Source organism: Pedobacter superstes, assembly GCF_037622515.1.
Taxonomy (GTDB): domain Bacteria; phylum Bacteroidota; class Bacteroidia; order Sphingobacteriales; family Sphingobacteriaceae; genus Paradesertivirga; species Paradesertivirga superstes.
Map to the genome: position 1 here is coordinate 807400 of NZ_JBBJCN010000001.1, position 230686 is coordinate 1038085.

At 40.0% G+C, this 230686-nt stretch carries 175 protein-coding genes, 1 pseudogene and 1 riboswitch (2 of these 177 running past the window's edge); of the genes and pseudogenes, 73 read left to right on the forward strand and 103 right to left on the reverse strand.

Features of this window, described 5'->3' with window-relative positions; genetic code table 11:
* The 6 genes from WG906_RS03525 to WG906_RS03550 all read right to left on the reverse strand — a co-directional run.
* Positions 1-780: the beginning of a hybrid sensor histidine kinase/response regulator transcription factor gene (locus WG906_RS03525; RefSeq protein ID WP_339991139.1), read on the reverse strand. The gene continues 3411 nt to the left of window position 1, outside the view; 780 of the gene's 4191 nt are visible here — the first part of the coding sequence; the start codon lies at positions 778-780; its stop codon lies beyond the left edge, outside the window.
* A 286-nt stretch (positions 781-1066) separates the two neighbouring features.
* Entirely contained in the window at positions 1067-2182 is a 1116-nt protein-coding gene (locus WG906_RS03530; RefSeq protein WP_339991140.1) for an alpha/beta hydrolase-fold protein, read from the reverse strand.
* A 54-nt stretch (positions 2183-2236) separates the two neighbouring features.
* Positions 2237-4375, reverse strand: a complete 2139-nt coding sequence (locus WG906_RS03535) for a hypothetical protein (RefSeq protein WP_339991141.1) — start codon at positions 4373-4375, stop codon at positions 2237-2239.
* Between the two features lie 159 nt (positions 4376-4534).
* A complete protein-coding gene (locus WG906_RS03540; RefSeq protein WP_339991142.1) occupies positions 4535-6271 on the reverse strand; it encodes a glycoside hydrolase family 43 protein in 1737 nt (578 codons plus the stop codon).
* A 596-nt stretch (positions 6272-6867) separates the two neighbouring features.
* The gene (locus WG906_RS03545) at positions 6868-9498 is read right to left on the reverse strand and encodes a glycoside hydrolase family 3 C-terminal domain-containing protein (protein WP_339991143.1); all 2631 of its coding nucleotides are present in this window, start codon (positions 9496-9498) and stop codon (positions 6868-6870) included.
* Positions 9499-9545: 47 nt separating this feature from the next.
* The gene (locus WG906_RS03550) at positions 9546-10664 is read right to left on the reverse strand and encodes a glycoside hydrolase family 43 protein (protein WP_339991144.1); all 1119 of its coding nucleotides are present in this window, start codon (positions 10662-10664) and stop codon (positions 9546-9548) included.
* Positions 10665-11223: 559 nt separating this feature from the next.
* Between WG906_RS03550 and fsa the strand changes: the two genes are divergently transcribed.
* The 5 genes from fsa (at position 11224) to WG906_RS03575 (ending at position 14910) form a co-directional block, all read left to right on the forward strand.
* Positions 11224-11883 (forward strand): fructose-6-phosphate aldolase, encoded by a 660-nt coding sequence (gene fsa, locus WG906_RS03555; RefSeq protein WP_339991145.1) that lies wholly within the window; start codon positions 11224-11226, stop codon positions 11881-11883.
* Positions 11884-11890: 7 nt separating this feature from the next.
* Positions 11891-12748 carry a transketolase gene (locus WG906_RS03560; protein ID WP_431844447.1) on the forward strand — a complete coding sequence of 286 codons (858 nt, stop codon included), beginning with the start codon at positions 11891-11893 and terminating at the stop codon, positions 12746-12748.
* A 164-nt stretch (positions 12749-12912) separates the two neighbouring features.
* On the forward strand, positions 12913-13908 hold the full coding sequence (locus WG906_RS03565; RefSeq protein ID WP_339991146.1) for a transketolase family protein: 996 nt from the start codon (positions 12913-12915) through the stop codon (positions 13906-13908).
* Positions 13909-13937: 29 nt separating this feature from the next.
* Positions 13938-14177 (forward strand): winged helix-turn-helix domain-containing protein, encoded by a 240-nt coding sequence (locus WG906_RS03570; protein ID WP_339991147.1) that lies wholly within the window; start codon positions 13938-13940, stop codon positions 14175-14177.
* 103 nt (positions 14178-14280) lie between these two features.
* Complete coding sequence (locus tag WG906_RS03575) at positions 14281-14910, forward strand: hypothetical protein (RefSeq protein WP_339991148.1); 630 nt, start codon at positions 14281-14283, stop codon at positions 14908-14910.
* Between the two features lie 174 nt (positions 14911-15084).
* On the opposite strand, the gene WG906_RS03580 is transcribed toward WG906_RS03575, so the two are convergent.
* From WG906_RS03580 to WG906_RS03590, 3 genes are all read right to left on the reverse strand, one after another.
* Positions 15085-16746 carry a glucuronyl esterase domain-containing protein gene (locus WG906_RS03580; RefSeq protein ID WP_339991149.1) on the reverse strand — a complete coding sequence of 554 codons (1662 nt, stop codon included), beginning with the start codon at positions 16744-16746 and terminating at the stop codon, positions 15085-15087.
* A gap of 272 nt (positions 16747-17018) precedes the next feature.
* A complete protein-coding gene (locus WG906_RS03585; RefSeq protein ID WP_339991150.1) occupies positions 17019-19184 on the reverse strand; it encodes a cation:proton antiporter in 2166 nt (721 codons plus the stop codon).
* Positions 19185-19186: 2 nt separating this feature from the next.
* On the reverse strand, positions 19187-19768 hold the full coding sequence (locus WG906_RS03590; RefSeq protein WP_339991151.1) for a hypothetical protein: 582 nt from the start codon (positions 19766-19768) through the stop codon (positions 19187-19189).
* 159 nt (positions 19769-19927) lie between these two features.
* Here WG906_RS03590 and WG906_RS03595 point away from each other — a divergent pair, with 159 nt between their 5' ends.
* From WG906_RS03595 to WG906_RS03605, 3 genes are read left to right on the forward strand one after another with little or no spacing between them, the layout of a single operon-like run.
* Entirely contained in the window at positions 19928-20788 is an 861-nt protein-coding gene (locus tag WG906_RS03595) for an ImuA family protein (RefSeq protein WP_339991152.1), read from the forward strand.
* Between the two features lie 11 nt (positions 20789-20799).
* Positions 20800-22302, forward strand: coding sequence for a Y-family DNA polymerase (locus tag WG906_RS03600; RefSeq protein ID WP_339991153.1), 1503 nt, complete (start codon positions 20800-20802; stop codon positions 22300-22302).
* An 11-nt stretch (positions 22303-22313) separates the two neighbouring features.
* Positions 22314-25538 (forward strand): error-prone DNA polymerase, encoded by a 3225-nt coding sequence (locus WG906_RS03605; protein WP_339991154.1) that lies wholly within the window; start codon positions 22314-22316, stop codon positions 25536-25538.
* Positions 25539-25543: 5 nt separating this feature from the next.
* On the opposite strand, the gene WG906_RS03610 is transcribed toward WG906_RS03605, so the two are convergent.
* The 14 genes from WG906_RS03610 to WG906_RS03675 all read right to left on the reverse strand — a co-directional run bounded on the left by WG906_RS03610 (position 25544) and on the right by WG906_RS03675 (position 43339).
* Positions 25544-25771, reverse strand: a complete 228-nt coding sequence (locus WG906_RS03610) for a hypothetical protein (protein ID WP_339991155.1) — start codon at positions 25769-25771, stop codon at positions 25544-25546.
* Positions 25772-26175: 404 nt separating this feature from the next.
* Positions 26176-29478, reverse strand: coding sequence for a glycosyl hydrolase (locus WG906_RS03615; RefSeq protein WP_339991156.1), 3303 nt, complete (start codon positions 29476-29478; stop codon positions 26176-26178).
* 530 nt (positions 29479-30008) lie between these two features.
* Positions 30009-30530 carry an alpha-ribazole phosphatase gene (gene cobC, locus WG906_RS03620; RefSeq protein ID WP_339991157.1) on the reverse strand — a complete coding sequence of 174 codons (522 nt, stop codon included), beginning with the start codon at positions 30528-30530 and terminating at the stop codon, positions 30009-30011.
* Complete coding sequence (gene cobS, locus WG906_RS03625; RefSeq protein ID WP_339991158.1) at positions 30515-31309, reverse strand: adenosylcobinamide-GDP ribazoletransferase; 795 nt, start codon at positions 31307-31309, stop codon at positions 30515-30517. Before cobS ends, cobC begins: the two co-directional genes overlap by 16 nt.
* The gene (cobT, locus tag WG906_RS03630) at positions 31306-32985 is read right to left on the reverse strand and encodes a nicotinate-nucleotide--dimethylbenzimidazole phosphoribosyltransferase (protein WP_339991159.1); all 1680 of its coding nucleotides are present in this window, start codon (positions 32983-32985) and stop codon (positions 31306-31308) included. Before cobT ends, cobS begins: the two co-directional genes overlap by 4 nt.
* 3 nt (positions 32986-32988) lie before the next feature.
* Positions 32989-33504, reverse strand: coding sequence for a bifunctional adenosylcobinamide kinase/adenosylcobinamide-phosphate guanylyltransferase (locus WG906_RS03635; protein WP_339991160.1), 516 nt, complete (start codon positions 33502-33504; stop codon positions 32989-32991).
* A 1-nt stretch (position 33505) separates the two neighbouring features.
* On the reverse strand, positions 33506-34102 hold the full coding sequence (locus WG906_RS03640; RefSeq protein ID WP_339991161.1) for a cob(I)yrinic acid a,c-diamide adenosyltransferase: 597 nt from the start codon (positions 34100-34102) through the stop codon (positions 33506-33508).
* A 93-nt stretch (positions 34103-34195) separates the two neighbouring features.
* Complete coding sequence (locus tag WG906_RS03645) at positions 34196-36412, reverse strand: TonB-dependent receptor (RefSeq protein ID WP_339991162.1); 2217 nt, start codon at positions 36410-36412, stop codon at positions 34196-34198.
* 49 nt (positions 36413-36461) lie between these two features.
* The gene (locus WG906_RS03650) at positions 36462-37667 is read right to left on the reverse strand and encodes an ABC transporter substrate-binding protein (RefSeq protein ID WP_339991163.1); all 1206 of its coding nucleotides are present in this window, start codon (positions 37665-37667) and stop codon (positions 36462-36464) included.
* A 24-nt stretch (positions 37668-37691) separates the two neighbouring features.
* Positions 37692-37885, reverse strand: a riboswitch (cobalamin riboswitch).
* Positions 37886-37917: 32 nt separating this feature from the next.
* On the reverse strand, positions 37918-38460 hold the full coding sequence (locus WG906_RS03655) for an AAA family ATPase (RefSeq protein WP_339991164.1): 543 nt from the start codon (positions 38458-38460) through the stop codon (positions 37918-37920).
* A complete protein-coding gene (gene cbiB, locus WG906_RS03660) occupies positions 38453-39397 on the reverse strand; it encodes an adenosylcobinamide-phosphate synthase CbiB (protein WP_339991165.1) in 945 nt (314 codons plus the stop codon). The genes WG906_RS03655 and cbiB overlap by 8 nt, the downstream gene beginning before the upstream one ends.
* A complete protein-coding gene (locus tag WG906_RS03665) occupies positions 39382-40395 on the reverse strand; it encodes a pyridoxal phosphate-dependent aminotransferase (protein WP_339991166.1) in 1014 nt (337 codons plus the stop codon). The genes cbiB and WG906_RS03665 overlap by 16 nt, the downstream gene beginning before the upstream one ends.
* A gap of 1 nt (position 40396) precedes the next feature.
* Positions 40397-41875 (reverse strand): cobyric acid synthase, encoded by a 1479-nt coding sequence (locus WG906_RS03670; protein WP_339991167.1) that lies wholly within the window; start codon positions 41873-41875, stop codon positions 40397-40399.
* Positions 41876-41998: 123 nt separating this feature from the next.
* Entirely contained in the window at positions 41999-43339 is a 1341-nt protein-coding gene (locus WG906_RS03675) for a serine hydrolase domain-containing protein (protein ID WP_339991168.1), read from the reverse strand.
* Positions 43340-43440: 101 nt separating this feature from the next.
* Here WG906_RS03675 and WG906_RS03680 point away from each other — a divergent pair, with 101 nt between their 5' ends.
* From WG906_RS03680 to WG906_RS19410, 4 genes are all read left to right on the forward strand, one after another.
* Positions 43441-48486: a translocation/assembly module TamB domain-containing protein gene (locus WG906_RS03680; protein WP_339991169.1), complete on the forward strand. Its 5046-nt coding sequence runs from the start codon at positions 43441-43443 to the stop codon at positions 48484-48486.
* Positions 48483-50792, forward strand: coding sequence for a translocation and assembly module lipoprotein TamL (gene tamL, locus WG906_RS03685; RefSeq protein ID WP_339991170.1), 2310 nt, complete (start codon positions 48483-48485; stop codon positions 50790-50792). Before WG906_RS03680 ends, tamL begins: the two co-directional genes overlap by 4 nt.
* A 560-nt stretch (positions 50793-51352) precedes the next feature.
* Complete coding sequence (locus WG906_RS19530; RefSeq protein WP_489737893.1) at positions 51353-51577, forward strand: DUF3024 domain-containing protein; 225 nt, start codon at positions 51353-51355, stop codon at positions 51575-51577.
* Positions 51543-51656, forward strand: coding sequence for a DUF3024 domain-containing protein (locus WG906_RS19410; protein ID WP_489737891.1), 114 nt, complete (start codon positions 51543-51545; stop codon positions 51654-51656). Before WG906_RS19530 ends, WG906_RS19410 begins: the two co-directional genes overlap by 35 nt.
* Before the next feature lie 115 nt (positions 51657-51771).
* Here WG906_RS19410 and WG906_RS03690 read toward each other — a convergent pair whose 3' ends face one another.
* Positions 51772-52122: a winged helix-turn-helix transcriptional regulator gene (locus WG906_RS03690; RefSeq protein ID WP_339991171.1), complete on the reverse strand. Its 351-nt coding sequence runs from the start codon at positions 52120-52122 to the stop codon at positions 51772-51774.
* Positions 52123-52188: 66 nt separating this feature from the next.
* Here WG906_RS03690 and WG906_RS03695 point away from each other — a divergent pair.
* From WG906_RS03695 to WG906_RS03835, 29 genes and pseudogenes are all read left to right on the forward strand, one after another.
* A pseudogene (locus tag WG906_RS03695) lies at positions 52189-53121 on the forward strand (NmrA family NAD(P)-binding protein).
* Positions 53122-53388: 267 nt separating this feature from the next.
* Positions 53389-54339, forward strand: coding sequence for a homocysteine S-methyltransferase family protein (locus tag WG906_RS03700; protein WP_339991172.1), 951 nt, complete (start codon positions 53389-53391; stop codon positions 54337-54339).
* A gap of 394 nt (positions 54340-54733) precedes the next feature.
* Positions 54734-55057: an ArsR/SmtB family transcription factor gene (locus WG906_RS03705; RefSeq protein WP_339991173.1), complete on the forward strand. Its 324-nt coding sequence runs from the start codon at positions 54734-54736 to the stop codon at positions 55055-55057.
* A 5-nt stretch (positions 55058-55062) separates the two neighbouring features.
* Positions 55063-55536: an SRPBCC domain-containing protein gene (locus tag WG906_RS03710; RefSeq protein WP_339991174.1), complete on the forward strand. Its 474-nt coding sequence runs from the start codon at positions 55063-55065 to the stop codon at positions 55534-55536.
* Positions 55533-55916 (forward strand): DoxX family protein, encoded by a 384-nt coding sequence (locus tag WG906_RS03715; protein ID WP_339991175.1) that lies wholly within the window; start codon positions 55533-55535, stop codon positions 55914-55916. Before WG906_RS03710 ends, WG906_RS03715 begins: the two co-directional genes overlap by 4 nt.
* Positions 55917-55952: 36 nt before the next feature.
* Positions 55953-56558, forward strand: coding sequence for a YdeI/OmpD-associated family protein (locus WG906_RS03720; RefSeq protein ID WP_339991176.1), 606 nt, complete (start codon positions 55953-55955; stop codon positions 56556-56558).
* Between the two features lie 119 nt (positions 56559-56677).
* A complete protein-coding gene (locus tag WG906_RS03725; RefSeq protein WP_339991177.1) occupies positions 56678-57250 on the forward strand; it encodes a DUF4256 domain-containing protein in 573 nt (190 codons plus the stop codon).
* A 208-nt stretch (positions 57251-57458) separates the two neighbouring features.
* Positions 57459-58844 (forward strand): FAD-binding oxidoreductase, encoded by a 1386-nt coding sequence (locus WG906_RS03730; RefSeq protein ID WP_339991178.1) that lies wholly within the window; start codon positions 57459-57461, stop codon positions 58842-58844.
* A 303-nt stretch (positions 58845-59147) separates the two neighbouring features.
* Complete coding sequence (locus WG906_RS03735; protein ID WP_339991179.1) at positions 59148-59573, forward strand: DUF1801 domain-containing protein; 426 nt, start codon at positions 59148-59150, stop codon at positions 59571-59573.
* A gap of 80 nt (positions 59574-59653) precedes the next feature.
* A complete protein-coding gene (locus WG906_RS03740) occupies positions 59654-60091 on the forward strand; it encodes a VOC family protein (RefSeq protein ID WP_339991180.1) in 438 nt (145 codons plus the stop codon).
* 212 nt (positions 60092-60303) lie between these two features.
* Positions 60304-61893: a ribosomal protection-like ABC-F family protein gene (abc-f, locus tag WG906_RS03745; protein ID WP_339991181.1), complete on the forward strand. Its 1590-nt coding sequence runs from the start codon at positions 60304-60306 to the stop codon at positions 61891-61893.
* A 229-nt stretch (positions 61894-62122) separates the two neighbouring features.
* Positions 62123-62914: a CHAD domain-containing protein gene (locus tag WG906_RS03750; RefSeq protein WP_339991182.1), complete on the forward strand. Its 792-nt coding sequence runs from the start codon at positions 62123-62125 to the stop codon at positions 62912-62914.
* A 119-nt stretch (positions 62915-63033) separates the two neighbouring features.
* Positions 63034-64317 (forward strand): sodium:proton antiporter NhaD, encoded by a 1284-nt coding sequence (gene nhaD, locus WG906_RS03755; RefSeq protein ID WP_339991183.1) that lies wholly within the window; start codon positions 63034-63036, stop codon positions 64315-64317.
* A gap of 17 nt (positions 64318-64334) precedes the next feature.
* Complete coding sequence (locus tag WG906_RS03760; RefSeq protein ID WP_339991184.1) at positions 64335-64832, forward strand: YdeI/OmpD-associated family protein; 498 nt, start codon at positions 64335-64337, stop codon at positions 64830-64832.
* A 114-nt stretch (positions 64833-64946) separates the two neighbouring features.
* Complete coding sequence (locus tag WG906_RS03765) at positions 64947-65399, forward strand: SRPBCC family protein (RefSeq protein WP_339991185.1); 453 nt, start codon at positions 64947-64949, stop codon at positions 65397-65399.
* A 263-nt stretch (positions 65400-65662) separates the two neighbouring features.
* Positions 65663-66205, forward strand: coding sequence for an ester cyclase (locus WG906_RS03770; RefSeq protein WP_339991186.1), 543 nt, complete (start codon positions 65663-65665; stop codon positions 66203-66205).
* Between the two features lie 24 nt (positions 66206-66229).
* Positions 66230-66526, forward strand: a complete 297-nt coding sequence (locus tag WG906_RS03775; protein WP_339991187.1) for a hypothetical protein — start codon at positions 66230-66232, stop codon at positions 66524-66526.
* A 736-nt stretch (positions 66527-67262) separates the two neighbouring features.
* Entirely contained in the window at positions 67263-69014 is a 1752-nt protein-coding gene (locus WG906_RS03780) for an HAD-IIIC family phosphatase (RefSeq protein ID WP_339991188.1), read from the forward strand.
* Positions 68993-69247 (forward strand): acyl carrier protein, encoded by a 255-nt coding sequence (locus WG906_RS03785; protein ID WP_339991189.1) that lies wholly within the window; start codon positions 68993-68995, stop codon positions 69245-69247. Before WG906_RS03780 ends, WG906_RS03785 begins: the two co-directional genes overlap by 22 nt.
* Positions 69248-69326: 79 nt before the next feature.
* Positions 69327-70775: an MBOAT family O-acyltransferase gene (locus tag WG906_RS03790; RefSeq protein ID WP_339991190.1), complete on the forward strand. Its 1449-nt coding sequence runs from the start codon at positions 69327-69329 to the stop codon at positions 70773-70775.
* An 11-nt stretch (positions 70776-70786) separates the two neighbouring features.
* Positions 70787-71851, forward strand: a complete 1065-nt coding sequence (locus WG906_RS03795; protein WP_339991191.1) for a hypothetical protein — start codon at positions 70787-70789, stop codon at positions 71849-71851.
* Positions 71852-72042: 191 nt separating this feature from the next.
* A complete protein-coding gene (locus tag WG906_RS03800; protein ID WP_339991192.1) occupies positions 72043-72480 on the forward strand; it encodes an SRPBCC family protein in 438 nt (145 codons plus the stop codon).
* A gap of 67 nt (positions 72481-72547) precedes the next feature.
* Positions 72548-72826 carry a putative signal transducing protein gene (locus tag WG906_RS03805; RefSeq protein WP_339991193.1) on the forward strand — a complete coding sequence of 93 codons (279 nt, stop codon included), beginning with the start codon at positions 72548-72550 and terminating at the stop codon, positions 72824-72826.
* Between the two features lie 322 nt (positions 72827-73148).
* A complete protein-coding gene (mdh, locus tag WG906_RS03810) occupies positions 73149-74087 on the forward strand; it encodes a malate dehydrogenase (protein WP_339991194.1) in 939 nt (312 codons plus the stop codon).
* Positions 74088-74209: 122 nt separating this feature from the next.
* A complete protein-coding gene (locus WG906_RS03815) occupies positions 74210-74632 on the forward strand; it encodes a retropepsin-like aspartic protease (RefSeq protein ID WP_339991195.1) in 423 nt (140 codons plus the stop codon).
* Positions 74633-74662: 30 nt separating this feature from the next.
* Positions 74663-75079, forward strand: coding sequence for a group III truncated hemoglobin (locus tag WG906_RS03820; RefSeq protein ID WP_339991196.1), 417 nt, complete (start codon positions 74663-74665; stop codon positions 75077-75079).
* A 45-nt stretch (positions 75080-75124) separates the two neighbouring features.
* Positions 75125-75994: a hypothetical protein gene (locus WG906_RS03825; protein WP_339991197.1), complete on the forward strand. Its 870-nt coding sequence runs from the start codon at positions 75125-75127 to the stop codon at positions 75992-75994.
* Between the two features lie 25 nt (positions 75995-76019).
* Positions 76020-76874, forward strand: a complete 855-nt coding sequence (locus WG906_RS03830; RefSeq protein ID WP_339991198.1) for a hypothetical protein — start codon at positions 76020-76022, stop codon at positions 76872-76874.
* Positions 76875-76876: 2 nt separating this feature from the next.
* Positions 76877-77809, forward strand: a complete 933-nt coding sequence (locus WG906_RS03835; protein ID WP_339991199.1) for a hypothetical protein — start codon at positions 76877-76879, stop codon at positions 77807-77809.
* A 92-nt stretch (positions 77810-77901) separates the two neighbouring features.
* Here the strand turns inward: WG906_RS03835 and gyrB are convergent, their stop codons facing one another.
* Positions 77902-79863, reverse strand: coding sequence for a DNA topoisomerase (ATP-hydrolyzing) subunit B (gene gyrB / locus WG906_RS03840; protein WP_339991200.1), 1962 nt, complete (start codon positions 79861-79863; stop codon positions 77902-77904).
* 195 nt (positions 79864-80058) lie between these two features.
* On the opposite strand from gyrB, the gene WG906_RS03845 reads away from it, so the two are divergent.
* Positions 80059-80649 (forward strand): OmpH/Skp family outer membrane protein, encoded by a 591-nt coding sequence (locus WG906_RS03845; protein WP_339991201.1) that lies wholly within the window; start codon positions 80059-80061, stop codon positions 80647-80649.
* A gap of 64 nt (positions 80650-80713) precedes the next feature.
* Complete coding sequence (locus tag WG906_RS03850) at positions 80714-81199, forward strand: nucleoside deaminase (protein ID WP_339991202.1); 486 nt, start codon at positions 80714-80716, stop codon at positions 81197-81199.
* Position 81200: 1 nt separating this feature from the next.
* Here WG906_RS03850 and WG906_RS03855 read toward each other — a convergent pair whose 3' ends face one another.
* A complete protein-coding gene (locus WG906_RS03855) occupies positions 81201-81617 on the reverse strand; it encodes an RNA-binding S4 domain-containing protein (RefSeq protein WP_339991203.1) in 417 nt (138 codons plus the stop codon).
* Between the two features lie 177 nt (positions 81618-81794).
* The gene (locus WG906_RS03860; RefSeq protein ID WP_339991204.1) at positions 81795-83057 is read right to left on the reverse strand and encodes an alpha/beta hydrolase; all 1263 of its coding nucleotides are present in this window, start codon (positions 83055-83057) and stop codon (positions 81795-81797) included.
* Positions 83058-83527: 470 nt separating this feature from the next.
* On the opposite strand from WG906_RS03860, the gene WG906_RS03865 reads away from it, so the two are divergent.
* From WG906_RS03865 to miaA, 6 genes are all read left to right on the forward strand, one after another.
* Entirely contained in the window at positions 83528-84346 is an 819-nt protein-coding gene (locus tag WG906_RS03865; protein WP_339991205.1) for a 2,3,4,5-tetrahydropyridine-2,6-dicarboxylate N-succinyltransferase, read from the forward strand.
* Between the two features lie 98 nt (positions 84347-84444).
* Complete coding sequence (locus WG906_RS03870) at positions 84445-85560, forward strand: glycosyltransferase family 4 protein (protein WP_339991206.1); 1116 nt, start codon at positions 84445-84447, stop codon at positions 85558-85560.
* Positions 85553-86119, forward strand: a complete 567-nt coding sequence (locus WG906_RS03875) for an L-threonylcarbamoyladenylate synthase (RefSeq protein WP_339991207.1) — start codon at positions 85553-85555, stop codon at positions 86117-86119. Before WG906_RS03870 ends, WG906_RS03875 begins: the two co-directional genes overlap by 8 nt.
* A gap of 96 nt (positions 86120-86215) precedes the next feature.
* Positions 86216-87628 (forward strand): CCA tRNA nucleotidyltransferase, encoded by a 1413-nt coding sequence (locus tag WG906_RS03880; protein ID WP_339991208.1) that lies wholly within the window; start codon positions 86216-86218, stop codon positions 87626-87628.
* Positions 87629-87699: 71 nt separating this feature from the next.
* Positions 87700-88347: an IS1096 element passenger TnpR family protein gene (locus WG906_RS03885; RefSeq protein ID WP_339991209.1), complete on the forward strand. Its 648-nt coding sequence runs from the start codon at positions 87700-87702 to the stop codon at positions 88345-88347.
* 101 nt (positions 88348-88448) lie between these two features.
* Positions 88449-89351 carry a tRNA (adenosine(37)-N6)-dimethylallyltransferase MiaA gene (miaA, locus tag WG906_RS03890; RefSeq protein WP_339991210.1) on the forward strand — a complete coding sequence of 301 codons (903 nt, stop codon included), beginning with the start codon at positions 88449-88451 and terminating at the stop codon, positions 89349-89351.
* Between the two features lies 1 nt (position 89352).
* On the opposite strand, the gene WG906_RS03895 is transcribed toward miaA, so the two are convergent.
* The 5 genes from WG906_RS03895 to mnmL all read right to left on the reverse strand — a co-directional run bounded on the left by WG906_RS03895 (position 89353) and on the right by mnmL (position 95484).
* The gene (locus WG906_RS03895; RefSeq protein ID WP_339991211.1) at positions 89353-89664 is read right to left on the reverse strand and encodes a DUF3467 domain-containing protein; all 312 of its coding nucleotides are present in this window, start codon (positions 89662-89664) and stop codon (positions 89353-89355) included.
* A gap of 141 nt (positions 89665-89805) precedes the next feature.
* Positions 89806-90846 (reverse strand): outer membrane beta-barrel protein, encoded by a 1041-nt coding sequence (locus WG906_RS03900; protein WP_339991212.1) that lies wholly within the window; start codon positions 90844-90846, stop codon positions 89806-89808.
* Positions 90847-90896: 50 nt separating this feature from the next.
* Positions 90897-92309 (reverse strand): ammonium transporter, encoded by a 1413-nt coding sequence (locus WG906_RS03905; RefSeq protein WP_339991213.1) that lies wholly within the window; start codon positions 92307-92309, stop codon positions 90897-90899.
* A 342-nt stretch (positions 92310-92651) separates the two neighbouring features.
* Positions 92652-93959: an ammonium transporter gene (locus WG906_RS03910; RefSeq protein ID WP_339991214.1), complete on the reverse strand. Its 1308-nt coding sequence runs from the start codon at positions 93957-93959 to the stop codon at positions 92652-92654.
* A 544-nt stretch (positions 93960-94503) separates the two neighbouring features.
* Positions 94504-95484 (reverse strand): tRNA modification radical SAM protein MnmL/YtqA, encoded by a 981-nt coding sequence (mnmL, locus tag WG906_RS03915; RefSeq protein WP_339991215.1) that lies wholly within the window; start codon positions 95482-95484, stop codon positions 94504-94506.
* A 141-nt stretch (positions 95485-95625) separates the two neighbouring features.
* On the opposite strand from mnmL, the gene corA reads away from it, so the two are divergent.
* Together corA and WG906_RS03925 are read left to right on the forward strand one after the other, a co-directional pair.
* Positions 95626-96579 carry a magnesium/cobalt transporter CorA gene (corA, locus tag WG906_RS03920; protein WP_339991216.1) on the forward strand — a complete coding sequence of 318 codons (954 nt, stop codon included), beginning with the start codon at positions 95626-95628 and terminating at the stop codon, positions 96577-96579.
* A 61-nt stretch (positions 96580-96640) separates the two neighbouring features.
* Positions 96641-97363 carry a DUF72 domain-containing protein gene (locus WG906_RS03925; RefSeq protein ID WP_339991217.1) on the forward strand — a complete coding sequence of 241 codons (723 nt, stop codon included), beginning with the start codon at positions 96641-96643 and terminating at the stop codon, positions 97361-97363.
* 4 nt (positions 97364-97367) lie between these two features.
* Here the strand turns inward: WG906_RS03925 and WG906_RS03930 are convergent, their stop codons facing one another.
* The 5 genes from WG906_RS03930 to WG906_RS03950 all read right to left on the reverse strand — a co-directional run bounded on the left by WG906_RS03930 (position 97368) and on the right by WG906_RS03950 (position 104557).
* Positions 97368-97901 (reverse strand): hypothetical protein, encoded by a 534-nt coding sequence (locus WG906_RS03930; RefSeq protein WP_339991218.1) that lies wholly within the window; start codon positions 97899-97901, stop codon positions 97368-97370.
* A gap of 70 nt (positions 97902-97971) precedes the next feature.
* Complete coding sequence (locus WG906_RS03935; protein WP_339991219.1) at positions 97972-98895, reverse strand: DUF58 domain-containing protein; 924 nt, start codon at positions 98893-98895, stop codon at positions 97972-97974.
* 102 nt (positions 98896-98997) lie between these two features.
* Positions 98998-99318, reverse strand: coding sequence for a thioredoxin (gene trxA / locus WG906_RS03940; protein ID WP_339991220.1), 321 nt, complete (start codon positions 99316-99318; stop codon positions 98998-99000).
* Between the two features lie 169 nt (positions 99319-99487).
* Positions 99488-103060, reverse strand: a complete 3573-nt coding sequence (gene dnaE, locus WG906_RS03945) for a DNA polymerase III subunit alpha (RefSeq protein ID WP_339991221.1) — start codon at positions 103058-103060, stop codon at positions 99488-99490.
* Between the two features lie 135 nt (positions 103061-103195).
* Entirely contained in the window at positions 103196-104557 is a 1362-nt protein-coding gene (locus WG906_RS03950; RefSeq protein ID WP_339991222.1) for a GH1 family beta-glucosidase, read from the reverse strand.
* A 591-nt stretch (positions 104558-105148) separates the two neighbouring features.
* Here WG906_RS03950 and WG906_RS03955 point away from each other — a divergent pair.
* Positions 105149-105394: a DUF6364 family protein gene (locus WG906_RS03955; protein WP_339991223.1), complete on the forward strand. Its 246-nt coding sequence runs from the start codon at positions 105149-105151 to the stop codon at positions 105392-105394.
* Entirely contained in the window at positions 105391-105804 is a 414-nt protein-coding gene (locus tag WG906_RS03960; RefSeq protein ID WP_339991224.1) for a type II toxin-antitoxin system VapC family toxin, read from the forward strand. The genes WG906_RS03955 and WG906_RS03960 overlap by 4 nt, the downstream gene beginning before the upstream one ends.
* Before the next feature lie 219 nt (positions 105805-106023).
* On the opposite strand, the gene WG906_RS03965 is transcribed toward WG906_RS03960, so the two are convergent.
* The 7 genes from WG906_RS03965 to rpsT form a co-directional block, all read right to left on the reverse strand.
* Entirely contained in the window at positions 106024-106533 is a 510-nt protein-coding gene (locus WG906_RS03965) for an Mpo1 family 2-hydroxy fatty acid dioxygenase (protein WP_339991225.1), read from the reverse strand.
* A gap of 116 nt (positions 106534-106649) precedes the next feature.
* Complete coding sequence (rny, locus tag WG906_RS03970; protein WP_339991226.1) at positions 106650-108203, reverse strand: ribonuclease Y; 1554 nt, start codon at positions 108201-108203, stop codon at positions 106650-106652.
* 207 nt (positions 108204-108410) lie between these two features.
* Positions 108411-108701 carry a cell division protein ZapA gene (locus tag WG906_RS03975; RefSeq protein WP_339991227.1) on the reverse strand — a complete coding sequence of 97 codons (291 nt, stop codon included), beginning with the start codon at positions 108699-108701 and terminating at the stop codon, positions 108411-108413.
* Between the two features lie 22 nt (positions 108702-108723).
* Positions 108724-109032, reverse strand: coding sequence for a hypothetical protein (locus WG906_RS03980; RefSeq protein ID WP_339991228.1), 309 nt, complete (start codon positions 109030-109032; stop codon positions 108724-108726).
* A 99-nt stretch (positions 109033-109131) separates the two neighbouring features.
* The gene (gene pheT / locus WG906_RS03985; protein WP_339991229.1) at positions 109132-111534 is read right to left on the reverse strand and encodes a phenylalanine--tRNA ligase subunit beta; all 2403 of its coding nucleotides are present in this window, start codon (positions 111532-111534) and stop codon (positions 109132-109134) included.
* A 118-nt stretch (positions 111535-111652) separates the two neighbouring features.
* Positions 111653-112351, reverse strand: coding sequence for a RadC family protein (radC, locus tag WG906_RS03990; protein ID WP_339991230.1), 699 nt, complete (start codon positions 112349-112351; stop codon positions 111653-111655).
* 81 nt (positions 112352-112432) lie between these two features.
* Positions 112433-112687, reverse strand: coding sequence for a 30S ribosomal protein S20 (rpsT, locus tag WG906_RS03995; RefSeq protein ID WP_339991231.1), 255 nt, complete (start codon positions 112685-112687; stop codon positions 112433-112435).
* 256 nt (positions 112688-112943) lie between these two features.
* Here rpsT and WG906_RS04000 point away from each other — a divergent pair, with 256 nt between their 5' ends.
* Positions 112944-113789, forward strand: a complete 846-nt coding sequence (locus WG906_RS04000) for a zinc dependent phospholipase C family protein (protein ID WP_489737892.1) — start codon at positions 112944-112946, stop codon at positions 113787-113789.
* Here the strand turns inward: WG906_RS04000 and WG906_RS04005 are convergent.
* From WG906_RS04005 to WG906_RS04030, 6 genes are all read right to left on the reverse strand, one after another.
* Positions 113786-114439 carry a DedA family protein gene (locus WG906_RS04005; RefSeq protein ID WP_339991233.1) on the reverse strand — a complete coding sequence of 218 codons (654 nt, stop codon included), beginning with the start codon at positions 114437-114439 and terminating at the stop codon, positions 113786-113788. The two genes, WG906_RS04000 and WG906_RS04005, sit on opposite strands and share 4 nt — an antisense overlap.
* A 110-nt stretch (positions 114440-114549) precedes the next feature.
* A complete protein-coding gene (dnaN, locus tag WG906_RS04010; protein WP_339991234.1) occupies positions 114550-115674 on the reverse strand; it encodes a DNA polymerase III subunit beta in 1125 nt (374 codons plus the stop codon).
* Between the two features lie 161 nt (positions 115675-115835).
* A complete protein-coding gene (gldG, locus tag WG906_RS04015) occupies positions 115836-117524 on the reverse strand; it encodes a gliding motility-associated ABC transporter substrate-binding protein GldG (RefSeq protein ID WP_339991235.1) in 1689 nt (562 codons plus the stop codon).
* Positions 117518-118246: a gliding motility-associated ABC transporter permease subunit GldF gene (gene gldF / locus WG906_RS04020; protein WP_339991515.1), complete on the reverse strand. Its 729-nt coding sequence runs from the start codon at positions 118244-118246 to the stop codon at positions 117518-117520. The genes gldG and gldF overlap by 7 nt, the downstream gene beginning before the upstream one ends.
* A gap of 95 nt (positions 118247-118341) precedes the next feature.
* Positions 118342-118866: an outer membrane beta-barrel protein gene (locus WG906_RS04025; protein WP_339991236.1), complete on the reverse strand. Its 525-nt coding sequence runs from the start codon at positions 118864-118866 to the stop codon at positions 118342-118344.
* A gap of 72 nt (positions 118867-118938) precedes the next feature.
* Positions 118939-119667 (reverse strand): ATP-binding cassette domain-containing protein, encoded by a 729-nt coding sequence (locus tag WG906_RS04030; protein WP_339991516.1) that lies wholly within the window; start codon positions 119665-119667, stop codon positions 118939-118941.
* Positions 119668-119827: 160 nt separating this feature from the next.
* On the opposite strand from WG906_RS04030, the gene WG906_RS04035 reads away from it, so the two are divergent.
* Positions 119828-121306 (forward strand): glycine--tRNA ligase, encoded by a 1479-nt coding sequence (locus WG906_RS04035; RefSeq protein ID WP_339991237.1) that lies wholly within the window; start codon positions 119828-119830, stop codon positions 121304-121306.
* A gap of 249 nt (positions 121307-121555) precedes the next feature.
* Positions 121556-122371, forward strand: coding sequence for a murein L,D-transpeptidase catalytic domain family protein (locus tag WG906_RS04040; RefSeq protein WP_339991238.1), 816 nt, complete (start codon positions 121556-121558; stop codon positions 122369-122371).
* Between the two features lie 78 nt (positions 122372-122449).
* Here WG906_RS04040 and namA read toward each other — a convergent pair whose 3' ends face one another.
* From namA to leuS, 5 genes are all read right to left on the reverse strand, one after another.
* Positions 122450-123511, reverse strand: coding sequence for an NADPH dehydrogenase NamA (gene namA, locus WG906_RS04045; protein ID WP_339991239.1), 1062 nt, complete (start codon positions 123509-123511; stop codon positions 122450-122452).
* A gap of 200 nt (positions 123512-123711) precedes the next feature.
* Positions 123712-124617: a TraB/GumN family protein gene (locus WG906_RS04050; RefSeq protein WP_339991240.1), complete on the reverse strand. Its 906-nt coding sequence runs from the start codon at positions 124615-124617 to the stop codon at positions 123712-123714.
* 16 nt (positions 124618-124633) lie between these two features.
* Positions 124634-125560, reverse strand: a complete 927-nt coding sequence (locus WG906_RS04055) for a cobalamin-binding protein (RefSeq protein ID WP_339991241.1) — start codon at positions 125558-125560, stop codon at positions 124634-124636.
* 78 nt (positions 125561-125638) lie between these two features.
* Complete coding sequence (locus WG906_RS04060) at positions 125639-128125, reverse strand: TonB-dependent receptor (RefSeq protein WP_339991242.1); 2487 nt, start codon at positions 128123-128125, stop codon at positions 125639-125641.
* A gap of 130 nt (positions 128126-128255) precedes the next feature.
* Positions 128256-131051 (reverse strand): leucine--tRNA ligase, encoded by a 2796-nt coding sequence (gene leuS, locus WG906_RS04065; RefSeq protein ID WP_339991243.1) that lies wholly within the window; start codon positions 131049-131051, stop codon positions 128256-128258.
* A 228-nt stretch (positions 131052-131279) separates the two neighbouring features.
* On the opposite strand from leuS, the gene WG906_RS04070 reads away from it, so the two are divergent.
* The 6 genes from WG906_RS04070 (at position 131280) to WG906_RS04095 (ending at position 136053) form a co-directional block, all read left to right on the forward strand.
* A complete protein-coding gene (locus WG906_RS04070; protein ID WP_339991244.1) occupies positions 131280-132158 on the forward strand; it encodes a cell division protein FtsX in 879 nt (292 codons plus the stop codon).
* A 2-nt stretch (positions 132159-132160) separates the two neighbouring features.
* Positions 132161-132394, forward strand: a complete 234-nt coding sequence (locus WG906_RS04075) for a DUF3098 domain-containing protein (protein ID WP_339991245.1) — start codon at positions 132161-132163, stop codon at positions 132392-132394.
* A gap of 9 nt (positions 132395-132403) precedes the next feature.
* Complete coding sequence (locus tag WG906_RS04080; RefSeq protein ID WP_339991246.1) at positions 132404-133189, forward strand: undecaprenyl-diphosphate phosphatase; 786 nt, start codon at positions 132404-132406, stop codon at positions 133187-133189.
* Positions 133190-133233: 44 nt separating this feature from the next.
* Entirely contained in the window at positions 133234-133905 is a 672-nt protein-coding gene (truB, locus tag WG906_RS04085; RefSeq protein ID WP_339991517.1) for a tRNA pseudouridine(55) synthase TruB, read from the forward strand.
* A gap of 71 nt (positions 133906-133976) precedes the next feature.
* Positions 133977-134945 carry a bifunctional riboflavin kinase/FAD synthetase gene (locus WG906_RS04090; protein WP_339991247.1) on the forward strand — a complete coding sequence of 323 codons (969 nt, stop codon included), beginning with the start codon at positions 133977-133979 and terminating at the stop codon, positions 134943-134945.
* Positions 134946-134976: 31 nt separating this feature from the next.
* Positions 134977-136053: a DUF2157 domain-containing protein gene (locus WG906_RS04095; protein ID WP_339991248.1), complete on the forward strand. Its 1077-nt coding sequence runs from the start codon at positions 134977-134979 to the stop codon at positions 136051-136053.
* A 52-nt stretch (positions 136054-136105) separates the two neighbouring features.
* Here the strand turns inward: WG906_RS04095 and WG906_RS04100 are convergent, their stop codons facing one another.
* The 5 genes from WG906_RS04100 to uvrA form a co-directional block, all read right to left on the reverse strand.
* A complete protein-coding gene (locus WG906_RS04100) occupies positions 136106-136639 on the reverse strand; it encodes a YceI family protein (protein WP_339991249.1) in 534 nt (177 codons plus the stop codon).
* Between the two features lie 140 nt (positions 136640-136779).
* Positions 136780-137199, reverse strand: coding sequence for an OsmC family protein (locus tag WG906_RS04105; protein WP_339991250.1), 420 nt, complete (start codon positions 137197-137199; stop codon positions 136780-136782).
* Positions 137196-138365, reverse strand: a complete 1170-nt coding sequence (locus WG906_RS04110; RefSeq protein ID WP_339991251.1) for a trans-sulfuration enzyme family protein — start codon at positions 138363-138365, stop codon at positions 137196-137198. The genes WG906_RS04105 and WG906_RS04110 overlap by 4 nt, the downstream gene beginning before the upstream one ends.
* Before the next feature lie 381 nt (positions 138366-138746).
* Positions 138747-139697, reverse strand: a complete 951-nt coding sequence (locus WG906_RS04115) for a sulfite exporter TauE/SafE family protein (protein ID WP_339991252.1) — start codon at positions 139695-139697, stop codon at positions 138747-138749.
* Between the two features lie 64 nt (positions 139698-139761).
* Positions 139762-142560 (reverse strand): excinuclease ABC subunit UvrA, encoded by a 2799-nt coding sequence (gene uvrA / locus WG906_RS04120; RefSeq protein WP_339991253.1) that lies wholly within the window; start codon positions 142558-142560, stop codon positions 139762-139764.
* 253 nt (positions 142561-142813) lie between these two features.
* Between uvrA and WG906_RS04125 the strand changes: the two genes are divergently transcribed.
* The 5 genes from WG906_RS04125 (at position 142814) to WG906_RS04145 (ending at position 146919) form a co-directional block, all read left to right on the forward strand.
* A complete protein-coding gene (locus WG906_RS04125; protein ID WP_339991254.1) occupies positions 142814-143401 on the forward strand; it encodes an RNA polymerase sigma factor in 588 nt (195 codons plus the stop codon).
* Between the two features lie 94 nt (positions 143402-143495).
* Entirely contained in the window at positions 143496-143690 is a 195-nt protein-coding gene (locus WG906_RS04130; RefSeq protein ID WP_339991255.1) for a hypothetical protein, read from the forward strand.
* A 60-nt stretch (positions 143691-143750) separates the two neighbouring features.
* Positions 143751-144506: an endonuclease III gene (nth, locus tag WG906_RS04135; RefSeq protein ID WP_339991256.1), complete on the forward strand. Its 756-nt coding sequence runs from the start codon at positions 143751-143753 to the stop codon at positions 144504-144506.
* 83 nt (positions 144507-144589) lie between these two features.
* On the forward strand, positions 144590-145609 hold the full coding sequence (gene recA, locus WG906_RS04140) for a recombinase RecA (RefSeq protein WP_339991257.1): 1020 nt from the start codon (positions 144590-144592) through the stop codon (positions 145607-145609).
* 221 nt (positions 145610-145830) lie between these two features.
* Entirely contained in the window at positions 145831-146919 is a 1089-nt protein-coding gene (locus WG906_RS04145) for a formylglycine-generating enzyme family protein (RefSeq protein WP_339991258.1), read from the forward strand.
* Between the two features lie 159 nt (positions 146920-147078).
* Here WG906_RS04145 and WG906_RS19415 read toward each other — a convergent pair whose 3' ends face one another.
* From WG906_RS19415 to WG906_RS04185, 9 genes are all read right to left on the reverse strand, one after another.
* A complete protein-coding gene (locus tag WG906_RS19415; protein WP_431844449.1) occupies positions 147079-147213 on the reverse strand; it encodes a mannonate dehydratase in 135 nt (44 codons plus the stop codon).
* A 142-nt stretch (positions 147214-147355) separates the two neighbouring features.
* Positions 147356-149590, reverse strand: coding sequence for an alpha-galactosidase (locus WG906_RS04150; protein ID WP_339991259.1), 2235 nt, complete (start codon positions 149588-149590; stop codon positions 147356-147358).
* A 79-nt stretch (positions 149591-149669) separates the two neighbouring features.
* Complete coding sequence (locus WG906_RS04155; RefSeq protein ID WP_339991260.1) at positions 149670-151193, reverse strand: glycoside hydrolase family 32 protein; 1524 nt, start codon at positions 151191-151193, stop codon at positions 149670-149672.
* 93 nt (positions 151194-151286) lie between these two features.
* Complete coding sequence (locus WG906_RS04160) at positions 151287-151778, reverse strand: peroxiredoxin family protein (protein WP_339991261.1); 492 nt, start codon at positions 151776-151778, stop codon at positions 151287-151289.
* 27 nt (positions 151779-151805) lie between these two features.
* Entirely contained in the window at positions 151806-153236 is a 1431-nt protein-coding gene (locus WG906_RS04165; protein WP_339991262.1) for a glycoside hydrolase family 32 protein, read from the reverse strand.
* Between the two features lie 137 nt (positions 153237-153373).
* Positions 153374-155080, reverse strand: a complete 1707-nt coding sequence (locus WG906_RS04170) for a RagB/SusD family nutrient uptake outer membrane protein (protein WP_339991263.1) — start codon at positions 155078-155080, stop codon at positions 153374-153376.
* Positions 155081-155180: 100 nt separating this feature from the next.
* On the reverse strand, positions 155181-158321 hold the full coding sequence (locus WG906_RS04175; protein ID WP_339991264.1) for a SusC/RagA family TonB-linked outer membrane protein: 3141 nt from the start codon (positions 158319-158321) through the stop codon (positions 155181-155183).
* Positions 158322-158332: 11 nt separating this feature from the next.
* Complete coding sequence (locus WG906_RS04180; RefSeq protein WP_339991265.1) at positions 158333-159262, reverse strand: carbohydrate kinase family protein; 930 nt, start codon at positions 159260-159262, stop codon at positions 158333-158335.
* Positions 159263-159281: 19 nt separating this feature from the next.
* Complete coding sequence (locus tag WG906_RS04185; RefSeq protein WP_339991266.1) at positions 159282-160604, reverse strand: sugar porter family MFS transporter; 1323 nt, start codon at positions 160602-160604, stop codon at positions 159282-159284.
* 546 nt (positions 160605-161150) lie between these two features.
* Here WG906_RS04185 and WG906_RS04190 point away from each other — a divergent pair.
* A complete protein-coding gene (locus WG906_RS04190) occupies positions 161151-163931 on the forward strand; it encodes a substrate-binding domain-containing protein (protein ID WP_431844450.1) in 2781 nt (926 codons plus the stop codon).
* A gap of 194 nt (positions 163932-164125) precedes the next feature.
* On the opposite strand, the gene WG906_RS04195 is transcribed toward WG906_RS04190, so the two are convergent.
* The 18 genes from WG906_RS04195 to WG906_RS04280 form a co-directional block, all read right to left on the reverse strand.
* Complete coding sequence (locus tag WG906_RS04195; protein ID WP_339991267.1) at positions 164126-164800, reverse strand: lipid-binding SYLF domain-containing protein; 675 nt, start codon at positions 164798-164800, stop codon at positions 164126-164128.
* A 28-nt stretch (positions 164801-164828) separates the two neighbouring features.
* A complete protein-coding gene (locus WG906_RS04200) occupies positions 164829-165671 on the reverse strand; it encodes a universal stress protein (protein WP_339991268.1) in 843 nt (280 codons plus the stop codon).
* A 540-nt stretch (positions 165672-166211) separates the two neighbouring features.
* Complete coding sequence (locus tag WG906_RS04205) at positions 166212-168284, reverse strand: DUF2264 domain-containing protein (protein WP_339991269.1); 2073 nt, start codon at positions 168282-168284, stop codon at positions 166212-166214.
* A 311-nt stretch (positions 168285-168595) separates the two neighbouring features.
* Positions 168596-170746, reverse strand: a complete 2151-nt coding sequence (locus tag WG906_RS04210; protein ID WP_339991270.1) for a hypothetical protein — start codon at positions 170744-170746, stop codon at positions 168596-168598.
* A 17-nt stretch (positions 170747-170763) separates the two neighbouring features.
* Positions 170764-172692, reverse strand: coding sequence for a RagB/SusD family nutrient uptake outer membrane protein (locus tag WG906_RS04215; RefSeq protein WP_339991271.1), 1929 nt, complete (start codon positions 172690-172692; stop codon positions 170764-170766).
* A 37-nt stretch (positions 172693-172729) separates the two neighbouring features.
* Positions 172730-175945, reverse strand: a complete 3216-nt coding sequence (locus WG906_RS04220; RefSeq protein WP_339991272.1) for a SusC/RagA family TonB-linked outer membrane protein — start codon at positions 175943-175945, stop codon at positions 172730-172732.
* A 443-nt stretch (positions 175946-176388) separates the two neighbouring features.
* Positions 176389-180750, reverse strand: coding sequence for a hybrid sensor histidine kinase/response regulator transcription factor (locus WG906_RS04225; RefSeq protein WP_339991273.1), 4362 nt, complete (start codon positions 180748-180750; stop codon positions 176389-176391).
* 161 nt (positions 180751-180911) lie between these two features.
* A complete protein-coding gene (locus WG906_RS04230; RefSeq protein WP_339991274.1) occupies positions 180912-183524 on the reverse strand; it encodes a glycoside hydrolase family 3 C-terminal domain-containing protein in 2613 nt (870 codons plus the stop codon).
* Between the two features lie 824 nt (positions 183525-184348).
* Positions 184349-184882 (reverse strand): DUF892 family protein, encoded by a 534-nt coding sequence (locus tag WG906_RS04235; RefSeq protein WP_339991275.1) that lies wholly within the window; start codon positions 184880-184882, stop codon positions 184349-184351.
* A gap of 46 nt (positions 184883-184928) precedes the next feature.
* Positions 184929-185336 carry a response regulator gene (locus WG906_RS04240; protein WP_339991276.1) on the reverse strand — a complete coding sequence of 136 codons (408 nt, stop codon included), beginning with the start codon at positions 185334-185336 and terminating at the stop codon, positions 184929-184931.
* A 494-nt stretch (positions 185337-185830) separates the two neighbouring features.
* Positions 185831-187987: an MG2 domain-containing protein gene (locus tag WG906_RS04245; RefSeq protein ID WP_339991277.1), complete on the reverse strand. Its 2157-nt coding sequence runs from the start codon at positions 187985-187987 to the stop codon at positions 185831-185833.
* 171 nt (positions 187988-188158) lie between these two features.
* Entirely contained in the window at positions 188159-189688 is a 1530-nt protein-coding gene (locus WG906_RS04250; RefSeq protein ID WP_339991278.1) for a family 43 glycosylhydrolase, read from the reverse strand.
* Positions 189689-190417, reverse strand: a complete 729-nt coding sequence (locus WG906_RS04255) for a LamG domain-containing protein (protein ID WP_339991279.1) — start codon at positions 190415-190417, stop codon at positions 189689-189691. It lies immediately after the preceding gene.
* Positions 190418-190427: 10 nt separating this feature from the next.
* Positions 190428-192032, reverse strand: a complete 1605-nt coding sequence (locus WG906_RS04260; RefSeq protein ID WP_339991280.1) for a pectate lyase — start codon at positions 192030-192032, stop codon at positions 190428-190430.
* Positions 192033-192188: 156 nt separating this feature from the next.
* On the reverse strand, positions 192189-193028 hold the full coding sequence (locus WG906_RS04265; protein WP_339991281.1) for a hypothetical protein: 840 nt from the start codon (positions 193026-193028) through the stop codon (positions 192189-192191).
* A gap of 71 nt (positions 193029-193099) precedes the next feature.
* Positions 193100-194704 carry a pectinesterase gene (locus WG906_RS04270; protein WP_339991282.1) on the reverse strand — a complete coding sequence of 535 codons (1605 nt, stop codon included), beginning with the start codon at positions 194702-194704 and terminating at the stop codon, positions 193100-193102.
* Between the two features lie 293 nt (positions 194705-194997).
* The gene (locus WG906_RS04275; RefSeq protein WP_339991283.1) at positions 194998-195564 is read right to left on the reverse strand and encodes a hypothetical protein; all 567 of its coding nucleotides are present in this window, start codon (positions 195562-195564) and stop codon (positions 194998-195000) included.
* 182 nt (positions 195565-195746) lie between these two features.
* A complete protein-coding gene (locus WG906_RS04280; protein WP_339991284.1) occupies positions 195747-196103 on the reverse strand; it encodes a hypothetical protein in 357 nt (118 codons plus the stop codon).
* A gap of 27 nt (positions 196104-196130) precedes the next feature.
* On the opposite strand from WG906_RS04280, the gene WG906_RS04285 reads away from it, so the two are divergent.
* Together WG906_RS04285 and WG906_RS04290 are read left to right on the forward strand one after the other, a co-directional pair.
* Positions 196131-196574, forward strand: a complete 444-nt coding sequence (locus tag WG906_RS04285) for a hypothetical protein (RefSeq protein ID WP_339991285.1) — start codon at positions 196131-196133, stop codon at positions 196572-196574.
* Positions 196575-196609: 35 nt separating this feature from the next.
* The gene (locus tag WG906_RS04290; RefSeq protein WP_339991286.1) at positions 196610-196789 is read left to right on the forward strand and encodes a hypothetical protein; all 180 of its coding nucleotides are present in this window, start codon (positions 196610-196612) and stop codon (positions 196787-196789) included.
* Positions 196790-197367: 578 nt separating this feature from the next.
* On the opposite strand, the gene WG906_RS04295 is transcribed toward WG906_RS04290, so the two are convergent.
* The gene (locus tag WG906_RS04295; RefSeq protein WP_339991287.1) at positions 197368-197862 is read right to left on the reverse strand and encodes a PAS domain-containing protein; all 495 of its coding nucleotides are present in this window, start codon (positions 197860-197862) and stop codon (positions 197368-197370) included.
* Between the two features lie 1278 nt (positions 197863-199140).
* On the opposite strand from WG906_RS04295, the gene WG906_RS04300 reads away from it, so the two are divergent.
* From WG906_RS04300 to WG906_RS04310, 3 genes are all read left to right on the forward strand, one after another.
* Positions 199141-199725 (forward strand): biliverdin-producing heme oxygenase, encoded by a 585-nt coding sequence (locus WG906_RS04300; protein ID WP_339991288.1) that lies wholly within the window; start codon positions 199141-199143, stop codon positions 199723-199725.
* Between the two features lie 7 nt (positions 199726-199732).
* Complete coding sequence (locus tag WG906_RS04305; protein WP_339991289.1) at positions 199733-201943, forward strand: ATP-binding protein; 2211 nt, start codon at positions 199733-199735, stop codon at positions 201941-201943.
* Positions 201944-202029: 86 nt separating this feature from the next.
* The gene (locus WG906_RS04310; protein WP_339991290.1) at positions 202030-202197 is read left to right on the forward strand and encodes a hypothetical protein; all 168 of its coding nucleotides are present in this window, start codon (positions 202030-202032) and stop codon (positions 202195-202197) included.
* Here the strand turns inward: WG906_RS04310 and WG906_RS04315 are convergent.
* The 15 genes from WG906_RS04315 to WG906_RS04385 form a co-directional block, all read right to left on the reverse strand.
* Positions 202191-202901 (reverse strand): GAF domain-containing protein, encoded by a 711-nt coding sequence (locus WG906_RS04315; protein WP_339991291.1) that lies wholly within the window; start codon positions 202899-202901, stop codon positions 202191-202193. The two genes, WG906_RS04310 and WG906_RS04315, sit on opposite strands and share 7 nt — an antisense overlap.
* A gap of 356 nt (positions 202902-203257) precedes the next feature.
* Positions 203258-205846 carry a PAS domain S-box protein gene (locus WG906_RS04320; RefSeq protein ID WP_339991292.1) on the reverse strand — a complete coding sequence of 863 codons (2589 nt, stop codon included), beginning with the start codon at positions 205844-205846 and terminating at the stop codon, positions 203258-203260.
* A 374-nt stretch (positions 205847-206220) separates the two neighbouring features.
* Complete coding sequence (locus tag WG906_RS04325) at positions 206221-209496, reverse strand: glycosyl hydrolase (protein ID WP_339991293.1); 3276 nt, start codon at positions 209494-209496, stop codon at positions 206221-206223.
* 1071 nt (positions 209497-210567) lie between these two features.
* Positions 210568-211647 (reverse strand): class II fructose-bisphosphate aldolase, encoded by a 1080-nt coding sequence (gene fbaA / locus WG906_RS04330; RefSeq protein WP_339991294.1) that lies wholly within the window; start codon positions 211645-211647, stop codon positions 210568-210570.
* A gap of 145 nt (positions 211648-211792) precedes the next feature.
* Entirely contained in the window at positions 211793-212281 is a 489-nt protein-coding gene (locus WG906_RS04335; RefSeq protein ID WP_339991295.1) for a cupin domain-containing protein, read from the reverse strand.
* Between the two features lie 77 nt (positions 212282-212358).
* Positions 212359-213576, reverse strand: coding sequence for an AGE family epimerase/isomerase (locus tag WG906_RS04340; protein ID WP_339991296.1), 1218 nt, complete (start codon positions 213574-213576; stop codon positions 212359-212361).
* Positions 213577-213652: 76 nt separating this feature from the next.
* Positions 213653-214849 carry a glycoside hydrolase family 130 protein gene (locus WG906_RS04345; protein ID WP_339991297.1) on the reverse strand — a complete coding sequence of 399 codons (1197 nt, stop codon included), beginning with the start codon at positions 214847-214849 and terminating at the stop codon, positions 213653-213655.
* Between the two features lie 65 nt (positions 214850-214914).
* Entirely contained in the window at positions 214915-216822 is a 1908-nt protein-coding gene (locus tag WG906_RS04350; protein ID WP_339991298.1) for a sodium:solute symporter family protein, read from the reverse strand.
* A 435-nt stretch (positions 216823-217257) separates the two neighbouring features.
* A complete protein-coding gene (locus tag WG906_RS04355; RefSeq protein ID WP_339991299.1) occupies positions 217258-218469 on the reverse strand; it encodes a glycoside hydrolase family 26 protein in 1212 nt (403 codons plus the stop codon).
* 117 nt (positions 218470-218586) lie between these two features.
* Complete coding sequence (locus WG906_RS04360; RefSeq protein WP_339991300.1) at positions 218587-219822, reverse strand: glycoside hydrolase family 27 protein; 1236 nt, start codon at positions 219820-219822, stop codon at positions 218587-218589.
* A gap of 54 nt (positions 219823-219876) precedes the next feature.
* On the reverse strand, positions 219877-221172 hold the full coding sequence (locus tag WG906_RS04365; RefSeq protein WP_339991301.1) for a glycoside hydrolase 5 family protein: 1296 nt from the start codon (positions 221170-221172) through the stop codon (positions 219877-219879).
* 73 nt (positions 221173-221245) lie between these two features.
* Positions 221246-222277, reverse strand: coding sequence for an IPT/TIG domain-containing protein (locus WG906_RS04370; protein ID WP_339991302.1), 1032 nt, complete (start codon positions 222275-222277; stop codon positions 221246-221248).
* A 24-nt stretch (positions 222278-222301) separates the two neighbouring features.
* Entirely contained in the window at positions 222302-223888 is a 1587-nt protein-coding gene (locus tag WG906_RS04375) for a RagB/SusD family nutrient uptake outer membrane protein (protein WP_339991303.1), read from the reverse strand.
* Between the two features lie 22 nt (positions 223889-223910).
* Positions 223911-227033: a SusC/RagA family TonB-linked outer membrane protein gene (locus tag WG906_RS04380; RefSeq protein ID WP_339991304.1), complete on the reverse strand. Its 3123-nt coding sequence runs from the start codon at positions 227031-227033 to the stop codon at positions 223911-223913.
* A gap of 683 nt (positions 227034-227716) precedes the next feature.
* Positions 227717-230686 carry the 3' portion of a hybrid sensor histidine kinase/response regulator transcription factor gene (locus WG906_RS04385; RefSeq protein ID WP_339991305.1) on the reverse strand. 1191 nt of this gene lie beyond the right edge of the window, so only the last 2970 of its 4161 coding nucleotides appear in the window; the start codon falls outside the window, past its right edge — the gene reads right to left on this strand; the stop codon is at positions 227717-227719.

Sequence of the window (230686 nt, forward strand, 5' to 3'; positions counted from 1 at the left end):
ATGCAGGAAGTTTCTGAAACTCCTACCGTCAGGCATCAGCATACTCAGGCCCTGTTCCGTGCCGATCCAGATATTACCGGCAGCATCCTCTGCAATACATCTTATCGAATTACTTACAAGACTTGAAGCCGATGCGGGAGAGTGCCCGAAATGCGAAAAAGAATTTTCTTTCCTGTTATACAAGAATACGCCCTTATCGGTTCCTACCCAAAGCCGGCGCCTGCTATCCTCAAAAAGAGCAATCACGTTGCTAGTCGACAAGCTGCCAGCGCGTAAAGGGTTAACGGTAAACTGCGATACTTTTTTTGTTTTGGGATCAATCACGCTCAGTCCTGAAAAACTCGACACCCAAACCTTTCCCAGGTAATCGCTGCAGACAGCCCGAATAACACTGCTTTGTGCATCGAAACCGGAAAATGAAGTTAATCGTTTGAACGAATCCCTTTTTCTGTCGTAAATAACTAATGACCCTCCGTTGGTCCCAATCCAGAGGTTTCCTGAGCGGTCTTCGTGAAGCGACACGACGTAGTTCGTCGGCAGGCTGCCGGGATCCAGGTCGCTGTGGCGATAAACGGTAAAGCTCGTACCGTCGTACTTATTAAGTCCGTCTTCGGTGGCGAACCACATCAAACCCTCACGATCTTTTAAAATCGACGTGACGGTGTTCGACGACAAGCCGTCTTTCGTGGTAAGGGACGTGAAATTTATCCTTTGCGGTCGCGCATATGAAACCTGTATTATCCATACAGAAATTAAGCAAAAGCAGAAAAATTGTTTCAATATCAAGCTGTTTAGCATAATTTTGGCCAGTTCATTAATTGTGTTATCCCGGAAAACTGAATCGGAAAACTCACATCATCCATCAAAATCACATCCCCTTCTTGTATAGAAATTCCAGGTTTAAGTCAGGGCAAAGAATGATTTGAAATTGGTTATGAAGACGAAATTACACATAAAAGCCATTGGCAAGAGAAACAAATGTTAATTTAATGCTACCTAAGTTAAAAAAGCTTTACTATAAGAGGTTGGGGGCGGATTTCGGAATTTTATTTTTAATTATTAAGAGTTAATTAAACAATAATGGTGCAAGTTCCCGCAGGCTTCGCCGCCATGTTAAAAATTCATGGGCCGTATTCTCCGAAACATAAGAAACTGCATTATAGCCTGCTTCTGTTAAGGCCGCAACAGCATTTTTCACCCCTTCCGGACGCTCTTTACTTCCACAACTGATGAATATTAATCCGGGTTTGGCTTTATCTTTAAGTTCCCCGGGATTATATGTTCCTCCACTTAAGAGAGCATAATAACCGAATAGATCAGGCTTATTAAGTGTTATGGTATGCGTTTCCATGCCGCCCATTGATAAACCAGCCATAGCCCGGTTTTTTCTGTTCGCAATAGTTTGAAAATTAGCATCCACATACGGAATCAGTTCCTCCGTTAACACTGTTTGGAACCCCTCTATTTTAAAATCTCTCATGCGGCCCCACTTAGTTTCATTCGTCATGCCATATGTCATAACAATAATGAAGGGCTTGACTTTACTCTCAGCTATAAGGTTGTCCAAAATCAGATTCGCGCGGCCCTGGTTGCTCCATGCAGTCTCGTCCTCGCCCCAGCCATGTTGCAGATATAAGACAGGATACCGGCTGCCTTTCTTTCCATAACCTGGAGGTGTGTACACGTACGCTCGCCTTGAGGTTCCGGTACTTTTTGAGGGGAATAAGATTTGCTGTACATTCCCATGAGGAACGTCTTTAAGGGCATAGAAATCCTGATCTTTTGCCGGGATCTCAATTCCGCTTTCCCAACGGGTTGAACCGTAAAAGTTCAAAGCTCCCGGATCGTTAAAAACACCGCCATCAATTGTTAGATGATAATAATGGAAACCTTCATCCATTGGACCTGAAGTGGTTCCTGTAAAGAATCCATCAGGGTCTTTACTGAGCCGGGTGCCTCCCTGACCGCCAAGACCGAGACTAACTCTGATACTGTCAGCCTGGGGCGCTTTTACTTTAAAACGGGCATAGCCTTGTGAATTTACCTGGGGATACTCTTGTCCGGGTTGGTTCAGCGCGGAAGGTTTAAAATCTTCTTTAACGCCCTCAGTGCCGGTTTGGGCATAAGTAAATCCGCATATTAGTGTGATTGTAAGAGCAATGATGAGGCGTTTAACGTTCATATTTTATTTGGTTAGGTTTTCTCGTTGAATTAGCCAGTTAAGCCTACTTCTCTTTCATTTTAATTCCGCATTTTTAATAATTTTATCACTCGGAAGCAAAAATAAATTATACGTCTTTACCACGCCTTTATAATCAAACCTAACTATCGCAGTAGCAGATGCTGATGTTGCCTGAGTTACCGCCACTTTAACAGCAGGATTACTTGCTGAAGCCGATACAACAGGCATTCCGGTCGTGCCCGAAGGAATGGTATAAGTTGTCTCATAAATGTCGTAGCCCACTATTCCGTTTGCATCCGTAGATCTAACAGGCGTTTCCGGCATATTTATTGACTTTCCGTTAACTTGAATGTTTACAGTCGGCACAACCGGAGCAACGAGTTCCTGATTCTTAGAACTAAATCCAAGGCCCATTAAATCGAAAAGTGCTTCCGATTCTCCTCCTTCGGCCACTAAATAAATGGCGTGCTTCTTATCGAGATGATCCACAAATTTGGCTACATCCACTGTGAACTTAGTAGCTTCCTGCTTAGCACCGGCCGGAACGATAATTTCGCCAATTTTTTTCCCGTTCCATGTTTTATTATCCCAGGGTCCGTCTAACCAAACATTAACTTTAAATGAATTTTTAGTCTTTGGAGTAAGGAAGAGATTAAATGCTGTCTTGTTCTTTTTCCCGGTTCCTTCGAAGGCATTTAAACCATTTTTATCGCGCTTAAGGCCTCCGAAACCAAAATACTTATAGCCTATGATGTGGCCGCTTTTCACTTTAGTAATGGGCATGTGGTTGTCCCATATATCCCATGAATCCTGCTGGATACTATTGTCCGAAAGATAAGAAGCATAACCAGCAGAATAATATTGGTATGGATCAAGTCCGTACATATGGAAACCTTCCGAGGTCACTTCGGCTCCTTTATATTCTTTTCCCTGGCTGTCATTTGCCGTCCATATTTTATTCTCCGAATACGGGTCGTAAGCTCTGATATAAACCATTCCCCCTTCTGATACTGATTTTTCATCCCAGGCAACACTAATGGGCGCTACCACTGCCTGGCGTGCGAAACCGAACCCTCTTGGAGGTCTGTGATAAAACACATACCATTGGCCATTAATCTGCTGTATACTACCATGAGTATTGTGCCCCGCATTGCTTGTTTGTATTGCGGATCCGTCCTTGTTTAGTACTGGGGCACGCGAGTCGACCAAAACGCCCCCACTTTTCCAGGGTCCTAATGGTGAATCGCCAACAACATAACGCAGGGTAGAGTTAGAGCTGCTTACGCCATACTCAGGCCCGGAATAACCACTGTAAATTGATACATATTTGTTTCCGACCTTTCGAATAGAGGATGCCTCAAAAAAATTAAATGTTCCCAAATCTTCACCTGGATAAATTTGCGGAAATTCAGTCCCTTTCGGATCGCGGATTACTCCGTACCTCGAACTGGCGGGTAAAAAGCGTTCAATGATTTTGGTTCCGGGTCTGATTGAGTACATGGTGTTCTGATCCAGCTGTGCCGCTGTCGATCTTTGAAATCCCCAATATCCATATGCCCTGAAGCCAATCTCATAGTCGGGATCTTTAGGATCGGTAATGTTTTCAATATAAACAGCCGGGTCAAATCCCAACACACTTCCAGGAACTGTACGTTTTCCGTCCTCGGAAAGGTTTACCGGGGTAAAAGGACCATCCGGCCGGCTTCCTTTAACCACCATCGCTTCTCTGTTCGGACCGCGACTGTGCGGGTATAGATAGTATTCTTTTTTTCCGTTTCTTCTTTTCACCTCAACAAGATCGGGTGCATACATTACGTCCCATTTCCCATCTACCGCGTACGTAAAAATAGCACCTTCATCACGCCAGCTGGCAAGGTCTTCTACAGGAGCCGACCACATCCGGATATCCGGACCGCAATAGCTTGTGAGCCTCAAATCATGCGACCCGATGATATAGGCACGAAATTTCCCAGGTTTATCGGGATCTTCAAATACACGTGGTTCTCCATCAGGTAAATGCTCCCACAGTGGAAGATAAGGATTTCCTATGGAGCGATGGACAAAGCGATTCCCCGATTTCTTGCCTGGACCTGCATTATTTTGTCCATTTGCCGCTGTTACAGAAAACAGGAACGTAGCTATACATAATAAAACTAGGTTTTGACTTCTTATGGCAAATTTTGATATTCTCATATACTTTATATTTTCTTTCTTACTGATTACTCATTCAGCCCGGCTTTCCAGCTTTGGATACCGGCTCATAATTGATCTCATAGAGGGAACAACCTACCATCCTTTCATAAAGCGTATTTGTTCTCCCAACTAAATTTTCCCGTTTTTAACTGGTTTTTCCTAAAGTTGTATGTCATTTGCGGAAGTTGCATACAGGCCTATCAAACTCCCTGTAAAGCCGCCTGCTACGTTAGTCGAAAGAATATCTCCCGATACCGTACCCCCAACATTTTTAAAATTCTGTTTATCTACCGAATAATTGAACCTGTAATCATCCCCATCTGCTTCCACTTGTAATTGAACAGGTTTGCTGACGTCTATTTTCTCACTGGCTACGTTAGTGGTATTACCCTTTTCTGTTCTAGCCAAAACTATGTAATGATCATTTCCCTTTTTTGTTAGCCCGAAAACATAGTTAAACTTCTCGCTCTGATAGCAAACTATACCCGCGAGGTCCTTCTCAGATTGTGGAGTGTACTTTAAAGTCGCTCCTGCATTGAAGGTATTATGTTGCTGCCTGTGAAAAAGCGTAGATGTGGGCACGCCAGCCTTAATGTTCTGGTTAAAAGGCGTTATTGTCAGGCCGTTCTTTGTAACCGTCACAAATTCTTCGCGCGGCCCTCTCACCCCAATCCACCTGTGATCAAGGGTTTTGGCCTTGAAGTTATCTGTAAAGGTGAAATTACCATTCGGAAAGAATCCGTTCTGGCCGTTTTGGTTTTTCACGCCTCCGGGAGTTTTCAATTTAGGTTTTAATGGAACAAGTCCACTTTCAAAAACCGGAAACTTTCCGCTCCAGTCTACCGGCAGAATGAAGGTTTCTCGTCCGGTATTCACCCGACCTTTCAGGTTCGGACGCACAGCCAGAAATACCCCGTAATATTTGCCATCAGCGGCTTCTACCAAATCTGCATGTCCGGCCCAATCTACTTTATCAGCTCTGTTTGCCGGGAAATATCGCTGCGTAAGTATAGGATTGCTATTTGCAGGAATAAAGGGTCCTTTAGGATTATCGCTCACAAAAATAACTTCGCTATGCCAGTCGCCGGTACCCCCTTCGGCGCACATTAAATAATAAAGACCATTCTTTTTGTAAAGATGCGGAGCCTCAATCCAAATCGGCTTTTGACTTATATCGGTTCCGCCGTTTACCACAATTTTGTCTGTGCCGGGAATTATCTTATCGTTTTGAATATCATATTCCCAAACTTTTATAACCCGATGGCCATTGTATAGCTCCTTTCCCTTTGGCGGAGCATCGTTATGGAACACATATGACTTTCCATCATCGTCGAAGAAAAGCGATGGATCAATGCCGTCAAACGCAAGTTTGATAGCATCGCCCCAGCCCTTTGCCGGATCCTTTGTTTTTACCACCATATTACCCATTCCTCCTGCAATTTGTGTAGTTATCATATAGAAGGTGTCGTTGTTCTTATTATACTTGATATCCGGTGCATATATCCCGGCAGAAATCCCTGAGTTCTGTACTTTCAGTTGCGAAGGCCTTTCGAGTACGTGCCCCAATTGTTTCCAGTTTACCAGATCATTAGAATGAAAAATAGGCACTCCCGGGAACATCGCAAATGAGGAGCTTACCAGATAATAATCATTCCCTTTACGGGTAATACTTGGGTCAGGATAACATCCCTGTAATACGGGTGTGAAGAATTCATCGGGCTGCAGCGGATTTTCCTTGTATATACGATCATCTCCCCGGTATGAAAACTGAGTGAACAAAGGTGCATTCATAGAAGCCTTACTACGTTCCTGTGAAGATACTTCTGAAAAAAACAAGATGGAGAGCAATGGAATTATGATCCGCGGTGATGAAGAGAATAGTTTAGTTTTGTTCATTATATTGTTTATGATATATAAAGTTGTTCCTTAATACAGCATCCGCTTTGGTTAAATACATGTCAAAATAAATTATTAAGGGTTATCTATGGCTTAATAGGTTATCCGGTTGCATCAGAAACATTGTAAAGATAAAGAGGAGGCTGAGGAGCGAGATGCTTCGAATGTTTAAACTGACTGCACGAATGTTCAGAAAATCGTGATAGTATCGTTTTAACGAACGACTGGTGCAGTTAGGAAACAAAATTCAAACTTTATTCTCAGAGTTTCTCTCCCGTCTCAAGGAAAACATCTTAATTATACCGGAATAAAACAGCTGCGTACCGGCTGCGACGAGTTGCTTCCCGCCTGGCAAAAGGGAGAATCCTGTTTAAAGAATTTACTAAAAATATAAGGAACTCCAGTTTGTTTGGATAAAGACCAACGTTTACCAAAGTCTTCTACCCTCTCTGCCCAGACTTCTCTCCGAAACGCCGAGAAAGGCTGCTGCCCCGACCAGGACAACGTCTTCTTAATAGCATTGGTTGAGACACCAGCCCCTTTCAGATCCTTAACTTAATTCCATTTGTTTCTGTCCTGGAGAGTATCGCTTTAACCTATTGGATTAAAAGGGTATTTAAAATAACATTCCCGCTCTTTGGATTTGTTTCGTCTGGCTGACTACCGCCAATGCCAATTCCAAGCTTTCCTTTGAACTGTCTGCGCGTTCCATCCTGGCTTATATATGACAGGTCGTCTGGAGTAAGCGTGAATCTGACGATTTTACTTTCTCCGGGGTTCAAAGTAAGGCGCTGAAAACCTTTTAAAGCCTTAGATGCGACTTTGAGAGATTTATCCTGATTAATCAAGTATAACTGCGCAACTTCTTCACCCGCCACTTTTCCTGTATTAGTAAGCCTCACAGAAACCGAAGCACTTTTCCCCTTTTGAACAGAAACAGGCATTGCCAGCTGATCATAACGGAAGCGGGTATAACTTAAACCATATCCGAAGCCATAAAGCGGCTTTCCTTTAAAATAACGATAGGTCCGGTTGGTCATGTCATAATTAGTAAAAGCTTCAAGATCGGCATCGCTGCCATAAAAGGTTACAGGCAGCCGTCCGGCAGGATTATAATCACCGAAGATGACGTCTGCTACCGATGTTCCTGCAGCTTGTCCACCGTACCACGCGTTAAGAATAGCAGGTATATTTTTCGCTTCCCATGGGATGGCGATAGCACTGCCGGTCATCATTACAAATACAACCGGCTTACCTGTAGACTTTAAAGCCTTCATCAATTCAGTTTGCACAGCCGGAAGTAAAATAGAAGTCCGGTCGCCGCCATCAAAACCGGGATAATTAACACGCATTTCCTCGCCTTCAAGTTGGGGGGAAATACCTCCAGCAAAAACAAATGCATCCGCATCTGTATGCTTCTGTGTCAGTGCTGCAAAATTGCTTCGCTGATAATCACCAACGCTTAGCCTTACATTACCTTTTCCTTCTCCCTGCCAGTATTCCAGCACAAGCTGATACACAGAGTCTTTTTGAGTTTGCAAGCGATACGTTCTGGCACCCCAGCGATTCCGGGACCATGCATCTACTACCGTCTTTCCGTTAATTATAAAGCGATAGCCATCATCAGCTTCGAGTTCGAAAGTTATATTACCAGACGAAGCCGCTTTAAAACCGGTAGTATAGCGTGACGAGAAATTGTTTGCTTGCAAACCTTGCGCTACCTGCTCTCCCTCCTGCCATAAATTATTTAAGTTTTGCTCCATCCTAACAAGCTGCGGCACACCCTGGAGTTCTCTATTTTTAAAATATTCCGCCCTGAAACCCTGCGTCCCATTGAACGAGTATTGCCGACTCACATCCTGATATACAAGGAGCGTATCATTAGTAAAATTGATTACCTTTTCATAAACCACTTCTGTGTTTTTTCCAACTTTATCTTTTATCCCCTGCAATATGGTAGTAATCTTAGAAGGTGTGCCATTATAATTACCAAGTACCGAGATCGAATTATCCGCATTTGGCCCCAATACCACAATCTTTTTTAGTGTTTTTTTCAAGGGAAGTGTCTGGCTTTCGTTCTTCAGTAAAACGATAGATTGACGGGCCATTTTCAAAGCGTGATCACGATGAGCCGGACTTTCCAGAACAGAAAAAGGTGTCTGGGCAAATTTCACCATCGATGGAGGATCGAACATGCCGAGCCTGAAGCGTATCATGAACAGGCGTTTCACAGAAACATCAATTTGCTTCTCCGTGATTTTCCCTTCTTTAACAGCCTGAACAAGGGCTTTATATGCATCGGTACCGCAGTCGATATCGGTTCCATGAAATACCGCATCGGCAGAAGCGGAAGCCGCATCGGGATGGGTTTTGTGGTTCTTATAAAAATCATCAATTGCCCAGCAATCTGAGGTAACGTATCCGTCAAATTTCCACTGATTTCTGAGGATGTCTGTCATCAAAATATCGCTTGCACAGCATGGTTGGGTTCGGAAGGCGTTGTAAGCGCACATCACCCCGGCTACTTTTGAATCAACTACCAGCTTTTGAAAAGCAGGCAGGTAGGTATCCCAAAGGTCATAAGCGCTGACATCCGCATTATACACATGTCGTAAAGGCTCTGGTCCGCTATGCACCGCATAGTGTTTAGCACAGGCAGCTGCCAGTAAATATTTAGAATCATTACCCTGCAACCCCCGCACGAAAGCGTCGCCCATAACTCCCGTAAGAAAGGGATCTTCCCCATACGTTTCCTGTCCGCGTCCCCATCTTGGGTCCCGGAAGATATTAATATTAGGAGTCCAGTAAGTTAATCCTAGATAACGCTCATTGGTTCTTCCGGTTTCTACCGCTTTATTGTAAATAGCACGCCCCTCAAGGGCGCTGTAGTTAGCCATTTTTGATAATGAGGTCGCATCGAAGGTTGCTGCCATACCAATAGCCTGCGGGTATACTGTAACCTTAAACGGAGTTCGGGCAACTCCGTGAAGCGTTTCATTCCACCAATCATAAGCCGGTATACCTAATCGTGGTATCGCCGGTGACGAATTTAGCATTTGAGAAACTTTCTCTTCTAAAGTCAGCCGGGCAACAAGATCAGCTACACGGTTCTCAAACGTTAAGTTATAATTATTGAAGGGGAATTTATCGTTCCTGGCGAACGTCAACTGACAGATAAGCAATTGAACGAACAACAGAAATACAGTATGCAGGGCCTTAAATGTCATAATTAACGAAGCTCTTAATTCAAAATTGGTGAGTGGTTTGTGTGATATTATTGCTCCGGTTTTCCGTAGGGTTCAATAGTAACAATTTTACCGTCTGGCGTATAGTTCAGCTCTGTAACCTTAACATTCCTAAGGTGAGTTTTACCTTTCGATAATTGGGTATCATGATAAAACAGATACCATTTATCTTTAAACTCTACAATAGAATGATGTGAAGTCCAGCCAATAACAGGTTTCAGAATTACACCCTGATAAGTAAAAGGACCGTAGGGATTGTCTCCGATCGCATAACAAAGATTGTGTGTATCACCCGTTGAATAAGAAAAATAGTATTTGCCATTGTATTTATGCATCCATGAAGCTTCAAAAAAGCGCCTGTCGTGGTCGCCTCCCTTTAATGGCTTACCGTTCTCATCAAGTATCAGCACGTCTTTAGGATTCTCGGCAAATTCAAGCATATTAGAAGTCATTTTAGCTATTTTTGGAGCTAAGGCCGGTTGGTCATCCTTTCCCAAGTCGGTTTTTGAGCCGTTTGGATTAAATTTACCATCGGCCCACTTCTGAAGCTGACCACCCCAGATACCACCAAAATACATATAACTTTGACCATCCGCATCAGTAAAAACAGATGGATCGATACTAAAGCTATTTTTTATAGGTGCTGGTTGCGGCTTGAACGGACCCTGTGGTTTATCGCTTTCTGCCACGCCAATACGGAATACATCCTGCTTGTCTCTAACGGGGAAGTAAAGATAATACCTGCCATTTTTATATGCCGCATCGGGAGCCCAAAGCTGCTTACCTGCCCAGGGAATATCACTTACTTTCAGGGCAACTCCATGATCCTTTACCTTTCCCCCAACGCTGTCCATGGAATAGATGTAATAATCATTCATCGCGAAATGATCACCGTTGTCATTTTCGGAGACTCCAGCGTCAAAATCATGAGAAGGATAGACGAAAATCCTGCCTTCAAATACATGAGCAGACGGATCTGCGCTGTATCGCTGGTTAATAAGCGGTTGTGAAATGGAATTGCCGAAGCCATCCGCTTGCTTTGTTATTTTCGTTGATGCCGCATTACTGCCTGCATTCTGACTTTGACCCTGTGAACATGATGAGAGGCCAACCACAGCAGCTGTAAAAAAAAGTGTTCTTATTATCATTTAGTTCTTAATAATTTTAATAATTTTCTATTGGCGATTGCTCAGTTGGTTAAATTTTATCTATCCTCCCCACAGAGTTTGGGAAGCTAATTTATATCCAACACAATTAAAGATCAGTTTCGCCCAGTTAGCTATGGCAGTAAAAGTAGGTGAATGCAGCTTACAGGAATGTTATAATTGTTTAAGTTTCTGGATGAAATGTTCAAAAAAATCTCAAAATCAGACTTATTATCAAACTTTTCCAGAATACCTGCAATAGAAGCCTCTGCCAGATAAACAATTAGCCATCCGAACGGCTTCATTGCTTATTTATATTCCATCAGAGAACGGATCCGTCTCATTTTTATATGCTAAACATATACTCCATAAAGCTTTACAAACCTCGCATATACAGTATTGGCTTTACAGTAATTTAGGCCGATATTTAATACCGCTGATAACAGCCAGGCGGTTGGTCGTAGTTCGCTTAGTAATACGATATGATTAAAAGAATATCATTAAAGAAACAAGCACACAGAAACTTGAAGATTTAAAAACCTAATTAAAATAACAGTACAACATGAAATTTTTTATTGATACAGCAAATCTCGCTCAAATTATAGAAGCCCATGATTTAGGGATACTGGATGGGGTAACAACTAATCCGAGTCTGATGGCTAAAGAAGGAATCACGGGACAAGAAAACGTGATCAACCATTATAAGACTATTTGCGAAATTACAGACGGAGACGTGAGCGCAGAAGTTATTGCTACGGATTATAGCGAAATGGTTGCTGAAGGCGAAGCCCTGGCCAAACTCCATGAAAATATTGTGGTGAAACTGCCGATGACAAAAGACGGGGTTAAAGCACTCAAATATTTTAGTTCTAAAGGCATCAAAACTAACTGCACGCTGGTGTTCTCAGCAGGCCAGGCTTTGCTGGCTGCGAAGGCAGGCGCTACTTATGTTTCTCCTTTTATCGGCCGTTTAGATGATGTTTCAACTGATGGCTTAGCGTTAATCCAGGATATCAGGTTAATTTATGATAATTACGGCTATACTACACAAATCCTGGCCGCTTCTGTTCGTCATACCATGCATATTGTGAATTGTGCAAAATTAGGAGCAGATGTAATTACAGGACCTCTTTCTGCAATTGCAGGATTATTAAAACACCCACTAACAGATAACGGATTAGCGCAATTTTTAGCAGATCACGCTAAAGCAGCTGGTAAATAGTAAAATCATGAACAAGGTAATAGAAGCCGATATAAACAAATTAAACAATATTGCCAAGCAGGTGCGCCGTGATATCGTTAGAATGGTTCATCAATGCCAGTCGGGTCACCCCGGAGGTTCTTTGGGATGTACCGATTACATGGTAGCACTTTATTTCCATATGATGAACCATAAAACCGATTTTAGTATGGATGGAAAAGGTGAAGATCTGTTTTTCTTGTCCAACGGACATATTTCTCCGGTTTTTTATAGTGTACTGGCCCGCTCCGGCTATTTTGATGTAAGTGAACTTACCACTTTCCGTAAACTGGATTCAAGACTACAGGGCCACCCTACTACGCATGAAGGTTTACCTGGAGTTCGTATCGCCTCCGGCTCATTAGGTCAGGGTTTATCGGTTGCCATAGGCGCAGCTCTTACAAAAAAGTTAAATAAAGACGATTCTCTGGTTTTTACATTGCATGGCGATGGTGAACTTCAGGAAGGACAAATCTGGGAAGCAGCTATGTTTGCTCCTCATAATAAAGTAGACAATCTAATCTCTACGATCGACTTCAATGGTCAGCAAATTGATGGCCCGACAGAGAAAGTTCTTTCGCTTGGAAATCTTAGAGCAAAATGGGAAGCCTTTGGATGGGATGTTATGGAGATGAACGGGAACGACATGGAAGATGTTATCCGGGGTCTTGAACTGGCAAAATCAAAAGCATTTAAAGGAAAACCAATCATGATTTTAATGCACACCAATATGGGTCATGGTGTTGATTTCATGATGGGATCGCATAAATGGCATGGCGTTGCTCCTAATGATGAGCAATTACAAGAGGCTCTTTCGCAGCTTGAATGCGACATGGAGGATTATTAACCGCTATCCCCCTAAAGGGAATTTTATAAGAAACAAAAAAAACCTCTTTCTTAAAGAGGATTTATGTAAGAAATAAATGAAACCTGCATGAGCTTACCGCTCACAAACCGAAATGAACAAACTCATGCAAGCTTCATAGCCTTTAAAAAAACAACTATATTCTGATGAAAAAATACTCTTTTACAGAAAAGAAAGATACTCGTTCAGGTTTTGGAGCAGGTTTGCTTGAAGCCGGACAAAAAAATGAAAATGTAGTTGCTCTTTGTGCCGACTTAGTGGGTTCATTAAAAATGGAAGCTTTTATAAAAGAATTTCCGGAGCGCTTTTTTCAGATTGGTATTGCCGAAGCTAATATGATGGGAATAGCTGCCGGGATGACCATTGGCGGCAAAATACCTTTTACAGGAACTTTTGCTAATTTCTCTACAGGTCGCGTATACGATCAAATCCGTCAATCAATTGCCTATTCTGATAAAAATGTTAAAATATGCGCATCTCACGCAGGATTAACTTTGGGTGAAGATGGGGCAACTCACCAGATCCTTGAAGATATCGGATTAATGAAAATGCTTCCGGGTATGACTGTTATCAATCCTTGCGATTATAACCAGACCAAAGCTGCAACCATTGCCATAGCTGAATATGAAGGACCTGTTTACCTTCGTTTTGGCCGTCCGGTAGTTCCTATTTTTACAGACGCCGATCAAAAATTCGAAATTGGTAAAGCATGGATGGTAAATGAAGGAAAAGATGTAAGTATTTTCGCTACCGGACATTTAGTGTGGGAAGCAATTCTTGCTGGTGAAAAATTAGCTGAAATGGGAATCGATGCTGAAATTATAAATATCCATACCATTAAACCTCTTGACGAAGCCGCGATCTTAAAGTCGGTTGCCAAAACAAGATGTGTGGTAACTTGTGAAGAGCACAATCGTCTGGGTGGTTTAGGAGACAGCGTTGCTCAGGTTTTAGTAAAAAATGATCCGTTACCTCAGGAATATGTTGCCGTGAATGACTCATTTGGCGAAAGCGGAAAACCTGCAGATTTAATGAAAAAATACGGATTGGATAGCGAACATATTATTCAGGCTGTTCAAAAAGTGATGGCAAGGAAGAATAACAGAACCGCAAACGTTGATTTATTCATAACTTCATCCTAAAGAGGGTGTTTACATTGAACGTTAATTATATGGCTACTATGCCATTACATGAGCAGTTGAAAAATAAGATCGGGGATTTAATGAAAACCGGACAACTAGCAGATGGAACTTTGCTACCCGACACAAAAACACTTAGCGAAAAACTAGGAGTTTCACATGCCACGTCTAAAATGGCCTACAAACTTCTGATCGACGAGGGATGTGTAGTTCATTTGAAAGGAAGAAGCTATAGAGTTGCATTAAACTGTATAGCTTTTAAGGAACCCTGATGGTCTGTTTCCCTAATACATGGGATGAGGACCTCCCAAATTCGCTTATGCCACAGAATCTCTAGAAATGAAATCTGCTAAACCAGTAAGTTTAACCTTTCTAATGAAAAGTAACGGCCAGTTTATGACAAAATTATTCCTCATTTCCTTGTTTGTCTTTATAGGCATTCAAGTAAAAGCTCAGCGTCCGATGGACTGGGCTTTTAAACTGAACCTCATCGATTTTAAGGCCGAATATTCAGCCCCCAAAGGGTTTAGAGAGCTGGACTCAATGACCAGTACTTATTGCATGGGGAATCATAAGGATTTATTTCAATACAGCTTGATTGATAAAAAAAACGAAATCGCTATCCGGTTTTTCATGAACAGAATAGTGCATCAATCAGCAGCCCAAATTGAGAGCATCAAGCACATGTTCAACCTTTCTTCCGTTACCCTACCAAATGAAAACTACCTGAGAATTATTTACCTGGAACTGCAGGGCGACACTGCAAACCGAATAACTTATTACCCGAAAACATACGCAAAGAAAACGTTTAATGCAGATGCTGTAGGGGAATATGATAAAGAATGCAATACGGTTTATAAGGGTAAGTTTTATAAGAGCCGGGTAGTATTTCTGCATAAAGAAGACGTGGGCGATTGCTCTATACATTATTTCTACAAGGAAGGAAAAGAGAAGAAAGCAAAGAAAGCCATAGCTAAGACTGCGGGTATGTTTAAGTTCCAATAGACATAATGGAATATATTTAAAGTCTGCGCTGATTCTTGTATGCATTGATTAAGAGTACAATGGTTAATACGATTAAGCAGATTGGAAAAACTAACCTTATCACCTCTTGTTAATTATTTTCCTTACCTGGAGATTTAAAAGTAAACGATTTTAAGCCCGAAAATTATCAGTGTTTTATTTTGCAACCTTTCCATACTTCAATACGCGGTTGGCCCATGGTATAAAAAACTGAAAGTTAGGAGCGTCAGTATGCCCTCCGTTATGCTGCCGCCAGGCTAATTCACCGTCAAGCAGACCATGGAGTACAGGAGGCATTTTTTCAGTTTGGTAATTATTACTTACACCGAGATCTTTTGCACCCAATAATTTGAAGACTTCGCCAGCTGCTACAACAGCCTTAAAACTGCCCATTTGATCCAGCCATTTGGCATCACCCTTTTCAGGAACACCGTAGCTGATGAAAGTCGGTCTTGGCGCGCAAAGTGCAATCAATTCATGCGAATCTATAGGAAGGTCGCAACCATTCCTGGTTCCGGATGATGATTCGGCGGCTGCGTATTTAAGATAATTTCCTGCCATCCAATGATAGCCTCCGCCGGACGCTAGACTTTCGACTGCTTCACCGAAGACCCGCCGCTGCAAGGTGGTACCTCCTTTTCCGGATGAGCCAATAAGCCCAAAAGCAAATCGTTGGTCAAAAGCCATCGCCACCAGTGCCGCCTTGCCATAACGGGACACACCCTCAATGCCCACTTTTTGAGCATCTACCAAACTGTCTGTTTGAAGATAGTCTAAAGCCTTGGAAGCCCCCCAACCCCAGGCTCTCAACGCTCCCCAGTCATCTGGCTTGCGTGGCTGACCTTTGTTCACCAGGCCAATAATTCCTCGGGTAAGGCCTGCACCATTATCAGCCTGCACACTGTTTGCCTGAAGTGTGCAGTAGCCCCATCCGGCAGCCAGCAATTGTTCGGTTGTCGGAGAATCCCCGTTAGTTGGCGGGGCGAAGAAACCTGGGCCTGAAATTTTATTTATGGGAGTGTAAGCGGGGTAGCGGTCAAAAATCGCTTTCATGTCCGGATCGCTTTTTATCATCATTTCCTTGAAAGCTATATTTATTTTTTCCAGGTCAGCGTTTGAAGGCTGCGCTGGAAAGGGCAGCGAGGGAGAGCCGTACATAATCAGTACAGGAACTGGCCCTCTTACGTTTAGCGGCAATACCACGACCATATTAATATTGACATCTATCAAGGGATATTCGCTGTTATCCACACGTCCCACGAGTTGTTTTGCAATGACAGGTGTACGACCAACAAACTCGTAATCTGCAATTTTGACGGTCCAGTTTACTTTGGGTACATTTTTCGGCACCCTGCCATACATTTCCGTTTCAAAATCTTCAACAATTTCAGGTCGGCGCAGTTTCCACCATTGTTCCGGTGTTGTTACTTTCTTTCCACTTTTAGTTAGCAACGCTTCTGGTAATTCTGGACATGGATTGGCCTGCTGTTCATCTTCATTGGAATGATTAGGATCCGATTGATTACTGCTTGGACCTTGCCTTAATTCTTTTATTCTCAGTTGTTGCATCATATTGGCGTGATCCTGCTGCGTGGTCATGTTTACGAGTGGTAAATACTGACTACTATCGATAACTTGTTGCTGGGCTTTACCGCAAAGGGTAATAGAAAGTGCCAAAAGCAAGCTCCATTCTTTTTTCATATAACTATTGTTTTGGTGCAACCAGCTAAAAGCTCTGCAAGTCGTGTAAATAGTGTAGTTAATTTCGGATTGATCCCTAACCGGTCTCCCTGAAGATAGAAGCTGAATACGGCGCAAAGCGGGGTCAGCAACAAAAAATTAAAGTTAACAGACATGATAAATTGATGGCTCTGGTTGAAAAACAAATATCGCTGATACTTGCAACATCGATGGTTCAATTATACATATTGACAGCACGAATGTTTATGGGAAGTCTGGTGGTTTCTGTGCAAGAAGAAAAGAGTCTTATATACCATTTACCTTTTTTTGTCCGCACCAGTAGCTGCATTATCTATTGGTGGTAATACAGTAAGGGAATCAAGGATTTAGTCGGTAATGAAACTTATGGTTTATTTGCGAAAAATCTTTTTTAACGAATTTCCAAAAGATCTGAGGTAGCGCATTTCATTTGCGATAGACCCTAACACAGAAGAATCTGATTTGAGAATATCTTCCATGACGGGGTTCTGATCCAACTGCCTGGGATATAAAATCATAAAACTATTGTTTTGAAAATACGAACTAAGGTAATAAGGTAACTTTTCGAGATATTGATTGTATGAGACGTTACCATATCGGGAATTAATAATTACGAAAAATTCATTCGATTTTAATTCGCGACTAAAAATCAAAAAGTCCTCCCAATTATTAAACTCATTAAACTGCATTGCGGGGCCATTAATGGTATTTTCATTAGCAATTTTCAGTTCAGCCAATGTCTTGTCTCCGGCATAAAACGTTATCGGCATCCCCGCTGATTTGGCGATAGTAGTTAGTTTATCAAACCAGTGCACAAACCCAGGTTCAAGCTCTGCCTGATCTGGCACCAGAACTACCATCTTCTTTAAAGTATTAAAGGGTTGGGAAGGTTTATAGATATAAATGGTGTCTTGTATGCTTTTTAGAATCTTCTCAGCAGTTGGGCCAAAAAAGGCTTGTTGATCACTATTGTGATGAAGTCCAATAAGGACATCGGTGATATTATGTTCTTTAATGGTATAAATTATACCATGACTGATATTGATATCAAAGCGGGTAATAGGAATCAGCACATTTCCAGTGGCAGAGGCATGTTTCAATGCTTTCACCATCATCTTCTTTCCGTCGACGCCCGAATTATCCATGGCGTTATCATCTAGGGTTACATGTAGTGCATAAACGGGTATGTCGCTTTTATGAGGCTTAAGCATCAGACCGAAATCTACCAGGTCTGAAACCGTCTCGGGATAAGCAAAAGAGATTAGGATTCTCTCATTCGTATGTGTCTGAGTTTGAAATGAGCTTTCTTCTTTTAAAGCAATTACCTGCGCCGCTTTTTCAACTACAAATGAACTTATCGTACAAGTCACCAGAATCATTAACACTGCTCCATTTAGCACATCTTCGTTTAAAAGCCTTATAGGTTCTCCACTTGCGGTTTCAGCAAGTATAATATTATAGCCAATAAGAACTATCGCCAAAGTTGCACCAACGCGGGCATTGCTTAATCCAAAAATTAAACGCTGTTCATCTTTAGATAAATTAAAAGTCTTTCGGGTAAAAACAGCAGCCAGGTATTTCGATGTAACGGCCACCAGAATCATTACTGCAGCAACTGTTATAGCCCCTAATCCTTTAAATAAAACACTAACATCAACCAACATGCCTACACCAATCAGGAAGAATGGAATAAAAAAGGCATTTCCAACAAACTCTATACGGTTCATCAGCGGTGATACGTGCGGGATAAACCGGTTTAAAGCAAGTCCTGACAGAAACGCACCTATAATTGCCTCCAACCCGGCAATCTCTGCAAGAAAAGATCCTAAAAACACCATCGCCAGCACAAAAATGTATTGTGAAATATGATCATCGAATCTTTTGAAAAACCAGCGGGCAATAATAGGGAACAGCAAGAATACGATGCAGCCGAAGATAATACAGCCAAGCACCAGGCGTATCCAAAAAGAAAAGCCGATATCACCTCTGGTCATACCTGTCACAGCAGCAAGTACGAGTAAAGAAAGGATATCTGTTACAATTGTTCCTCCAATGGTTAATGTTACGGCTCTGATCTGGGCAATTCCATATTTGCTGACAATAGGATAAGCTAATAAGGTGTGTGTTGATAGCATACTCCCGAATAATATTGAGGGGTAAACGCTAAAATTTAGCATGTAGTAAGCCGCAAGACTCCCTAAAACTAAAGGAAGGATAAAAGTAAAGATTCCAAAAACCAGACTTTTTAAGCGGTTTTTCTTAAACTCCTCCATGTCTATTTCCAAGCCGGCAGTAAACATGATGTACAAGAGCCCAACAGTCCCAAACAGAACAATACTGCTGTCACGAAGTAGCAGATTTAAGCCATAGGGACCAATAACAATACCGGCTGCAATCAAACCGACAATGTGTGGAATCTTAATTTTGTTAAATAGAATCGGCGCAAATAAGATTATAAAAAGTACCAGGGAAAAAATAATCACAGGGTTCTTTAAAGGCAGAGAGAAGTCAATAGCAGACAGTAAAACTATATTCATATCTAATCCTGTTGTTTTTCTACTTTGAGGGAGAAAACAACCCTACAATTATTCCTTCTGTCGATCACCCGTTGTCCTTCCATTAAGTTCTCATTTGTGGCATGAGGGTTTAAAACAACCTTCATTTCTGTATCAGCATCCGGAACTGGCTGTGCTTTAAGATTTAAGCTATTCTCTTTGAATAAACCTGAATAAGTACGTATCACTTTATTGTTGGACATAGCCTTCACGATAACTTTATTGTTTCGATAAGAGATATTCCAATGCTCTGTTTTTATATCCCCCACTGCATAACCTTCACAGTTCGCCTCGATACAATGCATGCTCACCGTCCAGTTACCTAATAATTTCGGGTTGTAAACTCCAAGTGTGTCTGTTTTAACTTTAAAACTATCAGCCTGTTGCTCCCTTCTAATAAGTTCCTGCTCCTTCAAATTCAACTGTTGTTCCAGTATAAGTAATTGCTGTTCTTTTCGCTGAACTTCCTGTTCTCTGAAATCGAGTTTCTTTTCAGTATCTGTACTTCCACATCCTAAAAAAAATGTCGAAGCAAGAAAGAGGGGGATGAATAATTTTGAATACATAATTTGCAATTATGTTCTGTGGAAACCTTCGTTGCCTTATGAGTGAATGTTTAAAGGATATAATAACGATTTTCTACTAAATAGGTTTTTTTTAAATAGGTAAGAGTCAAGTAGAATCATATTTCAAAAAAATTACCCGCAACATTAAACGGCTATTTTATGGGTCTAAAAAAAGTTAGTTCTCTTAAATCCTTTTCTCTCACACCTGCAAATTATTTTCAACAAAACCATAATACTAATATTTTTAGCATTATTTTTGTATCTATTCTTTATACAATTATGCTTGCCACCAAAAAAGATCTCATCTCTCAATTGCAAAAGAACATTTTGCAATGGCAGGGCATTAATATTCCGCAAGCAAGCAGTACCCGCTTTGCCGGACTAGAACAAATAGAGGCGGCCTTTCCTAATGCAGTATTCCCCACAGGAGCAATACATGAATTTTTAACGGAGGAACCGGAATATGCCGCTGCTGGAGGCGGGTTCCTGGGCGGTTTATTGAAAGTATTCATGCAACAAGGCGGTATTTGCCTGTGGATCAGTACCTCCCCTACTCTTTTTCCACCAGCTTTGAAAAGCTTTGGCGTTGACCCGGACCGCATCATCTTTATCGACCTGAAACTAGAAAAAGATATTCTCTGGGCAATGGAAGAAGCGCTGAAATGCGGATCTCTTGCAGCAGTGATCGGAGAAATTGAAGAAATAAGCTTTACAGAATCCCGAAGGCTGCAATTGGTAGTTGAGAAAAGCAGGGTAACGGGATTTATACTAAGAAAAAACACCAAAAAACTAAGTACAACCGCTTGTGTGGCCAGATGGAGGATTAAATCTTTACCAAGTGAACTGGAAGATGGTATGCCCGGACTTGGCTTCCCTAGGTGGAATGTAGAACTGCTGAAGGTACGCAACGGTAATCCCGGCTCATGGACGATTGAATGGCATGCGGGAAGATTTGTTCCGGTAGTTGATAAGAAGTCGGCGGTTATTACAGAAGAAGAGCAAACAAGGAAAGCTGGTTAGGAGGATGAAAGATGCAGAAACGCTATGCTACAATATGGTTCCGTCATTTAACGACCGACTGGCTAACACTTCGCCGGCCGGAATTAAAAGAGATACCTTTTGTTTTTGCTATCCCTGATCATGGACGAAAGGTAATTACAGCTGCTACCGCTATTGCCGGGTCGCAGGGCATACACGTTGGAATGCCGGTGGCCGATGCAAAGGCGATGGTTCCTGATTTGCAGGTATTCGATGAAAAACCCAAACGCGCCGAACAATTGCTGAAGGCTCTTGGTAAATGGTGCATCCGCTATACTCCTATTGTAGCATTAAATCTTCCCGATGGACTGATTCTCGACATCAGCGGCTGCGCCCATCTCTGGGGTGGCGAACGGGCTTATTTGAAAGAGATCGTAACCCGTTTGCGCGGTTCAGGTTATGATGTGCGTGCTGCCATCGCAGATACCATTGGAACAGCCTGGGCCATTTCACGTTTCGGACAGGTAAGTCCAATAATCGAAAGCGCTAAGCAGGCACCCGCTCTCCTGTCACTTCCCGCAGCTGCTTTACGCTTAGAGTCAATGGTATTAACACGCTTGCAAAAACTGGGATTATATACAATTGGGAGTTTTATCAGTATGCCCCGTTCTGCCTTACGCAGGCGCTTTGGTGAGGGCCTTTTATTAAGACTAGCTCAGGCACTCGGTCAGGCTGAAGAATATATTCAGCCCATCATAGTACCAGAGCCCTGGCAGGAACGACTACCTTGTATGGAACCCATCCGTACAAAAGTTGGAATTGAGATAGCCATTAATCGTCTTCTTGAAACACTTTGCCTGCGCCTTCAGCAGGAGGGAATGGGAATAAGAACCGCAATACTCAAGTGCTATCGTGTAGATGGTAAAATTCAGCAGGCAAAGATTGGGACCAATAGAGCATCTTATCATGTTCAGCATCTATTTAAACTGTTTGAATTGAAGATAGCTTCCATTGCTCCCGGCTTAGGTATTGAGCTTTTTATACTGGAAGCATTAAAGGTGGAGGAAGTTTCTCTTTCTCAGGAAGCTTTATGGGCAAGGAAACCAGGTTTAGATGACGAAGGAGTAGCGGAGCTTCTCGACAGGATAACAGCTAAGGCTGGTACAAGAGTTATTCATCGTTATCTGCCTGATGAGCATTACTGGCCGGAGCGGTCAATAAAACCAGCGTCCTCTTTACAGGATCAAGCAATTACATCATGGCGCAGCGACAAACCAAGACCGGTAAGAATCTTAGCCAGACCTGAACCCGTAGATGTTACGGCACCCATACCAGATTATCCGCCGCTGATGTTCAGATATAAAGATAAGGTACATCATATTAAAAAAGCCGACGGCCCTGAACGGATCGAACGCGAATGGTGGCTTGAAGGTGGTGAGCACAGAGATTATTATAATGTGGAGGATCAGGATGGACAACGGTATTGGTTGTTTAGGCTCGGGCATTATGAGGGAGGCCAGTCAAAGCAATGGTTTATTCATGGCTTTTTTGCATAGAAGAAGGGAGTATGAGCTACACAGAATTACAGGTAACAAGCAATTTCAGCTTTCTGCGAGGCGCTTCTCATCCGGAAGAACTGGTACAGCAGGCAGCTGAACTGGGTTACACAAAAGTGGCGATTACCGACAGGAATACCCTGGCGGGAATTGTACGGGCGCATGTAGCCGCAAAGGCAAAGGGAATAACTTTAATTCCCGGTTGCCGGCTGGACTTAATGGATGGCCCGGACTTGCTTGCTTACCCAACTAATCTTGAAGCTTATTGCAGTCTTTCCGCCCTGTTAAGCAAAGGAAATCTTCGGGCTGAAAAAGGCGACTGTATCCTGTACAAACAAGATGTTTATGACCATGCTAAGGGTTTAAAGCTGATTGTTATACCTCCGGCTGCACTTAATGAAGTATTTAACTTTGACCCTTCTTTTGAGCAGCAAACCAGGGATTATAGCGAGGTTTTGGGTAACAGCCTGTATATTTCAGCGACACGTTCTTATCAGGGCGATGACAGCAAGAAACTCTTTCGGCTGGCACAATTATCTGAGCGCTTAGGGATTCCCCTGGTGGCAACTAATGATGTGCATTACCACAGTTTAGGGCGAAGGGAATTACAGGATATATTAACCTGTGTCCGTGAAAAATGCACTATTCAGAATGCAGGTTTCAGGCTTCATCAAAATGCGGAACGATACATGAAGCCAATAGATGAAATGCAACGGCTGTTCAGGCAGTATCCTGATGCAATTGAACGTACGAAGGAAATAGCTAAGGCCTGCCAGTTTTCACTGGATGAACTGAAATATGTTTATCCTGAAGAGATTACAAGTGAGGATCGAACTCCACTTGAAGAGCTGGACCTCCTTATATGGGAAGGTGCAAGAGAACATTATGGAGAAAACATTCCCGAAAAAATACTTGCCAATATCCACCATGAGATGAAGTTTATTGAGGAAATGAACTATGCTCCTTACTTTCTTACGGTGTATGATATTGTTCGCTTTGCAAGACAGCAGGGCATTTTATGTCAGGGGCGTGGATCTGCCGCAAACTCTACCATTTGTTATTGCCTGGGCATTACTTCCGTTGATCCAACCAAATTTGACTTATTATTTGAGCGATTTATCTCCTCCGCACGTAATGAACCGCCGGATATAGATGTCGATTTTGAGCATGAGCGCAGAGAAGAAGTAATTCAATATATCTATAATAAATATGGCCGTGAGCGGGCGGCCATTGTAGCTACGGTTACTCAACTGCATCAAAAAGGTGCAATTCGGGATGTAGGAAAAGCAATGGGATTGTCTGTAGATACCGTTAACCGTCTTTCTGGTGCGATATGGGAATTTACGGATGAATGGTTTGATGAACCCCGCCTTATTGAATCAGGGTTAAATCCCGGAGATCCGCATCTGAGAAAAGTATTGCAGCTAACTGCTCAATTAATGGGCTTTCCAAGGCAACTGGGTCAGCATACAGGCGGCTTTGTGATTACTCAGGGGAAATTGACTGACCTCTGCCCTATCCTGAATGCCCGCATGCAGGATCGAACCAATATAGAGTGGAACAAGGATGATATTGATGCCTTAGGTTTTCTTAAGATAGATGTTTTAGCCCTGGGAATGCTAACCTGTATTCGTAAAGCTTTTGATTTAGCTAAAAAGCATTACGATTTGAACTTAACGCTGGCTAATATTCATCAGGATGACCCGGAGGTTTATGAAATGATCAGTCATGCCGATACCATCGGGGTATTCCAGATTGAAAGCCGAGCCCAGCAAACGATGCTGCCCCGTTTAAGGCCAAAATGCTTTTACGATTTGGTGATTGAAGTAGCTATCGTTCGCCCCGGACCAATTCAGGGTGACATGGTGCACCCTTACCTTCGTCGCCGTAATGGTGAAGAGCCCGTTGAATATCCATCAAAAGAACTGGAAGAAATACTGAGAAGAACTTTGGGAGTTCCGCTCTTCCAGGAGCAGGCCATGAAGATAGCCATTGTTGCCGCAGGCTTCACGCCTGCTGAAGCAGATGAACTGCGCCGCAGCATGGCGACTTTTAAATTGAAAGGTATGGTGACGCAGTTTGGGAAGAAGTTAATCAACGGCATGAAATCTAAGGGCTATTCGGAAGAATTCGCCCACCGGATTTTTAAGCAATTGGAGGGATTTGGAAGTTATGGTTTTCCCGAAAGCCATGCCGCAAGCTTTGCCCTGTTGGTGTATGTTTCCTGTTGGCTGAAGCATTATTATCCCGATGTATTTGGGGCAGCTATATTAAACAGTATGCCAATGGGCTTTTATCAACCTGCTCAACTGGTGATTGATGCCAGTAAACATGGGGTTGAAGTACGACCGGCAGATGTTAATTACTCTCAATGGGATAACCTGCTGGAAGAAAAATCGGGTAAGTATTTTGCATTGCGGCTAGGATTAAGACAGATAAAAGGGATGAAACAGGAAGACGCAGAGACCCTGGTCTCTGCAAGAAGAACAGGCTACAAAAGCATTCCTGCTTTGCGCGATGCTGGTGTTTCCCAGGCTGCGTTGGAACGACTGGCCGATGCAGATGCCTTCAGGTCATTGGGGCTGGATCGAAGACAAGCTTTGTGGGAAGTTTCGGCTCTGAATGACAGGCCAATCGCCCTGTTTGAGGGGCAGCCTTCAGAAAGCAGCTTAGAAACTCAGATTAGTCTTCCTTTAATGACCACAGCCGAACATGTGGTGCACGACTATGCAACAACAGCTTTATCATTAAAGGCACATCCGGTCAGCTTTGTTCGTGAGAAGCTCCAGCTATTACGTATTCTGTCGTCAGAGGACCTTAAGGATGTAAAAGATGGAACATTAGTAAAAGTAGCAGGTCTGGTACTCGTTCGCCAGCGACCCGGAACGGCTGGCGGCGTTTGCTTCATCACCATTGAAGATGAGACAGGATTTTCGAATCTGGTTGTGTTTCAGCAGCTTTTTGAGACTTACCGGAAAGAGATTCTGGGTGCGAAGCTGTTAATGGTTGAAGGGAAGCTCCAGCGGGAAGGTGAAGTAATTCACGTGATCGCCAGGCGATGCTTTGATTTATCAAAGCTGTTGCGAGGGCTTACTGTTATGGAAAATGATAATCAGCCTGTATTAACCTTATCAAGAGCCGATGAAAAGACACCTTTTCCGGCGGAGAATAAAAGATCGCAGGTAAGGGATGCTGTGGAAAAAGAGGTTTTTCCGAAGGGGAGAAATTTCAAATAAGACTATTAACCCGCATTATGCAGCTTTTCCAGCTCTTCTGAAATAAGCTCCATCATAAAATCCGGTAAGCTTGTGCCATTAACCAGATGCCAGCCCCGATTTGTTGAAACATCAGAATCTTTACGAAACCAGTATTGATTACCCTTAGAAGTCATAATATAAATTCCCTTGCTTTCCCGACTTATATTACGCTGGTAGATAGTCCCGTTATATTTTAAAGTGATGATTGGCATAGAGCTCAAAGCTAACAAAACTAAGTATATTAGCAAAAAATTAGAACTATTATTTACCGCACCTGTTTCCTTATAGCTTTGCCCCGAATGCAGGAGTACCTTTGTCGAACACGTTAAATGAAAGCGCTGCCGGTTATATCGGGACCGCTCCGAATTGGTTCTCTGTGAAGAGGCACAGGATCTCAGGTCTACGATTTTTCATCCAGTTATCACTGCTGGTCACTTTTTTACCATTGGATTTGATCAGGAAATCGGGCAAGGAATAGGGCCCCAACCTTCGCCTCCTCATAATTTACAGGAATGCCTGCCACGAATGTCGGCGCATCTGATCTTTCAGCGTATCACTCACCTTCATACTAAGCGCTATTATATTAGGATAAACCAGTGTAGTTCTCATCTTAATTTTATTTTTGCATTACAATTTTAACCGGCCCAAGAAGACCTGATTCCTGCAGCTGGTATGGGCCGCCGAAGGGTCTTACATAACCATCGAGTATTTTTTGATCCGGGAAAAGATTATCACCTGCAAGCCTGTTCGTCCATCCGTTAGTCACCTCTACAACAAGGTCGTTGTCCCCAACTTTAAGGGCCTGTGTAATGTCCACGCGGAAAGGCGCTTTCCATATAAGAGGCATTTTGGTGCCGTTAACTGTTACGTGGGCCAGGTCCTTAACTTTTCCAAGGTCAAGATAGATCTTGCCCCCTTCTTTCAGCCAGGCCTTTTGCACCGGAAAGGCTTTACGATAAACAGCTTTGCCGGAAAAGTATTTTATACCCGGTTCTGCGTTTACAGTAAATGAACTTAGAGAAGCAAACTGGACCTTTTCGGGAGCCCCTGATTTTGCCGGGAAGGTCACTTCCCAGGGACCTGGAATTTCGGACAGGATCTTCTCGGGCTTTGCAGCAACCGCTGGCTGCGGCAAAGCCTGCCCTGAAAACACTATAAAGCTTGATCCCCCGGCTGGCAATTCAAACTGTACATCAGTAAACTTACCGGCCATAAGATAAGATACGGGAGCTGTTGTTCCTTCATCCGGATCCCATAATTCTACATTTTTACCGTTCACCCTGAAACGGGCGATCAGCTGCTGAGCAGTATCAGTTCGGTTAACCACATAATAAATATCCCGGTCGCTATCCTTACGGTGAATCCAGGCTGTTTTATCCGCCTTGTAGCTTAGTTCCGCATCCTTCGAAATATTTGCAGCCGCCAATACCTGAGATAGGGGTACTCCCCAGAAAATGCGGCCCTTGCCATACTCGCGGCGGGTCCGGCTCTGGCCATCCAGGTCTGCCCAAATTTCGTCGGCAAGGCTTGCAAACTCCAGGTCGGCATTTGCCGCAGTGTTCAGCCCTGCCAGTTTAACTGGTTTCGGACCAACTATCGTAGCGCCCTCAGCTAACAGGGTTTTCAGTTTTTTCAATACATGCAGAGTCATTTCAGTAGCATCCGGCAATACAAGGATGGCATAGCTCATCCCATCCGGCAATACCAGCCGCCCAGAGGTATCGGCCTTCATCCTGCCAATGAGCGCATCAGCGTTGATGTAATCGTAGTCATATCCTTCGGGTAATTCAGGTTTTAAACCGCCGCCCCAGAAAGGCATAGTCGACGGAGCTCCTTCATTTAACAGATAGGCTACATCCGCTACAAATAAGCCACGCTGCAGCATATAGGAATTGCGCGCAAAATGTGTAAACAGCGGACGAGCATCCTCTGCCCAGGTAATATTACGGTTGATATGAGTACCCACCATGGCATTTCCTGGCTTCGTATCCAGCGGCTGATGCGCCGAGGTGTGGAACACCAGCCTGTTTATTCCCTGGGTGAACCAGTAGTCCCCGATCTTTTTGAGCGTAAACGGAGATTCAAAATTACCGCCGGTAAAAGATTCAGCAGCCACCAGGTTCTTACCATATACATGAGAAGAGGAGGCTGCACCGCGTACATCCTGGTAATACATCGATGAAGGGTGAAGGTCCTTTACCCAGAATTCTCCCATCGGGATATCCACATACTTTTTATTCAGCAGTGCGTCTTCAATGGTCTCGAGCGATACTCCTCCGGCCTCGCCGTATGTTTTCACTCCCTGACTGTTCAGGTAGGCTGTAACTGTTCCGTAATGGTTCTCGGCGAACATGTCGACCAGGGTACGGCGAAAGTCCCATAGAAAACGATCACTCGTCACCGCGTCGCCTACGATGTGCCCGGCCATAACCGGAAGGAAAGGGACAAGACTGTAGCCCCGGCGTTTCTGGAACTCTTCCGCCATTTCGTCCGTCCAGTTCTGAATTCCGGCTTCCCAGCTGTCCATCATCATATATCCTAAACGCTTACCGAATAAAGGTCCTACGGCGCTTTTGAGCAGAGCAGCATAATGCCGGATATACTCTTCAGAATGTTTTTTACTCAATTTGTCTACTTCGTATCCCAGAGCAGCCGGGACCGCCGGCCGGTTTTTCGCCCCCGTAAGCGCATAACCAAACCGCATGATCGTCCAGTTCCCTTTTGGCACCTCCCAGTTAAGAGTGCCATCCGCTTTCATCTTAGAAGTAAGGTCAATCACCCCTGCTTTCGGTATCTGCGCATTAGCAGGCGCTTCTGGTGTAGAAACCCCTGTATACTCGAATAACATATTAAAACCTGCCTTATCTTCCCATCGGTTTACCCTTGCTCCCGAATGGAGCCGCAGCTCGGACAGTGTATAAACACTATCCATTAGCGTCGTTCTCTCGGAGATCACATCCGCTGGCCTGACTGGTGCATTGGTAAACTCCAGGCGATAATATTTTGCGGTCGTCTCAGGAAATGCATATGTCCGGATATTACCGCCCCTGTAACCCGATTTTCCGGGCAGATTGGTAAGAGTTTTGAAATTAACGCCGTCGTTGCTGGCGGCTACCTGCGCAAAAGGAATTCCCCTGGCAGCGGCAATCGACAAAGCCCTGGCCCTGAAAGGCTTCGGATAGGTCAGAAGCAGCCAGGATCTTTTTTTCTGGCCACCAGAAGCTTTAATAGTAACACTTGTCGACATGTCTCCGTCGTAAAGTGCTCCGCCCTCTTCCGCTCCACGGTTGGTACTGAAGATTGGTTTTACATTTTCATCTTCCAGCTCAGCTTCCGGTGTCCTGAAAGCAATCACGGAATAATCAGCATAAAAAGAGCCTGCCTTTGAATTTTTGCTGAATACATTGGGTCCGGCTCCTTCCGTGCTCGGCGGAGCCGGTAGTTTTTGGTTAAAAGTCTTAGAGCCATTTACTTTAATCTCCGACCAAACCAGTTTTTTCATCGCCTGTTCCGGCTTTACCCAGGTCCCCCCCGTTAAGCTCCAGCCGGCGGAGGTGAACGTCGCCATTTCCAAATCCAGACGCTCCGCTTCTGTTGCTGTATGACGCACCGCATCAAGCCATTGCGGGGTTCCGAAGACAATCTTCTCGGGCACTGTCTGACCGCTGCCGGAAGCGACGTCAGCCAGCTGAAAGCCTTCGATACCCACACGTTTCATCCACTCGAGGTCTTTGGTGATGCCTTCTTTTGTGATGTTACTATTAGTCCAGTGCCACCAGGTACGAGGCCAGGCGGCAGCGGGAGGGTTTTGAAAGTTTCTCTTTAGCTCGTCATTGGTCTGTGCACCTGCCGTTACTGCGAAAAAACAGAGTGTACTTAATACAGAAGCTATTCTAAATGAAAAATTTTTTCTAATCATACAAAGGTTGGAGAGCTTTCAGGAGCTCCGATAATGTTAAGTTTTTATTAGTATTTGTCATTCTTTAAACCCGCCTGCATTTATTGAAGTTATGGCTTAGTTTCAGATTGGTATTATTGGTAATACTAAAGTATACGGATAAGAACTAACTACTATCATGGTCTGTCATGAATCCGCCCGGCAAAAACCTTAACTCTTCCTAATCCGGCCTTAAAACCATTCAGAAACAGAATTTGCAACATCAAAGTTACAGCCTGTCCGGTGAAATTGCCTGGCAACGGCAGGCAACTTCTCTGGAATTTCAGGCTTTTTATGGGGATGCCGGAATCAAACGCAAATACACTAAGTAAAGTGAGAACCAAAGTCAGTCAGCACTCCCGGCTAAACAAATAAACTTTTTACAATGGTTGTGATCATTTCATTAATACGAAGTAATAAATATTGGTTGGGAGTCTGAAGATTGGCTTTGGCAAATCCATCCAATTTCGTCAGATTGGCTTCCTATCGTTCAACACCCGTTCGGAGAGAGCTTATATGTCCATCTTAATCACCTCACCATATTCCACAGTAATGTCAAAGAAGGAGCTCAAAGGAAGAGTATTAATTTGGCACAAAATCAGTCTGATAACACCTGCATGCGTTACCAACACAACACGTTCTGCATCTGATTTATGAAGCTTGTTCCAGAAACGCATTACCCTCACCTGCATTTCCCCAAGGGTTTCGCCTTCCGGCGGACATCTGTTCACGAAATCTTCGAGCCAGAATTCTGATTCTCCCCGATTGATAGTTTCCCAGGTTTGGGCTTCCCAGACACCAAAGTTCATTTCGTAAAGATCTTCATCTGTAATGTATGATGAAGACAATTCTTTGGCAAGTTGGGTGCAGCGTTCTGACGGACTGGAATATACCGCATCTATGCCATCAGGTAATTGCCTGATGATGGCTTCTTTTTCTTCGTTAAAGGTCGCCGCAAGCGGCACGTCTAACCTTCCGTAAATAAGCCCTTTAGAAATATCAGGACAAGTATGCCGGATTAAAAAAACTTCCACAGAATAATTAAGGATAGGTAATTAACCAATTCAGTAATTTGCTGTATCGCGCCTAAACAATCGCCGGTGTATCCTCCGATCCATTTATTGAAATAGCGGCCAAGGTAAAGTTTAACAAATGTAAGAGGAACCAGGATAAAAATCCATTTGTACTGAGCCGTAAGGATAAAAATAAGCAGCAGAGGAAGAAGTGTAAATACAAGTGCGATATACAAGTCCGATATCCCGGTATTCATAACCATCTGCTTCGATTTGTTTTCTTCTAAACCCGCATAATGATGGGTAAAAACCATAGATAAGGCGCTAAATCGGCTTAGTGAATGTGCCAGCAAATAAAACAGGATGAGCAAGTCGAATTGTCGTGGAAAAGAAGTTATACATACCAGTTCCCGAAGGGCAAGGAACTTGAGGGCGAGTATGAAAACCAAACCAATAACACCATAGGTACCGATTCGGCTGTCTTTCATGATGATCAGGATTTTTTCCCGCGTCCAGCCCCCGCCAAATCCATCGCATACATCGGCCAGACCATCTTCATGCAGAGCTCCGGTTAGCAGAACGGATGCAAGCATGGAAAACATGATGGCTATCTCCACACTGAAAAGTTTTGTCGAGCACCAAAAAACCATAAAAGAAAAAAGCCCGGTCAGCCAGCCAATTACGGGCAGGTATCTGATTGAATTAGCTAAATAACCGGATTGGAAATCGCCTGTGGGTTTTACCGGAATCCGGGTATAAAAAGATAAGGCGGTTAAAAAAATTTGCCACTCATGTTTCATAACTCCTTATTACTAACCGCCGCACTTTCAAAGCTTGCCATTTCGTTAAGAAAAGCTACAGCATTCTTAATTATTGGGAAAGCCAGCGCGCAGCCTGTTCCCTCTCCCAGGCGCATATTTAAATTTAAAAGAGGGTCTGCGTTGAGATAATCAAGCAGTAGATCGTGCCCTGTTTCGTCCGACTTGTGACAAAATATCGCGCTATTTCTTACTGCAGGATTAATCTTAGATGCGCAGAGGTATGCGGCTGTACAGATAAATCCGTCAATAAGGATCAGCATATTCCTTCTCCTGGCCTCAAGAATTGCTCCGGCAATCTGGAGAATCTCGAATCCCCCAAAATAAGCCATCAGATGATACATATCCCTGCTACCATTATAATTCTCTGCAGAAGTCTGCAGAATTCGTAGTTTGTTAAGAAATTGTTCCTCGTTTACACCCGTTCCTTTCCCAATGCAATCCTTAAGCGGGATATCGCAAAGCATATGCATCAAAACCGAAGCACTGGATGTATTGCCGATACCCATTTCGCCGAATCCAATGGTATTGCATCCCTTGGCACTCAGAGTTTTCACAACCTCCGCCCCTTTGTAAAAGCATAAATCGAGCTCGGAAACCGACATGGCGGGGCCGTGCAGAAAAGATTGTGTACCTCTGGAAATTTTGCAGTCAGTAATTAATGCATTGGAGGGAAAATCATAATTAACTCCCGAATCCACTATCTGCAGCGAAAGGCCATTCTGCCTGCAAAAAACATTTATTGCAGCGCCCCCTTCCAAAAAGTTATTCACCATCTGCCTGGTTACTTCCTGGGGATAAGCGCTTACTCCATGTTGCGCGATACCATGATCTGCGGCAAACACCACCAGATGCGGATTATTAATTTGCGGAGCAGTAGTTTGAAACACTTCGCCGATTTGAAAAGCCAATTGCTCAAGTGCCCCCAGTGCACCTACAGGCTTGGTTTTATTATCGATTTTCTCTTTTAACGCTTTTAAAAGCTGGTCGGATCGCACGATGCCATGTTCATCATTCTCCTGTTTAACCGAACCAATTTTATGAATTTCCCTGATCTCGGTTACAGAAGGGTTCAACGTCTTGTTTTTCCATCCTAGTTGTTGCAGCATAGGCTGCTTTTCATAATCAGTGGCTGGCTTGCCCACACAAAAATACCCCAGAGGCTCTATTTCGCCGGGCAGGTTGAGCAGTTCCTTAAATTGATAGTAATTGAGGATAGATACCCAGCCCATCGAATACCCCTGCTCTGTTAACGAGAGCCAGATGTTTTGAACAGCACAAACAGCACTAAATTTAATTGTATCGTTACTGGCGATGGTACCGATGGTAAAATCGTTCAGCACCGACCGGTCGTAACATACAACAAGGCCTACGGGAGCGTCGAGAATTGCTTCCAATTTCAAACTATTGTAGAGTATCTTTTGAGCATCGTTCTCAATTTTTTCGTTGGCCTTATGATTATACGCTTCAAAGAGTTTCTTTACTTCCTGTTTTACTTCCGTCGATTTGATGATGTAAAAGCGGGTGGCATCAGTTAAGCCCACAGATGGCGCGGTGTGTCCGGCAAGCAAAGCTTTTTCAAGAACTGATTGGGGCACCGTTTCTCCGGTAAAATGACGGGTGTCCCGCCGGGCTTTAAATAACTCTTCTAAATCCATCCTTTAGTGCGCCTTTTGCTTTAAATACAGGGGTAATCCTGAAACTATAAAAATGGCTTCTTCAGCCTTTGAAGCGACATACTGATTGGCCAGGCCCTGTAAATCTGCAAACTTGCGCCCAACCGGGGTGTCTGCGTGTAATCCCATTCCGATTTCATTTGAAATGATGATAAAAGTAGCGTTAAGTGCTTCTAATAAATCGATTTCTTTCTTAAATGCTTTAAGCGACAAGTCGATATCACCACTGAAATCCATAAAAAAATTGGTCAGCCACAGGGTAACACAATCTATTACAACGATTTTGTCATCAATTGCCAGGCTGTGAATTTCCTGATAGGCTTCTAAAGTGGTCCATTCCGGGCCGCGTTCATTTTGATGCTGCTTAACGCGTTCCCTAAAATCATCATCCCAAATTTTTGCGGTGGCAATATATACAGGATGTTCGCTTAACTCAAGCGCCATCCGTTGCGCGAAAGCACTCTTACCACTTCTTACACCACCGGTTATGAAAACTATCATGTTATTCGGTACTTATTTCGGGTTCTGCCTGCTTTTTACGTTTATATAAAAAGAGCTGCCACTTTTCTTCGGCCACACCTGCTTTGTCCATTTCGGCCCTTGCTAAGGTAAAGAACAGGTCGGATAAACGGTTAATATAAGCGGGAATGGCCTCATGTACTTCATCTTCCTTTATCAGGCTCACAAGTTGTCTCTCTCCTCTGCGCATCTGTGTTCTGGCCACATGACATAGAGCTGAAACTTCGTTTCCTCCCGGAAGAACAAAATAATCAGACGGCGAACTCATGGCTTCTTCCAGCGCGTCAATCCATTCTTCACAGAAAACAGCACCGTCTTCGGGCAAAGGATTAGTATTAATCTTTTTTGTATCAGACGGACGTGCCAGATGAGACATCATATCCATCATATCCTTTTGGATTTTATGGAGATTGGCCTGCCATGGGTGCTCGTTGCCAAGTTTTACCCGAAGTAATCCGATGGTCGAATTTACTTCATCCAATGTGCCGATACATTCAACCCGAACGTCGTCTTTGTATACGCGTTTGCCACCAAACAGTCCTGTGGTGCCTTTATCGCCTTTTTTAGTATATATTTTCATCAGATATAATTGTTTTTAATGGAGATGAAGCCCATCCGAACGGCATGGCCTGGCGGGCTATAATGACATATTCATCCGCTGTTTCGGATTACCTTAAAAATTTAGTGAATATCGTAACGAGAAACTTCTGCCCTGAAGATTATAGCCGCGTTTCTCGTAATAATTTTCGTCTGTCATATTGTTTAAAAGCAAACTTATGGAATGACTTTTCATAAAGGTATAGCCTGCACCAAAGTCTATTGTCATAAACGACGGATACGTAATTTGCGGAACCCTGGTGTCATTAAAATCGGTATCTTTCCTTTTTCCCACATAACGGCCTGAAAGACGTAAATCCAGGCCTTTTAAGTTGTTATATTCCAAGCCGCAGGTAGCTGTAAAATTAGTAACGTTAAAGATATCCCGGTAGGTTTTTACCCTTGCCGGCTGCGAAGTTGCCGGATCAATCGGGTTGGTGATAGTAACTTCCTCGGCTTTTAAAGTTCGGGTAGCATTTCCAAAAGCTTTCAATGAATATCTCATTTCCTTTAATGCGCCCAGGTCAAAAGCAAACTCGGCTTCGAGCCCGTTGATATTCGCTTCATTTGCGTTCACGTAAGTAGTCCGGGTGTTAATCACATATCCGCTCTCAGTCTTTTCACCCGAAGTTAAGGTAGTTCTTTCAGTAGTGATTCTATCGTTTACATGTGTAGAGAAATAAGTTATATCAGCCGAAAGGCCAAGCGATGGTTTACTCACACGTAATCCAGCATCCCATGACGTTGAGTTTTCATTTTTCAGATTCGGGTTCCCAACAGTTATGTTCGCCTTCTGTGTTGTAGTATTCACATTTTCTGAATAACCCGCAACATTATACGCATCCGGAGTTACAAAGGCCCGTCCCACCGTACCGTGTACCGTTAGTGAGTGAATGAATGTATATTGTGCTGCCAAGCTCGGACTAAAAAAAGGATTACTCTCTTTACCAGGCGAATAGGCAGTTAAAAAAGGAGTTTGCTTTACATTGTAGGTGATCAAATCAAGCCGTGCTCCCGGGTTAACGATTAATTTTTCATCGAGAAAATTTAATTGGCCCTGTAAATAGGCCCCTAAAGACTGAAGGTTGTAATTTGGTGAAAAAGGAGCTTTTTCTGTATTATTGGGATTAAAGCTCCGGGATTTTGTGGAGGCATCATTAAAATCAATACCAGCAATAACAGCGTGCTTAGAGATCTGATATACATCTTTCAGCTGCAAACCTTTCCATTGGGTTGAACTTCTGAATGACAAATAAGGTATGATAGGTGCACCCGATGATATCAGAGTATTGTTGAGATTATCTTCCTTTGAAAGATATCCCCGCAAAGACAATTGATGATTACTTACTTTTCCGGAAAGGGAAGCTTCACCATTGCTTTTATTGATATCTTTTGAACTTGGCTCTCCATTTCCGAAAGCAATGTCGCTGGGTGCTTCTACGTTTTTGGCGGCGAAGCGTTCTCCTTTAATGTCTACCCTCCAATTATTGGTCAGCTTGTAGCCTAATCTTAAATTGGCCGAATTATAAGTTAATCTCGAAAATTCACGGCGTAAACCATCAGCTCTTTTATCATCTTCTTCAGCCCGGGTTCCATCAGAATAATTTTTTTGAGCCGTTTTGGCGTCCAGTAGTTTTCTGAAAAAATTTCCAGCTCCAAGCTTCATGTTTTTATTTCTATCGAACAGATTGAATGACAAGTCGAAGTCGAGATTATCGGTGACATTACCTCCCGAGGTTCCTCCGGCTTTGAAAGTTTCATACGATCCATATTCTACAAAAACATTCGAGCGAAGCATTCCCGAGGATTTTCTGGTTATGACATTCACAACACCTCCCATAGCCTGAGAACCATAGAGGGCAGACGCCGGACCTTTCAGAATTTCTATTCGCTCGACATCTGTGCTATTAATGGTTGATAGATTAGCTGTACCAGCCGGCCTCCCATCAATTAACAGCAGCGCACGCTGGTTTAATCCGCTAAACTGTGGCCTGAAACCGCGGATTCCCACTCCCGAAGATAGGCCGGGGTATTGGATAATGCTTACTGATGAATTTTTCTTTACAAGGTCTGTAAAATCTGCCGATGGAGTAAGATCAATGTCCGATTTACTAATCACGGTCATGGTTTGCGGCACTTTTGATCTTTTCACATTGTTACGCGTTGCACTGACAACCACTTCATCCAGATAGCTTGATTTTAGCGTATCCGAAGTGCGTTCCTGAGCGTGGCTTGATGATACAGTTGCAAATAATAGTAGCAGAGCCGGTAAAAAGGCTTGAGTAAAGTTCATTTTCATTTTTTGAGTGATTATTGTTTTGATTGTGACGGGCCGCGGGTCCCTATGGTAATGGTTTGTAATAAACCAATTTATGTCTGGGCAGCAGTTCAGGGTGAAGAATTTTTATCAGGTCAGCCAGTATGATATGGGGATTAACACCACCAGATTCCCAAAAATCATTAGCACCGATGTCATTCACCTTTTTATTGTGGTTGTAGATTTTACTGTTTTTAAAGGGCTTGAAATAAGCGAAGCGCGAATCTTTAGCCAGAATATCTTTCTTGCTGTTTACATAGCCAAGGTTTAGCCAAAAATCGGCCTTTAAAGCTGTGGGGGCCACTGCTTCAAAACTGAGCGGAAGACTACCGGTACCTTTCTCATTAGACCACTTATAATTAGTGCCGGCATCTCTGAAAAACTGCGTGTGATAACTGTCTGCATCGGGTACCAGCCAGGTACCTTTAAATGGCAAACCGGCAATGACAGTTGGACGCGTTTTTGCTTTTTTAGCGAGTTGTACCAGGCGCTGATACTCCCGTTCTACCCGGGCAAATTTCTGATTGACAAGCTCTTCATTGTTTAACAGCGCGGCAATCAGCTTAACCCATTCCATCCTGGCCAGAGGGGTTGTTTCAAGCCACTCATTGTTTGTCAGCACCGGTACAGCAGCTCCAATCAAAGTTTGATAACGACTGAATTTTGCAGAGGGATTTCCCATAACCATTACAATATCCGGATGCATAGAAATAATTAGTTCAAGGTTCATCGAGCCGTCGAGCCCGACTTCTTTTACCTTTCCCGCTTTGATGCTTTGACGTACCATTGGTGATGTAACATACTGCAGGCTCCCCTGACCAATAATCAAATTGGCAGATTCAGCAAAATCGGCCATGGCGATATGCATAGACGACATTCCAATAATACTTCGGAGGGGAGTTCTGATAACCTGGGCATTGGCATATCCCCTGGGAATTGAATACTTTCTGTCAACCAAAAGATATTGAAGCGTATCTTTCTGGTTATGATAGTAGTTAATAACATTAACCACCTTATAAGTACCGTAGTACGTGATGCTGAAGCCTTTTGCGTACTTTACCTGGCTTTTGACCGGGTATAAATCGACTGCCGTTTCCGAAAACTTAGCAGTTAAAGCAGCTGGAAAAAAGATAAACAAACAGGCGAAAACACCTGTAAAATTGAAAGTGGAGGATTTCAGAAAAATACCTTTCCCGAAAACCAAGAGTGGAGTTTTGGCTTCTTTAATCATATTCCCTGCCTTTCTTCCGAAAGCATTATGAATTTAATCAAGGCAGGTCTTCTGACTTCCTCTAAACCGCACCTTCCCATCAGCATTGGAGCCGACAGTGGTATATTGCGGTTATTTTTTATGAGGTTACAGCAGCGGAGACTGTTCCGGAATTACACCGGTATTCCCTATTAAAGCCGTTCGTTATAGAACATGCTACCTTTGCGCCACAAAACTATAAACTTTCTGATCTAATCAAAAATATTCTGCATTATCTGTTAAGTGGAATTTGCATTACATCTAAAATATAAGCCGCACGGCCTTCCAGCGGCATTTCGGGCACCTCAACAAGTTGAAAATTTAATTCAAGATAGGTTTCTTTGATTGCCCGGTAGAGTGCCGCAGACTCGGCAAAAGTTTGCCAGCGCTCCTGATCGTTCACATAAATTTCGGGCCAGGGTGGCAGGATAAAAACGCAGGGATTGTAGGGGTGATTTTTTAACGCTTCATAATATTTACCGTCAACGGGCATATTGACCGCTTTAAGATAAGCCATAATATCTGGTATGCCCCGGTCGAAAAAAGTCACAGCACTGGCCGGAGTTTCATGATAAAGCTTCTTCATCCGCTCCAAAACCAGTTCTGCGAAAGCATTCAAATTTAGCCAGGGCAAAATATCTGAGTTTTTTGCAACCTGTTCCACAATTAACTGCCTTGATGCTTCTTTTGAGCAACTGTACCCTAAATCTTCTAAATGCGCGATTAAACTTGTCTTACCCGAACCCGGGCCTCCGGTTATGATAAACTTATCCAAGCTTGTTAAAGTATAAAAATATTACCACCAGAAATATCATCAAAAGCGTAGTTTTATGATTGATCCGGGCTACTTCACCGATTTCTGAATGCCCTATTTCACGACTATTCTTGCCGATATAGGGCTTCTTCACCAGATTACCGTGGTATACATTTGGCCCTCCGAAACGCGTATCCATAATTCCCGCCAAAACAGCTTCAGGGTAACCGGAATTAGGGCTTTTATGCTTATTCCCGTATGCAAAAATGAAGCTTAGCCCTTGTCGGCTCAAGGTGATCAGGACCATCAAGAATGCGGTTAACCTTGCGGGAATAAAGTTGGCCACATCATCAACCCTGGCCGCGAACTTGCCAAAAAGCTCATACTTCTCATTTCGGTAACCAATCATAGAATCTAATGTATTTATCATTTTGTAAGCCATCATCCCTGGCACGCCGGCAAGCAGGTAATAAAATAAAGGAGCGATAACTCCGTCGCTCAAATTCTCAGACATAGTTTCAAAAACCGCAATCCTGATTTGCTGTGGGTTTAAGTTAGATGTGTCGCGACCTACAATCCAGGATAATCTTTTTCTCCCTGCTTCCAGCCCTTTGTCTTGAAGTTCATTAAATACGGCCCGGCCCTCGTGTATTAAACTTTTGTTGGCCAATCCAAAAAAAACGAAAACACCCCCTGAAATAATCGCGAGCCATAAATTGAGCGACGCCAGAGCGTTCATCAAAACATAGAATACCAGGAATGTGAGTACACAAAATACGGCACTCATCAGCATCCCTTTTAAAAAGCGATATTTCCCTTTGTTAAGCCATTTCTCGCAAACAGATATCATATTTCCAAACAGCTTGACCGGATGCGGCCAGGTATGAGGGTCGCCAAACAACAAGTCGAGCAAATAACCTAAGAGAAGCGGGATAATAACTTTTAATGATTCTTCCATGCTTCTAAAGCTTTTATAAGGAGCCGGTTTTTATCCGGCGAAAGCGTTGCAATACGAAAATGAGTTTCTTTTAAGCCTCTGAAATTTGCGGCATCGCGTATTAGCAAACCGAATTGAGATAGCAGAAAATTTTTAAGATCCGCTGCCCGGCCCCGATTACTTTCAGCCAGAAAGAAATGAGTGTGGCTTTCAAATACGCTGATGGGTGCATCGGCGAGGGCTAATACAAAATCTTTTTTGTCGTTCAACAACTGTTGGACAGGAATTTGAATGCTTGCAAAATTGTCAAAAATAAAATGGCCGGCTTCTAAAGCCATCGCGTTTACGGACCATGGAAATTTAAATCGCTTCAGCCTGGCAATCAAATCAGCATGTGCCGCAATATACCCTAAGCGCAGCCCGGGGATTGCAAACGCCTTAGTTAGCGAATGAAGCACCACCAGATTTGCATATTTCTTTATCAGATGAATTACAGATGAAACCGAAAGAGAAAAATCAATAAATGCTTCATCGACAATAATGGTACATTCAGGGTTGTTTTGCAGGAGGGTCTCCAACTCGGTAAAGACAGACCCGGTAGGATTGTTGGGGTTGCAGATGAAAAACAGGTCGGCATTTATCTTAAGCTCCGCATGTAATTCGTCCCAGTTTACAAATGTCAGGTTATGGCCGTACATGGCACAAGCGTCTTCATATTCAGCAAAAGAAGGCACAGCAATGGCTGTGCGCGAGTTCTGCCAGGCCTGAGCAATGAGGTAAATACTCTCTGTAGAGCCATTGTTTACGAGAACATTATCTGTATCTAACAGGTATTGAGCTGCTATCTTTTCGCTCAATTTTTCAGCAATCACTTCAGGGTAGCGGTTTACACATTCCCAGTTTCTGAAAAGATGTGTTTTCAAATTTTCTGGTTCTCCACCGTGCCACACATTGGTGCTAAAATCGGCTTTAATTTGATACTGGTAGCGATATCCGTCGTCTCCGTGCCCCTGCAACATATCAGAGTTTTATAGTGTTATAAATCTGCTCCATATCTACATGCTTTCTTATCAGAAGAGCCAGTTTATCGTATTGCTCCTCTTTAAAATCACCATAATCACCGATCTCTTCAGTTTTTTCTGTGTAGGGCGACAAAAGCCTGTTGATAACGGAAGGATTATCCAAAATTCCGTGCAGATAGGTTCCCCAACACTTTACGTTAAGTAGATAACCATCAGTTCGGCCATCTTCAAAATAGTTCAGCGGCTGCTCTTTTTCGCCGGCGAAAGTCTCGCCCATATGTATTTCATATCCGGTACAGCTATCGCTCATATCCATATGAGTAAACCTGCACTGTTTAGTAGTTTTTTCGGTTCGAAGAATCGTTTTTACCGGAAGAATACCAAGGCCCTGAACTTCGGCGATCCGGCTCTCTACATACTCAGGATCCTGAATCAGTTGGCCCATCATTTGAAAGCCCCCGCAAATGCCGATTATGGTTTTGTTGTTTTTAAAAGCTTCGGTAATTGCTTTTGCCACCCCCTTATTTCTTAAGGCGATAACATCTTCAATTGTATTTTTACTGCCCGGGATGATAACAATATCTGCTTTTGAGATTTCATTTTTATCGATGCTATAATACAGGTTTACACGCGAATCCTTCTCCAGTCTGTTAAAGTCGGTAAAGTTTGAAAGCTTATTAAGGAGAATGACGGCGACATTGACCTTACCCGCCACGGCATATCCTTTTTTCTTTTTCAGCGATACAGAATCTTCTTCTTCAATAACGATATCTATAAAATAAGGCAGAATTCCAACCACCGGAACCCTGCAAAGGCGCTCTATCATCCTTTTTCCCTCATCAAACAAGGCGGCGTCGCCTCTGAATTTATTAATGATAATTCCCTTGATACATGCCCTCTCATTTTCACTGAGCAGTTCCATGGTGCCATAAAGGCTGCCGAAAACGCCTCCCCTGTCAATATCAGCAATCAGATAGGTAGCTGCTTTGGCCTCAATGGCCATGCGCAGGTTTGTAATATCTCTGTGTTTTAAGTTGAGTTCTGAAATGCTCCCCGCTCCTTCCATCACAATAGGGGAAAAACGTTGGTTTAAACGATGGAATGCAGCACAAACTTCGGGAAAAAGGTTATGCCGGTTAGATGAGGCAAAATAATCTTTGGCCGACATATTGCCCAGAGGTTTTCCGTTTAATATTACCTGTGAAGTTTTATCGGAGGTCGGCTTCAAAAGAACGGGATTCATATCCGTATGGCAGGGAATTCCGGCTGCTTCTGCCTGTACAGCCTGCGCACGACCGATTTCTAAACCTTCTGGCGTTGCATAACTGTTCAGCGACATATTTTGTGCCTTGAACGGGGCAGGAGCATATCCGTCCTGTTTAAATATCCTGCAAAAGCCTGCGGTGATTATGCTTTTGCCTACGTCTGAAGCTGTTCCTACAAACATTACCGGCTTCAGTTTCTTTCGGCATTCCATCGGGTGTTAAAATATCCGCAAAACTGCGATTATTAACTTGATTTTGAAATGGTGTCAGAAAATTTAATCCCCAATGGAGAAGGGAAAATAACCATGTAAGTCTGATAAATTCTATTCTGTACTTTAATCAGTTAAACTCTGGTACACCAGCGCTTTGAACTTATCGTGAATATCGCTGCGTAAAGGTGATTGCTGAATAAAGATCAATCCAACGATTTTCTCTGCGGGATCCACCCAATATGTCGTCCCGAAATAACCACCCCATGCGAAAGTCCCTTCGGTGACACCTAACTTCGCCATACCTTCTTTTGAAGTAATCTGGAAACCCAGGCCGAACTTATCTGTCCTCACGTTTAAATCTCCAATCTGGTTCATGGTCATAAGATCGACAGAGCGGCGCGATAAAAGGCGGGTTCCCTTATAAGTACCTTTATTTAGCAGCATTTGGAGAAAAACGGCATAATCATAAATGGTAGAACTTAAACCGGCGCCTCCCGAAAAATACGTTCCTTTACTTTTAGGATAGTCGGCCGTTATCACTCCGTTGCGCAGGTATTTTTCCAGGTGGTTTTGATTGTCAAAAGTATAAATCGGGACCAGTCTCGAATATTTAGATACTGGCAGATAGAAATATGTGTCGTTCATCCCTAAAGGCTTAAAAATGCGTTCTGCGAAAAACCTGTCGAGGCTCATGCCCGAAGCGACCTCCACCAGATACCCTAAAACATCGGTATTCAAACCATAAGTAAACCTCTCTCCCGGTTGATGTACCAGGGGAAGCGCACCCAGTTTCTCGATCTCCGTTTTAAGTAAGATGCCTGCACTGCCAAACCCAGGAGGAATACCGGACTTTGCATAAATGGCTTTCATATTCGCTGTGCCAATAACCGCATAATCTATGCCGGAGGTATGGGTCAGCAAATCCCTGATAGTAATTTCACGTTTTGCGGGTATCGTAGTAAAACTTGAATCGGCAGGATTAAATTTATCAAGGACCTTAGGCCGGGCAAAGGCAGGTATGTATTTTGAAATCGGGTCGTCTAATAAGAACTTTCCTTCTTCAAAAAGCATCATCACGGCCACGCTGGTAATTGCTTTGGTTTGGGATGCGATTCTGAAGATATCATTTGTACGTAAAGCCGTTTTGGCCTCGATATCGCTATAACCAAAAGCTTTGTTATAAACTATTTTGCCATCCCGGGCTATAAGACCGATTGCACCGCTAATAAGTTGCTTATCTACATTATTTTGAATCAGGTTATCAATACGCTGTAATCTGTCGGCACTTACCCGGGCGGAGGCAGGCGGTGCCGTTTGCAATTGAGTTTGTGCGAAAGCGCAGTTTAGATAAATAGAAAAAAACAGAGATAAGAATGTTGTATTGAGTTTGTTCATGGTACTGAGTATACTGTCTGCAAAATAGTAAAATCCTGCTATTAAAATTCGTCTTCTGAAATTCAACATTCCCGAACATAAAAAGCTTAATAAACCTTTCTGAGTAAAAATAGCCTTATCTGAAACATTTACAGCCTTTTGAAATTATAGAGTAATAAGCAATACTAGATTTGGGAAGATTCGGTACTATATCATTAAAAATTCTGCTGGGTATCATTGGCTTTATAATATTGCTTTTTATACTGATTTTTATATTAATCAGAGTACCGGCAGTACAGAATTTTGCCCGGGGCAAAGCAGTAAATTATCTGGAAGGGAAACTGGGGACTAAAGTTGAAGTTAAACGACTGAGTTTGAACCTGCCCAAACTGGTGGTTCTGGAGGATGTTTATTTTGAAGATCAAAAAGGAGACACCCTTCTTGCGGGCGATACTCTAAAAGTTGACATCAGCCTTCTGAAACTTTTAAAGAATACCGTAGAAATAAACGAAATAGATTTACGCGGAGTTACGCTAAACGTGAATCGCGGCGCCGACAGTGTTTTCAACTTTGATTATATTGTAAAAGCCTTCGCCACGCAAGCGGCTTCTCCGCAGCCAGTGGATACAACTGCTGCTGCAATGAAATTTTCTGTTGATAAAATCAACCTGGACAGAATCCGCTTAAAGTATCAGGATGCACCTACCGCAAACGATGTAAGCCTTTACCTGTCGCATTTTGATACCCGTGTTAAAGAGTTCGACATGGAAAAAATGCGGTTCAACATTCCGAAGTTTAAACTTTCGGGAGTTAATGCGGTAATTATCCAGAGTAAACCAGCTATAAAAAGCGACTCGAAACAAAAAGATATGGTGGAGGCAGCTACTCCCCTTGATTTAGATCTTGTTCTTGGCGCTGCAGAAATCGACCGTGTAAAAGTTAAGTATCGAAATGATGTTTCTGCATTAAACGCTGATATGGACATCGGCAATCTTGACATCGAGTCGGATAAACTGGATATGAAAAAACAGAATATTGATTTAAAAAGCATTAAGCTCGATAATTCGATGTTCAATATTACTCTCGGCACCAAACCTCAGGCTCAGGTAGTTGTGAAAGAGGTGAAAGAAAAAGCTGAAGCCGTGGCTACGTTCTGGGGTTTTAGCGCAGATGATATTCAGCTTACCAACACTCAGCTTCGGTATAATGACCAAAACCTTCCTGTGCAAAGACGGGGAATGGATTACGGACACCTGGATATTAAGAACCTTAACCTTGATGCCAATAATTTCCTGTTTGCGAAAGATACTATTTCAGGTAAAATAAACTCCGGCAATTTCACAGAAAAAAGCGGGTTTCAATTGCGCCGCTTAAGAACCACTTTCTTTTACGGAAATAATAAAACAACCCTTGAAGATCTGTATCTCGAAACAGATAAAACATTAATCAGGAACGACATCAAACTGGCGTATTCTTCGATCGAAGATATTAGCAAAAATCCCGGTGATTTACGGATCGATGCCGATTTAGACAATACCCGCCTTGGCCTCAGGGATGTGTTAGTCTTTATGCCCGATCTGGCTTCTACGGAACCATTCAAAAGCAACTCTGCTGAGGTGCTGCACATTAACGGGAGTGTAAACGGACAGGTTAAAAACCTGTCGATCTCAGGGCTGGAAGTATCGGGCTACCGAAATACCAACCTTAGGGCCTCAGGCAGAATAACAGGCCTTCCGGATATGAATAAAGCATACTTCGACCTGGATATTGACCGATTTACGACCCGAAGTTCCGATATTTATTCATTCGTACCGGCCGGAACCATTCCGTCAAATATCAGAATACCTGAAGCCCTAAGCATGAACGGAACCTTTAAGGGCAGCATGACCCGGTTCAGCACAAACCTTAACCTGAACTCCAGTTTCGGAAGTGCTAAAACTATTGGCACATTCAGCTTTGGCAAAGTTCCGGCATATAATGCCCGCATCAATACCTATAATTTTAATGTTGGCCGGATGATTAAACAGGAAGCCACCATCGGAAGGATAACAATGGGGATGAATGTTAACGGCAGCGGTATGGACGCGAAAACCTTCAGCGGAACCGTGAACGGAAAAGTTATCCGCGCCGAGTATAATAAATACAATTACCGCAACTTAACATTAAGCGCTAATGCGAAGAACGGGGCGATAACGGCAAAAGCGTTTATGACGGACCCTAATATCGATTTCGATTTAAACGCCAGAGCAAACTTCAGAAACAAGTATCCAAAAATTCAGGCTACCCTGGATATAGACAGCCTGAACCTTCAAAAACTGCATTTTTCACCAGATGATTTCCGCTTTCGCGGAAAAATAGTTGCCGATTTAGAAACCGCCGATCCTGATTATTTAAACGGAGAAATATTGCTTACCAACGCTTTAATGGTGACCCAGGGTAAACGCATCGATCTGGATTCGGTTAGCGCAGTTTCGACAGCCAATGCAGACAGTAATACGCTGAAGGTACGCTCGGAATTTTTAAGCGCAAATGCTTCGGGGAAATATAAGCTTACAGAGATCGGCCCGGCTATACAGTCGACATTAAACCGCTATTACAATCCAAACGGAGCCACCGTTATCACCCGAGCGAGTGGCCCGGCTCAATATATGAAATTTGATGCCCGGCTGGAAAACAATCCCCTGGTGCAGCAATTCGTTCCCGAAATAAAGGAAATGTCTACCATTTCTCTGGCCGGAAATTTCAACAATCAAACAGGAGCATTAACAGTTAATGGCACGGCTCCCCGCCTGGTTTACGGAACTTACGATCTGAATAATCTGGCTTTTAATATTAGTCCTGACGCAAACGGAAATACCCTTACTTATTCCGTCGCGCTTAACAAATTCGGCAGCGCACAGTTTCAAATTCTAAACACAAGTCTTACCGGGACCATTCAGAATAATATTATATCCACCGACTTTCAGGTTAAGGACGCAAGAAACCGCCAGCGTTACCGTATCGCTGGGAATCTGCGGGCGATGAAGGCAAACTTCGAATTCAGCCTTTTGCCTGACGGGTTGATTTTGAATTACGATCCATGGATCGTCGGACAGAACAATGCTATTCAATTCGGAAGCAGTGGGATTCTGGCACGGAACTTTACGCTTAGTAACAGCAATCAGCTGATCAGTATCAACTCACAACCCATGGGACTAAACAATCCTATGTCGGTTGATTTTAAAAACTTCAGGATTGAAACCCTTACAGAGATGGCTAGAAAGGATTCATTGCTCGCCGGCGGAACCATCAACGGCAATGCATTGATTCGCAATTTCCAGACCTCCCCTATTTTCACTTCCGATTTAACGGTAAGCGATTTTAACTTCCGCGGGGATACGATAGGAAACATCGCCATGAAAGTTAATAATGAACGGGCAAACACTCTGGCAGCCAATATAGGAATCACCGGAAAAGGGAATCAGGTAAACATGAATGGGTATTACTATATCAATAACAGCAGTTTTGATATGACACTGGATATCGGCACTCTCAACCTTCAAAGTATCCAGGGGTTTACCATGGGTAACATGAAAGATGCAAGCGGAAATTTAAGCGGCCGTCTGGCAATTACAGGTACGGCGGAAGCGCCAAGAATTAACGGCGACGTGAACTTCAATGATGCCGCTTTTAGAATTGGCATGTTCAATTCGCTTTACCGGGTAGATGATGAACGAATCAGTTTTAATGATTCGGGCATAAATTTCAACAACTTCACTTTGCTGGACTCTGCAGGAAATACTGCCAATATTGACGGGATGGTTTACACCAAAAATTTCCTTGACTATAATTTTAATCTCGACGTAAACAGTGACAATTTCCAGGTGCTGAACTCAACAGCTAAAGACAACGAGCTTTATTACGGCCAGTTATTTGTTGACAGCCGCATCCGGATTCGTGGCAGCATGATCAATCCCGAGGTTGACGCTGATCTGAAAGTTCTGGACAACACGAGACTTACGGTCCTGCTTCCGCAGACCAATCCGGGAGTTGTAGAACGCGAAGGAATTGTAGAGTTTGTGGATATGGACGACCCTGAAGTATCAACAGTTTTTACTACCGGTCTTGACTCCTTGAATACGGCTCCTTTAACCGGATATAATGTTGCCTCGACAATCGAAATATCAAAGGAAGCTGAATTTAACCTGATCGTTGACCAGGGAAACGGCGACTTCATTAAGGTTAAAGGACAGGCACAGCTTACCGGCGGTATTGACCCAAGCGGTAAAGTTACCTTAATAGGAAATTATATATTGGAGGAAGGCGCTTACGAACTATCGTTTAATTTCATCAAAAGAAAATTTGATATACAAAAGGGCAGCACAATCACATGGAATGGTGAACCTACCAGCGGCGACATGGATGTAACAGCAATTTATGTTGCGGAAACCGCTCCGATAGATCTGGTACAGTCTCAACTGGCAGGGGCCAGTCAGGCTACGTTAAACACCTACAAACAACGCCTGCCTTTTCAACTCTTGCTTAAACTTAAAGGCGAATTGATGAAACCGCAAATCTCTTTCGACATTGAATTGCCTGAAGGAAATTACTTTGTTTCCGGAGATGTTATTTCGACGGTAAACACCCGTTTAGATCAGTTAAGAGAGGAACCCTCTGAATTAAACAAGCAAGCTTTTGCTCTGGTTTTGCTTAACCGTTTCGTAGCTGAAAATCCTTTCGAGAGCAATGCAGGTGGAACCAGTGCCGAATCTTTGGCAAGACAAAGCGTAAGTAAGCTGCTGACAGAGCAATTGAATAACCTTGCGGGAGGATTGATAGGTGGAGTAGACCTGAGCTTTAACCTGGAAGCTACAGATGATTACACAAGCGGTGAATTGAAAAACCGTACCGATCTGAATGTGGCTGCATCGAAACGCCTGTTAAACGACCGTTTAAAAGTTTCTATCGGCAGTAATTTCGAGCTCGAAGGGCCACAGCGCGCCGGACAGCGTACCAATAATATAGCCGGCGATATTGCGGTTGATTACCAGTTATCGAAAGACGGTCGGTATCTGCTTCGTGCCTATAGAAAAGACCAATATCTTGTTGCGGTAGAAGGACAGGTTATTGAAACCGGCTTGAGTTTTATTTTAAATATGGACTACAACAAGTTTCAGGAAATTTTTAAAAGCAGAACCAAAGAAGACAAGCAGCTTAGAGAAGCGCAGAAAACAGCCGAAAAGGAAGCTACAAAATGAAGGCAGATATCATCAAACATTTATTAATTTTTACGGCGTTCGTACTTGCATCCTGCAGTGCAGTTAAAACTGTACCCGAGGGCGACTATTTATATTTAGGCGGAAATGTTCGAATAGAAGACGGTGATAATACAAGGCGGAAAGAAACCAAGGCACTTGCCAGCGAATTGGAAGGAGTATTGCGTCCAAAACCTAATTCAAGATTCCTGGGTATGCCTTTTAAACTTTGGATCTATAACTTTTGGGGTAACCCTAAAAAAGAAGGCGGCATAGGCAATAAAATTCGCAACAAATTTGGTCAGCCTCCTGTACTGTTCAGCAGTGTCAAGGTTGAATACAACCGCACCCTGGTGCTTAACCGTTTAGAGAATCGGGGGTACTTCCGCTCGGGGGTAACACCCGACACCACCCTGCGAAGAAAACGTGCCCGCTTAACTTTCAAAACAACTACCGGTCCTCAATACATGATAAATACTGTGGTATTTACTACCGACAGTTCGGATTTGGGGAAAGCAGTGAATGCAAGCTCTCCACGAAGCTTTCTTAAACCAGGCGACGGCTATGATCTGGATGTGATCAAAAGAGAGCGCGAACGTATTGATACACGATTGAAGGAACAGGGTTTTTACTATTTCAGTCCGGAGAATATTATTGTACAGGTAGACAGCACCAACAATGAGCACAAAGTTGATTTAATTGTGAATGTAAAAACCAGTACCCCGCTTAAGGCTCTGCAGATTTACAGCATTAACGACATTTTCGTTTATTCAAATTACGATGTTTCTAAAGACTCTACCAGTATCACCGAAGGCATAAAACATCGCGACTTTTACGTAATAGACAGCTCCAGCACGTTTAAGCCGCAGGTTTTTGAACGGACTATGTTCTTTAATAAAGGTGATTTGTATAACCGCACCGACCATAACATGTCGCTAAACAGGTTAATGAGTTTAGGCACGTTTAAATTTGTAAAAAACGAATTTGTAGAAACTCCTGCAAGCGGAGATAATTCACTTGACACGTACTATTATTTAACTCCCTATCCAAAAAAATCTCTGCGTGCCGAATTAACCGGACGCACAACGTCGGCCAATTTTACCGGGACCGAAGTCACACTGAGCTGGAGAAACAGGAACGCTTTCCGCGGAGCAGAACTTTTAACGCTTAGCGCGTATGGCGGAACAGATATTCAGGTCTCAGGAATCAATAAAGGCAATAATATTTTTCGCTTAGGCGCCGAAGCCAGTCTGAATATTCCCAGGTTTATTGCTCCTATAGGTCTCAAATCAAACAGTGCCTTTATTCCGCATACAAAAATAACATTAGGCGCGGACCTGTTAAACAGGTATGAAAGCTATACCTTAAACTCATTCAGAACATCTTTTGGTTACAACTGGAAAGATAATATCAAAAGGGAACATCAGTTAAACTTACTTTCGGCAACTTATGTAAAAGCCTTAAATGTAACTAATGCCTACAGGAGTTTGATAAACACAAATATTAGTTTGCAAAGAGCCATCGAAGACCAATTTATTATAGGTCCGAGTTACAATTTCTTATTTACCAACACCAGTGAAACCCGAAAGACCAACACGTTTTATTATAACGGAAATATTGAGGTAGCGGGTACAATTTTAGGATTAGCAACCGGCGCCAATGTTGATAAAGGACGGGAGAAAGAAGTTTTCGGAACGGTATTTTCTCAGTACGCACGTTTAGAAAATGATTTCAGGCACTACTTTAACTTAGGCTTTGGTTCGCAAATAGCCAGCAGAATAATTGCCGGGATCGGCGTTCCTTATGGAAATTCTGCTTCTCTCCCCTTTATAAAACAGTTTTTTATTGGTGGGACGAACAGTTTAAGAGCTTTCAGAGCTCGTTCTATAGGTCCGGGTTCTTATCTTCCCGATGAGGCCGTAGGTACCACATCTATAGCAGCAGACAGAACCGGCGACATCAAGCTCGAAATAAACACCGAATACCGGCCCAAAATAAATGAGATTATGCGCGGCGCAGTGTTTCTGGATGCAGGTAATATCTGGCTCATGGATGAAAAAACTAAGTATGGAGATATGCCCGGCGCTAAATTCAGTAAAGACTTTCTGAAAGAGTTAGCCGTTGGAACCGGCGTAGGATTACGTTTTGACCTGACATTTTTCGTTCTGAGAACCGATCTTGCTATGCCCCTGCGCAAACCATGGCTACCCCAAGGCGAACGCTGGGTTTTTAAAGATATAAAATTTGCCAACCCAGATTGGAGAAGGGAAAACCTGGTATTTAACCTGGCTATCGGATACCCGTTTTAGGTTAATAGCTCATTTGCCTTTTTCCCCAGTGGTCGGTTACCCCTGTGGTCGGTGTTAAGTAACAGACTTGGTGGTAAGTCGAAGAGCGGTTGGTGACAACACCCACCGCTGGTGAAATAGTACTTTGTGAAAACCTAAACCAATATTATGAAAAGATAAAATAACCCGCACCTAAAGTATTTTCTAGGACTTGAAGGAAAAAAAGACCTCAAATTCACGCGGCTGAGAACTTCATTTGAGAGAGTGCTTCCAAAATTGATAATAAACTTCCCAAAGAATACCGATCAAACCTATTATAAAGTTCGCCTCTCATTTTTGGCAACTGTAGTGTTTGGATTATTTTCCGTAGGCTTGTTGCTAAATCTTGCTTTTTTAATAGCTGGTAGGACTTCTTTCGACAACTTTTTGACGGTAATAATTATTTTCTCCGCTTATTTGTTTCTAATCTTACTGGAATTGAAATTAACAAAATCACGAATCGAAAAGGTTATTCGGAAATACGCCCTAACGCGAGAAGAGGCTTAAATTATAAACATGGCGACTAGAGAATGCCTACCGCTATGGAGAATTACATGGCTTCGGCTAGGCCTCGACCGGAAATTAGACATCAACTCGACATCGGTTACGAATTAGATGACCAATGTGTAATATTAAACGAAATTAGACCCATTTGGCAGAACCCTAAAGAAATTATGACGACCGGATATGCTAAGGCGACATTTGTTAAGAGCAAAACATTTGGAAAATTTATTGGAAACGTGCAAGCAAAAGTGGTGCGCTTATGAGCCTAAACCGTTCGTTAGACAATTAAGCGACTTTTTGAAAACTGTTGACGAGGACAAATATCATTGCTTCAAGGGCTGACAGAAACGCCTCCTAACATCTGGTTTAAGTTAGTCCCGGGTGAGGTGAATCTCGTTCCTTTTCTACTTTTACATTCTAATTTTTTTCGGTGCAGTTTAAATTCTAAGGCAATACCTCATTCCTCCCGAATCTTATCGCGGTGATTTTTGCCCCAATCAATCATTTCCGCTACCATTTTTTGCAAAGTATCACAATAATCAGAAGTAGTATATTCCACGATTGGAGGAGAACTGTCATATACTTTTCGTACGACAAGCTTATTCAGCTCCAGTTCCTTGAGTTCTTTGGATAAAACTTTACTGGTAATACCATTAACACTTCGCTGGATGTCACGGAACCGGCTGTTACCCTCGTGAACAGCTACTAATATCGGCAATTTCCCCTTTCCGTTTATCACATACAAGGTGTCTTGTAAGTGTCGGATTTGTTGTTCAACAGTTATTTTGGCATTTTGTATATCTGGCATCCTTTAGGTAACTGGTATGGTTTGTAAACCAATCGAAGCGTAAATTTACAAAATATTTAAAGCGATATGAATAAGAAACAATTGATACTGGTAGCTGGTGCTGCTGGTACACAAGGAGGAGCCGTAGTGGATGCGCTATTAGCTAAAAATATAGCTGTAAGAGCTATTGTACGAAATAAAAACAGTGAAGCAGCAAAGGCCTTGGCTGCGAAGAATATAGAGGTAGTAGAAGCATCTTTTGATGATGTAAAAAGTTTAACCGAGGCTGCGAAAGGCGCCACGGGGATATTCTCTTTACAAATGGGTTCTCATCCGGGAAATAAGGGAGAGGAAACCCAACACGCAAAAAATTTGGTGGCAGCAGCAAAGACAGCAGGAATAGAGCAGATTGTGCATACATCTGTCGCCCGTGCAGGTGAACACGAAAACTTTGTGGATTGGAATAAAGGCAGATGGGAACCTACTTACTGGGAAGAAAAAGCGGCAGCCATCAAAATTGTTAAATAAGCAGGTTTTTCTTATTGGACAATCATCAAGCCGCCTTTAATTATGGAGAATTTGCTCCCATCTAAGAGTGAAGTGATGTTCCCCACCCTGGCACAAGGCAAGCTGTACACTCTAATCGGTCCTGAAACAAAATTAGATTGGATTTCCCCAGCTGATATTGGTCGTTTTGCCGCTGAAGCATTTGCACAACCTGAAAAATTCAACAAGAAGGAATTTGCTGTTGCCGGTGATAAACTGACACTGTCAGAAATAGCGGAGATTCTTTCAACAGTTACCGGTAAACAATTTGACGAAAAGACAATAACCATTGAAGAAGCTGTAGAATTCGGATTTCACGAATTGGCGGCTCAAAGCTATTTGTGGCAAGAAGTTGAAGGTTATAAAGTTGATCCTCAGGAAGCCGCAGGTTTTGGAATCCAGCCGGAATCGCTGAAAGCCTATTTAGAGAGAAACAAATCGCTGCTTTTGGAAGGATATAGCGAAGTAAAATAAGCAAAGGTCAACCTGTGGATTTTTCTAATTTGAAGAATGAAAGATAGAAAATATTAATTTAATCTGTTTTGGTGAAAACTTAAGCTGCTAAGCTGAAACGGACAGCAAAAAGGCAGCCGCTAACCTTGTATTGGCGTTATGGCGGCTGACGCACAAAAGCTCAACCGTATTAATACTATTGAGCTTTTGTGCTATATTCGGCTGACGGAATTCTATTTACGCAACAACGCCAATGCCCAACGTTATGCACGATCAAAAGCTTTCACTATGACAAAAAGTAAAACAATTTTACCAAACGAATCTGCCGACTTATTCTTAACCGATGGTGGACTTGAAACGACTTTGATTTTCCTGGAAGGCTTTGAACTTCCTTATTTTGCAGCCTTTGATTTACTGAAAGACGAGAAAGGATGTAACGCTATTAGGAATTATTATAAACGATACTTGAAAATTGCAAAAGATTTTAAAGCAGGTTTTATCTTGGAAAGTCCAACCTGGCGGGCCAACCCTGATTGGATTGAAAAAATTGGGTATCCAAAATCTGCAGTATCGAAGATTAATGAAAAGGCTGTTCAACTCCTGGTTGATTTAAAAAGTGAATTTCGAGATGAATTAAATACAATTATTATCAGTGGTTGTGTAGGCCCTCGTGGTGATGGCTATAAACCTGAAACTATAATGACTGTTGAAGAAGCTCAAAAGTATCATTCAGAGCAAATAGAGGCTTTTAGTCATACACCTGTTGACATGATTTCGGCCATTACTATGAATTATGTAGAAGAAGCTGTTGGCATTGCCCGTGCAGCGGGTGCTGTTAACCTTCCTGTAGTGATTTCCTTTACCGTTGAAACCAACGGCAAACTCCCTACAGGAATGAGTTTAAAGGAAGCTATTGAGCAAGTTGATAAAGACGTAAAAGAGCCTCCTCTTTATTTTATGATTAACTGTGCACATCCCACCCACTTTAAAAATGAATTACTCGGGGGGCAAAATGAGCATTGGACAAAGCGCATAAAAGGAATCAGGGCTAATGCGTCTTGCAAAAGCCATGCTGAGCTGGACGAGGCTACAGAATTAGATAGAGGCAATCCGCAGGAATTAGGTAATGAGCATAAAAGTCTAAAACATACATTTAATCAGCTAAATGTTTTTGGTGGATGTTGCGGCACTGATGAGGAACATGTTCTTGAAATTGCAAATCAGGTTAAGACCGTTTAACATGACTGTGCATACCGGCACATTCGCAATAGGCGGGGTTTCATTTTCCATAGACGGTTTTGTGGTTACAGGAAGTTTCAGTGTGCCAAATAAACATTTGTGCTGAAAAGCCCGCCCGTGATTTGGCGCAAGTATGCAGGGCTGCCTGTGTGTGGCATACTTGTGACTGGTTAAACAATCATAGGATTTAAAAGCAACACATCAATCAGTCCTTTCATACCATAATAGGCACCTACCAATACTGCAAGACGAGGTAGAAAAGCTATTAAAAGAATAAAAAGCATTTACCATTTCTGAATTTAGAAAACCACTCAAACCTCCCCCATCCAGAAAACACAGAAAAATTTGCGTAGTCAAATAGCTACATCTATATTTGTAGTCAAATAGCTACGCAATGAATTTAAGACGAGACGTATTTCAAGCCATCGCAGACCCTACAAGAAGGGCTATACTTGTATTGGTAGCTTCACAATCCATGACGGCGGGTGCAATCGCATCAAATTTTGACACAGCAAGACCTACAGTTTCAAAGCACCTTCAAATACTCACCGAGTGCGAATTGCTCAAACAAGAGCAAAACGGCAGGGAAATCCACTATCACTTAAATCCCAAAAAGATGAAAGAAATAGCTGACTTTATCGAACCATTCCGCCAAATGTGGGATGATCGATTTAATAAGTTGGAATCGATCATGAAGAACTATCAATCAAAAAAATAAAATCTATGGAGCCAAAAACAAAAATCAATGCTGAAGACGGCAAACAGGAATTGCTGGTTACAAGGGAATTTGATTTGCCATTGGAATTACTTTTTAAAGCCTATACAGATCCCGAAATTGTTGAACAATGGATGGGAACGAAAGTGCTGAAACTCGAAAATAAAAAGCACGGCAGCTGGCAATTTGAAACAACCGATCCTAAAGGAACTAAACATGGATTTAACGGCGTAATTCATGAGTTTAGCCCCAACCAAAAAATCACGCGTACATTTGAAATGGAGAATACGCCTTTTGAAATCCAGCTTGAGTTCCTGGAATTTGAAAAACTTACTGACGACACCAGCAAACTTACTATGCATATAGTATATAGATCAGTTGCACTCAGAGACCAAATGCTGAAGCTCCCCTTTGCTCAAGGCATAAATATGGCACATAACCGCTTGCAAGATATTGTAAGCAAATTAATTAATGCATTATGACAAAGAGAAATAAAATCATCCCTGCCCGGAGGATCCGTTCAGGCGGGTATTGGATTGCTACTGTCTGGCTGGCCTTAGGAATGCTATCAACCGGAATTGTGCAGGTATTAAAAATGAAAGAAGAGGCAGATATGTTTACGCATTTGGGTTATCCCGGCTACCTTCTGGTAATAATAGGTATCTGGAAGATTTTGGGAGTGGTAACAGTGCTTAGTCCTAAATTTCCTTTATTAAAGGAATGGGCTTATGCAGGCTTTCTTTTTGCGATGTCGGGAGCCATCTTTTCTCACCTTGCCCAGCGGAGATGGCGCCAAAGAATATTTTGGGCCGGTATTACTACTCATTCTCACTGTAGTATCCTGGTATTTCAGGCCATCTGATAGAAAAATCAGTTCATTATCAATAAATTGAATAGCATGAACCCTAAGGTTGATTTTTATTTTAATAAAGCCAACAAGTGGCAGGAAGAAATCAAAAAATTGAGAACGATCGCTCTTGACTGTCAGCTAACTGAAGAATTAAAATGGGGTGTTCCCTGCTATATCCGTCCGACCGGGTCGACCGGGCGGGAGGTCCAAAAAAGTAACATCGTATTGATCCACGTGTTTAAAGAATACTGTGCGTTTCTGTTTTTCAAAGGTGCCTTGTTAAATGATGCCAATGGCATTCTAATACAACAAACGGAGAATGTGCAGGCGGCTCGCCAGATTCGGTTCACAAGTATTCAGCAAATAACAGAGATGGAAGCTATCCTTAAAGCCTATATCTATGAAGCTATTGAAGTGGAAAAAGCCGGTTTGAAAGTAGATCTAAAAAAAACTGCCGAGTTCATTGTTCCAGATGAGTTTCAAAACAAATTAGATGAAATCCCTATTTTGAAAACTGCGTTTGAGGCATTGACGCCGGGACGGCAAAGGGCATATATTCTCCACTTTTCTGCACCCAAACAATCCAAAACCCGGGAGTCGAGGATTGAAAAATGTATGCCGCAAATTCTTAATGGAAAGGGATTAAATGATTAATACTTTCGATAAGAAATAATTAGTCAAAAATCAAGACATTGGCTTTCGGGTTCGGAAAAAACTTAACCAATCCATATCCGATGAACCTGTTCTACCAATAACAGAAAATTATGAGCAACATGAATAGCAATAAAAAAGACTTGTTACCAGATCAACGTGAAGATCTTCTCAGAGTATTGAAAGCCCGTTTTGAGAAAAACACGAACCGCCACAAAGGCATCGAATGGGATAAAGTACAAGCAAAACTGGATTCTAAACATTCGGGAGAAAAGCTGTGGTCACTCAACGAAATGGAAATAAGCGGCGGTGAGCCAGATGTTGTTGGTTATGATACAAAGTCGGGCGAATATATTTTTTACGATTGTTCAGCAGAAAGCCCCAAAGGCCGGAGAAGTCTTTGTTACGACCGGGAGGCTCTGGAATCAAGGAAAGAATATAAACCAGAAAATAGCGCTGTTGATATGGCCGATGCTATGGGCATTAAACTTTTAACAGAAGAACAATACCGGGAACTGCAGAAATTTGGAGAGTTCGATAAGAAAACATCGAGCTGGGTGCAAACACCGACCAATATCAGAGAACTGGGTGGAGCCGTTTTCTGTGATCGCCGCTACAACAATGTCTTCCTGTATCACAACGGTGCAGAATCTTACTATGCAGCCAGAGGTTTCCGTGGCTCACTAAGGGTTTAATTTGCAGACAGCGATTGGAGTGAAATAAAATGACGGTAATTTGGACTCAGATCCACTTTTGTGAATTTTTTTCACAAAAAATGGTAACATGCCATATTTAAATTTTCATGGTAATTACTTTATCTTTAGTATAATGAATTGATGATGTTTTTCATCATCAATTCAAAAGGAATATTCCCTGGTAATTTATAATCCAAAAAAATCTGTCATGCTTAACGAAACTTCTATTCAGGAATTCAGGGCGACATTAAGAGGCGGTTTAATACAACCGCAGGATGAAGGTTATGACGATGCCCGCAAAGTTTATAATGCCATGATCGACAAACGCCCGCGCATGATTGTGCGATGTGCAGATGTGGCGGATGTGATACGGTCGGTAAATTTTGCGAGGGAAAATAATATTCTTCTTTCCATACGCAGCGGAGGACACAATGCCGGTGGATTAGGGATTTGTGATGACGGATTAGTAATTGACCTTTCTCTTATCAAATACACTCGTGTTGACCCGGCGTCAAAAACAGTCGTGGCCGGCGGAGGATGTTTATGGGGTGATATTGACCATGCAACTCATGTATTTGGGATGGCTACGCCAAGCGGAATTATTTCTACTACAGGTGTGGGAGGATTGACAACCGGGGGTGGGCTTGGCTATCTTACCCGAAAATGCGGCCTGACCATTGATAACCTGCTGTCAGTCGATATGGTATTGGCCGACGGAAGTTTTATAACAGCAAATGAAAATCAAAATCAGGATTTATATTGGGCTGTAAGGGGTGGTGGCGGAAACTTCGGAGTAATTACGGCCTTCACCTTTAAGTTGCACCCGATAGATATGCTATATGGCGGTCCGATGTTATGGGAGCTGGACGAATCCGAAGACGTTATGAAATGGTATCGCGAACTGATAAAAGACGCGCCTGACGACCTGAATGGATTTTTCGCCTTCCTTACAGTTCCTCCCGGCCCCCCTTTCCCCGAGCATCTTCACCTAAAGAAAATGTGCGGAATTGTGTGGTCATACACCGGTCCATTGGAAAAAGCAGAAGAAGTATTTAAACCCATTCGCGCTTTCAAAGAACCTGCTCTTGATTTTGTCGGCCCCTTGCCACAACCCGTTTTACAAACACTTTTTGATGGTTTATTACCTGCAGGTTTGCAATGGTACTGGCGTGCAGACTTTGTGAATGAGCTGAGCGATGAAGCTATTGAAAAGCATATTTCATTCGGTAAAACTATGCCAACTCCTTTAACAACCATGCACTTGTACCCTATCAATGGCGCTGCTGCCCGTGTTGATAAAAAGGATACGGCATGGAATTTTCGCGATGCCACCTGGGCGATGGTAATAGTAGGAATTGATCCTGATCCCGCAAATAAAGAAAAAATCACTTCGTGGACTAAACAATATTGGGAAGCGCTTCATCCATATTCTGCTGGTGGCGCCTATGTAAATTTCATGATGGATGAAGGAGAAGACCGTGTAAAGGCAACTTATGGCGATAATTATGAACGGCTGGTATCTATAAAAAATAAATATGACCCCAATAATCTGTTTAGGGTAAATCAAAACATTAAACCAACATTAAAAACATAAAACGTTACGGCCCCGTGCTGGGGTGGAAAGACAAAGAATAGAAACAGGCAGGAATTAGAATCTCTGTGCTTTAGAAACCTTTTAGCCTTAACCATTCATCCCCGTGGCCTGTAAATATTATAAATTCGGACTGAATTGCCGATCCATTTCTATTTTACAATATTTTTAGAATAATCTTTCGCTAAAAACTAAACCATAAATTTACCTTCATGAAGCAATTCTTGCAGTCTAATAATATATAAACACGCTGCATCATAAACCCTAAACTTTGTGTGTAAATTAGTTTAAGATACCAATAAAACAATGGCTAAAAACAAGACCGCTGAAACTAACGAAGACGTATATGATTTCATCAACACTTTTGCTAATACCGAACAGAAACGAAAAGACAGTTTTGAATTATTGAAACTGATGCAGAACATTACCGCACACGAGCCCAAAATGTGGGGACCAAGCATCATAGGATTTGGAAGCTACCATTACAGATACCAAAGCGGCCACGAAGGCGATGCCCCACTTGTGGGCTTTTCACCGCGCAAAGCTGCAATTTCACTCTATGTCTATACAGGGCTAAAACAACACGAACATTTATTAAAAGACTTAGGCAAGTTCAAAATAGGGAAAGCCTGTATTTATGTCAATAAACTTTCAGACATTGACCCGCACACTCTGGAAAAATTGATAGAAGAAACAATCTCTTATTTAAAGACAGAGTATGGGAAAATTTAAAATGAAAGTAAATGTGTTCGTCATTTGTAAAACCAAAACTATAAAATCACTCTTATAAAAGAACTAATTCAAATATCGCCATGACAACAGTAAACGTTTATCTGAATTTTGAGGGCAACTGCGAAGAAGCATTTAATTTTTACAAATCCGTATTGGGCGGGGAATTTTCTTATGTAGGGAGGTTCAAAGATATGCCACCACAGGAAGGCATGCTGCCAATGTCAGAAGAAATGGGCAACAAAATTATGCACATCAGTTTACCTGTCAGCAAAGAAACAATGTTGATGGGTAGCGATACAGGCGGAGAATGGGCTCCATCCTATATTCGTGGCAATAATTTCTCCATCTCCATAAATACTGATAATAAAGAAAACGCAGACAGACTTTTTAGCGGGCTTTCGGAAGGGGGAAATGTAGGAATGCCTTTAGCCGACACGTTTTGGGGCGACTATTTTGGAATGCTTGAAGATAAATTCGGAATCAACTGGATGATAGGTTTTAACAAACAACAACAATAAAAACGCTATGCAACAGAGAGCTTAAGCCCCTGGACGGATAAACGCGTCCGGGAAACTTTTAAATGATAACCCTGGGAGCCCAAATAAAAAAAACCTTAAATTTGCAGGCCAAATAATAAAGACGAATTCATGTAGGATATACTTTCTTTCAAAAAATAAATGGAGCACCTCTAAAGGTCCTCTGCATTATTTACTCTTTAAAGAAAGAAAGCATGCTTATTCTTCAAAATATTAGCTACATACATCCTAACAAAGATTTTTTGTTCGACAACATAAATCTCAACATTCATAAACAGAACAAAACAGCTCTAATCGGCAATAATGGAGCAGGAAAATCTACTCTCCTTAAAATTATTGCGGGTATTTTACAACCTTCTGGCGGCACCGTTAATACTGCTACCAGGCCCTATTACATTCCCCAGCTTTTCGGTCAGTTTAATGATTATTCAATAGGGCGCGCATTAAGGGTTGAGGACCAATTAAATGCCTTAACAGAAATACTTGATGGCAAGGCAAATGAGACCAATCTCCTATTGCTTGATGATGACTGGACCATTGAAGAACGATGCAAGGAAGCATTGGCTCACTGGGAACTTAGTGGTCTGGATTTAACACAGAAAATGGAAACCTTGAGTGGCGGACAAAAAACAAAAATTTTTCTGGCAGGGATTTCCATTCATCAACCCGAAATAATTTTGATGGACGAGCCAAGCAATCATCTAGATACTCAGAGCAGAGGCATATTATACGATTTCATACAAACTACATCAAGCTCATTGGTGGTGGTAAGTCATGATAGAAAATTGCTGAACATGCTCGACCCGGTTTACGAATTAAGTAAACGGGGAATTAACGTTTATGGCGGCAACTACAGTTTTTATACTGAGCAAAAAATGATCGAAAGTAATGCCTTAATTCAGGGTATAAAAAGCAAAGAAAAAGCATTGAGGAAGGCCAAAGAGGTGGAACGCGATGCCTCGGAAAAACAACAAAAACTGGACGCCCGTGGTAAGAAAAAACAGGAAAAGGCAGGCCTCCCTACGATATCAATGAAAACATTTAAGAACAATGCGGAAAAGAGCACCGCCCGTCTCAAAGATGTTCACTCCGAAAAAACGGGCAATATATCTCAGGAACTGAGTCAGTTGAGAAAGGAAACACCTGAAATGGATAGAATGAAATTTTGCTTTGACAATTCAGCTTTACACCGGGGGAAGATTTTAGTTACAGCACAAAACCTAAACTTCAGCTACGAACAGAAACAGCTTTGGGAACAGCCTTTAAATTTTCTGATTGCAAGTGGTGAAAGAATAGCGATCAAAGGGCATAACGGTTCGGGTAAAACCACTCTGATAAAAATAATCCTGGGCGAAATAAAACCCCAGTATGGCTCTATTCACAAAGCCGTCACTAATTCTGTTTACATAGATCAGGATTATTCATTAATCGATAATAATTTATCGGTTTACGAACAAGCGCAAAAATTCAATTCAACAGCCTTCCTGGAGCATGAAATCAAAATTCGCCTGTCGAGATTTTTATTTTCAATAGACTATTGGGACAAGCCCTGTAAAGCTTTAAGCGGAGGTGAAAAAATGCGGTTAATGCTTTGTTGCCTGACGATAATCAATCAGGCACCTGACATCATTATATTCGATGAACCAACTAACAATCTGGACATCCAGAACATAGAAATATTAACAGCAGCAACTAACGATTACCAGGGAACATTACTTGTCATTTCTCATGATGAATACTTTTTGGAACAAATAAATGTGAAGCAGACTATAGAATTGAAATAAATGCAATAGCTTAATCCGGCTTAAATATCACTAATTTTAGTATTTTTAATTATTCAACTTGATTCCAAAGAACTGAATGACCATGAACTACATTATCATGGAAAATACATCTGAATATGATTTACCGAAATGGGAGAATTTTGCCGGATTCTTTATAGACAGGTTTAATAAATTGCTTTATCCTTTATGATATGATTTCAATTGGGCAAATTGAAAACCATTGTTAGCTATGAAAGCACTTACCAAATATTTGGAAAACCGGAAAGATTCAATAACCGCTCTTATAAATAAACCTATACACACCTATACGTCCGACACATTTCATCAACTGCGTATTGAAATTAAAAAGCTAAATGCATTTATTGATTTGATAAAATTTTGCGCTCCTGATTTTAAACGAAAGAAAACTGCTAAACCCTTTAAACTCCTTTTCCGACAGGCAGGCAAGGTAAGAGAACTTCAGCTCCAGGAAGAAATGATTAAGAAATATCATCCGGGGAGCTCGTTGAAAAATTACATTACGGGCTTAAAAAGAATGAGATTAAAGGAAGAGGAAACCTATTTTTTACTCTTAAATAAAAAGAATACAGACCGATTAAAGAAAAACTTCCCCAAAATTATTTCCAGCCTTCCTGCGGTAACTATTAAAAAGGCTCACAAATATTTAGAGCAAAAGAATAGGGCAATACAAAAACTCATTAGTCAGAGCACCCAGCAAACAAACCAGGTTCACGAACTTCGCAAACAATTGAAGAATCTTAATTACACCATGAAAAGTTTGTCTATGGAAACGTTCAACAAACCTCTTTCTATGAACGATGATTTGCCCGAACTTCTGGGGGAATGGCATGATTTTCAGGCAATAATTCAGCACTTGATAAAATCTATCGATGCAGGGTTCGTATATCCCAAAGAGATTGTTCAGCTCGAGAAGCTAAAAATAAAACTAAGATCTATAAGCGACCGGTTGTTTGAAAAAATCACTAAAGCACTATCAGATCAGCAAACAGGATCCTTGTAGATAAATCTTTTCAACCTTTGAAATGTATAGAAGGTTATTTCTTGCTTTCTCTTACATTCGTTTAACGTCGCTCTACACTATTCGGGCTTTAAGACAATAAAGAAAACTAATAAAACCATATGGCTGCACTGGCAATTCTGATTTTTGTTTTAGGATATATTGCAATAGCATTTGAGCATTCAATCAAAATAAACAAAGCCGCCACTGCCCTGGTTACAGGAGTTCTTTGCTGGACCCTTTACATCCTTTTTTCGGATGATAAAAACATTGTGAATCAGGAGCTTAGTCATCACCTTGGAGAACTTTCGAGTATTCTGTTTTTTCTGCTTGGGGCAATGACTATTGTGACCCTTATTGATGCGCATGATGGATTTAACATTATCACCAAACAAATAAATCAGACCGATATCCGGAAACTGCTGTGGATTATCTCCATAATTACTTTTTTCCTATCATCCATCTTAGATAATCTTACTACCACCATTGTAATGATTTCGCTTTTGCGAAAACTTGTGCAAAACGATAAGGACCGTATGCTTTTTGCCGGCATGATAGTGCTGGCTGCAAATGCCGGAGGTGCATGGACACCTATTGGCGATGTTACCACAACCATGCTTTGGATTGGCGGACAAATAACAACATTCAAAATTATGACTAAACTCTTTATTCCGAGTTTAATGTGCACTGTTGTCCCTTTGATCTTTCTTTCTTTCAAATTAAAAGGAAGGATTGAACGCCCCCTGGCTGAAGCAGACACAAAGAAGCCGCTGATCTCCAACAGACATCAGTCTTTAGTTTTCTTTGCAGGAGTGTTAAGCCTGGTATTTGTTCCGGTGTTTAAATCAGTCACCCATCTGCCTCCGTTTATGGGGATATTAATCGGACTTGGAATACTTTGGATCATTACGGAAATTATTCACGAAAAGAAAAACGACGCAGACAAACATACTTTATCTGTGGTGTATGCCCTTCGCATGATTGATACACCTACTATTTTATTTTTCCTGGGAATCCTTATGAGCATTACTGCCCTTGAATCAATCGGCTTGTTGGCTCAACTTGCAGAATGGATGACAGCAACATTTCATAACGACAACATAATTGTTATTTCCATAGGCTTACTTTCATCGGTTATAGATAATGTCCCTTTAGTGGCTGCAGCTCAAGGCATGTACGATTTAAACCAATATCCTACAGACCATTATTTTTGGGAGTTTCTGGCATATTGCGCAGGCACTGGAGGCAGCATTCTGATTATAGGTTCGGCAGCAGGTGTAGCGGCAATGGGCATGGAGAAAATCAGCTTTTTCTGGTACCTCAAAAAGATGAGCCTTCTTGCATCGCTCGGATACTTTTCCGGAGCCTTCTGCTACATTTTACAACATTATTTACTGGGGATTTAGACAAAGCTTTTATGGAAATGGGCAATACCAAAACCATTAAATTCTCCGCTCTGATTGAAATCATAGGAATCAATCCATTTGTTTATCTGCCCGAAAATGTTCTGAATTTCATTTTCCTTGAAGCAGGAGAAAGCAAGGGCAAAATACCCGTAAAAATAAAAATTGAGGGTCACGAATTTCCTCAAACCCTTATTAAATATAGTGGGCATTGGAGACTGTACTTAAATACCCCGATGAGAAAGGCTGCCAAAAAAGATGTGGGAGATAATGCAGACTTTGAAATAGCTTTTGATAAAGTTAAAAGAGAAATACCCATGCACTCAAAACTTTTAAAGGCCTTGCAAGAAAATGAAGAGGCCAGGAAAATATTTGACAATCTCAGGCCATCACTCCAACACGAAATTATAAGGTACCTGTCCTTTCTGAAAACAGAAGAAAGTGTAGAAAGGAACGTTACTAAAGCAATTGGTTTTTTATTAGGACAGGAAAGATTTATCGGACGGGATAAGCCTTAATGTAAAGTGGTCTCGCGATCGTCACGCAAATAGAAAAACTCTATCTCTCTATTAATACAATTTGCATTTTTTAAAACTGAACCATACATTGTCATAACCTAAAGGTTTGGCTTTATGCAAAGAGATATTCGACATCAGTTTTACTTCCCTCAACCACCGGAAATAGTCTGGGAGTATCTTACTAAAACAGAACTAATCGCCCAATGGCTCATGGAAAATGATTTCACGCCCCTTAAAGGACACAAATTTCAGTTAAAAACAAGACCTAAAATAAAATTGGGTTTCGATGGAACTGTATATTGTGAAGTTCTGGAATTTGATTATCTCAGGCGCTTAAGCTATTCCTGGAAAGGGGGCATATCAACAGACAAACCTACCCTGGACTCTGTAGTTATCTGGACATTAAGCCCTGCATCCGGGGGTACTGAACTTTTGCTGGAACATACCGGATTTAATGGCATAAAGAATTATCTCGCTTTTATCATTATGAACATGGGTTGGTTAAAAATCGGGAAAAGGTTATCGGGACATTTAAAATCCCCTGCTACTGACAAAGCAAATACCTGACGCATTTTCTGATCTTATTTTAAAAAGCGGGATCGGTTCGTTCATCAGAACAAACAACTCTGTTTTGCCAGGAAGTAATCAGCTGAGAATTTAGAAATACCCTTTATCTTTCCCTAAGACCACACCTTTTGAGCAATAATGCAGGTAAAGTCCGGGAAATATCTTCACAGCTTTACAATCTATAGATTCTTCACCTAATCTGAGGTATTGTTTTTAAATTTAAGTTACAAAGCTTGGATTTAATCATCTAAAAAAACCATCTCATGAAAACAAGAATCCCTATGCTAATCCTGCTAACTATATCAGTTTCCGCGGGATATGCACAACAATCCAAAACTCAGGTAAAAAATAAAGAAGTGACCGCTAAGATTATGAAAGCCTTTGATGATGGAGATGCCAATGCGCTCGACAATTTAATCGCGGCAGATGCTGTGTCACATTCGGAAATGCCTCCCGAAATAAAATCAACAGGATTACAAGCTGTGAAGGAAATGTTAAAAATGCAGAAAGCCGCTTTCCCCGATATAAAAACCAAAATACATGTCATGGCCGTTGCCGGCGATACAGTTATAGCCTATTTCACCTCTACTGGCACTAATTCCGGATCTTTTATGGGAATGCCTGCCACAAATAAAAAAATCAATACAGAAGGTGTGGATATTATCCGGTTTAAAAATGGTAAAGCTGTAGAGCATTGGGGAGTTTATGATAATATGAAAATGATGCAACAGCTTGGAATGATGCCTCCTCCTCCACCTCCGGTAGCTCCTGCTATGCCAGGTACCGAAATGAAAAAAGAAAAATGATATTCACTCTTAACCAGTAATGCCATGTATATAGTTCGCGATATTTTCCACTTGAAGTTTGGACATTTTAAAGATGCCAAAAGTTTGCTAGACCAGGCTCTGCAGTCAAACACCATGCCTAAGACAGAATCAGTCCGCGTATTAAGTGATTTTACCGGCGATTCCTACAGGTTGATTTTTGAAGAGGGTTTTAATACTCTTGCAGACTACGAACAGTCTTTAACTTCCAGTATGGGGGGAGAAGATTGGAAAAAATGGTATGAACAGTTTAAACAACATGTTTACCGGTCACACAGGGAAATTTTAAAACAGGTAAGGTAATTTTAAGGGGAATACTTCTGAAAATTCTTTATATTCTGTGCTTACCTGCTGGGGCCAAATCGATAATTCAAAATGCCCTTGATTCGCACAAAATCTATTGGAGACTGAAGCAGTATTTCCCTATAGACATTGTAGGTAACATTACCCATTTCGATGAAAATCAATAAAGAATGGCATTTAAAAAACAAGATTCCTAAGAATCCTACATTTAAAGAACGGGTTAAATGGCACTTAGAACATCAAAAGAATTGTAATTGTCGTCCAATTCCCCGGATACTGCTTGAGGAAATGAAAAAAAATGGCCTTTTAAAAATTCTCTTTTTTATCTCATAAATACCAGAATCGATACCATAAGGGATATTCTGAAAGTCCATTTTGTCTGCCCGATCTGGATAGCCATAAAAACCGCTGATCGAGTATTCCCGAATTCAATTTTATATCCCTTCAACCCTGATTTACCTGGCGGCAACATCCATTTCAATTCCAGCAATCCAAGCCTGATCTGCTAAATTATTCACACTCAATTCACATTTTATATACACTTTCCTGTACCCCTTATACAGTTTGAATTATGCCTGCTTCTTTGTTCAACAAATGAATTAAATTAGTACCAGCAAGCGATCAATTGAGTTGACAAGCCGTGGAAAAGCTACCAAAAAACAACTGAATATTATGCAATAAAATATTCTGCATCAACTAATTGACCGTATATAATACAATCTAATAAGCTCTTGTTATGAAAGACTTCTCCCAATTAAAGAAAAATTTAAAAAAGGATTTTTCCAGTTTCAAAACAATTAAAGTAGCCGTTTTGGGCGATACGTCAACACAATTCCTAACTCAGGCTTTGAGAGGGATGGGCTTTGATAGTGGCCTGGATTTGCGAATTTGGGAAGCAGACTTTAATCAGATAGAGCGGCAGGTATATGATCCCGCTTCGGAACTATATGAATTCGGGCCCGAAATAGTAATTATATTTCAATCTTCACATAAATTACTGGCCAAGTATAATAAGCTAAGCACAAACGAACATCATCTATTAGCAGCCAATGAATTGCAACTTATAAAAAGCATTAACTATACATTAACAAGCAATCTCAATGCTAAAATAATATATTATAACTATTCGGAAATCGATGATTCTGTCTTTGGAAGTTATGCCAATAAAATAGAATCTTCTTTTTTGTTTCAGTTACGCAAGCTCAATTATGAGCTTATGCTGGAAGCTGCGAAAGACCCCAATCTATATTTGTGCGATACTTCCTCTGTTCAAAATCAAATCGGGAAATCAACCTTCTTTCATACCTCAGTTTATATAAACACCGAGATGGTGCTGAGCATCGAAGTATTACCCAGCATAGCGGCAAAAACTGTGGATTTAATTGGTGCTTTAAATGGCAAAATTAAAAAATGCGTCGTACTTGATCTGGACAACACCATTTGGGGGGGAATCATCGGAGATGATGGAATGGAGAATATTCAGATTGGTAGCCTGGGAATTGGAAAAGCATTTTCCGAATTTCAATACTGGTTAAAAAAGTTAAAAAACAGGGGAATAATTCTGGCGGTGTGTAGTAAAAACACCGAATCTGTTGCCAAAGAACCTTTTGAAAAGCATCCGGATATGGTTCTGCATTTAGAAGACATTGCTGTGTTTGTAGCCAACTGGGAAAACAAAGCGGATAACATCCGCCAAATACAAAGCATTTTAAATATAGGCTTTGATTCGATGGTATTCTTAGATGATAATCCCTTCGAAAGAAACCTGGTACGTGAGAATATTTCTGAAATTTGCATCCCCGAACTACCAGAGGACCCTGCAGAATACCTGGAATATTTATATTCCCTGAATCTTTTTGAAACAACCTCATTTTCAAATGAAGACACAGAACGAACCAAGCTTTATCAGGTAGAGGCTCAACGGGCTATTCTTCAGCAAAAATTCACTAATGAAGACGATTTCCTTCAGAGCCTGAATATGGTTTCGCTGGTTGAACCATTTAATAAATTTAATACACCAAGAGTAGCGCAGTTATCACAACGTTCTAATCAATTCAATCTCCGAACAGTACGTTACATAGAGCCGGATATTGAAAAACTCGTTTCTTCGCCAAACCACTACACCCTGGCCTTTAGCCTTAAAGACAAATTCGGCGACAACGGGCTGATCAGCGTAATCATTCTGGAAAAAGAAAACAATAACGATCTTTTTTTAAATACCTGGTTAATGAGCTGCAGAGTATTAAAAAGGGGGATGGAAAATTTTGTACTCAATACAATTGTATCTGTTGCTAAAGAGAATGGGTATTCACGCATTAAAGGCGAATACATCCCCACCGCCAAAAATGAGATGGTAAAAGATCATTATTCAAATCTGGGATTCACAGAAAACAATGGCCATTGGGAATTGAATGTGGCTAACTACGAACAGAAAAAAAATCATATCACAATTAAACAAAATCAATTATGCGAAGAAATGAAATACTAAAACAGGTGAATGATATTTTCACCGAAACACTGGAGAACGATGAGGTCGTAATTGGTGAGGATACTACTGCCAACGATGTGGATGACTGGGATTCTTTAACCCACATTCAGCTGGTTGTAGCTATAGAAAAACACTTTAATATCCGGTTTACTTCGAAAGAAATTCAAAGCTGGAACAATGTAGGTGAGATGTTGGATTGCATTGAGATAAAAGAAAATGAGATTAAAGTCTGATCTACATCGCCGATGCTTAAAAATCACGGCAATTTAAACAAGATCAGGACTCGTAGGATGTATTTTTAGATGATAAGTTATGCTTTTAAACTCCGAAATATTTTTAGTTTTTTTTATTTTATTCTTTCTGCTTTATTGGCTTGTATTTAACAAAAACTTAAAGCTTCAGAATATTCTTGTTTTAGCTGCAAGTTATATATTCTATGCCTGGTCCGACTGGCGATTCCTTTCTTTCTTAATTTTCGCCTCTGCTTTAAACTTTTACCTGGGAATTTACATCTCAAAAAACACCAGATACAAACGATTACTACTTTATATTGGATTGCTGCAAGGCCTGGGATCCCTGGCGTATTTTAAATATTTTAACTTCTTTATAGATTCCTTTAAAGAAGCTTTTCAGTCGTTTAATATTCATTTAAATGTTCATACTTTAAATATTCTCATTCCTTTAGGGATAAGCTATTTCACGTTTAAAACCATTAGTTACTTATTAGATATTAATAAAGGCAAAATAAAACCCACTACAGACTGGATTGTATTTTTCGCTTACGTATCCTTTTTCCCCACTTTATTATCAGGGCCCATTGATAATGCAAAATCCTTTATTCCCCAGTTAGAAAAGAAAAGACCTTTTGACTATATAGAGACCAGGGAGGGATTGAGACAAATTTTGTGGGGGGTATTTAAAAAGATGGTCATTGCGGATAAATGCGCTCTAATTGTAAATCCCATATTCGACGATTACCAAAACATGCCGGGCAGCACTTTATTGGTAGGCGCTTTCTTTTACACAATACAGATTTACACCGACTTTTCGGGATATTCTGATATGGCTATAGGTATAGCACGACTAATTGGGTTTAGGGTTACCAAGAATTTTGATTATCCGTTTTTTGCACAAAACATTGCCGAATTCTGGCGCAAATGGCATATGTCTTTAACTTCATGGTTAACCGAATATGTTTTCACTCCATTAAATATCTATTTCAGGGATTATGGGAAGTTAGGGCTTATAGCCGCCATAATTATTAATTTTGTCGTTGTAGGTATTTGGCATGGGGCAAACTGGACCTTTGTACTATTTGGTTTTTTACATGGCTGCTATTTTATTCCACTTATTTTACGGGGGACATTTAACAAGAAGAAAAAAATAGCAAAAAACTCCTTCCTGCCTTCATTTTCTGAATTAACAAACGTTTTATTAACGTTTACTTTAGTAATGCTGACCTATATAGTTTTTAGGGCGGATAATATATCGCAGGCCTTTAATTTTTACAAGATTCTTTTTTCTGAATCTCTTTTTTCCATTCCGCTGATACCTTCTGGAAGACTGGTTTTATTTACCACTACGCTATTTATTTTTCTGATGATGCTGGTTGAATGGCTTCAACGAGAAAAAGAATATGGTCTTCAAATTGACCTGGCTAATCGGCCGGCTATCAGACTAAGCATTTACTATATTTTAATTTTTGCTATTATACTTTTTAGCACTGATAACGAAAATCAATTTATTTATTTTAAATTTTAATCTCGATGAACATGTTTTTTAAACGCCTTTTATATTTCCTTCCGATTCCACTGATAATGCTATCAGTTAATTTCATTAAAGACCCGGCTAATCTTTTTAATGCAAAATACGAAGCAGGTATAGCAGATTATTTAGTTCAGGGGTATAATGTTACCAATGTCCGTAACTACAATGAGCGCCTTTTGCAGAAATTTTTTATAGAAAAAATGAACACCTGCCCTACTGAAATAATTCTTGGTTCAAGCAGGGTAATGCAGGTTAAAGCCACAGACACCAAAAACCCCGGCTTCATTAATAATGGTGTAAGCGCTGCATCCTTAGAAGATATGATGGCAATCTATTATCTGTATGAGAAGAAGGGATGTAAAATTAAAAAAGTCATTATGGGTCTGGACCCCTGGCTAATAAACGACAACCATGATCAGCAAAAATGGAAATCTCTGGCCACTGAATACAATAAATTCTCAGCCCAATTAATTAAGAGCCATCCTTTTAACGCCAGCCTTTCCAGGTTCTATCAATATGAAAGGCTATCAGAACTCTTATCATTTTCGTATTTTCAGACATCTGTATCCTATATTATCAAAGGTGTTGATAAAACCTATGAACCAACAACGAAGATAGAGAACGAGGGATTTACAAAACTTAAGGACGGCTCCATTTTCTATGACAGACCTTATAGAGAAGTCTCATTAATGGAGGTTGACGATAAAGCCAAAAGTGTAATTAAAGAAAAACCAGTTAAAGCCTGCGGTAATTTCACCAATCTTTCAGAACATTACAGGGGTATATTCACAAAATTCGTAGAACATCTTCAAAGTAAAGGAATTGAAGTAGAGTTTTTTATGTCTCCCTTCCACCCTATAGTATATGATTTTTTTCGTAAAAATACTGTTTATCAAAACGTGTTGGGGGCTGAAGCTTATTTCAGGGATTATGCAAAAAAACGCAAAATAAAGGTATTTGGTTCCTATAATCCCCGCGATTACAATTTTGACAGTTCATACTTTCTAGATGGTCTTCATTGTACCGATAAAGCAAGAACCATAATTCTAAAAAAGGAAATAACCCTATAACAAGTATTTGGTTTACATGATGTAGTTCGAGTTTACCCGGGGTCTTAACGCCATGAAAATCATTCTCTATGTGAAAAACCCAGGATCTCTAAGCCTTTTGTCAGCCGAAAGGAATTATTATCTTTCATCCTTCATTAAACAACAATCAACACTGTCATTTTTTTCTTACCTTTTTGACAAAGCCAATAATCATGAAAGATGAACCGGTTGTAATTGAACGTACTATTGATGCTGAGATTGAAACAGTTTGGAATTCAATAACTGATAAAGATTTGATGAAACAATGGTATTTCGACATTCCTGGTTTTATACCCGAAAAAGGTTTAGAATTTCAGTTTGAAGCTGGTGATGAAAAGAAGAAGTATGTACATCTATGCAAAATAACAGAGGTTATTCCTACCAAAAAGTTAAGTCATAGCTGGCGGTATGAGGGTTATGAAGGTGATTCTTTTGTAACCTGGGATCTCTCACCTCAGGGAAATAAAACACTCGTAAAACTAACCCATAAAGACCTGGAGAGCTTCCCCTCAAGTAACCCAGATTTGGCAAAGGAGAATTTCATAGCCGGTTGGACCGAAATTATTGGAACAAATTTGCCTGACTTTTTGAAAAAAAAACAAATGACATAGCCATCTCCATCGTTTAATACAATTGAGCAGGATATAGGCGGACAAGAATATTTCCATACCTTTAAATATGTCAGAGCAAAATAACATTAAAGCTGTTCAGGTCTTCGCTGGAGAATTTTGGCAGGCTTCTACCATACAACAAGTATTAGAGGGGAACAGCATTCAAGCCTTTCTGGAGAATGAACACATGGGGAGTATTGCGCCATGGAGAGTGGAAGCCGGAGGTTTTAACCCGGTAAAAGTAATTGTATCGAACAATGATTACGATTTAGCCATAAAACTTATTAATGAATTTAATGGAGCACCAGATGAAAATGAAAGCGATGATATTTCTGACATAACATGAACGAAATAAGCAGCAAACTCATCACCTTATGCAATATTATTCCGGCTAAGCTAAAGCTGATTTCCAAGAAAAACCCCCTTATTTTTCTATCTCTTCTATAATAATTACCCTTCCTCGCTTTTATATCTAATATTTCAGCTCCAGTAAAGCTACTTTTTAAGAGTTTTTCGATCAAAAAAGGTCTTTATACAGCAATCTGTAAAAAAAGACTTAGCTAATAGCTGAAACATCGCAAAATATCCTAAAAAGAATTTCATTCAAGCCTATCATTTTTTTAACTTGGGCGCATTGTTTGATTTCAAATTAAAAATAAAAAAAGCTAATGAGAGTTACCGTAGTTGGAGCAGGAGCAGTAGGTGCTACCTGTGCTGATAATATTGCAAGAAAAGAACTTGCTGAAGAAGTTGTTCTTCTTGACATAAAAGAAGGATTTGCAGAAGGAAAATCAATCGACATGATGCAAACCGCTGCATTGTTAGGCTTCGACACTAAAATTGTTGGCGTTACGAATGATTATTCAAGAACTGCAGACTCTGATGTTGTTGTAATAACTTCCGGTTTACCGCGCAAGCCAGGAATGACCCGGGAAGAATTAATCGGAACCAATGCCGGCATCGTTAAAAGTGTTACAGAAAACATCTTAAAATACTCTCCTAATACTATTATAATCGTTGTATCTAATCCGATGGATACTATGAATTATCTTACATTCAAAACTTCAGGTTTGCCTAAAGAAAGAATTATTGGTATGGGCGGCGCTCTTGATTCTGCACGTTTCAAATATTACCTGAGCCAGGAATTAAACTGCTCTCCTGCTGATCTTAATGCCGTTGTTATTGGTGGTCACGGCGATACAACCATGATTCCTTTGATTCAGCATGCAACATGGAACAGTATTCCGGTAACTCAGTTATTAAGCAAAGAGCAACAAGATAAAGTAGTTTCTTCAACTATGGTTGGCGGCGCTACCTTAACTAAACTTATTGGAACTTCTGCATGGTATGCACCCGGCGCCGGTACCGCTGCAATGGTCGAAAGCATTTTGCGCGATGAAAAAAAATTAATCTCTTGTGGTGTTGCCCTGGACGGAGAATACGGACAAAAAGACATTTCTCTTGTTGTGCCGGTTATTTTAGGAAAAAATGGTTGGGAAAAGATCATTGATTTTAAATTAAGTGATGAAGAGCAGGCCAGCTTTAATAAAAGCGCTGATGCTGTTCGTGCAATGAATAATGTACTTGCTGAATCTAATTTAGTTTAAGGCATTCAGCTCAATTAAGAACCTTCGGGCGAATAAACGCACCCAAACTCCCCTCCCTTCTTCAGGGAGAGTTTGCGAAAGCTATCACCCGGGCGGGTGAGGGTTTTTTAGCCCAAAATAATATGCATAAAGCAGATTTAGAAATTCTTAATCTTCACGACGATGGCTTCCACCTTTTGGTGGAAGTTTTCGTTTTTGATAAGCCCTTTAAAGCGGTTGTCGACACAGGTGCTTCAAGAACAGTACTCGACAAATCTACCGTTGAACAATATATAGAACAGGAAACGCTCCAGGCAAGCGATAAACTATCCACCGGACTTGGAACCAATTCCATAGAAAGCCACATCCTGACGATCCCCAGACTACTGATAGGCGATCTGACAATTTCCGACTTTGAAACCGCGGTCTTAGATCTTTCTATGATTAACACGGCTTATGAGAGCCTTGAAGTTGGACCGATAATTGGGGTCATTGGAGGGGATATTTTAATGAAGTATAAGGCGACGATCAGTTATCTTTCGAAACAGATATCCTTTGAGTTATAAACAAATTACTTATCCTTAAAATATTAAAAAATGAAGAAGGATATAACGACGAGAAAAGATATTGAGCTGCTTGTTAATTCATTTTATGACAAGGTTCAGAAAGATGAAAAAATAGGTTACATATTTACCGATATCGCAAAAGTTAACTGGCAGCAGCATTTACCCAAAATGTATGATTTCTGGGAAACGATATTATTCGGTCAGAAAGGATTTAAAGGAAATCCAATGGAGGTTCACTTCAAGTTAAATAAGATCCACCCCTTGCTTCAGGAGCATTTTGAGAGATGGAAAAGCCTTTTTAACGACACAATAAATGAACAGTTTGAAGGTGAGTTTGCACAACTCGCCAAAGAAAAAGCTCAATCAATTGCCGATTTAATGCTTTATAAAATGCGGCCCGATTCACAACAAGTCATACCAATAAAAAACAACAAAACAAATCTTTAATTTTCGTACTTTTAATTGAGAGCCAGCTAATTGGGATCAATTAAAATGAAGGCATTACCTATCCTTTTCATTTTCCTTCTTATACAAATTCAGTGCATAGCACAAAACGTAGCAGGGAAATGGTATGGAAAAATAACTCAAAAGGCCGGGGGGTATAGTGAGCTCTATGATCTGGAACTGGATTTATCTCAAAAGAAAAATATTACCGGCGAATCTTATGCCTTCATCCCAAATGTTCTGCACGTAAAAATTGGACTCAAAGGTTATATTGACGGAGATACCATCCGATTATTAGAATCTTTATATGATATCAGAGAAGAATTTATGCCCCTTAGCTGGATTGCGTGTATTAAAAATCTTAATTTAAAATACTACAAGCAAGGGAACAGTGAATTTTTAAAAGGAGTGTGGAACGGCAATAGTAAGGAAGACCGGTCTCCCTGTTTGCCCGGAGAAATAATCCTGAGCAAAAGCAAGCCTGATCTTGAAGAGTTTATTGCAAAAGACGGATTTCAACAACCATTTTTAAAAGAGAACATCAAACCCCGTCCTGACTTTACACCAACATTTTTAAGTACCGAAATAAAAAAGGTCAAAGAACTTGAAGTACACAGCAAACAAATAGAGCTACGCCTGAATGATTACATGAAGGTTGATAACGATATTGTTTCGATATACTTTAACCGGCAGGCTATCGCAAGCAATAAACCTATTTCGAAAAAACAGATTCGTTTGCTTATTAACATGGATCCTGGTTTAGAACTTAATGAAATAATTCTCTTTGCGGAAAATCTGGGAAGAATACCGCCGAATACGTCACGTCTTATTATTATAGATGGAAATATCACGCATCAGCTTGTAATTGAGTCAGACAAACAAAAAACTGCTGCTATATATTTAAAATATAAGCCATAATCCAATCAGAAAAAAATACCATTGTATGAAGAAAAGAGTATTATTTATGCATTTCTATCTTTTCTTTTCTATTACAGTGCAATGTTTCGGCCAATCGAGCCTTAAAGGTTTGTGGAATGGTTATATAACCACAGACGGATATGAACATAAAGCCGGCTATATTATAAATATTGAAGAACATAAAGATGGAATCGTATCTGGAAAAGCATTACTTTACAAGCCAAATTTATACTCTGAGGCCTATGGTCTGCAGCAATTTATCGGAACTATAGAACAAAATACTATACTAATTAGTGATATTCAAATTCTAGACGAGCGCTTGCCAACAGAAGACTTCCATCTCTGTTTTAAATTAAGTCGTCTTAGTTATTCGCCTGAAGGGGAAAATGAGTCGCTAAAAGGCAAATGGAACAGCAACACGACTAACTGCGTACCTGGAGCGATATCTTTATCGAGATACATTGAAAATGAAAACAAGCAGGTTCCACCGTATGTGTTACATGCCCTCAAAGCGAAAGGCACAGAAGCAAATTTTAAAAACACAGCCTTGTCACCTCCTATAAGCATCAGTGTTAAAAAGCCGATAATAGACATAGAATTAAAAGACTATTTAAAAGTCGATAATGATACCGTAAGTATCTACCTTAATCGCCGGATTATTTTAAACCGCATAAATGTTACTAAAAAACCTTATAAATTCACAGTTAAAATAAACCGAAATATCGCTGTGAATGAACTTATTCTTTATGCCAATAACCTTGGTACTATTCCGCCGAACACTTCTTTATTAATCATTAATGACGGCATTCAAAAACATAAAATACTAATTGAATCCTCTCTGCAAAAAAGCGTTGCATTATATTTAAATTATAAACCATAGTCATGATGGGCAAGAATTTATTATTCTTTCTTCTTTTACTTTGTTTGCCTTGCTTAAGCAAAGCCCAGAACTTCAAAGGTCTCTGGCACGGATATATCACGGCTAAAGGCCAATTAAACCAATCTTTATACGCACTGAATGTTAAATCGCAGGAAGGAAATATAATAAGCGGAAGAGCCTATCTCTATAATAACTTCCTCTTTGTTTTTTATGGAATATTCGATTTCATTGGAACTGTTGATAAAGGGAATGTGAAAATTACAGAACTAGCTTTAGGAGAATACCAGATTCCGTTCAATAACCTTTGTATCAAATTCGCTAATGTTAACTATTCCAAAAAGGGTGAAGATGAATACCTTACAGGTACATGGGATAATATGAAAGGATCCTGTCCGGTCGCCGATGTTTTGCTGAAAAAACACATTCCGGAAGAAGCTAATTCTGCGCTGCCTGCAGAGGTTTTAAAAAAAATCAACGAAGACACAAATAAAGGGATCCCTTTCAGAGAAACCCTGCTGACAAAACCGTTTGTATTGAATATTTCTAAACCTACTATTAAAATTGAGATCAGAGATTACCTCAGAGAAGACAATGATACAGTTACCGTTTTCGTTAACCGGGATGAGGTAATTAAGAGGCACCGCATTTCGCATAAACCCTATAAGAAAACAATAAGCTTTAATAAACTGGCTGGCTTAAATGAAATCATTGTTTATGCAAATAATCTGGGAAATATACCGCCCAATACCTGTGTTATGATAATAGACGATGGCAGCACTAAACAACGCGTTAATATATTTTCATCAAAACAATCAAGCGCTGTAATCTACCTGAATTATACACCAAAGGTATCAAGGTTAATCCCGGTCCAGTGGGATATTATGCAGGAAAAGCTGGGACAAATTGACAATGAACAAAACAAAAGATCCAGATAAACCTCATCCTGTTCACTTGGCTCTTTTGAATTCCGACAAAACAAAAAACCCGGCTATGAACCGGGTTTTAATTTTATCTAATGGTTAATCTATTAAACATCAATCCTTCTTGCATACTTTGCGTTTTTCTCTATAAACTCTCTTCTTGGAGCCACTTCGTCCCCCATAAGCATAGAGAATATATGATCGCATTCTGCTGCGTTCTCTATGGTTACTTTGCGCAGGGTACGGGTTGCAGGATTTAAGGTTGTATCCCATAACTGTTCCGCGTTCATCTCACCCAAACCTTTATAGCGCTGAATATGAACACTTTCCTCCTTACCGGCACCTTTTAAACGTTGTACTGCGGTATCGCGTTGTACATCATTCCAGGCATATTCAAAATCTTTACCCTTTTTAACTAAATATAACGGCGGAGCTGCAATGTACACATATCCGTTTTCAATCAATTCCTTCATGTACCTGAAGAAGAAAGTTAAAATAAGGGTTGTAATGTGCGATCCGTCAACGTCAGCATCCGTCATGATTATGATCCGGTGGTAACGCAACTTTTCTATGTTCAAACCCTTTGCATCCTCGGCATTCCCTATGCTGACACCCAAAGCAGTAAACATATTCTTGATCTCATCATTCTCATAGATCTTATGTTCCATTGCTTTCTCCACGTTCAGAATCTTACCTTTCAGAGGTAAAATGGCCTGAAAGTTACGGTCGCGGCCCTGTTTTGCAGTTCCACCCGCAGAGTCACCCTCTACAAGGTAAAGCTCACAGTTTGCAGGATCTTTATCGGCGCAATCGGCAAGTTTACCGGGTAGGCCCGAGCCTCCCATAATACTTTTCCGCTGAACCATTTCACGGGCTTTTCTGGCTGCTGCTCTGGCGGTGGCTGCTAAAATAACTTTGTTAACAATCATTTTAGCTTCTTTCGGATTCTCCTCAAGATAATTTCCCAGAATCTCCCCTACCGCAATATCAACGGCACCCATAACCTCATTATTCCCTAATTTGGTTTTGGTCTGCCCTTCAAACTGAGGCTCCTGCACTTTTACCGAAATTACAGCGGTTAATCCCTCACGGAAATCATCACCTGTAATTTCAATCTTCATATTTTTCAGTAAACCCGATTTTTCAGCATATGATTTCAACGTTCTCGTTAAACCTCTCCTAAAACCGGCAACATGGGTCCCTCCTTCATGTGTATTGATATTGTTTACATACGAATGCACATTCTCTGCATACGTCTCATTGTATTGCAGGGCAAGTTCAACAGGAATTCCCTGTTTAATTCCTTCAACATAAATAGGTTCCGGAATTAATGCGGAACGGGTGCCGTCCAGATATTTAACGAATTCCTTCAATCCTCCTTCAGAATAGAATTCCTCTTTAAGCAAGCTTCCGTCTTCCTGTTCTTCACGCTCGTCGGTTAAACTTAACCTGATACCTTTATTTAAGTATGCCAGCTCGCGGAGACGTGCGGCAAGTGTATCAAATTTATATTCAGATGTTAATGTAAAAATTGTCTGATCGGGCTGGAACGTCACTATGGTTCCGGTACGCTGTGTTTCACCAATTACTTTCACATCGTACAAAGGCTTTCCGCATTCATACTCCTGACGCCATATTTTACCATCACGATGAATAGTGGCAGTTAAATGAATAGACAAGGCATTTACGCAGGATACACCCACACCATGCAAACCGCCTGAAACCTTATAAGTATCTTTATCAAATTTACCACCGGCGTGTAAAACGGTCATTACAACTTCCAGAGCCGATTTTTGCTCTTTCGTATGCATTGCTGTTGGAATACCACGACCATTATCCTCAACGGATATCGAGTTGCCTTTGTGAATTGTTACTATAATATCTGAACAATATCCGGCAAGAGCCTCATCAATAGAGTTATCAACAACCTCGTAAACAAGGTGATGCAATCCTTTAAAACCAGTATCACCAATATACATGGACGGACGCTTTCTTACGGCTTCCAATCCTTCTAAAACCTGAATATTATCTGCGGAATAATTAGACTTGTCTTCTTTTTCTTCGCTCATATTTTATTTTAAACAACAAATTCAAATTTAACTTTTTTGACCGAAACAACGGCATTTGTGGATAAATAGAAGCACTGTGGAAACCTCTTATTTAAATCTAAAAACCGGATGGTTACTTTGACGGTTTAAGGCTCTTTAATTATTATGATACTTATCCTGAAAGTTTATCTTTGCTTTTAAAATCATAACCATACAATGAATAAAAATCTTTTCAAACTAACCGCAGGATTATTAACTGTTGCAAGTTTTATAGTTTCATGTAATCAAGATCAACCTAAAACTGACAATGCGGCCAAAACAACTTCAGCAGATAAGCCTGTTGAGAAAATAGTTTATGTAAACTCCGATTCTTTATTGGAAAACTATACTTATTTTAAAGATATCCGCAGCAAAATGGAGACAAAATCCAAAAAAGCTCAGGTAGATTTAACGGCAAAAGGAAATGCTTTCCAAAAGGAAGTTGCAGAATATCAGCAAAGTGCACAAACGATGAGCGCAGATGCACGTGCGTCGACAGAACAAAGACTTGCCCGTAAACAACAGGAACTGGCAACGTTCAATCAAAATGCGAGTTCTGCACTGGCAAATGAATCAGCGGCAGAAAATGAAAAGCTTTATGAAAAAGTATCCGAATACCTAAAAGGATATGCTAAGAAAAAAGGCTATAAAATGGTTTTAACTTATTCTAAAGCAAATCCGACCGTGCTCTATGCAGACGAGAGCCTGGATGTAACCAAAGAAGTTGTTTCAGGATTGAATGAAACCTATAAAAGCGAAAAAAAATAAACAGATATTGTAAATTGCCTAAAACCTCAGCATTATGTTGGGGTTTTCTTTTTTAAGAAAGGTTATGGAAACAGCAAGTTCTCAGCATTCGAAGTTCATGAAAATGGCAATTGCTCTTTCTAAAAGAAATGTAGTAAAGTGTGAAGGCGGCCCGTTTGGGGCTGTACTTGTAAAAAACGGGATAGTTATTGCCAAAAGCGCCAACAGAGTTACCACCACCAACGACCCTACGGCCCATGCCGAAATAGTTGCTATCCGCATAGCCTCCAAAAAGCTTAAAAGCTTCGATTTAAGCGATTGTGTTATCTATACAAGTTGTGAGCCCTGCCCTATGTGCCTGGGTGCAATTTACTGGTCGAGAATATCAAAAATTTATTACGCAAATACAAAATATGATGCTGCAGAGATAGGATTTGATGATAAGTTTATTTATGATGAACTCGATCTGCCTGTAGAGAAAAGAAAACTTCCTGTTATTCAGTTATTACGTAATGAGGCTATAGAAGCTTTTCAAGAATGGCAGAAATCTGAAATGAAGATTCATTATTAAATCAATCATCAAAAAAACTATCCGCAGAAACCACGTCATCATCCATTAAACCATCAATATCTCGCCGCTCTTTTTTGGTTGGTCTGCCCGCCCCTCTGTCGCGACTTAATACTGGTGCGTGAAACATTGATCTGTAAGCCTGAGTTTTTTCAACCGGGGTAACGTCTTCGTAATAGTTCACTGCTTTTTTCGCATCCACTCTGTTAGATAAAAGCCCGGTTACTTTTATTTCTCTTCTTTCAATTCCCTTTGATACAAAATAAATCTCCCCAGGCTTTACTTCGTGCGAAGCTTTTACATTGTTTCCCTCAAGTTTTACCCTCCCTGCTTTGCATGCTTCAGTGGCCAGCGTGCGGGTTTTAAAAACTCTTATAGACCAAAGATATTTGTCAATCCGCAATTTTTCCTTTTCCGCCATTATAATATAACCCTGTTATAATTGAATGAAATATTGTACAAAATTAATTCGCTATTTTGACAAAGCACGCTTTTATTTTGCAGCTTCCTTTTTTCAGGCCAATAAAGTAGAATTTCCACTTTAAATTGGGCTGTTTTACCCGAAGATCGCACAGCGCTGTTGCAAATTAGTCAGCATTTAGTTTTTCAAAACGAAATCCGTAATGTTTTTCACCAACTCATTTGCCAATGGTAATTCAGAGTTGTTGTATGTCGCAATATTCGCTTTTTTATCACCATCAACTGTTCGGAAAATATGATTCATTTTGTCAATCAATACCAATTGCGATTTTGGGTTTGCTCTTGAAAGTCGCTTTCCATCTTCAACTGTTACTTGAATATCATTAGTTCCTTGAACGATTAGAATTGGAATACTTAATTTCTGTATTTCAATTTGTGGGTCATACTTTAACCATGAAATCATATAAGGTTGGACGCTTGTTCTGAAAAGAGAATTAAGCATTGGATTCACATTGTCAACCGTTTTTCCTTTTACCAAGCTGTCAAGAATAGGATAAGATAAATCTTGAACTTCTTTTGGTTGACTACTCAATTGTTCTTTGATAGTTTTGTCTGCAGACTGTCCTGCACCTGCAATAGAAATAAACTTATCAGCCCTTGTTGATGCAATCATTCCAATCAATGAACCTTCGCTATGTCCTATCACAATGACTTTTGAAAATCGTTTGTCTTGCTTTAATAATTGTATCCATCCCTTCGCATCATCTACATAGTCATCAAATCGAAGGTCTGCCTCCTTCTTTCCTGCTGCTTTACTTTCTGCAATTCCTCTTTTGTCATAGCGTAACGATGCTATATTATTTTTCGCAAGTCCGTAAGCAAGTTTTTTGTAAGCATCGCATTTCATCATGGGATTATTGCAATCTCTATCCGTTGGTCCAGAACCTGCAATTATTAAGGCAACAGAAATGTTAGATATTTTTTTAGGAGTAATCAATGTCCCGAAAATATCGCCACTTTTTGTCTTTAAAACTATTTGTGTTTCAATAAAGGTTGTGTCCTTATTTTCGAATGCTCTTACTTCTTTTTCGATTTTAACTTTTGATAAATCCATTGGAAAAGATTGCCCTGCTTGCTTAAAGTTCCCAATAATATTATTGTCTTTATTCAAAGTTCCTTCGTATTCAATTCTTGCATTTGTCACCGCAAGTTTTAAGGTTGATTGGTCAAAACTTATTGTAGTTACAGGAATTCCTTTTGCTCCCTGATCAGGGCTATCCATTGTGGAACTATATCCATTGTCTGTTTTAGTAATATTGAAAACAACTCTTAATTGCGTTCCCTGAACTTTTAATATTCCACCCCATTGCCCAGTGATGTCTTGTCCAAACACAGTTAACGATGTCAGGAACGTAAGTAGAATGAATGTTGCTTTTTTCATAGCGTTTTATTTATTGTTTATTAAAATTTCTTGCAATATCGATGTTAGCAGTCACCCAAGCTTGACGCATAACGTTCGACAGATTTGCGATGGGCGATATTTTCAGCACAAATATTAATTGGCGACTGAGCACTTTGTAATCTATTCTTAGTTGCGCTTGTTTCTCTCTTTCTTTAAATCCCTGACACGATTCAAATCACCCGTACCCAAAGAACGTTTACCGTATCTTTTTTGTAGGATGAAATTTTTGTCACCTTCAAAACGGATTAAATAGCGGATACATCATTTTTTGTTAGTTTTGTCTCGAGAGACATAAGGGTCTTTAAAATCAAACATAAATTTTAAATAATGCGAAATAAAGTTACTAAACATGCCACTGTTTTTGTCCCTTTTTATTAGTAAAGTGGATTTTAGTATTAATTACGGGGCAAATGTAAAATAACCTTTATTTTGCGGAAAATTCTTTACAAATGATACCTGAATTAAAAAAGAGAGTTGAAGAAGCATGGAATGACCGAAATCTTCTGACCTTTAAAGAATATGCAGAGACGATAGAAAATGTAATTCTAATGCTCGACAAGGGAGAGATAAGAGTTGCTGAACCTATTGGTACCCGCTGGCATGTAAACGACTGGATCAAAAAAGCTGTAATTTTATATTTCCCGATACGCGAAATGAAGGAAATCAATGTGGGACCCTTTGTGTTTCACGATAAAATGAAACTTAAGACCAATTACAAAGAACTCGGAGTTAGAGTTGTTCCTCAGGCAAGTGCCCGTTACGGAGCATATCTGGCTAAAGGAGTGATTTTGATGCCTTCTTATGTAAATATCGGCGCTTATGTAGATGAAGGCACAATGGTGGATACATGGGCAACCGTGGGATCTTGTGCTCAGATTGGTAAAAACGTTCATTTAAGTGGTGGAGTAGGTATTGGTGGCGTATTAGAACCTGTTCAGGCTGCTCCGGTAATTATCGAAGACAATTGTTTTATTGGATCGAGAGCAATAGTAGTTGAAGGTGTACGTGTGGAGAGTGAAGCAGTTTTAGGAGCAAATGTTTGCCTTACTGCGTCAACCAAAATAATTGATATAACAGGAGAAGTGCCGATAGAATATAAAGGAATTGTGCCTGCCCGTTCGGTTGTAATCCCGGGTTCATACACTAAAAAGTTTCCTGCCGGAGATTACCAGGTACCCTGCGCGTTGATCATAGGAAAACGCAAGGACTCAACAGATAAAAAGACTTCGTTAAATGATGCTTTGCGCGAGCATAATGTAGCTGTTTAGAAGGTAAAAGGTTAGAGGCAAAAGGTTAAAGACACCTTTGGCCTTTCACCTTTCACATTATACTTTCACCTCTTATCTTTATCTATTACCTTTACAACATGCGAATAGGTTTTGATGGAAAACGTGTAGTTCAGAATTTTACGGGGCTGGGTAATTACAGCAGGTTTATTCTGAATTTACTTACACAACACTTTCCTGAAAATGAGTATATCGTCTATTCCTCTAAAAAAGCTTCGGATAATTTAATAATACCCCCGGGCATACAATTTCATCATCCCCCTGCTTATAAGCTACCAATATTCTGGCGCAGCTATGGTATTGGGAAAGATTTACAGAAAGATAAAATCGACCTGTATCATGGATTGAGCAATGAATTACCTCTTGGACGTTTATCGTCAAAAATCCCATCGGTAGTTACCATACACGATTTAATATTCTTACGGTTTCCTGGTTTTTATCCGGCTATCGACAGAACAATTTACCGTTATAAATTCCAGTTCGCCTGTAAAAATGCTACCAGAATTATTGCTGTAAGTGAACAGACAAAGAAAGACATCATAAACTATTTTAATATCCCTGAAGAGAAGATTGATGTGATTTACCAGGGCTGTAATCCCAGCTTCAAATATTCAGTTCGGGAGGAATTTAAAGACAAAATCAGGGAAAAATACGCATTACCTAAACAATACCTCCTGCAGGTGGGAACAGTAGAGGAACGAAAAAATTTAATGCTTACAGTAAAAGCATTAAAGGCCATCCCAAACGATATTAAGCTGATTGTAATTGGCAAGCAAACAGACTACGTAAAGGAGATTAAAGAATACATAACAGATCACGGTCTGGACAACAGAGTGGTGTTTCTTACAAACGTTCCTTTAGAAGATTTACCCGCAATTTATCAGCAAGCCAAAATCTTTGTCTATCCATCAGAATTTGAAGGCTTTGGAATACCTGTTATAGAAGCCCTTTATTCAGGAGTGCCTGTTATTGCCGCAACAGGTTCATGCCTTGAAGAGGCTGGCGGTCCGGGAAGTTGCTACATCCATCCCAAAGATGATATTCAGCTTTCATGGACAATAAATTCTATTTTAAATAGTCCGAAAAAACAACTTGAAATGATAAATTCAGGTTATGAATATGTTAAAAAATTCTCAGATGAGCACTTGGCTGCCAGCCTGATGAATGTTTATTTAAAAGCTTTAAACAATGCTTAAAGAAGAAGTCGAAAAGGCCCTGGAAGTAATTAAAGAAGGCGGAATCATTCTTTACCCCACAGATACAATTTGGGGTATCGGCTGTGATGCAACGAATGAAACCGCCGTTGAAAAAATCATCCGCCTTAAAGGAAGGAATGAAAACAAGAGCCTGATAATCCTTTTGGAAAATGAAAACCGCTTAGAAAGCTATGTTTCTGATGTACCGGAAATAGCATACGACTTAATTGAATATGCAGAAAATCCTTTGACGATTGTTTTTTCAGGAGCAAAAAACCTAGCAGCGAATGTAATAAACCATGATAACTCTGTGGGTGTAAGAATCGTAAAGCATCCATTTTGTGAGCAGCTTATTCAACGCTTCAGAAAACCTCTTGTTTCAACATCCGCCAATTTAAGCGGATTTCCCGCTCCAAAGAACTTCAACGAAATTTCTGAAGAAATTATTAATGGAGTTGACTATGTAGTTAATTTTGGGCAAGATGACTTATCAGAGAAAAAACCTTCTACAATAATGAAGCTCGAGTCCGATGGGCGCTTTAATTTTATCAGAAGATAAAGAATTGTAAGATTTGTTCCAGCTTTATTAAATTAGAGTATTTTTGCAACCCGGCAATAATAATAGCCTTTCTGGTATTTCAGAAAAACCACGTTCATGAAACAACACCTCCAACATCCGGTATTTAAAAAGCTGGGCGCATTAGCCGATCAAACGAATACAGAAGTATTTGTTATCGGAGGTTTTGTACGCGATATTTTTTTAAAACGCCCCTCCAAAGACATTGACATCCTTGTGATTGGGAACGGGATAAAATTTGCCGAAGCGGCATCAGTGGCTTTAAAAAGCCAGGTTTCTGTATTTAAAAACTTCGGCACAGCCATGCTTCGTTACAAAGATCTTGAAATTGAATTTGTAGGTGCTCGCAGAGAATCTTACAGAGCTGATTCCAGGAAACCTCTTGTTGAGGATGGCACACTTGAAGACGATCAGAGACGCAGAGATTTCACAATCAATGCTATGGCTGTCAGCCTGAATCATAGTACTTTTGGTGAGCTTCTGGATCCGTTTAACGGAATAAAAGATTTGGATGATAAACTTATCCGAACTCCCCTTAACCCTCTGGAGACTTTTTCTGACGACCCTTTACGAATGATGCGCGCCATCCGCTTTGCGAGTCAGTTAAACTTCAGTATTGACCCTTTAGCTATTGAAGCGATTAAGCAAACAAAGGAACGCATTACTATAGTCTCAAAAGAACGGATTACGGATGAACTGAATAAAATAATTCTATCCGAAAAACCCTCAACAGGCTTTAACTATCTATTTGACACAGGGCTTCTGAATTATATATTTCCACAAATGGTGGACTTATTTGGTGTTGAATACATTAACGGAAAAGGGCATAAAGATAACTTTTACCACACCTTGGAAGTTCTTGATAATATTTCAGGGTTAACAACTGATCTTTGGCTAAGGTGGGCCGCAATTTTACACGACATTGCAAAACCTGCTACCAAACGATTTGAACCGTCACATGGATGGACTTTTCATGGTCATGAAGATAAAGGAGCCCGCATGGTGCCAAAAATCTTTGCACAGTTAAAGTTGCCCTTGAATGACCGGATGAAATATGTTCAGAAACTTGTACAATTACATTTAAGACCAATAGTTTTAGCTCAGGAAATTGTCACTGATTCTGCGGTACGAAGATTGCTGTTTGATGCTGGAGAGGACATTGAAAGTTTAATGTTACTATGCCATGCGGATGTAACTACAAAAAACGATTATAAAAAGAAAAAATACCGGCAGAACTTTGAACTTGTAAAACAGAAATTAAAAGACGTTGAGGAACGTGATAAAATAAGAAACTGGCAGCCTCCTATAAGTGGAGAGGATATAATGGAAGCATTCGGAATACCAGCAGGTAAAGAAGTCGGGATAATAAAAAGCCAAATAAGAGAAGCTATACTGGAAGGCGAAATAAAAAATTCAAGAGAAGAGGCCTTAAATTATATGCTTCAAAAAGCTAAAGAAATAGGATTGCAGCCAATAACAAATTTTAAATAATCTTAATCAAACTTTATAAGTAAAAAGGCGTTATCGTTACGCCAAATTATCAGAACCAAAATTAAAAAAACATGGCTATTTATAGATTCAGGGTTTCCTTTGAAGATTACGATGACGTGATCCGAGAGATCGACATCAAATCAACTCAAACTTTTGAGGAATTACATCTTGCAATTCATCGGACAACAGGCTATAATCCTGAAAAATCGTCTTCTTTTTATGTAAGCAATGACCACTGGATTAAAGCAGAAGAAATAGCCTTTTTGCCTAATCAACGAAAAACAGATGCGGGTGTCGCTTTAATGACAGGCACTAAACTTTATAAATTTATCGACGATCCCCACCAAAAATTTTATTATACCTACAATTTCGAGCGTCCTTATGATTTACATGTTGAGTTAATCAAAATTCTTGACGAAGAAAAAGGGAAAGAATATCCTGTTTTAGTACGCCGCTCTGGTGAAGCTCCTAAACCTCCCGGAAGTGTTGTAATCCCGGTTGAAACTGGCGAGGAGGGAGAATTTGACTTTCTGAATGATATTGATGAGCCTGATGAGGAAGACATTATATCAATGGGTGTTGAAGAGGACGACCTGGGAGAAGGCTTGGTTGTGAAAGAACACCACGAAGATGAGGAAGAAAAAGACGATATTATGGATGAATTTGCAGACAACGACAATTTAGACGCTGATGAATTTGACAGTAAAGAAGATTACTAAAGAATAAAGTCAATTTTTCTATAAGATCACCCATGCCGAACTAGTTTCGGCATTTCATTTAGATACGAAATAGCTTTTATAATGATTAAACCTGCATATAAATGTCCGGCAGTACACTTATCGTAATTGCAGGCCCCACTGCCATTGGGAAAACCGAACTTGCAATAAAAATTGCAGATCATTTTCAAACCGAAATTGTATCAGCAGACTCGCGACAGTTTTATAAAGAAATGGAGATTGGTACAGCCAAACCTTCACCAGATGAACTTGGCTCTGTCAAACATCATTTTATAAATTCATTATCCGTTACGGATGATTTTTCTGTAGGCGAATTTGAAATCCAGGCCATAGCTGTGCTTAATGCCATCTTTAAAAAAAATAAGTATGCTGTGCTGGCAGGAGGTTCAGGCCTTTTTATTAAAGCAATTACAGAAGGCCTCGATAATTTACCCAAAGCTGACCCTTCTATTCGCTCAGAACTCAATCTCTTATTTGAAAAAGAAGGTATTAAGTCTCTTCGAGAAAAATTAGAACAACTTGATCCCGAATACTATAATGTAGCAGACTTGAACAACCCTCAAAGGATAATCCGGGCTTTGGAGGTTACTCTATCTTCAAACAAACCATTCTCACGATTCCATACTAAACAAAAGGCTGACAGACCATTTAAAAGTATAAAAATAGGCTTGAATATTGAGAGGCCAGATCTCTATGATCGCATCAATACCCGTGTTGACATAATGTTTGATTCAGGTTTGATAAATGAAGTTAAAAGCTTACTCCCGTACCGCCATCTTAATGCCCTTAATACCGTTGGATATTCAGAAATATTCGATTATCTTGATGGTAAAATTACATTAGAGCAAGCGAAAGAGAGCATTAAACAAAATACCAGGCGTTTTGCGAAAAGGCAATTGACCTGGTTTAGAAAAGATACTGATATTCACTGGTTCGAGCCATTTCAATATCAGGAAATTTTAGATTACATACATACAAAGTTATAAATCAGGCCTGTGCTGTTGGTCCTCCAAAATTCATAGGTAAGCTACCTTCGTCCATTACTTTTATTCTTCCATTAACTGCTTCGAATTTTTCGATATTATCGTCAATAGCTCGGGCTAATCGCTTGGCATGTTCAGGGGTTAATACTATTCGTGATTTTACTCTGGCCTTCGGAACTCCTGGCATCACTCGTATAAAATCCAGCACGAATTCTGTATTCGAATGCGTAATAATTGCAAGGTTTGAATATATTCCTTCGGCTACTTCCTCAGACAACTCAATATTAAGCTGTCCGTCTAAATTTTGATCTTCCATCTTGTAAAAATAAAAAATTAGTGGTCTACTCACTAAAATATATCAATGCATTTTAAATTCAGGTTCTTCTTTGTTTTTATAACACGAAAAAGCCGGAATTCCTCCGGCTTTTTAATATCTAATCGAAAAATTGTTAAATTTCTAGAATGCGTAAACCGCAGCTAAAGAAAACTGAGTTGCAGATTTAGTTGGGCTTCCGTTTTCTTTCATAAATTGACTTACAGATCCATTATCCAGTCGGATCTCAGGAATAAAAGTTAATCCACCAGCTTTCAAGCTTCCTGAAAGAGTTAGAGAAACTACAGATTCACTAGGAACAACACCAGAATAAGTCGGGCCGGCTACATCATCCTTAGACATAAAGTACTCCCCTCTCAATCCTAATCCGAATCCATTTGTAATTGAAACCTGAGGGTATAGAGCAACACCTGTGTATCCGCCTAAGTCTTCACCTACTGAAAAGTCAGCAGCATTTAATCCCAATTTAAACATTGGAGTTATTTGGTATGCGGTAGTTAAATCCACAATAGTTCCAGACTGATCGCCTGTTAATAAATTCAAATAAGCACTCCATCCTTCAACTGGAGATAATGATATTTGAGCACCAAAGGTATTAACACCTAATTTCGGATGAGCCTTGTATGAATTCCAGGTATTGTTGAACAAACCAACCATTACCCCCACTTTGCTGGATAAAGCATAGTTAGCTTTTATACCTGCGTTCTGGAATGGACCGTTAGTAAATAAATATGATGTAGAATAGTTATAGTTCCCCACAGGAGAGATTACTTCATATCCAACAAAAGTACCCATGTATCCGGCAGTCATTGAAAATTGGTCTGTGAATGCATAAGTCGCATACAGATTCTGAATATGAAAAGAATTACCATCTGCACCATCACCATTAGGAATTGATTGATACTGACCTCTTGGACCAAATGAAACTTCTCCTACAAAAGAAGCTTTACCTGTAGTTTTTTTCAAAGCCACGTCGATCATTCCCAAAGAAACAGAATTCTGATCGGTTGCGAAGCTGGTTCCGATATTTGCAACTTTTGCAAAATCGTATTTGTAATACGTGTCTACTGAACCAGAAATTGATAAGGGCGTAGATGTCGTATCCTGAGCATTTGCAAATGATACACCGGCTAATGCGATTAATGAAAGTACTGTTTTAAACATGTTGCTTTTTTTTTAAAATTGTTAACTAAAGGTATATTTATTTATTTAAATTAGTCTTCAATGACATCCTTTTCGAAAACTTTGATATCACGTTCAACAGTTTTACCGTTGTTGTTGACTAATAAAGTTCCTTGGAGATATTTTTCATTATGTTGTGAGGCATCAAGACCCAACTCTTCATCTTCTAATGAAACGCGGATTGGTTGGATAAAGTTGATTAACTTGAAGATGACAAAGGAAACTGTAAAGCTATAAGCTACTACAATAGCCAATCCTTTTAATTGAGTAAAGAAGAAATCAGCATTTCCATAAAACAAGCCATCTGCCCCAGCACTGTTAACCGTTTTGGTTGCAAAAACACCTGTCAATATCATACCTACAATACCGCCTAATCCGTGGCATGGGAAAACATCCAATGTGTCATCCAGAGATGATTTTTGTTTGTAGTGAACAGCAATATTTGAAATTATAGCAGCAATAAAACCTATAAAAATACTTTGTGGAATTGCAACAAAACCGGCCGCAGGTGTAATAGCAACCAAACCAACAACTGCTCCTATACAAAATCCAAGAACAGAAGGTTTTTTGCCTCTTATTACATCAAAGAACATCCAGGACAGACCAGCTGCACCGGCGGCTGTATTAGTTGTTGCAAAAGCGGAAACTGCTAAAGCATTCGCACCCAAAGCTGAACCGGCGTTGAAACCAAACCAGCCAAACCATAATAAGCCAGTACCAATAAGTACATAAGGAATATTAGCCGGTGGTATTTCTCTTTGCTCTAAATGAGATGTACGACGTTTCAAAACAAGTGCACCTGCTAAAGCTGCGCAACCAGCAGAAATATGAACAACTGTTCCTCCCGCAAAATCAAGAACACCCAATTGAAACAGGAATCCATCAGGGTGCCAGCTCCAGTGTGCAAGCGGCGCGTATACAAATAAGCTAAATAGAACGATAAATAAAATGTAAGATGTAAACTTGATACGCTCTGCTACCGCTCCAACAACCAATCCGGGTGTGATTATAGCGAACATCAATTGAAATAAAGCAAAAAGTGTTAAAGGAATAGTTGGAGCAAGACTCCATGGAGCTCCGGAATTAACATCTTTAAAAAACAGGAAGGTCGAAGGGTCGCCTATAAGACCATTAATCGATGTTCCAAATGCTAAACTGAAGCCTACGGTAACCCATAGTACACTTACAATTCCTGCAGCTACTACACTCTTAATCATAGTAGAAATAACATTCTTACGATGCACCATGCCCCCGTAAAAGAATGCAAGACCCGGAGTCATCAAAAACACCAAAGCTGTGGCCACAACAATCCAGGCGATGTCAGCTCCATTGTAAATTTTTCCACCGTCATCAAAATTCGGTAATACAGGAATAAAAATTGAGGCCAGGGCCACTACAGTCAGTACCAGGAATGGTGCGATCTGTTTAATTGATAATTTACTCATTTGTTTAGTTGTTTAGTGTTGTTATTGAATAAAATCTGCAATAAAGTTATACATATTTTTATAAAATCATAACATTCATGGTTTTTTTTAACAAAAAACGCCAAATTATAGACAAAATAACCGCAAATACATAAAAACACAGATTTCAGATTAAAAAAAATTAAAAAATAACAAATACGGCCTAAAAAAAAATTTTAATACAAAAAAAGAGGGCCAACCAAAGCTGAACCCTCCCAACACTAAACCAAATAAGGTTTTATTTATTTATTATTTGCATTTCTACACTACCAGAATGCTCTTTTTCATTCGAAAGTCGGCTAAAAATACTCTTCAAAGACTAGATTATAACTCTTCATCATGCTGACTCATATCCAAACCAATTTCTTCATCTTCAGCAGACACTCGAAGAGGACTTATAGAATTAGTTAGCAACAACAATAAATACGAGCCAATAAAAGCAAAGGCTGAAACCGCCACCAGGGCAATTAAATGCACAAGAAATAATTTGGTTTCACCAAAATACAATCCGTTTCCGGTTGTGTTAGCGGCATTTACACCTTGATTAGCAAAAATTCCGGTCATAAGCATGCCCACCATACCTCCCACTCCGTGACAGGGAAAAACATCAAGTGTATCGTCAATATTTGTGCGAGTTCTCCATATTACTACAAGATTACTTACAACCGCAGCAACAACTCCTATAATTATCGAGTGAGAAACACTAACAAAACCCGCGGCAGGAGTAATAGCAACTAAACCTACTACTGCCCCAATACACGCACCCATTGCAGAAGGCTTCTTTCCCCGTGCTATATCAAAGAATATCCAGGACATGGCCGCGGCTGCAGACGCTGTAGTTGTAGTTGCCAATGCTGTTGCTGCCAGAGCACCAGCTCCCACCGCAGAACCGGCATTGAATCCGAACCAGCCAAACCATAATAAACCTGTTCCCAGGATTACATAACTTACACGAGCCGGAGTATGCTCATTAGATGTTCGTTTCTTTAGAAAAAGAGCGGAAGCAAGTGCCGCCCATCCGGCCGACATGTGAACCACTGTCCCTCCTGCAAAATCAAGAACGCCTAATTCAAACAAAATCCCTTGAGGATGCCATGTAGCATGAGCCAAAGGCACATAAATACAAATCATAAACAAACAAAGGAAGATCAGGTATGAGTTAAAACGAATACGCTCTGCAAATGCCCCGGTAATCAGAGCAGGGGTGATTACAGCAAACTTTAACTGAAACATTGCAAATAAAACGAGTGGAACTGTTGGAGCCAATGGCCAAACTGCATTTCCAACCATTCCTTTCATCATAAAGAAAGTACCAGGATTCCCAATTATACCGCCAATATCATCCCCAAATGCAAGACTAAATCCAAAGACAACCCACAAAACAGTGATAAGGCCCATACAAACCAAACTCTGAAGCATCGTAGAAATAACATTTTTCTTCCTAACCATACCCCCGTAAAAATAGGCGAGTCCCGGTGTCATCAACAATACCAACGCGGTAGCAACCAGCATCCAGGCAGTATCTCCTGTGTCGATTTTATTCTCAGCAATATTAATTACTTCCACAGACGGGAAGAGAAGGCCCAGCACAACGGCTACAACCAACAGTAAAAAAGGTAATACTTTTTTCATTTTAAATGTTTAAAGTGTTGAAGTAATAAGTGAATTAATAATATATGGCACCATTCATTAAATAAAGGTCAAAAGACGAACATTATTTTATTCCACAATAGTTTTTTAGCTATTATTCCACACAAACCCACCCCTTATGTTGTAAATTTAATAAAATTATTTACCGTTGAAGCATATAATTATAAAATTAAATCAATAATCATAAAATACAAATAAAAAAAGCGCTAAATTTCTAACAATAACACCCATCCACACATAATCTGGCAATAAAAAGGAACGAATTCACAAAAACATCCCCCTAAACTAAAAAATTTTAAAAACCAACCTGAAATACCGATAAAAAAAGAGAAATAAATATTACCGGAATTTTAACCCCAACATACCAAACTTAAGACCTTGGAAGAATACTAATGGTAATATCGGAATATAATTAAACTTATTGTTAAAATTTATACAATAATCATTGGGAAGTTTTCACTCTGTTATATACAGTGAGAATTGATTATTATTAAAAGGGAAATTGAAAACCCCGAAACCTGGTGGGCTAAACCTGCGCTGCTAAACCTGAAACATACTGGGAACCCTGTTTTACTCCCCGGCTTTCAAGAGCTTTATCAATAAATGTTTGAATCTGCGACTTCTTCACTCCCCAGTTAGGAGCAATTAGTAAATCAAAGTCGGCTATTCCAAACAACCGTTGAATTATTATATCAGGCCTTAATAACGGAATGAATGAAGCCAGAAAATCGGTATATTCTTCAAGGCTGAAAACTTTAAATGGCTCTCTTTTATACTGAACTCCCATAATAGAACCTTCAACGATGTGAAGATGGTGCAGCTTTACAAATTTTATTTGCGGAAAGCGGTTAATTTCATCAGCATAGCGCAGCATCATCTCTTTAGTTTCCCAGGGAAAACCAAAAATGGTATGCACACAAACTTCCAGAGGAGAGTTGTCGACAAGTTTTAAGGTTTGTTCAAGCTCTTCATGCGAACATCCTCTGTTAATACGCAAAAGAGTATCATTATATATAGACTCCATACCCATTTCAAGGTCTACATCTAAGCCTAAGTCAAGATAGCTTTCTAGTAATTTAACTTTTTCTGCATCAATACAATCCGGACGAGTTCCAACCGATAAACCAACTATATTTCCAGGCGATACACTTTCCGCGATATTGATCGCCTCATCATACATTACCTTTAAGTAATGCAGCGGCGCATAGGTATTAGTATTGGGCTGGAAATAAATAATAAACTTCTCTGCGGCATACCCTGTGATTGCACGATTTATACCGCGCTCTATTTGTTCGCGAATATTGGGAGTACTACGGGATAATTCGGGGGTAAACGAATCTACATTACAATATGAGCATCCACCGTATCCTTTACTTCCATCGCGATTGGGGCAAGTAAAACCTCCGTCAACGATAATTTTGAACACCCTTTTACCATTATATTTTTGCTTTAAGTAAGCTCCGTAATGATTATAAGGCTTCTGTCCAAAATCTAAAGGTGTACCCATTCAATTTATTTATTAATGATCTTTAATCAAATTAAATAAGCGATATCTTGTCAGATTTATTATCACTCACTAAATTATTTTACTTTTATCTTCTTTTGCAAAGATACAAATTCATAATGGTGAAAATTTAGCAGGATTTAGATGTTACGTATATATTATAAAAAGGACCGCCGTTTAGCTAAAGAAACCGACCTGGAGCTTTTGAGAGATATCCCTATCGAAAGTTTGATTTGGGTTGATCTTCAGAATCCTACTATTAAAGAGAAAATCACCATTGAAACCTTTTTTGACATTAAATATTCCTCTGAAGAAGAATCTCAGGAGATTGAAAGTTCATCACGTTTTAGCGAGCTTGAGGATGAAATTATAATAAATTCCAATTTCCTCTCCTTTCATGAAAAAGGTTTTTCTTACTGCCCTGTATCGATAATCCTGGAAAAAGGCATTTTATTTACCTATCGGGATGACAATTTAAAAACCTTTAGCGAATCTGTAAAAAGGATTAAAGCCAGTCCCGGGTCTTATACAAATGGTTTCCAGATTCTGCTTACTCTCCTGGAAACTTCCATCGACCTGGATGCAGACTTAATTGAAGGGTTGGCGAAGCAGATTGCAGATCTGAATAAGCAATTAATCTTGAAGAAAAACCGCCCCGATGAGGAAATTTTGATCCAATTATCTTTGTTTCAAAATGAGACCATGTCTTTAAGGGAAAATATAATAGATAAACAGCGCCTGATATCCTCCTTAATGAAGAGTAATATTTTCCCTGAAGAATATAAAGGCGTATTGCGAATTATGATCAGAGATATTAGTTCGATCCTTGAGCATAATAAATTTGCATTTGAAAGGCTGGAGTACCTGCAAAACACATTTATGGGTTTTGTAAATATTGAACAAAACAGGATTATTAAAATATTCACTGTTGCAACAGTTGCATTTATGCCCCCAACCCTCATAGCCAGTATATATGGCATGAATTTTAAGTTTATGCCAGAATTGAGCTGGAACTATGGCTATATATTGGCAATTCTGTTAATGGTTGCTTCTTCCGCTTTCACCCTGATATATTTCAAGAAAAAAAACTGGCTGTAGTAAAGGTCTAATCACGAGAAATTAAGACTAAACCTATTAATCGACAAGCTGTTTATATCTAATGATAAATTGGCGAATAGGTTGTTCAGGATTTCATTATAAGCACTGGAAAGGCACATTTTATCCTGAAGATTTAGCACATAGGAAATGGTTTAATCACTATTGCCAATTTTTTAATACTCTTGAATTAAATGTTACTTTTTATCGCTTTCCTCGGCTCTCCTTTCTGGAAAACTGGAGGTCAAAAAGTCCTGAAGGTTTTCGATTCGCTGTTAAAGCTCCGCGAGCTATAACTCATTACAAAAAATTCATTGGCACAACTGATCTGATAACGGATTTTTATAATACAATAAGAGAAGGCTTACAGGATAAATTGGGATGCGTATTATTTCAGCTGCCTCCAAATTTCCATTATTCAGAAGATCATTTGGCGAAAATCACAAGCAGTCTTGATAACAGTTTCCTAAATGTAGTTGAATTCCGACACGCAAGTTGGTGGACAGAAAATGTATATGAAAAACTAGCCTTGAAAAATATTAGCTTTTGCGGGATGAGCCATCCTACCCTTCCTCATGACATTATAAGCAATACTTCTTTGTTATATTACAGAATGCATGGTGAAGGCCAACTATACTCGTCAAATTATGAGAATCATCAACTTCAAAATTTCGTAACTGAAATAAAAACAAAAAAAAACATCAAAGACGCCTACATCTTTTTCAATAACGACATTCATACTTATGCGGTATATAATGCATTAGAGATGTTGAAAATGACGGAATAACAGCTTATCTAGTCCAGTAATGTAGCAAAGGCCCTTCATTTCCGAATACAGGATCCGTTTCAGGAGTTTTAACCGCTGCAATATTTTGAATGGCTTCTTGTCTTTCCTCTTCTTTGCCATATTTCATATCATACTCGTTTCCCTCAGGGTAAGCACCTATGCATAGAAAATCTTTGCTGCCATTTAAGTTCTTATGGGCAACTCCTGCCGGAATAATAACGACATCGCCGCGGGTTAATTCAACGCATGTTCCTTCCGTACCTCCTAAAATAATATCGGCAGTACCGCAAAATATACCTAAGACCTCATGAGTTGAACTGTGGTAATGATCGAACTCAAGAACTCCCCCTTCCCAGCTGTTCTTCCAATCGTTTTTTTTAAAAAGTTCGGCTACAGCATCTGAACTATCTCCCGGATGAAGATGCAAGGCTCCTTTATATACCAATACAGGCAACTTTGGATTATTGGGAAACCTGCCGTCATCTTCGAAAATATGAGTTGCAATATGTCCGTGTATTACTTCAGTTATATTCGCCATAATGTTATTATTGAACACTAATAACAGTTAAAATCATGATCTGATTTTTTTTATTTATTTTAAAATGATATTACATCATTTTATTCCTCTTGATTAAATAGGAATTCAATATTGGATAAAAACCTTCATTTATATCTGCATCCACTAAATCGATATGGTATTGAGTGCACCTTTGCTGAAGTACTTCACGGAAACTTTGAACGGATTCGGTATATGCCTCCTTAACCTGAGAAGGATGAATTTTTAGTTCTTCACCTGTTTCCATATCAACAAAATGATAAGGACGGTTTTCGAAATCAAAATCCAGCTCCTTTTTATGATCCAGCACATTAAAGATCACTACTTCATGCTTATTATATTTTAAATGCTGAAGCGCCGAAAAAATCTCATTTAAGCCCTGTTCAGTGGTTCCGGTTTCAAACATGTCACTAAATATAATTACCATGGATCGCTTATGAAGCAACTCGGCTATTTCGTGAAGTGAACTTGCAACGGATGTTGTCGCTTTTTTACTCTGCTGATTGACGAGCTTTTCAAGCTCAGCGAATAAATATTTTTGATGAACCGCCGTAGATTTCGCAGGAGTTGAAATGTGTAGCGTATCAGAAAAGCAACTTAAGCCAAAGGCATCACGCTGTTTTTTAAAAAGATAGATAAGTGATGCTGCAGAATAGACAGAAAAAAGGAGTTTATTGAATTGCTTTTCAGGAAAGTACATGGAAGAGGAAATATCCATAACTAACTGGCATCGCAAATTAGTTTCTTCTTCAAAACGCTTAACGAATAACTTATCAGTTCTTCCGTAAAGTTTCCAGTCGATATTTCTTATAGATTCTCCGCTATTGTACTGACGGTGTTCGGCAAACTCAACTGAAAATCCATGAAACGGACTTTTATGCAAGCCTGTTATAAAGCCTTCTACTACCTGGCGTGCAAGTAACTCAAGGTTTCCAAAATCTTGTAAGTCTCTATATGTATTTAATTCGGGAAGCATAATGCAATTTACGCTTTTAGAACTACCATTTTTGGAACTTATCGATCAAAAAAAAATCCATCCGTATTTTAACGAATGGATTTTTTTTGAGATGCCGAAAATCTAAGCGATCTGCTTACTTAACTTATCAGCAAGTACTGATTTTGGTACAGCACCTATTTGTTTATCTACAATTTCTCCGTTCTTGAAAAACAATAAAGCAGGGATATTGCGTATTCCAAATTTCATCGAAATTGCTGGATTATGGTCTACATTTACTTTACCTACAACGGCCTTACCTTCATATTCCTTTGCCAGTTCTTCAACCAGAGGACCAACCATGCGGCATGGACCACACCATTCTGCCCAAAAGTCTATAAGAACAGGTTTATCAGATCTCAACACTAATTCATCAAAATTTGCGTCTGTTATTTCTAAAGCCATGATATTTATTTTAAAATGTTATGAATTCAAAACTACATATACAAAAACCTAACCACAAATTTTGCAAGACATTCTGACAGGAGGATGATTATAGAGAAAATAACATGATTTTTTGAATAGACCCTTAAATAATATTTTATTTTTTTACTCCATCTTTTTTCGTCAAGAATTAATTCAACTTATAGGTAATATTCTGCAACTTATGAAGATGCTCCAGAAATTCATTACTTGGATATATTTTAACACTTTTTGAAGGCATTTCTACGGCAATAGTTTCTTCAGAATCAAAAACAGTAAATTTTAACTGACAGTTTCTCTGCGCGTTCTGTTCTGTATTTACCCTTACCAATTCATCCATTTCGGAAATGAATTCTTCTGATAATTGATGAAGAGGGAACTGTATCGTTAAACATTTAGACATTTTATCCCGTATTTCCGACAAAAGGTTAATGTTCGTAATTTTTAGCTCCCAATTATCTTTTTGCTTAAATCGTTCGCCTACCGTCCCTCTTACCTGCACGAAATAACCATCTGTAAAAAATTGTTTGAGCTTCACATAATCCTCCCCAAACAATACAACTTCAAAAGAATCGCTATAGTCCTCCAGGATCATTGAACCGAAAGGTTTACCATTTTTAGTGGTACGGTGCTGAGCATTTGAAACCAAACCTCCGATAACTAATTCACGGTTTTTTACTTTATTAAATTCTTCCGTATCAACTTCATTTAACTCTCCGCTTTTAGCGCGATTAATTAAGGCCAGATGCTTTACCTGAAAGGTGCAAAAATGCTCCATCTCAAATTTATAATTATCTAAGGGATGACCGGTTAGGTAAATACCAATCATATCTTTCTCGTATTTAAGCCGCTCAATTAATCCCCACTCCGGGCATTCCGGCATTTGAGGTTCAGAAATATGAGCATCTGATGTACCTCCAAACAGAGATACCTGAGAAGAATTTAAGCTATTCTGGTAATCATTATTATATTTAATTAACCGTTCAATACCGTTGTAAGGAATATTATCCGGTTTACAAAAAAACTGAGAACGGTTATATCCAAAACAATCGAATGCCCCGCTATAAACTAAGTTCTCGTAAACTTTCCTGCTAACGGTTCTTGAATTTACACGTTTGGCAAAATCATTAATTGTAGAATAAGGACCATTTGCAACACGCTCTTCAATAATACTTTCTACAGCCTTCTCTCCTATTCCTTTTATGCCCGACATTCCAAAACGAATCTCTCCCTTTTTATTTACAGCAAAGCGCAGATTAGATTCATTAATATCAGGACCAAGAACCGGAATTCCCATTTTTTTACTCTCCTCCATAAAGAAAGAGATCTTCTCCATGTTATTCTGATTGTTTAATACAGCTGCCATATACTCAGCCGGGTAATGCGCTTTTAAAAAGGCCGTTTGATAAGCTACAAAAGCATAACAGGTTGAATGGGACTTATTAAAAGCGTAAGATGCGAAGGCCTCCCAATCTGTCCAGATTTTAGAAAGCTGCTTTTCATCGTGACCTAATTTCTTAGCGTTTTCAATAAACTGAGGCTTCAGTTTATCAAGCATGTACCGGTCCTTTTTACCCATTGCTTTACGCAAAACGTCGGCATCACCTTTGGTAAAACCTGCCAGTTTCTGCGATAAAAGCATCACCTGTTCCTGATAAACGGTAATACCATATGTATCAGCAAGATATTCTTCCATATCAGGAAGGTCGTAGCTTACTGTTTCCCTGCCATGTTTCCGGGCAATAAAATTTGGAATATACTCAATCGGACCCGGACGGTATAATGCATTCATGGCGATCAGATCTTCAAACTTATCCGGCTTTAGCTCCCTGAGATACATCTGCATTCCATCGCTTTCAAACTGGAACGTTCCGTTGGTGTCGCCCTTCTGGTAAAGTTCAAACGTTTTCTGATCGTCAAGCGGAATATAATCTATATCAATTTCAACTCCATGATTTTCTTTGATCAGCTGAAGCGCATTTTTAATAATTGTAAGAGTCTTCAGACCCAAAAAGTCCATTTTTATGACTCCGGCATCCTCAATCACGCGACCGTCAAATTGAGTTACCAGAAGGTCTGAATCCTTCATCGTGGTAACGGGGATAATATCCGTTAAATCGTATGGGGCAATAATAATCCCGGCAGCATGAATTCCGGTATTTCGAACAGACCCTTCAAGCTTTTCTGCTTCCCTGAGCACTTTAGCACGGATATCATCACCCTTTAAAATATCTTTTAACTCGCCAACCTGGTCAAAAGCATCTTTTAAAGTAATTCCAAGAGTATCCGGAACGAGCTTTTTAAGCGCATTCACCTCCGATAAGGGAACGTCAAGCACACGGGCAACATCCTGAATACTGGTACGGGCAGCCATTGAACCGTAAGTTATAATCTGGGCAACCTGATTTTTACCGTATTTATCCACAACATAATCGATCACTTTCTGCCTGCCTTCATCATCAAAATCTGTATCAATATCGGGCATTGACTTTCTGTCGGGATTTAAAAAACGCTCAAAAAGGAGATTGTATTTAATGGGGTCGATATTCGTAATGGAAATACAATATGCCACCACAGAACCGGCGGCAGAACCACGACCTGGTCCAATAAATACACCTAAATCCCGTCCGGCTTTTATGAAATCAGAAACGATAAGGAAGTACCCGGCAAATCCCATAATTCTAATGGTATTCAGCTCAAAATCGAGTCGTTCCTGAATTTCGGGTGTAATATCCTGGTAGCGTCGCCGGGCGCCTTCCATTGTTAAATGCCGGAGGTATTCCCACTGGTTTAAAGTATCATCAGCATGAACTTTAAATTCGGAAGGAATCGGAAAATTGGGTAAAAGTATATCGCGTTTAAGTTTGAGATGCTCGACTTTGTCTACTATCTCATTGGTATTATCCAGAGCATGAGGTAAATCATGAAAAAGCTTAGCCATTTCGGCCTGGGTCTTAAAATAGAACTGATCATTTGGGAAACCAAAACGGTACCCCTTACCACCTTCTTCATCGGTAGCAATTGGCGTACTCTGCATATCACCGGTATTTACACAAAGTAAAATATCGTGCGCGTTTGAATCCTGCTGATCTACATAATGAGAATCGTTTGAGCAGATTATTTTAACATCATATTTTTTAGCAAACTTTAACAGAACATGATTTACTTTTTCCTGATCCGGAATATTATGACGCTGAAGTTCGATATAATAGTCCTCCCCAAATAGATCGAGCCACCACTTAAATTCTTTTTCAGCTTCCTCTTCGCCTTGCTTTAAAATTGCCTGGGGTACAGATGCACCAAGACAACAGGTAGTTGCAATTAACCCTTCGTGATACTTTAAAATGAGCTCTTTGTCAATACGGGGCCATTTGCTATAAAGGCCCTCCATAAATCCATAAGAACAAAGTTTTACCAGATTTTGATAACCTTTCGGATTCTTTGCCAGGAAAAGCTGATGACATCTTATATCCTTATTCTCTTTGGTAAACTGCTTTTTGTGCATGTCATCCACCACATAAAATTCGCAGCCTACAATAGGCTTTACATTATGCTTACCCGCCTCTGCCACAAATTTAAATGCGCCGAACATATTTCCATGATCGGTTATTGCCAGAGCTTTCATTCCATCAGCGGCAGCTTTCTTAAATAATTTAGAAATATCAGCAGCTCCATCAAGAAGTGAAAATTGAGTATGTACGTGTAAATGAGAGAAATCCGGCATCAGCTAAGCGTCAAAAAGAGTACATCGAATTTAAGGAAAAAATCCTGTGCGTGTACGGGTGTTGAAAAATTACTCCGGGAAAATCTAAAATTTTCAGAGTAAGAAGATCGGAATTATAACGACCTTCCAACGAAATTAATTGCCTGATAAAAAATCTTTATACCATATCCCCGAATCTTTCACTGTTCTTTCCTGGGTTTCAAAATCCACGTATATTAAGCCGAAACGGGGATGATAACCCTCGGCCCATTCAAAATTATCAGTTAAGGTCCAAACGAAGTAACCTTCCACCTTGCAGCCCTCACTTTTGGCTTTCAATACTTGAAAAAGATTATCTCTAATATATTCGGTTCTTTTATAATCATGTATTGACTCTCCTTCTAATACATCCGGAAAAGCTGCCCCATTTTCCGTTATCAGAATTTTCCTGATCTGAGGATATGCATCGAACTTCTTTATGATGTGATATATTGCCGGAGGGTATACCTCCCATTTCATTTCTGTTACCGGAACTCCTCTCTTCTCTGCTTTTACAATATTGGCCCCTATATAAGGTGTAAAAAAAGAGGATTGTACGATCTCTCGGGTGTAATTCTGCAAGCCGATGAAATCAAAATCAAAGAACATTGCACTTTCATCCCCGGGTCTGATGTATTTCTCAATCTTTCTCAAAACAGGCAAATCCTTGTGGGGATATCCGAGACCAAGGATAGGCTCTATAAAGGTGCGGTTCAATAAAGCATCGACGCGCTTTGCAGCCTCAATATTTCTTCCACTCTCAGATAAGGGTTCGATATGCGAGCACGAAAATGTAGTTCCTATATTTGCATCCGGCAGGGTGCTTCTCAATATTTTTGCTGATGCACTTGTGGAAAGAGTAACGTGATGTATCGCTGAAAGAAAGTTTTTGAGTCCGGTTTTTCCCGGGGCGTGTATTCCTAAAAAATATCCGGCGCCTGTAAAAACCGATGGTTCATTCATTACCATCCAATTTTTAACCCTGTCGCCAAAATTCTTTGCGCAAAGTTCCGTATAATCAGAGAACCAGTTTACAATATCTCTGTTCGTCCAGCCGCCTTCAAGTTCAAGAGCGTATGGCAGATCCCAGTGATATAAAGTTAACCAGGGATCGATTCCACATTCAAGAGAGTAGTCTATAACGCGATTGTAGTAGTCTATTCCGGGCTGATTGATCGCTCCCTGCCCCTTTGGCAGAACCCGGGACCAACTCACAGAGAAACGAAAGTTTGGGATGTTAAGATCCCGAATAAGCTGGATGTCTTGTTTATAACAGTTATAAAAATTGCAGGCTGTTTGCCCATGGTGGCTATCTTTAATATTTCCTTTACGGGAAGAAAAGACATCCCAAATGGAAAGGCCTTTGCCATCAATATTATGGGCACCTTCAATTTGGTAGGCCGCTGTGGCCACTCCCCAATTAAATTCGGCACCAAAATCTTCCCGCTTAAGGCTATCAGATTTCAATATATTCTTCATTAAAGATATAAATTCACAGAATGTTAATACTTATATCTGCTAAAATGATGTTAATTAATGAAGAAAAGAAGACTGCATCGCTTTTAAAAAAAGCCAATGTTTAAATGATGATATTAATCTGTATCCAATGAGTTTCATATGTATACTTTTGATGCTACATAATTAATCATTTGATATTAAGTCTTGATGCATTTAAGATTAACAAATATTAACCTGAGTTCGCCGAATCTCTTCACTGTCAGATATCCGTTTTCTCATAAACGGCTGCATCTTGAAGCGGTTCAGTCGATCTGGCATGGTGGGGTAAAGACGGGTCCTGATCAGTTAGCGTGCCGTTTCTGTATTTTTAAAAAAGTTTTCCGCCTGTTGTTTTCATCGTTAATTAGGAGATGACCTGTTTATCTTTTCACAATCATTAATGCTAAGTTCATATCTCTTTATAAATCGTAAGCTGCCTTGGTAGTAGATGAAAATGAAAGAAAATTAAAGTTTTTTTGAAATGTGATTTCTCACATCCGAAAGTACACTTTTCATACATTCAGTTTCTGAATTTTCAGACAAGTACGTATCTTTGTTTTAAACACACGTGCCATGACAACAAAATTAACATTAACTGTAGAACAGGACGTCATTAAAAAAGCGAAGGCGTACGCCAGGCAAACAGGAAGAAGCTTGTCAGAGTTAATTGAAAATTATTTGGAGACACTGACGGAGGAACACCGGGAGGCGAAGCAAATTTCTCCTAAGTTGAAGAAATTGGTGGGTTCGGTTAAGCTACCTGCAAATTTCGATGAAAAAAAAGAACTGGGCTCCTATTTTGAAAGCAAGCATTTATGAGGAATGTGTTTGTTGATACAAATATTCTGATTGATCTTCTTGCCGATAGACCGCCATTCAGTAAATTTGCAATAGAAATCTTTGATTTAGCCGAAAAAAAACAAGTCAAGCTCTTTACCTCCTCTCATACTTACGCAACTACACATTATTTATTAAAAAAACACATCGGTGAAAAAGAATTAAGAGAGCTGCTATATTCTTTGTTAGATTTTATTGACCTGATTTCCATCGATATTTCTATTATTAAAAAAAGCTTGTTATCTAATCATAAAGCCTTTGAAGATGCCATTCAAATATTAGCTGCAAATTCAATAGCGGATGTAGATTTTATCGTGACCAGAAACTTAAAAGATTTTAAAGATGCAGGGATAACTGTTTTACCACCTGATGAAGTGATCCGATTTTTGTAACCGGGCGTCTATCAGGGTATAAAAAAGTGTATGATCAAAGTCAGAAACTCGCGAAAGATGCAAGGAAAGTACCTAAAAGGTTATTTCTACAAAAAAACTGAAAGAACGAACTAAGGTTTGTTTTAAGGCGAAGAACTTTAATTGCATTATTGACAATTGTCAGGGGCCTCTAAAGGAACTCAGGTTATTATTAAACCACATTGCCAACCATTAAATCATTCAGATTGTATACCCCAGTTTACTAAAAAGCTTATACATCAACCATATCGGGCCATTTAGTAAAGATTTGATATTTGAGGAAAAGCCGGGTGTTTTACCTTCATATTTATACCCAAAAAACTGCAACATCAATCCAAGCATAAAAACGCCCAAACAAACAGCTCCCATTGTGGGCCAGTTTTGATTGGTGTGAAGCTTTTCTAATCCAACAATTCCTGCTGAGAATGCAAACACAAACAATAAAATACCGTAAGACAGAATAGGTGACAACTTATAATAGTAATATATTGAGAAGGCAATCAGGAAAGACGCCCAATTAACAAACCCATTATATTTTCCCAAAAATGATAAATTGGGGAAGGGAACAGACCACACTATACCGAGAATTCCGAAAGTTAATAAGGAAATACATATCCATTGAAGAGAGCTGTTAACAGGGTTTTTATGTGCTTCTGAAAAATCCTGGATTACAGTATGAATTTCTTTTTTTTCTATTTGCTTTTCTGCCATATGAAAAGCAAATATATTCAATATAATTATCCTGAATTTAAAAAAACATTAGCGGTTTTGAAAAAGAAAAAGGCGCTGATTTCTAAGCGCCTTTTTCTCTAATTACTTATAAAAAACTATTTCGCGTAAGAAACAGACCTTGTTTCACGTATTACAGTGACCTTGATCTGCCCCGGGTAGGTCATTTCGGTTTGAATTCTGTTTGAAATATCTGCTGCTAAAATCTCAGCCTGATCGTCTGTTACACGTTCACTTTCTACAACCACACGTAATTCACGTCCGGCTTGAATAGCAAAAGTCTTCTCAACACCCGGATAGGATAAAGCTAACTCCTCAAGCTCTTTTAAACGCTTGATATAACTTTCTACCACTTCCCGACGTGCACCCGGGCGAGCGCCCGAAATAGCATCACAAGCCTGGATAATTGGTGAGATCATCGAAGTCATTTCGATCTCATCATGGTGAGCCCCGATAGCATTGCAAACTTCAGGATGTTCCTTATATTTCTCGGCAAGCTGCATTCCCAAAATTGCATGTGGCAATTCAGGATTATCATCGGGAACTTTACCAATATCATGCAAGAGACCTGCACGTTTAGCCAGTTTAACGTTTAAGCCTAATTCTGAAGCCATTGTAGCACAGAAGTTCGCAACTTCACGTGAGTGCTGCAATAGATTCTGTCCATACGATGAACGATAACGCATTCTACCCACCATCCGGATTAACTCCGGATGCAGGCCATGAATTCCAAGGTCAATAACAGTACGCTCACCAATCTCTACTATTTCATCTTCGATTTGCTTACGTGTTTTTGCAACAACCTCTTCAATACGTGCGGGATGGATACGACCGTCTGTTACAAGGCGATGTAATGCCAGACGCGCAATCTCTCTCCTTACCGGATCAAACCCTGAAAGAATAATAGCCTCAGGCGTATCATCTACAATAATTTCCACACCTGTTGCCGCTTCCAGGGCACGAATATTACGTCCCTCTCTACCAATAACACGACCTTTAATTTCGTCGCTTTCAATATTAAATATCGAAACAGTATTTTCTATAGCAGCTTCGGTAGCGGTACGCTGAATAGTCTGAATAACAACTTTTTTGGCTTCTTTGCTTGCGGTTAACTTAGCTTCATCCACGATGTCCTTTATCTGCATCATGGCTTTAGAACGCGCTTCTTCTTTTAAAGAATCGACCAACTGGTTTCGTGCATCATTTGCTGATAATCCGGCTATAGTTTCGAGCTGGCTTATATGCTGATTTTTTAATACATCAACTTCTTCTTGTTTCTTAACGGCAATTTCTGTTTGCTTCTCAAGATTTTTCCGCTGATTATCAATATCCTGTTCTTTTTTATTAAGGTTCTCCAGGCGCTGATTCAACGACTGTTCCTTTTGCTTAACAGAATTTTCACGCTGATTTATTGTATTGTTTTTAGCGTTAATCTCCTGCTCATGCTCCCCTTTTAATTGAAGGAACTTCTCCTTAGCTTCTAAAAGTTTATTTTTCTTTAAAATTTCAGCATTATTTTCAGCGTCCTTTAATATCTTTTTTACTTTGTTCTGCGCTGCAACTTCCTGGCTTTTCAATAAGGATCGCAGCATAAAGCGCCCGATACCGATACCTACTACCAGTCCTAATAAAATGTATCCAATTATCTCCATAGTACTTTTTTCATAAAAAAACCGCAAATTAAACTAAGTCTCATGTATTGTAAAACTTCTGTAAGCACGATTAAGTCATAATCATAATCAACTGAAAACAGATGATTTGCATCTTTTGACTTCGTTATATTGAAGTGTTAAGTTTAATTAATAGTGAAACTTAATTTAACTGCGGTTAAATCTTTGCCCTAATATAAAGAACGTAAATTACTTAGAAAAGAAATTGTTAAGCATTTGATCTAACTGATAAACCTTATCGGCCACATCTGTATCTTCATCAACCCTTTTCTTATCGGCTTTTAATGTAGCAGTTGCATAATGCAATACACACATTGACAATAAATCTTGTTTATCCCTCACCGCATAATTGTCCTGAAACTCTTTTATACGGTCGTTTATAATCTTAGCTGCCCGCCTAATCATTTCTTCCTCTTCCATATTTACTCTTAAAGGGTAAACACGGTCAGCAATATTTATTTTAATGGAGATTTCTCCCATTTGGCTTTATTTCACTTTTATATTACTTTTTTAGCAATACAATGCACTTATCAATTTCTCGCACAAAATCGCTAATTTTTTGCTTTATATCAAGCGTTTTTTCATTACTAGATATTTGTGTCACTGCAATACCTTCTAAAGACCTTGCAAGCTTCAATGCTTTTAACTTTTCTTCCAGGTCAGAAATTTTAGATTTGTTGTTATCCAAGCTGGCTTCCAGTGCCTTATTCTCTTTTTTTAAAAGATTATTTTCTTCCTGTAATACTTCACACAGCTCGATAAGTTGCTGCGTTCTGTCAAGTACATTTGTTAATTGGCCTGCTAAGGACATGTTTCTTTGCTATTATTGATTGAATGAAAGGATGAGTGAAGGAATGAATATTATTCCGGTTATTGTATTTCCATTCTATCCTTCGATCCTTCCATCCTTCTATCCTTTCCGAATTTCCGCTCCGAGTTCTTTTTCGAAAATACCAATTAATTTATTCATTACCGAATCAATCTGCTTATCAGTAAGAGTTTTTTCTTCATCCTGCAACAGGAAACTTAAAGCGTACGATTTTTTATTCTCCGGCAGTTTCTCCCCTTCATAAACATCGAACACATTTATTTCCTTCAATAAGCTTCTTTCCGATTTTAAAGCCAGAGTCTGGAGCTGATTAAAGGTAATATCCTTGCTGATCAGTAAAGATAAATCTCTTCTAACAGACGGAGTTTTCGGAACATCCCTGAAAGTGATTTTGTTTTTCCTGATCGCCTTTAAAACCAGATCACAGTTAAAATCAGCAAAGAAAACTTCTTTATCAATATCTAATTTCTTCAGAGCTGCATTTGAAACCTTCCCGAAAGAAACCAGAGTTTGCTCACCTTTTTTATATTGATGGGCCTGTTGAAAATTGATATTATCAAAACTGTCTTCTGTTAATCCCGAAACATTCAATCTTTTTACTACAGCATCAACCGCTCCTTTTAAATTAAAAAAGGAAGTTTGAGAATTATTGTGGTTCCATTGTTGACTAAAATTTCTACCCGTCATAAAAATCCCCAGTCTGAAATTTTCACTGTATCCTGTTTCAGAAGTAGAATACACTTTCCCAAATTCGTATAGTTTTAAATCAGGGTTTTTGCGGTTCTGATTATACGCTATTGCTTCCAAACCTGAGTATAGAAGAGTTTGACGCATCGTATCCAAATCGCTGCTGAGTGGATTTAACATTCGCACTGCGGTTTCCGGATCCTGATCATAGGCCGATTTGGTTAAGGAGTTTGAAAGTATTTCGGAGAACCCGTTGGCAGACAACAAATCGGCAATCTGGTTTTGTACCACCTCTTTATCCGGTTTAACCGAATTCGTTAATGAAGCTCTGACTTGTAACGGAATAGCAATATTGTTGTACCCGTAAATGCGAAGAATTTCTTCGATAATATCTACTTCGCGTGTTACATCTACTTTAAAACTGGGGACTTTCAGATTCAAACCTTCAGCGGTCTCTTCTACAATTGAAATACCTAATGCTTCAATAATACTCTTTATTGTTTCTTCCTCAATTACTTCACCAATTAAGCGATTAATGTTTTTATAAGATACTGAAACACTAAAGGGAGCTTGGGGTGAAGGATAAAAATCACTTATCTCTGATGAAATCTCGGCACCAGCAATTTCCTTAATCAGCAATGCAGCCCTTTTAACTGCAAAAACTGTCATTTCCGGATCGGTTCCGCGTTCAAAACGAAAGGAAGCATCTGTTTTTAAACCATGTCGTTTCGATGTTTTTCGTACGGCTACAGAATTAAAATATGCGCTTTCGAGAAAGATTTTTGTAGTCGAAGATTTTACCCCCGAATTAATTCCTCCAAAAACACCTGCAATACACATAGGAGCTTCGCTGTTACAAATCATCAGATCCTCGGCTGATAATTTACGTTCCAGTTCATCTAAAGTTGTAAAGGGAGTACCTTCAGAACAATTCTTCACCAGAACCTGCCCTCCTTTGATTTCATCGGCATCAAAAGCATGTAAAGGCTGGCCAAGTTCGTGCAAAACATAATTGGTTACGTCAACTACGTTATTTACCGGGCGAACGCCAATTATCTTTAACTTATCCTTAAGCCAATCTGGAGAATCTTTAACTTCCACACCTGTTAAGGTAACTGAAGTATATCTGGGGCAGGCCGCACTATTCTCAACTTTCACAGGAATAGATAGACTATCATTATCCGATTTAAAGGCGGAAACATCGGGCATCGCGATGGTTGTCCTGAGATAAGCCGCCAAATCTCTTGCAACCCCCAAATGTGAAGCGGCGTCGGCCCGGTTTGGTGTTAATCCAATCTCAAAAAGATAATCGTCGCCAACATTGAAATATTTTTTTGCTAAGGTTCCAACTGTTGCATTCTCATCTAAAACCATAATTCCATTATGAGATGAGCCCAAACCTATTTCATCTTCTCCACAAATCATTCCTTCAGAAACCTCACCTCTGATTTTAGACTTATTGATTTTAAAGGCCTCGCCATTTAATGGATAAACAGTAGTTCCAACTGTTGCAACCACAACTTTTTGACCTGCAGCAACATTTGGGGCACCACAAACCACCTGTATGTCTTCTCCATCACCTACATCGACCCTGGTAATTCTCAAACGATCGGCGTTAGGATGCTGAGCACATTCTTTTACATAACCTATCACCAAACCTTCCAGTCCTCCGGGGATAGTTTGGACTTTATCTACACTCTCTACTTCCAGACCAATTGCTGTTAAGATCTGAGATATCTCTTCAGGCGATTGATCAGTATTTATAAACTGCTTTAACCAGTTGTATGAAATCTTCATTTGAATTTTAAATGATAAAGGGCAAAGATAGAAAAAAGGTGAAAGGTGAAAGGTAAAAGGTGAAAGCTTTAAAGGTATAATCCCGGAGGCTTACGAATCGCCCGGATTATTGATTTTATTATAATATCCCCTCATCTGCAAAGCTGAAATATGATGAATTGGTAAATATCACATGATCAAGGACGCCAATATCTAAAAACTGACCAGCATCTCTAAGTTTCCTGGTAAGGTTTAAATCTGCCTGACTAGGCTTTAGGTTTCCGGATGGATGATTATGACATAAAATTATCGAAGCCGCGTGGTTTTCTAAAGCAGCCTGAAAGATAATTTTAGGATCAGCTATCGTTCCAGCCTGGCCTCCCTTTGAAATTAAGTGTTGAGAAAGTACATTATTGGCTCTGTTCAAAAGCACAATCCAAAATTCCTCGTGATTTAAATCCGAAAAATAACGACTCATTAAATTACAGATATCTTTGCTGCAGCTTATCTGATTAACTTTTGACACTTCGCCTTCTCTACGCCGCCGCCCCAACTCCAAAGCTGAAATTATAGAAATGGCTTTGGCCTCACCTATACCTTTAAATTTTGATAGTTCATTTACTGACAAGCGCCCCAGCTTATCTAAGTCGCTGTCAAGAGAGTGAAGAATACGCTTGCTTAGCTCAACTGCAGTTTCCTGGCGATTACCGGAACCAATTAAAATAGCTATCAATTCGGCATCGGTTAAACTTCTCCTGCCTAAACTTAATAGCTTCTCACGAGGCCGGTCTTCTTCAGACCATGATTTGATTGTAATTTTGTCTTTGTAGGTTTCCATATCTAAAACTATAAAAACCCTAAAACAAAACAAAAAAAGGGGGCACTTTACAGCACCCCCTTTCTACTATTGAGAAATATTTTATTTTAAAGCGTTTACAAATTTAGTCAGTTTTGACTTATTGTTAGCTGCCTTATTTTTATGGATAACATTTTTCTTTGAAAGACGATCAAGCATTGATATAACTTTAGACAAAAGTGGAGTTGCCTCTTCTCTTGATGTTGTACCACGTAATTTTTTTATAGCAGTACGAGTAGTTTTCGCCTGGTAACGATTACGTAAACGTTTAGCTGCATTCGCTCTGATTCTCTTTAACGCTGATTTATGATTTGCCATTTGTAAGCTTTTTGTCCGTCTTATTTTAGGAATGCAAATATAAGGTGAACTATTTAAAAATCAAACACTATTGCTAAAAATATTTCATTATATAAAATATTCATAATCACCTATCTTTCACTTTCCTAAGAAACCTATGTTAAAAAGATTACTATACTCTCTCTGCATTCTTACAAGTGTGTTTTTTTTAAGTTCCTGGGGATTCTATGCTCATAAAAAAATCAACAGACTTGCCGTATTCACACTGCCATCAGCGATGGTGAAATTCTACAAAAGCAATATTTATTATTTAACTGAACATGCTGTTGATCCTGACAAACGCAGATATTCGGATACTGCTGAGGCTGCCCGGCATTATCTTGATGCTGATCATTATGGCTCTGCTCCTTTTGATAGCATCCCTGAATTGTGGAAAGAAGCGGCAGATAAATTCTCGGAAGATACCTTAAAAGCTTACGGTATTATTCCATGGCAAATTCAGCGGACTTACTATTCTTTAGTAAAAGCTTTTGAAAACAGGGACTCCTCGAAAATATTAAAGTATTCTGCTGACCTGGGGCATTATATTTCTGACGCACATGTTCCTCTCCATACTACAGAAAACTATAACGGACAACTTACCAACCAGGTTGGGATTCATGGCTTCTGGGAAAGCCGCTTACCAGAACTTTACTCTAAACAATATGACTTTTTTGTTGGAAAGGCCCGGTATATAGAAAATCCACTAAAAGAATCATGGAAGATTTTGAGACACACCTATTCATACAAAGATTCGGTTCTTAAAATAGAAGCACGCCTTTCCAGGAAATTCCCAAGCGATAGAAAATACAGCTTCTCTGAGAGAAACGGAATGATAATAAAGGAATATTCAGAAGAATATTCAGAAGCCTACCACCTGGCCTTAAACGGGATGGTTGAGCGACAAATGAGATCTTCCATCCTTACAGTTGGAAGCTTTTGGTATTCCGCATGGGTTGATGCCGGTCAGCCCCCGTTAAAATTATGGAAGAAAGCCGAAATGACATCTTTAGAAAAAACCGCTTCAGAGAACGAAGAATTATTTTTTAAAAAAGGCCAAATATTGGGTCGGTCAGATGATTAAGCAAGTTTTTCTTTCTTAAACTTCTCTCTGAGTATCTCAAAAACAGGAGGCAATATGGATAGGATTATAATCCCTATAATCACATAAGTGAAATTCTGCTTAATAACAGGCAGTCCGCCAAAAAAATAACCAATAAACAAAAAGCTTGTGACCCATAAAAATCCACCAACCACATTATAAGATGCGAATCTGGAATAACTCATGGTACCAATACCTGCCACAAAAGGCGCAAAAGTTCTTATTATAGGAATAAAACGCGCATAAATAATGGTTTTGCCACCATGTTTTATGTAAAAGCTTTGAGTTTTATCCAGGTATTCCTTTTTGAGGAATTTATACTTTCCGCTAAAAGCCCTGGGACCAATATAATCACCAATCATGTAATTCACCATATCGCCAATAATAGCAGCCAGAAAAAGCAAGCCCCACATGAACCATATATTTAAATCACTTTCAGGCTTCGCAATAATTGCACCTGCTGCAAAGAGCAAAGAATCACCGGGTAAAAAAGGGGTAACAACCAAACCTGTCTCTGCGAAAATTATTAAAAATAAAATAAGGTAGGTCCAGGTTTGATATTCACTAACAATATCAACTAAATGCTGATCTATATGAAGTATGAAATCGATGAGATTGTGTATAATTTCCAAATTGTTTATTTTGAAGGCAAAAATAGAAATTACTTTTAATATCCTTTGTAAACAAAAAAAGTCTGGTCAAATTGACCAGACTCATTCATTTTTTTGGAGACTTCTCTATTCTATGCGTAGCTATTTAACATTACCGGCATAACAAGCATCAACACATCTTCTTTATCATCGTTGGTTTGAGGAAAAAGCAAACCAGCCCTGTTCGGAGTACTCATTTCTATAGTAACTTCCTCACCGCTTAGATTGTTAAGCATCTCGATTAAAAATTTGGCATTAAAACCAATTTCCATATCATCGCCTTCGTACTGGCAACTTAAACGCTCGTGTGCTTCATTTGAAAAATCAATATCCTCAGAAGAAATATTCAATTCGCTTCCTGTAATTTTCAATCTTACCTGATGGGTTGTTTTATTAGCGAAAATCACAACACGGCGTAATGAATTCAGGAACAAGGAACGATCAAGAGTAAGCTTATTGGTATTGTTTTGCGGGATCACTGCTTCGTAATCCGGATAGCGCTCATCAATTAAGCGGCAAATAAGATTAATATTTCCGAATCGGAAAAACGCACTTGTAGAATTATATTCAACCGACACGTTGACATCATCTGAAGGCAATGATGATTTTAATAAAGTTAAGGCCTTTTTTGGAAGGATGAATGAGGCAGATGAATCCGCTTTTGCATCCATACGGCGATAGCGAACCAGTTTATGAGCATCGGTAGAGACAAATGTCAGATGCTGGGGCGTTAACTGGCAATAAACACCTGTCATAGCAGGACGTAACTCATCATTACTTACCGCAAAAATGGTTTTGTTAATAGCTTCTGCTAAAACTGAAGCCGGCAGATTTACCGATGATGCATTTTCTACTACCGGAATTTTTGGAAAATCTTCACCATTCTCTCCGCTCAATTTATATTTACCATCGCCTGCACTTATTTCAATTGCAAAAGTATTATCATCGATGGTAAAGGCAATTGGCTGATCGGGCAGGGTTTTCAGCGTTTCCATTAAAATTTTGGATGGAATTGCAATTTTTCCTTCTTCTTTTGATTCAACTGGCAAAGAGGTCGTCATACTGGTCTGCAGATCAGTAGCCGATATGGTTAACACATTCTCCTTTATTTCGAATAAAAAATTCTCCAGAATAGGCAACACAGTACTGCTGCTTGACGCCCCGTTTACCGCCTGCAATTGCTTTAACAATGTTGACGTCGAAACAATAAATCTCATATCTTATATTATCTTAAAACTATGTAGCAAACAAATCTAAAGTTCCTGAAAAAAGAAACCATTACCCATCAAAAATAGAAAAACGCAGGACATACAGGAAAAGAAAATCCTAACATTCTTCAGCGAATGTTAATAAGAATTATTATCAGTCAATTAGAAGACTAAACTACTCTACCAAACCTTTTTTTTCGATATAAATGATAAAAAACGGCAAATATTCCAATCAACAAAAAAGGCAACACGATATTAATTAATTGCCAGTGTAACCTTTCTGCCCGAATTCTTGCCTTATCAAGTAACCTGATTTTAATTTCTTTATTTCTTAATTCGATAATTCCCGAATCATCGGTTAGATAGTCGGCAATATTTAACAAAAAGTTTTTGTTTCCAAACTGCTGTTCGGTGTACCGATCAAAGCCCAATGGAAATGGGGAACCATCTTTACTACTTATCTGATTTTTCAAAATATCTCCATCCGACACAACAATCATTTTAGCAGGAACACTTTTGGCAGGAATAGTCACTTGCTCATTTATCCCCTCAGGAATAGGACGATTAGCAAATACCGAAGGAAACACCCCTTCAAGCAAAACGCCAACCGGCTTTGGTGCACTTTTAAAAGATTCAGGATCGGGCTCCTGTTCAACCATTTGCAATGAAATTATTGAGGGTATTCGCAAAAGTCTGTTAAAAGGTGAGGAACTTAAAATAACCTCTTTTCTAACTTCCGGTATTGCAATAGTATCTATAGTATTTGCAAACTCGCTTTTGATGCCATCTAAATTCTTCACCAATGGATGCTTAACCGTTGGGATAAAAACCGGGTAAAACAACCATGGAACCAGCTGTAGTTGCGCTTGCCCTCCGACATTTCCAACACTAAGAGGTATTTGAGAGCAGTTCATGTCAGCAATAAGATCGTAGTTTATCCTGACGCCATATTTGAAAAGCATATCATCCAGATTGAGTTTTTTTGCAAATGCAAGCTGAGAACCTGCATTTTTCAAACTGTCCAATTCTGCATTTACATTGTCAACCGCCCAAAAAACACTCCCCCCGCGCATAAGGAAATAGTCTATTTTATACTTCTCTGCTTCTGTAAATCCCCTATCTGGTTTTGGAATAATAAGCAGCTTCAGTTTATCCAGTCCCTCAAAAGTAATAGCACTCAAGTCGACACGGCCCGCTTCATAACCATACTGCAATGAATTCATAGCGTCGGCCAATTGCAAGTCTGTTAATTCACCATGGCCTTCGGTAAAACCAATTCGAGGTTTTCCGCCGCTTAAAATCTTTTTAATCGCACTGGTAAATGCATATTCTAAATTCTGAATGGAGTTATTCAATACCTCTTCAGGAGAAGTATTTTGTTTGTTTTGAAACAGATTCACTGCGATTTGTTTCCCCTCATAAGTGATTAATGCAGATGGAAATATGATCTTCTGAGTGCGTCCGCTTTCGGTATCAACGGTCAGATTGGTTGGCTCAAGTCCTTTTTCAACTAAATCCTGATAAACTTGCTGTTGAGTTTCCTGGTCGCCAGAAGATGGATTAATAAAATCATACCTGATCCGGTTATCTGAATATGCCTTATAATCAGTTAATAAATCGCTGGTAGAATTTCTCAATCTTTTAAATCCTGCCGGAAAATCTCCTTCAAGATAAACTGTAACTTGTAAAGGCTCTTTTATTTGGGATAAAATCACTTTGGTGTTTTCAGAAAGAGTATATCTTTTTTCCGTTGTAAAATCAAAACGTTCAAAAAAGAATGAAGAAACTATATTTAACAGCAACAGACCTGCAATACATACTCCCAGGTAGGTTAAATCTTTTTTTCTGCGACTTACCATTTTCTTCCCCCAACTACTGTTTTTGTAAATACAAGAAACACTGCAATAAAACTCAGAAAATATACCAGATCACGGGTATCCAGCACTCCCCTGCTTATCGACTGATAATGTTCATTAATCCCAAAAGAAGAAACCAGAGTATCAACCGAGCGAAAAGACAATAATTTACTAAGGGAATCAAACCCGCTGAAAGTGAAAAAGCAAAGAAAAACACCAATTGCAAATGCTATAATCTGATTTTTCGTTATTGAAGATGCAAAAACACCTAATGCAACAAATACTCCGCCTAATAAAAACAACCCTAAATAGGAGCCGATTACTGCGCCCGTATCAACATTGCCTCGTGTAACGCCCAATTCATAAACAGTATAATAATAAACAAGAGTAGGTAACAAAGCGAACAGAACAATTACCAAACAGGCAAAGTATTTCCCAAAGACTATTTGCCAGTCGGTTAAGGGGCGGGTCGCCAGCAATTCAAAAGTCCCCTCCTTTTGTTCTTCAGACAAGGCCCTCATGGTAAGAGCAGGGATCATAAACATAAAAATATAAGGGGCAGTATTAAAGAGACTGTCAAGCCCGGCATAACCGTATTCGAGAATACTGGATTCGGGGAAGACCCATAAAAAAAGGCCCATTACCAACAGGAATATGCCGATGGTAATATAGGCAACCGATGAATTAAGATATCCTTTAATTTCTTTTCTGAATAATGTAAGCATAGAAAGAATCTGGCTGCCGAAATTACTTACAATATCCACTAAAACAAAAAAGGCCTCTGAGTTTTCTCAAAGGCCTGATTAAATTTTTAATTCTCTTAGAATTTTAAAGCAATATGGAAACCGATCTGGTCAATTGAACCGCCATTTTGTGACCAGCTTTCGTAACGAAGGCCAGCATCGATATCATTTCTTGCAGATACAGGATAGGAAATCCCAATTCCCGGAGCCCAGGCAAAAGCAGTTTCAGAACCTTTTTTTGTACCAATAGCGGCTCCTAATTCACCAGCGCCATAAAAATTCTTTCCAAAAAAATACTTAAGACCCGCCTTTAATGGCACAAAACCCTGAGGGTCTGAATCAATTCCCAATGCATCAAATGCGTCTTTAACATCTTTTTCCAAAGAAAGGCTGGTGTAGCCGGCAGAAACTGTAGCAAATGCTTTAGCAGCGACCGGGATTTCAGCTTTAGCCGTTCCTCCTATTCCAAAACTAAAAACGTCGCCTGCATCACCTACGGGTAATCCAGCTTCAAGGCCAATACTAAACCTGGTTCTGCTTTCTTGTGCTGAAGCGGTGAATGCAGCTGCTGCAAATACGGCTAATAATAAGATTTTTTTCATGTGATGGTATGTTGGTTTATGTAAACTAAGATAAGCGAAGTATTACAATAAAAGCAACAAAAAAATAATTTATTAATTATCAGGATAAACAGCAGGCGAGGTCAGGTTTAAAAATATCTTTTCGAGAGAAGTATTTTCATATTCCAACTTTAAATCCATCAACGAGGAGTCGGCTACAATATGACCCTTATTTATAATAACAAGCTGGTCACAGACAGCTTCTACCTCCTGCATTATATGAGTAGATAAAATAAGGGTTTTAGATTGTCCGAGAGTTTTTAGCAGCTGCCTGATTTCCACTAATTGATTCGGATCAAGCCCTGATGTAGGCTCATCCAGAATTAACACCCGGGGATCGTGAATGATGGCCTGAGCAATTCCAACCCGCTGACGGTATCCTTTAGATAAGGCACCAAGTTTTTTATGTTGTTCGGGGCCAAGGCCTGTAAGTTCGATTACTTCATTTATTCGGCTTCTCTTATTGTCAATCTTATGAAGGTCAGCAATAAATTCCAGCGATTCTTTGACATACAAATCGAGGTAAAGAGGATTATGCTCCGGCAGATAACCCAAATTCTTCCGCACCTCAAGAGATTGGCTGGAAACATCAAAACCTGCCACAACCGCCTTTCCCGATGTTTGAGGTATAAAGCCAGCCAGAATTTTCATAGTGGTTGACTTTCCGGCTCCATTTGGACCAAGAAAGCCAAGAATTTTACCCGGTTCGGCAGAAAAACTAATAGTATCGATTGCTTTTTGCTGTCCGTATATTTTTGTAAGTCCTTCTACTCGTATCAAAATGAAAAAATTAAAAAGTTAAAACGCTAAAATTAAAAATACCTGCTAAAAGATTCGAAGCACAAAAGTTAAAATTAAAAATATAAACCTTCGCATACGTTTATTATAATTAAATCACAATTCATAAATCGTAATTCGTAAATCAGATTATATTTGCAGCATCATGAGTAAAAATAGCGACGAACTGTTTAAAAACGTTATATCCCACGCAAAAGAGTATGGATTTGTATTCCAGTCGAGCGAAATCTATGATGGCTTAAGCGCTGTATACGATTACGGCCAGAATGGAGCAGAGCTTAAAAATAATATTAAAGCCTATTGGTGGAAATCAATGGTACAGATGCACGAAAACATTGTAGGTATTGATGCCGCTATTTTCATGCATCCCACAGTATGGAAAGCTTCGGGCCATGTTGATGGTTTCAGCGACCCGATGATTGATAACAAAGATTCAAAGAAGCGTTATCGTGCAGATCAGTTGCTTGAAGATAAAATAGCCCGTTATGAAAAAGACGGCAAAACAGAAAAAGCAGAAAAACTTCAAAACGCGATGGATGAGGCTTTAAAAGCCGAAAATTTATCCGCTTTGCGTGATTTAATTATAGATCATGAAATTGCCTGTCCTGTATCAGGCACCAAAAACTGGACCGATGTGCGCCAGTTCAACCTGATGTTTTCGACACAGATGGGCGCCGTAGCAGATGATGCCGATTTGGTTTATCTGCGTCCGGAAACTGCTCAGGGAATATTTGTCAACTACCTGAACGTTCAAAAAACAGGCCGTATGAAGATCCCTTTCGGGATAGCGCAAATAGGTAAAGCTTTCAGAAATGAAGTAATTGCCCGCCAGTTTATCATGCGGATGCGTGAATTTGAGCAAATGGAAATGCAATTTTTTGTACGTCCCGGCACAGAAATGGAATGGTATGCGTATTGGAAAGAGGCTCGCTTAAAATGGCACAAAGGTTTAGGTACAGATTCTGCAAAATATCGTTTCCACGATCATGCAAAACTTGCTCACTACGCTAATGCCGCTGTAGATATCGAATTTGAGTTCCCTTTCGGCTTTAAGGAAGTTGAAGGTATTCATAGCCGTACCGATTTCGACTTAAGTCAGCATCAGAAATTTTCAGGAAAGAAACTTCAATATTTTGACAACGATTTAAATGAAGATGGTAAACCTGTCGGAAACTACATTCCATATGTTATAGAAACCTCTATCGGGCTCGACAGGATGTTTCTTTTGACCATGATTAATGCTTACGAAGAACAGGATTTAAGTGAAGGTGATAAAAAAGACAGCAGGGTTGTTTTGAGACTTCACCCTTGCCTGGCTCCTGTAAAAGCAGCGATCTTCCCTCTTACTAAAAAAGATGGACTGCCTGAAAAAGCGAAAGAAATTATGGACAGTTTAAAGCTGGATCACAATGTTATTTATGAAGAAAAAGATGCTATAGGTAAGAGATACCGCCGCCAGGATGCTATTGGCACTCCATTCTGTATTACAATCGATCATCAAACGCTTGAAGATAATACTGTAACTATTCGGCACCGCGATACTATGGCCCAGGAAAGGGTAGCTATCGCGGACCTTGATAGAATAATTGCAGGCCTTGTAAGCTGGAAAAATTTACTTCAGTAGATCGGCATCAAATCAATGTTGTTTTGTTATTTTGAAAAACGTTAATCATTCAGAATAACAAAACAACATTTCCTCCGTTTTTACTTCGATTAATATCAGCCAAATATTCAGGGCAAAAAGGAATGACATTCATCTGATACTAATACTTTGAAAATCAGGACAATTAGTTTATCTTTGTATTACAAAACCTAAAACCTCTATATATCGACAATACTCTACTCTAACAAACAAATCACTGAGGAAATTAATATGAAGAAAAGGATTTTTCGCGGGGCAGCTTTCGTTCTATTAACATTAAGTGTGCCTGCACTTGGCTGGGGTTTAAAAGAAAAAGAAGTAATTTCAAACACATCTGTTCCACAAGAACAAACAAACGGACTTTCTACCGTAGTTTCTGAAACTGTATCTGCAGAAACTTTATTTAATGACCACATTACAAAGATTTATGATTCAGCAGGTTTAAAAAACGCCTCACTGGATTTTGAAGTGTATAAAAAAGCAATTACCGGTTATTATAATTTGAAAAGCAACTCTAAATTATCAGCGCAAAAGCAAATTCTTTCTATAGTTGATTTTAGCAAACCAAGTACTCAAAAACGCTTGTGGATAGTTGATTTAGCAAGTAATAAATTATTATTCCATACGCTTGTAGCACATGGAAGAGGAAGCGGTGGCTTAATGGCCAGCCAGTTTTCTAATACTGAAGAGTCTTATCAAAGCAGTTTAGGGTTCTATGTAACCGACGATACTTACTTTGGCAAACACGGATTGTCACTACGTTTAAAAGGATTAGATAAAGGATTAAATACCAATGCTCTTGCGCGTGCAATTGTGGTTCATGGAGCAGATTACGTAAGTCAGCGTTTTGTTGATCAAAACGGTTATTTAGGAAGAAGTCATGGATGTCCGGCACTTCCGGTTGAACTTACCAATGATATCATTAAAACAATAAAAGGAAATACAGCCCTATTTATCTACAGTGCCCCTGTTAAATCTGATTTTATAAACACTGAATTAGCTGTTAACAGCTTCATGTCAGCAAATCAGGCATTAGCAACATTGTAAGAAAGAAATAATTCCATAAAAAAAGGTGGTCAATTTGGCCACCTTTTTTTATGGAATAAATCTCTGAAGGTCTGCGCTTTATTTTGCCCTTTGGTATTGCAGGGGCCAGTTTACATCAACTCCTAGTTGTCTGGCAGCATGTAAAGGAAAGTAAGGATCTCTCAACATTTCTCTGGCAAGGAAAACCATATCGGCTTTACCGGATGAAATAATTTCTTGGGCTTGCAAAGCATTCGTAATAATTCCAACAGCAGAGGTAAGTATTTTGGACTCCCTTTTTATAACCTCAGCGAATGGCACCTGATAGCCTGGCCCTACAGGAACTTTAGCGTTTGCAACATTCCCACCACTAGAACAGTCAATTAAATCCACTCCGGCAAGAGATAAGATGGAAGCAAGCCGAATTGAATCATCTATATTCCACCCTCCCTGCGTCCAATCGGTAGCAGAAATTCTGGCAAAAAGAGGATAATCAGAAGGCCAAACCTCTCTGATTGCGGTAACAATATCCTGCAAAAACCTGATACGATTATCAAAAGAACAACCATACCCATCTTTTCGGAGATTAGATAACGGCGATAAAAACTCATGTATCAGATAGCCATGAGCGGCATGAATTTCGAGAACCTTAAATCCAGCAAGTTTTGCACGAAAGGCTGCTGCACGAAAATCTGCAATAGCTTTTTGTATGTCTTCTAAAGACATTTCTGATGGAACGCTATATTTATCGGAGTAAGCTAGCGCAGAAGGCGCCAGGGAATGCCAGCCTCCGTCTTCTATTGAAAGTCCTGCGCCTCCTTTCCATGGTTCTATAGCACTTGCTTTACGTCCTGCATGAGCAAGCTGTATCCCTGCAATACTGCCCTGAGCATGAATAAAATTCGCGATCCGATTTAAACCGCCAATGTGTTCATCATTCCAGAGGCCCATATCGGCATGGGTGATTCTGCCTTCCGGTGATACCGCTGTCGCTTCGACCATTACAAGTGCTGCCCCACCTACGGCCCGGCTCCCTAAATGAACTAAATGCCAATCGTTCGAAAAGCCATCAATACTAGAATATTGACACATAGGGGACACTCCTATTCTGTTCTTAAACTCTATTTTTTGAATCTTTAAAGAATTAAAAAGTGAGATCATAGTATTTAATTATTTAGACAAAAATGAACCCATGGTGTTGTGTGAGGGTTGAGCTTTTGCCATTTTCTAATTTAGTCAAAATTCACTGGTATGAAAGTTGACATTCTGGAGAGATAAAAGGTTTGCAGTTTCTGAAGCGATTTTTTTATCAGGCTGTCAAAATTAAATTTCACGAATGCTGGCAATTTATATGAACTGACTTAATATTTCAAAGCCTTGGGTGTAAGAGTATAGCCCAGATTTTTCAATAAAGTAATCAAGCCGTCATTTCCAACAAGATGACCTGCGCCCACAGCAAAAAACACCGGCCCCTTTGTCATCAGCGCGGGTATTTCTGCAATCCAGCGCTTATTACGCTTTGCGAGTAATGCATTCATTTCTTCGGGGGTATAATCGTCATTTTTAAGAAATGCCGACTCTATTGCTTTAAGATCCTGACGTTTATAGCTTTCAAACAAAGCCTTGCTTTCCTCAATCATCCTATCGCTTTCGCGTACGGTCTTAAGCAGCAATTCTTTTTGTCGCCGGATGGAGTCATCAAATATAACAGCTCCCTGTTCCTCCAGCGTTTCCAATCCTAAAACCGGAATACTCAATTTCTTAGCTTCTGTTTGAAAAAACATATCGAGCGCGGGGTTTTGCGGACTTATATCTTTAGGAATAAGGAAGGCAATCAATGTAATTTGAACTGCAGAAGGCTTCAAACCGTTTAGCACGTTCAGGTTCATGCCTGTTTTAAGTCTTAAAAAAGAATCGGTTTCTGCATATTCCTTTGTGCTTAGAATATTCTCAAGACTGCCTTTTTTAAGAACCATGAGAGGTATAAGCTTTTTAGCCATGCTCATTTCATCCTCCATTATCAGCTCACCCACAACGGTTTTAACTTTCCTGAGCTGATCGATTACAACTGGCAGAGTATCTAAAAAGCTTTTCCCTACAAGATGATACGTTCCAAATAAATACGAGGGTGCTTTCATACCCTTCCCACTTATCTCCCAAAGCAGCCCTGGATTCGTGTTGGGCTTTAACTGGTGTTGTGCCAATACACCATGACTTAAAAATAGAAGTATTGAGCACAGAGTACGGTATTTTAACGATCTTTTCATAGGCAGAATGCTTAAGTTAAGTAGAAAACCTTAACCAGCCTTTACCTTCATACCCGAAAACAAATTGCTTGGGGTGGATAATCTCGGCCAGTAATTCTATAGTATCCACCACTTTTTGACTTGAGCGATTAAAGTAATGATTACCATCTGCAACAAAAACTTTATTGCTTTTTACCGCAGATAATTCTTTCCAGCCAGGCAGGTCGAATAATAAATTAATTTCCTGTAATGTTCGCTCAAGCGAAAAACCACATGGAGCAATCACAATAATATCCGGATCAGCAGCCTGAATAGCTGAAAACTCAATATATCCTGAATGCTTTCCATTTTCGGCTAACAGCGAAAGCCCTCCTGCTATCTGGATTAATTCAGGCGTCCAGTTACCAGCGGCCATTAAAGGGGAAAGCCATTCAATACATACTACCGAAGGCCTTTGTTCAACAAACTTTAATTTATGATGTACAAGATCACAGCGTTCCTGTAAGTCCTCCACCAAAGCTCGTCCCGCCTCTGCTACACCAAGTTTTTCTGCGAGCAAAAGTATCTCCCCGAAAATATCAGAAAGAGCCTGGGGATTCAAGGAAATCAATTCTACCTTGTTTTCCAGCATTTCATCCAAAGTTTCCTCAACATCTTTTAATGATACGGCACAAACCTCGCATTGCGATTGAGTAATAATTACAGTTGGACCCAGTTCCTTTATTTTTTCCTTATCAATAGTATAAATAGACAGAGCATCGGTTAAAATCTCCTTTACCTGTTTATCAATTTCTAAACTTGAAGAACCGGAAATGAATTTTGCAGAAGAGCATACCGGTAATTCGACAATACTTTCAGGTGAATCACATTCGTGAGAACGGCCAACTAATTGATCTTTTAATCCCAATGCGCAAACTATTTCAGTAGCAGCAGGTAGAAGTGATATGATTTTTTTTTCGGGCATTTGTGCAAAGGTACAATACAAAATAAAAAATGCTGGGAGCCAAATGACAAATAGCATTTTTTATTCAGTTAAATAACACTACATACCCTGAGTATTTCCACCATCTTGTTTAAGATCGTCGTTGTTTACACCGCGTTTCTTCTTTGGTTGTTGCGGAGTAAAATTCATTTTACCAAACTGCCAGCTGAAATTTACTCCCACAGACCTGAATGGAATTGAGAAATTACTATTTTGAGTTAAGCCGTTTCCACCAACAAAACTGCTTTTAAAATTTTTGCGCTCATTAAAAGGATCAACAACATTGATTCCGATTTTTCCTTTCTTTTTAAGAACCTCTTTATTCAAAGAAAACTGCCACATATTAAATGATGGATTACGGCCCTGGGATGTACGACGGGGAGCATTAACGATAGCAAAAGTTTCTGCTAAAAATCCTTTAGCCAGGGTTACAGAGCCCCCTAAAAATGCATTGTACATTAAATATGTCTTATCGCCATTGGAAGCAGCCGAAGTATACGAAATACTTACATTTGGACTATAGGTATAAATATTTAAATTCCCTCGCATAGTTACTCCCTTAACAAGGGTAACCTGGCTAAAAACCGAACCGCCTATAGAATTATTCTGCCCAATATTTTGGAATGTGGACAAGGACACCCTCTTGGTTTCTCCGTTAGGATAAGTATAATCTTCTGCTGTTAGAAAATTCTCTATCACATCTTCTGTATGTCTGAAATACAGGGAAGCGTTAATTACTGATGACTTTATATAGGTGGAAAAATTAAATTCAACACTCTGAGAAATCTCTGGCTCCAATTCCGGGTTTCCGACCGAATGGAATATATCATTGCTTATATTTCTGAACGGATTTAAATACTGCAAACTTGGACGTTGAATTCGTTTGCTGTAACTCAATCTTAACGAATTCGTTTTTATAGTTTTAGATACTGAAAAACTTGGAATAAAATTATCGTAATTAGCAGAGAAGGGCTTTAAGCCTTGTATTGTATTGTCAACATCTCCTCTGATCAAAGTAGATTCCATACGGCCACCTGCCTGTAAACCCCATCCCTTTTTTAATTGAAGAGTCAGCACAGAATACCCTGAATAAACATCCTGCTCATAACCATAGATATTAGAGAGATCGGTATTGTTAACAAAATCACCAGTGCTATTTCTTTTATTAAAAACGGATTCACTATTTATTCTTCTGAAAATGGATTTAGCTCCAAGTTCCAGTTTAACTTTTTCATTTATGGGTAGTGAATAATCAGCTTGTGCTGTATATTCATTATTAATCCCATCATTATTCCCAATCTGATCTTTTGTGATTTCACTGCTGTAATAATTTTCAAAGTCAGATTCTGCCTGCATCCGTGTCCATTGACCGGCAATGCTTATTTCATGTCCCGCCTTTTTGTATTTATGGTTGTAATCTCCACTCCAGTCAAAACCGGTAAACTGATTCTTATTATCGTTTAAGATCGTGTTTATGAGTGTGCCCGTTCCGGAAGTACTGGTATTTACCGAGCTTCCGTCTGTTTTAAAACCTCCCTGATTGAACCTGATACCAGAAGAAATGCTGTTGGAGCTATTAATATCATAACTAACATTACCCGAAGTTGTAAAGCCATAGCGCATTGCTTCACTTGTACCTTGCTGAGAACTGGAAGAAACCAAATCCTCACGCTCTATACTGGTTAAACTTTCTTGCGGCCATGTTAAATTTCCGCCAAAATTCCCTGTAAGGCTTAATCTATTTTTATTCACATTAAGGTTCGCGTTTCCATTGTTCTGACGAGTTCCAACCCCGCCACTTAATGAACCGCTAACTCCCGACATTTCCTTTCTCTTCGTAATTATATTTATGATTCCACCTGATCCTTCGGCATCATATTTAGCTGATGGACTGGTAATAACTTCAACGCTTTTAATCTGATCGGCAGGAAGCATTTTCATAGCATCTCCCACATTACTGGCCATCGCTCCTGAAGGTTTACCGTTTATTAATACTTTTATATTCTGACTGCCCCGAAGAGATACGTTGCCATCCTGATCTACCGAAACCATAGGAACTTTCCGGAGAACATCCCCCGCATTTCCCCCGGATACAGTTGCATCCTTTTCCGCGTTGTAAACTACTTTATCCACACGATTTTCAATTAGTGCGGCCTGACCAGTAACCTGCACTTCTTTTAAAGCAGTGGCAGATGCGGATAATACGATCCGGCCCAGGTTTAAATCCGGTTTTCCGGGAGTGGTAATCACAGAATTTATAATTTTTGTTTGATATCCCATGAAACTTAAAGAGAGCTTATAGCTTCCCGCAGATACATTATCAATTTTAAAAACTCCTTTGGAATCAGTTAGCGCGCCATTTGTACTTTTCGCAGAACTAGCCCTGCTCAAGCTTACCGACACATAATCTAAAGGCTTTTGGGTGACAGAATCAATTATCGTCCCCGAAATCCTTCCTGTTATAGCTGGTGTTCCAGCAACAGGCATTTGGGCCATCATCGAATTTGCCAAGAAAAAACTTATTATTAAGAGAGATAGAGATTTCATTATCGTATTTTGGTAATTAGTCGCAAAGATAGACTGAATGTTACAAGTGTTTTGCTTAAAGTTCTGGGCAGAAAGTAAAAAAGCGATAAGAATATCCTACCGCTTTTTTAAATATGAGTGTTATTTAAAACTACACAACCAGATTTACTATTTTACCTTTCACCACAATTACCTTTTTAGGCGATTTCCCGTCAAGATACTTTTGAACGTCTCCATTCTCTAACACAAACTTCTCGATTTCAGGGACCTCCAGTGCAAGAGACATATTTAAATTCATCTTCATTTTTCCGTTAACGGAAATGGGGTAAGCGAACTCATTCTCTACCAAATAAGCAGGATTAAATACCGGGTAGGAAGCATAAGAAAGACTGCCTGCTTCATTCCCTAAAAGAGTCCATAACTCTTCAGTGATATGCGGTGCGTATGGTGCAAGTACTATTACCAGATCCTGAAGGATTTTTCGTTTGGAACATTTCAGATCGGTAAGTTCATTTACACAGATCATAAAACTTGAAACAGAAGTATTGAATGAGAAACGTTCAATATCTTCCTCTACTTTACGAATGATCTTATGCAATGACTTCAGCTCTGCTTTACCAGGTTCTTCTTCAGAAACCTTAAAATTAAACTGCTCGTCATGAAACAGTCTCCAAAGCTTACGCAGAAATTTGAAAACTCCCTCAATACCGTTGGTGTTCCATGGTTTACTCTGCTCTAAAGGACCAAGGAACATTTCATATAAACGCAAGGTATCAGCTCCATATCGTTCAATGATATCGTCCGGGTTTACAACATTGAACTTCGATTTTGACATCTTCTCAACTTCTACGCCGCAGATATATTTGCCATTTTCAAAGATGAATTCTGCGTTTGCATATTCTTCTCTGGAACTTCTGAACCTTGCTAAATCAAGAATATCATTTTCAACAATATTAACATCTACATGCACTGCTGATGTTTTATACTGATCTTTTAATCCGTTTGATACAAATGTATTTGTCCCTTTTCCTTCTTCATCAATAAGCCTGTACACGAAATTTGACCTTCCCTGGATCATTCCCTGATTGATCAGCTTCTTAAAAGGTTCCTCCTCGATCACATAACCAAGATCTTTCAAAAATTTATTCCAGAAACGACTGTAGAGCAGATGCCCGGTTGCGTGTTCAGACCCACCGATGTACAGATCGACGTCCTTCCAATATTGTATAGCTGATTGAGGGGCGAATACACTTTCGCTGCGTTCATCGGGAGAAGCCATATAACGGTACCAATACCAGCTTGATCCTGCCCATCCGGGCATCGTACTTAATTCGTACTCATACCGATCCTTATATTTCCAATCTTTCGCTCTTCCCAAAGGAGGTTCGCCGCTTTCTGTCGGAAGGTATTTATCTACTTCAGGCAATACCAAAGGCAAATCACCTTCCGCTATTAAGTAAGGCAGCCCATCCTTAAAATAAACCGGCACAGGTTCACCCCAATAACGCTGGCGCCCAAAAATGGCATCGCGCATGCGGTATTGTATTTTGGCTCTGCCAGCTTTCAGCTGTTCCAGTTTTTGAGTTAAAAGTGGAATAGCTTCCTGATAGGTTAAACCATTTATAATGTCAGAATTAATATAACGGCCTTCTTTTGTAGCATCCGCTTCATGCTCAATATCTTTTTGGGCATCCAGTATCTGGATTATCGGCAAATTAAAATATTTAGCAAAGAGCCAGTCCCTCTGATCGCCGGAAGGGACTGCCATTACGGCTCCTGTTCCATAGCCTGCCAACACATAGTCGGCAATCCAAACAGGAATTTTAGTACCGTTTAAAGGGTTTACCGCATAACTTCCGGTAAATGCTCCCGACACAGTTTTTGCATCGGCCATTCTATCTAGTTCCGACTTCTTTTTTGTTTGAGCAATGTACTCGTCGATTTGGGATTTCTGATCGGGAGTTGTTAGAGATGCAACCAATTCATGCTCTGGAGCAATAACCAGGAAACTAACTCCGAAAATGGTATCGACACGGGTGGTGAAAACTTCAATTGCTCCATCACCTTTTTCAAGAGGGAAAATTACTGATGCTCCGGTACTTTTCCCAATCCAGTTGCGCTGCATTTCTTTCAAAGGGTCCGGCCAGTCGATATGATCAAGCCCCTGAAGCAAGCGATCAGCGTAAGCAGTAATGCGCATGCTCCACTGCATCATTTTTTTCTGTTCGACGGGATAGCCTCCACGCTCAGAAACGCCTTCTTTAACTTCATCATTTGCGAGAACAGTCCCTAAGGCTGCACACCAGTTTACGGTGCTTTCTCTAAGAAATGTTAACCGATATTTTAAGAGTTCTTGCTGCTGCTGAATTTCGGTCATTTGTTTCCATTCATCGGCCGAGAAGTTCAGAACTTCTTCATCAGAAACTGCATGAATTCCTTCAGACCCTTTAGTTTCAAAATGCCCGATCAGCTTTTGTATAGATTCTGCTTTATCCGACTCAAGGTTATACCATGAATTAAATAATTGCATAAAAATCCATTGCGTCCATTTGTAATAGGACGGATCACTGGTTCTTACCTCACGACTCCAGTCGAATGAAAAACCAATCTGATCTAACTGACGACGATATGTAGCGATATTCTGTTCTGTGGTCAAAGCAGGATGCTGACCGGTTTGTATAGCGTATTGCTCTGCTGGCAACCCGAAAGAGTCATAACCCATTGGATGCAATACATTAAAGCCTTTAAGGCGTTTATAACGTGCAAAAATATCTGAAGCAATATAGCCCAGCGGATGTCCCACATGTAAGCCCGCACCGGAGGGATAGGGAAACATATCCAAAACATAATATTTAGGTTTTGAAGAGGTGTTATCAACTTTATAGGTCTGCTTTTGGGCCCAAAACTGCTGCCACTTATTCTCTAAGTCTCTAAACTGGTAATCCATTTTGTTATTTGTAGGGTTGCGAAAATACTAAAATTGAGAGGATTTGACGAGAAGAATTATTTATGATTCTATAGAAAAGAACCGCTTCAGCGTAAGGGAAAAAGACATTGAATGGCAATCAAGGATATTGAGCCGGAATTCTCTTTATTTATTTTAACAGATATTAACTATCCTTTTTTCACGTTTCTATCCTTTAATTTTTAATTTCGCATATTCTAAACAGGCATTATGGAAGAATTTGAAAGCAGCTCTGCTGCTAAAAAGACTAAAACCGTTTACATATCCACAGTTATCAGTATTGCTTTAGTATTATTGATGATAGGTTTATTAGGCCTTATAATGGTTCATGCAAAGAATCTTTCTAATTATGTAAAGGAAAACATTGTATTGAACATTATTGTAAGTGATGGCGCAAAAGAAGTAGACGTACTTGCTCTACAAAAGCAATTAGACGCACATCCATACGTATTAAATTCTCAATATGTGAGTAAAGAGCTTGCCGCACGAAACCTGCAAAAAGATTTAGGCGAGGAATTTGTTCAATTCCTGGGCTATAACCCATTGCTTTCTTCTATCGATATTTACATGAAAGCGGAGCACGCCAATAATGCCAGCATACAAACTTTCAGCAATCAGCTAACAAAAAACCCACTGGTTAAAGAGGTTATTTATCAAAAATCTCTGATAGATATGGTTAACCAGAACATAAAAATAATTGGTCTCGTTATTCTGGGATTTGCCTGCGTATTATTAATTATTTCAATTGCCCTGATTAATAATACCATCCGACTTTCAATCTATTCACAACGGTTTCTGATAAAAAGCATGCAATTAGTTGGCGCAACCAAAGGCTTTATCAGAAAACCTTTTTTAGGTTATGGAGTTTTACATGGTTTATTAGGCTCACTTATCGCAATTATATTGCTGCTGATTACTTTATATGTTGCTCAGCAGCAGATTCCGGAATTAGTGATTTTAAGAAACTGGAGAGAGTTCATTATGGTATTTCTCGGAGTTCTGGCAATTGGCATATTGATCTCATTCCTTAGCACCTATTTCGCAGTAAGCAAATACTTACGTTTAAAAATTAACGCCCTTTACAGATGATAATGACACAAAAAAAAACAACAAGTACCGCCACTGAAAGCGCCCCTGTACAATTTGTATTTGGAAAAAGCAATTACCGGATCATGCTTATCAGTATTGCTGTTGTAGCTCTTGGATTTATCCTTATGATAGGTGATACAGACATTTATGATTTCCGCAAAATAATTCTGGCTCCTATTGTAGTTCTTATTGGTTTCGGCATTGGTTTCTTTGCAATTCTAAAAAAGCGCAAGTAACCTTCTCTTATGAATATTTTCGAAGCAATCATCCTTGCTATTATAGAAGGGTTGACTGAATTTCTCCCTGTATCCTCGACAGGGCACATGATCATTGGCTCGGCTGTGATGGGTATTGAAACCGATCCCTTCGTTAAGATGTTTAATGTTGCCATTCAGTTTGGTGCTATCTTATCTGTTATAGTTTTATATCGCCGGCGATTTTTTAAATCTTTCGATTTCTATTACAAATTATTTGTCGCGTTTTTGCCAGCTGCGGTAGTAGGCTTTCTCCTGAATGACTATATCGACATGCTCCTTGAGAATGTGCTTGTAGTAGCGGCAATGCTTGTATTAGGAGGGATAATTCTTCTCTTTGTAGACAAATGGTTTAAAGGCGGAGAAATAGATTTTGATGTTAATTATCGCGAAGCTTTCTCTATAGGCTTGTTCCAGGTCATTGCCATGATTCCCGGGGTATCCAGGTCCGCAGCGACGATAATTGGAGGATTAAGTCAGAAACTAACCCGGAAAGCAGCCGCAGAATTTTCTTTTTTTCTGGCTGTACCCACCATGTTTGCGGCGACAGGATATAAAATGCTGAAATATTATAAAGAAACCGGCTTTGAATCAAAAGACCTCAATGTGCTTCTAATAGGTAATATTGTCGCTTTTGTTGTAGCTTTATTAGCCATCAGATCTTTTGTGAGCTATGTTACCAAATATGGTTTTAAAGTTTTTGGATATTACCGGATTATAGTAGGCGTTGCTATTATTCTTCTGTATATGCTGGGTTACGAATTGAAAATTGTATAGTGTCTGAAAAAACCTTTCCTGATTTTAATTTCGCAGAAGGCGAAATGCTCTTAATAAATAAACCTTACCGCTGGACCAGTTTCGATGTGGTAGGAAAAATAAGAAACTCTTTTAAGCCCCTGAAACTAAAAGTGGGGCATGCCGGAACCCTGGATCCATTAGCAACCGGCTTATTAATTATCTGCACAGGAAAGCTCACAAAGAAAATCGACGAGTTCCAGGCGCAGGATAAAGAATATACCGGAACGATGACTTTAGGCGCAACCACTCCTTCTTATGATTTAGAAACTGAGATTGATGCAACTTTTAACATCAGCTCCCTTACAGAGCAGCAAATCAAAGAAAACTGTAAAAATTTCATCGGAGATTTAGAACAGTTCCCGCCAGCACATTCAGCAGTAAAAGTAGATGGAGAGCGCCTGTATTTAAAAGCCAGAAGAGGAGAAACTGTAGAATTAAAATCACGTAAAGTGAGTATTTCAGAATTTGAAATAACCCGCATCTCACTACCAGAGGTTGATTTCAGAGTAGTGTGCAGTAAGGGAACCTACATTCGTTCACTGGTTTATGATTTCGGAAAACTTTTAAATAACGGAGCTTATCTTTCAAAATTGAGAAGGACCCGCAGCGGGAATTTTCATGTAGATAATGCGTACGAAGTGATGGAATTTGTAAATCATGTAAAGAGTTTAAAAGAGAATAAAGTCACAGACTGATTTTATAAAAATCCATTATAGTCATCCAACGATTATAATGATGCATTACAATTCAATATCTTTGCCGCCTAATGAAGGTTTACAGACATCTGAATGAATTTCAAAAAGTAAAGGATGCGGTAGTTACCATTGGAACTTTCGACGGAGTTCACATCGGCCATCGTAAAATCATCTCACGTTTAACCGAAGTTGCAAAACAAATTAACGGAGAAAGCGTAATCCTTACTTTTTTTCCCCATCCAAGGATGATTCTTAATCCGGAAGATGTAAATCTGAAACTGATTACAACTATTAATGAGAAGGCTCAACTTCTGGAAAAGCTTGGTGTCGATCATCTGATTATTACTCCATTTACCAGGGATTTTTCCAATCTAAGCGCAGAAACCTATATCAAACAAATTCTGGTCGATAAAATAGGCACGAGCAGAATCATAATTGGTTATGATCATCATTTTGGTAAAGACCGGGAGGGCAACCTGCATCAGTTACAAAAGTATGCTTCCGAATATCATTACCAGGTAGAGGAAATTCCGGAACAGGACATTCACGATGTTGCTGTAAGTTCGACCGAAATACGGCAGGCTTTGGCAAAAGGAGATGTAGAAACAGCGAATGATTTTTTGGGATATCCTTTCAGTTTATTCGGACAAGTGATAAAAGGAGATCAGTTAGGGCGAACACTGGGTTTTCCAACCGCAAATTTATTAATTGAAGAAAACTATAAACTTATTCCTGCTGACGGTATTTACGCCGTGAAAGTTAAAATACCGGCTGAATCTCAAAGTTCTAATCCACAACCTGAAAATCCGGAATATAAGATTTATAAGGGGATGGCCTATATAGGAAACCGGCCCACCATTAACGGGATGTCAAGAAATATAGAAGTAAACATTTTTGACTTTTCGCAGGATATTTATCGTCAGTACATTAGCGTTGAATTCCATCATTTTATACGAGATGACATTCGATTTGATAATATTACTGCATTAAAAGTTCAAATCACAAATGATAAAAAATCGGCTATAACTTTGTTATCTTAACCGATTCTAATTTTTGGGATAAACTAATGTTTTGAAAAAACTAAACCTCGATAAACAGGAAGCTGATTTTTTAAACAATACCATTAATCATTGGCACAATGAAGGTATTGTAAATTCTGAAACTGCCGAACGACTTCGAAACACTTACGATATAAAAGAGTTTGACTGGCGCCGCCTTGCCCAATATTCTTTCTGGGTGGCTCTTGCATGCGGCCTTATCGCCTTCGCCTCTTTGGTTATAGATGACGATGTGCTCAACCTGCTCAAAAAAATTTCAGACACTCCGGATATTGTTATAAGTTTAATATCAGCAGCATTGGCGGCATGGTTATATTATCGCGGACAAAAAAGCAAACAGGTATATCCTGAAAAAGTGTTTAGTAATGAAGCCACCGTTTTTATTGCTGTACTGTTTACGGCCAGTTCAATCGCATTTCTGGGTAAGGCATTTGATAATGGTTCGGGCCATTTTTCTATCTTATTTCTTCTTTCTGTTGTTGTTTATAGCATTTTAGCGTGGAAGTATAAATCGCAGGTAATCTGGGCCTTTGCATTAATTTCATTGGGCAGTTGGTTTGGAACTGAAACTGGGTATCAAACTGCCTGGCGGGATTATTTTCTGAGAATGAACTACCCTTTAAGGTTTGTATTTTTCGGGGCTTTTTTATCTTTTGCAGGATTTAACCTCTACCGGGTTAAGGTGCTGGAAATGTTCAGAGACGCCACTTACATAATAGGTTTATTATATCTTTTCATTTCGCTGTGGTTGCTCTCCATTTTTGGAAATTTTGGAAATTTAGAAGACTGGTTTACTGTTAAGCAATCGGATATTTTTTATTATGGAATTATTTCTGCCCTGGTTTCAATAGGTTTTATCATCTATGGCTTAAAGAGAAAAGATGAAATCGCCCGTGAATTTGGAATTACATTTCTTCTGATCAATATTTATACACGTTACTTCGAATATTTATGGGACAGAACAGACAAAGCAATTTTTTTCGGAATCCTGGCGATATCTTTCTGGCTAATTGGGCGTAAGGCAGAAAAAATCTGGAACATTGAACTATTTTCCAGTAAAGCACCAACTCAGAATAAGGATCTGAAATAATTAAAGAGCCATTAGTTGATAAAAACAAATGGCTCTTTGATACAGAAAACAATTATCCTTCTTTCGAGAACTGAACGTTCATGGTTAATTTAATTTCATTCCCCACTACTATAGCGCCAGCTTCAGTAACTCCATTCCATTGTAAGCCAAAATCTTTACGGCTTATCTTACCCACAACCTCGAAACCAGCCTTTAAATTCCCGTAAAAATCTGTCGCCGAACCTCCATACTCTACTTTGAATGTAACGGGTTTAGTGGTCTCTTTAATAGTTAAATCTCCCGTTAGGGAATATTCAGCATCACTAACCTTTTTGAAAGCAGTCGACTTGAACTCGATTTGCGGATACTTTTCAGCCTCAAAAAAATCGGCCGAGCGCAAATGATCATCTCTTTGTTGCTGATTAGTGTCTAAACTCGCCACATCAATAGTAAAATGAATGTTGGCATCGGTAAAGTCTTCATTTTCTGAAACTACTTTTCCATCAAAGCTCTTAAAATTACCAGTAACGGTAGAGATTACAAGATGCTTTGCCTTAAATTGAATTTCTGAATGGGTTGGATCTAACACCCAGGTAGTTGTTGCCATAATCTTTATGTTTTATTTCACAATACAAATGACGACAATTACATGTTTAAACATGTAATTGCACGGTAAAAAACTTAAGCCTTTAAAAATGGAAATTATTCCTTCTAAAGGCTTAAACAGAGCACAAAAAGTGCCAAAAATCAAGTGCTTTTCAGATTGACAGCATAGGTTATTTCGACCCCGCCCGCAGCAAGCATATCATGAACTGAGCAATATTTTTTAACAGCCAATTCTGCGGCCTTATCAGCCTTTGCCTGGTCTACATTGCCGGTCAGGTTAAAATCCATGTGAATTTTAGTAAATACAGAAGGAATTCCATCCGCACGTTCTCCTTCAACATTTACCGAAACATCGTCGATATCCTGTCTTTGTTTTTTTAATATGGTAAGTAAATCAAATGAGCTGCAGGAACCAAGCGCCATAAGCACTAATTCCATAGGTCTGACACCCAGCCCCTGACCACCAATTGCTTCAGAACCATCTACCTGCACTTTTACATTTTCAGAACCTGATGCTTCAAAATGTACGGCATCGTTAATTCTTTTTAATTCTACTTTCATTTTGAATGATCTAAGGCTTGTTTTATATCGTTGAGAATATCTTCAGCATCTTCCAGTCCTACCGAAATACGTATGCTACCCGGCTGAATACCAATGGCGCCACGCTCCTCTTCACTTAATTTTGAATGGGTTGTTGAAGCAGGATGAGTTGCAATCGTTCTTGAATCACCCAGATTTGAAGAAATTAAAATCATTTCCAAAGCATCAAGAAATTGCTTTGCACGTTCGAAACCACCCTTAATATTAAATGTCACGATTCCGCCTCCCTGTTTCATCTGACGTTTCGCAAGTTCATATTGAGGATGTGAAGGCAGGTGAGGATAACGTACCTGTTCAACTTCCGGATGCTCTTCTAACATTTCAGCCAGCTTTAAGGCGGAACTGCAATGACGATCCATCCGAATAGTAAGAGTTTCCAGACTTTTGGAAAATATCCAGGCATTAAAAGCAGACATAGCAGGGCCGGTATGCCGGATAAAGAACATTAATTCTTTTATCAGATCAGCTCGCCCGACAACAACTCCACCTAAAACACGACCTTGTCCGTCGAAGTATTTAGTAGCCGAATGGCTCACCAAATCAACTCCGTATTGAATAGGCTTTTGCAAATACGGAGTAGCAAAGCAGTTATCTACATTTATAATGATGTTAGGATATTTCTTTTTAAATCCGCCAAGCCATTCTAAATCAACCAATTCAAGACCAGGATTGGATGGGGTTTCCAAAAAAATCATTCTTGTTTCGGGCCGGATAGCCGCTTCCCAATCTTCAGGTTTAGAAGCATCGACATAAGTGTAGCTTATTCCCCAGCGGGGGAACAGCTGATTAAGCAACTGATGCGTTGAGCCGAATATTGAGCGGCAGGCAAGAATATGATCGCCACTTTTCAATAAACCTGCCAATGAAGCAAATACGCCGGCCATACCTGAAGCAAAAGCTAATCCGGCCTCTGCACCTTCGAGTTCGCAGACCTTATCTATAAACTCAGAGGTATTTGGGTTTGAATAACGGGAATAAATATTCCCAGGAATTTCGTCCGCAAAAACAGCTCTCCCCTGTTCCGCATCATCGAAGATAAAGCTGGAAGTGAGGTATAAGGGAACCGAATGCTCCCTGTTTTGACTGCGTGCTGCTTGATTTCGTATTAATTTAGATTGCTCTTTCATCAGAAGGCAAACTTACGGAAGATTAGGGTAAAATTTGTGTCAAAAAAGATTCGAGAACTATGGTTTATACAAGATTTGACAACTTTTATAAACCTGTCAAATATCAAATCTGATAAATCCACTCATGATGTTGTAAGCCATCAATTCAGAAAGTTCTTTCAGTCGTATGCAATAGCTCAGATCACCCAAGTAAATTAAAAATGGAAGAGGTAATAGAGTGGTTTACCGATCTATTAAATTTCGAGAAATATTATAGAGAACTTATGTCAATATCAATAAGAAAAGTATAATGATAGAAAAAAACTGGCTTTAAATTTAATGATGGAATTAAATCACCGATTTTTATAAGATTTGACAACTTCCTAAAAGGTTGCCAAACCTTTATATCATCTTCAATATAAAAGTGATAATACTTTTCAAACTCACTAAAATAACTATCACCCCGACGGCCACCATAATACTTTTGGCGGAAATCCGATTCGATACACGTGCCGCAATTGGAGATGCAATAGCACTGCCAATTACCAAACCGCCTATCGCTTCCCAGTGAAGTCCTTTTAACATGGTAATAAAAGTTAAGGAGCTCATAAAGGCCACAAAAAAACGGGATGCTTTAACCGAACCTAATGAGAACCGGGCATGCCGGCCACCGGCAATTAAAGAAGACAGAACGATTGATCCCCAGCCACCGCCACCTACCGCGTCAATTAATCCTCCTCCAAAGCCCAATGCTGAAATATTTTTTATTTTCTTCTTCCTCTTTACTTCTCCCCTTTTTCTTCTCAGATTAAAAGCCTTAATAAGAATGACGGTTCCAAGGATTAGAGTATATATAGAAATTACCGGTTTGGTATAATTACTATAATGTTCGAGTGAGGATAAAAGAAAGGCCCCTATCATGGCTCCAATAATACCGGGAATTACCAGTAGCTTAAAAAGCTTAATATTTACATTACCCATTTTGTAATGCATCAGACCTGCAATTCCATTGCTCAGTATCTCTGATAAATGTACGGCCGTACTGGCAGAAGCAGGAGGAATACCCATAGATAGACTAAAGGTTGTGGAGGTAACGCCATAAGACATACCTATTGCCCCATCGATCATCGCAAAAATAAAACCCGCTACCAGGAAATAATAAAAATGGACAGGGATATCCGAAAAATACGTTTTAAAAGAAGGAACATAGACCCAAAGCAGTACAATTGCTATTAATATTAAGACTAATGAAGCTATTGTTAATATTAACTTCGTTTTACGCAGTTCAGGCTTTGTAACGACCGTGTCTTCCTGAACTATTATTTCCGGCTCCTCACTAGTGCTTATCTCCATTTCGGTAAATCAAGCCTCAAAAATACAAAGTATACATGATAGCTAGGGTAACAGTTTTAATTTCTCAAAAATGAGTTTTCAAAAACTGCCCTGTAAATGACTCTTCTTTCTTAATGAGATCCTCGGGAATGCCTTCAAATATTAGCTGCCCTCCTCTATCTCCGCCCTCAGGGCCAATATCAATCACCCAGTCTGCGCACTTAATTACATCCATATTGTGTTCAATAACCAAAATTGTATTGCCCTGATCTAACAAAGCATTGAACGATTTTAATAATTTTTTAATATCATGAAAGTGCAAACCAGTTGTTGGTTCGTCAAAAATGAAGAGTGTTTTATGACTATTATTTCCCTTAATCAGAAAGGAGGCCAGTTTAATGCGCTGGGCCTCTCCGCCGGAGAGCGTATTTGAGGATTGTCCAAGATGAACATAACCCAGACCCACATCTGCCAGTGGCTGCATTTTTGCTATAATCTTGGGTTCATTCTTAAAGAACTCTATAGCTTCATCTATGGTCAGATCCAGAACTTCCGAAACTGTTTTTTCCAGGTATGTAATATCCAAAACGTGCTGTTTAAAGCGCTTACCATCACACGCTTCACAAGTGAGGTAAATATCCGCCATAAACTGCATTTCAATTTTAACCTCACCCTCTCCCTGACAAACATCACAGCGCCCGCCTTCAACATTAAAAGAGAATGCGGCAGGTTTTAAGCCCGCTGCTTTTGCAGATGCCTGTGAAGCATAAAGATTACGAATCTCGTCCCAGGCTTTTACATAGGTAACCGGGTTAGAACGGGAGGATCTTCCGATTGGATTCTGGTCAACAAGCTCAACTTGTTCGATCATATTAAAATCACCGGTTAATTCATCATAGGCACCGGTTTGTTCGCCAGAATAATGACCTATTGCTTTTTGAATAGCGGGCTGCAAAATCCGTTTCACCAGGGAGGTTTTACCCGATCCCGACACTCCGGTAACGCAGGTAAACACATTAAGAGGGAACTTAACATCAATACTTTGTAGATTATTCTCTCTTGCACCCTTTACTTCAATAAAATTATTCCACCTTCTCCTGCTTACAGGAATATCGATTTTTTCTTTTCCGCTCAGATATCTGCCGGTAAGACTGTTTTCATCTTTGATAATCTCCGCATAATTCCCCGTAAAAATAAGATTGCCACCATGAGTACCGGCCTCCGGACCGATATCAATCAGGTAATCTGCAGCGTTCATAATTTCTTCTTCATGCTCCACTACCAAAACAGTATTTCCGACATCCCGTAACGACTTCAAAACACCAATAAGCTTTTGCGTATCTCTAGGATGCAGCCCAATGCTGGGTTCATCCAACACATAAACTGAACCTACCAATGAGCTTCCTAAAGAAGTGGCAAGATTAATGCGCTGAGACTCGCCCCCGGAAAGAGTATTTGAAAGGCGGTTAAGAGTAAGGTAGCTTAGGCCTACATTGTTTAAAAAGCCTATTCTGTTACCAATCTCAGCAAGCAAACGCTTAGCAATTTTTGTCTCATTTTCGCCCAAATCAAGTGTTTGAAAAAAATAATGAGCCTTATCCAATGGCATTAAAACGATATCAGTAATTGATTGACCGTTTATTTTAACATATGTAGCATCCTTGCGCAATCTGCTGCCTTTACATTCGGGACAATTAGTTTTTCCGCGATACCGCGAAAGCATTACCCTGTATTGAATTTTATAGGTCTGTTCTTCCAGGTGCTTAAAAAACTCATCCAAACCTCTGAAATATTTATTCCCGGTCCACAATAATTGTTTTTGTTCTTCTGTAAGCTGATTGACAGAACGGTGAACGGGAAAATCAAACTTTAGTGCATTTTTCAGCAGAACGTCCAGCCATTCTCTCATTTTTTCGCCCCGCCACGGCGCTATCGCTCCATCATAAACAGATTTATTTTTATCAGGAATAACTAAGTCTTCATCAATCCCTATTACTTTGCCATATCCTTCACATCTCTTACATGCACCGTAAGGGTTATTAAAACTAAAAAAGTTAGGTGTAGGCTCTTCAAATCTTATCCCATCAAGTTCAAACCTATCGCAGAAAAAATGCCTGTTAGTATTCTCTTCAACATAACAATCGCCCTTTCCTTCAAAAAAAGCAGTTTGAACAGAATCCGCCATACGACTTATAGTTTCTTCCTCATGGTTGACAGAAATTCGGTCTATTACAATCTTTAGTGTCTCAGCATCAATAAGCTTATGGTTAATCAGCGATTCATCTTCCAGCAAATCTTCGATTTTTGAAAGCTTGTCATGAAAATAAACACGTAAAAACCCTTTCTGTAACAGTACAGCTAATTCCTCTTTAATTGAGCGGTTACTGTGTGGATGAAGAGGGCAAAATATAGTTACAGAAGTTTCTTCCGGTAAAGCAGAGATAAAATTCACAACTGTGGTAACCGAATCTCTTTTAACCTCCAATCCTGATACAGGAGAATACGTTTTCCCTACCCTCGAAAACAAAAGTTTTAAGTAATCATAAATCTCTGTAGATGTTCCTACCGTAGACCGGGGATTACTGGTGATCACCTTTTGTTCTATAGCGATAGCGGGGGCAATACCTTTAATATAATCTACATCCGGTTTATTCATCCGGCCCATAAATTGTCTGGCATATGAAGACAGACTTTCTACGTAGCGTCGCTGTCCCTCTGCATACAGCGTATCGAAAGCCAGAGACGATTTACCAGAACCAGACATTCCGGTAATAACCACCAGCTTGTTTTTAGGAATGGCTACATCGATATTTTTAAGGTTGTGAACCCGGGCACCTTTAATTATAATATATTTTTTAGGATCTTTTTCTGATTCTGTACTCATGAAACCTTTCTGAACTTTTTCTCGTATACTATTATAATAGGTAATATATACGGGTTATTTTCGCTCAAAAATACTACCAATTAGTGTAAGTTTTTTTAAATTAATGTTTGTACATATAATATTTTGCTTATATTTGATATACACACTTACACAGATTACACAGTTTTAAATTAAAAGGAGAAATTTATAGACACAACTCTACTTAAATAACTTATTACTACAATTAATTAAGGGGAATTTAAATAGGAGTCCTATGAAGCTTCAGGGTAAAAATGACCAGGAGTTAGTACATATGTACATAACCGGTCAAGAGACAAGTTTGGAAGAGCTGATTCGCAGACACAAATCCAAAGTTTACACATCTATATATATGCTGGTAAAAGACCAGTATTTGGCAGAAGATATCTTTCAGGATACTTTCATTAAAGTAGTTAACACTTTAAAAGCCGGAAAGTACAATGAAGAGGGTAAGTTTTTACCCTGGGTACTTCGCATTGCACACAATTTAGTTATTGACCATTTCCGTAAGGAAAAACGCACGCCGGTTATTACCAGTGGCGATGGCTTTGACATTTTTGATGTACTGGGCTTTTATGATGAAAGCATCGAAGATAAAATGATCAGGGATCAGACTCATAAAGACTTAAAAACGCTTATCCAGTTATTACCGGAGGAGCAAAAGGAGGTTCTGATTATGCGTCATTACGGAGATTTAAGCTTTAAAGAAATCGCTGATATTACGCAGGTAAGCATTAATACCGCACTTGGACGTATGCGTTATGCTTTAAATAATCTTCGAAAAATGATGCAAACAAAAGAAATGAGCCTGAAAATCAACTAGTTTCAAAAAAATAAATTTGTTATAAAATATTAGATTTGCAATGCCGTTTAATTGGTATATTAATTCACCGAAAAACATTTAAACGGCATTGCTTATGTTACAAGTTTCTACCACTGATTCTGAGTTTAACCTATTTCCTGCCAGGGAAATAAATTTAGCTCCCACCTCCGCTTTAAGCGAAGACGATGATGCATTTTACACTTCTATTAAAGAAGAGTTAAATCAATTAACATTCGATCCTTCTACCCAAACTATCGACAGAATTCTTAATTATTCAAGAACACTATAGAAGAAACTTTTACTAAATGTTTAGCTGTCTTTAAAAGACCGCTAATACTTACTTTTGTGCATGCTTAAACAGGATCGTTTTAAAGCTTTTGTAGAGTATTTTTCTACTCACCAGCCAGATGCACAAACTGAACTTAATTATAATAACCCCTATCAACTGCTTGTCGCCGTTATTTTATCAGCACAATGCACTGATAAGCGTATCAACCAAATAACACCAGCTCTTTTCGAGAAATATCCGGATGCTTTTGAACTATCGCAGGCCAGCCCTGAAGAAGTGTTTGAATACATTCGTTCGGTAAGTTACCCGAATAATAAATCGAAACATCTTGTGGGAATGGCTAAGCTTTTAGTTGGAAAATTCAACGGGGAAGTACCTTCTTCTATGGAGGATTTACAATTGCTGCCGGGTGTTGGGAGGAAAACGGCAAATGTGATTACTTCTGTAATATTTGAAGCGCCTGCCATGGCTGTTGATACTCATGTATTCAGAGTTGCGAACCGATTAGGCCTGACACGCAATGCCACCACTCCTCTTGCCGTTGAAAAGCAATTGATAAAATACCTTCCGGAGGAAACAATCCGTCATTCGCATCACTGGCTTATTTTACATGGACGTTATATCTGCCAGGCCAGAAGGCCGAAGTGCGAAATATGCCCGATTTCATGGTTTTGTAAGTACTATGAGTATCAGCAAACAGCTACAGCCCTTACTAAAGCAGCTGTAGCAGAGCGTAAAAAGGAAAAAGCTTTAAAAGAACGGAAAAATGCCAACAAACTTTCAACAGTACTGAAGAAATTGGAAGTAAAAGAATAAATTAGAAATATTAATAAATATTTTGATAAAAATTTTAGCATTTTATTATTAAACCTTACATTCGCAACTGACAAACTAAAATAATGAGCAACGCAGATAAATTAAAAGCCCTACAGCTTACTCTTGATAAATTAGAAAAATCATACGGTAAAGGCACCATTATGAAACTTGGTGATACTGCTGTCGAAAAAACTGATGCTATATCAACAGGATCTCTAACCCTGGATATCGCACTGGGAATAGGGGGCTTGCCTAAAGGTCGTGTAATTGAAATTTACGGTCCGGAATCTTCAGGTAAAACCACTTTGGCTATACATGCTATTGCCGAAGCACAGAAGAAAGGCGGAATTGCTGCATTTATAGATGCCGAGCATGCCTTTGATAAATACTATGCTAAAAAATTAGGGGTTGATATTGAAAATCTTCTTATTTCACAACCCGATAACGGAGAACAGGCTCTTGAAATAGCAGACAATCTTATCCGTTCAGGAGCTATAGATATAATTGTAATCGATTCAGTTGCAGCTCTTGTACCAAAAGCAGAAATTGAAGGCGAAATGGGTGATTCCAAAATGGGATTGCAGGCCCGTTTAATGTCTCAGGCCCTGCGTAAACTTACCGGTACAATTTCTAAAACTGGCTGTTGCTGTATTTTCATTAACCAGTTACGCGAAAAAATTGGCGTGATGTTTGGTAACCCGGAAACAACTACAGGCGGTAATGCCCTTAAATTTTACGCTTCCGTGCGCCTGGATATCCGCAGAACCTCGCAAATAAAAGACAGTGAAGAAGTATCGGGCAACCGCGTTAAAGTAAAAGTTGTAAAAAATAAAGTTGCCCCACCTTTCCGAATAGCAGAATTTGACATCATGTTTGGCCAGGGAATATCTAAAGTTGGTGAGATTATTGACCTGGGAGTAGATTTTGAAATCATTCGTAAATCAGGTTCATGGTTCAGTTATAATGATACAAAACTGGGTCAGGGTCGCGATGCTGTTAAACAACTTATCCTGGATAATCCGGAGTTAATGGAAGAACTGGAAACAAAGATCAGAGAAACTGTTACGGGAGAAAAACTTGAAGAAGTTTTAGGCAGAGATTAACAAGAAATCCTTCATAAATAACAAAATCCGGGTCCATGATCCGGATTTTGTTATTTACGGGCACTAATTATCTGAACTTGATTTTTCATTTGAATATATTTGTCTTTTAATGGCGATGAAGTCCGCCCGGCCTCGTTCGGACGGGCTATCATGAGCTTCATTGCTGTTGGGGGCGGTATGCCCGCCTGTTATTTGGGCAGGCTCATGATGGTTTAATTAATATGTACACAAAAATAACTTCAAGTCGCATTATAGTGCTTTCCGGCCTTTTGCTCTTATTTAGCTTTTGCACCCAAAACAAGGCCCCGGGAAAGCATGCTGAACTCAGGGAGAAAGTCACATCCTCTGACGGCATCACATTTAATGGTGATACCTCAAAAAAGGGCATGGTATATATTCCGGGAGGACAATTCATGATGGGTGCAGATAATGATCAGGCAAGTAAAGATGAATATCCGAAGCATAAAGTTATTGTAAATGCGTTTTGGATGGATGAGCATGAAGTTACTAATGAACAGTTTGCCAAATTTGTAGAAGCTACGGGATATGTAACTACTGCAGAGCAAAAACCAGATTGGGAGCAGCTGAAAAAACAATTAGCGCCTGGTACACCAAAGCCTGATGAAAGTCAGCTTGTAGCCGCATCTCTGGTATTTACTCCTCCTGCTGAAAAAGTAGAGCTTAATGATTATTCACAATGGTGGAGCTGGGTTCCCGGAGCAAGCTGGAAACATCCTGAAGGACCTGAAAGCAGTATCAAAGGAAAAGAAAATTTCCCTGTTGTGCATGTAAGCTGGGATGATGCCATGGCTTACTGCAAATGGGCCGGCAAGCGCTTACCTACAGAAGCGGAATGGGAGTTTGCTGCCCGGGGAGGATTGATAAATAATATATACCCATGGGGAAATGAACATGTTAATAAAGGGGAGGCTAAAACAAATTCGTGGGAAGGAAGCTTCCCGGATAACAATACAGGTATTGACGGATTTGAAGCATTAGCTCCCGTAAAATCGTTTAAGCCCAACGGTTATAAGCTTTATGACATGGCGGGTAATGTCTGGGAATGGTGTTCGGACTGGTATCGGGATGATTATTACCAAACGGTCAATAAGCCAAACGGAGTTAAAAACCCTGCAGGACCAATTGATAGCTATGATCCGAATGAGCCGTATACGCCTAAAAAAGTTTCAAGAGGGGGTTCGTATATGTGTAATGACAGTTACTGTTCAGGATACAGAGTTGCCCGAAGAATGAAAGCCTCACATGACTCGGGTATGAGCAATATGGGATTCAGGTGTGTAAAGGAATAAATATGAAACGGGCGTAGCTTCAAAAGGCAGTTTAAATTGACGACACCGGAAGCATGGCATCAACAGCGAATAAAAGCCCGTAGCGGAATAGAACCGGCTTTATCATAAAAACCAATTTACTTAGGGAGGGCAAAAAAAAATCATAAGATTGCTTTCCTACTATCCGGCTGCCGGCAGGCCAAATAAATTACTGCATGGATTATCAGAATGGTAATGCAAGTGAACACCCACATTATTAGCTACAGGAATTATCTGGCTTTTGAAAAATTCCAAATTATGTTTGTAAATCCTCATTAATTAATTAGTTAATGCCGGGCTTATTATCATCTTTATCAGCTCCAGATAATTGTATTGGTAAAGAGGAAAAACTAGGCCGACATTTCTTTTTCACAATACATTAGCCCAAAGTATCACGCCAGCGCCATATATACGCCAATTACGGTATTTCTATTAATTCTAAAACAACACTGGTACGGCTTGCATTTACCTGGGGATTAAAACCGATGGTCATCAAGAATTCACCAGAAAAAACAAGGTTTGTTGCAAGGGCTGATTGCGTGCCGGGATACAGGTTAATTTCCCTGACCGTATATTTTTTTTGGGGGTCTAATCCTTTAAAACGAACCGGGGTTAATGAACCTTTACCAAAGCGGCTACTGGTAAAGTAAGAAAATATAATTGCCCGATTCTTGGTTTCATTTACAAACATTAAAGAAGCAAAGGGGTTTTCGCGTGGATTTACTAAACGAAACAGATCACCATGCCAAACCAGATCACTAAATGAGTGATAATTTGCAACGGATTGCTGACTAAATTTCAGATCGTTTTCGTCAAGGTTACTGACAACAATATCGTAACCCATCTTTCCCATCATGGCTACATCCGTACGAAATTTGAGTGCTTGCTTGCCCCAATCTGTAATATGGTTACAAGTTGCTATAGCAGGGAAAAAATAAGAATACTCCCATTGGATAAAAATACGTTCTAACGGATCTGTGTTATCACTTGGCCAGAATTCAGAAAAATACTTTAAAGCCTCATAATCAACACGGCCGCCACCACCAGAACAAAGCATCATAGGTACTTTGGGATATTTGTCCCTTATTCTTTCTAAAACTTTATATAATCCCTTTACATAATCAACATACAATTGAGATTGTAGTTGACCTGTTTTTTTAAGATAATCTGAATATGCATTAAAAATTACCGCATTACAATCCCATTTTACAAAAGCGACTTCCGGGTTTTGAGTAAAAATATTATCTAAAACCCCATATACAAAATCCTGTACTTTAGGATTGCTCAGGTCTAAAACCAACTGATTGCGGAAATAATGTTCCGGACGATTGGGCTGCTTAATTACCCAGTCGGGATGTTTCTCATACAATTCGCTCTTCGGATTCACCATTTCCGGCTCCACCCAAATACCAAACTTAACCCCCGCATTTTTAGCTTCTTTAACCAGATACCCAATACCATGAGGAAGTTTTTTAACATTTTCCTGCCAATCACCTAAACCAGCACGATCGTCATTTCGAGGATATTTATTTGCAAACCATCCATCGTCCAATAAAAACAAATCCACACCCAACTTTTTACCATCCGCAAAAAGTTCTTTTAATTTAACTTCATCAAAATCAAAAAAGGTAGCTTCCCAATTATTAAGTAAGGTTAACCTGGAACTTTCACCGTCAAGCAGACGGTATTTTCTGGCCCAGTTGTGGAGGTTTCTGCTGGCTTCACCTTTACCATGTTCTGAATAGGTATTAATAAATGAAGGCGTTTTAAATTCTTTACCAGGCAATAATGCATATTCTGAAGCATGGGAATTTACACCCGCGATTAAACGCAGGTTATGGTAGGAATCAACCTCAAAATCAATCTGGAAATTTCCGGACCATGCCAGGGTTCCTAACATTACTTTACCATCATCTTCGGTTGATGGTTTATCAAAAGAGACCATAAATGATGGTGGCTCAAAAAGATTTGCCCGCGTACCCAATTTTGAATCCAGCACTTTAATACCAGCGGTAAGTTTTGTTTCTTCGGGATTCATTTCCTTTGCCCATCCGCCGTGGTAATGTGTCAGATAATAATCATCTGCAATGAAATACAAATTAGCAGATGCGTATTTATTCAAAGTAATGGAACCCTTCTGCATGTTTTTTATCACGCTCCATTGCTCTATAACATTCTCTTTAAAATACGTTTTATAGAAAAGTGTCACCTGAACAGCATAAGTGGGATCTTTCAAGATAATACTTGCCAGGCTTACATTATCGTCTTGCTTTGTAATTTGATGACTTACGTATTTCAACTCCAATGAGTTATTTCCATCAGCATGGGTAACTCGAATTGCCGGTTCAACCAAATTCCATGATCCGCTTGGGGTGTAAACTGAATTGTATATACCGGCATTATCTTCTATTTGCTTGTTTTGAGGCGGGATGGATGCGTATTCCGTTTGTTGACTTAATCGTCTCCCAAAATAAATAATGCCCAGGCGATTGTCTTTATCCGTTTTAAGAACCAGGGCATTTTGCTGGGTTTCTATCGGAATTACACTATTGTTTTGAGCAAATAAGCCCGAAAATAGTATAGCAAATAATGCGGTTATCAGGGTCTTTTTATTCCTTGAAGAAGAATAAAAATTTGGGGAGGTTTCTGTCATTTTTATTGATTAGGTTATGAATTATCATTTCAAATGGCTTGGCTTAATAACTAATAATGACACCTGAGCCTGGATTTGATCATTTCCAAATTCTGTTCATTACAGAATAATTTAATTTGTTAATAAAAAAGCTGTCAGTTGATTTTATCTGGATTTGATTTAACGGCTTAGTTGGGAAAAATATTCCTGTCATCGCTGTCAGTCCGTCATCAGCAAATAATTCTACCGATGCTGCATCCACTATCAGAGTTAAATCAGCTTTTTCAGAATCAGACAATCGGGGACCCAAATATTTTTTTGCGAAACCCTTCTCAAAATCATTCTTTCCGGATTTAGTACGATCAATATAATATTGGTTCGTTTTTTTGTCGTAACCTATACTAAGTTCTTCGCCTATATCATTTGAAAGTACGATAGAAAAACTTTTCAATTGTTCCGCAGAAAGTTTGATTTGGTATTGACTATCCGAACTCTTCAGCTTTTGCGATAAATTAAATCCTCCCTGAACTTCTATATTTTCAAAAGAAACATCGTTCGACTTAATTGTATTAAGCTCTTTAACAGGCTGGGAAGTAAGGAAATAATCCTGACCTGATTTTTTGAGATTTAACTCTCTGGGTACCGTCATCGCACTTCTCCATCTATCTGTAGGAACCACATTTGCATATTGCCAGTTACTCATCCAACCAAGAAATATTTTCCTCTCTCCGGTGTTTGACCAGGTCACTCCGGCATAATTATCCGTACCATAATCTACCCATTTGGTAGCTGTATTAAAAGGAGTAAATTTTACACCATCAAAATTGCCAACAAAATATTGTGTGGCAGAACCCCCATTCGGGCCACCGGGATTGATACTAACCAGTAATACCCATGCGGTTTTTCCATCAATTTGCAAAGGGAAAAGATCCGGGCACTCCCAAACACCACCATGCCCGCCAACTTCTTGCCCAAACTCACTTTCTTTCTTCCAATCTTTCAAATTAGCAGATGAATAAAAGCTTATCCGGTCTTTGGTTGCCAGGGTCATAATCCATCTTTTCGAAGGTGCATACCAGCTAACTTTAGGGTCTCTGAAATCAGTTATTCCGGGATTTTTTAAAGCCGGGTTACCTGTGTACTTTGTCCACGTTGCTCCGTTATCTAAACTATAGGCCAGGCTTTGATTCTGATAATTGCTTGTTCCTGCTTTTTCTCCTTTCGGGTCATGATGAGTAAATATGGCTACCAATGGAACCTTACCATCTTTGCCAAGTCCGCTGGTATTATTGGAATCTACTACTGCACTTCCAGAGAATATATATCCTAAACTATCCGGATAAAGTGCAATAGGCTGCTCATCCCAATGAACAAGATCTTTACTTGTGGCATGCCCCCAATGCATAGGCCCCCAAACAGTACTATCTGGATAATACTGAAAGAACAAATGATAAATACCCTCATGATAAACCATCCCGTTAGGATCATTCATCCATTTTTCTTTAGGGGAAAAATGGAATTGTGGGCGATTTTTCTCTAAATAGGATGTCTGTGTTGCTTTCTCAGCTGTGTTACAGCCCGATATAAGCGCTGCAAGTACAATAATTACAGTAAATGTTTTCATATCAAAAATAAAAATTAGTTAATTAAATATTTTTATAAACTTTAGACGCAATCACCTTCTAGGGGCCATCCCTTTACCATATTATAAATATTCCTACTTTATACTCTTAACCTTTGCAATTATGTTCAACATGTTTTTCTCGTCCTGTTCATACATTTCAAGCTTTTTATACCGATTATATAAAAAAACAGACGGATATTTCAGTGGCTGAAATTTGGGTATGAATTCATACTTGAGGTCTTGCAGAATCAGTACATTGTTTTTGTTTAAAAAGGCCGGACCGTAGCTATTCACAAACTTTATAACGGCATCTTTACGATCTAAGGTAATTAGGAAAACTGAAATGCCTTTAAGCTCCGGATAATGTTTTGACAGAAGCGCCATGGTTACCTTGCAATGAGAGCAGGTTACATCAAAAAAGCTAAAAAGAGAGGGTTTTCCCAACGGGATTTGTTTAGTTGAAAAGGGGGTGCCGTCTAGTTTGAAAAAGGTAAAGTCTGGCACTACCGACGCAGGCGTTTGAGACATTACAGATCTTGTAATGCAAATTATTAACCACACAATTAAGAAGCACCGCCTTTTCATTTTAAGCTTATTTAATTTATAAATCCCTTACCATATTTTAGAGATTTCATGGAATTCCATTGAAACCAATTTTACGTTACCGTCTGTAAATAATGAGATATCGTTGTTGTCTGGTGAAAAAGCAAATTGTTCTGAGTAAGAATAGACGCCTTGATTTGCAAATACCTCAAGCTGCCCCCAATCTACCAAAATCCTCATTTTAATTTTATTTGATGCATCTGGCTTCAAATGCTCATCCAGTAAAATCTGGCTTTTTACCTGGTAAGCGATTGTTTTATTTGAAACCTTGAACCCAAACTTTGTAGCCGTGATATTTGTCAGATCAAACTCTGCAATTATTTCAAATTGCTTAGACTTGGTATCAGATAAAAGATTGCTTCCGGGATCAATATCCAGGTTCTCCCATTTTTTTTCTTTTGTATATAAAGATGATATTTCCTTTATTGGATTACGGGTTAAGCGTATTTGATCTTCATAAGTTACTAAGCTCAGAGAAACAGGGAAAGTTGCATTCCTTTTCCATTTAGTTTCACCAAGGCCCCCATTCCAATGATCCATCCAGGCTAATTGTATGATTCGTTGATCATTATTTGGAAGACTTCCGGCAGCAAAGGATTGAGCAGCATAGAAATCATTTCCAAGTGTCATTACCTGAGTCTTTTGCCCTTCTTCCGGTTTAAATTTCACTCCATCAAACTGGCCAACCAGATACGAGCCATTCGCATCCATTAAAACCCATTTCATATTCTTTTTATCACCATCAAGAGGCAGTTCAAAAAAATCAGGACACTCAAAACCGAATTTAATATTGCTCAGCTGGGTCCACTTTATCAGGTCGGGTGAGCCATAAAATGTAGTTCCGTTTTCATAGATAGCCATTATCCATTTCCCGCTTGGCTTGTGAAAAATCACACGCGGATCTCTGGGATCTGCACTTTTCGTTATGTTAGCTACGGGATTTTTCTTGTAATCATGCCAGGTTTGTCCAGAGTCCACCGACCAGGAGAGGCAAGTTCCTACACCCGTACCAGTATAAATGGCAACAATTGCTTCTTTTTTTGTACCCGTAATTCGCCTTGACATTTCGCCTGACACCACTACTGCGCTTCCTGAAAAAACTTCGTTTCCGGAAACATTTCTTACCGCCTCTTTCTGCAGATCTGATTTCTGCGGGATCAAAGCAACCCCTTCATCTTTCCAATGTATTAAATCGGTAGAAGTAGCGTAACCGCCATGTCTAACAAATTCGCCCCATTGGTATATCATATGATATTTCCCCCCCTGAAAAACCAGGCCATTAATATCATTCATCCATCCAACTTTTGGACTGAAGTGATACTGACCACGGAAAATCTCGGTGTAATTCACATCATTACTTTTCGGTTTAAATTGTGCAGAGACCGTAAGCTGTGTGCTAATAGCAACAGCAAAAATTATATAAAATTTAATTCGTTTCATTGATTAAAGTGATGCTTTGAGGGCAGATACAGGCAGAAATATTGCTAATAATTGGTTTATTACTGGAATGGTCCGTTTCCTGATTAAAAATCGGCATCTAGCTCTATTCTGAGCCGGATGCCGTTAGTCATTATGAATTAATAGCCCGGATTTTGTTTATACAAGCCGTTTGTAAATGTAATTTCAGATTGCGGGATGGGCAAATACTCGTCTCTTCCTGCTGTAAAAACGGCTGTGGCTAAAAATGGTCTTCTGGATTTTTCAGTAGCTATATATGCATTTAAGGTTTGTTCAGCTATTCCCCATCTTACCAAATCAAAGAAACGCTCTCCTTCAGTTGCAAATTCTAAACGTCTTTCCCACTGCAAAGCCATGCGTGCATAGGCCTGCGTCCATCCGGTAGCAGGATAAGGTTTAATATTGTAGTTTGAAGCAAAGGTGCCATCCAGTTTTTTGAGTCTGTTTGTACTGGCTGCCGCTCTTGTCCTGATTTGATTAATTAAAGGTAAAGCTTTGTCCTGCTGTCCTAATTCAATATAGGCTTCTGCCTGCATTAATAAAACATCGTCATACCTGAGTATATCATAATTTTTTGCAGATCCCATAAATGGGCCATTTTTAAAATAAGATGAACTGGATGCCAATTGCTGATTACGCATGGTATGAAAATTACCGTATACACCCGCATCACGTACCCAGCTGTTACTAAATAACTTTGTGTTATCATATTTGTAAACGTGCCCATCTATTCCTACGGTATGGTCAAGACGAACATCTACAGTTGCAGTAGCTAAATTTGCAATACTATTATTAAATGTTGTAAAATTAGGAAGCCCGTTTGCATCAGTGGTAAAGGCATTCACCAGGTTTTGACTCGAAGCATGAAAACCGCAGCAACCATATTGCGGCGCACCGTGTGGGTAATTCAATCCGTCTTCATAATTCAGCCTGCCTGCGGTTGTACCGTCATTTATTGTGAACTGAATGGCAAAAATAGATTCAGGTCCGTTTTCAGTTTCCGGCAAGAAATTATCGGCAATATCGCCGCTCAAAGAATATTTTTTAGAAGAAATTACAGCCTCGGTTAAAGTAACTACTTCCTGCAATCTTGCCTGATCAATACTGATTACTTTATTTAAATTATCCTGTTTGTATGCCTGAAACAATCTTAATTTAGCCAAATACGCCTGTGCAGTTAATTTATTCGCGCGGCCGAGTTCAGCCTGCGATGGAGGTAAATTATCAATTGCAAATTGAAAATCTGCAGCGATTTTATTCCAGGACTCGTCATTATCTAAAACGTTTGAAACTTTTAATATATCCTCATCCGATGCAGTTTCATCAAAAATTGGAATATTTTTATAGAGCAGTTTCATGGTAAAATAGCTGTGAGCTCTTAAAAATTTCAATTCTCCTAATCTGACCTTCTTTTGCGGAAAATCTGCTTCCGAAAGCGAGTTTACCGCCCGAATGGCAACATTTGCTCTCCCAATAGATTTAAATAAATTTTTCCATGTGCGGAAAACATAGGCATCCATTGTTGGCGTAACCAGGTTATAATGTTCAATGGCATCTATTTCACCAACATCTCCAGTTCCTCCTCCTCCTTTATAAGAATCGTCAGAGCGAACACTTCCATAAACCCATTTACTATAAATGGGCCCGATCATATCTCCATTACCGATTGCCGCATAAGCCGACGTTACCAGGCCTTCTATAGCAGCAGGTGAAGTCAGATCTTCTGATGATAATGCCCCGGTTGGTGTATAATCCAATTGTTTTTGACATGAACCGAAGATTAATAGTCCGGATGTCACTAAAGCGGTTAATAATATATTTTTCATTGCTTATATTTTTTTAAAGAAGCTGTTATGAGTTGTATACTTATCTGTACTGTAAGTGGTCAAGGCTCGTTGAGCTTCATTTTATCCTGTTTATTGTTCGTTAAAAAGAAGCGTTAACACCAAACGTAAATGTTCTAGGGATTGGCACAGGCCCTAAATCGATCCTTTCAGGATCCGGGCTTAAATAATCTTTGCTTTTGAAGCGCAGCAGATTCTCGGCCATGGCAAAAACACGTAATCTTGAAAAAACAGATTTGGGCTGAATAGTATATCCCAGCTGCACGTTACGCATTTTGAAATAAGAGGTGTTTACAAAGAAATAATCAGAAGTACGACCCTCGTTATTATTGTCTTTAAGTGTTAATGCCGGAACATCTGTATCTTTATTTGTGGGCGTCCAGCCATTGAATACGCCTGGACCCACATTTTCCCGGCTTCTCATCAGGTTGTTAAACACGGTATAAACATCAAACCCGGTTCTGCCGGCAACACCTGAACCAAAAATGGATAAATCAATTTTTTTGTACTTCATATCGATTCTCAAACCGTATTCTAATTTTGGTAGTGTGGTGCCAATCCAGGTTCTGTCTAAATCATCAATCTTACCATCCGAGTTTATGTCGACATACCGAATGCGGCCGGGACCTGCACCAATTTGGGTAGGGGCAGCATCTACTTCGGCTTGAGATTGGAAAAGGCCATTGGTTTTGAAACCAAAAATGTCGAATTGAGAACGGCCAATAATAGTGTTCACCAGATTGCCAGGATAAGCCGGGCGAACATTTTCAGGTAACTTCGTTATTCTGTCTCTGAAATGAGCAAAATTAAGTTGCAAATTGTAGGTGAAATCTCCTGTTTTTTCTCCGCGGTAGCCTAATACAAACTCCCAGCCTTTATTACTTTTTGATGCACCATTTACCGGTTTAGTTTGCCCTTCGCCTAAAGCAGAAGCAACGGGAGGAGTAATTAATATGCCGGTAGTTTTTCTCGTAAAATAATCGAATGAACCGAAAATCTTATTTTGGAATAAAGCGAAGTCTACTCCTGTGTTGATTTCGTCTGTAGTTTCCCATTTAAGCGAAGGGTTGGCCGCTTGTGTTTGAACAAAACCAGATGGCAATACACCAGTATTTCCGCCTGATAAAGAGTAGGCTGTACCTATATTCATGTATTGCTCCCAAAAGCCGCCTTGAAGCTGTGCCAATGATGTTCCATATCTTGTATCAAATAATCCAAATCGGGCTAATTCACCAATCTGCTGATTTCCTACACGCCCAGCGCCAACTCTTAGTTTTAATTCAGAGAAAATTTTACTATCCTTCAAGAATTCTTCCTGGTCTAACCTCCATCCTACGGAAGCAGCCGGAAAAATACCATAGCGATTATCTTCTCCAAAACGCGAAGATCCATCCCGGCGAATTGTAAAAGCTGCTAAATATTTATCAGAAAAATTGTAATCAACCCGGCCGAACAGGGAAAACAACCGGCTTCCTATTGAACCACCTGAAACTGTTGTGTTGCCGGTACCAGAACTTAATGTGAAGTACTCTTCAGTTTGAATGGCGAAGCCTTCTTTCTTGGTTGATTGAAACTCGAGATCAGATTTAATATATTCTGTACCCGCCAGGAATTTAAAATTATTTTTACTGTTCAGATCCCAATTGTAACGTAAAGTATTTGAAAGAGTGATACTTGAAAAATTATTTTGATCAAACAGTAAACTATTGGTGGTTCTGTTTAAAGCTCCTTCAGAAAAAGTAGGTGTAATTACTTTATTCTTGAATTTGGAATTATCCAACCCGATATTCGATTTAAAGAATAAATTCTTAAGAGGTTGAATTTCTGCGAAAACGTTGCCAAATGTATTCAAACGATTTGCATTGTTCCATCTTGCCAAATACTGCATGTGCAGCGGATTATTTCTATCCGAATAACCGGCTCCCGATTCGCCGGCAAAAGTTATTCCGTCTTTTTGATACACAGGAATTGTAGGTGCTAATGTAACTGCCAGGCTGGTTGTGCTGGCGCTTCCCAAATCATTGGCTGTTAATGTTTCGTTCGAATTGGCCACACGCATGTTGAGGCCAAAATGAACCTTATCGTTAAAGGCACGGGTTAAAGCGTTGATGCTACCTCCTAAACGGTCGTATCCTGTGTACCTTAACATTCCGGTATTCTCCAAATATCCCAGGTTGATTTCTAAAGAGGAATTTTTATTGCCCGTGGATGCTGTTAAACTATTGTTTGTTACAAATCCTGTTTTATACATTACATCCTGCCAATCTGTATCGCCGGCAGGTGTATTTGGGTCACCGCCCACAAATGGCTTAACCGTTACCTGGTTTAGTACCGGGTTGCTAAAGTTTTTATTCCATTCGAAATTGTAAATTTCACCATATCCAGCTGCAGGGTCTTGTCCATCATTAACAGAAGCTTGCCATAATGCTTTCCCTCTGTCTACTGCGTTCAGCATTTTAAATCGCATTGATTTTTCGGATTGAGAGGATACACTACTGTTAAATTGGAAGTTGACTTTACCTTCTGTATTGCCCCCATTTTTTGTAGTAACGATAATGACGCCGTTGGATGCCCGCGCCCCATAAATAGATGCCGCAGAAGCATCTTTCAGAACCTGAATGGATGAAATGTTTGCAGGATCCATATTTTGGAATATCTCGGGCCTGGTGGTAGGAATCCCGTCGATAACATACAATGGATCGGTGTTGCCCAGTGTATTGGCGCCGCGTATAAGTATCTTGCTACTAGCTCCGTTTGGCGAACCATCCTTTTCAATATACAAACCAGCTACACGGCCTTGCAAAGCCTGCATGGTATTGCCCGAGGTATTATTTTTGACCGGAGCTAAATCTACTACGGCAACCGCACCCGTTAAATCCTGTTTACGCTGCGTTGAATAGCCTGTTACAACTACAGATTCAAGTAATTTTGTAGAGCCTACCATTTCAAGGGTTAATACACTCTCGTTTTCTTTGATGTTTCTGATTAATGTTTCATATCCTACATATACTACTTTTAGATTTTGCCCCGTTTGTACCAGAATTGAAAAATTTCCGTCAACATTTGTTACTGCACTCCTGCCTGTTTCCTGCACTAAAATTGAAGCGCCGATTAAGGGTTCTCTTGTTGCCTCATCCACTACCGTACCACTAAGTTTCCTTTCCTGGGAAAAACCTTGTAATACTGCGAACAAGAGAGTGATAATTGGTAATAACTTTCTCATGATTAGTTTGATTATTGGTTAATTAATTGGTTGTTTTTGATTATTTCATTATTAAATTGAAAGCGGTTTAAATCTGATCTGGAATAGTGCGGGCATGCTCCCGTTTGTGTGGTAATGAAAGCGCCCATCGCACTTGCGAAGTCTAAAGTTTCTTCTAAACTTTCTCCTGATAGTTTTTTATAAAGAAATGCGGCAAGGAACGAATCTCCGCTGCCCACTGTGTCATTTACCTCAACTTTATAAGCGGGATAATGGTAATGTATATCTGGTGAGAAATAAGAAGCCCCGGAGCTGCCTCTTGTAACGATCACCTCTTTTATATTATATTCATTATGAAGGATTGCAACTTTATCCTCATCTCTTTTTGAGGAGCTGCTATACCAGCCTGCGATTATTTCTAATTCGTGGAGATTTAACTTTAACAGATCTGTTTTATGAAGTAATCGCGTTATTGTTTCCTTATCGATGTAAGGCTCCCTTAAATTAATATCGAATACCTTATAAACCGGGCTCTCCAGCAGCTGCTCTAAGGTGTCTTTTGAGGTTTTATTACGTGTTACTAAACTTCCAAATACTAAAGCGTTCGCATCCTGAAGAAGAGAAATATGCCGTTGGTCTGGTTCAATAAAATCCCATGCAACCGGAAATACAATATCATAACTGACCTCGTGGTTGTCGTTAATAACCACTTCAACCTTTGAAGTTTTATACTTGCTATCTAACTGGCAATACTCAAGAGAAATACTTCGTTCTTCCAGAACTTTAAGCAATTCAAATCCGTCGGCATCATATCCTACCCTGCTTATTAATGTACTTTCTATTCCAAGCTGATTTAAATGATAGGCTACATTCATGGGTGCACCACCTGGCTTTTTTCCACCCGGAAGATTGTCCCATAATATCTCGCCAAAACACACAACTTTTTGTTTATTCTTTTCCATGTCCCTAATAATTTTAAGGTTAATGCATTACCATAGTATGTTCAATCTGTTCCAGGGATTTACCCTTAGTTTCAGGCATCATGCGCCATACGAAGATTAACTGTAGTATCATCATTACGCTGAAGAACATGAAGGTTGCTCCTCCACCCAGTTTCTCAGATAAGTATGGAAAGCTGAAAGCAATTAAAGCAGCCATTATCCAATGAGTAAAACTGCCAAGCGTTTGTCCTTTTGCTCTAACTTCATTAGGAAATATCTCAGAAATAAATACCCAGATAACAGCTCCTTGTGAAAAAGCAAAAAAGGCGATGTAAATCATTAAATAAAACGTAATGGCAAAACCACTAAAGTTACCCGAGTAAAAAGTGCTGGATACCATACCCAAGGAAAATATTAAACCTACTGAGCCGATTAACATCAGTGTTTTACGGCCTATCCTGTCAATAAAGCCAATAGCGATAAGAGTAAAAGTGAAGTTCACCATCCCGATTCCCACAGTTGAAAGAAGCGATGTGTGGGCACCCAAACCAGCCATCTCAAATATTCTCGGAGCATAATATATAATGGCATTAATTCCGGAAACCTGATTAAATACTGCGAAAAGCACTGCTAATGTAATTGGCGCTTTATACTTTTTTGTTAAAAGCTTTTCGTTGGATGTATGACCTTTATGTGCATTTTGAATTGAAATAAGCTCTTCCTTATAGTTCAAGGGATTAATTCTTTTTAACACATCAAGAGCTTCCTCCACCCTGCCTTTCTGTAACACCAGCCATCTTGGGCTTTCTGGAATAAAAAAGATAAGAACATAAAAAATTGCAGATGGAACAGCTTGAATACCCAGCATCAATCTCCATGAGCTTTCCCCTTCCTGGCCAATAATGTAATTAGATAAGTAAGAGATAAGAATACCGAGCACAACATTAAACTGAAACAATCCAACAAGCCGTCCGCGAGATTTTGCCGGCGAAATTTCCGATATATATATTGGTGCCGTAACAGAAGAAATTCCCACTCCCAAACCGCCGAGGAATCTGAAAATTAAAAACACATTCCAATCAGTTGCTAAAGAAGTTCCCAGCGACGAAAGAAGATAAAGTGCCGCTACAAAAAACAATGTTTTTCTCCGGCCGAATTTGTCTGAGGGTATTGAACCCAGCAGAGCGCCAATTACAGTTCCTATTAAAGCAATAGAGACGGTAAGTCCATGTTCAAATACATTTAAGTTCCAATAGGCTTGTATTGATTTTTCTGCACCAGAAATTACTGCAGTATCAAAACCAAAAAGGAACCCGCCAAGTGCCACTACCAGCGACCACGCAATCACAGAATTTTTTCGCATAACTTTTTATTAGGTTTATATAAAGCCTAATGTATAGTGTTTAATTTGCGGGCACTTTCAATTCTGTCTCAAACTGATTAAGAATCTGAACAAACACTAAATCACTTATAATCATGCAATTAAGGGAACAATTCAATTCTACATCCGTCTAAATCTTAACTTTTGTTTCATGAACTTTAACTATTGATACAGGAGAAGGCAGTGTTCAAAAACTCTTTGGGATTTTTATGATTGCCGTTCCTTAAAGAAAACACCAATTAATTTTCAATCCGGATTTGTTTTAGGATTTCATCAAAAAAATTGATAAAAATGGGGGGGGATAATCCTTTGATTTAGCTTGAAAAAAGTAACATTTAAAAAAACATATTATTGACTATACCACATAAATAATCATATTTACAGCCTAATGATTTTTCAGGATAAATTTTGACACCAGAATATCAATAAACAGAGAAATTTATAACCCCTTATTTTTTATTCTGGCCGATTATTCGTAATTTCCATACACCAGGACCTAATATTTAACCAATTACTAGTTCGATTACATTGCTGTTTAATCACGTTCACTTTATAAAGCTTTATAGCTTTTTTTTATTAAGTCTGATCTCTTCTTGCGGTACGAAAAATCCTACTCCTGAAAAGAAAGACCTCATTATAGGATTTTCTCAATGTGTAGGCTCCGATCAATGGAGAAAAACCATGTTGGAAGAAATGAAAAGAGAATTAATTTTTCATTCTGAGATTACTCTTCTTTATGAGGATGCCAATAACAACAGCAAATTACAAATTGAGCAAGTAAAATCTTTACTCGATAAAAAAATTGATTTATTAATCATATCCCCTAACGAGGCTAAACCTTTAACTCCTATAGTTGAGGAGGCGTTTAAAAATGGAATACCGGTAGTGGTAATTGACCGCAAAACATCTTCAAGCTTATATACAGCTTATATAGGAGCGAACAACTTTGAGATTGGAAGAATGGCGGGGAAATACCTGGTAAATTCTCTTAAAGAAAAAGGAAATATTGTAGAAGTAATGGGATTACCAGGCTCTTCGCCCGCAATTGAAAGACAGAGAGGCTTTTATGAAGCGGTTAAAGATTATCCAAAAATTCAAATAGTGCAACAAGTTTATGGAAACTGGCTGATAAACAAAGCGCAGAAAGAACTTGAAAAAATTCCTGATATCAACATAGACGCCGTTTTTGCACATAATGATCAGATGGCTTTGGGCGCTTTTAAGGCATTACAAAAAACAAAGGCTTCTAAAAAAATCAAAATAGTAGGGGTTGATGCATTACCTAATAATGGACAGAAGCTGGTTGCTGATAATATTCTTGCTGCCTCGATGCTTTATCCAACCGGGGGAAAGGAAGCCATCCGAACTGCATTGGCCATTTTAAATAACGAACCCTTTGAAAAAGAAAACATATTAAAAACAGTTGCGATAGATTCTTCAAATGTTCAACTAATGAAAATGCAGTCTGATAAAATCAATAACCAACAAGAGGATATTGAGAAACAACAGGATATGCTGGATGAACAGAAAGTAGTGTATAAAAATCAGCAGGTTATATTAAATATTTTGGTATTTAGTCTGGTATTGGCACTGGTGTTTGGAGGAATAGCTTTTATCGCATTAACAGAAAACTGGAAGAACAATAAAAAGCTGGAACTAAAAAATGTAGAGATCCTTGAACATCAACAGCAGCTTCTTGAAATGTCAGCTAAAGCCAAAGTAGCGTCAGAAGCCAAATTCAACTTTTTTACAAACATTTCTCACGAATTCCGAACGCCTCTCACCCTTATATTAAGTCCATTAGAAGAGCTAATAGCCGATCCGAAAATTTCTTTTTCTGTAAGAGATCATTTACAGCTCATTAATCGGAACGTAATCAGGTTATTGAGAATGGTTAATCAATTAATTGACTTCCGCAAGATAGAATACGACGGAATGAAGATTAAAGCCAGTGAAAATAACTTTGTTGAATTTGTAAAGGAAATAATGGATTCTTTTAACGACATCGCCATAAAAAGAAAGATTGATTTGCGGCTTATGACTCCTGCAAAAGAAATTAAGCTTTGGTATGATGTAAATATGCTGGATAAAGTGCTGTTCAATTTACTATCCAACGCCTTTAAATTCACCAAAGATGGAGGGAAGATAACTGTAAGCATTAAGAAAAACGAAGAAACCCAACAGATAGAGCTTAGTGTACAAGATAACGGAGTAGGAATGAACGAAGAGGACAGCCAGCATGCCTTCGACTTATTTTACCAGGGAAAAGCTGATCCTTCTAAAGGTTCTGGCTTAGGTTTAGCGCTTTCTAAAGAAATTATTCAATTGCATAAAGGCCAAATATTGGCCGAAAGCAAGCCTGGCTTTGGCACAATCTTTACATGTGTTCTGCCTACAGGTAGCTCGCATCTTTCTGATGAGGAAAAGTTTGAAAAAGCGGATGACTCCTACAAAACCTATGATAACATTAAAATCTTCACTACAGATCTGCAAACCACTTCATCTCCTGTAACAGAAAATAGTTTAAATGGAGCGCCTAAGGAGTTTTCTTTACTGATTATAGAAGATAATGAAGATATGCAGGGTTTTCTTAAGAAAATGCTGTCTGATGAATATGAAGTTTTTACGGCCAGTGATGGAACTTCCGGGATAAACGAAGCGTTTGAAAAAGTACCCGACCTAATAGTTTCTGATATAGTGCTCCCTAATCAATCGGGCATTGAGTTGACTCAACTTTTAAAGAATGACGTTAGAACTTCTCATATCCCAATAATCTTACTAACCGCAAAAGGAAGTCAGGAGCAACAGATTGAAGGAATAAAAACTATGGCTGATGCCTATATAACCAAACCTTTTAATCTTAAATATCTGAATGCCACAATTAAAAACCTTTTATACAACAGAAATTTACTTAAATCCAGATTTACAAGTGAACTTCCTTCGTATAATAAAAACAACATTTCCAATAAACTGGATAAGAAGTTTTTAAACGAATTTTCGGGCATTGTAGAAAACAACTTATCAAACGAAAACTTTAGTGTGGATGATATTTGCAAAAGCATCGGAATTTCCAGAGTCCAATTATACCGTAAAGTAAAAGCCTTACTGGATTGCAACATTACTGATTACATTCTCAGTCGCAGGTTGCAGCAGGCAAAGTACCTCTTACTTAATGAAGATTTGACAATCTCTGAAATAACCTATAAAGTTGGGTTTGCCTCTCCAACCTATTTTTCTACTGTATTTAAAGCTCATTATGAATGTACACCTACAGAGTATAGGCGGAAAAAAGAGGGTTCTAAGATTTAAAAATAAGCCGGCGTTCAGCTAATTATAGATTTAATAAGTTTAAATTACATGGATTATGGTAAAGCTGGCCTGCGGAAATATTGAACTGGAAAAAGCTTCAATTCGGGATCTAAAATCGAGTAAAAATGCGGCTAGATTTTAAACGGTATCAGCTGAGTTATTGATTTTTGCGCTTAACATATAAAGGCATTCTACTAATAGAATGCCCTTATCGCTTTTTTCAAGGCAATTACGTTGGCATCATTCAATGATGCCTTTTTGTTAAAAATGGCTGAAGCGTTACTATTCGAAGCATAAAATGCCTTATTAGCATTCTTATCCGGCGATAGTTTTGATCCGTTTAAAGTAAGTCCTGCAAAAAGCCCTTTACTGCGAGAATATGAATACACTTCCGCATCCAGCTTTGTATCTGTTGACGCAGATGAACTTCTTCCTACAGGACCCGCCGCTACGCTGATATCGCCACCAAGAGTAAATTCACCATTACTCAAATTCCTCAATATACTGCCTTTGGTAAAAATCATTACCAGGTCTATGGCCTGCACACCAGCCTGAAAGCCGATACTTCCGCCAGTTAAGGTAATAAAAACCGGATCGCTCCAGCTCCCGTCGGATCTCCTGATCATTGCTACGCCCTTGCCTCTTTGTCCTCCGATTCCCAAACCCGCTTTTATAAGATTAGGAATAACAACTATACCCTCTGCCTTTTGCATTAGCTGAGCCGGAATATTCTCTTTCATTGCGGCAAAAGCTTTAAGTACCGCAGTCGACTTCTGAAGCTTTTCATCCTGCTTTTCCTGGGCAAAAAGACTAATGGAACTTAAGAGAAGCACAATAACCAGAGATTTGATTTTTTTAGACGTTTTCATGTTTTCGTATCTTAATGAAATGTTGATATTAATTATTTGCATTAGTGTTTTCTTTCATGAACAGTACTGGTATATCATTATCAAAAGAAAACTCTTTTGTAATGCTGCTATGAAATATCCCTTCAAAAAAAGCATGATGCTGTGGGATCAGAATCAACAGCTGGATTTGATATTCATCTACAAACGCTTTTATACCTTTTACAATATTTTTATTGGTTACGTAGTGGTACTCTGCATTTTCACTGTTCCATAGTCTATGAAAATTCTCCTGATTAAGAATAGTATCCGGATCCAGTTCACCTTCTTCCGAAACATTTACAATAAAAAGCTTTGCGTCAAAAGCAGAAACAATGGATTTAATAGTATCTGAAGGAACAATTGAATTATTCTTAAAATCTGTGGCAAAAGCTATAGTATTCACCGCAGGAGATATTTTTTTCTGAGGAACCACTAAAACCGGGGCATCCGATGATTTGATAATATCACGAGTAGAGCTTCCCACCAGCATTTTTTCCATGGCACCTTTTTCAGAACTCCCTATAACCACCAGATCGACATTCTGGATTTTGATCACGCCTTTGATGCTTTCTGTCAGAGGCTTATCCGAAGTAATAACCTCGATTAAGGTGACCGGATTGATATCATTCAACAGCTTACTTTTCAGGTCATTTAATTTCTGCAAGCTGCTCTCCATAAGGTCGCCTGAATAATATGGTGCCGGATAGGGGACTTCTGAAGCTATGAGAACAGGTTCAAAACAATGCATCAGAAGAATTTTAGACGGTTTAAGTGTATGTGTTAATTGAGCTGCAAATACTGCAGCATTAACTGAAGAGCCCGAAAAATCAGTTGGAACCAGGATATTTTTCATAGCACATTTTTTAAGGATGATTTAAATTAAAAATCCATGAATTGATAAGCGGAACAATAAAACCTCAATATTTTTTCACAAATTCCAGACCATAAATGATCTGTTAAAAATCATTGGCAGATTTTTTAGACCTAAAAAAGAGTTCGAAAATCAGTCATTCAAAGCACATCCGGATAATTCATCATATAAGACCGGGACCAAATCTTCGTGTATCCATGAAAAATCCCCGGTAACGAATAATTTTAATAGGCATTCTTTCCTAAAGCAAAAAACCCAAGATTCTGAAAAATAAAAATCACTGATTATGAACCTGATCCTTTTGAAAAACTGCGTAAAAAACGGGTACTTTCCTGATACAAACAGGTATTTAACTTTTCCATCAAACACCTATCTATCAAATATTTATGTACCACAACGGACTACATATTTATATAATCATGTACAGTATTTCCGTCCCAGAAAGCACTTTAATCTCAAGCTAGATTTTCTAAATAGTTTGGACTGGTTCCAATTCTAAAAAAATTAAATATTTGTCTGATCTCAATCAGGAAGTTCAAACCTTACAGTCTTTTTATCGCCGTTTATAAAGGAAATCTCTGCCCTGTTTTTTTTGGGTGAATACTTTAGTTTTTTTAATGGAACCAGTTCATCATCACTCCATTTTTCACCTGATTTTTTCCAAAGCATCAACGAAGCATACAGGTTATCCTTTCCCGGAACAAACTTGTCCGACACATCGATCACAGAACTTTGATCTGATACCGGGTTCAGTCCCTTTGCGTCGACAACTTCCACTCTATCCCATCCCGCTATAGAAACTAAAGCCAGTTGATAATCTCCATTATCTATAATTTTAACTGTATAGCCTTTAACTTTACGTGTATCCTTTTTAACCGATCCATTTACCGCCGGTAAAGAATAATGGCCCGACCGTATTTCGGCAGGTACAGAACTCATGTTTCTGTCTATTCTTAAAATTCCATTCGGAAGAGTTATTTCTGCAAGGTTCAATCTTACACTTGTATCAGAAGCAAAAACACCATCACGGTAATAAATTCTGTCCTCATACTTTTTGAAGCTGAACATTCGTAATGCTTCCCACTCTGCCTTCGCGGTTTTATAAACATAAGCCATGGATACCTCGCCGTTTTTGCCATCTGCCTGCCATGGAAATGCACTGTTATAAGATAAACGGGTATAGTTTTCTGTTCCCTGATACACGCCAACTGATTTGCTATAGCACCAGGCTCTTATTTCAGAGGCTCCAATGTCTGGATAATCTGTTATAAGAATATTAGATTTTTTGGCAAACTTGTCATAGACCTGACCTGGTTTAAAATCCTTTTCCCATTTACCCTCGTTTTCAGTAGCGGTCCAAAACGAACTGCTGGCAGGAACCAATAAGCCTAAAAACAATTTACCGAGCCAGAAGGCACTCCCGCGACAGCTATATGACTGAACGGCCGGTTCGAAAGCACCATAAAAACCCAGAGTTGGTATGCTATCTTTCAAATAATCAGGGTTCTCCAAAAATTGAAGAATCGTTCCTGAAGCAATTCTGCGCATCCAGCCATAGTTAATGTCCCGATCGTTAGTAAAACCCATCATAGGGAAAGGAACAGCTGCGCCCATCCTGTAAGCAATACTGCGTCCCCACATAATCATTTCTCCCTTTCGGGAAAACATATTGGGATAATTATCCTGTAAGTCCTTAAAGTTAGAATCTAGTTTAGCAGCGTACTGTGGATAATACCTTTTCCCAAAATATTCGGACCAGATTTTACCATACATCTGAAAAGCCCACATACTGTAATAATCGTAATATGGACTATCATTATACCAGCCTTGCCCGTCATATTGAGCTAAAGACTTTTCAATCAGTTCTTTTAGCAGTGTCTCATTAACTTTATACCCCTGACTTTTGAAAAAGCTCAAAATCAAAATATTGAAATACCTCCAATTCATGCCGATAGTAGGCCCGTCACCATAACTAAGCATTGTTTTTGATAGTTTTTGTTTTACAACCAGAGGAAGCGGTTCCCAGAAAATCTCAGGGGCTGCGAGCAGCGATGCAGCAAGACCGCCGAATTCTACCAGTTTCTGACTTGGCCCTCCCTTCTCAGATCTTGGTTCAATATATGTATCACTTGCGGGATCCAACATTCTAGCCAATTGATGACGGTAATAATTACCCACATGAATACCGTTTATAACCAAATCGGGATGTTCTTTGAGCAAAGGACCAGCAATGAACATAGTACGGCAAAGGCCCTCCATTTTTTCGGTCGCGTTCGGTTTTTCATCCTTGGGATAACTTTTTCCTGGCTGCTTTGGAAATTCCATCGGGTCATCCAGTGTACGTATATAACTGAAAGCACCGCTTAGCAGATACAATCCGGCTTCCTTCCAGTGTTTCCTGGTCATTCCTGTTAAAGGACTTAACTTAAAGTCCGGCTTATTTATCTGAAAAACTTGCTTGTTACCCATCTGCTTTTTCAAAGCAGAAACACTATCAGAGCTAATAATTTGTGCATTAGCCGAACAGAAAAACAACACTGAAGTAAGCTGTAGAAATGCTTTAAAAGTTAACCTGATATTTATTTTGGTGAACATACACAGTCTATAATTTTTTCAAAAGATTTGTAAGGAGTCTCTGCAAAGGACGACAATCTGCATTAACGAAGATAGCTTTTGCAGAATTGAAGAAATAAAAAAAGAGCACCGCTGCTCTTTTTTGATAACCTATACAAGAAGAGGCTATCGCTTTCCTGAAAATCAAGTAAGTTCCGGTTAATTCTTTATTTTCCTGACTGAAGAAAAAGCCCGGTTTTACAATTAAGTAAAGCCGGGCAAATAACACTAAACTGGTGAACCTAATCTTCAGGTTAGAGTTTATGGGAAATTAACTTCCCGCTCACTAAAAATTACCTCCAACGAGGATCTCCAATTCCATTGGTATAAATTGGATGGTTTAATACTTCAGGAGTATTCTTGTACCGCAGACCATTCAGGTTATAAATATGAGCATCAGTGGCCCAGGCTGCTCCTACCAATTTGCCTTTTGGATAAGGATCGACCATCAGGTTTTCGGGAGCAATCGGGGTTGGTCCGGTTATAACTTTTGTTGCCTGCAGTCCTCCCACATTCAGGACTCCTCCGTTAAATCCGGCGCCCCTGCTATTATGGCTAAACGGCTGGTTATTAAATATCTCCGCAGATGAATAATAGGTAATCGCATTGTTCGCCGATTTTGCTGAAGTTGAATAATTATCAGCGATGTCGAAACTTAAACCCGGACGATAAGTCCTGAAGTCCATTCCGCTCAGAAATAAAGGTCTGGAGTCTCCGGCAGCTTTAACAGCGATAAAGAGGTTCTTCTTAATCGTGTACTTACTGTTAGCAGGCGGGTTCTGATGTTGTATCAGGAAACGTCCATTTGTGATCGCAAATGCATTTAAAAAAGTATTATTCACAATAGTTACATTCCAGACCACACTTGGCGCCCAGGCAAGGTTTGCATTTTCACGCACAAGTTGATCATAGCTAATTCCAATGAATGAATTATTTTTAATGACCACATTATTGAAAATATTTGTTTTCTCCGACTTTGCTTCGCCGGTAATCAAACAATATCCGCGACCATTAACATCATACATACCATCATCGTGGAACAAACAATTATCGATAATGATATTTTCGATCACCTGACGATTTGTGCCTTGCGTTCTGAACCAGGCACGCACCATCCCCTGAAAATTACAATTTCGGGCCTCTAATTTGGAACAAGTGAATGGCATTGACGCCGAGTGCTGGTTAATAAAATAGTTACCTGTGATTATCTTACCCGGATGTAAGGACTGATTGAAGAAGTTAACCGCATACGGCACCTCGAAGTTAACATCGTCGAAAATGACATCCCCCATAGTAATACTTCCGATTTCGCCGGCCTGGGCCGGCCGTCCGAGCTGGAAGTTATAAGCAAGTGAACCATTGTTGGCATCATTATAGCCAAGCCCCATAAAAACAGTTGGCTTCGTGCCCGGAGTGTTTGTTTTCAAGGTTAAACCTTTAGCTAAAACAACACCGCTGCCTAAATAGTAATTTTTGCCTGCTTCGAGCAGGAATATAGTTCCTTCGGCCAGGGTATTATCAAATAGAAATTTATTTAATATAGTATCGAGGCGCGACGCATTATGTTGTTTTGCCCAGGTATTTGTCTCGTCAACTATATGCTTAATAAGGATGGGTGCACCTATCTGGCCTCTCATACGCACCATACTAGTGTTGTACAAGCGGTCCCAGTAGCGCACAACCTCGCTATTTAACCCATTTACAACATATAGGGCATTTGAGCTTAAGCCGGTAACATCAATATATCCTTTTGTCAAGTCTGCAGGAGTGAGAGTGATCGTTTGCGAGGGCAAATCTTTGTTGACCGAAGCGGGCTGAATTAAGATTTCGTCGATTAAAAATTTGTCATTCTCATATTGAAAGCTGGGGTTAAGAACCGCCGGGTCTTTACTATATACTTTCAGGTCGAACCACACCCGCATACCAGTTTCTGTTACATTAGAAACCGACACAACATCGGGAATACCTTTTCGCTCTCCCGTTTCAAATTCTGTCCTATCATCAGGGTGAGCGCCATCGCCTAGACCATACCACTTCGAATGAAAGGCCTCTCCCAGAGGAGAAAGAGTTTGTATTGCAAAATTATGCTTGGTTGAATATTGCAAATCTCTCTTTGTAAGTTTAAGAACATCGGGCCCTACGATGGTGTCCCAAAGAACATCAGTTGGAATGTCCCAGGAACCAGATTGAACTTTCATCTTAATGCGGTAACCCGAAGCGCCTTTGATGCCGTTCCAAACCAGGTATATGTCATTTGTATTAACAACCTGACTGGAAAGAGGATCTCCAGACTTTCCGGTATTCGCCTGTGTTCGAAACACAGCCATAAATGCCCTGTTTTCTTCTTCGGCGGTAAGTTCAAGTTCCGGTTTCTTGCAGGCATCGAAAACCATTGCCACCAAGCTTGCCAGAACAATGTTCAGTATAAAAAATTTAGTTTTCATATTCATTTTTTTATGCACTAATTATAGCCATATTGGTTCTTATAAGCACCATTGCTCAACTGGAGAGCAGAATTAGGTAAGGGCAGGATATAACGCACCGGCGGCAGGTTATTACGATCCAGCGTCTCCCAGTTAGCGGCAGGTCCGCCTTTAATAAAGCCGCGGTAGGAATAAAGAATCTGGGCTCTGGGCACAGACGTATCTACGTTATACCAGTCATATAAAGTGGCGGTTAAATAACCCGCGCCTGGATTAAGTACAGCTTCCCAGGGATTGTAAAATTCAATAATAGGCAATGTGGTGTTCGGATAGATGTCCTTATTAACCGGGTTAGTTTTACGTATGTAGAACTTGTTAACAGGGAGAGTCTGATATTTGTCGGAACCGGCCATAAAGTCTCCTCCGGCCATTGAAGCTACTATAAGGTACTCCATAAAACTATCGTACACAACTTTCGAATAAAGGTTCCAGCGAACCAAATCTTTCCAGCGTATATTTTCACCCCCAAATTCCCATTTCCGTTCTTCCACTATAGCATTAAAGAAAGCCCCTTTTGAGGCAGCCGCCGTGCTGGTATACCCATCAACCTTCAGGGCGTGGTCTGCGGGTAGAAATGCGCGCTTGCGGACGTCTTTGAAAGCCTTAATTGCTTTTGCGCCATTCGGCCCGGCTACACCTTCCTCCACCTCATTAACGGCTTCCGCAAACATCAATAAGATGTCCGCATATCGCATATACGGGAAATTTATACCGGTACTTCCGGCGCTATTGCTTCCTAATGCGTTTGAAGGATCGGCCCATAATTTTGACCACTTATTATTGTACATGCTATAGTCAACAAGTACCTGCGGTTGGCCAGCAGCATCATAATTCCACATTCCGACTGTATAGTCTTTCCTGAGATCCTTGCGGTCGAAGGAATAATGATAAAATGCATTAAGTCGCATGCCACCGCCAGAGCCCCCAAAGGGATGGACGGTAACACCTTCAACCGACGCAACGGCCGGCCCGGTATTAAAGCCGACATTGCTGCTCGAACGCTTCAGAAAAGGAATCTCAAAAATCGGATCGTCGGCATTGCTTACCACGTAGTTGGATTCATCGATAAATACATTTCTGTAAGATTTATTAAGACTGTGCATACCGGATGAAATAGCCGAATCGGCATACTGCATGGCAATTTGGTAATAATTTTTATAGTCGGGCATCCGTTTCATCGCGCCTGAGGCGCCTTCAGGATACAGGGCATACCCACCGCGGGTTAAAGCCATCCGGGCGATCATGCCATAACAAAATTCCTTAGATACCCGTTCTACACCGTGATCCAGTGCAGCTGCGTATTTCATGCCAGAAGCAGCCCCTCTCAAATCTTCAATGAGGAAGCTGAGGATTTCATTCCGGTCGGTCATCGGAATCACAAACGATTTTCCAAGTTTCATAGACGACTCTGTATTAAAAGGAACTTCTCCAAACATCACCACCAAATCGTGGTAGAACATCGCTCTGAGAACTTTCGCCTCACCGAGTTGCTGCGTGAGATCCTTGTCCCCGGTATTAAAAACGGGGCTGCTCTGGACTCCATCAATAAAGATATTTGCCCGTTCAATTCCTTCGTATTGCTTATTCCAGAATCTCTGGATGGAGGGAGCATGCTGGGCGCCATCAAACGCTCTGAAATCCTCTCCGCTGATGTTCGTAAACTCATTGGAGAAGGCTGTAAACTCCACATCACTGTTTAAAGCGAAAGTGCTAAAAAACGCGTTACCGTAAGTGTCATTGCTCATTAATGAAGCATACACCGAAGTTAATACCCTGTTGATTTCCTCTTTGTTTCCAAACACATATTCGCCTTCGTATTTCGAGTCGGAACTTACTTCCAAAAAATTCTTTTTGCAGGAAGCAAGGGAGATTAATATGGTACTGAGAATTATAATATATTTCCTCATATCTATCTAAATTTATACTATTCTGTGAGTGACTGGATTATAAAGTGATATTTAAACCAGCCACAAAATTCCGGCTTCGTGGATAACGGTTATAATCCAGGCCTGGTGTAAGTCCTGTTTGTACATCAACTTCTGGGTCATACCCCTTATACTTGGTCCATAAAAACAGGTTGTAGCCGCTGAGAAAAACCCGCAGATTTCCCACTTTGAGGCGGCTCATAACGCTTTGAGGTAATGTGTAGCCCAGGGTAAGGTCTTGTAAACGCAGGAAAGAACCGTCTTCGATAAAATAAGAGTGCGTTACTTTCTTGCCAATATCTACCGGATTAAAGATCGTAGCATCGGCATTTACTTCCTGGTACTGAGCAACGTAACTCGCCGTGCTCACCATCCGGTCACCGTAGATATCATCCGCATATCTCCAGCGGTTATTTCCATTAAATTCCGGAAGGATATTGAAGTAGTTATTAGTATTGTTTTCGAAAGACGACAAAGTATAACGCGACGCGTTGTTTACATCGAATCCGTACATCCCGAAGAAGTTAGCAGAAATATCGAAATTACGCCAGCCTCCTGCAAGATTTAAACCTCCGCTGAATTTTGGATTGGTATTCCCTATCACTACACGGTCATTTGAATTGACTACATTAGCCTGACCATCTTCGTTCACAAAGTTCTTGAATTTTGGCCTGCCCGGTTGTGTACCGAAAAGTGCGTCGTTATTAACTGTACCGGGCTTAGCTACGTAGTTAAGGCCTTGCAGATCGAATTCATCAAATCTGTAAATTCCATCGTACACATAGCCATAGATAAGCCCCAGCTGGTCGCCGACTTTTAACATATAGTCACTGTCTGAAGATTGCCAGCGGGTATTAGTCATCCAAAGAGCGTTTTCAGTACCATTAAGCTTATCAATACGCGTCTTGTTTGATCCGAAGGTTAAGGTAGTAGTCAGGTAAGCGTTCTGCTTTTTAATAATCTGTGCATTAACACTCAGGTCGAATCCGCGGTTGGTCACCTGGCCGATATTTTGCATTTGTTGTGTATACCCTGAGGTGGTGGGAATATTACTCAGGTAAAGCAAATCCGTTGTAGTATTCCAATATACTTCGGGTGTTATCGTCAGGCGCTCATCAAACATTCCGATGTCGAAGGCCAGGTTACGGGTTAGCGAAGTTTCCCATTTAATATCAGGATTAGGTATAGTTCTGCCACCTGTATTCAGATAATATTCGGATCCGGTTTCATTGCTTTCTCCCCATCCCGGCCCCCCGCTTGAACTAATTTCGTACTGATACCGCCACATATCGTCCGTAATCCGGTTATTTCCTGCTTTACCCATGGCAGCCCGAATCTTAAGTTGTGAAAATAAGTTTTGATCAGCCATAAACGTTTCGTTCGATACCACCCAGGCGCCGGAAATTGCAGGGAAGTGTCCCCACTGCTTTCCTGGCGCAAACTTGGTCGAGCCATCGGCACGATAGGTAAGCGAAAGCAGGTATTTTCGATCAAAATTGTAGTTGGCCTGTGCAAAATACGATGATAATCTTTCAGGCGAAGTTATAAATGTTGAAGATTTCCAGGGAGTTCCGAGATTCAGATTCCGAATCGCTCTTTCCGGCTCAACTGCTTTTGGAAAAAAACGAGAGCTATTTGTGCTTGTGAACCGCTTTTTACTATTTAGTTCCTGCCCTACAAGCAAGGTATAATTGTGCTTTTCTATCGATGTTATATACTCCAGGGTATTCGTCCAACCATATTCATTTCGCCTTTGGGTTGAAAGTTCGGCTAAAGGCAAGCCGTTGTTACCCGCTGCAGTTGAAGTTAGATCGCCCCAAAAACGATCTCCAAAATTATATCCCATAAACTGTGTACCCAGCGTCTTGAAAATCAGCCCCGGCACAATATTCCATTCAACCGACGCCTGGTTGGTGAAATCATAATTATTCCCTCGCAGATAGTTCTGGTCAATGTCCCCTTTAGGGTTTGTATATACAAAAGAACGTTCATCTTCCGGATCAATGTCCTCTGCGGGAAGAAACGAAAATTCCCGGAGACCATTTATTGGCCGGTAACGCAGCACGTCCATGATACCGCCGCCGCCAACAGCGTCTGCACCGGCGCCGCTGTTCTGACGATAGGTGAACCTCGGATTGATCAGCAATTTCACATTTTTAGAGAGGTCGGCGCTAAATTTTGTATTGACGTTGGTGCGCTTCAGGCCCGATCCAATAAGAACTCCCTGCTCGTCATGGTGCGTTATACTTGCATTGAACCTCAGGGCTTGCGCACCACCGTTCAGCGTGAGGTTATACATTTGGCTCAGAGGCGACCCTCCTAAAATCTCATCCTGCCAGTCATTTGCTTCAAATCGCTTATATAAATCAAAATCGAGTGGATTACCAAAGTTTCCCCGGAATTTCTGACGGTTTGCATTATTACCTACAACTGACTCGTATTGAATTTTTACAAATTCATAGGGATTCATCAAGTCAATTTTACGGGCCAGGGTCCTCACCTGGGTGTTGTGGTTGAAAGTTACACTTACTTTACCGGACCGGGCGCGTTTCGTGGTTACCACGACAACCCCGTTTCCTCCGCGAGCACCGTAAATCGCCGTCATCGATGCATCCTTAAGAATGTCGATACTCTGAATATCTGTAGGAGGTATATCATTGATGTTATCAACGGGAAATCCGTCAACGATAAAAAGAGGAGCGTTACTTTGTGTTACTGAGGTCCCCCCTCGAATACGAATATTCACCTCAGAACCGGGCGTGCCATCCGCAGTAGTTACCTGTACACCAGCTGCTTTACCTTGCAGAGCCTCAGCTGCCGAAGACACCGGAACACGTGCCAATGTCGTTCCCGACACCGTGGAAACAGAACCGGTAAGTTCACTTCTTTTCACAGCGGAGCCATAACCCATACCCACAACGACAACTTCTTCCAAAGCCTTGGAGTCCTCTGCCATTGCAATGCTTACCGGGCCGCTTCCCTTCTCAGAAACAACCTGAGTTACAAAACCTATCATTCTAAACTCCAGTTCGACGGTTCCAGTCTTTGTGGTCAGGAGAGAGAATTTTCCATTTCCATCTGTAACGGTTGTCACATTGGTTCCCCGAAGCAGGATTGAAACACCTGGCAATGCCTCTCCTTTGCCCTTTTCTATTACCTTACCGGTAATTTGCCTTTCCTGAGCAAACAAGCTGAGAGAAACCAACAGCAAGATTGGGAGTAGCAGTCTTTTCATAATGCAAGTAATTTTAATTTGTAATTATTAGTTTGTTAATTGTTGGTTGTTTATAACGCTTCATAAATGAGTGCAGGGTAGATTACCGGCACGAATGAACAATTGAGTTACAAAAGGGGGTAAGTAAAATATTTACATAAGCATTCTTTTTGTTGTTAGGATTTATAAATAATTATTTGGTTGTATACTAAAAATGCGAACGTTGGCACCACCGACGATTGAATACTTACTCTACGATAATTTTGGGTTTGCTAAAAATTGGTTATTGGTTAGAGATTTAAACCGAAGTCTTAATCTTAACACAAACTTAATCAAGAACGGAAATCAGAAGGTTCAAATTCTAATAAAAAAGGTCTAAATTCTGATAAAAACTACCAAAAAACCGCTCATATCCTTGTAAAAAAATATCCGGTCATAAAATGAAAAAACAGGACTGACAACTATTATATCTCCTTTTTCTCTGTCTTTTTAAGGGTTTTAAGGTATTCGCTAGGTGTTTGCTGATACTGCGCCTTAAAACATGTGCTAAAATATTTTGGATTGTTAAATCCGACTGTATAAGCCACTGTAGAAACATTGTCTTCTCCTGCGTTAAACAAGTCTTTCGCCTTCTTAAGTCTTGTCTCACGTACGAATTCAACAGGTGCGATATTGGTAAGGCTTTTAAACTTTTTAAAGAAGCCCGAACGGCTCATTCTGATGGAACCGGCAACATCATCAATATTAAAGTCAACATCGTCTAACTTATCCTCAACGATTGCTATAATTTTCTCCAAAAATGCTTTGTCCTGCGGGGATATAAAAAATTGATCAGAACCATTCAGTTCGTCTTTCGTTCCTTCAACTAAATTTTGAAATAACTTTTTTCGACGATTTATTATGTTACTTATGGCAGCTTGTAGCAGCTCCATTTGAAAGGGTTTGGTTACATAATAATCGGCTCCGTAGTTTAATCCCTGAATCTGGCTTTCCACCGAATACCGTGCGGTAAGTAAAATTACAGGAATGTGGCTTGTAGCCAAATCACCCTTTACCCTTTCGAGTAACTGAATGCCATTGAGCACTGGCATCATTATGTCGGTTAAAATCAGATCCGGAAGCAAATCCCTTGCCTTTTCTAAGCCTTCTGCTCCATTGTTGGCAGTTTCCACCCTATAAGATTCAACTAATGTACCGGCAAGAAATGTTCTCAGCTCATCATTATCCTCTACTAAAAGCACAAGTGGCCTGTCCTCATTTCCTTCAATCGTTGCAGGCGACAGCTCTTCATAATCAACCTGTGTAAGTTGGCCATATGTGGAATGTACTTCTTCAGAGTGAGAGTCTATATTGTCCACCTTTAATTCTACGATAACTTTAAGTCCCGAAGAAGAGTTATTTTCAGCACGGATAAAACCACCGTGCAGTTCTACGAGCTCTTTCGATAAAGCAAGGCCGATACCGGTGCCTTTCTGCGGTTTGTCTGATAACTGTTCTCCCTCGTAATATAGCTCAAAAATGTCCTTTAGCTCATTTTCCGCTACTCCTACCCCTTCGTCAACAATCTCGACCCTTAAAAAGCCCGAAGACCCACTCTTTATAATAATTTGTATATGGGACTTGTCTGGAGAGAACTTAATGGCATTAGCCAATAGATTATAAAAAACAATGTCTAATTTTTCTTTATCGGCAGGTATAACTAGTTCTGAAAACTCTGAGACTACTTCCACACGCAAATTTCTTTCTCTGAGTACATCAGAAAAATAGGTTCTCATATCTTTTAAAAAGGAAACTATTTCAACCTTACTTATTCGCAGTGTAGCTTTTCCACTCTGTACTTTTCTCAGATCTAACAAGTGATTTACCAACCGGACCATGCGGCGGGAATTTTTTACCACTGTATTCAGGTATTCCCGTCCCTTTACTGATAGATTTTCTTGTTTTAGAACTTCCTCAGCAGGATTAACAATAAGTGTAAGAGGAGTCCTTAATTCGTGCGAAATCTGAGTGAAAAATTTCAATTTTAATTCAGCAACCCTGCTATCTATCTCAATCTGTTGCCTTAGCCCAAGAACCGTAAGAATTGTTCTTCTGATAAGTATAAACAGAACTACAATTATTAGAATATAGATCAGATAGGCCCACCATGTCTTCCAGGGTGGAGGGAGAATAGTGATATGCAATGATCGTATTGGTGCATTCTTATACAGTTCTTCGTTCAAACTTTTAACCTCAAATACATAATTACCGTGAGACAATTTGCTATATGTAGCCCTTCTTTGGCCTCTGGTATTACTCCAAACATCATCCAGACCCAGTAACCTGGAGGCGTAATTCCGCTTCTCCATCGAATGATAATCCAAAAGGGCAAACTCTATACTAAAACTGTTTTGATCATGATTAAGAACGACTTTTTCTGAATTATTAATCGGCACCGCCAAAGGCGAATTATTTCCTGGTACAACCTCTTCGCCATTCACCTGAAAGCCGGTAAACGCCAATTTGACATTGACTTTTTCTGTCTGAATTTTAGACGGGCTGAACATCAAACAACCTATCGTTGTCCCGAAAAAAAGATCGCCGTTCATCGTCTTTGTACATGATGCTTCTGAAAAAGAAGCCTTTGACAGGCCATTATAATGGTTAAAATTCTGAAATTTCTTCTTGTCTAAAGCGAACTTGGCAATTCCGTTCTGAGTAGCTATCCAGAGATTCCTCTGATTATCCTCCGCACAGCTCAATAAAAAATCACTGGGTAGCCCATCCCTGGTAGAATAATTTAAGAACGACAAGGATTTAAGCGGATTTGTCCCTAATGCCAGGTTGAGCCCTCCCGATGAAGTCAGAACCCACATCTGGTTTCTTGAGTCTTTAAACAGGAATTGCACATCATTTCCACCCAGACTATTAATATTTCCCGGCTCCTTCTCATACCGCCGGAATTCATAATTCTCCGGGGAACCCGAATTGGGATCAAATACCAAAAGGCCTTCAGTGGTACCAATCCATATCCTGCCGTTTGCATCCTCAGCAAGATGCCTTATTCTCTGGTAGCCGTTTTTTGGATACTTATTGAAAGAAGTATTAGTTGTAAAAACCGCTTTTCCATTTTTTTCCTGAATAAGGATCAATCCTGCGCCAAAGGTGCCCGCCCATACCCGTCCTTTTTTGTCAACTAACAGGCAATAAAAAGAACTGTTGCTTATAGAGCCGAATTTCCCGTCGGATAAATATCGGGTAACCTGATATTTATTTCCTTCCGGGTCAATAGGATCTGCCTTAAATAATCCATCTCCCTTTGTCCCAATCCAAAGCCTCCCTCTACGATCCTCCACTATGGAATAAACACCAGTCTCAAACTTTGGCTTATTGATTAAAATATTTTCAATCCGGGTATTGTTTTTATATACCAACAAATCGCCGGACTTCGTTCCCATCCATAGGCGGTTTCTTCTGTCTGTATAAATTCCCCTTATTTCACCATCTTCTTTTCTGAAAAGATTTGCCTGAGGGAGAAACTGCCTGAAGTCGTGCTCCTTAAAAAGGATCTTTTCGACACCGCCATCGTCGGGTAATACCCACAGAACTCCTGCAGGATCATACAAATATCGATTCTTAATTCTCGATAAATTCTCATTTTCGCCTTTATATTCAAAAACAGGAGCCTCAAAAATTTCTTTCTGACTATTGTAACCTTTGAGACCTTTGATATTTATCCAAACTCTTCCATTTTTATCCTCAAAGATTACGAAATTTCTACTCGTCGCTTTAAATTGATAGTTTGACCTGGGAAAAAAATAGGTCAATTTTTTATGAATGGGAGAATATTTTACAAGACAAAAACTATTAGACTCGATCCATAAATTAGAGAAACGATCCTCATACATAAATAGCAATGGTGATTTGTCAGTAACCCGTGCTAATACCTCAGATTTACCATTTCCCGAAACAGAAATCAGCATTCCATCTGACGTCGAACAGTAAACCTTATTTAAGTCGCGCGACACGCTTATATGATTCAATCTACTATTTGAAATTTTATATGCCTTCCCTATCTTCAGACTCCTGTCAATAGATAACAGGTAACCCCGATCAGTCCCCAGCCAAACTAAATTTTTATTTTCAGTTATACCTGTAAATGCTTCTTTTCCTAAACCTTGAATCATTTTGATTTCAAAACCACCCTTTGGCTTATATTTCAACACCCTTAAACCCAAAGCTGTACCAATCCAGGCATTATTAAATTTGTCAAGGTGAAAAAATGTGATAGCATTCGCAGGTAACCTATAATTAACGCCCGACTCTTTTGATATCCTGATACAATGGGGTTTACTTCCTGATGAATTGGTAATCAAAAACAAGCCCTCATTTTCAGTTTTTAGCCAAACGCGACCCTCTTTTACTGCTAAGATTTTGGTGAATGAGACTTTTCGCAACGAAGTATCGTCTAACAACTCCGCTATCGCGATAAACCGTTGAGTTCGCTTATCAAACCTGTAAACATTATCGTAAGCCTTAACCCATAAGTGACTGGTTTCACCCGGATCTTCAATAATATCATCTATCCGATTACTCTTAAGGCTGGAGCTGTCTCCCGGAGAAGATTTGAAAACAAGGAAATTATTTCCGTCAAAGCGGGTGATCCCGGACCAGGATCCAAACCACATAAAACCTTCACTATCTTTTGTAATAGAGGTAACCTTGTTGTCAGACAAGCCATCGGCAGTGGAGTAATGCCTGACATTTGTTATAACCTGACAATAAGCTTGAACGCAGAAAACTTGTATTAGTAGAATATATATACAAGCTCTAAATCTTTCACACATTAATAATACGGTTAACCTGGCAAATTCTTAACAGTCCCCGAACTATGAAGTTCGGAGACTGAAAATCTACGCTAAAAATACCAATTAACCATCAGAACGATACTGCTTTTTGCAAAAATAAACGCAGCGCCAGGTGTCCCTTTGTAAAGGGCCTTAAGAATCTAATTTATAGTAATTATTTTTTGTGTTACGTTACTGCTTGTGTGAAGCTCGTCAGGCTGATTTCCTCCTACCGCGATATTTACTTTGCCTGTAAACTGAATGCTCAGACCCTTAGAACTTATATAGGACAAATCCTTAGGTGACAATGTAAACTTGACGATCTTACTTTCGCCAGCCTTAAGAGTGATCCGCTCAAAACCTTTTAAGGCTTTAAGAGGGGCCTTTACAGAAGAATTTTGATTAACAACGTAAAGCTGTGCTACTTCCTCGCCTTCTAGTTTTCCCGTGTTGGTTACTCTGACTGATACAAGTACGTTTTTCCCCTTTATTACTTTTGCCGGGACAGCCAGCTGATCGTATTTAAAGGTTGTATAACTTAAACCATAACCAAAACCGTACAATGGCTTATTTTTAAAATAACGGTAGGTTCTGTTATCCATATTGTAATCTGTAAAACTTGCCAGATCACTGTCTCCTTTATAAAATGTTACCGGTAACTTACCTGAAGGATTATAATCGCCAAAGAGGATATCCGCTACCGCTGTTCCTGCCGACTGCCCGCCGTACCACGCGTTTAAAATAGCCGGAATATTATCCGATTCCCATGGCGTTGCAATTGCGCTTCCTGTCATCATTACAAAAACCACAGGTTTGCCGGTCGATTTTAATGATTTCATTAATTCCGTTTGAACGGCAGGTAATAAAATTGAAGTACGATCGCCGCCAGCGAAACCGGGATCATCAACCCTCATTGATTCCCCCTCTAACTGGGGAGAAATTCCTCCTGCAAATATGAATGCATCTGCATCTTTGTAACGTTCAGCCAAAGCGGTAAAATTCGTTTTTACATAATGGCCAATATTGAACTTTAAATGAGCATTACCATCGCCCTGCCAGAATTCAATAACTACATTGTACACAGAGTCTTTTTGCGATTTTAGGTTAAACCTTTTTAGCTCCCGTTTTTTAGTTGCCCAGTCGTCTATAACTATCTTTCCGTTTACCATAAGCCTGTAGCCATTATCAGCATCGATCTCCAATGCCAGGCTCTGATCAGCCTTTGCTTTGAAATTAGTGGTATAACGGGCGGAGAAATCATTAGCGTTAAGATTATTAATTACTGTCTGACCTTCCTGCCAGATATGATTTATCACACTTTCGTTTCTGACGGCAGGCTGTCCCTTAAGCTCTATATTATCAAAATACTCCGCTTTAAAACCTTGCTTGCCTTCATAGGAAAACAGGTTGCTTACATCTTCATAATTCAAAAGGTCATTATTGGTAAAGTTTATCGCCTTCTCATAAATAACTTCCGTATTTGCTCCAACCTTATCTTTTATCCCCTGTAATACAGTAGAGAGCTTAGAAGGATTCCCGTTATAGTTACCTAGAATTGAAACAGAATTATCTGCATTAGGTCCTAAGACTACAATTTTCCTTAAGCTCTTACTAAGAGGAAGGATCTTATCATTCTTAAGCAAAACCATCGACTGGCGAGCCATTTGCAGAGCATGCGCCTTATGTTCGCTGCTCTCTAAAACTGATGCCGGAGTTTGAGCATATTTCACCATAGAAACAGGATCGAACAGGCCCAATTGGAATCTGATCATAAATAGGCGTTTAACTGAAATATCAATTTGCTTTTCGCTAATTTTCTCATTCTTTACAGCTTGTACCAGAGAAAGGTAAGCACCCTTTCCGCACTCTACATCTGTTCCGTGAAATACAGCATCAACCGATGCTGATTCAGCGTCGGGATGAGTTTTGTGCTTGGTAAAAAAATCTTCAATTCCGGCGCAATCCGAGGTTACATAACCTTTGAAATTCCATTGATCACGCAGAATGTCATTCATTAGAATATCACTGGCGCAGCAGGGTTGGGTGCGAAAGGCATTATAAGCGCACATTACACCAGCTACTTTTGAATCAACTACCAGTTTCTGAAAAGCGGGCAAATAAGTATCCCAAAGATCATATGCAGAAACATCCACATCAAAATTATGTCGCAAAGGCTCGGGACCGCTATGCACCGCATAATGTTTGGCACAAGCTGCAGCTTTCAAATATTTCGGATCATTTCCCTGTAATCCCTTTACAAAGGCATCTCCAAGAACTGAGGTAAGAAAAGGGTCTTCTCCATAAGTTTCCTGGCCTCTTCCCCAACGCGGATCGCGAAAAATATTGATATTAGGTGTCCAATAAGTGAGACCCTGGTATCTTTTGCCGGGCTTTCCGGATTCCAGGGCCTTATTGTAAATGGCTCTCCCTTCCAATGCAGAATAATCAGCCATTTTAAACAGCGAAGCCGGATTAAAAGTTGCCGCCATGGCTATTGCCTGCGGAAAAACTGTTGTATTATAAGGAGTTCTTGCAACCCCATGTAATGTTTCATTCCACCAATCATATGCGGGTACTCCAAGACGCGGGATTGACGGTGCGGTATTTAACATCTGGGCAACCTTCTCCTCTAATGTAAGTCTGCTGACTAAATCATCAACGCGTTTCTCAAAAGTCAAATTATAATCCTGAAAAGGAAACTTTGAAGTTTGGGAAAAACTGGCCTGTGGAATAAAGAACAGGCAAATGATGCCCGTTATTAAGATAATTCTCATTTTAAAAATGGTTTAGAGTATATTGATTGTCTGTTGTATTTAATAACCAGAAGGAAAATCACTTAATAAACTTTCTGAAATGGGCTGAATACTGGTCGCGCATCAGGTAATAGTATTTGTGTATAAAATCAGGTTCATCTTTTATTTTTGGCACCATCTGAATTTGCTTACAAACCTATATCAGAATTAAAAAAAAAGGGTTAAAAATTTGGTCGAACAGGTACAAATTCAGGTAAACAATGAATATTATTACTGATATCTCAGAGTACTTTAGCTGGAGATGGGTTTGTGAGATATATAAAATTAAACGATTACCAGAGCCTCTTGATCATAAAAAGGCTTGAACTTGAAATTAATGGCTTGTTCGAAGGACCTCAAAAAAGAAAGGTCTTCAAACGGGGAGAATGAAGACCTTTTAACTAACCAATTATAAACCTGAGACAAAGATATAAAATTTGCCAGAAATACAAAGAATTTTAACAAAAATTAACAGTTTGGCAATTGAGAAATCAAATTATTGCAAAAGCAAAAACCCCCGTCTGAAAGACAAGGGTTTATATGAGGTATATTTGGATAGTTTGGTTTCTAAATGTACGCTTTTTTTCAATTTTGCAAAAAAATTATTCAAACTAATGCCTGCATTATCAATTTCATAATCGATTCATCTGGCGGACCCACTACTATTTAATTAAAATCTACCACGGTTAAAAAGCAAATCTTCTGTACTCACAAATCAGGACTGTACATTCTTAAAATTTAAGGCCCAGTGAAAGAAGATTTGGAATACATACTTTTAGCAAAAAGATTTGTTTATACCACTTCATCTAATTATCAAGGTGGTGCTTTGATATTAATAAAAACAGTTTGTCATTGTCTTTAGCCTCATCCATATTCTCGGTTAACAGGGTTTTTGCCTGGTTATATCCCAGCTTAGCAGCGGCAATTCTCAATGTTCGGTAAGCACCTACCTCAACATGTTTTATTATATGAGCATAAAATATTAGTGACATATCTCTTTGAAAGGAGTTAGCTGGTGTTTTACTAATCGCTACATATGTTTCCTGAACAATTGCTTCTACTCCTAAGGAATGATTCTCATAGTCATCCACTATAAAAAATTTAGCTATTTCGTCAATACGTTTAAGTTGTTTATGAGTGTCTTCCAAACTCTCGTCAAAAGCCAGCCTCAAACTCGGGAAAGAGGCCAAAGACCCCAAAATGGCAAGATTCTTTGACAAATGCGTTAATGCACAGTACATGGTACTTAATTGAGTTTTGAAGACCGCACTAAAAGCTAGCGCATCAAAGCCTTTAGTGTTTTCTTCATGTGGAATTTGCAGAGGTTTGAGGATATTCATATATAAGCAAATGTTTCTATAATAGTTTACCGGAGATTAAAGTGTCTTAGCTTGCTGTGGCTAAATTGGAAATCATAATGTCTTCAAGCATTTCTTTTGTCAAAGGCTTTGACAGAAAGCCGTTAACAGCGGTGTACTGCTTTGACCGTTGAATCTCCCGGATATCAGTTGATGATGATAAGATATAAATATCGATACATTTCCCTAAAGAGGGACTGATTTCTTTATACCGATCTAAAAAATTCCAGCCATCCATCACAGGCATATTGAGGTCAAGCAATATTACGTCGGGTAACATCAATTTGCTGCTTTGATTATGAATTATATCCTCTAAGGCTTTTTGTGCTTCCAAATAAGGAGTTATGGTTTCAAAAAAACCATGGTTTTTAATAATTATTTTAGCAATCAGCAGATTGATTAAGTAATCGTCAATTACAAATATACTTTTGTTCATTTCCTGATTATTAGAAATACAGTATAACCAATTCAGTGCCAATAATAAAACACTGCTTCAGGCCACTCAGAACAGGGTGGAAATTTCACTATGCAGGCCCAGGACTAAAAACGCCTTATTTAACGTACAATTAATATTCTATCTAAAATGAAACCCAATAAAACGTATCTCATAAATGAGCTATCCAAAAGATCGACCATTTATCTTCTATTACAGGTAAAATTTGGAAGATCTGCAATAATCGCCCTTGCCTGAACTATGGTAAAACAGTCACCGCGAAGGCTATTTTAATATAAATACTGGTTCTCTGCATGGTTTTCGGCTCTCTTAACCATGCACTCTTGCTTGTCTTAAGACTGGACTGAAAAAAATTTAACACTGTAATTCGCGGACTATAACCTGGACAAACACTAAACATACTTTGATCCATAAGAAAATCTATGTTATTTTTTTAAGTCGATATTTTAATTACCTCATGACTCTAGTGCGAATGGTTAAAACTCTAACACCTTTTCTGCACTTACCGGACCTGAGTCTTCTGTTATACCCTCCACCACTACCCTTACACGCTTGTTCTTCTCCGGAGGCGGAAAGGAGATTGTTAATTCACCCTTATCGTCTGTTATCTTATTGGGCTCCCAAAAAATTGTGTTAAGGCGGACACCTTTCGTTAAAAACGGGTCTACCACCTCTGCAAATTCCCGGGCCTGATAAAAGTTGCGTTCTGCACCTTTCCATTTATCCACCAGGTGTTTGGGGATCGCCGAGTTGGTGGTAAGTTCTAAAACATAGACATAGCCAGGGCCTTTTTTGCTCGTTTCACCTGCATCCCGGTCAATTGGTTTATAGATCATGCTCTCCACGGATCTGTCAATCGACCATTTAATATTGATTTTTTCAAACGCAGAAACGGGCGTCGCATAGTAAGAATCAAGAATTTGTTCCAGCATTTCTGCATCCCCGGTATTTGTATAGGGAAATGCATAACCATCAACAATCAATCTGGGTAATCCAAGCGTGAATAAATAGGTATAGTGCTCCAAATAATGACGAAGGTTCTTATGATCATAGTCTTTGGGATCAACCATCCAGGTGTCTGTTTTGAAAGGCCTGAATACCTGGTCCACCAACTTTATCTTTTCCTTTGCCCTTATCGTTACGTCTTTTAACCGGATGTTGTCTTTCAGAGATTGGGCCGGCTCCTTTAGTGCACCTGCTTCCAATGACCGGTAGCTGGAAGCGGCCAGAAGACTCTTTGCCTCTGTCTCCAGCCCATCTTTCCCCATTCTTAAATCCGCATCTATTATCCGGCGCCACAGGAAATAACGCCACCCTCGGGTCATCAGCAGCAGGTCAAGCATTTCCTTTCCTTCCTTATTATTACGGTCAAAGTAGGACCGGACATTGTCAATAGGGCCCTTGATCTCCGAACGAAGATCGATATAACTGATAAAATCAGTCGCATTTGAAGGTACAGATTCATCGGTTACTGAAACCGATACATTCCCCTGAACTGCTTTATCTCCCAGCCCTTTCAGGCTAATAACTACATTCACACCGGAGTCTGCTGCTGCCTTTTCTATCCTTACCTCCGGCCGGCCTGCTCGTTCATGGTATACCAACCGCTCTGACTGGGGCCTGTCATTTTCATCTGTTAAACGGAAGTCGGAAATACCACCAGGTATCTCCGACTTCTTAATCGTGACTTCATTGCTGGTGGCTTTGATTGTCAGTTTGGACATATGGAAGGTCTTGCCCTTGTTTTTACCCGCTAATGTGTAGTAGGGAGAAGACTGGCTCTTTATGGTAGATTCATTGGTCAATATTCGCACAACAAGTGCCGAATCTTTCCAATGGGTACTGATGGTCATGCCGCTGGAGAGTGCCGGGGGAACCGGAACAGTAAAACTTTCTCCCGTAAATAATTTGACTTTTACCGTATAGCTCATTCCGGCAATGGGCTTCAGCTTAAACTTACCCATACCTGCGGCACCCGCACTAAAGTTCAACAGCACCTTTCCAGCATGGTCAGTCAGTGTACCGCTAAGGTGCTGGGCGCTGTTGTTTTTGAAAGCCACGACACTTTCTACTCCTTCAATCAACGAACCTCCCTCTGGATAAAGGCTTAGAGGGGGCAGTGCTCTCGGAGCTAGTTGCCCCTGCTGTTTCGATGTATCAGAAGTCCGCGCCGAAGATGTGCCGGTTGAAGTATTTTTAGCCACGGCAGGGTTCTGATTGTAAACCACTATCAATTTCTCAAACCGCAAATTGTTACCCAGGTAAGAAGTAAAGGCTGTATTGGCCCTCAGGATATAGTTACCTGAAGGCAGATCTTTCGGCAGGCGAAGATCTCCTTTAGAAAGGCCGTTATGTAAGCGAACAGGTTGTTGGACGACGGTTTCTGATTGTTCATTCAGCAGTCGGACACTCAGGGAATCACTCGAGGCTGTGAGCATAGCACTCTGTCCATTAAGCAGGTATGCTTTGTACCATAGATCTTCGCCTGCATTATAGTACTCTCGGTCAGTATGCAGATACAACTTCTCAAATACCAGCATTGGCACTTTAGCGTGGACTGTCTGACCGGTGGCGTCGACAAGAAACACCAGAATCGAGGTAAAAAAGGAAAGAAGGTATCTCGATAGGTACATATGTGTGAGGCAATTGGTTATGCAAAATAAGAAGTTTTTGGTGAGCTGCAAAACGTGCAGAACCAGCCCGCCAGGAGACTCTACCTAAAATTCTAACGCCTTGATTTTCCCGGCACCTTTTACAGGGACCTTGCGGCTCTAAAGATTGTATTAAATCACTTATACAACTAATTATAGCTTCCTGTAAATAAAATTGTCATACACAACTTTTCCGTCTCCAAATGCAAATAACCCCACCCTCAGGCTCATAAAACCACCGAAAATGTTGTGATTGAAACCAGTTGCATCAATGCTCCGCTCTACCCTGTTCCAGACTTTGGCATCGTTACTGAAATAGAAGCTAATTTCATTTTCATCGTTGATAATTTTCAGATAGCCGTGATTCCCAGCGGCATTGGGTTCAGATATCTTCCTGCTTTTTTGATTGAACACAGCGAATTGTCTCGAATCCGCCGTTACCCGCATATTGCCCTGATCATTATAAAACAGTGTCATTCCTGCCGTAGCATTTCCCTCAATGGTAAATTCTACTTGCGCTTCATATCTTCTGTCGGCCGGGTTAACCAGCAGAGGTGCACTATTTTCGAAAGCATTACCTTTTGCCTGCAGTTCGAGTTTCCCCTCTTTCAAAACTACCCTGTCAGCAGGGGTACTTCTGAAAGATTGCCATTGTAAACCAAGGGTCCCGCCAGAAAAGTCATCTGACAGGCCTGACCCCGAGGCTGAAGCCGGGAGTGCCGGTTTTCGGATGGGCGCACTGCTTGAAATTCCCTGCGGTACGCGGAACCAATTGTCTTTGGTCCAAACAACAGGTAACATTAAAGTTTGGCGCCCTAATGTTTGATAGTACTTTTCATACCCGTGATACAGAATCCACCATTTCCCGTTTACGTCATCTACGAGTGTTCCGTGGCCCTGGCTCCACCAGCGCTCTGCGCGGCTTGCTGTATGAATAATGGGATTATAGGGAGAGTTTTCCCATGGTCCGAGCGGAGATTTAGATCTTCCGGAAACAACCATATGAGAGGTTGCAGGGCCGGCGGTGCCCCCTTCTGCTACTATCTGATGAAAGTAGCCATCCTTTATAGTCGATTTAGGTGACTCCAAACAAAAGCATTCGGTACTCCACTCCTTCGGATACTGCCAACCTTTATAGCCTGACTGCGGCTCACCAGCAGTGGAAAGACCATCCTCTGCCAGCTTTACAATGAAGCCTTTGGAGAGATAAAGGTATCTGGTTCCAGTGCCATCAACAAGGTGCCCCGGGTCTATGTACCCGCTCAGTTTCAGGTCGACCGGGGCCGACCAGGGTCCTTCCGGAGATTTTGCGGTTACTACCCAATTGGTACCTCCTGCCGGAAAATAGATGTAGTAAGTGTCTTTATGTTTGATCAGGTCGGGAGCCCATACCGAACCCACGTTTTTATTCAAAGCAAAGCCGATCCGCTTCCAGTTAAGCAGGTCGGTGGAATGCCAGACCAGCAGGCCGGGATAGTACTCAAATGACGAATGAGTCATATAGTAATTCTTCCCGTCCCGGAGAATTGACGGATCGGGATAATCGCCGCCGAGTACCGGATTTTGATAGAAGCCAGCGGGCACATTATCAGTCTTTCCGCCAGTTTGCGCAGATGTACTGACGAAAAACAGCAGGGTGTATATAAAGATGGTCGATGAGTAAAAAATATATTTTGTACGCATTTATTTATTTGTTTTTTTCTGTAAAGTTTTAGCTGTTAATACCTCCGGATGAAAACGAATTTCACCTATCAATCCTTTGAACCAGTTTACCTTGTTCAATCTTACGCCGATGGACAGGCTGCCATCTTCATTTGTTGTAACAAAATTGGTTTCACCTTCCAGTTGTTTTATGCCATTTACATAACTTACCATTTTTTTCCCATCGTAGGTTAGAGCAGCCCAATACCATTGGTCTGTTGGATATAAGAGGGTAGAGTCTATCAGGGCAAGTCCGCGGTCCCCGGCCTTTCCATTTTTCAAAAAAGTGTCCAGATACCACATCTTGTTGGGAGTTATTCTAAGTTCGAAAGTACAACGGTTATCTTCCGTATCCTGAAAGTGAATGAAACGGGGGGCGACGGGTCCGTCGCCTGCAGGCTTAAAGAGCACTTCGATACTAAACTTTGTCCAACCCTGTATCGGAATCTCAGGAACAATTAATCCATCATCAACACCATCAAAAAAAAGCACCTCGTCGCCTTCATCTACCCTGACAACAGGTTGCCCTAATATGGAAGTTTTGAATTTCCCGATCTGAGCCGGATTATCAATCTGCCAGATGATGGTCTTAGCCGGCATCTTTTCATTTGGCGGTTCCTGCGCATAGAGAAAGGAGCAGTTGAGAACCAGACCAAGTAAAACGACAGGTTTAATGATATTTTCGTTTACGAGTGAAATGATATTGCGCATTTGATAAAGATTAATTCTGAGACGTTTTGCCTACAGAAATTATGTATTGAATTAACAGGTTCATGTTCCGGATGTAAGCAGGTGTTGATATATAGTAAGTATCCGACGTGTCTCTGAAAGGAGATGTATCTGTTTTATCGCCAACGAAAGTTGAGGCATATTCAGTGGTAGCCTCTTTATTTTGCCCCTCACCGATGTAAGGATTACTGATCGACACACCTTTAACGAGCCAGCGGTTTCGACTATCCAGGCTTGAAATTATTCCATTTACCCTTTCTTCACTGATGGACATATTGCCATTCCGACCGCTGGTTGAAGAAAAATAAAAATCCGGAATTTCTTTTTCCGCATGACCAGTTTTAAGGGGGGAATTCCGTGTGGCGAGCCCGGGCGATAAAGCACTGACACGGATATATTCATCTCTTAAGCTTGCAATATTTACAGAGCGCTTGCCCAGCATATGAGCTAAAAGATTTTGATCATCGTAATCGGCATAATAGTAACCATACTTCACATTAGAGCCTTTACGATGAACAAACAAGGGCTTATCCGTTTTCAATTCCACATAAAGCGGGTGCGTATACCGCCCACCTAAGGTCATAGATGCCGGAAGTTTAACTTTTTCAAGCCAGCTAATAGCATCAGGGATGCGTGCCAGATACTTCCGGTCGCCTGTGTACTGGTAGAATCTTAGAAGTATAGAGCAATTTTCGGCGGTCGCGCCGGGCAACAAAGCCGCAGGTTCGTAGGTTCGCGCACTTGCAGGTTCCATTTTCATATTGTACTGCTGGCCCCAGGCGCCATTAGGCTGCTGAGAAAGAAGGTAGAAATCCATCCCCCGCCGGATCGGGCCGAGAAAGCGCTCCTCATGCAAAACCTGAAAACATTGAATCAGGAAATTTATGTTTTCCCAAATCACGCTGTCGTTAAAAGTATAAAATGATGAATAATCGGGAAACCCGGCTTTGTTAAAGTCGCTTTTCAACGGATATCGCTGCGGCCAGCCACCGTTAGGATACTGGCTTTTCAAAATAAAATTTATCGCCTTGTCGAGTGCCTCCTTATACCTGATCTCCTTTTTTTGCATGTACATCTTCAACAGAAAACGTGCGGCATCGGATGTTACATCATCGTCATAGGTATCGTTTCCGTAATAGTGCTGAAACTCTTCGAGGCGCCAGCCGTTCTTCCCGATAGTATTGTACCAATTCTTTAAAGACTCCTGGCCGGCGAAGTCTATCATATAATTCCATCCGCCTTCTGTACTTTGTCCTTTAATCAATGCTGATGCCGCTTTTCCGGCGGCCTCATAAAAATAGTCATTGCCTGTGGCACGGTAGGCGTCTAAAAGTGTATGCCCTACAGTAACCGTACCTCCGCCTTGTATCCATATCATGCTTTTATAGGCCTCCATCTCACCCCAGCGCCTGGACAAATCGGTAGTGTAATACCAAACATATCCGCCTTCCGTGCTGACCTCATCTACCATAAATTTAGTAGCCTTAACCATGGCTTTTTCAGCTTTTTGTGCAAGGGAATTAGTTTGAGCCCGGGCGGTATCATTGATAACTAAGTAACTTAGAGCAATAGCAACTATGGCGGCGCATCTTCTCATGGTTTATAATGAATATTGGTTAATTAATTTATTGCTTCCATTTTAAGCCCTTGTTCAAATTCTGACCGTTTAACCGGCTTCATACACAGTAACAAAGGGTTTAAGTCTTTGACCAGCTCAGACGAACATATCCCTGCAAAGTCCTTTCATTGTACCTCAATACCTTGCTTCCAATCCTTCCAGCATGACCCTGCTTGCTCCTCCTGTGCTGCCAGTGTGCTGAACGCCAAAGCCGCCGAATGAATTCGGCTGAACCTGGGCTTTCAAATTTACCTCGTGTTCCAGCCCTGCATCTTTTTGCCCCGATTGCTGCGGGCTGCTGGTAGTCACTCTCGCCGTAAAAATATTTCCCCTGCAGCTTAGTTCTATTTTACAGCCTGGTAAGAATGCCGACGAATACCGGTGATCTGAGATTGCCGTGCCCAAACCATCACTAAATTTGTAAAGTGTAAACCTCACGCCGTTTCCGTACATCGGCGTTCGTTCTATTCTTAAGCCATAACCACTCAAGGTTTTAGGATCAAATTTGATGTATACATCCAGATATTGACCGGTAGCACTGCCAAAGCCCTGACCTGCTGCTTTGTGCGGACTTAATTGCAGTACCAGAGACATGTTTTGATACTGACCTGCCTGCGGGTAAAGAAGCCGGGCCCCGCGACCTGCAGTCATGAAGCCCTGGCGGCCGGCCGTTGCGTCGCTACCCCAGCCATACTGCCATGCTGCTCCCCCATCTGGTGTCCAGGGAAAATCTTTACTCAGGTCTTTCGGGCGATAGGTATTCACCATCCAGAATCCATCCCTGATGGAAGAGTTCCTGTCAGTTGGAAGGTTTTTGAAGTCTGTAGTGATGTCTGTGGTGGTAATATCTTTTGCGCTGATTTTCCGGCTCATCACCAGAACCGGTTCGCCCGCCAGGCTGGTATTATGCCTGGGATATATTTTGGCAAACAGGTAGTAGCCAATATCGCCGGTAGAAAGCTGGTAATCTTTCAAAGGAGCAGTATTCCCGCTTACCGCAACCTTTGTCGAATCACTTCCATTGTCTGCTGAGCTTCTGTACCATACTATAGAGGAAAATCCTTCTGATTCACCAGATTTAACTTGTAATCCAGAGAGAGCATACCTGCTTTAGGTTCGTTCATTAAAGGGACCTTCACGAACAGGGGTGCTGCTTGAGGAGTTCCACTAACCTCGAAATACACCAGACTCCGGATGCCCTGTTCAGTTTCCGCCATCAGATACCCCCTGCGTGTACTGTCGCTATTGTTAGACGCAGTGACTATAACGGAACCATCCGCATTTTGAGCATAGGATAATATATTATCATCGCTCGAGGTCCATTTCAAGGCTGTAGCTTCCCTCACCCGTTCCGGGTAAACAGCATAGGATATCTGAGCCTGCTCCCTTGTACGCCCGTCTAGCTTTACTTTATCAGCTGATAGCTGCAACCCGAAAGGCAGGTTTTTGTAATTCGCCATCCGCGATTTTTGCCCTGCCGGATCCCAGTCGTCGTTACCTCTTAATAAGTTGTAGATGTTATATTCATCCCCTACCTTAAACGAAGCCAGAGTTTTCCCTTTCAATTCGATCGAGAGCTCAGGTTTTGACTCGCTAATATTTACTTTTTTTCCATTAAGCGTATTATTGTGTACATAGTGACGCACATGATCCGCGGGCACGTCTGTCCAGCCTAAATATTTGGCGTTGCCGGTGAATTCGGCATCTACTACTGCAAAGACATTATTGTTCTTAGCGAAATAGAGGGTTGAGTTGGCGTCAGGATCGCGAAGCATTATTTCAAATTTACATCCCAGATATGCCTGGAGGATTCGTGAACCTCCCCAGGAGGGATGGTTAGAATAGAACCTGAACCTGCATCGGTCGAAAACACTGATATCCCCCGAACCCACGGCATCGTCTGTGCATTGCAGAAAGCAGTTCTTATAGTAGGTACGGAGCGGCTGATTACCCGCAGCAAAGGTATTGAGATAACTGATGAAACGACAGTTCTCAAATATCCACTTATCCATTTTACCATTATGTGCCTTGGTCAATACCTGTGCCTGTGTAATGGTAGACTGGCGCTTTTTAAGATTTTTGGAAGAATCTAAAGGATAAACTAAATCTTCGTTACAGTAGTTACCGAAGGTAATGTTATAGGCTTCAAAGCCATCAGCTACGCCCACAGTATTCCAGTTGCCGATAGCGCCCGCCATCTGGCCCCGGTTGCCTGCAATTATGGTATGTTCAGGATTTTCCGACAAGCCAATCAGGGTAATATTCGCCTGAGGAATAAGGAGGCCAATAAGCTTATTTTGTTTGTTGTCAGCTTTCGGATCATCCGTCCAGTAAACGTCAGGCTCCATATAGATAATTGTAGGCTGCTGTTCTGTACCGTCCTTAGCAAATTTTACCACTCCCTGAATAGTATTGAAAGCATAGCTACCTAAATCTGTATCCTTAAGTTTGGCATTAAGATATAACGCCCTCTCATTTAGCTGTATCGTTTTACCCCGATACTTTATCCTGGCGACAGGAACATTTTGAGAGTGCCCCTTTTTACCAGAGATCCGGAGTGATAAGTCTGCCGGCTGAAAAGCGAACAGATTAACCGGCTTTAAGATCAAAACAAAAAGCAGAAGGGCAAGAGAAGAGTAGCTTAGGTTCATAGTCGGCATCGGGTAGTTAAATCTATGAATAAACCTGAAAGACTGACGCAAGTAGTAGGAGTTTTACAATCGGGTTAAAAAGCCCTGATCGAAAGCCTCATAATGGAGCATTTGATAAATGTCGCCCGTTTCCGCAATCTTTATCTATCCTTTTTAACGTTGCCCCAGCTGATAATCTTTAACAGTAGCTTCTTGACACGGAAAGCAAGAGAGGAGAACGCGATATTCTTTTATCCGGGGAACATCCGCATAACTGGATACAAACATATACCAATCGCCCTGTAACAGCAAGATTAAAACAATATATACTTATAAAACAACCGCCTTCCAAAAAACCAGAGCGCCAGACAGCCCGCCACCAGGGACAGAACACTAAGCCATGCCATCCACCCCCTTCCCCGACTGCTCACCTCCCTTAGCTTTTCATTTCTGCTGATTTTTTCTTTCATTTTAAGGGTACTGGTCGCGGAGGAATCCCGACTCAATAAATTATGGCTTAAACTTGCGCCCGCAGAATTTTGCCACATTGAATGATCTCCTGAAATTATCAGGGATGATGCTTTGCCACTGAAACCTTTATCTAAGGAATAGGAAAATTCGCCTTCCGGAACAATACTAACCCGGCTCCTGTATTTCGCAGAATCGGAATACAGGTAAAGCATTTCAGTCCTTTGCTTTTGCATTACTTCCAGTTTAGTTTTTTGTTGTTCTTCCTTTATGGTTAGGCTGTCTGATTTCAGTATGCTTTTGCTTTTTAATACTGTGCAGGATGAAAAAAGCAATAGAATAAGGCCGAATTTTATGGCGCGGCCGCCGCAAGCTTTCGGGCTTGTTTTTTGGGTATGATCTTGTTTTTGCATCTCATTATTTGTTATGTTAATTATTAGAGCTTGAAAAATATGGTGGATATGAATAAGCGATAAATCCTTATTCTCTTAAATAGGGCGATCAAATGTTCAGGATCTCTCCTGGCGTCGGGATGACAAAAACCGCTCAGGATCTCGCGCCGAATACAAAACACCGGCAAGCCCGGGAACCAGTGTCACAAATCCCCAACCCAATTTGCAACCATGTGTACAGTACTTTTCAACCTTCTCTTCTTATACACCCCGTCACCTTCCCTGCTCCCAGCCTCATTTGTGTTCCCTTCAACCGTAAGCAGCCAGGAATCATTCCACGAATCCACAAAGCCGCAATGGGCGATCCGCCCTTTTGAGGCGAAGAAAATTCCGAATACATCGCCCGGAGAAGGCTTATTGGTTTGCCTTTGCATGCCGGATGGCTGAATGTTCGGGTGCGGGATTTTAGCGTAAACGCTCTTCCCGCGCTGCCATACCAGCTTTGAAGCCGGAAACAGATCGGGCGACCAAGCGCTGCGGGGATTTGTTAAAACCCGCATTTCCGATTATATATTGTGCCTCCAAGATTGCGCAACAGTATTATCACTGAATCTCCAAAATCTATTAAGGCCACACAACTTGATTCTATCAATCAAACCATAGACGATGGTATACTTTTGCATTCCAAAAGTCGATCAGTTCCAAAAACTGCAGATGGAGCAACAAATCCCCAACCGGGCAGATTGAAGAATGAGGAGGCAATTGATAATGAAGGCGTTATGAATTTCGCAGTAATAATAGGGAAAGCTGATAACATGACAAGTATCAAACAACAACAGGAATTAATATATAAGATATTACACAGGGCTTCGTTTCCAATGCAAAATGATAAACTTCACCGATTGGTAATTACCGGTTTTTCTAATAAAAAAATGGCAGAGGAAGCTTTTCAAAAGCTTCTTAAAAATGGGCTAAAAGGAGGGTATATCTTACCTTATAAGGTAAAATTTACGAAGCTTGTACCGATTTGATCAATGTATGTTTAATGCTAAACAAGTAGACAATAATGGAAAAGATTAAGGATTGCAGCAAGGCGATTTCAGGAGACTTTATTCTTTATAAAGGGTTTCTTTATACGCTAAATCAAATTGAAATCATTGATGAGGTTTTCAGACTTACGTTAGATAAAGATAAAGTAATTGACATTGTGAGTGATTCAAAGTTTACAATATACCGAATACAATAATGCTTATTTATCTTTTCAGATTCAGATTTAACTTGTCCCCTGTTCTAACTAGGTTTTGGAGCTTTTAGGATAAGGAGTATTAAATGTATTATTCTTTTATCTGGCACTTGATTATATAGGACGATTTCAAAACTTCTGTCTCATTAACCTTCAATCTTAAGGCTAAATATTTGGAAGCTCACAAATATTCATTACAAACACATTGATATTGAGTCAACTAGCTTTAATAATTCGTTTGGCATATTAAATGTAATGTTTAGTAATATGAAAGTATTCAACCTTAAAATGTCACCCGCCCTAAATGAAACTCAAAAATTATTTAAGGCTATTTTAGGAAAAGATACGAACGCATTTAAATCTACAAGGATGCAATTTCTACGCAATAATCAGGCATATAATTCCAAGTTTTTAGGATTTATCGCTTGATCAAAGGTTGTGGTATCTCCCCCGAGCATACGCCTTAGGTTTTTGAGAAGTATTACCGGGTAAACAAAAACGGGAATCAGGGTTCTGGGATTGGAGTGCCAAACACGGGTTATAAACCCTGAAATTGAAATGCAGGAAATAACGAAAATATTTCACTTAGGTTTTTTAGGACGCAGTATGTTGCTGGCTGTCTTTATTATCATATTTCTAAGCTCTTCTTCACTTTTTGCAGCCTTTTCTGCAGCTTCTTCAAGCTTTTTACGTTCAAGAAATTTCTGTGTGTTTTCAAGAATCCAAACGGCTACTTTCTTTACCTGCCCTTCCTTGTTCATTAATGGAGAGTAAACGAAAGACACCACAATATCTTCCTCCTTTCCATGGCGGATTAGCGTAAGTTCTTCTTCAATAGCATAATAAGGTTTGCCGGTTTTTATAACTTTATATAGAAAAGCTTCGTAAAATTGCCTGAATTCTGCGAAGACATTCCAAAAATATTTTCCCACAATGGCATCATAATGTTTACCTACTACCTGCAGAAAACTTTCATTAACAATCTCACAAGTTAAGGTAGCAGCATCCAAAACACAAATCCCAATGGGAGCATTCAGTACTAAATCGTGTAGGTATGCCTCGTCATCAATTTCCATGTAGATATTAATCCTAAGTTATAATTGCAAATAGATCAGCAGATCCAGGCATTCTAAAGATTCACACCATCTACCTTATAAGGCTAAATGTATAAAAGCGGCTTAGTAATAACATAGTAGCAAGAAAATGGGTAATGATAGTATCACGTAGCAATGAGATTTTGAAACTTAACTTTCAATTTTTATTGCCGCTTCATTGATCATGCCATCGACCCCATTCTGGATTTCTATGATTATTCAATTTACAAGAGCGAGCGCCCTTTTCATCTTTGGCGCAATGAATTTATAACTTCCTTTTCCTGAAATGCTCAGAAAAATAGTATTCGTCCATAGCTGATTGAGCATAGATCCGCTATTAAATCTAGCCAGTAATATTTACAAACACAAATACAATATATCGTGAAGTTATATCATTAAAAGTTTACACAAAGTTCAGCTTTAGACTGCTGAAGCGTCCAAAAGATTGCCGAGCATACCCCCCGCTACCGCGAGCACAATGTCGTTAAGTTAAGAGTTTGTTCACTGAACTATCAATGACTCAAAGGTTTCCGAAATTTTAAGCCGACATTCAAGTGTCAGACACCTCAAAGGTGTCTGACACTTTTCCTTAACTTAACGACATTGACCGCGAGCGTACCCCTTGTTTTAAAGCGATTGCTGGTTCGGGCTTGCAGCTCGGACCTCTTTACATGAATCAAGTTCCAGGACTCCTCTGTTACCGCAATAATCTATTGCACTGCTGTACTGAGATTCGTTTACATAGGAACAACAGGATTTCGATGAATATAATCAACCTTTTAATCATCACTTCATGGCTCCATAGTTCTATCGGTTTATTATGCTGCTGCCAAAACTGCATCCCTTCACATTACTATTTTTCAAGCTTATGACCACACCAATAGTTTTGCTACTTTCATTTTGAGCTAGACAAGCAATTTAACTCACTGAAGCACAATTAACTTTGTCTGCCAGATTTCTGATACTTCATTCGCTCAAATCCTGAGCCATTTAAGACCTTTTGAATATCTATTTAGCCTGCTGACTCTTGACGATGTGTGTTTAAAGTAAATGAGCGAATATCTAAAAAATTCGGCGATGAAATACTAAACCTTTCACGTAATAATTGAGAAACCATTTTCGTTGATCTATGTTTATGAAATCCGAGTACTCGCCCACTGTAAAGTGATGATCTTAAAAGGATACAGTAAGTGCTCGATTTCAATATTATCATTTTAGTCAAATTAGTAACTAAACATTATTTTGTCTTTTCATTTTTCTTTGAACTTTTCCGATCAACTAAAATCTCAAACACTGGCACGGCATCAAAACCTTGAAAAGCTGTTGATGCAAAAAATGCGTTCGGTTAATTCCGTCCAGGATTACCTTCAAATACTATCGTGGTTCTACAGCTTTTTCGGCAGTTTGGAGATCCTGGTAAACAATTTTATTCGAAGCTCTGAGCTGGAAGATTATTTGCAACGCAGAAAAGCTTCTAATTTAAAAAACGACATTCTCTACTTTAAGGGCACATGCCCTGAACTTGCAAGCGGCATGGAACTTCCTCTAATTCAAAATTGGGAAGAAGCTTTGGGGGCTCTCTATGTAATGGAGGGTTCAACTCTTGGTGGCCCTATCATTGCCGGTCTTATGCGCAGACAGCTTGACTGGGCAGGCAAAGAGGGCTTTTCATTTTTTGAGTGCTATGGAGATAATACACAAGCAATGTGGCTCCGTTTTAAATCTGCCCTAAATTCTAAAATCACTGCAGATGAACAAAAACAGTGTGTAATCAGGGTAGCTGATGACACATTCGGCAAATTTGAAAGGTTCATCGTAAACAACAGACACCTAAACACTCGCTGACAATATTATGAATACCGACTCGATCGACCTTAGTAATTGCGATAATGAACCTATTCATACACCAGGGGCTATTCAGTCTCATGGTTTTCTAATCGTACTTGACAAATCCCTCATCATTACCTATCACAGTCAGAATGTAGCTGAGTTCCTGGTGGGAATACCCTCAGCTATCCTTGGCCGTGCAATTAGTGAGATTGAACCTCTTATCGGGAAAAACGAACCACCTAACTTTATTCATCAGCTAATCACCTTTGGTAAAACTATCGGATTCAGCCAAACAAACCCCTTTAATACCGATATAAATGGAAAACCTTTTTATTTAATCATTTCTCAAAGCGATGATTTGTATACCCTCGAATTTGAGCCGGCGACATCAGAAAAGAAACTGGATGTTCAGCGAATGATTGGCAGTAGTATTTCTCAAATGCTTGCTGATAAAAATCTTTCCAACTTGCTAAATAATACTGCCCAGCAGGTTAAAAAAGTGATTAATTATGACAGAGTAATGATTTACCGCTTTGCAGCCGATGGCCATGGTGAAGTGATAGCGGAGTCTAAGAATGATGATTTGGACTCGTGGTTGGGACTACATTATCCTGCCTCTGATATTCCCAGGCAGGCACGTGAACTTTATAAAATTAATCTTACCCGGCTTATTGCGGATGTGCATGCAGAACCTTCCCGCATTGTAACGACGACAGAAGAAAACAGCCGGCTCCTTAATCTTACCAATGCACAGCTCAGGGCAGTATCGCCTATCCATATTCAATATTTGAAGAATATGAAAGTAGCATCCAGCTTTAGTATTTCATTAATGTATAAGGATGAATTGTGGGGCTTAATAGCTTGTCATAATTATTCTCCTTGCTTCATAGACTTCAAGTCCAGGCAGTCGGCCCAACTCATTGGCCAGATTCTTTCATCTGCTCTCGAATTTCGGCACGAGGAAGAAAATCAGAAGGTTAAAGAACGATATAAAGCTGCTGTAGACGATCTGATCAGACAGATGCAGAAAAGCAGCAGTGTAGAGGAAGCCCTTACTGCTAATCGTACTACCCTACTGGATATTACCGATGCCACCGGAACGGTATTAGTTTTTGAAAATAACATCACAACCGTCGGACTCACACCAGATAATAGTCAACTTGAAAAACTATTAGCATGGATAAAAATGAACATAAATGGTTCTATCTTCCACACCAATCACCTGTCTTCAGTATATGTTGGTGCGGCGAACTATGCCGATAAAGCAAGCGGCATGCTGGTAATCATCTTATCCAGAGAGCTGAATGAATATGTAATATGGTTCAAACCCGAGCTTTTGCAGGAAATTAAATGGGCAGGTAATCCGGATAAGCCTGCCGAAATAACCGGACAGGGTTTACTGCATATTTCGCCCAGACGTTCCTTCGAAGCCTGGTCAGAAACGGTTTCAAAAACTTCTTTGAATTGGTCGCACGAAGAGATCCAATCCGTAATGCGCCTCAAAGCTGAAATAATTTATTCTATTAATCAAAAAGCAAGTGAAATCAGGTTGCTAAACGAAAAATTGAAGAATGCCTACGAAGAACTTGATACATTCAGCTATACGATCTCACATGATTTAAAAAACCCTTTATCGACCATAAGAAGCTACGCACAGCTGGTACTCAGAGATAAGAGCATTAGCCCCAAATCACAAAAAATGCTTGATAGAATTGTTGCCGGAACAGACAAAATGAACAACATGGTTAAGGAAGTTCTGGAATATTCGCGTATAGGAACGGCTGATATAGGCACTGCTAAAATTGAGATGAGACCTCTGCTGGAAGAAATGATCAAGGATTTAAAATTAGCCTATCAAGCCGAACATATTGTGGTGTCTATCGCTGAGACACCCGATACAAAGGGAGATCAGGTGATGATCTCACAGATCTTTTCCAATTTAATTAGTAACGCCATCAAATATTCATTGATACGTCAAGATCCCCAAATCAGCATTAACGGCACTGTTCAGGATGATCAGGTTACTTATTGTGTAAAAGATAATGGAATTGGTATAGATACAAACCAACTTCCGCATGTGTTTGAGCTGTTTAAAAGGCTGGATAATGTAGAGAATATAGAAGGTACGGGTGTTGGGCTGGCTATAGTTAAAAGAATAGTAGAAAAACATAAGGGTAAGATTTGGGTAGAAAGTGAACTCGGAAAGGGATCTTCATTTTATGTGACCTTCTAAAATGGTATTTCTTTGCTCTTCGGATACGGTAATCATTATACCTATAAAGAAATTAGCAGCCTGAATTTGTCGGGGAGTTTAAAGTGATGCTTCTAAACCGAGCTAATAGGGTTTTGGGGATCATTGAAATTAGTATTGGTGGTACTAGCTCGACAGTAGCCGATCCAAAGATAATCATAGGTTGGGTGAGGTTAGTCATGCTGCATTGGCGAGTAAGTTTGGGGGCATGGCTATGCAACATTTGTTATCATTGAGTTCTGGTAAAATCCACTATAGTCCGAATTCTTTCATCAAGCTGGTTTACTGCCTGGTTCAATAAGCTTAAATATTCACTGTTTAGGTCTGTCTGTTCTTCATTAATAAGATCCATCACCCCAAGTATAGAAGATACTGGCACCCTTAAGTCGTGCGATTGAATACGGGCGATCTCCGATAAAGCATCGTTTTGTTTTTGCAAGGTTTTAAGCGCAAAATCCAGCTCCATAACATGGCTCACCTGATTTGCCAATGCCGTTAAACTGTGTTGTTGTTCCGGACTTAAGGTTTTAGGCTGTAAATCGTATACACACAATGTTCCAACATTAAATCCATCGTGCGATTTGAGGTTGGCGCTGGCATAAAAACGGATATGAGGATTATTAGCCACTACAGGAATATCTGAAAACCGACTGTCGAGAGATGCGTCCTCTACAATCATGATCTCATCATTCTGTATAGCATGCGTGCAAAACGATGTCTTTCTCGGCATTTCACTAACATCCACTCCCAAATTAGCTTTTATCCATTGTACATCCTGGTCCATTAAAGTAATTAATGAAATGGGCGTTCCACAAATTTGGGATGCCAGCATTACCAGTTCATTTAACTCTTTTTCTCTATTGATATTGAAATCTAAATATCGATGCGTAGCATTAAGCCTGGCTGCTTCTTTAGCTGTATCGAACGTGTTATTTGCCATAGGATTTTTAAAGGTTAATGTACGCAAATTTGAGTAGATAGGTTCAGTTTTTACAATCAATAAGTATTAACCGGGTGTAAAATAAAAAATTGCTTTTGATTATAAATGCGGATCATCAGTAGCTCATGACCGGAAAGATAAAAATCTTTTATAAAAAGTCCGAGCTACAAGCTCGAACCAGCAAATCTTCAGCTAAGCTCGCGTTCAATGTTGTTAAGTTAAGAGCTTGTTTACTGAACCATCAATGCCTCAAAGGTTTCCGAAAATTTTAAGCCGACATTCAAGTGTCAGACACCTCAAAGGTGTCAGACACTTTTCCTTAACTTAACGACATTGAGCTCGCGGTAGCAGGGGCTTTACTGCACTGGAAGTTCTATAGTGAATATGGTGCCTTGGCCAACGGTGCTATTTACATCAATTTTGCCGCCAAGTGCCTGAACTTGCGTTTTTACTATATACAGGCCCATACCTCTACCTTCCGTATGGTAATGAAACCGCTTATAAAGTCCAAACAGATGCTTTGCCTGGTTAGCCAGGTCGATACCTAAGCCATTGTCAGAGAATACTAATACCGATTTATTTTCAATTTTATGAGAGCTGATGTTAATGACAGGTGATATATTTGGCCGGGAGTATTTGATGCTGTTGCTAAGGAGATTATAGAAGATGCTAAAAATGTAACTCCTTATCCCTAAAACCTCATTGTTATCTTTTAAGTCGACCTGAATTTTGGCATTGCTCGTTTGAATCTGGTCTGCGAGATCCTGCTTTACGCTGGAGATTACATCCAATATGTTAAGACTTATTTTATTTTCGTTTATCTTACCCTTGATTCTCAATATTAGGTTCAAATCTGCAATCACCTCATCCAGCCTTTCGCTTGAGCTCAGAATCCCGGTTATTAGATCTGCCATCTCATCAGCAGTAACGCTATTCTCTTTTAATAACCTTGCCAAGCTCATCAAATTAGCTACCGGAGCTCGTAAGTTATGGGATACAATATAAGAGAACTGTTCCAGCTCCTGATTGGTAGAAATTAGTTCAGACATAAACGAGTTAAGCTGGGCATTCAACTCCTTAAGTTTAATTTCTCCCAGCTTCCGTTCAGTTATATCTGCCATCGAGCCTACCATACGGATAGCATTACCCTTTTCATCCCTAACCACAAATCCCCGGTCACGGACATAAACATAATCACCATTAGACCTCTTAAATCTATATTCTTCCTCCCATCGATTCAGTTCTCCTGATACGGCATTGCTAAGGCTCCCGTTTACTCTCTTAAAATCCTCCGGATGCACCAGCTCTCCCCAGAAAACTATTGAAGTTCGATTGTTTAGGATTTGGTGTCCAAACATATTAGTAAAAGACTCACCCCAATAAATAAAGTCCGACTGAAGATCCCAATCCCAGATTGCGTCTGTCGTTGCCTTCATCACATAATCATACCTCGCAACACTTTCCTTCAGAGCTGCTTCTGCTGCTATCCGGTCTGAGATATCAATACCTGAACATTGGATTTCTTTAGGCGTACCATCAGCGTTTGTTACACATAGAAAGTCCCAAAGGGTTGATCGTACTCCTCCGTCTTTTCTAGGCTTATCTATCTCAACCTGAAACACTTCATTAGGAACACTTAAGCATTTTTTTACCGTCTCGATTACAATTTTATGATGGTAAGGCAAAATCGATAACATAGAATCTTTTCCAATAAGCTCACCATCGGAATACATCCATCCAAAATCTCTAAAGAAACTACCATTGAAGTAAGTATACTTTGCTTCAAGATCTGTCCTAATCAAATAATTGGTTTGGGAGTTTACAATTCCACGGTGTCGGGCTTCGCTAATTGAAAGCTCCTGCAATGCAACGTGTTTGGAGGTGACATCCTTGAAATATACTGATAAGCCATCAGGGGATGGATAGGCTGTAACCTCAAACCAAAGATCAAGTCGTGGCAAAAACTCTTCAAATTGTACAGAAATTTGTTCCTCTATTGCACGTTGATATTCAGAATAGAACTTTAATGGCATCGCATCCTTGTATTCGTTCCAAAGGTTCTTTCCAAGCATCTCTCTGCGAGAGCGTCTTAGTATACGCTCAGCTTCATAGTTCCAGTAGGTTACATTCCAATCTCTATCCACCGTGAAGAAGCCATCAGTTATGCTCTCAAGAATAGATTCAGTACGATCTGAATGCCCTTTAAGAAGTTTCTCTGCATTTACTTTTTCTGTGGCGTCCCTGGCAATACAGAACATCGTTTCTTCCTCAGCATCCCATGTTGCTGACCAAACGATATAAACAGTGGAGCCATCTTGTCTTCTATAACGGTTTTGAAAATTTGTAAAATCCGTACCCGCCATTATTTGACTGGCCACATGCCTCGTAAATTCACGGTCCTCCTCTACAATAAAGTCCATATAAAGTTCACCTATTAATTCATCAGGTGAATAACCCCATATATCTTCCGATGCCCTACTGCATTGAATAAACCGTCCTTCTATATCGAAAGAACAGATCACATCTAAAGAGTTGTCGAGCACACGTTGTAAATCCCGTGCTTTTTTAACTATCTCAGCCTTATAATCAAGCACCTCCTGAATATTTCGGGTAGTGACTAGCCGGCATTGAATTCCTTTAAAAGAATACGGGATAGAGACAATCTGAACCCAAAATACGTTACCATATTTATCCTTATGATGAACATCTATACTGTTCTTTTTTTCTAAATCGATTTGCGACAATATTTGTTCCGGAACTTCTCTTTCTGAATCTGGTCTTAAGTCTCTAAGAGTTAGTTCTTGAAATTCTTTTTTTGTATACCCGTACATCTCTGTAGCGGATCTATTCACATTTAGAATCTTTAGGTCTGCTAACCTGTAAATCCACATCGGCTGCGGGCCTTCTTCAAATAGTAGCTCGAGAACTTGTTCAGAATTATTCATTAATAATATTGCGCCTGCAGTTGGTTAATTCAGTTTTAGCGCGTGAAAATGGCGTTAAACCAGGACTCGAAAGTACGTGATATAGCTCAAAAGGTTACAATGCTATGCGAATAAATACGTTTTTCCCGGTTAGTGGAGATTGAAATCTGGTTCGCACATTTTATTTTACAAGGCTATATAGTTAAATAATTTGTTTAAGAAATACGCCGTTGGAATTGAAGATGGCTGTTATCATAATAGTATACACAAAGTTAAGCTTTAGGCTGCTGAAGCGTCCAAAATATTTCCGAGCATAAACCTGCTGAATTTCTTGCAAAAAACTCTTTTCAATCCACGTATTTTACAATTTCTCGTCTGCTTTAATTGAAAGACTTTTATTTATACCTTCTCAATATTCGCACTTCTCGCAGACCGGAAGCCTGCAAAGCCTCCGTGGGAGAAGCAATCACTGGATAAGCATATGTTATTCGCTTTTCTTCTGGCAGTTGCACATCATAGATCATCCTGTTCATCAAGCTATTTGCAACGTGAATCTCCAAAGTATTGTCTCCTTTTTTTAGGTAAGGAGTGATATCAAGTTGCCATGGCGAACACCATACAATTCCAGCATCTTTTCCATTCACATGCACCTGAGCAACAGACCCCGGATTGCCTAGATCAATTCTGATCTCATTATCCAGATGGTATATCTGAATGGTCTTTTTATATACCGCTGTTCCCGAATAATATTTGATCCTCGGATCTGTATTTTTTGTCCAGTCCTCTAATGTTTTAAAAATCACCTCACCTGGCCCGCCTGCCTTTTCATCAAAGCGGACCTTCCAATCACCTTTAAGTACCTCGCTTTTAAATGCTTTATTTTCAGACGCTAACACAGGAAGCTTTTCCTGTTTATCAGTAACAACTAAAAAACAGGATTCGCGGGCAGCCATATTCAATTGGACAGAAACGCTTTGCTGATCGGATTTTGCAATGGGGATTGAAAAACGTTTACCCGTTACAGCGTTCCATAATTGCACTTGTTTTCCGGGGGAATTGAAGGTAAAAAGATTACGCTCAGCTAGATCCTTATGATTGTTGAGAAAGTAAATGTCAGCATCAGTCAGCTTTTTATGTGCGAAGTAAATCTTTGAGGATTTCGTATCTCCAACCTCCATTTCAATGTCGGGTTTTATCCCTGCATTTTTGAGCGCCTCATTGAGAGACATTCCCCAATAAATGCTTCCAAGGCCAACATTTTTAGAACCTACTTGTCCCGACGCTTTGCCCCAGAGTTTATCTGCAAGTGATTGGTATTCATTTTCCTTGCCTATATCCCGGGCCGTTCCGGACGTATGCGGCTTCGGTCCGTAAACATTTCCTCCCTGTTGAATAAGGGACGCAATCTTACGCAACGCATCAAGAGTAATGTCCCCATTCCGAGGGAGAACCATCATCTTATAATTTATTCCGTCAGGTAAGGAAATCTTGCCCTTGCTTCCGTTCATACGGGTAAGCAAGGCATCTGTTGTGAAAGCATCAAAATCGAATCCTCCTGGAATATCCGGCAGCCTGTATGTAAGAATCTTAACGGGTGCATTCTCTCCGAGATAAATGCAGAGGTCTGACGAGGATTTACCTGCGCGCATAATAAAAGCATTTCTTGCCTGGTAATCCCAAAAAGGACTGCTATAATTCCACCAGGTATTATTCCGATTAATTGCATAATGCCTTCCTCCACCTGTACTTCCTGGTAATTTGTCGAGCCATGGCTGATATGCTGAGGCACAGATTACAAACTCGTTTATACCAAACGCATAGGCATAGTCGGCCAGTGATTTCAACTCCGCCAAAGAAGTACTATATTTTGCATCAGTGTATGCCTCCGCGGAAGCTATCTTCTTGCCATACAAATGAGCCGCCGATGAGCTTTCTTTAATATCATAATTGCCCTCCGGATGAATTGCCCAAAACTCCCCCTGAGGCTTGCTAACTTTACTTTTTGCCAAGATAGGGTCACCAACAATACAGAGTGCGTTTCCTATTGCCTGAGCGGTGAATGTTAAACCTCGCTTTTGCGAGAGACGTTCAAATGTGCCGTAATAGTTGTCTGCTATCATATCCGCAATATTGCGGCGAACGTCAAATAAAAATCCATCACTTTCCTTTACCCCACCAACAACATATCCGAGCATAGCCGGAAGAAATGGAGTAGGGTCATAGCCTCTTCGTAACCTAAACTCTTCGATAAAATTGTCGGTCCAGTTTTGTGAGCCTGCCTCATGACTGTCCATGGCTACTCCCGAAAGGTTTCCGCTGTTGGTAGCCCGAAGCGAATCGGCTATCCTTCCCACATAATTATTCCAATGAATTTCGGCAGCTTTAACGGAGAGTTTGTCACATTCAAGTCCAATCATGTTTTTTCGCCCGTGCTTTGTCGATACGCCAGTCGGTACATAAGCGAATCTCATTACAACCCAGTTCCCGGGCGGAACATTCCAGGTTAACCTGCCTTCTCCATCCAACTTATCGCTGATATTAAGAACCTTTTTCGAATCGATTACTTCTGCTCTTGAAAAAGCTGGAGTCTTGTCGGTTTCTATGTATTCTGTAAAAAGTCCTGCCTTTTCCTCCCATTGATCAAGCTTTGCTGAAGATTGCAGGCTTACTGCTCCGATCATAAGGTTTTGGTTAGCCTCGGAGACCTCCCACCAATTATGTAAATTCAGTCGAAAGTATTTAGCTTTTATGGGTTTAAAAGATATTGTTTTCTGACGCCATCGCTCATGAGCGCGGTAGATTGGTTTAAGGTCGCAAACTTTATTGTAGTGGACCCCGTCATTAGATGCTTCCAGTTGGCCGAGGTCTGGCAGTACCCGATAACCTGTACCAACAAATACCTCTGAGGGTGGTCCGGGTACATTCGTAGCGCTCGTTGTTGCCTTGCCTTTCGGCTGAACCTCATAGCTTATACTCCTTGCTTCAAATTGCTTAGGAAATTCTAAGTTCACGTAAACCGGACTATCCTGCCTGGGAATTTTGGCAAGTGCTTTTTCATTGACATTAAATATCTTGCGAACATCCAATTCCTTTACATTTGATGATATTTTAATCTTTTGGGAAGAGGATGTTATTCCTGCACCAAGTTGGGCCGGATATGCGAGAACTACTACGTCTTTATAAAAGTTATATTCATTAGCAGGTTTTAATAAGTGTCCGGAGAATGCTTTTCCCCCTTTGAGATAAGTCTCCGTGGCAACAAGACGTTTCATACTAGTCTCGTTGGTTATCCATGGCCCACCAGCTACATAGCCATTGGATAGATGGATTTCAAATGTTAATCCCAGACGTTTTGCTTCTTCGGCTGAAAATCGCAACATCTTCCACCACTCAGGTGAGAACCCTTCCAATGCGTTTTCTGCCTTACCATGGCTTTGGTCATAATAAACAACTCCGCCAACCCCAGCCTTTTTGAAAGCTTCAAGGTCAGCCGTTATTCCCTCACGTGTCGTCTCAGTCTCGCCATGAAACCACCAAACCTTCGTTCGGGCACTGTCCTGAGGGTTTTTAAACCCATGGTACACAATTGACAAGTTTTCAATTCGCAATTCCTGAGCGAAACTAGAAAGGCAAATTATAATTGAGAATAGAGAGGGTAGTAACTTTAACATTCGATTTGTTTATACGTATGCAATATAACAAGCATTGAATTTAGAACGGATTTCTAAGGTCATGTCTTAATAATCTTACCGAGACAAAGTACGTGAACCCTTTAAATACTTCTCATATGACCTAAGCATATTTGCAGAGATTTCCGTTACTGGTACAATTTCACTATTAAAATAATCTTTGAGACTATTTTAAACAGTTACCATGTTAGCCGCGTTAGCGAATCGCTCCTCAGCCTTAAGTTCCTTAACCTTATTTTCACCAAACTCTATGAGATTAATCTCTTCCGCAGTTCTCTGCTCCCCGAAAACAAGCCAATTAGCGAGGCCGTCTGCATCAAAATATGAAACGCGCTTTCATAGTTCGCTAATTCGGCAACGATAGTCCATCCAGAACAGGATTTAGCAGCTTTATTATGATGGGGTCTTTAATTGTGCCATTGGTTTTTACTTGCTTGCTGGTTACCCAATGTTCCGTCGGAATATACTTGGGCTTAGCCCTATGCCAAATTCGAATAGTTACATTATAGGTTCCATCCTTCTTTTTATTACTTTTTAAAACTACCGCTGCTATTGTAGCATTAGCAGAAATACCTGTAAAACTTAAACAGGGCGCTTAGGGCGACCGCCTCGGCAGATATAGAAAAAGTGCTTTTAAGCACAAAAAAAGCCTGATTTAATGAAAAATCAGGCTTTTTAAACGTGGTACCAGCTGAATCGAACCAGCGAGCAGAACTGCATTCCAAAGGTCTTTAAGTGGGATTGTTTCTTACTCTCATCCCTAGACAGATAAAACTCCTGGAGCTTAAGGACAATTGAGTTGTTTCGATCATACTCTATTCGCTGCGTGGATTTGCACCACGATGCACTGAGTCTTCGGATATAGTCTTCTTTTCAGGGGGCAAAAACTGCGTTTCTGATCCACTAAGGCACAATTTACTACTTTTACTTTATCATCAAAATAGTTCTGCTACGTGTTTGTGACGGCAATTTAAACGTACTCTTTTTCGGAGTAAAACAGCTGATATAAATTTCAAGAAGTCATTTAGAAGCTCAATTAGTGTAACAAAACGTTTAAATCTTATCGTTTGCGTTGATGCAATTTAAATCTTCAAATGCCTGAGTTAAGCGCTTAACAAAATTATCTTCGCACTTACGCAACCAAAAACGCGGATCGTAATATTTTTTATTTGGAGAATCCGCCCGGTCAGGGTTACCAATTTGAGACTGAAGATATCCTTCTTTGGATTTGTAAAAATCCTTAATTCCTTCCCAGAATGCCCATTGCATATCAGTATCGATATTCATTTTTATTGCACCGTAAGAAATGGCCTCTCTTATCTCTTCTTTTGAAGAACCGGAACCGCCATGGAAAACAAAATTGATAGGATTCTCTTCTTCGATATTAAATTCTCTACGGATATAATCCTGAGAATTTTTGAGAATACCAGGTTGAAGTTTTACGTTTCCTGGTTTATAAACGCCGTGAACATTTCCAAATGCAGCCGCGATTGTGAATCGTGGGCTCACTTCGCTCAATTCTTTGTAAGCATAAGATACTTCTGAAGGCTGAGTGTATAATTTAGAGCTGTCCACATCTGTATTATCAACTCCGTCTTCTTCTCCACCGGTTACTCCCAACTCAATCTCAATGGTCATACCCATTTTTTTCATGCGCTCAAGATATGTTTTAGATATCTCCAGATTTTCTTCGATAGATTCCTCAGAAAGGTCGAGCATGTGAGACGAGAATAAAGGCTTTCCTGTCTGTTGGTGAAACCGCTCACCATGCGATAACAGGCCGTCTATCCAGGGTAATAATTTTTTAGCAGCGTGGTCTGTATGTAAGATGACCGCAACACCATAGTGTTCTGCCAGTAAATGAACGTGTCTTGCAGCAGAAACTGCACCCAGGATGCAGGCTTCTAATTTTTCATTATTTAGTGATTTTCCAGCATAAAACTGCGCTCCGCCGTTAGAAAGCTGAATTATTACAGGTGAATTTACAGCTTGCGCTGTTTCCATCACCGCATTTATAGAGTTTGTATTAATGACATTCACAGCTGGCAAAGCAAATTGGTACTTTTTCGCTTGTCCAAACAATTGTTGAACGGCATCGCCGTATAAAACGCCTTTATAGTTTTTAAGATTCATTTCACTTTTTAATTATTTCCTGGAAAGGAGAGGTTTTTGTGACAATCACAACTAATCGATTGGAGTCCCAAATCTTTTATAAAAGCATCGGAGTAACTCGCCCGTAATTTTACAAAAACGCAAAATCGCTCCGCGGCCTAAAAACTTATCTTCCAAAATCGTCTTGTAATCTTACAATGTCATCTTCATCGGATGGATTATCAAAATCAGTATGCTGCCAGATTTCGGCTAATACTCCATATTCATCTAATCCTACCAACCGATGTCTCTCTCCTTGCTGAAGTTTAATACAATCACCTTTTTCTTTCTTAAAAAGTTCTCCCTCGTGATCAGTCTCACTTATCACAACACCAACTGATCCTCGAAGTACCTTCCAAATTTCCGCTCTTCTAAAATGATATTGCCCCGACAAGCGCTTTTTGGGAGCCACTATCAGAATTTTCGGACTGAGTTTTCCTGACATTATCAAGTCACTTAAATCCAAACGGTTAAAAAAAAAGTTGGCAAATTCTTGGGCTTGTTCATCACGAATCACAAAAAAACCTCCCCAGGGTCGGTTTTTATCATACCTTACTACATCCAGGCGGAGTACTTTAAGCATTTCTTCTATTTCTGTAAATATTTTTTCTGACATTATGTAAATTCCTTTTCGTTAAAAAATCACCCAATAACTTCCTCATATATGCTATACAGAATCGTTGGACCTTAAGATTAAGTTCCACTTCCTGCTATTCTTCTCATAATTTCCATACACGCACGACTATTATGATAAGGGCACTTCCATAATCCCGCCTTATCCTGATTGTCCATCACCCTGCACGCTGATGTTACGCCCCAAAACCATTCACCGTTGGTCGTATCAAGAATTTCATTTTTGATAAACTCCCAAACTTTAAGAGATTTAACCAGGTAACTCTCCTTGTGGGTTAGCTGGAAGGCATTAAAGAAACCTACCATAGCTTCCGCCTGTACCCACCAGTGCTTTTCTTGAATAAGGTGTTGAGCAGATGTTTCAAACTCATAATTCAAACTTCCGTCACTTTCTAAACCTTCAGTTGCCGCATCTGTCATCGTTAAAGAGGCTTCCTTAATTTTCAAAATCAAATGCTCATCCTCAATCACCTCGGCTGCTTCGAGTAAAAGCCAGGCTGCTTCTATATCATGACCGTAAGATATAGTGTCCGACTTTCTTTTCCAGTTCTCGTCTAAGAACAAAACTAAATGTCCGTTGTCCCCATCTATAATATGCTCCAGAAAATTTTGGATAAGGATCTGGATCTGCTCCTTCAATCCATCATCCTTCCAAATACGATAGAGCGTTGTATAGGCTTCCAGAACATGTAGATGAGTGTTCATGGTCTTTTTCTCGTTAGCATCTTTTTCACTTAAGCGCAAGTCCGAAATCTCATTCCAGTCGCGGGTAAAAGCTTCGAAATAGCCTGTTTTCTCTTTATCAAAACCTTTTTCCACCAAAAGCTTGTACAAATCGATGGCCAAATCTTTAACCTTTTCGCTTTTACAGGCCTGATAGTATTCGCTAAGGGCGTAAATAGTAAAAGCAATGGCATACACTTGCTTTTTAGTCTCTAACGCAACCCCCTCCGCACTAACGGTCCAGTAGACTCCCCCAAATTCCTTATCAATAAAATGATCTACAATATACCCGCAGGCTCTGTCGGCCATTTGTAAGTAATTTTGATTGGGCTCAAGATTATAAGCAGCTGAAAAAGACCAAAGGATACGGGCATTAAGCACCGAACCCTTTGGAGCGGAATAATCACGAGTATTATCACTATCAATTTTTCCCACAAAACCTCCATTTATGGTATCGGGACTAAAATGCAACCAATAGTCCAAAATATTGTGTAACTCTTGTTTAACCTCTTTCTGGTACACTCCTAATTGAGAATTAAGTTGAATAGTTGACATTGACATGGATGTTACCGCTAGTATTAAATTATCTTTGATTCTGATTCCCTGAAGTCTGTTTCAGCCTGAATTCTGTTTATTTCAGATTTTTATTATTATTAATAATGTTGTATATCGATTCTACCGATTTTGCTGATCGTAATCCGTCTTCGGGAGTGTTAATGGCATAATCCAACAGTTGGTCAATTGTTGATACGGCTACATGCTGGCGGGTATCTGAAGTAGCATAGTAGATAAATACCCTGCCATCGTCGTCTGCGATCCAGCCATTGCTAAAGGCAACGTTTGAAACATCGCCGACTCTCTCATCACCTTCAGGTGCAATGAAATAGCCGTTAGGTTTATGGATAACCTTTGTAATATCATTCAGGTCGGTGATAAGGACATAAAGCACATAGCGTAATCCCGCTGCTGTGTTCCGCACTCCATGCGCCAGATGCAACCAACCTTTTTCGGTTTTGATAGGTGCAGGACCAAGACCGTTCTTCGATTCGTAAACGGTATGATATTGCTTCCTGTCAATTACAATTTCTTGATCAATGCTAGCATTTTCGATGGTCGCACTTAGTCCAAAACCAATTCCTCCCCCTTTGCCTGCATCAATAAAACTGTCCTGTGGCCGGGTGTAAAAGGCATACTGTCCATCGACAAATTCAGGATGAAGAACCACATTCCGTTGTTGAGGAGAAGGCGTTTTAAGATCAGCCAAACGTTCCCAGGTAAGAAGATCTTTGGTTCGGACGATACCACACTGAGCAATTGCAGCCGACTGATCTCCATCCGGAGCTGCCGGGTCCCTGCGTTCAGTACAAAACAACCCATAGATCCAGCCATCTTCATGTTGCACCAAACGCATGTCGTAAATATTGGTATCCGGTTCATCTGTTTCAGGGATCAGACAAGGATATTCCCAGAAACGGAATTTATCTATCCCATTATCACTTTCTGCAATAGCAAAGAAAGATTTTCTATCCCAGCCCTCTACCCGGGCGACCACAATATATTTGCCCTGGAACTTAATTGCACCAGAGTTGAAGGTGGCGTTAATTCCAAAGCGCTGCATCAAATAAGGGTTGGTAGCAGGGTTAAGATCATAGCGCCATTCCAGCGGTGTATGAGCCGCAGTAAGAATTGGATTTTCGTAGCGGGCAAATATCCCATTGCCAAATTTTTCCTCCTTGTTTAGTTTGCTTAATAAAACTTCGTGCGCCTGCCGAAGGGCATTCAGACGCTTTTCAAAAATTAAGTTTGTTATTAATGTTTCTTCTTGCATTGCTTTGATATTGATCTCCGTAACATGGAGTTTATAAACAAAAATTATATTATTTTACAGAGTTCCTATTTGTCAAATCCAATGAGCGTTGCCGGGCTAACAGAGGTATTCTCCAGGGTTTTTTCTTCAGCTGCAGCGCGAGCCTCCTCCTGCAACTTATCCCACCATGTTTTCTTTAGGATGAATGCTAATACAACCAGAATGAGCACAGTTATGGCCAGAGGGGCCTTCATACCCAGAATTAGATACATGGGCAGGACAGTTAAACAGAGTTGAGCTATCACACCAACAACCACATTGAACATGTCAAGCTTGAAGTTACGATTGGGCTCAAACGAAGGATCGTGTGCCCTCACCTTCTCGCATATAGGTTGCCAGAAGCCCCATGGTCGGACAGTTTTATAGAATTTCATCAATACGGCTTCATTGGTTGGAGGAGCGGTATAAGTACCAACCAGACATCCTGCTACTGAAATAAGGAACAATAAAGGCCAAACGTATAACATCAATGTTCCAGGGAAGATAAAAGGGAAAACAAGTGCTGCTGCAATACCTGCTGCCATACCCCAAAAAAATCCATTCGCATTAAATCGCCACCAATACCATTTCAACACGTTCGCTGCAATATAACCTCCGTATAGAGCCCCTACGATCCATTGAAGAATGGTATTAACATCTTTAGCAAAGAAGCCAAGAATTACACCAATGGCAACTACAACAATCCCAACTAAGTAATTCGCAGTGATGATCTTTTTGGTAGAAGCGTCAGGGTTTATGTATTTGAGATAAATATCGTTCACGACGTAAGCCTGAGCGGCATTAAGAGTACCTGAAAAGGTTCCCATGAAGGCTCCTAAAAGTCCGGTTAATACCAAACCTAATATTCCGGTAGGCAGAAAGGTATTTATCGCAGCCGGAAGGATGCGTTCAAAGTCTGATTCTCCGGACCCGGAAGTGATGTCAAGTTTATCAAAATATAATAAGGCCAACACGGTGAGACCAATAATCATAGAATAGCGGATAGGAAGCAGAACAATCGAAACAAAACCCGTCATTTTAGAAGCATCTTCCGGCGAACGGGTAGAAAGGACTTTCTGCATATCATAACTTGGTGAGGGACCGGCCAAACTTGAAAGCACACCTTTGAAGAGCATCATCATAAAGAAAACCCCAAACAGGCCAAAACCGTCCTGCTCGATCTTTTTATTTACTGCGGGTAAAATATGACTCCAGTCGAGATCTAATTTCCATCCAAAGAAAGGGTCATGCCATCCGGCGGGGACTACAAGCTCTTTCCCATTTAAATGAATTATTGCTATTACAGCAATACAAATACAACCTACCGTCATAATTGCATACTTTATTACATCACCTAGTACAATGCTATGCATTCCTCCAAGGATGGAGTAGAACATGGCAAACAGAGTAAATATAATTCCGTAAAAATGCGCTACATAAGCAGCTGGAACATAGAAAGGCAAATAAGGTTGCACAACGTCCCATGGAACGAAAATCTCAATAAATTTGCCTAATCCTACAAAACCGTAGGCAAGGAAGCCAAGACAGCCGATCAAAGCAAAAGCTACCACAATATTATGAGAGGCTTTTACTCCTTTACCTTCTAGTCCGAAACGAGTAGCTAACCATTCAGCACCAGTATTGGCATTAGAACGACGAAGCCATTTGGACAGGAACATCATATTAAATACTTGGTTGAACACTGGCCATAACCAGGGAATCCAAATACTTTTTAATCCGTATACGAAACATAGTGATATCATCCACATTGTACCACTAATATCGAACATGTCGGAGGCATCACTTAGCCCTAGCATGTACCAGGGCAATTTCTTACCCCCCATCAGATAACTTTCCTTATTCTGGCGGGCTTTATTCCGGTAATACCAGCCAATCATTACCATCATGATGAGGTAGAAGACGATCATTGAAACGTCGATAAGTGTTAAATTCATTTTCCTAATTTGATAATATCTAGTTTATAATGGTCGAGTAGAATCCCATGAGTTGTTCATCTTATTAGGGCAGGTAATCGCCTTACTTCGTTTAAATAAGGGCTAATACCGTGAGACCTGGTCTACTCCGTTTAATAATATGACTCAAAGATCTGCAGAATCACAGGTTCTATTGCTCAAAAAATGGGGCTGAAATGTTTAACATTTGATGAAAATGTTAGCTTGCACTACATTTAAAGGCATTTTCTAAATAATTTCAATTGATTCGATTGGTCTTCGGTCAATTTTAGCAGACAGGTCGGGAATTTTATATATATAGCAAAGCAGGATCCACTAAGGGATCCTGCATACATCAACAACCATATATAGAAAAAAGGAGATCTGCCTTCCTGACAAAGCTAACAGGAAATTATTTTCACAGATCTTATCTGGCTCTTATTGTGGGTGCTTATACATTGTTCGAACAAGCTCATTCGCAAACATTACATATGCACTGTTTTTAAATTGCACAAAATCTGTCTCTGCAGGATGATTTTTGTAAGGAGTCCAATATGATGACGTTGTATTTGCCCATACCAGCACGTATGCCATCTCGATTTTTTGAGTTTGAAGTATTGCAAGCAATTTTTGAGTATACCAGTTATTAACAGTTAAGTTTTGCTGTCCGGCTTCTGTAAACGCGGCGATTTTATTTTTATCTTTAGCGTAATCAGAAACAATTTTAAGCTTATTAGAAATGGAGGCATTAGAGATATTCGTATTTAAGCCGTAATTATCAGTGCCCAGAATATCAACATAGTCATCCCCTGGATAATATTGAAGATATTGCGTTGAACTTGTATAATCCCCGCCAGGTGACCAGCAGTAAAGAAAATTATGAACGTTCAATTCCTCGCTTAAATAAGTAACTGTAAACTGGAACAGTTCTTTGTATTGAGCAGGAGTACAATGATTTTTCCCCCACCAGAACCAGCTACCATCCATTTCGTGAAAAGGCCTGAATATTACCGGCACCAACTTTCCGTCCGCACCAATCAGGGATTTAGCATAATCCGCGATTTGTTTCAGCGACCCCTTGTAAATTTCATGATGTGATCCTCCGGGCAAAATTTTGCTCACTGCTTCAACCTGCGATTCACTCCAATTAAAACTCCCTTTTGAAACAGGATTACTATAATGCCAGGAATAAGTATTAATACCTCCCCGGTTGTATGCTTCGATGGTAAGTTCTTTAGCAATCTGTCTCTCGTAATCAAACCAACCGCCGTCTGACCAACCAGCAATGTAATTAAAATCGTGACCGTATACTGCCGGAAATGAGCCGGTGATTTCCTTAACGTCGGATTTTTCCTTTGAAACAGTCGGAAGATGCTGCTCATTTGCCCACGATGTGGAAGGATCTATCACTCCCCTTTTCGTCGCGTCCTGATGCCCAAAAAGAATATTTTTTTTGGCGACCATCTTCATATTGTAGAAAAGCCAGGCAGTTTCGTCGGTCGCATTTCTATCTATTAACCATGATCTTATTGTAGAAAGATTGGGCACTACCTCCTGTTCTTCAATAATTGGCTGCGGGGTCGAATCGCCCCCATCTCTTTTTTTACACGCTTGTAAGCAAAAGGCCGGAAGCACTAAGGCTAAAAACATCACTTTAAAAATTATTTTTGAATACATCACTTATCCTAATTATGTTTAAAAATCACTTGCGACACTTTATGCTGTCTCATCCTGCATTTGGTTTTCCTAAAACTTAAAAACAATACCTCATCTTTTTATTAATCGGATCATCAGAACATCCTGCCCAGGAATTAAATGAGTTAAAGTTTTCTTCGTTGTTCCCATGTTCTTTTTCGTCCACAAGTTCCTAACAGTGAAACTGGATGATCGGGTATTCAACTGCCTTTTAGCAAAGGAGTCGGTAATTGTGTTTGCCTGCCAGTTCGCTTCAATTAATCTAGGCGTTTTGGATCGATTGAGAAAGCACACAGCCCAATCCCCACCCTTCAGAGGTTTGTACCAGGTTTCAACGCTATCTTTAGAGGCTTGTTTAAATCCCTGAATACCAAGCTCGTCCTGATCTACAGCTATAACTTCCTTGTTAGTCAGAATTTCGATGGTTTGCTTACTCATTGTTCTTAAATCATTACCAGCAATCAAAGGGGCTGCGAGCATCGCCCACATCGAGAAATGAGCACGATCCTGGTTAACAACCATTCCGTTTCCAACTTCCAGCATATCAGGATCATTCCAATGGCCAGGTCCCGCAAATTCGCGCAGACCGTCCTGTTTATCCAAGATTTGCATCACCCCCCACGACTTCCAGGTGCCATGGTCTTCAATACAATCAAAACAATTGTAAATATCTCCGGTGGTCCTCCATAAATGTCCAACTGTCTTTCCCCATTCCCAGGGCTTATCATTTCCCCATTCGCAAATACTCAGAACAATTGGCCTGCCTGCTTTTCGCAATGCTGCGGCAATTGTTTTATAAGCACCTTCAGCTTTAAGTCCTTCTGTATTACACCAATCGTATTTTAAGTAATCTATTCCCCATCTCGCATACATATTGGCGTCTTGAAACTCATAGCCTCTACTTCCGGGGCGTCCGCCGCATGTCTGCGAGCCCGCGTCAGAGTAGATACCCAGTTTCAAACCCTTTGCATGAACATAATCTGCAAGCGCCTTCATTCCGGAAGAAAATCTTTTTGGGTCAGGATGAATGAAACCCAGGCTGTCGCGATCTCCATGCCAGCAATCATCTATATTGATATAAGTATATCCAGCCTCTTTCATTCCCGACGAAACCATGGCATCCGCTATTTCCCGGATCATACTTTCATCCACATTACAGGCAAATTTGTTCCAACTGTTCCAACCCATGGGCGGTGTTAAAGCAAGCTCCTCGAACTTGGTATAGTTTTGTACGTAATTGTTTCCCTGAGCAAAGCCGCTAAACGAAATGCCCATTGCCGCAATTAAGCCGAATAGTTTTGTTCTCATTTTTATTATCTAAGTGTTTATTATTTAGTTGATAGAGCTTTAAAAATTATTACACTACGGTAAACTGTAATATTGAATCAGATCCCATGTTTTGTCATCACAATCAAAGATGGAATTGAGTCCTTGTTCCTCTTGAGGAGGGTCGCCTGAGAAACCGTCGCCCTGTTTCCAATAAAGCTGACCAGGCACCGGCCTTTCAACACCACCAAAAGCCCAGAAATTCGACCCGGCGATGGATCCACGGGTTCTTTTACTTTTTAACCATTGTTCGAAAACGGCTGTAAAAAACTTATTTCTGGACCGGGTAGAAGAATGTGGATCAAAGGAATGACCATCTCTAGGCAAGCCAAATTCTTCTATCACCAATGGTTTTCGAAGTTCATCAGCAACAAGCTCATGTTTAGTTATATAATCTTTTGTTCTACCAAGAATACTTTCAAGAGAATCTGTTATGGTTGTATCCTTAAACCAGCTCCAGTTTTTGGGCCAGATATGCAGGGTGAGATAATCGATATTTTCTATTGAATGAATTTCTTTATACAGACTAAGTGATTCAGTGCCCATTTCCCCTTCTGTTCCGATTGTAACCAGGTGATTTCGATCTAAAGATTTAATTAACCTTGATGTTACTTCTATCCATTTTTTGTAAGCTAATACAGCAGAAGCCCTCATTGGACGGGGCTCGTTTGCTAGTTCCCAAGACATGATCACAGGGTCATTAATGTAAACACGCTGGTTATACTTATTCTTATGATTCAGCACGTACCGCAACTGGGTTTCATAATCCTGCAAACATGGCTGGCATGAATAAAATTTTGAAGTTTCATCTCTCAATTCGTCCCAGGACAGCCGGCTTTTCATTTTCTCATCACTTAATCCGTCATTCCAGTTCAGATACTGTAGAAAACCCCCGCTCCACTCCCAGTTATTACTTAAATAAAGAACTGCATGCATATTCCGCTTCTCCATTTCGAATAATAGAAAGTCAAGACTTTCAAGAATTCTGTCGTCAAATTTTGCTTTTTCTGGTTGCAAAGAAGGAAATACCCTCGTTTGTCCATTTATTAGCCCCTTACCTTCTGCTCCAACTAAAACCCGGAGGTTTGTAACTCCTTGTTTCTTTAAAAAATCCAGTTCATTTTTAAGTCTTTCTTTACCTTTTTTGGGATCGTTTTGCAAAGCCAAAAGCGCTCCATACCAGTAGTTGGCACCGAGAAAATAATAGGGTTTATTGTTCAGGAATAATTGATTCTGTTGGCGTTCAATAAAATTCACTTGTGCAACTCCATGAAATGCTAGCCCGATCGCACAAAGCAATACGAGACAGCTCCGCAAGCTAAAGTCCCTCATTAAATACGAATAAATGATGTGTAACAAAACCTGGTTGAATATTTATCAACCAGGCATAGTTAGTCTAATCCTGCTATTTTACTAGAAGGATATTATCAAAGAAGAATAGATCCGGATCGCCGTTTATTTGCATTATCAAATTGTCCAGAGAATTAACACCAGAACCTTTGAAGGTATCTAGATCAATTTTATGATATGTCCATTTACCTGCCGGTATTGTAACCTGAACACCCTTGGCCCAGTTGAAATTTAAGGAAACAACTCTATCGGTGGCAGAACCTTTAGTCCAAAATGTCAGGTACTTATAAGGTGTTAGACTTACAGAGCTTTTTTGGGCCAATTGAATTCCACCCCATCCTCCTGTGTACTCTGCACTCAAGCCGTTTGATCCTGAAATCTTATTTAAAGTTGATATCTTAAATTCAGTACTCCACGACCAATTATCTACGTTGCTGTTAAACGCATCGCCATAAATCGCATAGGCATTGGCCACATAGGTAAACTCCTGCTCACCTACCTTGGTACCTGATGAATTCGTAATTGACAATTTAACTCTACTCGCCGAGCTAGCGGGAATTTTTATAGTTAACTGTTTTTTACTCATCGAAACGATTTCGGCTTCTGTTGTTGTCCCGTCGATAACCACTTGTGATACGTCTTCGAGGTTTGTACCGGTCAAGGTTACAATCTGGCCGGCTTCGATATCAATTGCCGAAGACTGGCTTATTACAGGAAGAGCAACTACTTTAAATGGAATCTTTACACTTTTTCCTGCTGTATTTGTAAAGATGATGTTCTGAGGTCCGCCACCAGCCGTGTCAGGTATTCTGAATACAACGGATTTATCTTCATTAAATACAGGATTAAAACCTGCCGGAACATTATCCTTTTCAAATGTGATTGAGCTAAGACTACCTAAGCCAGCTCCTTTGACGATTAGAACATCCCCTCCAGAACCTTCGCCTGGATCAATAGTACTCACCTGAAGGTCGCCCGCGCCATACTCGGGCATACCAGTTCCGTCCTTCTTACAGGCTATAATACTAATAGTAAGAGCCGCTATGGCTACAATGGCTTTTATATTTAAAACTCTGAATTTTTTCATTTCAATTAGGTTTTAACAAATTTGTTAGTAAAAATTAACCGGTTCCTGAGTTAGTAAAGGATTACTAACTTTCTCAGCGGATGGGATTGGTAAAAACAACTGATTTTCGCTGACAAACTGCCCACTCACATCCATATGATTTATTGTCCGAACTCCATTATTGGTAGTATACTCTCCCCTTTCCTGTGCATGAAGAATCTGTTTTGCTTTATCAAAGCCCTGACGCTGGACATCGAACCAGAAGTCACCTTCAAAATTAAATTCAATCATTCTCTCATGAAGAATAATGTCTTTTGTTAAAACAGTCTTGTCTAAGCTTGCAGAGAAGCCTGCACGATGACGCACTTTGTTAAAAGCTGCCAGAGCTGATGCATCGGTGGTGGAAGAGTTATCTCCCAGAACAGCTTCAGCATAGATTAACAGGACGTCTGCGTATCTGATTATATAAGTACAGACCTCAGTATTCGAACCGTTTACCTTCTCGCCATTCGTTCCTGTACCTACGATATATTTTGCACTGTTAGTCCGGGTAGCGGTAAGAATCTGCTTCCCGGCGCCGGCGGCAGCTGTGGTATCGTAAGTATAACCGTTGGGATAATTATCATTTTTCCAATCTTGACGAAAAAAACCATGCTCCATTACACTTTTACGTCTTAGATCGCCAGACTCAAAGGAGTTTAGAAGATTAATGGAAGGAACTACTGAGGAATATCCTCCCGCTCCTGCTGGCTTAGGACTTAACAGTGGTCCGGGACCAATATTAGTTTGAGTATGATTTGCTGAACTATAATCTCCTGTAGCAGTCCATTGAAAAGCGAACAGGGACTCGATGTTTCCATTAGATTGAGCCGTTGAAAACATAGTATAATAATCCGGGAATAAATCAAACTTGCCCGAATTGATAACTTCCGAAGCTTTTGCTTTGGCATTTTCGTAATCTTTCATATACAGATATACCTTTGCCATCAATGCTTTTGCAGAATAAGCATTAACACGTAACCTCGGCTCGGAAATTACTGTAGGTAAACCCGCTTCTGCGACTTTCAAATCGTCAATAATAAACTTGAGTACATCGCTTTGTTTATAGCGGGGCACCTTGGTGTCTCCGCTTGTTGCTAACTGTATCGGATCCGTAATAATCGGAACATGTTGAAAAACTCTGGTTAAATAGAAATAGGCCATTGCTCTCATAAAGCGTGCTTCGGCGATACCTTTGTTTAAAAAAGCCTGGTCGCCAAGTGTTCCTTTCTTCTTTTCAAACTCATTTATAAGAATTGTTGAAACTCCCGCAACTTTATAGAAGGAATTCCAAGCCCGGTAGATCTGAGCATCTGTTTCAGATACAGTAAAGTTCATATAGGGGGCGTAATCGCCGGGCCCCGAGGTGATACCCGTTCCACCCATGATTTCGCCGATACTTAAGAAAGCCCGATCCATAAAGGGATACCATGCAGCTCCATACAGCAACCCTGTTGCACCCTCTACCTGCTCAGAGGTATTATAGAATGTTTCGAGAGTTGGAGCATTGGTATCCGGCCGATCCAGAAACTCCTTGCTACACGAGGTAAGTAGTGTCACAGCTGTAAGAAAGGTTAATATATTGTATTTCATCGCTAATTCTGTTTAATTCAGGTTAAAAAGTAATGTTTGCACCGATTGTGTAAGTACGTGGGTTTGGATAGTTTCCATTGTCGATGTTCGACATAAGTATATTGTTGTTAAAGGAACCCAGTTCAGGATCTAAACCGCTGTACTTTGTAAACGTGTACAAGTTCTGGCCTGAAACAAATATTCTGGCATTTGATATTTTAACCTTTGAAGAATACTTGACAGGGATATTATAACCCAGGTTTACCGTTTGAATTCGTAAATATGAGCCATCCTCAACAAACCGTGAGGACAAGGCACGGTTATTTTCATGCCATGAATTATATCTTGGCAGCGCTCCATTAGGGTTTCCAAGCGAATACCTGTTTGTTAGTGCTTCTACTGTTTGATTGTTATATACGTTGTACAAACCCTCTGTAAGTAGCTTTGTAAAATTCAGAATATCTCCTCCCTTGCGGCCCTGTAAGAATATACTGATATCAAAAGCTTTGATATTAAATGTATTGGTTAAACCAAAAGTAAATTTCGGATTAGGATTCCCTATAGTGGTAATATCGTAAGAATCTATAGTTCCGTCCGGACTACCATCAGGTCCGCTGATATCTCTGTATTTAACATCTCCAAGCCAGCTACCTTTTGGCCCAACTGCAATACCCTGATATGCATGGTTATCTATCTCACTTTCGGATCTGAAAAGGCCATCTGCAATGTATCCGTAAAACTGACCTACCGGGGCGTTTATTTTAGTGATAGTAGCTTTTCGAGGAGCATTCAATGCGTCAGTTACTTCATAAATAATTGGCACATTGCCAATATTCAGCTCCTTCAACGAGTTGGTGTAGTGACTGAATGTTAGAGTTGTTTTCCAGTTGAAGTTTTTGTTTGTGAAGTTGAAACTGTTAAGGGTCAAATCGAAACCATTGTTAACCATCTTACCCGCATTTGTAATTGGAGCTTGAATGTCATCCCAATTACTGCCAATACCTGTGTATCCCGGCAAAGACGATTGTAAAAGCATATCGGTGGTAAGCTTTCTGTAAACCTCGAAAGTAATTTCCAAACGTCTATTTAAAACTGAAGCATCAACACCTGCATTATAGGTTTTAACAGACTCCCAACCAAGGAATGGATTCGGAACATTATATGGCCAGCTACCCTGTCCAAATGCACCAGTTTGAAGAGTCATTCTCGAAGTAAAAGCATTACTGTATCTGGTATTTGCATTTCCTACAGCGCCCATTCCCAACCTAAGTTTCAAGTAATTCAAAAGCTTCAAATCTTTCGCAAAAGATTCGTTGGTGATCGTCCATCCTACCGAAGCGGCAGCGAAATTTCCAAACCGATTTTCTGGTCCAAAACTGGATGATCCATCTCTTCTTGCAGAAAGATTTAAGGAGTATTTATCTGCGAAAGTATATCCTGTTCTTGCAAAATAAGAGAACATAGCACTTTCTCCATTTCCCCCATCTGCCACCATCGTAAGATCCCTGGCTCCGGCAGCAATTGATTTAAAGTTTAGTATCAGATTTCGTCGATATCCACTAATATTATCCCAGGTCGATTCCCAGGCTTCCTGTCCCGCCTGCGCAGTTACAGCATGTTTTCCGAAATTTTGGTTATAATTTAGAAGGTTTGTAAAATTCCAGAACAATCCATTACCTCTTTGCTCACTGATGCTGCTCACCGGAATAATCGCAGTGTTACCATTTTTTGCTTCTGGCTCAAAAAATGTATTTTGACTCGCACTATAGTCAACACCAAATTGAGACTTGAATGAAAAATGTTTTAAAAAGCTGATTTCACCGTACAGATTAGCCAGAGTCCGATTATTTTTTATACTTATATCACGAAGTGAAGCGAGAGCCAGCGGATTTTGATTGGTACCAAAATTATACCCACCAATATTGATACTTGGAGCGAACGTTCCATTATAATAAATGGGAGCAGCAGGGCTATTACTTACCGCAACATTTATCGGTGTAGCTGAACCATTTGTTAAAGCTACATTTTGATCAGACCTGCTAAAGGTTGAATTTATTCCTAATTTAAACCAGTTTTTTACCTGCTGATCAAGATTCACCTTTAAGGAATATCTTTTTACTCCCGACCCAACAACTACACCTTCCTGGCTATAATATCCTCCGGAGGTATAATACGATGTTTTATTTGCACCCCCAGAGAAGGAAATCTGATGTTGTTGTGTTATTCCGTTTTTAAAAATAGCGTCCTGCCAGTCCGATCCATTTCCTAATATTGAGGGATCTCTGTACTCTCCGATTGGCACATAAGGGTTTCCATTGGTCGTCGCGATTTCCTCTAATACTTCATTTGAAAATTGGGCATACTGACTTAGATTCATTATATCCAGCTTTTTCTGTATTTCGGAACGTCCTCTAAATACATCATACGTTACTTTAGACTCGCCCGCTTTTCCTTTCTTCGTTGTCACAATTACGACTCCATTTGCAGCCCTTGATCCGTAAATAGCCTGAGCCGAAGCATCCTTTAAAATATCAATGGAGGCAATATCGACAGGGTTGATATTAGATAAAGGACTTTGTACCGTTTGAGCAGCACCAGCACCTCCACCACTATAGTTAGCTATAGTTGAGCCATTAAGAGGTACTCCATCTACTACATACAGAGGTTCATTTCCATTTACAGAGGTTACTCCCCGTACCAGGACAGAGACTCCTCCACCTGGTTGGCCACCGTTGGTTTGTACAGTAACACCAGAAACCTTTCCCTGAATCGCCTGATCTAAATTGGCAACCGGCAGGTTCTTCATATCTTTCTCAGAGATTGATGATATAGAGCTTGTAACCTCTGCTCTTCTAACAGAACCGTAGCCGATAACAACAACCTGGTCGAGGTTGTTAGTAGCCGCATCACCTAATACAATTTTTAAATTCGTGTTATTACCGACGCTCACTTCCTTAGCTTGCATCCCTAAAAATGAAATTACGAGTACACTATTGTCGGATACCCGGATTGAAAAAGCGCCGTTTTCATTAGTCTGTGTAGAGACCGTTCCATTTTTTACCTTAACAGATGCACCTGGAAGTGGCAAGCCGGTACCATCTGTAACTGTGCCAGTTATAACTCTCAAGTCTTGAGTATACGCGCTAAAAGTAGTCAGTAGTGTCACTAACAGACATAAAAAAGTTATAATTTTTTTGTGATTATCTTTGTTCATTTTGATTAACATTTTTGGATTTTGTCATAATTGGTTGAATACTCTTCTGTAATTTTTCAGTTCATAGTTACATCTGTTTTAATAATTAGTGATTTACATTTTCCAGATATCTGGTTTAGCTTTATTACTATCGAAGATGTTCAGCGGTAGCTGACACGGTCGGTTAGTAATTGGTTTATGATGTAAAACTAACTGGAGCAGAATATTGGTTTGCTTAAAAACAGGCACCCAAATGTTAAACACGCCGTAAATGCCTCATTATTACAACCTTACCAATAAAATTTACTGTAAATGGCTTGAAAATCAGCATTTGATCTTTATATCGAACTTCAAATAAGATAGCAATAAAATTACAGTTAGCCCATTCATACTAAACTTATATGTGCGTAATCAAAGGATTAACTCAGGTCCAGAAAAAAGTTCAAGCTTGATTTAGGGAATGTTTGACACTTCATTTCTCAATGTCTTTAGCTGCAAAAATGAGAAAGAATGGAGAAAGCAATTTACAAGGAGTATTAGGGTTTGTGTTTTAGGATCCAACATCCCTGTTTCAAAAATTGGATAAGGTAAAAAGCGGGATACAGAAGACACAAATTCAGGTTTCAGATTTCTACTCCATTTTCTTCGGTACCTTATTAATCGGCACTAGTATCTTTTCTACCCTGATACTTCGACGGAATGACATCAAATTCTGCTTTGAACGACTTCGCAAAGTTTCTAGGGGTTTTGAAACCTACCTTATAACATAGCTGTGAAATGGTATAATCACTTTTCTCTAACAATTGAGCCGCTCGTTTTAAACGGTAGGATTTGACAAATTCTAGCGGCGTTTTGCCGGTAAGATTCAGTATTCTGGTGTAAAGAGTAACACGACTTACAAATAAAAGACTACTTAATTCATCAACGGAGAAATTACTATTCGAGATGTTTTTCTCGATGATCTGAATTGCTTCTTGTAAAAACTTTTCGTTTGCAGATTCAATTTCAACCTCTATAGGCCTTACTTCAACCTGCTTTTGATAGGTTTTACGGAACGAATCCTGCTGTTTAAGAATATTGCGAAGTTTTGTTTCGAGGATTTCAAAGCTAAAAGGCTTTGTCATATAGTCATTGGCCCCAGATCCAAGTCCCTGTAGCTGACTTTCTTCGCCTGTAAGTGCGGTTAACAAAATTACCGGAATATGGAAAGTCCGGGTATCGCTTTTTATCTTTTTACAAAGATCTATCCCATTCATTTCGGGCATCGATATATCAGAAACTACCAAATTAGGGTGATAAAATAACGCCTTCTGCCAGCCATCTTTTCCATTGCTGGCTTCAAGAACGTTATAATCTTCTTTCAAATTATCCTTAAGATAAAAACGAAAATCTACATCATCCTCAACTATCAGCAAGGTAAGCTTTTTGTTAGAAACTCGTTGATCAGCAGACTTTATCACCTCTACAGATTGATTTTCGCCGACAATTATTTCCTCAATTTCGTTCTGTGTTTTTTCTTCCATTGAGATCCGCTCTACAGGTAAGAGCACAGTGAAGCAACTACCAAAACTTACTTCACTCTCTAAAAGTATATTCCCTCCGTGCAATCGCGTAAATTCTTTTGCAATTGACAACCCTATTCCACTCCCCTGATTAATAATGGCATCTGGAATTTCGTTCTGGAAAAAACTCTCGAAAATTTTGTCTTGCTTATCCTTCTCGATTCCTATTCCGGTATCCCGTACTTTTATTTCTACCTGATTATCTTTAGTTACATCGATAACTACATTGACTTTGCCATTTTCCAAGGTAAACTTGAAGGCGTTGGAGAGTAGATTAAATAGAATGCGCTCTACTTTATCATGGTCAAAAGCGATGTTAAGCTCTTCAAACCCTGAATTAAATGAAAGCTGGATATTTTTCTGTTCTGCAATATCTTTAAACGAGAATACAATTTCCTTCACAAATTTCACAAAATTCCCGGAACGTTTCTGCACCTTAAGTTCCTTTAGCTCCATTTTCCTAAAATCCAGTAATTGATTAACCAGGTGCAGAAGTCTCCGCGCATTGCGTTTAATTACCGCAATTTGATCAAGGGCCTTAGGATTTTCGGAGTTTTGTTTTATCAACTTATCTATAGGAGCGAGAATAAGTGAAAGTGGGGTTCGAAACTCGTGGCTAACATTAGTTAAGAATTTGATTTTCAACGCATCCAACTCTCTATATCGCATAGCTTCAATGCGCTCCTGCTCAATCGCTCTTTGAGTTTCGGCCTTCTGCTGTTCAATCAACCGTTGTACCTCTAACTTTTCCTGTTCTGCAGCAAATTGCCTTTTCAACTTCCTGATTCCTCGTTGCCTTGCCAGGTATAAACATCCTAAAATACCTAGCAGATACAAAGTGTAAGCCCAGGAAGACTTATAAAACGGAGGAAGAACACGCACCCGCAGCTCTGCGCCATTCTCGGTCCAACCTCCTTCTGAATTAGATACCCGGACTTTAAATATATATTCCCCCGGATCCAAATTGGTATAGGTAGCCTTGCGGATATCGTTTTCAGCTGTGGTCCATGTGCGATCGAACCCTTCCATCATATACTGATGTTTGACTTTATGAGGTTCGATATAATTTAGAGCCGCGAAGGCTATTGTAAAAACATTCTGATGACTTTTCAGAATAATCTCCTTTGTATCCAGAATAGATTGATCCAGGATAACATCACCATCTATAACTTCCCCAACTTTAACTGACTCATTAAACAACTGCAAGTCAGTAATAAATACAGGACTCTGATTTTGATTAGTTTTAATTTTAGAAGGATCAAATATGTTGAAGCCGTCTGCCCCTCCAAATACCAACTCCCCGGTTTTTAAACCTAAAGAAGCATTTCTATTGAATTCTTTTCCCTGCAGACCGTCAATTTCGTCAAAATTAGAGAACCGTAGGCTCATTCTGGGTTTGTGTACTATCGTTGCTCTTGATAATCCACTAGAGGTGCTTATCCAAAAATTGCCTTCACGATCTATCTCTATTTCCTGAATATTGTTGTCAGCCAGGCCGTCTATCGTAGTAAAGTTCATATAACTTTTTTTAACCGGGTTATAAACACTCAAGCCCTCTCTCGTACCAATCCAGATATTCCCACTGGCATCTTCACGCAGACAGTTTATGGTATTGTGAATTAAATTATTTCCGTTGTCTCCTTTATTAATAATTGACAAAAATTTATTTGATTTATATGGCAGAACAGCCAATCCATATCCTGTACCAAACCATATGTTTCTCTTTGAATCCTCCAATACGCAAAAAACGTAATTTGAATTCAGGTGTTTTCCCTGCAAGGTGAAGGCCTTAAATGTTTTCTCTTTTCTATCGAACAGATTTATTCCTCCTCCCATAGTTGTGATCCAAAAGCGATTTGAAGAATCTTCAAAAACTGAAGAAATCCTGTTGTCACTTATAGTCGTGTTATCTGTAGGATTATTTTTATAATGGGTAAAAGTTTTACCGTCAAAGCAATCGAGCCCACCTGAATAGGTTCCCGCCCATAATTTCCCATACTTGTCCAGATAGGCACATACGATGGCGTCATGCGATAGGCTCCCAGGATCCGAAGAATTATGTTG

Bases quoted from the DNA above. Each gene is read 5' to 3' on its own strand.
- WG906_RS03530 (WP_339991140.1), bottom strand. From the start codon at position 2,182: ATGAACGTTAAACGCCTCATCATTGCTCTTACAATCACACTAATATGC.
- WG906_RS03535 (WP_339991141.1), bottom strand. From the start codon at position 4,375: ATGAGAATATCAAAATTTGCCATAAGAAGTCAAAACCTAGTTTTATTA.
- WG906_RS03540 (WP_339991142.1), bottom strand. From the start codon at position 6,271: ATGAACAAAACTAAACTATTCTCTTCATCACCGCGGATCATAATTCCA.
- WG906_RS03545 (WP_339991143.1), bottom strand. From the start codon at position 9,498: ATGACATTTAAGGCCCTGCATACTGTATTTCTGTTGTTCGTTCAATTG.
- WG906_RS03550 (WP_339991144.1), bottom strand. From the start codon at position 10,664: ATGATAATAAGAACACTTTTTTTTACAGCTGCTGTGGTTGGCCTCTCA.
- fsa (WP_339991145.1), top strand. From the start codon at position 11,224: ATGAAATTTTTTATTGATACAGCAAATCTCGCTCAAATTATAGAAGCC.
- WG906_RS03560 (WP_431844447.1), top strand. From the start codon at position 11,891: ATGAACAAGGTAATAGAAGCCGATATAAACAAATTAAACAATATTGCC.
- WG906_RS03565 (WP_339991146.1), top strand. From the start codon at position 12,913: ATGAAAAAATACTCTTTTACAGAAAAGAAAGATACTCGTTCAGGTTTT.
- WG906_RS03570 (WP_339991147.1), top strand. From the start codon at position 13,938: ATGGCTACTATGCCATTACATGAGCAGTTGAAAAATAAGATCGGGGAT.
- WG906_RS03575 (WP_339991148.1), top strand. From the start codon at position 14,281: ATGAAAAGTAACGGCCAGTTTATGACAAAATTATTCCTCATTTCCTTG.
- WG906_RS03585 (WP_339991150.1), bottom strand. From the start codon at position 19,184: ATGAATATAGTTTTACTGTCTGCTATTGACTTCTCTCTGCCTTTAAAG.
- WG906_RS03590 (WP_339991151.1), bottom strand. From the start codon at position 19,768: ATGTATTCAAAATTATTCATCCCCCTCTTTCTTGCTTCGACATTTTTT.
- WG906_RS03595 (WP_339991152.1), top strand. From the start codon at position 19,928: ATGGGTCTAAAAAAAGTTAGTTCTCTTAAATCCTTTTCTCTCACACCT.
- WG906_RS03600 (WP_339991153.1), top strand. From the start codon at position 20,800: ATGCAGAAACGCTATGCTACAATATGGTTCCGTCATTTAACGACCGAC.
- WG906_RS03605 (WP_339991154.1), top strand. From the start codon at position 22,314: ATGAGCTACACAGAATTACAGGTAACAAGCAATTTCAGCTTTCTGCGA.
- WG906_RS03610 (WP_339991155.1), bottom strand. From the start codon at position 25,771: ATGCCAATCATCACTTTAAAATATAACGGGACTATCTACCAGCGTAAT.
- WG906_RS03615 (WP_339991156.1), bottom strand. From the start codon at position 29,478: ATGATTAGAAAAAATTTTTCATTTAGAATAGCTTCTGTATTAAGTACA.
- cobS (WP_339991158.1), bottom strand. From the start codon at position 31,309: ATGAAACATGAGTGGCAAATTTTTTTAACCGCCTTATCTTTTTATACC.
- cobT (WP_339991159.1), bottom strand. From the start codon at position 32,985: ATGGATTTAGAAGAGTTATTTAAAGCCCGGCGGGACACCCGTCATTTT.
- WG906_RS03635 (WP_339991160.1), bottom strand. From the start codon at position 33,504: ATGATAGTTTTCATAACCGGTGGTGTAAGAAGTGGTAAGAGTGCTTTC.
- WG906_RS03640 (WP_339991161.1), bottom strand. From the start codon at position 34,102: ATGAAAATATATACTAAAAAAGGCGATAAAGGCACCACAGGACTGTTT.
- WG906_RS03645 (WP_339991162.1), bottom strand. From the start codon at position 36,412: ATGAACTTTACTCAAGCCTTTTTACCGGCTCTGCTACTATTATTTGCA.
- WG906_RS03650 (WP_339991163.1), bottom strand. From the start codon at position 37,667: ATGATTAAAGAAGCCAAAACTCCACTCTTGGTTTTCGGGAAAGGTATT.
- cbiB (WP_339991165.1), bottom strand. From the start codon at position 39,397: ATGGAAGAATCATTAAAAGTTATTATCCCGCTTCTCTTAGGTTATTTG.
- WG906_RS03665 (WP_339991166.1), bottom strand. From the start codon at position 40,395: ATGTTGCAGGGGCACGGAGACGACGGATATCGCTACCAGTATCAAATT.
- WG906_RS03670 (WP_339991167.1), bottom strand. From the start codon at position 41,875: ATGGAATGCCGAAAGAAACTGAAGCCGGTAATGTTTGTAGGAACAGCT.
- WG906_RS03675 (WP_339991168.1), bottom strand. From the start codon at position 43,339: ATGTTGAATTTCAGAAGACGAATTTTAATAGCAGGATTTTACTATTTT.
- tamL (WP_339991170.1), top strand. From the start codon at position 48,483: ATGAAGGCAGATATCATCAAACATTTATTAATTTTTACGGCGTTCGTA.
- WG906_RS19530 (WP_489737893.1), top strand. From the start codon at position 51,353: ATGGAGAATTACATGGCTTCGGCTAGGCCTCGACCGGAAATTAGACAT.
- WG906_RS03690 (WP_339991171.1), bottom strand. From the start codon at position 52,122: ATGCCAGATATACAAAATGCCAAAATAACTGTTGAACAACAAATCCGA.
- WG906_RS03700 (WP_339991172.1), top strand. From the start codon at position 53,389: ATGACAAAAAGTAAAACAATTTTACCAAACGAATCTGCCGACTTATTC.
- WG906_RS03705 (WP_339991173.1), top strand. From the start codon at position 54,734: ATGAATTTAAGACGAGACGTATTTCAAGCCATCGCAGACCCTACAAGA.
- WG906_RS03710 (WP_339991174.1), top strand. From the start codon at position 55,063: ATGGAGCCAAAAACAAAAATCAATGCTGAAGACGGCAAACAGGAATTG.
- WG906_RS03715 (WP_339991175.1), top strand. From the start codon at position 55,533: ATGACAAAGAGAAATAAAATCATCCCTGCCCGGAGGATCCGTTCAGGC.
- WG906_RS03720 (WP_339991176.1), top strand. From the start codon at position 55,953: ATGAACCCTAAGGTTGATTTTTATTTTAATAAAGCCAACAAGTGGCAG.
- WG906_RS03725 (WP_339991177.1), top strand. From the start codon at position 56,678: ATGAATAGCAATAAAAAAGACTTGTTACCAGATCAACGTGAAGATCTT.
- WG906_RS03730 (WP_339991178.1), top strand. From the start codon at position 57,459: ATGCTTAACGAAACTTCTATTCAGGAATTCAGGGCGACATTAAGAGGC.
- WG906_RS03735 (WP_339991179.1), top strand. From the start codon at position 59,148: ATGGCTAAAAACAAGACCGCTGAAACTAACGAAGACGTATATGATTTC.
- WG906_RS03740 (WP_339991180.1), top strand. From the start codon at position 59,654: ATGACAACAGTAAACGTTTATCTGAATTTTGAGGGCAACTGCGAAGAA.
- abc-f (WP_339991181.1), top strand. From the start codon at position 60,304: ATGCTTATTCTTCAAAATATTAGCTACATACATCCTAACAAAGATTTT.
- WG906_RS03750 (WP_339991182.1), top strand. From the start codon at position 62,123: ATGAAAGCACTTACCAAATATTTGGAAAACCGGAAAGATTCAATAACC.
- nhaD (WP_339991183.1), top strand. From the start codon at position 63,034: ATGGCTGCACTGGCAATTCTGATTTTTGTTTTAGGATATATTGCAATA.
- WG906_RS03760 (WP_339991184.1), top strand. From the start codon at position 64,335: ATGGGCAATACCAAAACCATTAAATTCTCCGCTCTGATTGAAATCATA.
- WG906_RS03765 (WP_339991185.1), top strand. From the start codon at position 64,947: ATGCAAAGAGATATTCGACATCAGTTTTACTTCCCTCAACCACCGGAA.
- WG906_RS03770 (WP_339991186.1), top strand. From the start codon at position 65,663: ATGAAAACAAGAATCCCTATGCTAATCCTGCTAACTATATCAGTTTCC.
- WG906_RS03775 (WP_339991187.1), top strand. From the start codon at position 66,230: ATGTATATAGTTCGCGATATTTTCCACTTGAAGTTTGGACATTTTAAA.
- WG906_RS03780 (WP_339991188.1), top strand. From the start codon at position 67,263: ATGAAAGACTTCTCCCAATTAAAGAAAAATTTAAAAAAGGATTTTTCC.
- WG906_RS03785 (WP_339991189.1), top strand. From the start codon at position 68,993: ATGCGAAGAAATGAAATACTAAAACAGGTGAATGATATTTTCACCGAA.
- WG906_RS03790 (WP_339991190.1), top strand. From the start codon at position 69,327: ATGCTTTTAAACTCCGAAATATTTTTAGTTTTTTTTATTTTATTCTTT.
- WG906_RS03795 (WP_339991191.1), top strand. From the start codon at position 70,787: ATGTTTTTTAAACGCCTTTTATATTTCCTTCCGATTCCACTGATAATG.
- WG906_RS03800 (WP_339991192.1), top strand. From the start codon at position 72,043: ATGAAAGATGAACCGGTTGTAATTGAACGTACTATTGATGCTGAGATT.
- WG906_RS03805 (WP_339991193.1), top strand. From the start codon at position 72,548: ATGTCAGAGCAAAATAACATTAAAGCTGTTCAGGTCTTCGCTGGAGAA.
- mdh (WP_339991194.1), top strand. From the start codon at position 73,149: ATGAGAGTTACCGTAGTTGGAGCAGGAGCAGTAGGTGCTACCTGTGCT.
- WG906_RS03815 (WP_339991195.1), top strand. From the start codon at position 74,210: ATGCATAAAGCAGATTTAGAAATTCTTAATCTTCACGACGATGGCTTC.
- WG906_RS03820 (WP_339991196.1), top strand. From the start codon at position 74,663: ATGAAGAAGGATATAACGACGAGAAAAGATATTGAGCTGCTTGTTAAT.
- WG906_RS03825 (WP_339991197.1), top strand. From the start codon at position 75,125: ATGAAGGCATTACCTATCCTTTTCATTTTCCTTCTTATACAAATTCAG.
- WG906_RS03830 (WP_339991198.1), top strand. From the start codon at position 76,020: ATGAAGAAAAGAGTATTATTTATGCATTTCTATCTTTTCTTTTCTATT.
- WG906_RS03835 (WP_339991199.1), top strand. From the start codon at position 76,877: ATGATGGGCAAGAATTTATTATTCTTTCTTCTTTTACTTTGTTTGCCT.
- gyrB (WP_339991200.1), bottom strand. From the start codon at position 79,863: ATGAGCGAAGAAAAAGAAGACAAGTCTAATTATTCCGCAGATAATATT.
- WG906_RS03845 (WP_339991201.1), top strand. From the start codon at position 80,059: ATGAATAAAAATCTTTTCAAACTAACCGCAGGATTATTAACTGTTGCA.
- WG906_RS03850 (WP_339991202.1), top strand. From the start codon at position 80,714: ATGGAAACAGCAAGTTCTCAGCATTCGAAGTTCATGAAAATGGCAATT.
- WG906_RS03855 (WP_339991203.1), bottom strand. From the start codon at position 81,617: ATGGCGGAAAAGGAAAAATTGCGGATTGACAAATATCTTTGGTCTATA.
- WG906_RS03860 (WP_339991204.1), bottom strand. From the start codon at position 83,057: ATGAAAAAAGCAACATTCATTCTACTTACGTTCCTGACATCGTTAACT.
- WG906_RS03865 (WP_339991205.1), top strand. From the start codon at position 83,528: ATGATACCTGAATTAAAAAAGAGAGTTGAAGAAGCATGGAATGACCGA.
- WG906_RS03870 (WP_339991206.1), top strand. From the start codon at position 84,445: ATGCGAATAGGTTTTGATGGAAAACGTGTAGTTCAGAATTTTACGGGG.
- WG906_RS03875 (WP_339991207.1), top strand. From the start codon at position 85,553: ATGCTTAAAGAAGAAGTCGAAAAGGCCCTGGAAGTAATTAAAGAAGGC.
- WG906_RS03880 (WP_339991208.1), top strand. From the start codon at position 86,216: ATGAAACAACACCTCCAACATCCGGTATTTAAAAAGCTGGGCGCATTA.
- WG906_RS03885 (WP_339991209.1), top strand. From the start codon at position 87,700: ATGGCTATTTATAGATTCAGGGTTTCCTTTGAAGATTACGATGACGTG.
- miaA (WP_339991210.1), top strand. From the start codon at position 88,449: ATGTCCGGCAGTACACTTATCGTAATTGCAGGCCCCACTGCCATTGGG.
- WG906_RS03895 (WP_339991211.1), bottom strand. From the start codon at position 89,664: ATGGAAGATCAAAATTTAGACGGACAGCTTAATATTGAGTTGTCTGAG.
- WG906_RS03900 (WP_339991212.1), bottom strand. From the start codon at position 90,846: ATGTTTAAAACAGTACTTTCATTAATCGCATTAGCCGGTGTATCATTT.
- WG906_RS03905 (WP_339991213.1), bottom strand. From the start codon at position 92,309: ATGAGTAAATTATCAATTAAACAGATCGCACCATTCCTGGTACTGACT.
- WG906_RS03910 (WP_339991214.1), bottom strand. From the start codon at position 93,959: ATGAAAAAAGTATTACCTTTTTTACTGTTGGTTGTAGCCGTTGTGCTG.
- mnmL (WP_339991215.1), bottom strand. From the start codon at position 95,484: ATGGGTACACCTTTAGATTTTGGACAGAAGCCTTATAATCATTACGGA.
- corA (WP_339991216.1), top strand. From the start codon at position 95,626: ATGTTACGTATATATTATAAAAAGGACCGCCGTTTAGCTAAAGAAACC.
- WG906_RS03925 (WP_339991217.1), top strand. From the start codon at position 96,641: ATGATAAATTGGCGAATAGGTTGTTCAGGATTTCATTATAAGCACTGG.
- WG906_RS03930 (WP_339991218.1), bottom strand. From the start codon at position 97,901: ATGGCGAATATAACTGAAGTAATACACGGACATATTGCAACTCATATT.
- WG906_RS03935 (WP_339991219.1), bottom strand. From the start codon at position 98,895: ATGCTTCCCGAATTAAATACATATAGAGACTTACAAGATTTTGGAAAC.
- trxA (WP_339991220.1), bottom strand. From the start codon at position 99,318: ATGGCTTTAGAAATAACAGACGCAAATTTTGATGAATTAGTGTTGAGA.
- dnaE (WP_339991221.1), bottom strand. From the start codon at position 103,060: ATGCCGGATTTCTCTCATTTACACGTACATACTCAATTTTCACTTCTT.
- WG906_RS03950 (WP_339991222.1), bottom strand. From the start codon at position 104,557: ATGAAGAATATATTGAAATCTGATAGCCTTAAGCGGGAAGATTTTGGT.
- WG906_RS03955 (WP_339991223.1), top strand. From the start codon at position 105,149: ATGACAACAAAATTAACATTAACTGTAGAACAGGACGTCATTAAAAAA.
- WG906_RS03960 (WP_339991224.1), top strand. From the start codon at position 105,391: ATGAGGAATGTGTTTGTTGATACAAATATTCTGATTGATCTTCTTGCC.
- WG906_RS03965 (WP_339991225.1), bottom strand. From the start codon at position 106,533: ATGGCAGAAAAGCAAATAGAAAAAAAAGAAATTCATACTGTAATCCAG.
- rny (WP_339991226.1), bottom strand. From the start codon at position 108,203: ATGGAGATAATTGGATACATTTTATTAGGACTGGTAGTAGGTATCGGT.
- WG906_RS03975 (WP_339991227.1), bottom strand. From the start codon at position 108,701: ATGGGAGAAATCTCCATTAAAATAAATATTGCTGACCGTGTTTACCCT.
- WG906_RS03980 (WP_339991228.1), bottom strand. From the start codon at position 109,032: ATGTCCTTAGCAGGCCAATTAACAAATGTACTTGACAGAACGCAGCAA.
- pheT (WP_339991229.1), bottom strand. From the start codon at position 111,534: ATGAAGATTTCATACAACTGGTTAAAGCAGTTTATAAATACTGATCAA.
- radC (WP_339991230.1), bottom strand. From the start codon at position 112,351: ATGGAAACCTACAAAGACAAAATTACAATCAAATCATGGTCTGAAGAA.
- rpsT (WP_339991231.1), bottom strand. From the start codon at position 112,687: ATGGCAAATCATAAATCAGCGTTAAAGAGAATCAGAGCGAATGCAGCT.
- WG906_RS04000 (WP_489737892.1), top strand. From the start codon at position 112,944: ATGGTGAAATTCTACAAAAGCAATATTTATTATTTAACTGAACATGCT.
- dnaN (WP_339991234.1), bottom strand. From the start codon at position 115,674: ATGAGATTTATTGTTTCGACGTCAACATTGTTAAAGCAATTGCAGGCG.
- gldG (WP_339991235.1), bottom strand. From the start codon at position 117,524: ATGGTAAGTCGCAGAAAAAAAGATTTAACCTACCTGGGAGTATGTATT.
- gldF (WP_339991515.1), bottom strand. From the start codon at position 118,246: ATGCTTACATTATTCAGAAAAGAAATTAAAGGATATCTTAATTCATCG.
- WG906_RS04025 (WP_339991236.1), bottom strand. From the start codon at position 118,866: ATGAAAAAAATCTTATTATTAGCCGTATTTGCAGCAGCTGCATTCACC.
- WG906_RS04035 (WP_339991237.1), top strand. From the start codon at position 119,828: ATGAGTAAAAATAGCGACGAACTGTTTAAAAACGTTATATCCCACGCA.
- WG906_RS04040 (WP_339991238.1), top strand. From the start codon at position 121,556: ATGAAGAAAAGGATTTTTCGCGGGGCAGCTTTCGTTCTATTAACATTA.
- namA (WP_339991239.1), bottom strand. From the start codon at position 123,511: ATGATCTCACTTTTTAATTCTTTAAAGATTCAAAAAATAGAGTTTAAG.
- WG906_RS04050 (WP_339991240.1), bottom strand. From the start codon at position 124,617: ATGAAAAGATCGTTAAAATACCGTACTCTGTGCTCAATACTTCTATTT.
- WG906_RS04055 (WP_339991241.1), bottom strand. From the start codon at position 125,560: ATGCCCGAAAAAAAAATCATATCACTTCTACCTGCTGCTACTGAAATA.
- WG906_RS04060 (WP_339991242.1), bottom strand. From the start codon at position 128,125: ATGAAATCTCTATCTCTCTTAATAATAAGTTTTTTCTTGGCAAATTCG.
- leuS (WP_339991243.1), bottom strand. From the start codon at position 131,051: ATGGATTACCAGTTTAGAGACTTAGAGAATAAGTGGCAGCAGTTTTGG.
- WG906_RS04070 (WP_339991244.1), top strand. From the start codon at position 131,280: ATGGAAGAATTTGAAAGCAGCTCTGCTGCTAAAAAGACTAAAACCGTT.
- WG906_RS04075 (WP_339991245.1), top strand. From the start codon at position 132,161: ATGACACAAAAAAAAACAACAAGTACCGCCACTGAAAGCGCCCCTGTA.
- WG906_RS04080 (WP_339991246.1), top strand. From the start codon at position 132,404: ATGAATATTTTCGAAGCAATCATCCTTGCTATTATAGAAGGGTTGACT.
- truB (WP_339991517.1), top strand. From the start codon at position 133,234: ATGCTCTTAATAAATAAACCTTACCGCTGGACCAGTTTCGATGTGGTA.
- WG906_RS04090 (WP_339991247.1), top strand. From the start codon at position 133,977: ATGAAGGTTTACAGACATCTGAATGAATTTCAAAAAGTAAAGGATGCG.
- WG906_RS04100 (WP_339991249.1), bottom strand. From the start codon at position 136,639: ATGGCAACAACTACCTGGGTGTTAGATCCAACCCATTCAGAAATTCAA.
- WG906_RS04105 (WP_339991250.1), bottom strand. From the start codon at position 137,199: ATGAAAGTAGAATTAAAAAGAATTAACGATGCCGTACATTTTGAAGCA.
- WG906_RS04110 (WP_339991251.1), bottom strand. From the start codon at position 138,365: ATGAAAGAGCAATCTAAATTAATACGAAATCAAGCAGCACGCAGTCAA.
- WG906_RS04115 (WP_339991252.1), bottom strand. From the start codon at position 139,697: ATGGAGATAAGCACTAGTGAGGAGCCGGAAATAATAGTTCAGGAAGAC.
- uvrA (WP_339991253.1), bottom strand. From the start codon at position 142,560: ATGAGTACAGAATCAGAAAAAGATCCTAAAAAATATATTATAATTAAA.
- WG906_RS04125 (WP_339991254.1), top strand. From the start codon at position 142,814: ATGAAGCTTCAGGGTAAAAATGACCAGGAGTTAGTACATATGTACATA.
- WG906_RS04130 (WP_339991255.1), top strand. From the start codon at position 143,496: ATGTTACAAGTTTCTACCACTGATTCTGAGTTTAACCTATTTCCTGCC.
- nth (WP_339991256.1), top strand. From the start codon at position 143,751: ATGCTTAAACAGGATCGTTTTAAAGCTTTTGTAGAGTATTTTTCTACT.
- recA (WP_339991257.1), top strand. From the start codon at position 144,590: ATGAGCAACGCAGATAAATTAAAAGCCCTACAGCTTACTCTTGATAAA.
- WG906_RS04145 (WP_339991258.1), top strand. From the start codon at position 145,831: ATGTACACAAAAATAACTTCAAGTCGCATTATAGTGCTTTCCGGCCTT.
- WG906_RS19415 (WP_431844449.1), bottom strand. From the start codon at position 147,213: ATGAGGATTTACAAACATAATTTGGAATTTTTCAAAAGCCAGATAATT.
- WG906_RS04150 (WP_339991259.1), bottom strand. From the start codon at position 149,590: ATGACAGAAACCTCCCCAAATTTTTATTCTTCTTCAAGGAATAAAAAG.
- WG906_RS04155 (WP_339991260.1), bottom strand. From the start codon at position 151,193: ATGAAAACATTTACTGTAATTATTGTACTTGCAGCGCTTATATCGGGC.
- WG906_RS04160 (WP_339991261.1), bottom strand. From the start codon at position 151,778: ATGAAAAGGCGGTGCTTCTTAATTGTGTGGTTAATAATTTGCATTACA.
- WG906_RS04165 (WP_339991262.1), bottom strand. From the start codon at position 153,236: ATGAAACGAATTAAATTTTATATAATTTTTGCTGTTGCTATTAGCACA.
- WG906_RS04170 (WP_339991263.1), bottom strand. From the start codon at position 155,080: ATGAAAAATATATTATTAACCGCTTTAGTGACATCCGGACTATTAATC.
- WG906_RS04175 (WP_339991264.1), bottom strand. From the start codon at position 158,321: ATGAGAAAGTTATTACCAATTATCACTCTCTTGTTCGCAGTATTACAA.
- WG906_RS04180 (WP_339991265.1), bottom strand. From the start codon at position 159,262: ATGGAAAAGAATAAACAAAAAGTTGTGTGTTTTGGCGAGATATTATGG.
- WG906_RS04185 (WP_339991266.1), bottom strand. From the start codon at position 160,604: ATGCGAAAAAATTCTGTGATTGCGTGGTCGCTGGTAGTGGCACTTGGC.
- WG906_RS04195 (WP_339991267.1), bottom strand. From the start codon at position 164,800: ATGAAAACGTCTAAAAAAATCAAATCTCTGGTTATTGTGCTTCTCTTA.
- WG906_RS04200 (WP_339991268.1), bottom strand. From the start codon at position 165,671: ATGAAAAATATCCTGGTTCCAACTGATTTTTCGGGCTCTTCAGTTAAT.
- WG906_RS04205 (WP_339991269.1), bottom strand. From the start codon at position 168,284: ATGTTCACCAAAATAAATATCAGGTTAACTTTTAAAGCATTTCTACAG.
- WG906_RS04210 (WP_339991270.1), bottom strand. From the start codon at position 170,746: ATGAAAACTAAATTTTTTATACTGAACATTGTTCTGGCAAGCTTGGTG.
- WG906_RS04215 (WP_339991271.1), bottom strand. From the start codon at position 172,692: ATGAGGAAATATATTATAATTCTCAGTACCATATTAATCTCCCTTGCT.
- WG906_RS04220 (WP_339991272.1), bottom strand. From the start codon at position 175,945: ATGAAAAGACTGCTACTCCCAATCTTGCTGTTGGTTTCTCTCAGCTTG.
- WG906_RS04225 (WP_339991273.1), bottom strand. From the start codon at position 180,750: ATGTGTGAAAGATTTAGAGCTTGTATATATATTCTACTAATACAAGTT.
- WG906_RS04230 (WP_339991274.1), bottom strand. From the start codon at position 183,524: ATGAGAATTATCTTAATAACGGGCATCATTTGCCTGTTCTTTATTCCA.
- WG906_RS04235 (WP_339991275.1), bottom strand. From the start codon at position 184,882: ATGAATATCCTCAAACCTCTGCAAATTCCACATGAAGAAAACACTAAA.
- WG906_RS04240 (WP_339991276.1), bottom strand. From the start codon at position 185,336: ATGAACAAAAGTATATTTGTAATTGACGATTACTTAATCAATCTGCTG.
- WG906_RS04245 (WP_339991277.1), bottom strand. From the start codon at position 187,987: ATGTACCTATCGAGATACCTTCTTTCCTTTTTTACCTCGATTCTGGTG.
- WG906_RS04250 (WP_339991278.1), bottom strand. From the start codon at position 189,688: ATGCGTACAAAATATATTTTTTACTCATCGACCATCTTTATATACACC.
- WG906_RS04255 (WP_339991279.1), bottom strand. From the start codon at position 190,417: ATGCGCAATATCATTTCACTCGTAAACGAAAATATCATTAAACCTGTC.
- WG906_RS04260 (WP_339991280.1), bottom strand. From the start codon at position 192,032: ATGAGAAGATGCGCCGCCATAGTTGCTATTGCTCTAAGTTACTTAGTT.
- WG906_RS04270 (WP_339991282.1), bottom strand. From the start codon at position 194,704: ATGAACCTAAGCTACTCTTCTCTTGCCCTTCTGCTTTTTGTTTTGATC.
- WG906_RS04275 (WP_339991283.1), bottom strand. From the start codon at position 195,564: ATGCAAAAACAAGATCATACCCAAAAAACAAGCCCGAAAGCTTGCGGC.
- WG906_RS04280 (WP_339991284.1), bottom strand. From the start codon at position 196,103: ATGCGGGTTTTAACAAATCCCCGCAGCGCTTGGTCGCCCGATCTGTTT.
- WG906_RS04290 (WP_339991286.1), top strand. From the start codon at position 196,610: ATGGAAAAGATTAAGGATTGCAGCAAGGCGATTTCAGGAGACTTTATT.
- WG906_RS04295 (WP_339991287.1), bottom strand. From the start codon at position 197,862: ATGGAAATTGATGACGAGGCATACCTACACGATTTAGTACTGAATGCT.
- WG906_RS04305 (WP_339991289.1), top strand. From the start codon at position 199,733: ATGAATACCGACTCGATCGACCTTAGTAATTGCGATAATGAACCTATT.
- WG906_RS04310 (WP_339991290.1), top strand. From the start codon at position 202,030: ATGCTTCTAAACCGAGCTAATAGGGTTTTGGGGATCATTGAAATTAGT.
- WG906_RS04315 (WP_339991291.1), bottom strand. From the start codon at position 202,901: ATGGCAAATAACACGTTCGATACAGCTAAAGAAGCAGCCAGGCTTAAT.
- WG906_RS04320 (WP_339991292.1), bottom strand. From the start codon at position 205,846: ATGAATAATTCTGAACAAGTTCTCGAGCTACTATTTGAAGAAGGCCCG.
- WG906_RS04325 (WP_339991293.1), bottom strand. From the start codon at position 209,496: ATGTTAAAGTTACTACCCTCTCTATTCTCAATTATAATTTGCCTTTCT.
- fbaA (WP_339991294.1), bottom strand. From the start codon at position 211,647: ATGAATCTTAAAAACTATAAAGGCGTTTTATACGGCGATGCCGTTCAA.
- WG906_RS04335 (WP_339991295.1), bottom strand. From the start codon at position 212,281: ATGTCAGAAAAAATATTTACAGAAATAGAAGAAATGCTTAAAGTACTC.
- WG906_RS04340 (WP_339991296.1), bottom strand. From the start codon at position 213,576: ATGTCAACTATTCAACTTAATTCTCAATTAGGAGTGTACCAGAAAGAG.
- WG906_RS04345 (WP_339991297.1), bottom strand. From the start codon at position 214,849: ATGCAAGAAGAAACATTAATAACAAACTTAATTTTTGAAAAGCGTCTG.
- WG906_RS04350 (WP_339991298.1), bottom strand. From the start codon at position 216,822: ATGAATTTAACACTTATCGACGTTTCAATGATCGTCTTCTACCTCATC.
- WG906_RS04355 (WP_339991299.1), bottom strand. From the start codon at position 218,469: ATGTTTTTAGCCTTAGTGCTTCCGGCCTTTTGCTTACAAGCGTGTAAA.
- WG906_RS04360 (WP_339991300.1), bottom strand. From the start codon at position 219,822: ATGAGAACAAAACTATTCGGCTTAATTGCGGCAATGGGCATTTCGTTT.
- WG906_RS04365 (WP_339991301.1), bottom strand. From the start codon at position 221,172: ATGAGGGACTTTAGCTTGCGGAGCTGTCTCGTATTGCTTTGTGCGATC.
- WG906_RS04370 (WP_339991302.1), bottom strand. From the start codon at position 222,277: ATGAAAAAATTCAGAGTTTTAAATATAAAAGCCATTGTAGCCATAGCG.
- WG906_RS04375 (WP_339991303.1), bottom strand. From the start codon at position 223,888: ATGAAATACAATATATTAACCTTTCTTACAGCTGTGACACTACTTACC.